Annotated in this window: 217 protein-coding genes, 7 tRNA genes and 7 pseudogenes (1 of these 231 cut by a window edge); 137 read left to right on the top strand and 94 right to left on the bottom strand. The window is 52.0% G+C overall.

Annotated elements, in window-relative coordinates:
• The 10 genes from manD to mdtD all read right to left on the bottom strand — a co-directional run.
• Positions 1–642, bottom strand: partial view of a D-mannonate dehydratase ManD gene (manD, locus tag CKQ54_RS19335; protein ID WP_112288901.1) — the 5' portion only. Its footprint begins 573 nt before the window's first position; only the first 642 of its 1215 coding nucleotides appear in the window; its start codon is at positions 640–642; its stop codon lies off the left edge, out of view.
• A gap of 282 nt (positions 643–924) precedes the next feature.
• Positions 925–1452 carry a hypothetical protein gene (locus tag CKQ54_RS19330; protein ID WP_120161577.1) on the bottom strand — a complete coding sequence of 176 codons (528 nt, stop codon included), beginning with the start codon at positions 1450–1452 and terminating at the stop codon, positions 925–927.
• 201 nt (positions 1453–1653) lie between these two features.
• Positions 1654–2667, bottom strand: coding sequence for a 3-dehydro-L-gulonate 2-dehydrogenase (gene yiaK / locus CKQ54_RS19325; RefSeq protein WP_120161579.1), 1014 nt, complete (start codon positions 2665–2667; stop codon positions 1654–1656).
• Complete coding sequence (locus tag CKQ54_RS19320; protein WP_120161580.1) at positions 2654–4216, bottom strand: MFS transporter; 1563 nt, start codon at positions 4214–4216, stop codon at positions 2654–2656. Before CKQ54_RS19320 ends, yiaK begins: the two co-directional genes overlap by 14 nt.
• 241 nt (positions 4217–4457) lie before the next feature.
• Positions 4458–5348, bottom strand: coding sequence for a lipid kinase YegS (gene yegS, locus CKQ54_RS19315; protein WP_120161582.1), 891 nt, complete (start codon positions 5346–5348; stop codon positions 4458–4460).
• Positions 5349–5734: 386 nt separating this feature from the next.
• Positions 5735–7120 (bottom strand): prephenate-dependent tRNA uridine(34) hydroxylase TrhP, encoded by a 1386-nt coding sequence (trhP, locus tag CKQ54_RS19310; RefSeq protein ID WP_113876006.1) that lies wholly within the window; start codon positions 7118–7120, stop codon positions 5735–5737.
• A 190-nt stretch (positions 7121–7310) separates the two neighbouring features.
• Positions 7311–7649 (bottom strand): YegP family protein, encoded by a 339-nt coding sequence (locus CKQ54_RS19305; protein ID WP_112288965.1) that lies wholly within the window; start codon positions 7647–7649, stop codon positions 7311–7313.
• Between the two features lie 182 nt (positions 7650–7831).
• A complete protein-coding gene (gene baeR / locus CKQ54_RS19300) occupies positions 7832–8551 on the bottom strand; it encodes an envelope stress response regulator BaeR (RefSeq protein WP_120161583.1) in 720 nt (239 codons plus the stop codon).
• Positions 8552–9937 (bottom strand): envelope stress sensor histidine kinase BaeS, encoded by a 1386-nt coding sequence (gene baeS, locus CKQ54_RS19295; protein ID WP_120161585.1) that lies wholly within the window; start codon positions 9935–9937, stop codon positions 8552–8554. It abuts the gene before it with no gap.
• On the bottom strand, positions 9934–11409 hold the full coding sequence (mdtD, locus tag CKQ54_RS19290; RefSeq protein WP_120161587.1) for a multidrug transporter subunit MdtD: 1476 nt from the start codon (positions 11407–11409) through the stop codon (positions 9934–9936). Before mdtD ends, baeS begins: the two co-directional genes overlap by 4 nt.
• Before the next feature lie 262 nt (positions 11410–11671).
• Between mdtD and CKQ54_RS19285 the strand changes: the two genes are divergently transcribed.
• Complete coding sequence (locus CKQ54_RS19285) at positions 11672–12625, top strand: aldo/keto reductase (RefSeq protein ID WP_120161588.1); 954 nt, start codon at positions 11672–11674, stop codon at positions 12623–12625.
• Between the two features lie 75 nt (positions 12626–12700).
• Here the strand turns inward: CKQ54_RS19285 and yegD are convergent, their stop codons facing one another.
• The 3 genes from yegD to tal form a co-directional block, all read right to left on the bottom strand.
• Positions 12701–14053, bottom strand: coding sequence for a molecular chaperone (gene yegD, locus CKQ54_RS19280; protein WP_112288891.1), 1353 nt, complete (start codon positions 14051–14053; stop codon positions 12701–12703).
• A 138-nt stretch (positions 14054–14191) separates the two neighbouring features.
• On the bottom strand, positions 14192–16186 hold the full coding sequence (gene tkt, locus CKQ54_RS19275; RefSeq protein ID WP_120161590.1) for a transketolase: 1995 nt from the start codon (positions 16184–16186) through the stop codon (positions 14192–14194).
• A gap of 109 nt (positions 16187–16295) precedes the next feature.
• Positions 16296–17246, bottom strand: coding sequence for a transaldolase (gene tal / locus CKQ54_RS19270; RefSeq protein WP_120161592.1), 951 nt, complete (start codon positions 17244–17246; stop codon positions 16296–16298).
• A gap of 385 nt (positions 17247–17631) precedes the next feature.
• Here tal and maeB point away from each other — a divergent pair, with 385 nt between their 5' ends.
• Positions 17632–19911 carry an NADP-dependent oxaloacetate-decarboxylating malate dehydrogenase gene (gene maeB / locus CKQ54_RS19265; protein ID WP_120161593.1) on the top strand — a complete coding sequence of 760 codons (2280 nt, stop codon included), beginning with the start codon at positions 17632–17634 and terminating at the stop codon, positions 19909–19911.
• Between the two features lie 103 nt (positions 19912–20014).
• Here maeB and uriH read toward each other — a convergent pair whose 3' ends face one another.
• From uriH to amiA, 4 genes are all read right to left on the bottom strand, one after another.
• Entirely contained in the window at positions 20015–20962 is a 948-nt protein-coding gene (gene uriH / locus CKQ54_RS19260; protein ID WP_120161595.1) for a uridine-preferring nucleoside hydrolase UriH, read from the bottom strand.
• A gap of 54 nt (positions 20963–21016) precedes the next feature.
• Complete coding sequence (locus CKQ54_RS19255) at positions 21017–21466, bottom strand: YaiI/YqxD family protein (RefSeq protein WP_112288886.1); 450 nt, start codon at positions 21464–21466, stop codon at positions 21017–21019.
• Positions 21466–22416, bottom strand: coding sequence for an oxygen-dependent coproporphyrinogen oxidase (gene hemF / locus CKQ54_RS19250; protein ID WP_120161597.1), 951 nt, complete (start codon positions 22414–22416; stop codon positions 21466–21468). The genes CKQ54_RS19255 and hemF overlap by 1 nt, the downstream gene beginning before the upstream one ends.
• Before the next feature lie 134 nt (positions 22417–22550).
• On the bottom strand, positions 22551–23435 hold the full coding sequence (gene amiA, locus CKQ54_RS19245) for an N-acetylmuramoyl-L-alanine amidase AmiA (protein WP_120131685.1): 885 nt from the start codon (positions 23433–23435) through the stop codon (positions 22551–22553).
• Positions 23436–23710: 275 nt separating this feature from the next.
• Here amiA and CKQ54_RS19235 point away from each other — a divergent pair, with 275 nt between their 5' ends.
• Positions 23711–24136 carry a GNAT family acetyltransferase gene (locus CKQ54_RS19235; RefSeq protein ID WP_013574419.1) on the top strand — a complete coding sequence of 142 codons (426 nt, stop codon included), beginning with the start codon at positions 23711–23713 and terminating at the stop codon, positions 24134–24136.
• 73 nt (positions 24137–24209) lie between these two features.
• Here the strand turns inward: CKQ54_RS19235 and CKQ54_RS19230 are convergent, their stop codons facing one another.
• On the bottom strand, positions 24210–24608 hold the full coding sequence (locus CKQ54_RS19230; protein WP_208644635.1) for a YgiW/YdeI family stress tolerance OB fold protein: 399 nt from the start codon (positions 24606–24608) through the stop codon (positions 24210–24212).
• 203 nt (positions 24609–24811) lie between these two features.
• Here CKQ54_RS19230 and CKQ54_RS19225 point away from each other — a divergent pair, with 203 nt between their 5' ends.
• The 10 genes from CKQ54_RS19225 (at position 24812) to CKQ54_RS19180 (ending at position 34335) form a co-directional block, all read left to right on the top strand.
• Entirely contained in the window at positions 24812–25255 is a 444-nt protein-coding gene (locus CKQ54_RS19225) for a DUF2919 domain-containing protein (protein WP_120161602.1), read from the top strand.
• Positions 25256–25399: 144 nt separating this feature from the next.
• Entirely contained in the window at positions 25400–26029 is a 630-nt protein-coding gene (locus CKQ54_RS19220; protein WP_120161604.1) for an RpoE-regulated lipoprotein, read from the top strand.
• 105 nt (positions 26030–26134) lie between these two features.
• Positions 26135–27034 carry a Dyp-type peroxidase gene (locus tag CKQ54_RS19215; RefSeq protein WP_113876015.1) on the top strand — a complete coding sequence of 300 codons (900 nt, stop codon included), beginning with the start codon at positions 26135–26137 and terminating at the stop codon, positions 27032–27034.
• A gap of 211 nt (positions 27035–27245) precedes the next feature.
• A complete protein-coding gene (cysP, locus tag CKQ54_RS19210; protein ID WP_120161606.1) occupies positions 27246–28268 on the top strand; it encodes a thiosulfate ABC transporter substrate-binding protein CysP in 1023 nt (340 codons plus the stop codon).
• Positions 28268–29098 carry a sulfate/thiosulfate ABC transporter permease CysT gene (gene cysT, locus CKQ54_RS19205; protein ID WP_112290699.1) on the top strand — a complete coding sequence of 277 codons (831 nt, stop codon included), beginning with the start codon at positions 28268–28270 and terminating at the stop codon, positions 29096–29098. Before cysP ends, cysT begins: the two co-directional genes overlap by 1 nt.
• Positions 29098–29973 (top strand): sulfate/thiosulfate ABC transporter permease CysW, encoded by an 876-nt coding sequence (gene cysW, locus CKQ54_RS19200; RefSeq protein ID WP_112290701.1) that lies wholly within the window; start codon positions 29098–29100, stop codon positions 29971–29973. Before cysT ends, cysW begins: the two co-directional genes overlap by 1 nt.
• Positions 29963–31057 (top strand): sulfate/thiosulfate ABC transporter ATP-binding protein CysA, encoded by a 1095-nt coding sequence (gene cysA, locus CKQ54_RS19195; RefSeq protein WP_120161608.1) that lies wholly within the window; start codon positions 29963–29965, stop codon positions 31055–31057. The genes cysW and cysA overlap by 11 nt, the downstream gene beginning before the upstream one ends.
• A gap of 115 nt (positions 31058–31172) precedes the next feature.
• Complete coding sequence (gene cysM / locus CKQ54_RS19190) at positions 31173–32057, top strand: cysteine synthase CysM (protein ID WP_120161609.1); 885 nt, start codon at positions 31173–31175, stop codon at positions 32055–32057.
• Positions 32058–32315: 258 nt separating this feature from the next.
• The gene (locus CKQ54_RS19185; RefSeq protein WP_101076260.1) at positions 32316–32999 is read left to right on the top strand and encodes a response regulator transcription factor; all 684 of its coding nucleotides are present in this window, start codon (positions 32316–32318) and stop codon (positions 32997–32999) included.
• Between the two features lie 4 nt (positions 33000–33003).
• The gene (locus CKQ54_RS19180) at positions 33004–34335 is read left to right on the top strand and encodes a HAMP domain-containing sensor histidine kinase (protein ID WP_181955541.1); all 1332 of its coding nucleotides are present in this window, start codon (positions 33004–33006) and stop codon (positions 34333–34335) included.
• Positions 34336–34526: 191 nt separating this feature from the next.
• Here the strand turns inward: CKQ54_RS19180 and crr are convergent, their stop codons facing one another.
• The 5 genes and pseudogenes from crr to cysZ all read right to left on the bottom strand — a co-directional run bounded on the left by crr (position 34527) and on the right by cysZ (position 39483).
• Complete coding sequence (gene crr / locus CKQ54_RS19175; RefSeq protein WP_112290707.1) at positions 34527–35036, bottom strand: PTS glucose transporter subunit IIA; 510 nt, start codon at positions 35034–35036, stop codon at positions 34527–34529.
• A pseudogene (gene ptsI, locus CKQ54_RS19170) lies at positions 35015–36812 on the bottom strand (phosphoenolpyruvate-protein phosphotransferase PtsI). The gene crr and the pseudogene ptsI overlap by 22 nt, the downstream one beginning before the upstream one ends.
• Before the next feature lie 50 nt (positions 36813–36862).
• Complete coding sequence (ptsH, locus tag CKQ54_RS19165) at positions 36863–37120, bottom strand: phosphocarrier protein Hpr (protein WP_013574433.1); 258 nt, start codon at positions 37118–37120, stop codon at positions 36863–36865.
• A gap of 401 nt (positions 37121–37521) precedes the next feature.
• A complete protein-coding gene (gene cysK / locus CKQ54_RS19155; protein WP_112290710.1) occupies positions 37522–38487 on the bottom strand; it encodes a cysteine synthase A in 966 nt (321 codons plus the stop codon).
• A 210-nt stretch (positions 38488–38697) separates the two neighbouring features.
• A complete protein-coding gene (gene cysZ / locus CKQ54_RS19150) occupies positions 38698–39483 on the bottom strand; it encodes a sulfate transporter CysZ (RefSeq protein ID WP_120161611.1) in 786 nt (261 codons plus the stop codon).
• Positions 39484–39706: 223 nt separating this feature from the next.
• Between cysZ and zipA the strand changes: the two genes are divergently transcribed.
• The 3 genes from zipA to CKQ54_RS19135 all read left to right on the top strand — a co-directional run bounded on the left by zipA (position 39707) and on the right by CKQ54_RS19135 (position 43045).
• On the top strand, positions 39707–40705 hold the full coding sequence (gene zipA, locus CKQ54_RS19145; RefSeq protein ID WP_113876020.1) for a cell division protein ZipA: 999 nt from the start codon (positions 39707–39709) through the stop codon (positions 40703–40705).
• A 72-nt stretch (positions 40706–40777) separates the two neighbouring features.
• The gene (gene ligA, locus CKQ54_RS19140) at positions 40778–42799 is read left to right on the top strand and encodes an NAD-dependent DNA ligase LigA (protein ID WP_113876021.1); all 2022 of its coding nucleotides are present in this window, start codon (positions 40778–40780) and stop codon (positions 42797–42799) included.
• Between the two features lie 3 nt (positions 42800–42802).
• The gene (locus CKQ54_RS19135) at positions 42803–43045 is read left to right on the top strand and encodes a DUF3820 family protein (RefSeq protein WP_120161613.1); all 243 of its coding nucleotides are present in this window, start codon (positions 42803–42805) and stop codon (positions 43043–43045) included.
• 79 nt (positions 43046–43124) lie between these two features.
• On the opposite strand, the gene CKQ54_RS19130 is transcribed toward CKQ54_RS19135, so the two are convergent.
• A complete protein-coding gene (locus CKQ54_RS19130) occupies positions 43125–44114 on the bottom strand; it encodes a bile acid:sodium symporter family protein (protein WP_120161615.1) in 990 nt (329 codons plus the stop codon).
• A gap of 97 nt (positions 44115–44211) precedes the next feature.
• Between CKQ54_RS19130 and CKQ54_RS19125 the strand changes: the two genes are divergently transcribed.
• The gene (locus tag CKQ54_RS19125) at positions 44212–45138 is read left to right on the top strand and encodes a LysR family transcriptional regulator (protein WP_120161617.1); all 927 of its coding nucleotides are present in this window, start codon (positions 44212–44214) and stop codon (positions 45136–45138) included.
• Positions 45139–45185: 47 nt separating this feature from the next.
• On the opposite strand, the gene CKQ54_RS19120 is transcribed toward CKQ54_RS19125, so the two are convergent.
• Positions 45186–45527, bottom strand: coding sequence for a FlxA-like family protein (locus tag CKQ54_RS19120; protein ID WP_112290722.1), 342 nt, complete (start codon positions 45525–45527; stop codon positions 45186–45188).
• A gap of 97 nt (positions 45528–45624) precedes the next feature.
• On the bottom strand, positions 45625–46200 hold the full coding sequence (locus CKQ54_RS19115; RefSeq protein WP_113876246.1) for a nucleotidyltransferase family protein: 576 nt from the start codon (positions 46198–46200) through the stop codon (positions 45625–45627).
• A 149-nt stretch (positions 46201–46349) separates the two neighbouring features.
• On the opposite strand from CKQ54_RS19115, the gene CKQ54_RS19110 reads away from it, so the two are divergent.
• From CKQ54_RS19110 to eutC, 3 genes are read left to right on the top strand one after another with little or no spacing between them, the layout of a single operon-like run.
• A complete protein-coding gene (locus tag CKQ54_RS19110; protein ID WP_244220228.1) occupies positions 46350–46553 on the top strand; it encodes a hypothetical protein in 204 nt (67 codons plus the stop codon).
• A 21-nt stretch (positions 46554–46574) separates the two neighbouring features.
• Positions 46575–47957: an ethanolamine ammonia-lyase subunit EutB gene (locus CKQ54_RS19105; RefSeq protein WP_120161619.1), complete on the top strand. Its 1383-nt coding sequence runs from the start codon at positions 46575–46577 to the stop codon at positions 47955–47957.
• A gap of 11 nt (positions 47958–47968) precedes the next feature.
• Positions 47969–48778 (top strand): ethanolamine ammonia-lyase subunit EutC, encoded by an 810-nt coding sequence (eutC, locus tag CKQ54_RS19100; protein WP_113876025.1) that lies wholly within the window; start codon positions 47969–47971, stop codon positions 48776–48778.
• Positions 48779–48880: 102 nt separating this feature from the next.
• Here eutC and CKQ54_RS19095 read toward each other — a convergent pair.
• The 4 genes from CKQ54_RS19095 to CKQ54_RS19080 form a co-directional block, all read right to left on the bottom strand.
• A tRNA-Lys gene (locus CKQ54_RS19095) sits at positions 48881–48956 on the bottom strand.
• A gap of 7 nt (positions 48957–48963) precedes the next feature.
• Positions 48964–49039, bottom strand: a tRNA-Val gene (locus tag CKQ54_RS19090).
• A gap of 43 nt (positions 49040–49082) precedes the next feature.
• A tRNA-Val gene (locus tag CKQ54_RS19085) sits at positions 49083–49158 on the bottom strand.
• A gap of 46 nt (positions 49159–49204) precedes the next feature.
• Positions 49205–49280 (bottom strand) — tRNA-Val (locus CKQ54_RS19080).
• Positions 49281–49543: 263 nt separating this feature from the next.
• Between CKQ54_RS19080 and gltX the strand changes: the two genes are divergently transcribed.
• Positions 49544–50962, top strand: coding sequence for a glutamate--tRNA ligase (gene gltX / locus CKQ54_RS19075; protein ID WP_120161621.1), 1419 nt, complete (start codon positions 49544–49546; stop codon positions 50960–50962).
• 88 nt (positions 50963–51050) lie between these two features.
• Here the strand turns inward: gltX and CKQ54_RS19070 are convergent, their stop codons facing one another.
• On the bottom strand, positions 51051–51842 hold the full coding sequence (locus tag CKQ54_RS19070; protein WP_120161622.1) for a formate/nitrite transporter family protein: 792 nt from the start codon (positions 51840–51842) through the stop codon (positions 51051–51053).
• A 353-nt stretch (positions 51843–52195) separates the two neighbouring features.
• On the opposite strand from CKQ54_RS19070, the gene CKQ54_RS19060 reads away from it, so the two are divergent.
• Both CKQ54_RS19060 and CKQ54_RS19055 read left to right on the top strand, forming a co-directional pair.
• Positions 52196–52271 (top strand) — tRNA-Ala (locus tag CKQ54_RS19060).
• A gap of 75 nt (positions 52272–52346) precedes the next feature.
• A tRNA-Ala gene (locus CKQ54_RS19055) sits at positions 52347–52422 on the top strand.
• Positions 52423–52560: 138 nt separating this feature from the next.
• Here the strand turns inward: CKQ54_RS19055 and CKQ54_RS19050 are convergent.
• Positions 52561–53748, bottom strand: a complete 1188-nt coding sequence (locus tag CKQ54_RS19050; RefSeq protein WP_112290733.1) for a NupC/NupG family nucleoside CNT transporter — start codon at positions 53746–53748, stop codon at positions 52561–52563.
• 416 nt (positions 53749–54164) lie between these two features.
• On the opposite strand from CKQ54_RS19050, the gene CKQ54_RS19045 reads away from it, so the two are divergent.
• Positions 54165–55394 (top strand): Nramp family divalent metal transporter, encoded by a 1230-nt coding sequence (locus CKQ54_RS19045; protein ID WP_120161626.1) that lies wholly within the window; start codon positions 54165–54167, stop codon positions 55392–55394.
• A 74-nt stretch (positions 55395–55468) separates the two neighbouring features.
• On the opposite strand, the gene CKQ54_RS19040 is transcribed toward CKQ54_RS19045, so the two are convergent.
• Positions 55469–55894 (bottom strand): DUF2502 domain-containing protein, encoded by a 426-nt coding sequence (locus CKQ54_RS19040; protein ID WP_113876959.1) that lies wholly within the window; start codon positions 55892–55894, stop codon positions 55469–55471.
• 159 nt (positions 55895–56053) lie between these two features.
• Complete coding sequence (mgrA, locus tag CKQ54_RS19035; RefSeq protein ID WP_113876960.1) at positions 56054–57043, bottom strand: L-glyceraldehyde 3-phosphate reductase; 990 nt, start codon at positions 57041–57043, stop codon at positions 56054–56056.
• A gap of 328 nt (positions 57044–57371) precedes the next feature.
• On the opposite strand from mgrA, the gene CKQ54_RS19030 reads away from it, so the two are divergent.
• A complete protein-coding gene (locus CKQ54_RS19030; protein WP_120161628.1) occupies positions 57372–59030 on the top strand; it encodes an alpha-keto acid decarboxylase family protein in 1659 nt (552 codons plus the stop codon).
• Here the strand turns inward: CKQ54_RS19030 and CKQ54_RS19025 are convergent.
• Positions 59019–59906 (bottom strand): LysR family transcriptional regulator, encoded by an 888-nt coding sequence (locus CKQ54_RS19025; protein ID WP_112290740.1) that lies wholly within the window; start codon positions 59904–59906, stop codon positions 59019–59021. The two genes, CKQ54_RS19030 and CKQ54_RS19025, sit on opposite strands and share 12 nt — an antisense overlap.
• Before the next feature lie 143 nt (positions 59907–60049).
• Between CKQ54_RS19025 and CKQ54_RS19020 the strand changes: the two genes are divergently transcribed.
• Together CKQ54_RS19020 and CKQ54_RS19015 are read left to right on the top strand one after the other, a co-directional pair.
• A complete protein-coding gene (locus CKQ54_RS19020) occupies positions 60050–60523 on the top strand; it encodes a multidrug/biocide efflux PACE transporter (protein ID WP_120161630.1) in 474 nt (157 codons plus the stop codon).
• 105 nt (positions 60524–60628) lie between these two features.
• Positions 60629–61327: an aspartate/glutamate racemase family protein gene (locus tag CKQ54_RS19015; protein WP_120161632.1), complete on the top strand. Its 699-nt coding sequence runs from the start codon at positions 60629–60631 to the stop codon at positions 61325–61327.
• Here the strand turns inward: CKQ54_RS19015 and CKQ54_RS19010 are convergent.
• Positions 61324–62586 (bottom strand): ion channel protein, encoded by a 1263-nt coding sequence (locus CKQ54_RS19010; RefSeq protein ID WP_120161634.1) that lies wholly within the window; start codon positions 62584–62586, stop codon positions 61324–61326. The genes CKQ54_RS19015 and CKQ54_RS19010 overlap by 4 nt on opposite strands.
• Positions 62587–62889: 303 nt before the next feature.
• Between CKQ54_RS19010 and glk the strand changes: the two genes are divergently transcribed.
• Positions 62890–63855 (top strand): glucokinase, encoded by a 966-nt coding sequence (gene glk, locus CKQ54_RS19005; protein ID WP_120161635.1) that lies wholly within the window; start codon positions 62890–62892, stop codon positions 63853–63855.
• Positions 63856–64020: 165 nt separating this feature from the next.
• Here glk and uraH read toward each other — a convergent pair whose 3' ends face one another.
• The 4 genes and pseudogenes from uraH to CKQ54_RS18990 form a co-directional block, all read right to left on the bottom strand.
• Complete coding sequence (gene uraH, locus CKQ54_RS19000; protein WP_120161637.1) at positions 64021–64428, bottom strand: hydroxyisourate hydrolase; 408 nt, start codon at positions 64426–64428, stop codon at positions 64021–64023.
• A gap of 229 nt (positions 64429–64657) precedes the next feature.
• Positions 64658–64984, bottom strand: a pseudogene (locus CKQ54_RS26110) (LytTR family DNA-binding domain-containing protein); the annotation flags it as partial.
• Positions 64985–65070: 86 nt separating this feature from the next.
• Positions 65071–65428, bottom strand: a pseudogene (locus tag CKQ54_RS26105) (response regulator); the annotation flags it as partial.
• Positions 65429–65491: 63 nt separating this feature from the next.
• Positions 65492–67225: a sensor histidine kinase gene (locus CKQ54_RS18990; protein ID WP_120161639.1), complete on the bottom strand. Its 1734-nt coding sequence runs from the start codon at positions 67223–67225 to the stop codon at positions 65492–65494.
• Between the two features lie 113 nt (positions 67226–67338).
• On the opposite strand from CKQ54_RS18990, the gene CKQ54_RS18985 reads away from it, so the two are divergent.
• From CKQ54_RS18985 to CKQ54_RS18970, 3 genes are all read left to right on the top strand, one after another.
• Positions 67339–67875, top strand: a complete 537-nt coding sequence (locus CKQ54_RS18985; protein ID WP_113876967.1) for a GNAT family N-acetyltransferase — start codon at positions 67339–67341, stop codon at positions 67873–67875.
• Between the two features lie 115 nt (positions 67876–67990).
• Positions 67991–69250, top strand: a complete 1260-nt coding sequence (alaC, locus tag CKQ54_RS18980; RefSeq protein ID WP_120161640.1) for an alanine transaminase — start codon at positions 67991–67993, stop codon at positions 69248–69250.
• A gap of 169 nt (positions 69251–69419) precedes the next feature.
• On the top strand, positions 69420–69938 hold the full coding sequence (locus tag CKQ54_RS18970; RefSeq protein WP_120161642.1) for a cytochrome b: 519 nt from the start codon (positions 69420–69422) through the stop codon (positions 69936–69938).
• A 45-nt stretch (positions 69939–69983) separates the two neighbouring features.
• On the opposite strand, the gene CKQ54_RS18965 is transcribed toward CKQ54_RS18970, so the two are convergent.
• Positions 69984–71621: a DUF4153 domain-containing protein gene (locus CKQ54_RS18965; RefSeq protein WP_244220227.1), complete on the bottom strand. Its 1638-nt coding sequence runs from the start codon at positions 71619–71621 to the stop codon at positions 69984–69986.
• Between the two features lie 356 nt (positions 71622–71977).
• On the opposite strand from CKQ54_RS18965, the gene CKQ54_RS18960 reads away from it, so the two are divergent.
• The gene (locus CKQ54_RS18960; protein WP_112290768.1) at positions 71978–72436 is read left to right on the top strand and encodes a nuclear transport factor 2 family protein; all 459 of its coding nucleotides are present in this window, start codon (positions 71978–71980) and stop codon (positions 72434–72436) included.
• A gap of 70 nt (positions 72437–72506) precedes the next feature.
• On the opposite strand, the gene csgG is transcribed toward CKQ54_RS18960, so the two are convergent.
• Genes csgG through csgD form a run of 4 tightly spaced genes read right to left on the bottom strand, consistent with a single transcriptional unit; the run spans position 72507 to position 74876 of the window.
• A complete protein-coding gene (gene csgG, locus CKQ54_RS18955) occupies positions 72507–73340 on the bottom strand; it encodes a curli production assembly/transport protein CsgG (RefSeq protein ID WP_113876971.1) in 834 nt (277 codons plus the stop codon).
• A 32-nt stretch (positions 73341–73372) separates the two neighbouring features.
• On the bottom strand, positions 73373–73765 hold the full coding sequence (gene csgF / locus CKQ54_RS18950; RefSeq protein ID WP_120161714.1) for a curli production assembly/transport protein CsgF: 393 nt from the start codon (positions 73763–73765) through the stop codon (positions 73373–73375).
• 60 nt (positions 73766–73825) lie between these two features.
• Complete coding sequence (gene csgE, locus CKQ54_RS18945) at positions 73826–74245, bottom strand: curli production assembly/transport protein CsgE (protein ID WP_369920471.1); 420 nt, start codon at positions 74243–74245, stop codon at positions 73826–73828.
• Positions 74226–74876, bottom strand: coding sequence for a biofilm master transcriptional regulator CsgD (csgD, locus tag CKQ54_RS18940; protein WP_120161646.1), 651 nt, complete (start codon positions 74874–74876; stop codon positions 74226–74228). Before csgD ends, csgE begins: the two co-directional genes overlap by 20 nt.
• An 872-nt stretch (positions 74877–75748) precedes the next feature.
• Between csgD and CKQ54_RS18935 the strand changes: the two genes are divergently transcribed.
• The 3 genes from CKQ54_RS18935 to csgC all read left to right on the top strand — a co-directional run bounded on the left by CKQ54_RS18935 (position 75749) and on the right by csgC (position 77307).
• On the top strand, positions 75749–76237 hold the full coding sequence (locus tag CKQ54_RS18935; protein WP_120161648.1) for a curlin: 489 nt from the start codon (positions 75749–75751) through the stop codon (positions 76235–76237).
• 171 nt (positions 76238–76408) lie between these two features.
• Positions 76409–76888, top strand: a complete 480-nt coding sequence (csgA, locus tag CKQ54_RS18930; RefSeq protein ID WP_113876974.1) for a curli major subunit CsgA — start codon at positions 76409–76411, stop codon at positions 76886–76888.
• Between the two features lie 89 nt (positions 76889–76977).
• Entirely contained in the window at positions 76978–77307 is a 330-nt protein-coding gene (csgC, locus tag CKQ54_RS18925; protein WP_113876975.1) for a curli assembly chaperone CsgC, read from the top strand.
• A 12-nt stretch (positions 77308–77319) separates the two neighbouring features.
• On the opposite strand, the gene CKQ54_RS18920 is transcribed toward csgC, so the two are convergent.
• The 13 genes from CKQ54_RS18920 to hycA form a co-directional block, all read right to left on the bottom strand.
• A complete protein-coding gene (locus CKQ54_RS18920; protein WP_120161650.1) occupies positions 77320–78345 on the bottom strand; it encodes a HoxN/HupN/NixA family nickel/cobalt transporter in 1026 nt (341 codons plus the stop codon).
• Positions 78338–80668 (bottom strand): carbamoyltransferase HypF, encoded by a 2331-nt coding sequence (gene hypF, locus CKQ54_RS18915; protein WP_120161651.1) that lies wholly within the window; start codon positions 80666–80668, stop codon positions 78338–78340. Before hypF ends, CKQ54_RS18920 begins: the two co-directional genes overlap by 8 nt.
• Positions 80669–80919: 251 nt before the next feature.
• Positions 80920–83091, bottom strand: coding sequence for a formate dehydrogenase subunit alpha (fdhF, locus tag CKQ54_RS18910; protein ID WP_120161653.1), 2172 nt, complete (start codon positions 83089–83091; stop codon positions 80920–80922).
• 23 nt (positions 83092–83114) lie between these two features.
• A complete protein-coding gene (hydN, locus tag CKQ54_RS18905) occupies positions 83115–83660 on the bottom strand; it encodes an electron transport protein HydN (RefSeq protein WP_112290053.1) in 546 nt (181 codons plus the stop codon).
• A gap of 167 nt (positions 83661–83827) precedes the next feature.
• Positions 83828–84319, bottom strand: a complete 492-nt coding sequence (gene hycI / locus CKQ54_RS18900) for a hydrogenase maturation peptidase HycI (RefSeq protein ID WP_120161654.1) — start codon at positions 84317–84319, stop codon at positions 83828–83830.
• A complete protein-coding gene (locus CKQ54_RS18895; RefSeq protein ID WP_113876980.1) occupies positions 84312–84791 on the bottom strand; it encodes a formate hydrogenlyase maturation HycH family protein in 480 nt (159 codons plus the stop codon). The genes hycI and CKQ54_RS18895 overlap by 8 nt, the downstream gene beginning before the upstream one ends.
• Complete coding sequence (locus CKQ54_RS18890; protein ID WP_120161656.1) at positions 84791–85588, bottom strand: NADH-quinone oxidoreductase subunit B family protein; 798 nt, start codon at positions 85586–85588, stop codon at positions 84791–84793. The genes CKQ54_RS18895 and CKQ54_RS18890 overlap by 1 nt, the downstream gene beginning before the upstream one ends.
• The gene (locus CKQ54_RS18885; protein WP_120161658.1) at positions 85588–86142 is read right to left on the bottom strand and encodes a formate hydrogenlyase complex iron-sulfur subunit; all 555 of its coding nucleotides are present in this window, start codon (positions 86140–86142) and stop codon (positions 85588–85590) included. The genes CKQ54_RS18890 and CKQ54_RS18885 overlap by 1 nt, the downstream gene beginning before the upstream one ends.
• A gap of 15 nt (positions 86143–86157) precedes the next feature.
• On the bottom strand, positions 86158–87882 hold the full coding sequence (locus CKQ54_RS18880; RefSeq protein ID WP_113876983.1) for a hydrogenase large subunit: 1725 nt from the start codon (positions 87880–87882) through the stop codon (positions 86158–86160).
• A 44-nt stretch (positions 87883–87926) separates the two neighbouring features.
• Entirely contained in the window at positions 87927–88880 is a 954-nt protein-coding gene (locus CKQ54_RS18875; RefSeq protein ID WP_120161660.1) for a respiratory chain complex I subunit 1 family protein, read from the bottom strand.
• A 10-nt stretch (positions 88881–88890) separates the two neighbouring features.
• Entirely contained in the window at positions 88891–90795 is a 1905-nt protein-coding gene (locus CKQ54_RS18870) for a proton-conducting transporter transmembrane domain-containing protein (RefSeq protein ID WP_120161662.1), read from the bottom strand.
• Positions 90795–91403, bottom strand: coding sequence for a 4Fe-4S dicluster domain-containing protein (locus CKQ54_RS18865; protein WP_120161715.1), 609 nt, complete (start codon positions 91401–91403; stop codon positions 90795–90797). Before CKQ54_RS18865 ends, CKQ54_RS18870 begins: the two co-directional genes overlap by 1 nt.
• A gap of 169 nt (positions 91404–91572) precedes the next feature.
• Entirely contained in the window at positions 91573–92043 is a 471-nt protein-coding gene (hycA, locus tag CKQ54_RS18860) for a formate hydrogenlyase regulator HycA (protein WP_120161664.1), read from the bottom strand.
• Positions 92044–92371: 328 nt separating this feature from the next.
• Here hycA and hypA point away from each other — a divergent pair, with 328 nt between their 5' ends.
• From hypA to flhA, 6 genes are all read left to right on the top strand, one after another.
• Positions 92372–92716: a hydrogenase maturation nickel metallochaperone HypA gene (hypA, locus tag CKQ54_RS18855; protein WP_120161666.1), complete on the top strand. Its 345-nt coding sequence runs from the start codon at positions 92372–92374 to the stop codon at positions 92714–92716.
• Positions 92717–92745: 29 nt separating this feature from the next.
• Entirely contained in the window at positions 92746–93540 is a 795-nt protein-coding gene (gene hypB / locus CKQ54_RS18850) for a hydrogenase nickel incorporation protein HypB (RefSeq protein WP_120161668.1), read from the top strand.
• Positions 93531–93809 carry a HypC/HybG/HupF family hydrogenase formation chaperone gene (gene hypC, locus CKQ54_RS18845; RefSeq protein ID WP_120161670.1) on the top strand — a complete coding sequence of 93 codons (279 nt, stop codon included), beginning with the start codon at positions 93531–93533 and terminating at the stop codon, positions 93807–93809. Before hypB ends, hypC begins: the two co-directional genes overlap by 10 nt.
• A complete protein-coding gene (gene hypD, locus CKQ54_RS18840) occupies positions 93809–94966 on the top strand; it encodes a hydrogenase formation protein HypD (RefSeq protein ID WP_120161671.1) in 1158 nt (385 codons plus the stop codon). The genes hypC and hypD overlap by 1 nt, the downstream gene beginning before the upstream one ends.
• Positions 94959–95981: a hydrogenase expression/formation protein HypE gene (hypE, locus tag CKQ54_RS18835; protein ID WP_120161672.1), complete on the top strand. Its 1023-nt coding sequence runs from the start codon at positions 94959–94961 to the stop codon at positions 95979–95981. Before hypD ends, hypE begins: the two co-directional genes overlap by 8 nt.
• A gap of 105 nt (positions 95982–96086) precedes the next feature.
• Positions 96087–98171 (top strand): formate hydrogenlyase transcriptional activator FlhA, encoded by a 2085-nt coding sequence (gene flhA / locus CKQ54_RS18830; protein ID WP_425272792.1) that lies wholly within the window; start codon positions 96087–96089, stop codon positions 98169–98171.
• A 1-nt stretch (position 98172) separates the two neighbouring features.
• Here the strand turns inward: flhA and CKQ54_RS18825 are convergent, their stop codons facing one another.
• From CKQ54_RS18825 to CKQ54_RS18815, 3 genes are read right to left on the bottom strand one after another with little or no spacing between them, the layout of a single operon-like run.
• The gene (locus tag CKQ54_RS18825; RefSeq protein WP_120161674.1) at positions 98173–98718 is read right to left on the bottom strand and encodes a DUF4865 family protein; all 546 of its coding nucleotides are present in this window, start codon (positions 98716–98718) and stop codon (positions 98173–98175) included.
• Positions 98715–99122 (bottom strand): tautomerase family protein, encoded by a 408-nt coding sequence (locus CKQ54_RS18820; protein WP_120161675.1) that lies wholly within the window; start codon positions 99120–99122, stop codon positions 98715–98717. Before CKQ54_RS18820 ends, CKQ54_RS18825 begins: the two co-directional genes overlap by 4 nt.
• A 29-nt stretch (positions 99123–99151) precedes the next feature.
• Positions 99152–99475, bottom strand: a complete 324-nt coding sequence (locus CKQ54_RS18815; protein WP_120161676.1) for a carboxymuconolactone decarboxylase family protein — start codon at positions 99473–99475, stop codon at positions 99152–99154.
• 105 nt (positions 99476–99580) lie between these two features.
• On the opposite strand from CKQ54_RS18815, the gene CKQ54_RS18810 reads away from it, so the two are divergent.
• Positions 99581–100462 carry a LysR substrate-binding domain-containing protein gene (locus CKQ54_RS18810; RefSeq protein WP_120161677.1) on the top strand — a complete coding sequence of 294 codons (882 nt, stop codon included), beginning with the start codon at positions 99581–99583 and terminating at the stop codon, positions 100460–100462.
• A gap of 26 nt (positions 100463–100488) precedes the next feature.
• Here the strand turns inward: CKQ54_RS18810 and CKQ54_RS18805 are convergent, their stop codons facing one another.
• Positions 100489–100689 (bottom strand): DNA polymerase III subunit theta, encoded by a 201-nt coding sequence (locus CKQ54_RS18805; RefSeq protein WP_112290086.1) that lies wholly within the window; start codon positions 100687–100689, stop codon positions 100489–100491.
• Between the two features lie 153 nt (positions 100690–100842).
• Between CKQ54_RS18805 and yghX the strand changes: the two genes are divergently transcribed.
• Entirely contained in the window at positions 100843–101748 is a 906-nt protein-coding gene (gene yghX / locus CKQ54_RS18800; RefSeq protein ID WP_120161678.1) for a YghX family hydrolase, read from the top strand.
• Positions 101749–101839: 91 nt separating this feature from the next.
• On the opposite strand, the gene yghU is transcribed toward yghX, so the two are convergent.
• Complete coding sequence (gene yghU, locus CKQ54_RS18795; protein WP_120161679.1) at positions 101840–102685, bottom strand: glutathione-dependent disulfide-bond oxidoreductase; 846 nt, start codon at positions 102683–102685, stop codon at positions 101840–101842.
• A 94-nt stretch (positions 102686–102779) separates the two neighbouring features.
• The gene (locus CKQ54_RS18790; RefSeq protein ID WP_120161680.1) at positions 102780–103841 is read right to left on the bottom strand and encodes a LacI family DNA-binding transcriptional regulator; all 1062 of its coding nucleotides are present in this window, start codon (positions 103839–103841) and stop codon (positions 102780–102782) included.
• A 284-nt stretch (positions 103842–104125) separates the two neighbouring features.
• On the opposite strand from CKQ54_RS18790, the gene CKQ54_RS18785 reads away from it, so the two are divergent.
• The 4 genes from CKQ54_RS18785 to CKQ54_RS18770 are packed head-to-tail and all read left to right on the top strand — an operon-like array spanning position 104126 to position 108987.
• The gene (locus CKQ54_RS18785) at positions 104126–105301 is read left to right on the top strand and encodes a Gfo/Idh/MocA family protein (RefSeq protein WP_120161681.1); all 1176 of its coding nucleotides are present in this window, start codon (positions 104126–104128) and stop codon (positions 105299–105301) included.
• Between the two features lie 2 nt (positions 105302–105303).
• The gene (locus CKQ54_RS18780) at positions 105304–106371 is read left to right on the top strand and encodes a Gfo/Idh/MocA family protein (protein WP_120161682.1); all 1068 of its coding nucleotides are present in this window, start codon (positions 105304–105306) and stop codon (positions 106369–106371) included.
• A 14-nt stretch (positions 106372–106385) separates the two neighbouring features.
• On the top strand, positions 106386–107408 hold the full coding sequence (locus CKQ54_RS18775) for a Gfo/Idh/MocA family protein (protein WP_120161683.1): 1023 nt from the start codon (positions 106386–106388) through the stop codon (positions 107406–107408).
• A 40-nt stretch (positions 107409–107448) separates the two neighbouring features.
• Complete coding sequence (locus tag CKQ54_RS18770) at positions 107449–108987, top strand: MFS transporter (protein WP_120161684.1); 1539 nt, start codon at positions 107449–107451, stop codon at positions 108985–108987.
• A 43-nt stretch (positions 108988–109030) separates the two neighbouring features.
• Here CKQ54_RS18770 and CKQ54_RS18765 read toward each other — a convergent pair whose 3' ends face one another.
• Positions 109031–109558: a GNAT family N-acetyltransferase gene (locus CKQ54_RS18765; protein ID WP_120161685.1), complete on the bottom strand. Its 528-nt coding sequence runs from the start codon at positions 109556–109558 to the stop codon at positions 109031–109033.
• 97 nt (positions 109559–109655) lie between these two features.
• Here CKQ54_RS18765 and CKQ54_RS18760 point away from each other — a divergent pair, with 97 nt between their 5' ends.
• The gene (locus CKQ54_RS18760; RefSeq protein ID WP_120161686.1) at positions 109656–110534 is read left to right on the top strand and encodes a LysR family transcriptional regulator; all 879 of its coding nucleotides are present in this window, start codon (positions 109656–109658) and stop codon (positions 110532–110534) included.
• A gap of 135 nt (positions 110535–110669) precedes the next feature.
• Positions 110670–111488 (top strand): lipoprotein NlpA, encoded by an 819-nt coding sequence (gene nlpA / locus CKQ54_RS18755; RefSeq protein WP_120161687.1) that lies wholly within the window; start codon positions 110670–110672, stop codon positions 111486–111488.
• 93 nt (positions 111489–111581) lie between these two features.
• Here nlpA and CKQ54_RS18750 read toward each other — a convergent pair whose 3' ends face one another.
• Entirely contained in the window at positions 111582–111860 is a 279-nt protein-coding gene (locus CKQ54_RS18750; RefSeq protein WP_120161688.1) for a DUF3761 domain-containing protein, read from the bottom strand.
• Positions 111861–112285: 425 nt separating this feature from the next.
• Here CKQ54_RS18750 and CKQ54_RS25825 point away from each other — a divergent pair.
• A pseudogene (locus tag CKQ54_RS25825) lies at positions 112286–112450 on the top strand (PAAR domain-containing protein); the annotation flags it as partial.
• A 374-nt stretch (positions 112451–112824) separates the two neighbouring features.
• Here CKQ54_RS25825 and CKQ54_RS18740 read toward each other — a convergent pair.
• The gene (locus CKQ54_RS18740; protein ID WP_120161689.1) at positions 112825–114033 is read right to left on the bottom strand and encodes a coiled-coil domain-containing protein; all 1209 of its coding nucleotides are present in this window, start codon (positions 114031–114033) and stop codon (positions 112825–112827) included.
• 241 nt (positions 114034–114274) lie between these two features.
• Here CKQ54_RS18740 and CKQ54_RS18735 point away from each other — a divergent pair, with 241 nt between their 5' ends.
• The 11 genes and pseudogenes from CKQ54_RS18735 to CKQ54_RS18685 form a co-directional block, all read left to right on the top strand.
• Positions 114275–114811 (top strand): fimbrial protein, encoded by a 537-nt coding sequence (locus tag CKQ54_RS18735; protein ID WP_112287182.1) that lies wholly within the window; start codon positions 114275–114277, stop codon positions 114809–114811.
• A gap of 54 nt (positions 114812–114865) precedes the next feature.
• Positions 114866–115423, top strand: a complete 558-nt coding sequence (locus CKQ54_RS18730; RefSeq protein WP_120161690.1) for a fimbrial protein — start codon at positions 114866–114868, stop codon at positions 115421–115423.
• The gene (locus tag CKQ54_RS18725; protein WP_120161691.1) at positions 115423–117939 is read left to right on the top strand and encodes an outer membrane usher protein; all 2517 of its coding nucleotides are present in this window, start codon (positions 115423–115425) and stop codon (positions 117937–117939) included. Before CKQ54_RS18730 ends, CKQ54_RS18725 begins: the two co-directional genes overlap by 1 nt.
• A gap of 88 nt (positions 117940–118027) precedes the next feature.
• Complete coding sequence (locus CKQ54_RS18720; protein WP_112287179.1) at positions 118028–118780, top strand: fimbria/pilus periplasmic chaperone; 753 nt, start codon at positions 118028–118030, stop codon at positions 118778–118780.
• Between the two features lie 5 nt (positions 118781–118785).
• Complete coding sequence (locus CKQ54_RS18715) at positions 118786–119406, top strand: fimbrial protein (protein ID WP_120161692.1); 621 nt, start codon at positions 118786–118788, stop codon at positions 119404–119406.
• Positions 119399–119923 (top strand): fimbrial protein, encoded by a 525-nt coding sequence (locus CKQ54_RS18710; protein WP_112287178.1) that lies wholly within the window; start codon positions 119399–119401, stop codon positions 119921–119923. The genes CKQ54_RS18715 and CKQ54_RS18710 overlap by 8 nt, the downstream gene beginning before the upstream one ends.
• A gap of 10 nt (positions 119924–119933) precedes the next feature.
• Positions 119934–120458: a fimbrial protein gene (locus tag CKQ54_RS18705; RefSeq protein WP_167459649.1), complete on the top strand. Its 525-nt coding sequence runs from the start codon at positions 119934–119936 to the stop codon at positions 120456–120458.
• Positions 120459–120467: 9 nt separating this feature from the next.
• Entirely contained in the window at positions 120468–121028 is a 561-nt protein-coding gene (locus CKQ54_RS18700) for a fimbrial protein (protein WP_112287176.1), read from the top strand.
• Between the two features lie 17 nt (positions 121029–121045).
• Positions 121046–121963: a fimbrial protein gene (locus CKQ54_RS18695; protein WP_112287175.1), complete on the top strand. Its 918-nt coding sequence runs from the start codon at positions 121046–121048 to the stop codon at positions 121961–121963.
• A 548-nt stretch (positions 121964–122511) separates the two neighbouring features.
• Positions 122512–123273, top strand: a complete 762-nt coding sequence (locus CKQ54_RS18690) for a winged helix-turn-helix domain-containing protein (protein WP_120161694.1) — start codon at positions 122512–122514, stop codon at positions 123271–123273.
• 225 nt (positions 123274–123498) lie between these two features.
• Positions 123499–124514 (top strand): annotated as a pseudogene (locus CKQ54_RS18685) (IS3 family transposase); the annotation flags it as partial.
• 22 nt (positions 124515–124536) lie between these two features.
• On the opposite strand, the gene CKQ54_RS18680 reads toward CKQ54_RS18685, so the two are convergent.
• From CKQ54_RS18680 to CKQ54_RS18645, 8 genes are read right to left on the bottom strand one after another with little or no spacing between them, the layout of a single operon-like run.
• Positions 124537–125040: a lytic transglycosylase domain-containing protein gene (locus CKQ54_RS18680; RefSeq protein WP_112287173.1), complete on the bottom strand. Its 504-nt coding sequence runs from the start codon at positions 125038–125040 to the stop codon at positions 124537–124539.
• Between the two features lie 44 nt (positions 125041–125084).
• On the bottom strand, positions 125085–125441 hold the full coding sequence (locus tag CKQ54_RS18675) for a hypothetical protein (RefSeq protein ID WP_112287172.1): 357 nt from the start codon (positions 125439–125441) through the stop codon (positions 125085–125087).
• Entirely contained in the window at positions 125434–126114 is a 681-nt protein-coding gene (locus CKQ54_RS18670; RefSeq protein ID WP_112287171.1) for a type III secretion protein, read from the bottom strand. Before CKQ54_RS18670 ends, CKQ54_RS18675 begins: the two co-directional genes overlap by 8 nt.
• Complete coding sequence (locus tag CKQ54_RS18665) at positions 126095–126625, bottom strand: type III secretion protein (RefSeq protein WP_232829802.1); 531 nt, start codon at positions 126623–126625, stop codon at positions 126095–126097. Before CKQ54_RS18665 ends, CKQ54_RS18670 begins: the two co-directional genes overlap by 20 nt.
• A 20-nt stretch (positions 126626–126645) precedes the next feature.
• Positions 126646–127416 (bottom strand): type III secretion system inner membrane ring lipoprotein SctJ, encoded by a 771-nt coding sequence (gene sctJ / locus CKQ54_RS18660; RefSeq protein WP_112287169.1) that lies wholly within the window; start codon positions 127414–127416, stop codon positions 126646–126648.
• Entirely contained in the window at positions 127416–127739 is a 324-nt protein-coding gene (gene sctI, locus CKQ54_RS18655) for a type III secretion system inner rod subunit SctI (protein ID WP_038482293.1), read from the bottom strand. The genes sctJ and sctI overlap by 1 nt, the downstream gene beginning before the upstream one ends.
• A gap of 50 nt (positions 127740–127789) precedes the next feature.
• The gene (gene sctF / locus CKQ54_RS18650) at positions 127790–128053 is read right to left on the bottom strand and encodes a type III secretion system needle filament subunit SctF (protein ID WP_112287168.1); all 264 of its coding nucleotides are present in this window, start codon (positions 128051–128053) and stop codon (positions 127790–127792) included.
• Positions 128046–129308: a PrgH/EprH family type III secretion apparatus protein gene (locus CKQ54_RS18645; protein WP_208644593.1), complete on the bottom strand. Its 1263-nt coding sequence runs from the start codon at positions 129306–129308 to the stop codon at positions 128046–128048. Before CKQ54_RS18645 ends, sctF begins: the two co-directional genes overlap by 8 nt.
• Positions 129309–129749: 441 nt before the next feature.
• On the opposite strand from CKQ54_RS18645, the gene CKQ54_RS18640 reads away from it, so the two are divergent.
• From CKQ54_RS18640 to CKQ54_RS18540, 22 genes are all read left to right on the top strand, one after another.
• The gene (locus CKQ54_RS18640; protein WP_120161696.1) at positions 129750–130619 is read left to right on the top strand and encodes a helix-turn-helix domain-containing protein; all 870 of its coding nucleotides are present in this window, start codon (positions 129750–129752) and stop codon (positions 130617–130619) included.
• The gene (gene sctC / locus CKQ54_RS18635; protein WP_112287165.1) at positions 130612–132393 is read left to right on the top strand and encodes a type III secretion system outer membrane ring subunit SctC; all 1782 of its coding nucleotides are present in this window, start codon (positions 130612–130614) and stop codon (positions 132391–132393) included. The genes CKQ54_RS18640 and sctC overlap by 8 nt, the downstream gene beginning before the upstream one ends.
• A gap of 14 nt (positions 132394–132407) precedes the next feature.
• On the top strand, positions 132408–133529 hold the full coding sequence (sctW, locus tag CKQ54_RS18630) for a type III secretion system gatekeeper subunit SctW (protein ID WP_120161697.1): 1122 nt from the start codon (positions 132408–132410) through the stop codon (positions 133527–133529).
• Between the two features lie 47 nt (positions 133530–133576).
• Positions 133577–135628, top strand: coding sequence for an EscV/YscV/HrcV family type III secretion system export apparatus protein (locus CKQ54_RS18625; protein WP_120161698.1), 2052 nt, complete (start codon positions 133577–133579; stop codon positions 135626–135628).
• Positions 135629–135640: 12 nt separating this feature from the next.
• Complete coding sequence (locus tag CKQ54_RS18620) at positions 135641–136048, top strand: InvB/SpaK family type III secretion system chaperone (protein ID WP_112287162.1); 408 nt, start codon at positions 135641–135643, stop codon at positions 136046–136048.
• Positions 136049–136065: 17 nt separating this feature from the next.
• Positions 136066–137361 (top strand): type III secretion system ATPase SctN, encoded by a 1296-nt coding sequence (gene sctN / locus CKQ54_RS18615; RefSeq protein WP_112287161.1) that lies wholly within the window; start codon positions 136066–136068, stop codon positions 137359–137361.
• Positions 137345–137806, top strand: a complete 462-nt coding sequence (locus CKQ54_RS18610; RefSeq protein ID WP_120161699.1) for a type III secretion system protein — start codon at positions 137345–137347, stop codon at positions 137804–137806. The genes sctN and CKQ54_RS18610 overlap by 17 nt, the downstream gene beginning before the upstream one ends.
• Positions 137787–138821, top strand: coding sequence for a SpaN/EivJ family type III secretion system needle length determinant (locus CKQ54_RS18605; protein WP_167459647.1), 1035 nt, complete (start codon positions 137787–137789; stop codon positions 138819–138821). The genes CKQ54_RS18610 and CKQ54_RS18605 overlap by 20 nt, the downstream gene beginning before the upstream one ends.
• Positions 138818–139741 carry a FliM/FliN family flagellar motor switch protein gene (locus tag CKQ54_RS18600; RefSeq protein ID WP_120161701.1) on the top strand — a complete coding sequence of 308 codons (924 nt, stop codon included), beginning with the start codon at positions 138818–138820 and terminating at the stop codon, positions 139739–139741. Before CKQ54_RS18605 ends, CKQ54_RS18600 begins: the two co-directional genes overlap by 4 nt.
• The gene (locus tag CKQ54_RS18595; protein ID WP_112287157.1) at positions 139731–140402 is read left to right on the top strand and encodes an EscR/YscR/HrcR family type III secretion system export apparatus protein; all 672 of its coding nucleotides are present in this window, start codon (positions 139731–139733) and stop codon (positions 140400–140402) included. The genes CKQ54_RS18600 and CKQ54_RS18595 overlap by 11 nt, the downstream gene beginning before the upstream one ends.
• Positions 140399–140653, top strand: a complete 255-nt coding sequence (gene sctS, locus CKQ54_RS18590) for a type III secretion system export apparatus subunit SctS (protein WP_112287156.1) — start codon at positions 140399–140401, stop codon at positions 140651–140653. The genes CKQ54_RS18595 and sctS overlap by 4 nt, the downstream gene beginning before the upstream one ends.
• A gap of 12 nt (positions 140654–140665) precedes the next feature.
• Entirely contained in the window at positions 140666–141430 is a 765-nt protein-coding gene (sctT, locus tag CKQ54_RS18585; RefSeq protein ID WP_112287155.1) for a type III secretion system export apparatus subunit SctT, read from the top strand.
• A 12-nt stretch (positions 141431–141442) separates the two neighbouring features.
• Complete coding sequence (locus tag CKQ54_RS18580) at positions 141443–142555, top strand: EscU/YscU/HrcU family type III secretion system export apparatus switch protein (protein WP_120161702.1); 1113 nt, start codon at positions 141443–141445, stop codon at positions 142553–142555.
• 132 nt (positions 142556–142687) lie between these two features.
• Positions 142688–143239 (top strand): type III secretion system translocator chaperone SicA, encoded by a 552-nt coding sequence (sicA, locus tag CKQ54_RS18575; RefSeq protein WP_120161703.1) that lies wholly within the window; start codon positions 142688–142690, stop codon positions 143237–143239.
• Positions 143240–143241: 2 nt separating this feature from the next.
• A complete protein-coding gene (gene sctE / locus CKQ54_RS18570; RefSeq protein ID WP_120161704.1) occupies positions 143242–145293 on the top strand; it encodes a type III secretion system translocon subunit SseC family protein in 2052 nt (683 codons plus the stop codon).
• A 50-nt stretch (positions 145294–145343) separates the two neighbouring features.
• Positions 145344–146588 (top strand): type III secretion system protein, encoded by a 1245-nt coding sequence (locus CKQ54_RS18565; RefSeq protein WP_120161705.1) that lies wholly within the window; start codon positions 145344–145346, stop codon positions 146586–146588.
• Between the two features lie 63 nt (positions 146589–146651).
• Positions 146652–147758: an IpaD/SipD/SspD family type III secretion system needle tip protein gene (locus CKQ54_RS18560; protein ID WP_120161706.1), complete on the top strand. Its 1107-nt coding sequence runs from the start codon at positions 146652–146654 to the stop codon at positions 147756–147758.
• Positions 147759–147778: 20 nt separating this feature from the next.
• Positions 147779–148246 carry a hypothetical protein gene (locus tag CKQ54_RS25435; RefSeq protein WP_147412484.1) on the top strand — a complete coding sequence of 156 codons (468 nt, stop codon included), beginning with the start codon at positions 147779–147781 and terminating at the stop codon, positions 148244–148246.
• 21 nt (positions 148247–148267) lie between these two features.
• Complete coding sequence (locus CKQ54_RS18555; protein ID WP_120161707.1) at positions 148268–150349, top strand: hypothetical protein; 2082 nt, start codon at positions 148268–148270, stop codon at positions 150347–150349.
• A gap of 10 nt (positions 150350–150359) precedes the next feature.
• A complete protein-coding gene (locus tag CKQ54_RS18550) occupies positions 150360–150608 on the top strand; it encodes an acyl carrier protein (protein WP_120161708.1) in 249 nt (82 codons plus the stop codon).
• Positions 150609–150673: 65 nt separating this feature from the next.
• On the top strand, positions 150674–151573 hold the full coding sequence (locus CKQ54_RS18545) for a hypothetical protein (protein ID WP_120161709.1): 900 nt from the start codon (positions 150674–150676) through the stop codon (positions 151571–151573).
• An 80-nt stretch (positions 151574–151653) separates the two neighbouring features.
• Positions 151654–152148 (top strand): LuxR C-terminal-related transcriptional regulator, encoded by a 495-nt coding sequence (locus tag CKQ54_RS18540; RefSeq protein ID WP_112287145.1) that lies wholly within the window; start codon positions 151654–151656, stop codon positions 152146–152148.
• Positions 152149–152693: 545 nt separating this feature from the next.
• Here the strand turns inward: CKQ54_RS18540 and CKQ54_RS25820 are convergent.
• Positions 152694–152816, bottom strand: a pseudogene (locus CKQ54_RS25820) (IS6 family transposase); the annotation flags it as partial.
• Between CKQ54_RS25820 and CKQ54_RS25815 the strand changes: the two are divergent.
• Both CKQ54_RS25815 and CKQ54_RS25810 read left to right on the top strand, forming a co-directional pair.
• Positions 152804–153004: a recombinase family protein gene (locus CKQ54_RS25815; RefSeq protein WP_341868557.1), complete on the top strand. Its 201-nt coding sequence runs from the start codon at positions 152804–152806 to the stop codon at positions 153002–153004. The pseudogene CKQ54_RS25820 and the gene CKQ54_RS25815 sit on opposite strands and share 13 nt — an antisense overlap.
• A gap of 6 nt (positions 153005–153010) precedes the next feature.
• Positions 153011–153130 (top strand): helix-turn-helix domain-containing protein, encoded by a 120-nt coding sequence (locus tag CKQ54_RS25810; protein WP_279630517.1) that lies wholly within the window; start codon positions 153011–153013, stop codon positions 153128–153130.
• Positions 153131–153195: 65 nt separating this feature from the next.
• On the opposite strand, the gene CKQ54_RS18525 is transcribed toward CKQ54_RS25810, so the two are convergent.
• The 4 genes and pseudogenes from CKQ54_RS18525 to CKQ54_RS18510 all read right to left on the bottom strand — a co-directional run bounded on the left by CKQ54_RS18525 (position 153196) and on the right by CKQ54_RS18510 (position 157106).
• Entirely contained in the window at positions 153196–154074 is an 879-nt protein-coding gene (locus CKQ54_RS18525; protein WP_120349687.1) for a hypothetical protein, read from the bottom strand.
• A gap of 595 nt (positions 154075–154669) precedes the next feature.
• Positions 154670–155850 (bottom strand): annotated as a pseudogene (locus tag CKQ54_RS18520) (tyrosine-type recombinase/integrase).
• A gap of 173 nt (positions 155851–156023) precedes the next feature.
• Positions 156024–156098 (bottom strand) — tRNA-Arg (locus CKQ54_RS18515).
• Positions 156099–156188: 90 nt separating this feature from the next.
• The gene (locus tag CKQ54_RS18510) at positions 156189–157106 is read right to left on the bottom strand and encodes a formate/nitrite transporter family protein (RefSeq protein WP_120162101.1); all 918 of its coding nucleotides are present in this window, start codon (positions 157104–157106) and stop codon (positions 156189–156191) included.
• Between the two features lie 248 nt (positions 157107–157354).
• Between CKQ54_RS18510 and ccmA the strand changes: the two genes are divergently transcribed.
• From ccmA to mlaA, 10 genes are all read left to right on the top strand, one after another.
• The gene (ccmA, locus tag CKQ54_RS18505) at positions 157355–157981 is read left to right on the top strand and encodes a cytochrome c biogenesis heme-transporting ATPase CcmA (RefSeq protein ID WP_120162100.1); all 627 of its coding nucleotides are present in this window, start codon (positions 157355–157357) and stop codon (positions 157979–157981) included.
• A gap of 21 nt (positions 157982–158002) precedes the next feature.
• Positions 158003–158662, top strand: coding sequence for a heme exporter protein CcmB (gene ccmB / locus CKQ54_RS18500; RefSeq protein ID WP_120162099.1), 660 nt, complete (start codon positions 158003–158005; stop codon positions 158660–158662).
• 330 nt (positions 158663–158992) lie between these two features.
• Entirely contained in the window at positions 158993–159730 is a 738-nt protein-coding gene (locus CKQ54_RS18495) for a heme ABC transporter permease (protein WP_120162098.1), read from the top strand.
• Positions 159727–159987 (top strand): heme exporter protein CcmD, encoded by a 261-nt coding sequence (ccmD, locus tag CKQ54_RS18490; protein ID WP_112287138.1) that lies wholly within the window; start codon positions 159727–159729, stop codon positions 159985–159987. Before CKQ54_RS18495 ends, ccmD begins: the two co-directional genes overlap by 4 nt.
• Entirely contained in the window at positions 159984–160478 is a 495-nt protein-coding gene (gene ccmE / locus CKQ54_RS18485) for a cytochrome c maturation protein CcmE (RefSeq protein ID WP_112287137.1), read from the top strand. The genes ccmD and ccmE overlap by 4 nt, the downstream gene beginning before the upstream one ends.
• Positions 160475–162448, top strand: a complete 1974-nt coding sequence (locus CKQ54_RS18480; protein WP_120162097.1) for a heme lyase CcmF/NrfE family subunit — start codon at positions 160475–160477, stop codon at positions 162446–162448. The genes ccmE and CKQ54_RS18480 overlap by 4 nt, the downstream gene beginning before the upstream one ends.
• A complete protein-coding gene (locus CKQ54_RS18475; RefSeq protein ID WP_112287135.1) occupies positions 162445–162996 on the top strand; it encodes a DsbE family thiol:disulfide interchange protein in 552 nt (183 codons plus the stop codon). Before CKQ54_RS18480 ends, CKQ54_RS18475 begins: the two co-directional genes overlap by 4 nt.
• On the top strand, positions 162993–163478 hold the full coding sequence (locus tag CKQ54_RS18470; protein WP_120162096.1) for a cytochrome c-type biogenesis protein: 486 nt from the start codon (positions 162993–162995) through the stop codon (positions 163476–163478). Before CKQ54_RS18475 ends, CKQ54_RS18470 begins: the two co-directional genes overlap by 4 nt.
• On the top strand, positions 163475–164689 hold the full coding sequence (gene ccmI / locus CKQ54_RS18465) for a c-type cytochrome biogenesis protein CcmI (protein ID WP_120162095.1): 1215 nt from the start codon (positions 163475–163477) through the stop codon (positions 164687–164689). The genes CKQ54_RS18470 and ccmI overlap by 4 nt, the downstream gene beginning before the upstream one ends.
• Positions 164690–164723: 34 nt before the next feature.
• Positions 164724–165491, top strand: a complete 768-nt coding sequence (gene mlaA / locus CKQ54_RS18460) for a phospholipid-binding lipoprotein MlaA (RefSeq protein WP_112287132.1) — start codon at positions 164724–164726, stop codon at positions 165489–165491.
• 84 nt (positions 165492–165575) lie between these two features.
• On the opposite strand, the gene fadL is transcribed toward mlaA, so the two are convergent.
• Entirely contained in the window at positions 165576–166853 is a 1278-nt protein-coding gene (gene fadL / locus CKQ54_RS18455) for a long-chain fatty acid transporter FadL (protein WP_120162094.1), read from the bottom strand.
• Between the two features lie 417 nt (positions 166854–167270).
• Between fadL and CKQ54_RS18450 the strand changes: the two genes are divergently transcribed.
• The 4 genes from CKQ54_RS18450 (at position 167271) to sixA (ending at position 172359) form a co-directional block, all read left to right on the top strand.
• A complete protein-coding gene (locus CKQ54_RS18450) occupies positions 167271–167603 on the top strand; it encodes a YfcZ/YiiS family protein (protein WP_113877066.1) in 333 nt (110 codons plus the stop codon).
• Positions 167604–167930: 327 nt separating this feature from the next.
• Positions 167931–169244, top strand: a complete 1314-nt coding sequence (fadI, locus tag CKQ54_RS18445; RefSeq protein WP_120162093.1) for an acetyl-CoA C-acyltransferase FadI — start codon at positions 167931–167933, stop codon at positions 169242–169244.
• Entirely contained in the window at positions 169241–171454 is a 2214-nt protein-coding gene (fadJ, locus tag CKQ54_RS18440) for a fatty acid oxidation complex subunit alpha FadJ (RefSeq protein ID WP_120162092.1), read from the top strand. The genes fadI and fadJ overlap by 4 nt, the downstream gene beginning before the upstream one ends.
• A 416-nt stretch (positions 171455–171870) precedes the next feature.
• Positions 171871–172359 carry a phosphohistidine phosphatase SixA gene (gene sixA, locus CKQ54_RS18435; protein WP_112287128.1) on the top strand — a complete coding sequence of 163 codons (489 nt, stop codon included), beginning with the start codon at positions 171871–171873 and terminating at the stop codon, positions 172357–172359.
• A gap of 210 nt (positions 172360–172569) precedes the next feature.
• On the opposite strand, the gene smrB is transcribed toward sixA, so the two are convergent.
• Positions 172570–173109 (bottom strand): endonuclease SmrB, encoded by a 540-nt coding sequence (gene smrB, locus CKQ54_RS18430; protein WP_120162104.1) that lies wholly within the window; start codon positions 173107–173109, stop codon positions 172570–172572.
• 203 nt (positions 173110–173312) lie between these two features.
• Between smrB and prmB the strand changes: the two genes are divergently transcribed.
• From prmB to CKQ54_RS18400, 6 genes are all read left to right on the top strand, one after another.
• The gene (prmB, locus tag CKQ54_RS18425) at positions 173313–174245 is read left to right on the top strand and encodes a 50S ribosomal protein L3 N(5)-glutamine methyltransferase (RefSeq protein WP_113877013.1); all 933 of its coding nucleotides are present in this window, start codon (positions 173313–173315) and stop codon (positions 174243–174245) included.
• 91 nt (positions 174246–174336) lie between these two features.
• Positions 174337–175422, top strand: a complete 1086-nt coding sequence (aroC, locus tag CKQ54_RS18420; protein ID WP_120162091.1) for a chorismate synthase — start codon at positions 174337–174339, stop codon at positions 175420–175422.
• 85 nt (positions 175423–175507) lie between these two features.
• On the top strand, positions 175508–176281 hold the full coding sequence (gene mepA, locus CKQ54_RS18415) for a penicillin-insensitive murein endopeptidase (protein WP_425272815.1): 774 nt from the start codon (positions 175508–175510) through the stop codon (positions 176279–176281).
• Positions 176282–176326: 45 nt separating this feature from the next.
• Positions 176327–177127 carry a sulfite exporter TauE/SafE family protein gene (locus CKQ54_RS18410; RefSeq protein ID WP_113877015.1) on the top strand — a complete coding sequence of 267 codons (801 nt, stop codon included), beginning with the start codon at positions 176327–176329 and terminating at the stop codon, positions 177125–177127.
• Between the two features lie 102 nt (positions 177128–177229).
• Positions 177230–177787 (top strand): elongation factor P hydroxylase, encoded by a 558-nt coding sequence (locus CKQ54_RS18405; protein WP_113877016.1) that lies wholly within the window; start codon positions 177230–177232, stop codon positions 177785–177787.
• 24 nt (positions 177788–177811) lie between these two features.
• On the top strand, positions 177812–178090 hold the full coding sequence (locus CKQ54_RS18400) for a YfcL family protein (RefSeq protein WP_112287122.1): 279 nt from the start codon (positions 177812–177814) through the stop codon (positions 178088–178090).
• A gap of 73 nt (positions 178091–178163) precedes the next feature.
• On the opposite strand, the gene mnmC is transcribed toward CKQ54_RS18400, so the two are convergent.
• Positions 178164–180194, bottom strand: coding sequence for a bifunctional tRNA (5-methylaminomethyl-2-thiouridine)(34)-methyltransferase MnmC2/FAD-dependent 5-carboxymethylaminomethyl-2-thiouridine(34) oxidoreductase MnmC1 (gene mnmC / locus CKQ54_RS18395; RefSeq protein WP_120162089.1), 2031 nt, complete (start codon positions 180192–180194; stop codon positions 178164–178166).
• 169 nt (positions 180195–180363) lie between these two features.
• Between mnmC and fabB the strand changes: the two genes are divergently transcribed.
• The 4 genes from fabB to CKQ54_RS18375 all read left to right on the top strand — a co-directional run bounded on the left by fabB (position 180364) and on the right by CKQ54_RS18375 (position 185166).
• Entirely contained in the window at positions 180364–181584 is a 1221-nt protein-coding gene (gene fabB, locus CKQ54_RS18390; protein ID WP_120162088.1) for a beta-ketoacyl-ACP synthase I, read from the top strand.
• Positions 181585–181816: 232 nt separating this feature from the next.
• Positions 181817–182302 carry a DUF2946 domain-containing protein gene (locus CKQ54_RS18385; protein WP_113877018.1) on the top strand — a complete coding sequence of 162 codons (486 nt, stop codon included), beginning with the start codon at positions 181817–181819 and terminating at the stop codon, positions 182300–182302.
• A gap of 85 nt (positions 182303–182387) precedes the next feature.
• Positions 182388–183863 (top strand): PepSY-associated TM helix domain-containing protein, encoded by a 1476-nt coding sequence (locus CKQ54_RS18380; RefSeq protein ID WP_120162087.1) that lies wholly within the window; start codon positions 182388–182390, stop codon positions 183861–183863.
• 175 nt (positions 183864–184038) lie between these two features.
• The gene (locus CKQ54_RS18375) at positions 184039–185166 is read left to right on the top strand and encodes an SLC13 family permease (protein ID WP_120162086.1); all 1128 of its coding nucleotides are present in this window, start codon (positions 184039–184041) and stop codon (positions 185164–185166) included.
• Here the strand turns inward: CKQ54_RS18375 and pdxR are convergent.
• Entirely contained in the window at positions 185159–186637 is a 1479-nt protein-coding gene (pdxR, locus tag CKQ54_RS18370) for a MocR-like pyridoxine biosynthesis transcription factor PdxR (RefSeq protein WP_167459646.1), read from the bottom strand. The genes CKQ54_RS18375 and pdxR overlap by 8 nt on opposite strands.
• Positions 186638–186737: 100 nt before the next feature.
• Between pdxR and CKQ54_RS18365 the strand changes: the two genes are divergently transcribed.
• Complete coding sequence (locus CKQ54_RS18365; protein WP_120162085.1) at positions 186738–187193, top strand: rhodanese-like domain-containing protein; 456 nt, start codon at positions 186738–186740, stop codon at positions 187191–187193.
• Here CKQ54_RS18365 and flk read toward each other — a convergent pair.
• Together flk and CKQ54_RS18355 are read right to left on the bottom strand one after the other, a co-directional pair.
• The gene (flk, locus tag CKQ54_RS18360; protein ID WP_120162084.1) at positions 187190–188239 is read right to left on the bottom strand and encodes a flagella biosynthesis regulator Flk; all 1050 of its coding nucleotides are present in this window, start codon (positions 188237–188239) and stop codon (positions 187190–187192) included. The genes CKQ54_RS18365 and flk overlap by 4 nt on opposite strands.
• Before the next feature lie 258 nt (positions 188240–188497).
• The gene (locus tag CKQ54_RS18355) at positions 188498–189403 is read right to left on the bottom strand and encodes a DMT family transporter (RefSeq protein ID WP_120162083.1); all 906 of its coding nucleotides are present in this window, start codon (positions 189401–189403) and stop codon (positions 188498–188500) included.
• A gap of 128 nt (positions 189404–189531) precedes the next feature.
• Between CKQ54_RS18355 and CKQ54_RS18350 the strand changes: the two genes are divergently transcribed.
• The 15 genes from CKQ54_RS18350 to hisP all read left to right on the top strand — a co-directional run bounded on the left by CKQ54_RS18350 (position 189532) and on the right by hisP (position 204212).
• Positions 189532–190323, top strand: a complete 792-nt coding sequence (locus CKQ54_RS18350; protein ID WP_112287112.1) for an AraC family transcriptional regulator — start codon at positions 189532–189534, stop codon at positions 190321–190323.
• Between the two features lie 100 nt (positions 190324–190423).
• Positions 190424–191551, top strand: coding sequence for a 4-phosphoerythronate dehydrogenase PdxB (gene pdxB, locus CKQ54_RS18345; protein WP_113877024.1), 1128 nt, complete (start codon positions 190424–190426; stop codon positions 191549–191551).
• A 130-nt stretch (positions 191552–191681) separates the two neighbouring features.
• Entirely contained in the window at positions 191682–192692 is a 1011-nt protein-coding gene (locus CKQ54_RS18340) for an aspartate-semialdehyde dehydrogenase (RefSeq protein WP_120162082.1), read from the top strand.
• 2 nt (positions 192693–192694) lie between these two features.
• Positions 192695–193525 (top strand): tRNA pseudouridine(38-40) synthase TruA, encoded by an 831-nt coding sequence (gene truA / locus CKQ54_RS18335; protein ID WP_113877026.1) that lies wholly within the window; start codon positions 192695–192697, stop codon positions 193523–193525.
• 74 nt (positions 193526–193599) lie between these two features.
• On the top strand, positions 193600–194268 hold the full coding sequence (locus CKQ54_RS18330; RefSeq protein WP_112287108.1) for a DedA family protein: 669 nt from the start codon (positions 193600–193602) through the stop codon (positions 194266–194268).
• Between the two features lie 263 nt (positions 194269–194531).
• On the top strand, positions 194532–195446 hold the full coding sequence (accD, locus tag CKQ54_RS18325; RefSeq protein WP_113877028.1) for an acetyl-CoA carboxylase, carboxyltransferase subunit beta: 915 nt from the start codon (positions 194532–194534) through the stop codon (positions 195444–195446).
• A 187-nt stretch (positions 195447–195633) separates the two neighbouring features.
• Complete coding sequence (folC, locus tag CKQ54_RS18320; protein ID WP_120162081.1) at positions 195634–196920, top strand: bifunctional tetrahydrofolate synthase/dihydrofolate synthase; 1287 nt, start codon at positions 195634–195636, stop codon at positions 196918–196920.
• On the top strand, positions 196910–197701 hold the full coding sequence (gene dedD, locus CKQ54_RS18315) for a cell division protein DedD (RefSeq protein WP_112287105.1): 792 nt from the start codon (positions 196910–196912) through the stop codon (positions 197699–197701). Before folC ends, dedD begins: the two co-directional genes overlap by 11 nt.
• A gap of 349 nt (positions 197702–198050) precedes the next feature.
• Entirely contained in the window at positions 198051–198542 is a 492-nt protein-coding gene (gene cvpA, locus CKQ54_RS18310) for a colicin V production protein (RefSeq protein WP_112288114.1), read from the top strand.
• A 30-nt stretch (positions 198543–198572) separates the two neighbouring features.
• Entirely contained in the window at positions 198573–200090 is a 1518-nt protein-coding gene (gene purF, locus CKQ54_RS18305) for an amidophosphoribosyltransferase (RefSeq protein WP_112288115.1), read from the top strand.
• 130 nt (positions 200091–200220) lie between these two features.
• Positions 200221–200793, top strand: a complete 573-nt coding sequence (locus CKQ54_RS18300; RefSeq protein WP_112288116.1) for a UbiX family flavin prenyltransferase — start codon at positions 200221–200223, stop codon at positions 200791–200793.
• 322 nt (positions 200794–201115) lie between these two features.
• Entirely contained in the window at positions 201116–201898 is a 783-nt protein-coding gene (locus CKQ54_RS18295) for a lysine/arginine/ornithine ABC transporter substrate-binding protein (RefSeq protein ID WP_120162080.1), read from the top strand.
• A 106-nt stretch (positions 201899–202004) separates the two neighbouring features.
• Positions 202005–202691 carry a histidine ABC transporter permease HisQ gene (locus tag CKQ54_RS18290; RefSeq protein WP_112288118.1) on the top strand — a complete coding sequence of 229 codons (687 nt, stop codon included), beginning with the start codon at positions 202005–202007 and terminating at the stop codon, positions 202689–202691.
• Entirely contained in the window at positions 202688–203404 is a 717-nt protein-coding gene (locus CKQ54_RS18285; RefSeq protein ID WP_112288119.1) for an ABC transporter permease, read from the top strand. Before CKQ54_RS18290 ends, CKQ54_RS18285 begins: the two co-directional genes overlap by 4 nt.
• A gap of 34 nt (positions 203405–203438) precedes the next feature.
• Positions 203439–204212: a histidine ABC transporter ATP-binding protein HisP gene (gene hisP, locus CKQ54_RS18280; protein WP_095922859.1), complete on the top strand. Its 774-nt coding sequence runs from the start codon at positions 203439–203441 to the stop codon at positions 204210–204212.
• 61 nt (positions 204213–204273) lie between these two features.
• On the opposite strand, the gene pepT is transcribed toward hisP, so the two are convergent.
• Complete coding sequence (gene pepT / locus CKQ54_RS18275) at positions 204274–205506, bottom strand: peptidase T (protein ID WP_120162079.1); 1233 nt, start codon at positions 205504–205506, stop codon at positions 204274–204276.
• A gap of 158 nt (positions 205507–205664) precedes the next feature.
• On the opposite strand from pepT, the gene CKQ54_RS18270 reads away from it, so the two are divergent.
• Positions 205665–207260, top strand: a complete 1596-nt coding sequence (locus tag CKQ54_RS18270) for an ABC transporter substrate-binding protein (protein WP_120162078.1) — start codon at positions 205665–205667, stop codon at positions 207258–207260.
• Between the two features lie 666 nt (positions 207261–207926).
• Here CKQ54_RS18270 and CKQ54_RS18260 read toward each other — a convergent pair.
• Positions 207927–208823: a TIGR01777 family oxidoreductase gene (locus tag CKQ54_RS18260; protein WP_120162076.1), complete on the bottom strand. Its 897-nt coding sequence runs from the start codon at positions 208821–208823 to the stop codon at positions 207927–207929.
• Between the two features lie 152 nt (positions 208824–208975).
• Entirely contained in the window at positions 208976–209602 is a 627-nt protein-coding gene (yfcG, locus tag CKQ54_RS18255) for a GSH-dependent disulfide bond oxidoreductase (protein WP_120162075.1), read from the bottom strand.
• Positions 209603–209914: 312 nt separating this feature from the next.
• On the opposite strand from yfcG, the gene yfcD reads away from it, so the two are divergent.
• Positions 209915–210529 (top strand): NUDIX hydrolase YfcD, encoded by a 615-nt coding sequence (gene yfcD, locus CKQ54_RS18250; protein ID WP_112289900.1) that lies wholly within the window; start codon positions 209915–209917, stop codon positions 210527–210529.
• Between the two features lie 39 nt (positions 210530–210568).
• Here the strand turns inward: yfcD and CKQ54_RS18245 are convergent, their stop codons facing one another.
• Positions 210569–211585, bottom strand: coding sequence for a LacI family DNA-binding transcriptional regulator (locus CKQ54_RS18245; RefSeq protein WP_113877039.1), 1017 nt, complete (start codon positions 211583–211585; stop codon positions 210569–210571).
• Between the two features lie 352 nt (positions 211586–211937).
• Here CKQ54_RS18245 and CKQ54_RS18240 point away from each other — a divergent pair, with 352 nt between their 5' ends.
• From CKQ54_RS18240 to CKQ54_RS18220, 5 genes are all read left to right on the top strand, one after another.
• Positions 211938–212381 (top strand): PTS sugar transporter subunit IIA, encoded by a 444-nt coding sequence (locus tag CKQ54_RS18240; protein ID WP_120162074.1) that lies wholly within the window; start codon positions 211938–211940, stop codon positions 212379–212381.
• A gap of 126 nt (positions 212382–212507) precedes the next feature.
• Positions 212508–212789, top strand: a complete 282-nt coding sequence (locus CKQ54_RS18235; protein ID WP_120162073.1) for a PTS sugar transporter subunit IIB — start codon at positions 212508–212510, stop codon at positions 212787–212789.
• Between the two features lie 49 nt (positions 212790–212838).
• Positions 212839–214215 (top strand): PTS ascorbate transporter subunit IIC, encoded by a 1377-nt coding sequence (locus tag CKQ54_RS18230; RefSeq protein ID WP_120162072.1) that lies wholly within the window; start codon positions 212839–212841, stop codon positions 214213–214215.
• A gap of 120 nt (positions 214216–214335) precedes the next feature.
• Entirely contained in the window at positions 214336–215169 is an 834-nt protein-coding gene (locus CKQ54_RS18225) for a transketolase (RefSeq protein ID WP_120162071.1), read from the top strand.
• Positions 215162–216115: a transketolase family protein gene (locus tag CKQ54_RS18220; RefSeq protein ID WP_120162070.1), complete on the top strand. Its 954-nt coding sequence runs from the start codon at positions 215162–215164 to the stop codon at positions 216113–216115. Before CKQ54_RS18225 ends, CKQ54_RS18220 begins: the two co-directional genes overlap by 8 nt.
• Before the next feature lie 85 nt (positions 216116–216200).
• Here CKQ54_RS18220 and pta read toward each other — a convergent pair whose 3' ends face one another.
• A complete protein-coding gene (gene pta, locus CKQ54_RS18215; RefSeq protein ID WP_208644634.1) occupies positions 216201–218345 on the bottom strand; it encodes a phosphate acetyltransferase in 2145 nt (714 codons plus the stop codon).
• A gap of 180 nt (positions 218346–218525) precedes the next feature.
• Entirely contained in the window at positions 218526–219728 is a 1203-nt protein-coding gene (gene ackA / locus CKQ54_RS18210; protein ID WP_112289913.1) for an acetate kinase, read from the bottom strand.
• Between the two features lie 519 nt (positions 219729–220247).
• Here ackA and yfbV point away from each other — a divergent pair.
• The 4 genes from yfbV (at position 220248) to CKQ54_RS18185 (ending at position 224025) form a co-directional block, all read left to right on the top strand.
• Positions 220248–220703: a terminus macrodomain insulation protein YfbV gene (yfbV, locus tag CKQ54_RS18200; protein ID WP_112289915.1), complete on the top strand. Its 456-nt coding sequence runs from the start codon at positions 220248–220250 to the stop codon at positions 220701–220703.
• 195 nt (positions 220704–220898) lie between these two features.
• Positions 220899–221393 carry a YfbU family protein gene (locus CKQ54_RS18195; RefSeq protein WP_013574583.1) on the top strand — a complete coding sequence of 165 codons (495 nt, stop codon included), beginning with the start codon at positions 220899–220901 and terminating at the stop codon, positions 221391–221393.
• Positions 221394–221420: 27 nt separating this feature from the next.
• Positions 221421–222074 carry a sugar phosphatase gene (locus CKQ54_RS18190; RefSeq protein ID WP_120162068.1) on the top strand — a complete coding sequence of 218 codons (654 nt, stop codon included), beginning with the start codon at positions 221421–221423 and terminating at the stop codon, positions 222072–222074.
• A 118-nt stretch (positions 222075–222192) separates the two neighbouring features.
• Positions 222193–224025, top strand: coding sequence for an SLC13 family permease (locus CKQ54_RS18185; RefSeq protein WP_120162067.1), 1833 nt, complete (start codon positions 222193–222195; stop codon positions 224023–224025).
• On the opposite strand, the gene yfbR is transcribed toward CKQ54_RS18185, so the two are convergent.
• Positions 224026–224625, bottom strand: coding sequence for a 5'-deoxynucleotidase (gene yfbR / locus CKQ54_RS18180; RefSeq protein WP_120162066.1), 600 nt, complete (start codon positions 224623–224625; stop codon positions 224026–224028).
• A gap of 110 nt (positions 224626–224735) precedes the next feature.
• Positions 224736–225950 carry a pyridoxal phosphate-dependent aminotransferase gene (locus tag CKQ54_RS18175; protein WP_112289923.1) on the bottom strand — a complete coding sequence of 405 codons (1215 nt, stop codon included), beginning with the start codon at positions 225948–225950 and terminating at the stop codon, positions 224736–224738.
• Positions 225951–226936: 986 nt separating this feature from the next.
• On the opposite strand from CKQ54_RS18175, the gene lrhA reads away from it, so the two are divergent.
• Positions 226937–227881, top strand: coding sequence for a transcriptional regulator LrhA (gene lrhA, locus CKQ54_RS18165; RefSeq protein WP_120162064.1), 945 nt, complete (start codon positions 226937–226939; stop codon positions 227879–227881).
• The last annotated feature ends 634 nt before the right edge of the window (positions 227882–228515 follow it).

The following is a 228515-nucleotide window of genomic DNA, read 5'->3' as shown; positions in this document are numbered from 1 at the left end:
GTGCATGTCATGCAGAAGATGTTCATCAAAACCGAATTTATTGCGTACGGCCTCAAACAGTTTTGGTGTGAAATCGAGGTATTTTTCGGTTGACCACAATTGTTCTTCCGGCCAGTTACCTTTCGTTGCCGGTTCGTAAGCCAGGCCCTTGCCTTTCGCCATACCGTACGTTGTTTTCATGCCCGGCACGCCGCATTGCGCGCGAATGGCCTTGAACCCAAGCTCTTTATGTTTGGCGTAATCATCGAGTACTTCATCAATGGAATGGCCAGTGGTATGGCAGTAAACCATCACGCCGGTGCGTGATGCGCCACCCAGCAACTGATACAGCGGCATATTGGCGGCTTTAGCTTTGATGTCCCAAAGCGCCATATCGACGGCAGAAATGGCCGACATGGTAACCGGCCCGCGCCGCCAGTAAGCGCCTTTGTAGAAGAATTGCCAGATGTCCTCGATCTGATGCGCATCGCGGCCGATCAGTTGCGGACAAACGTGATCTTTCAGATAGGAAGCGACCGGCAATTCGCGGCCATTCAGCGTGGCATCCCCGATACCGGTCAGCCCGCTGTCAGTAGTAATTTTCAACGTAACAAAGTTGCGCCCCGGGCAAGTGACAAAGACTTCAGCATTCACGATTTTCATCGGTTAAGACCTTCTGCAGTAAATGTAGGATGCATTTTCTATGGTTATAAATACGCCACATGCAAACTACCATACAAGTATGCGAATCGTTTTTTGCCGGAGAAGATCACACTTTACGAGGTGAAAAGTGAACGTATGCAGAGGGGCAGGGGAGCAGGAAACTTTAGCGGGTAATAAAAAGCCTCCATGTCAGGAGGCTGTGTGATTTATGCCGTTTTTTGGTATTTCTCGATGAGTTTGAAACAAATCTCAAGAGTCTTTAATTTATCGGCTCGGTTACGTTCAAAGTCCTTTTGTGTTTGGCGTTTTGTAATACTTTGTTTTAATAACATAATAGCCTCCTCCATCTGAATGCGTTGATAACACCAGTTCGCTTTTTGAGCGAAAAACAAGCCGATCATACGCTTTTTGGTGCGACGACGTATAGGCGTTAAAAAAAATAATCTCCGGCTTTACGTCGCAGATATAATTTCCGATAACGGCGCTTAAACCATCAAAAAACCTCAGATAGTTTGCCCGGCTAAGCAGTTTTTGCGGAAACAACTTATCGAACACTGATTTGCCATTGCGCTTATCTGCGGGTATGTCATCCCATGCCGTGTCGTAAAACGTCACGATATGTCCGTGTCTATCTTTTCCGGACTCACCGGTGATTTCCGCCATCCGCTGAAAAGTATCCGTTGAAGCGCAGGAAAAATGAAGAAACAAAACTCTGAAAACTTTGATCTCTTCGCAGGGAAGGGTGAACTGAATATCGTAAAAGCTTAAATCTGCCTGATGTGAAAAATTGATAACCTGATAATAATCCATGAAATATCAGCGCGTTTTGTAAGGTGGCGCTTTTATATCATGCGTTTTTACTCTCAATACTTATCGTTTTTGAATTCAGGAATATGCCTTCCAAAATAGTTTTGGTTTACATTGCAGGCAGTAGTTTTTATGAATCAACCTCGCATTTTTACGCCCGCATTTTGGCGGGCGTTTTTGATGCTCTTTGTCTTCTGAAGCAACTTATTCCGCCAGCCGCATCACTTCATCCCATACCGTTTCATCTGCCGGGATCCCCAGACGGCGGTTTTCCTCGCGGTTGGCGGCGGCTGTCTGGCCGGGATAACGGACATCGCGGCTGTTTTCAGCCGGTTCTGACTGATTCACGTAGTCCGCGACGCTGTCCGCCATGCGTTCAGTGAATTCAGCGCCACCTAACTGCGTCGGGTCGAATACCATGAAAATCTGGCTGGCGCCGGTGCAGCTCCCTTTGCCGATTTTGTCTATTTCATTGGTGGGCGAGCCCGCTGAAAGCAACGCGGCCATGGCGTCCAGCACAATTGCCAGCCCCGAGCCTTTCCAGTAACCGGTGGGTAAAATGCGCATGGAGGCTTCGATCGGGCCCGGATCATCCGTCAGATTTCCTTCTTTATCGTAGCCGCCGGGGAAGGGCAGTTTTTCGTTTTTCAGCCGCGTAACCTGCAATTTGCCGTAGGAATACTGTGACATTGCCATGTCCAGCACAATCGGACCTTTGGTTCTTGGTACCGCCATGACAAACGGGTTATTGCCGACGCGGGTGTTTTTTCCGCCCCAGGCGGGCATGCAGGATTCCGTATTGGTCCAGCACATCGCCGCCATGCCTTGTTGTGCCGCATGCCAGCCATAACTGCCGCCGCGCATCCAGTGACTGCTGTTTTTCAGCGCCACGATCCCCACGCCATACTCTTTCGCCATTTCGGTGGCTTTCTCCACGGCGAACAGGGCGTTGGTAATGTCGATACCGCGGTTGCCGTTGTAGATGGCGATGGCGCCGAGGGATTTTTCCAGTTCCGGTTTGGCGTGGATATCAATCCAGCCCTTATGAACATAATCGACAAAACGCGCTACCCGGTTGAGGCCATGTGATGCAATACCGTCACAACTGGATTCTGTATGGATTCGCGCACAGGTCCGTGCATCTCTCTCAGCAAGTCCCGCTTTTTGCAGGGCACGCTGGATGGTTTGTTGCATCAGGCTGAATTCAATTCTTTGCATGGTCGGCTCCGGTTGAAAGCTCTGTGGACGTCAGGGGAAGATTCTCTTCGGTCTGACTAAGAATATTGTTATCGCCCCATAATTTTTCATAGGGCCAGCCGGTGAGTTGCTCGGCGATTAAGCGCGTTTCCGGTGTGACGTCATATTTACTGCCACCGGCTTTAAGGCGTTCAATTTCATTTACCAGCAGGGCATGGTTATGACGGGTGAGGCGGAATTTCATTGAGCTATATAATCCCACCAGCAGGAAGATGACCGATCCCGCGCCAAATACCAGTGTGATACCGTAAACGGCTTCGACAGGTTGCGTGGCACTTTTCGGTGTGAATCCGTAATGCTGTAATAACAGGCCAACCCCAAATAGCGCCACCGCCTGAACAGCTTTACGCACGAAAGTCATAACCCCGGCAAAAATACCTTCGCGCCGTTTTCCTGTCAGCATTTCATCTACATCTGGAATAAAACTGTAAATATTCCAGCAAACATAACTGGTACCGGAACGACCCACGCCCATTAAAATAACGGAGAGATAAAGCAGCGCCATATTAAAGGGTAATTGCAATAAATGGATGGCTAAAAATAACCCCACACTGGCCAGCATAAATAATTGTGCAATACGATATGACGCGCCATTGCCTAATTTCATACACAGGAAAATAAACAGGGCAACGCAGATGAACTGCACCAGGGTCATTAATGTCATCGCATTAGAAGCAGTAACGGTATTCTGGCCGAGAACAAAAATAATATAATACGCCAGCACAGCGCCAAGGACGTCGAGCGCCACATAGCCTCCCAGGTACATCCCGACATGCTGGCGGAATGTGCGCACTCTCATGGTCGACACCAGCGATCTGAACAGATGCTTCATATCGCGGCGGAAAGAGAGTTTTGGCGTGGCGACATCAACCGGGATAGGCCGTTCCCAGGTGTAGAAATAAAGCATCAGGATTACCACGGCAAACAACACGCCGAAAATTACCCCCATAATCAGGAAAGATGAGGAGGAGTCTTCACCGAGATAAGCAATAATGCGTCCCGGCAACCAGGCTGCTAATATTGCGGCTCCGGTAGAGAAAAACATCCTGACACCGGTCAGTTTAGTGCGCATTTTAAAGCTGGAGGTCATTTCGGCTGCCAGCGTTTCATAAGGTACAATCGCCAGCGTGTAAGCGGCGTAGAACAAAATATAGGTAAACAGGTAGTACCAGAACCCCATTCCGCTGACCCACATAATAATGTAAGTCACCATAATTAATGGTGCGCCGAATAAGAAGAAGAAGCCACGCCGTCCGTATTTTTTGCCCAGAGGATTGCGGTAAAAATTATCCGTGACATAACCCATCAGTGGATCGAAAAAAGCATCCAGCAGGCGGGCGGTTGCAATAACAGCACCGGCCTCTGCCGGACTTAATCCGGCATAAGTGGTGTAGAAATACATTATCCACAGACCCAGTACTGCAAAACAGCCACCGCCGAAGAAATCACCCCCGCCGTAGGCCAGCATATTTTTTACCGATATCGGTCTTTCTTTATGATGATTAATCATACTACCCCTGGTTTCCGTCACCGGATTAATAAGAGTCGTCAAAAGAAATGCGTCGTTTGTGCCCGCAGAAATTCAGAAATGAATTATTCAGCGACATCGGCAGAGTAAAATTAGGCAATGCACATCTACCATACAAGTATGCGGATAAGCTTTTAGCGGAGAAGATCACAAAAATAACGGCAGATTTGCTCTGTACTGCAAGACGGATCACAGTACAGAGAATGAACAGAAGAAGAGAAAGTTAGCCTAAAAGTTCGCAGTGAGGGGGCAAACGACACTGGATTGCAGAGGAAAGAACTTCAATTTTGAACTGTTTACCAGTGAGCGGTTCGCCGTCGAGATTGAACGTCATATCGTGCGGTGCGGTGATTTCGAGCCAGGGCAGACTGGCGGACACAATATTTTTGTTCTCTTCATTATTGAGCAAGCTGCGCAGGAATGACGGCAGCAGCTCCTCTGAAGTCAGCAGACGTAATTGCAGCAGACCATCGTTAATCAGCGCATCCGGGCATATTTGTTGCCCGCCACCTGCCTGGCGGCCATTACCAATACCGATTACCAGCGCATCGCCTTCCCAGCGAAAATCCGGGCCTCTGATTTCACAGCGGTCAGCTTTCAGCGTATCCAGACGTAAGAGACCGTGGATGAAATAGGACACGCCGCCAAGCGCTGCTTTGAGTTTTTCTGGCGTTTCGGTTGTGATGCGCGTGCCGAATCCCCCGGTCGCCATGTTGATAAAGAAATGCTGGTCATTCACTTTGGCCAGATCAATATCGACCGCGCGGCCTTTGACCGCCAGCTGTAACGCCTGCTCTGGCTCGAGGGGAATATTGCAGGCCGTGGCGAAATCATTTGCGGTGCCCAGCGGCACGATGCCGAGCACAGGGCGTCGTTGTCCATCGTATTGTGCCAGTGCACCCGCCACTTCATTAATGGTGCCGTCGCCGCCACCGGCAATCACGGTTTCGCAGCCCAGTTCAATGGCTTCGTCCACATATCGCGCGGCGTCTCCGTACTCCCAGGTGACACGCACATTGAGATCTTCGCCCTCTTTGCGTAGCGCGCCGATGGCTATCCGCAGCTCTTCGTTGCCTGCGCCTTTTCCATTTAAAATCAGCATTGCTGTGGTCATGTACGCTCCTTTTTTCTACTTACACCAACAATAGATGAAAGTAGTGGTATTTGGCTATCGGATAAATCAGCGAAAAGTTGACAATGAGGTTAAATAATTGTGCTGATATTAATTAGAAAGGACGTTTATATTTCAGAAACGTATTTATTTAAAAACATGACATCACGTTATTAAGGTGAATAACTGAAGAGGATTAGTTAAATATGACGGATTTTCGTTTAATGAATACAAAAAGAAAAGCCAGCTCAAGGGAGATTGAGCTGGCCAAGGAGGTGGTTCCTGGTATAGTCCGGTGCTTTATTTTGCATTCGAAGTAAATTGCGAATGCATATTATCCAGCCCGGTCAGAAATAGATGTGATCGAATTCTTGTTTTCGACCAAAACATTATTTCGAATGCGGATTACGGGTGTCCGTGTCTTCCAGATTACGCAGTAAAATGGCGAACTCCAGATTGACGTCTTCCGGCAGTGCGACATACACCATATGCCCGTTCCCCGGCGCCACGTCGGTTGGCTGGCCTTTCTTATTGCGCAGGGCTTCCAGTTTGAACTGGACGTTGCCCTGCGGCGTCATCATTTCCACACTGTCACCGACGCAGAATTTATTCTTCACATCGATTTCTGCCCAGCCATCCATACGATTACCGGTGAATTCGCCGACAAACTGCTGGCGGTCGCTGACAGAGAAACCATATTCGTAGTTCTGCTGCGCATCGTGAGTATGGCGACGCAGGAAACCTTCGGTGTATCCGCGATGCGCCAGACCTTCCAGCGTGGAAAGCAGCGTCGGATCAAAAGGCTTACCGGCGACGGCATCGTCAATGGCCCGGCGATAAACCTGTGCCGTGCGCGCGCAATAATAGAAGGATTTTGTACGTCCCTCGATTTTAAGCGAATGCACGCCCATTTTTGTCAGAGTTTCCACATGCTGAATGGCGCGCAGATCCTTAGAATTCATAATATACGTGCCGTGTTCGTCTTCAAACGCGCTCATGTATTCGCCAGGGCGCAGGGCTTCTTCGAGCATAAAGACTTTATCTGTCGGCTGACCGATGCCTAATGTGGGCTCGGCGGCTTCCACCTGCTGAACCGGGATCGGCTCGTACTGATGCACGATATTACCGATGGCGTCTTCTTTGCCTTCCTGAACTTTATATTCCCAGCGACAGGCGTTGGTGCAGGTTCCCTGATTCGGGTCACGCTTGTTGATGTAGCCGGAAAGCAGGCAGCGGCCGGAATACGCCATGCACAGCGCACCGTGAACGAAGATTTCGATTTCCATATCCGGCACCTGTGCGCGGATCTCGGCGATTTCTTCCAGCGAAAGCTCGCGCGATAAAATCACACGCGTCAGCCCCATTTGTTTCCAGAATTTCACCGTCGCCCAGTTCACGGCGTTAGCCTGCACCGAAAGATGAATGTCCATCTGCGGGAAGGCTTCACGCACCATCATGATAAGACCCGGATCCGACATGATCAGGGCATCGGGCCCCATGTCGATCACCGGTTGCAGATCACGGATGAAGGTTTTCAGCTTGGCGTTATGCGGGGCAATATTCACCACCACATAGAATTTTTTCCCCAGAGCATGGGCTTCATTGATGCCGATTTCCAGATTCTGGTGGTTAAATTCGTTATTACGAACGCGCAGGCTGTAACGTGGCTGACCGGCATAAACCGCATCTGCACCGTAAGCGAAGGCGTAACGCATATTTTTCAGGGAGCCGGCAGGGGAAAGCAGTTCCGGAACAAAAGAATCGCGGGTAAACATAGTCAATCTCAGTCTGATCACAGGTCAGGGCCGTCCCGGATGCGGGGCGACGAAAGGTCAGAATTGTAACGTCTGAGTTGATCAAAAGCAGCCATTTCGTGTGGGTATTACAACGCTATTTAGACTATTCAGGAGCCAGATCAATTTCCTCCTCTGCTCCTGAATAGCTAAAAACAGAAATCATTGAGAACTACTGCGTCAAATCGCGGATATCAGTGCTTGCGCCGTTTTTCACCACCGACTGAACACCTTTTTTCGATGCACTTTCCGTGGTGTACATTTCGCTGATACCAATCACCTGATGGTTTTTCGCTTTCAGCACAAAGTAAAACTGGCCGTCTTTCGAAGGCTTGATTTCGTACTGCGCTTCCTCAGGGGAGTTGGTCTGAACCGATGAAATCCCGTTTTCTGCTGACGCTTTACTGGCATACATTTCACTGGTGAGAATAATCTCTCCGTTCCCGGCCTTCAGGTTAAAGTGAAACTGTCCATTCTTCGCTTTTTTCAGATCATAGTGACCAGTAGCCATAAAGGTAATCTCCATCAGAGGGGTTATTTTCCAGAGATAAGTGTAGTTAATGGAAACAGTTTCGCGGCGGGAGGAAAGATTTAAGACATGAAATGTGAACTGGCCGACAGACTTTCAGAAACTTTACAAAACTGAATTGCCGGCCAGTTATGCGCTATTCGTTATTCGCTGTGAGTCATGCGTTATGCCAAATGACAGGGTTCCGCTTCCCAGCGATAGCCCACGCCATAGACGGCGCGGATAAACGCCTTTTCTCCGTCCAGAGATTCGAGTTTACGGCGCAGGTTCTTGATATGACTGTCGATGGTACGGTCAGTGACGACGCGGTAGTCGTCATAAAGATTATTGAGCAGCACTTCGCGGGTAAACACGTAACCCGGTTTGACGGACAGCGTTTTCAGCAGGCGGAATTCTGCCGGTGTCAGTTCAAGTTCATGCCCCTGGAATGTGGCCTGAAAGCGCGCTTCATCAATGTGCAGACCGTTATCTCTCGGCACATTGTCTTCCTGACGCACGCAGCGGCGCAAAATAACCTTCACGCGGGCCACAACTTCACGCGGGCTGTAAGGTTTGCAGATGTAATCATCAGCACCGATTTCCAGCCCGAGCAGGCGATCAATCTCTTCCGTTTTTGCCGTCACCATCATAATCGGTACATCGGAAAACTGGCGAATGTCTCGGCAAATGGATAATCCGCTGCTGCCTGGCAGCATCAGATCTAACAAAATCAGTGCCGGCGGCTGGTGCTTCACCTGCGAGATGACGTCATGTCCGTCCGCCAGCCATTGGGTGGCATAGCCTGCGGCTTCGAGATAGTCGATTAACAGCTGAGCAAGTTTAGGCTCGTCTTCTACAATCAGAATTTTTAACGGCGCCGGGCCGGACAATACAGAGTTGTTCATTCAGTTTCTCGGGCCTGATGTAACAGAGAGCGGCAGGACGATCGTAATACGAACGCCACCCGCCGGAGAGTGGCTGGCGCTGATCTGCCCGCCGTGCGCTTCGACAATATTCTGGCAAATGGCCAGACCTAACCCCGAACCGCCACTGGCGCGGTTGCGCGAGCCTTCGGTACGATAAAACCGTTCAAAAATACGGCCAAGCTGTTCATCGCTGATGCCCGGCGCGCTGTCCTGGAACATCAGGTAAAGTGATTTATCCCGTATTTCGCCCCGGATCTCCAGACCGCCATTCGGGTCAGTATAGCGCAGACTGTTTTCCAGCAGATTGTTGAACAGCTGCGAAAGACGCTGGGGATCGCCAAACACTTCAGCGCTTTCCGGCAGGTGGCTGGTCAGGGTGAGTTGCTTGGCATGGAAACGGTCACGCGAACCGGCTTCCGCCAGCTGCACCAGATGTACGACGTCGGTGTCCACCTTGCGGTATGCCAGTGCACCGGCATCGGAAAGCGAAAGCTGATGCAAATCGTCCACCAGTTTGGTCAGAATCGACACTTCAGATTGCAGTGATTCCAGCGACCCAACCGTCATTTTACGCACGCCATCCTGCATGGCTTCCAGCTCACCACGCAGAACGGCCAGCGGCGTGCGCAACTCATGGGAAATATCCGCCATAAACGCCCGGCGCATCTGCTCATTTTTCTCCAGCGTCATCGCCAGCTGGTTAAAATCCTGCGCCAGTTTCCCGAGTTCATCTTCACTGTCGACTTCAACCCGAGTGCTGAAATTACCCGCAGCCAGCTGATGCGTACCGTTCACCAGCCGCTTTACCGGCGCGAGCATTCCGCGGGACAACATCCAGGTGACGGCGGCGGCCAGCAGCGCGGTAAAGGCGACAATCATCCAGCTGGTGCGGCTTTGCTGGCGTTCGAAATTAATATCAGCATCGCGGGTCAGGCGTTCGGCAGGCGTCGAAATCACCGAGCCGATGACCACACCATTGACGGTCATCACGCGGCGCGGACCTTGTAAATCCGGTGGAACAGGCAGATCGTAACCGCCGATCCGATGATCGTGACTGTCGAGGATCCAGAACTTCGTGCGCCATCCCTGCGGCGGCATTCTCGGGCTGCTGTTTTGTTCAAACGAGCGCATGATCTGATAGATCAACCGGTCATTGGTTTCCAGAAACTCCCAGCTGCCGTGTTGTTTGTACTGCTCCTGCAGGGTGTCAGCCAGCAGTTCGACGCGCTGTTCGTTGCTCTGACGAATATAGTCGATAAAGCCCCGTTCAAAGCTCATCCGAACGCCCCAGTTCATGGTGATCAGCACCAGTGCGCAGGTACAAAAAATGGCCATAAACAACTTGGCGGTAATACCAGGTTTCATGATTTTCTCATCGGATCAGGGGAGCCGGCCGCAGCGCGACGACGGTCGATAATGGCATTTTTCTGCGTATCAGGTGGCACTTTGGAAAATACCCAGGCTGGCAGGGCGATCACCAGCGCCATCGACATATAACAATACAGGAACGCGGTGTGCATGGTGGCGCTGTCCGGTGTAATCGCCTGCTGATGGGCGAACACTCCAATCAGCAAACCGGCGACACTGACGCCCAGACTCATCGACAACTGCATGATCATCGACAGCAAGCTGTTGCCGCTGCTGGCAAGGCGCGACGGCAGATCTTTCAGCGTCAGCGTGTTCATCGACGAGAAGCGCAGGGAGTTCACCATGCCCTGGAAGAACAATACAATCGGGATCATCCAGACCGCGCCGTAAATCGCCACCAGAGGGAAAATCAGCGTGATCAGCGCCAGCAGCAACGTCGCGCTGACCAGCGCATTCCGGTAACCCAGTTGATTGACCAGCCGGACGACCACGCGCTTCATCCCCATACTGCCGAGCACCATGGGGATCATCATCAGTCCGGCGTGGAAAGGCGTAAAGCCCATACCGAGTTGCAGAAACACCGGTGTCATAAACGGCAACATGCCGCTGCCGATACGACCGAGCAAACTACCAATCAGGCCGATTTTGAAGGTTGGGGTATGGAACAAACGCAGTGAAAACAGCGCAGAAAGATTGCCGCGCGCATGCATCCAGTAAACCCCCAGCGCGCCGCCACCGACCACCACCAGCAGAAAAATTTCCAGCACGCTCAGCCCCATACTGCGGCTGCCTTCCAGCGCCAACGTCAGCGTCGCCATACACACGGCCAGCATCACAAACCCGCTGATATCAAAGCGGCGGGTCTGCATTTTGTAATTGGGCATAATCATTAAGGTGGCGATACAACCGGCCAGACCGACTGGCAGATTAATCAGGAAGATCCAGTGCCAGCTGGCGTATTGCACCAGAAAACCGCCCAGCGCCGGGCCCAGAAGCGGACCGACCTGACCGGGTAACGTCACCATTGTCATCGCTGCCATGTATTCGCTGCGCGGGACGATTTTCAGTACCGTCAGCCGCCCGACCGGCACCATCATCGCACCGCCGATCCCCTGAACGATGCGCGACATCACAAGTTCACGCAGGCTTTCCGATTGCGCGCATAACAGCGAGCCAAGCGTAAACAGCACAATGGCCGAAAAGAATACCCATTTCACACCGACTTTATCCGCCAGCCAGCCACTGGCAGGCAGCATCACGGCGACCGTCAGCACATAAGCCACTACCACCGAATGCATGTGCAGCGGGTTTTCACCCAGACTGCGTGCCATCGAAGGCAGTGCAGTATTCACAATCGTGGTGTCGAGGGCCTGCATAAAAAAGCCGAAGGCGACAATCCACAGCTGCCAGCGCACCGAAGGCGGCAGGGGAGCAGAAGGCGGTAAGGTGTCAGTGTTTTCAGATTTCATGGGTTATCGCATCAGCACAATCATTGTCGCGGCATTTCAGGAGGGAGATCCACCTTAAAACCAGACCCACAGTGTAGCCAGAATGTTTCAGCAGAAAATGGAGGAAATAAGGAGAGTCTTTCCCATTTTTTGACAATTCTTCTGACAATAAAGAATAGCTTTCAGCCTGACATTTTATATCAAAATGCTATGGTTGACCTTTGATCGCAAATCGTTCGCATGCAAAGTAAGTTAAATCTGACCTTATGAAAGGGAGAGAATAATGAGCAAAAGAGAACTGGGTCGTTCAGGTATTCAGGTGCCGTTGCTGACGTTTGGCGGCAACGTATTCGGCTGGACGGTCGATCAGGCGGCTTCCTTTAACCTGCTCGATGCCTTACTGGATCATAAACTGAATTTTATCGACACCGCCGATGTGTATTCGAGCTGGGTTGAAGGCAACAAAGGGGGCGAATCGGAAACCATTATCGGCAACTGGCTGAAAAAAACCGGTAAGCGTGACCAGATTATTCTGGCGACCAAAGTCGGCAAACCGATGGGCGAAGGCAAAGTGGGTTTATCGCCACGTTATATTAAAGAAGCGGTAGAAGCCTCCCTGAAACGTCTGCAAACAGATTATATCGATTTATATCAGTCGCATGATGATGATGCCGATACGCCGCTGGCCGAAACCATGGCGGCATTCGATGCGCTGATTAAAGAAGGCAAAGTGCGTGCCGTTGGCGCTTCAAACTACAGCGCACCACGTCTGGCCGAAGCGCTGAAAGTCAGTCAGGAAAACGGGCTGGCGCGTTATGAAGCGCTGCAACCGCAGTACAATTTGTACGACCGAAAAGTGTATGAAGAAGCACTTGAAAAAGTCGTCAGGGATAACGGTTTAGGCGTGATCAACTTTTACGGTCTGGCCGCCGGGTTCCTGACCGGGAAATACCGTACCAAAGCGGATGCCGGTAAAAGTAAGCGCGGTGAAAGCGTGATCGCACGTTGCCTGAATGAACGCGGCCTGAAAGTGCTGGCGGGGCTGGATAAGGTGGCTGAGAAGCACGGCGCACAGCCAGGACAAGTTGCACTGGCCTGGCAGATTGCCCGCCCGAGTATTACCTCGCCGATTGTCAGCGCGACATCACTGCAACAGCTGAATGAGCTGGCGCAGGCCGCAACCCTCAAACTGGATGATGCGGATATTAAGACCTTAAATGACGCCAGCGCCTGGTAAACACTAAATCTGAGCCATAAAAAAACCGCCTTCAATTCAAATCAGGCGGTTTTTGTTTATCTGCATCTTTAAAACTTAACGGAACAACGTTTGTGCCCAGCGGGCCAGGCCGGCGGTGACCGAGCCGAAATCATTGCCACCGACCAGCGGAATGCCCGGTAACTGCGTCTGTAATGCAGCACGCAGCAGCGGCGAACGCGCACTGCCGCCGGTCAGGTAAATCACATCAGGTTTAATTTCGCTGCTGGCCAGTGCCAGACTGACCTGTTCCTGAATGCGTTCCAGCGGCTGAGAAATCGCGTCACTCAGTTGCTGCTGGCTGATGGTTTCCGCCAGACCGGATTCAATGAAGTCCATCGCAGCCGTAACGCTTTCACGTTCAGAAAGTGCAATTTTACTTTCTTCTGCGGCACGCACCAGACGGTAACTCAGACGCTGTTGCTGGACTTTCAGCAGGCGTTTGATCAGATCCGGTTGCGCGGCATCGCGGATCAGATCCCGCAACATACGACCATTCGCCACGCTGTAGAAATCTAACTGTGCAGGCACATCGTTGGTCGCCACTGCATTCCAGTAAGGCAGGGCCGGAATAGCGATCCCTTTTTGCGTTTCGCTGCCCATACCAAACTGCGGTGTGAGTTGTTTGAACGCAGTCATGATGTCCAGATCATTACCGCCAACGCGACAACCACTGTGACCAAGCAGGCTGTTCTGACGCTCAGCTTTATCGCGCCACTGCGGGCCCATCAGCAATACTGAGCAGTCCGTGGTACCGCCGCCGATATCGACGACCAGCACGGTTTTCTCTTCCGTCAGTGTCGCTTCGAAATCCAGACCTGCGGCGACCGGTTCAAACTGGAACGCAATATCGCGGAAACCGGCGCGCTCAGCGGCACGTTGTAAAATGCCCTGCGCCTGAGCATTGGCCTCTTCACCACCCATACCCTGAAAGTTGATCGGGCGGCCGATCACGGTCTGTTCAATACTTTCCTGCAAGACGGATTCGGCCTGACGCTTGATGTGGTACATCATTGCGCAGACCAGATCTTCAAACAGGGCAATCTGTTGAGGTTTCAGGCCGTTCGCGCCCAGGAAGGATTTCGGAGAGCGGACAAAGTACACCTCTTCCGGATCTTCCATATAGGTCGACAACGCCTGCAAACCGAAATGCACGCTGTTGGCATTAACCGGAATATCTTCCTCGCGGTTAAAGCTGATGCTGCGGCGCAACAGTGCCAGATTTTCATCACTGCCTGCCGGAACCTGTCCGTGACGGTTCAGCCATTCGCTGACCGCTTCACGTGTCGGAGCACAAAGCATGGAGGGTAAATAAGGATCGTTATTTTCTAACGCCAGCAGATGGGCGTTATTATCGCGCATTACTGCAACTGAGCAATTCGCTGTACCGTAGTCAAATCCAATAAACATCATTGTTCCCCATGCCAAAGAAGGGACGGGACTTTACCGGAGAGAGGCAGATTCATCAAGTCAGCGGGGCGGAAATAGAAGGAATTCCCTCTCCTGAGATGAAGAGGGAATAAACTACACAGAATTACTTCACATCTTTTACTTCAACAGCGCCTGCGCTTTTGCGACAACGTTATCAACGGTAAAGCCAAACTCTTTAAACAGTTGCTCTGCTGGTGCAGATTCCCCGAAAGAGGTCATGCCGACAATTGCACCGTTGAGGCCGACGTATTTGTACCAGTAATCGGCGATACCGGCTTCCACCGCTACGCGCGCAGTCACGGCTTTCGGCAGCACAGATTCTCGGTAAGCCTCGTCCTGTTTGTCGAACACATCAGTCGAAGGCAGAGAGACTACCCGCACTTTAGTACCCGCTGCGGCCAGTTTATCCGCGGCTTCTACCGTAATACCTACTTCAGACCCGGTGGCAATCAGAATCACATCCGGCGTGCCGTCTGAGTCTTTCAGCACATAACCACCGCGCGCCACGTTTGCCAGCTGCTCAGCGGTACGCGGTTGCTGAGTCAGGTTCTGACGCGAGAAGATAAGTGCAACCGGACCGTCGTTGCGCTCGATGGCATATTTCCATGCCACGGCAGATTCGACCTGATCAGCCGGACGCCACAGGCTCATGTTTGGCGTCACACGCAGGCTGGCCATTTGCTCAACCGGCTGGTGCGTCGGACCGTCTTCCCCCAGACCGATCGAATCGTGGGTATACACGAAGACGTTGCGGATTTTCATCAGCGCCGCCAGACGTACCGCGTTACGGGCATATTCAACGAACATCAGGAAGGTCGCAGAATAAGGCAGGAAACCGCCGTGCAGCGCGAGACCGTTGGAGATGGCCGTCATGCCGAACTCACGCACGCCGTAGTGGATGTAGTTACCGGCGTGGTCTTCAATCAGTGATTTTGAGCCCGACCACATGGTCAGGTTACTTGGCGCAAGGTCTGCGGAACCGCCGAGGAATTCAGGCAAAATTTTGCCAAACTCTTCCAGAGTATTTTGTGAGGCTTTACGGCTGGCGATGTTCGCAGGTGTGGCCTGCAAACCTTCGATGAATGCCTGTGCTTTGGTTTCCCAGTCCGCAGGTAATTTGCCATTAACGCGGCGGTCAAATTCAGCGGCCAGCTCAGGATAGGCTTTGGCATAAGCGGCGAATTTATCGTTCCAGGCTTTTTCTTTGGCTTTGCCCGCTTCTTTAGCATCCCAGGCGTCATAAACATCTTGCGGGATTTCAAAGGCCGGATAGTTCCAGCCCAGCGCCTTGCGGGTGGCGGCGACTTCGTCGGCACCCAGTGCGGCACCATGTGCTTCATGAGTCCCGGCTTTGTGCGGCGAACCGAAACCAATCACTGTTTTGCACATCAGCAGGGAAGGGCGGTCAGTGACTTTATGAGATTCTTCGATTGCCGCTTTTATGGCGTCGGAGTTTTGGCCGTCAATTCCACGGATGACATGCCAGCCGTAAGCTTCGAAACGTTTGGCCGTGTCATCGGTAAACCAGCCTTCGACGTGTCCGTCAATGGAGATGCCGTTGTCATCATAAAATGCGGTCAGTTTACCGAGTTTCAGGGTACCGGCCAGCGAGCAGGCTTCATGGGAAATCCCTTCCATCATGCAGCCATCCCCTAAGAAAACGTAGGTGTGATGGTTGACGATTTCGTGATTTTCACGGTTAAACTGCGCGCCTAACGTACGTTCAGCAATCGCAAAACCCACGGCGTTGGCAACGCCCTGACCCAGCGGGCCGGTGGTGGTTTCCACACCCGGCGTATAACCGTATTCAGGATGTCCTGGTGTTTTAGAATGCAACTGGCGGAAGTTTTCCAGTTCGCTCATTGGCAGGTCGTAACCGGTCAGGTGCAGCAGACTGTATTGCAGCATCGAGCCGTGGCCGTTGGACATCAGGAAGCGGTCGCGATCGGCCCATTTCGGGTTGGTCGGGTTGTGATTCATGTAATCGCGCCACAAGACTTCGGCGATATCGGCCATCCCCATCGGGGCGCCGGGGTGTCCGGAATTCGCTTTCTGGACGGCATCCATGCTAAGCGCACGGATAGCATTCGCTAGTTCTCTACGAGAAGGCATATTTTTCTCCGGATGGGTCACTTTGCTGAGCCAGATGACAAAAGTGCGGAGTTGCCACCGGTCTGCCAGGTGACTCAGCTGAGGTTAGATTTTTAAACTACGGTTGAAACTAAAGCTGTGCTGAAAGCATATCTTCGAGTTTCTTCTGATCGACGGCGAATGCGCGGATACCTTCCGCCAGTTTTTCAACGGCCATGGCGTCCTGATGGTGTTCCCAGAGGAATTCAGCCTGCGTCAGAGGAGCGGGTTTTTTTCCACCCTTGCCGGAAGGCTGTAATTTACGTTCAACCGGTTCATTGCTGGCTTTCAGTTCTTCCAGGAGGTTAGGAGAAATGGTCAGGCGATCACAGCCTGCCAGCGCCAGGATTTGTTCCACTTTACGGAAGCTGGCACCCATGATGACGGTCGGGTAATCGTGGGATTTGTAGTAGTCGTAGATGTCGCGAACCGATTTAACGCCCGGATCTTTTTCCACGTCATACGTTGCGTTCGGCTCTTTGGCTTTGTACCAGTCGTAAATACGGCCAACGAACGGAGAAATCAGGTAGACACCGGCTTCTGCACAGGCGCGTGCCTGTGCGAATGAGAACAGCAGGGTCAGGTTACAGTTGATGCCTTCTTTTTCCAGTTTCTCTGCGGCTTTGATCCCTTCCCAGGTGGAAGCGAGTTTGATCAGAATACGGGATTTATCAATGCCCTGATCCTGATACAGGCCAATCAGTTTACGGGCCTTTTCGATACACAATTCACTGTTGAAAGACAGGCGTGCATCGACTTCAGTCGAGATACGGCCCGGCACGCTCTTCAGGATTTCCACCCCGATATTAACGGCCAGTTTATCTGTGGCATTGATCACCTGAGTCTCTTTGCTGCCGCCTTGTTTACGGGCATAGTCCAGCGCGTCTTTAATCAGGTTTTGGTATTGCGGGAGGTCGGCTGCTTTGAGGATCAGCGAAGGATTGGTGGTCGCATCCTGAGGCTCGAAATGACGGATAGATTCAATGTCACCGCTGTCGGCAACGACGGTGGTGATTTTTTTTAGTGCGTCTAACTGGTTCATCTCTTAGCTCCTTAGCGAGAAAAAACGATACAGCAATAAGGTCGTCTGACTCTGGTTTGCAGGGCTCCTACCCTGCATCATTCTGTTAATAAACTGAATGCGCTTTTTCTGATTACTGCAATGGGTCTCAACAATGGTGGCCTTTGTTGCTGCTTAAACTGGGCGTCTGACGAGAAAAGCGCAAGGACAAACTTTAAGCTTAGTTGATTTTTACGAGACGTCTTCCATGAATGAAAAGCAAACAATGTAACGGTCAAATTTTGGTCGTTATTCACCCTTCGTCGTGGCAGGGTTATCTATACTGGTCAGCGGGAAAACCTGATGGTGATGTTTACCCGTACCCTGTTGTCTCTGCAAAAATAAGAAACAAGAAAAGGACCCTACGATGGACGAACAACTCAAGCAAAGTGCGCTCGATTTTCATGAATTCCCGGTGCCCGGAAAAATTCAGGTCTCGCCCACCAAACCCCTCGCCACACAACGTGATCTGGCGCTGGCTTATTCACCCGGTGTTGCCGCTCCCTGTCTGGAGATCGCCAGAGATCCGCAGGCCGCTTACAAATACACGGCTCGTGGCAATCTGGTGGCTGTTATCTCGAACGGAACGGCGGTTCTCGGACTGGGTAATATCGGCGCGCTGGCCGGTAAACCGGTGATGGAAGGGAAGGGCGTATTGTTCAAAAAATTCGCGGGTATCGACGTGTTTGATATCGAAGTCGATGAAAACGATCCAGATAAACTGATCGACGTGATTGCCGCGCTGGAGCCGACATTCGGCGGCATCAACCTTGAAGACATCAAAGCGCCGGAATGTTTTTACATCGAGAAAAAGCTGCGTGAACGCATGAAGATCCCGGTGTTTCATGACGATCAGCACGGCACCGCGATTATCTGTACGGCGGCGGTACTCAACGGTTTACGCGTGGTGGGCAAAAATATTTCGGATGTCCGGCTGGTGGTGTCCGGCGCGGGGGCTTCTGCTATTGCCTGTCTGAATCTGCTGGTCGCGCTCGGACTTAAGCGCCACAACATTACGGCCTGTGATTCCCGTGGCGTTATCTATAAAGGCCGCGAAGAAAATATGGCCGAAACCAAAGCAGCGTATGCCATTGACGACAACGGGCAGCGCACGCTGGGCGATGCCATTCCGCAAGCTGACATCTTCCTCGGCTGTTCCGGTCCCGGCGTTTTGACGCAGGAGATGGTGATAACCATGGCGAAGGATCCGCTGATCCTGGCGCTTGCCAATCCTGAACCGGAGATTCTGCCACCGCTGGCGAAAGCGGTTCGCCCTGATGCCATCATCTGTACAGGTCGGTCGGATTATCCCAATCAGGTCAACAACGTGCTGTGCTTCCCGTTCATTTTCCGTGGCGCGCTGGACGTTGGTGCAACCACTATCAATGAAGAAATGAAACTGGCTTGTGTTCATGCGATTGCCGATCTGGCGATGGCAGAACAAAGTGATGTGGTGGCTTCTGCCTATGGAGAAGAAGAGTTGTCTTTCGGCCCGGACTACATCATTCCGAAACCCTTTGACCCGCGGCTGATTGTAAAAATTGCACCGGCGGTTGCCAAAGCGGCAATGGATTCTGGTGTGGCGATGCGCCCTATTGAAGACCTGGATGCGTACGCCGAAAAGCTGACGGAATTCGTCTATAAAACCAATTTGTTTATGAAGCCCATTTTCTCGCAGGCGAAGAAAGATGCCCGGCGCGTGGTGATGGCGGAAGGTGAAGAAGAACGCGTATTACAGGCTACGCAGGAGTTAATTTCCCTTGGGCTGGCCAAACCTATTCTGGTCGGGCGGCCAAGCGTTATCGCCATGCGAATTAAAAAGCTGGGGCTGCAACTGGAAGCTGGCCGCGATTTTGAAGTGGTGAATAACGAATCTGATCCGCGCTTCAATGAGTACTGGCGCGAATATTATGAGCTGATGAAACGACGCGGTGTGTCTCAGGAGCAGGCGCGGCGCGCGGTGATTGGTAATCCGACACTGATTTCCGCCATCATGCTGTTGCGTGGTGAAGCTGATGCGATGATTTGCGGCACGGTCGGCACCTATCATGAGCATTACGACATCGTGGAGAAAGTGTTTGGTTTTCGCGAAGGTGCGCACGTTGCCGGCGCGATGAATGCGTTGCTGCTGCCAAGCGGCAATACGTTTATTGCAGACACTTACGTTAACGACGATCCGACGCCGGAACAGCTGGCAGAAATCACCCTTATGGCGGCAGAAACGGTGCGGCGTTTTGGTATTGAGCCAAAGGTTGCATTGCTTTCGCATTCGAGTTTTGGCACGTCAGACAGTCCGGCGGCGCTGAAAATGCGACGTACGCTGGAGCTGGTAAACGAGCTTGATCCTGAGCTGGAAATCGACGGAGAGATGCATGGCGATGCGGCGCTGGTGGAAAGCATACGTCAGGACATCATGCCGGACAGCCCGCTGAAAGGTTCGGCCAATATCCTGATTATGCCGAATATGGAATCGGCGCGTATCAGCTACAACCTGCTGCGGGTATCGTGCTCTGAAGGCGTGACTGTCGGACCAGTGCTGATGGGGGTGTCGAAACCGGTACATATTCTGACACCGATTGCTTCGGTACGCAGGATTGTGAATATGGTGGCTTTAGCCGTGGTGGAGGCACAAACCGAGCCTCTTTAACTTTAACTCTTTAACTCTAACTCTTTAACCCTGACTCTTTGAACCTGCCTGCTTAAACCTGAAAGGGCGCAGCAACGCGCGCCCTTTTAATCAAATGACGGGCTCAGTATTTCACTTCGCCGATCCGCTCCAGCGCATCGACGATCAGATCCCAGAAACGCTGATGATCGAGTTTTACCGCGACCTGCGTGTGGCAATCTGGCGGCGGTGGGGCGCGGAAATCGGCAACGGTCATGCCCAGCGTCAGCGTGCCGGTCAGCTCAATATCAACCGGTACTTTTTGCACCGTCATCACGTTCGGATCAATCACGTAAGCCACGGCGCACGGGTCGTGAACCGGCGGGGAATCAAAGCCCTGACGATCTTTGTAGCTCAGACCGAAGAAATCGAGCAGCTCACCGACAAATTTGGCAGGCTGTGTGCTGACCGCAGCAATACGCGCAGCGACTTCCGGCGTGGCAAGTGCCTGATGGGTGAGATCCAACCCGACCATGGTCAGCGGCCATTTTTCGTTGAACACGATATGGGCGGCTTCCGGGTCAATTTTGATATTAAACTCGGCAACTGCGCTCCAGTTACCCACATGATAACCGCCGCCCATCAGCACCACTTCTTTCACACGGTCAGCAATGCGCGGCTCTTTACGTACCGCCATCGCAATATTGGTCAGCCCGCCGGTGGGCACCAGCGTGATCGTTTTCGGTGGATGGGACATGATCAAATCAATGATCAGGTCGATGGCGTGAACCGGCTCCAGCGTAATGGCGGCTTCCGGCAGCACCGGTCCGTCAAGACCTGATTCGCCGTGGATTTCGTCAGCCACTTCAATCTGACGCACCAGCGGACGCGTTGCGCCCGCCGCAAATGGCACACCGGTCAGGTTAATCACACGAGCAACGGCAAGTGCGTTGCGGGTGACTTTTTCCAGTGTCTGATTACCGACTACCGTGGTAACAGCCAGCAGTTCGATGTCGGGGTTACCGTGAGCCAGTAACATCGCGATAGCGTCGTCGTGCCCCGGATCGCAATCAAGGATGATCTTTTTGACCATTTCTTATTCCTTTAATTAATGTAGTGGTACTTCGGTTTCGACAGCCAGACCGGATTATTTTTTGGCTTGTTGCAGCCACTTATCCAGTTCATTGGCAAATTGCTGGCGGTCGCGCTGATTAAGCGCAGGCGGTCCGCCGGTCTGCACGCCGCTGGCGCGCATGGTGTCCATAAAATCACGCATATTCAGGCGCTCTTTGATGGTTTCAGTGGTGTACCGCTCGCCGCGAGGGTTGAGCGCTACACCGCCTTTTTCAATCACTTCCGCCGCGAGAGGAATATCTGCGGTGATCACCAGATCGCCGGGCTCGGTGCGTTTAACGATTTCGTTATCCGCGACGTCAAAACCGGCTTCCACGCGCAAAGTACGCAGGAATTTCGACGGCGGTGTGCGGATGATTTGGTTAGCCACCAGTGTCACCATCATACCGGTGCGCTCAGCGGCGCGGAACAGCACTTCCTTGATGACATTCGGACAGGCGTCGGCATCAACCCAGATTTGCATTAACTTGCCTCTCCGTTTACAGAAGATCCTTTTTCAGCCAGCCAGTCGCGAACCGGCAGGAAATCGCTGTACAGCGCGGCTTCCGGGCTGCCAGCTTCTGGCTGATAGCCATATTCCCAGCGCACCAGCGGCGGCATCGACATCAAAATAGATTCTGTACGCCCGCCGGTTTGCAGGCCAAACAGTGTTCCGCGATCCCACACCAGATTGAATTCGACGTAGCGGCCACGGCGGTAAAGCTGGAACTGACGCTCACGTTCGCCCCACGGCAGGGCTTTGCGTTGTTCCACGATGGGCAGATAGGCGTCAGTGAAGCCGTTGCCGACGGCCTGCATAAAGCTGAAACAGGTATCGAAATCTGGCGAGTTCAGATCGTCAAAGAACAAACCGCCGATGCCGCGCGCTTCATTGCGGTGTTTGATAAAGAAGTAATCGTCACACCATTTTTTGTATTTCGGATACACGTCATCGCCGAATGGCTGGCAAAGTTGCTGCGCGGTGAGGTGCCAGTGGCGGGCATCTTCTTCAAAACCATAATACGGTGTGAGATCGAAACCCCCACCGAACCACCAGACCGGCGCTTCACCGGGCTTTTCGGCAATGAAGAAACGCACATTGGCATGGCTGGTGGGAATGTAAGGGCTCAGCGGATGAATGACCAGTGAGACGCCCATGGCCTGAAAACTACGCCCGGCAAGTTCAGGGCGATGTGCCGTGGCGGAAGCCGGAAGGGTAGCGCCGGAAACATGTGAGAAGTTCACACCAGCCTGTTCGAACACTGCGCCATGGGTCATAACCCGGCTCTGACCGCCACCGCCTTCTTCGCGAACCCACTGGTCTTCAGCAAAATGACCTTTGCCATCGGCAGCGGCCAGTTGCTGGCAAATGTGGTCCTGAAGCTTGAGCAGGAAGGTTTTGACTTGCTGGATGTCGGGAATGGATTGGCTCACAGGCTAACTCGCAGACGTTGACTGAAAAGACATTCAGCGCCTTGCGGGCGCTGAATGATAGAAAAGTGGACGTTATTATATACCCAAAACCCTGCGGGTCACCAAAGGCGGCTGCTTTGGGTGTGGGGAAAACGTTATCGGGGCTTGCGCTCGTTGGCATCGAAGTAACTGAAAAAGTTCACGATACCCTGGGAAATCGCCTGAGCAATTTCACGGCGGAACGCTGTTGTGCTGAGCAACTGTTCCTCCTGATGGTTAGTGATAAACGATGTTTCCACCAGAATTGACGGGATCGACGGGGATTTCAGAACGGCAAATGCGGCCTGTTCAGTTTGCTGGCTGTGCAGGTGATGGATAGGCCGGATCCTGTCGAGCACGTGATGCCCCAGCGTGAGGCTGTTTTTAATGGTGTCAGTCTGCACCAGATCGAATAACACCTGCTGCAGATAATTGTTGTCTTCTTTGGCGTATTTCGCTCCGGCAACCAGGTCGGCGTCATTTTCTTTTTTCGACATATAACGCGCCATGGCGCTGCTGGCACCGCGGTTGGAAAGTGCAAAAACCGACGCACCGGAGGCCGTCGGGCTGGTGTAACCATCGGCGTGAATGGAAACGAACAGATCTGCCTGATGCTGATGTGCCAGTTCAACACGCTGATAAAGAGGAATAAAGTGGTCGGAGTCGCGGGTCAGTTTGACTTCAATATGGCTTTGCTCGCCCAGGAATTCCCGCACATAGTTGGCGATTTCCAGCACTACGTGCTTTTCTTCCGAACCCTCATGACCGACAGCGCCGGAATCAATACCGCCGTGGCCGGGATCGATCATCACCAGTTTCTTCGCGCCAGGCGGCTTAGGTGCCGGGGCGGATTTGGTGATGTGTTCCTGCTGCGCTGCGCTGGCAGAGCGGGAACCAAAGGCGGCAATCGCTAAACCGAGTCCGGAAAGCAGTAACTGGCGGCGTGTGGCGGCAGCAGGAAGCGGCTGGAAATGCAGAAATTTGTTCAGGGGGTTTAACATCAGTCCGTTACCGTCAGAAAAAAGGCAGAATGCTCTATGTTATAGAGTATCTTTTTTATAGTTTCGATCTGAGAACTATTACTTTTTATGAATATTGTGTCGCGGATGAAATCAGGGCCGAATAAATGTCCGGTGATAGGCAGGAATATCTTCTTCAGATGTTGAATTTGCGGTTTAAATTCATTCATAAAGCAGACAATCTGTGATTTTGATGTTGCGTATCAAACAGATCACGCGATAATCAAGTAAACCCCTATTAACAGCGGCGAACAGTGATGGAAATTCGCGTATACCGTCAAGAAGATTTTGAAGAAGTACTGACCTTATGGGAGCGTTGCGATCTGCTGCGCCCGTGGAACGATCCTGAGCTGGATATCGAACGTAAAATTAACCACAGCCCGGAGTTTTTCCTGGTGGCAGAAGTGGGTGGCGAAGTGGTCGGCACCCTGATGGGCGGCTACGACGGCCATCGCGGTTCGGCTAACTATCTCGGCGTACATCCGGATTATCGCGGACGAGGCATCGCTAACGCGCTGGTTAATCGTCTGGAGAAAAAACTGATTGCCCGCGGCTGCCCGAAAATGAATTTAATGGTGCGTGCAGAAAACGATGCCGTGGTCAGCATGTACGAAAAACTGGGTTATGAAATTTCGGATACGCTTTTACTGGGTAAGCGGCTGATCGAAGATCAGGAATATTAATCTACCCGTTGTTCTTCATTGAATAAAAAAGCCCCGGCAGAATCACATCTGCCGGGGCTTTTTACATCATGAATTACTTGATAATTTTAACGCTCTTGACGTCAACTTCCACAGAGTTCCAGTCTTTATCGACTTTACCTTCGATGCGGATTTTATCTTTCGGCGATACGTTCTGCCCCTGCCAGCGCTTGCCGTCAATTTCTACATTGAGGGTGCCGGTGTTATCGCGGAAAATGTATTTATCGTGGTCGATACGCTGATCGATAAAACCTTCCAGCATGATCCATTGATCGTCTTTCATGGTTTGCGCGTCTTTCACGGTGCTCAGCGCCGTGGTACCGGTGAAACCGCCCTGTGCTGCAGACTGTGTTTGCGTTTCCTGTGCTGACGGACCGTTAAAGCCGCCGGTTTGCTGAGCAAACGCCGTCGCTGAACAAAGTGCAATGAGGGTTGCCAGAGTGATCTTCTTCATCATAATAGGTCTTCCTTAATTTAACGTTTCCGGAGTAACGACAACTATGACATCGTTTCGGATGTCTTGCCGTGCTGGAGACCATTAAAGCAGACTGTTCTTAACAGTTTCTTAAGCGTATACCCGGCATACATCAAATTATTTTAGGTATGTCACTGGGGATTGTTAGATTTAACCTTATTTGCAGGAACGTTGTTCTTTTTATGAACCCGGATGATTATAACGACCACGGTATGTTGCGATTGCCGCTGTGGTTCTGGACGATTTTAATTTTGCAGGCACGAACCTGGTTGTTGTTTGTGATGGCGGGTGCTTCCCGCCAGCAGGGAAGTGATTTGCTGACGCTGTTTTACCCCGATCAGCAAAGTTTCTGGTCCGGGATGTTGCTGGGGTTGCCGCCCGCGCTGGTGTTTTTGCTCAGTGGTCGTCGTCATGTCTGGCCGCGCATCTGGCAGGCCGGATACTGGTTACTTCTTGCCGGGATGTTTGTCACTTTTGCATTGCAGGCTCTGGGATTATGGCAAAGTACTGACATGATTTCTGGTGTGGATATCGTGCTGGCATTACTGGATGCGGCCGCACTGGCGTATTGGTTATTGAGCCGCCGTTTGCGCGCCTGTTTTGATGCCTCACACCGTCTGGCCTGAAGCATATTCCCTTTTGGGCTGAACTTTTTTGCCAGAAATACACTCGAACTGGCGCTTAACAATAATTGTTAAAATATTAATTCACTGTCGGTTTGTCCGCCAGGCCGCGCCGGCCAACGGGAACGGGCAGAAAAGGAGTATGGAATGACTGTTCGCTTGCGGGTTCGCCCCCTGTTGCTGGTGCTGCCACTGATCCTGACTGGCTGTTCGTCGATGTCTAACATGTCGTGGCCAAGTGTTTCCTGGTCGAGCATGAATCCGCTCAACTGGTTTGGCAGCAGCCTGACGGTCAGCGATAAAGGAGTAGGCGGGATAACAGGTAGCACGGCGCTGACAGAAACGGCCATTAAAGATGCGCTGGACGGCGATTATACCTTGCGCAGTGGCATGTCGATGAGCGGCGGAAAAATGCTGAGTTTCTTCCAGGCGATGGACGGCAAGGACGTGAAAATGTCGATCAGCGGCGAGCCGAAAGGCAACGTTCAGCGTGTTGACGTGGTGGATCCTAAAGTAGAAAGCGAATGGGGCGTTAAAATCGGCACGTCATTCAGCAGCCTTTACAGCAAAGCCTTCGATGTGTGTGTAAAAGGCGAGGGAGATGATGCGCAGAACGTCGAGTGTAAAGCGCCGCAAAGTTCTCACGTCACCTATGTCTTCAGCGGGATCTGGCATGGCCCGGAATCACTGATGCCTTCGGACGACGCGCTGAAAGACTGGAAGGTAAGCAAAATTATCTGGCGGGCTAATCCGGCTCAGGCTTCCACTGCTCAGTAAAACCTGTTTCTCAGCGTAATAACTCCTCAATGCCTTGCCTTCGCGCAAGGCATTTTTATTGACATCCGGTATGATGTCGCCGGTCAAATTAACGAGGATGAGAAGATGACTCAGGTTCAGAGCGGCATTTTGCCCGAACATTGCCGTTTCGCGATTTACATCGAAGCGAAAGCTCAGGGTGACCTGGATGCGCTCCGGCAGGGCTGCCGTGCATTTGTGGCTGTACTGGAAGACATGCAGAAAAAATTTCCCACCGAACATCTTGGTGCGGTCGTAGCCTTTGGCAACGATGTGTGGCGTGATTTATCCGGCAATCAGGGCGCGGATGAACTGAAATCTTTCCAACCGCTGGGCAAAGGTCTGGCACCTGCTACGCAGCGCGATATGTTGTTGCATATACAGTCCCTTCGTCATGACGTTAACTTTGCGCTGGCACGGGCGGCACTGAAAGCGTTCGGCAGTTCCATTGTCGTTGAAGAAGAAACCCACGGGTTCCGTGCGATCGAAGAACGTGATCTGAGCGGTTTTGTTGACGGCACTGAAAATCCGAAAGCAGAGGCCCGCGCACAGGTGGCGATTATTCCTGAAGGCAGCGTCGATGCTGGCGGCAGCTACGTGATGGTTCAGCGCTGGAAACATAATCTGGTGCAATGGGAACGTTTCTCCGTGCAGCAGCAGGAAGACGTCATCGGGCGTACCAAAGACACCGATGAAGAGCTGGATTCAGAAACTCGCCCGGATACTTCCCACGTCAGTCGTGTTGATCTGAAAGAAGACGGCAAAGGCCTGAAAATTCTGCGCCAGAGCCTGCCTTATGGCACAGCCAGCGGCGAACACGGTTTGTATTTCATCAGCTATTGCGCCCGTCTGTGGAACATCGAAAAACAACTGCTGAGCATGTTTGGCGATCTCGATGGTAAACGTGATGCGATGCTGCGTTTCACCCGTCCGGTGACCGGCAGCTATTATTTCGCCCCATCACTGACACGTCTTTTAGCGCTTTAAGTTCCTTCAGCGCGTTCCTTCACGGACGCGCTGCCTCTTCCCCTTCTGTTATTCCCCCTGCGTTTGTTAATGCCTTATAGCTTTTCATGCTTGAAAATCACCAAATGGTATATAAAACCGTTACAGCCTGACCCTCAGTTATAAATACACTGTGTGATATTGAGCGGCATTTATCAGCGTCGCATATCGGTTCACTCATCTAAGGCTAAGCATGAAAACACTCGGATTTACAGGCAGCGTGCTGAAAGGTTCCGTGGCGGCACTGCTGCTGGCCAGCGGCGCGGCTTCGGCGACTGAATTGCTCAACAGTTCTTATGATGTGTCCCGTGAACTTTTTGCTGCACTGAACCCGCCATTTCAGAAACAGTGGGCTGATCAAAACGACGGCGACAAACTTGATATTAAACAATCCCATGCCGGTTCTTCCAAGCAGGCACTGGCGATTTTGCAGGGTCTGAAAGCGGATGTCGTCACTTACAATCAGGTGACCGATGTGCAGATTTTGCATGACCGCGGGAATCTGATCCCTGCCGACTGGCAAAGTCGTTTGCCTAACAACAGTTCGCCGTTTTATTCCACCATGGCGTTTCTGGTCCGCAAGGGTAATCCAAAGAACATTCACAGCTGGGACGATTTAGCGCGGCCGGGCGTGAGCCTGGTGTTTCCGAATCCCAAAACCTCCGGCAATGGCCGATATACCTACCTGGGTGCCTGGGGAGCGTTCAATCTGGAAGACAATAAAAACCAGACGAAAACCCGCGAGAAAATGGCGAGTTTCCTGAAAAACGTTCAGGTGTTTGATACCGGCGGCCGTGGCGCGACAACCACATTTGTGGAACGCGGACTGGGTGATGTGCTGATCAGTTTCGAATCTGAAGTGAACAATATCCGTAAGCAGTACGGTGACGATAAATACGAAGTGATTGTGCCGAAAGTGGACATTCTGGCTGAGTTCCCGGTGGCCTGGGTGGACAAAAACGTCGAGAAAAATGGCACAGAAAAAGCCGCAAAAGATTACCTGAATTATTTGTGGAGCCCGCAGGCGCAGAAAATTATCACCAGTTTTAACTACCGTGTGTATGACAAAACGGCGATGGCAGCGGCTAAGGGGCAGTTCCCGGATACCAAATTGTTCAAAGTTGAAGATCAGTTCGGTGGCTGGCCACAAGTGATGGAAACCCATTTCAGTACCGGCGGTGAGCTGGACAAACTGTTAGAGCAAGGTCACAAGTAATGTTGTTGTCGAGCAAACGCGTATTACCCGGATTCACCCTGAGCCTCGGCAGCAGCCTGCTGTTCGTCTGCCTGGTGTTATTGCTGCCGCTGAGTGCGCTGGTGATGCAGTTGTCACAAATGACGCTGGCGCAATACTGGGATGTGATCACCAACGGTCAGGTTGTTGCAGCGTACAAAGTGACGCTGCTGGCGGCGGGTGTGGCGAGTATTTTTAACTGTTTCTTCGGCATGTTGATGGCGTGGATCCTGACCCGTTACGAATTCCCCGGTAAAAGCCTGGTGGACGGGCTGATGGATTTGCCGTTTGCCTTGCCGACCGCCGTGGCCGGTTTAACGCTGGCAGGCCTGTTTTCTACCACCGGGTTTTACGGTCAGTGGCTGGCGCACTTTGATATCAAAGTGGCGTACACCTGGCTTGGTATTGCGGTGGCGATGGCCTTTACCAGCATTCCGTTTGTGGTTCGTACCGTGCAGCCGGTGCTGGAAGAATTAGGTCCGGAATATGAAGAAGCCGCTGAAACGCTGGGCGCTTCGCGCTGGCAGAGTTTCCGTCGCGTGGTATTGCCGGAAGTCATGCCTTCTTTGATGGCGGGCACGGCGCTGTCCTTTACCCGCAGCCTGGGCGAATTCGGTGCGGTGATTTTCATTGCCGGTAACATTGCGTGGAAAACTGAAGTGACCTCGCTGATGATTTTCATCCGCTTGCAGGAATTTGATTATCCGGCAGCCAGCGCGATTGCATCGGTTATTCTCGCCGCCTCGCTGCTGTTGCTGTTTGCGATTAACACTTTACAGAGCCGTTATGGCCGTCGTCTGGGAGGCCAGTAATGTCTGATATTCCGGCTTTTGCAGGCGAAAAACGCCAGCGTATCGACTGGGTAAAATGGTCGCTGATCGGCACCGGTTTACTGATTTGTATTTTGCTGCTGGTGATCCCGATGATCAGCATTTTCGTGCTGGCCTTTTCCGACGGGATTGCTGCTGTTTGGAAGAACCTGTCTGATTCTGACATGTTGCATTCCATCTGGCTGACCGTGCTGATGGCGCTGATCACCGTGCCGGTGAACCTGATTTTCGGCACGCTGCTGGCCTGGCTGGTGGCGCGCTTTAATTTCCCGGGGCGTCAGCTGTTACTGACGCTGATCGACATCCCGTTCGCGGTTTCGCCGGTGGTTGCCGGTCTGTTGTATCTGCTGTTTTACGGCACCAACGGCCCGATTGGCGGCTGGCTGGATGCGCATAATATTCAGTTTATGTTCGCCTGGCCGGGCATGGTGATGGTAACGGTATTCGTTACTTGTCCGTTTGTTATCCGTGAGCTGGTGCCGGTGATGTTGAGTCAGGGCAGCCATGAAGATGAAGCGGCGGTCTTACTGGGCGCGTCAGGCTGGCAGATGTTCCGCCGCGTGACCTTGCCGAATATCCGCTGGGCATTACTGTACGGCGTGGTGCTGACCAATGCCCGTGCGATCGGGGAGTTTGGTGCGGTGTCTGTCGTTTCTGGTTCTATCCGCGGCGAAACTTACACGCTGCCATTACAAGTTGAATTACTGCATCAGGACTACAACACCGCAGGCGCGTTTACTGCCGCTGCATTGCTGACCCTGATGGCGATTGTCACACTGTTTCTGAAAAGCGGCCTGCAATGGCGTCTGAAACGCCATAACGACCGTCTTGAGCGGGAGGAAAGTCATGAGCATTGAAATTAACGGTATCAACAAATATTTTGGCCGCACGAAAGTGCTCAATGATATCTCGCTCGATATTGCTTCCGGAGAGATGGTGGCGCTGCTCGGGCCTTCAGGTTCCGGTAAAACCACGCTGCTGCGCATTATCGCCGGACTGGAAAACCAGAGCGCCGGACATCTGAGTTTTCACGGTAAAGACGTGACGCGTCTCCACGCCCGAGACCGTCAGGTTGGTTTCGTGTTTCAGCATTACGCGCTGTTCCGCCATATGACGGTGTTCGACAACATCGCCTTTGGCCTGACGGTGCTGCCGCGCCGCGAGCGTCCGAATGCCGAAGCGATTAAACAGAAAGTCACTAAACTGCTGGAGATGGTGCAGTTAGCCCATCTGGCCAACCGTTATCCGGCACAGCTTTCTGGTGGTCAGAAACAGCGTGTAGCATTGGCCCGTGCGCTGGCGGTCGAACCGCAAATTTTGCTGCTGGATGAGCCTTTCGGTGCGCTGGATGCGCAGGTGCGTAAAGAGCTGCGCCGCTGGCTGCGTCAGTTGCATGAAGAGCTGAAATTCACCAGCGTGTTCGTGACCCACGATCAGGAAGAAGCGATGGAAGTCGCCGACCGCGTGGTCGTCATGAGCCAGGGTAATATCGAACAGGTGGGCGCGCCGGAAGAAATCTGGCGTGAGCCGGCGACCCGCTTCGTGCTGGAGTTTATGGGTGAAGTGAATAAAATCGGCGGTGAAATTCGCGGTTCTCAGTTGTATGTCGGCGCGCATCACTGGCCGCTGGAGAACCCGCCGCTACATCAGGGTGCGGTCGATTTGTTCCTGCGTCCGTGGGAAATGGAAATTACCGCGCACAGTACTGCGCGCTGCCCGTTGCCGGTAAAAGTGCTGGAGGTCAGCCCGCGTGGTCATTTCTGGCAGCTTATCGTGCAGGCGGAAGGCTGGCACGATGAACCGCTTTCCGTGGTGCTTTCTGAAGCTCACGGTAATAGCGCACCTCAGCGCGGCGATCGGTTTTATGTCGGCGGGCTGAATGGCCGCTTGTATGCCGGTGATCAGCAGCTACAACCCGTTGCGTTAGCGAAGAGCGCCTGATATTTTTTAATCAGCATGTTTCTCAGGGCGGTCTCCGAGCCGCCCTTTTTATCGTCTGATATCTGTTTATGTGTTTTTTATCAGTCAATATACCTTTTTAATATAAGGCAAGCCCGTGAGTACGCTTGAACACTACATCGGTAATACACCTCTGGTGAAATTACAGCGTCTGACCGAGGGACTCGACAGCGAGATCTGGGTCAAACTGGAAGGCAATAATCCCGCGGGCTCAGTAAAAGACCGTGCAGCGCTGTTCATGATTGAGCAGGCGGAAAAGCGCGGTGAAATTCATCCCGGTGACACGCTGATCGAAGCCACCAGTGGTAATACCGGTATTGCGCTGGCGATGATTGCGGCACTGAAAGGTTATAAGCTGAAATTGCTGATGCCGGAAAATATGAGCCTCGAGCGTCAGGCATCAATGCGCGCTTACGGCGCTGAATTATTGCTGGTCAGCCGCGCGCAGGGGATGGAAGGTGCGAGGGACCTGGCGCAGGAAATGGAACAACAGGGGCAGGGGAAAGTGCTGGATCAGTTCAATAATCCGGACAACCCGCTCGCGCACTTTACGACTACCGGCCCGGAAATCTGGCAGCAGACGCAAGGGCGTATTACGCATTTTGTGTCGAGTATGGGGACAACCGGCACCATCACGGGCGTCAGTCGCTTTCTGCGCAGTCAGCACGCGGGTGTGCAAATTGTCGGGTTGCAACCTTCTGCAGGCAGCAGCATTCCGGGTATACGCCGCTGGCCGCAGGAATATCTGCCGGGTATTTTCAGCCCTGAACTGGTCGATGAAGTGATGGATATGGGGCAGGGCGAAGCGGAAGACACCATGCGGGCTCTTGCGCGGGAAGAAGGTATCTTCTGTGGAGTGAGTTCCGGCGGCGCTGTTGCGGGCGCATTGCGTGTCACCAGAAGCCATCCCGGCAGTGTGATTGTGGCAATTGTCTGCGATCGCGGTGACCGTTACCTTTCGACTGGTGTATTTTCTGATTAAGAACTCGCAGCGATAAACGCGGTCACATGATAAAGGCAGGCCTTTGCGCCTGCCTTTTGCTTTCTGAATGACGCTAACAGATTGATTTTAATCTTCTATAATAGGAATAGTGTTAAACACGACAACTTTGTTCCTTACACTGCGCTTTAAGCGATATGAAATTCTGTCAGAGACTGTGTAAAAAAAGAGTAAAAGCGGCTGCGTAATGCAGGGTTAGTGGTAAAAATGACCAAAATTTTAGCCAGGCGGAAATAAAGAATGAAAATTTTATTAGTCGATGACGATCTCGAATTAGGAACCATGCTCAGCGAATATCTGATTGCAGAAGGTTTTGACGCTTCTCTGGTGCTGACCGGCAAAGCGGGCGTGGAAGGGGCGATGTCCGGCGAATACACCGCGATGATCCTCGACATTATGCTGCCGGATATGAGCGGTATTGATGTACTGCGGCAGGTGCGTAAAAACAGTCGTCTGCCGATCATCATGCTGACCGCTAAAGGCGACAATATCGATCGCGTTATCGGCCTGGAAATGGGTGCCGATGATTACATGCCAAAACCTTGCTACCCGCGCGAACTGGTTGCGCGTCTGCGTGCAGTATTGCGCCGTGTGGAAGAGCAGCAGGAATCGCACTCTGATTCTTCATCCGTTAACTACGGTGACCTGACGCTGAATCCGGCTACCCGCAGCAGCGAATGGCGTGGGGTTCCTTTTGACCTGACGGCGTCTGAATTCAATCTGCTGGAGCTGTTACTGCGGTCTCCTGAACGTGTGGTATCAAAAGATGAGTTGTCAGAAAAAGGCCTCGGGCGTCCGCGTGAAGCTTATGATCGCAGTATTGATGTTCACATCAGTAATATCCGCCAAAAACTGGGGTCACTGGAAGGTGGCGATATCCTGACTATTGAAACGGTGCGCAGCATTGGCTATCGCATACGCTAAACGAATGCGCGGAAAACTGTTCTGGAAAATCCTGCTGGGATTCTGGTTCACTTTTGTGGCGATCACTCAGGGACTTTGGGTGGTTTTTGCTTTTTATAATCCGCACGAACCGCCGGAAAGCGGCATTGCACGACGCTTTGTAAAACTGCAAATTACGTCAGCGGTGTCAACGCTGCACAACGGCGGTATGCCTGCACTTAACGCGATGATGGCCGACTGGCCGGATGATGACAGGCAGTTTTTCTCCGTAACGCCTTCGTTGCTGCCCGCCAAAGGCAATACGATTAAGGATCTGGAACCCGGTAAAATCCCACATGAAGTCGTGCAGTTTGTGCAGGGGCCTGACGGGCAGGGCTACCGGCTTAAATATGATGTAGACGGGCTGATGCATGAATATCGCCCGAGACGTCACAGGGACTGGCTGAATATGCCTCCGCCATTATTATGGCTGGGCGGACTGGGCGGATTACTGTTCAGCGCGATGCTGGCGTGGAACCTGACCCGACCTATGCTGCAAATGCGTAAAGCCTTCGGACGGGTGGCGCAGGGCGATTTATCGGTACGCCTGTTTACCAGCATGGGCAAGCGGCACGATGAGCTGTCAGAAGTGGCACGCGATTTCGACTCCATGGCTGAACGTTTGCAGGTTCTGGTGAAGGCGCGTGAAGAACTTCTGCATGATGTTTCTCACGAGCTGCGTTCTCCATTGGCGCGGTTGCAGCTGGCCATCGGCCTGGCGCGACAGAATCCTTCAAATGTTGAAAGCTCGCTGAGTCGCATTGAACATGAAGCGGGACGTCTGGATAAGATGATCGGGGAACTGCTGGCGCTGTCGCGAACTGAAAGCAGTGAAATCCCGGATGAAGAGTACTTCGATCTGTACGGCCTGGTGGAAGCGGTGGTGAACGACGCGCGCTATGAGGCGCAGTTACCGGGCGTGGAGATTGCGCTCTTTCCCGAATCAGCGGATGACCTGGATTACACCGTGAAAGGCAATGCTGAGCTGATGCGACGCGCTGTCGATAACGTGGTACGCAATGCACTGCGTTTTTCTGCGCGCGGGCAAACAATCACTGTTTCACTGGCGCAGGTTGAAGAGTATCTGCAAATTGAAGTGGCCGATCAGGGGCCGGGTGTGGAAGAAGATAAGTTGTCGAGTATCTTCGACCCGTTCGTGCGAGTGAAATCGCCGCTGTCAGGCAAAGGCTATGGTCTTGGTCTGGCCATCACCCGCAAAGTGATGTTAGCGCATGAAGGTAAAGTGGATGCCCGTAACGCGCAGCCACATGGCTTAATCATCAGCCTTCAAGTTCCGCACTGGAAATCCGCTTCATAATCCGAGCCGCAGATGCGCTGGCTACTCTCAGCCACCCGAATCACTTACTTTTGTAAGCTCATCTGGATGGCTTCGTTTGCTGCCTTTCTGCGACTCGAATTATTTTGTGGATAGCTGTTTTTACAGGCAATAAAAAACGGCGCTGATTAGGCGCCGTTTTTAACTTCTTGCTTTACAACTCGCTGAGCGAATTACTTCTTGATGCGGATGATTGGGGTTTCGCCCACAGTCACGCTACCTGTCAGTTTAATCAGCTCTTTGATCTCGTCCATGTTAGAGATAACAACCGGAGTCAGGGTAGACTTCGCTTTCTCTTCCAGCAGAGGCAGATCAAACTCGATAACCAAATCGCCTTTCTTAACACGTTGGCCTTCTTCAGCGATGCGTTTGAAGCCTTCGCCTTTCAGTTCAACGGTGTCGATACCGAAGTGTACGAACAGCTCAATGCCACTGTCGGATTCGATTGAGAAAGCATGGTTAGTTTCGAAGATTTTACCGATAGTGCCATCAACCGGAGCAACCATTTTGTTGCCAGATGGTTTGATAGCAATACCGTCACCTACGATTTTCTCAGCGAAAACAACGTCAGGTACGTCTTCAATGTTGACAATCTCACCAGAGATCGGCGCTACGATTTCAATAGTGCCAACGTCTTTTTTATCATCAGAAACCAATGATTTCAGTTTATCGAACAAACCCATGATCTTCTCCTAAGCATTAATTTGGGCAGCTTTACCAGCATCGCGCAATTAGCAGAGTGTTTTTTCTTCAATGAACTTGTTTACCAGGTTCATCAACTCTTGCGCCGTAGGTTGGGCCAGGGCCTGATCTGCCAGCGCTTTCACATCTTCGAAGTTTGTATTGCGAATAATTTTCTTGATGCGTGGGATAGAGATAGCGCTCATGCTGAACTCATCTAACCCCATGCCCAATAGAAGAAGTGTAGCACGTTCGTCACCGGCTAGCTCGCCGCACATCCCTGTCCATTTACCGGCAGCATGAGATGCGTCAATAACTTGCTTAATTAAACCAAGCACTGACGGAGACATTGGGTTGTACAGATGAGAAATCAGTTCGTTACCGCGATCCACAGCCAAAGTATACTGGGTAAGATCGTTTGTACCAATACTGAAGAAATCGACTTCTTTTGCCAGGTGATGAGCAATCACTGCAGCAGCCGGGGTTTCAACCATCACGCCTACTTCGATAGTTTCATCGAATGCCTGGCCTTTTTCACGCAGCTGAGCTTTCAGCATTTCCAGTTCTGCTTTCAGTTCACGCACTTCTTCAACAGAAATGATCATCGGGAACATGATGCGCAGTTTACCGAACGCAGAAGCACGCAGAATACCTTTCAGCTGGTCGTGAAGAATTTCTTTACGGTCCAGACAGATACGGATTGCACGCCAGCCCAGGAACGGGTTTTCTTCTTTTGGCAGGTTCATGTACGGCAGGTCTTTATCACCGCCGATGTCCATGGTACGGACGATAACTGCCTGTGAGCCCATCGCTTCAGCAACGGCTTTATATGCCTGGAATTGCTCTTCTTCGGTAGGCAGGCTGTCACGGTCCATGAACAGGAATTCTGTACGATACAGGCCGACACCTTCAGCGCCATTGCGCTCTGCACCGGCGACGTCGCGCACGGTACCGATGTTGGCACAAACTTCAACCTGATGACCATCCAGCGTGATAGCCGGCAAATCTTTCAGTTTAGTCAGTTCGTCTTTTTCTGAGATGTACTGGTTCTGAACGGCTTTCAGCTCGTCAATTACGTCTGCTGTCGGGTTGACATAGATTTTATTGTTCACAGCGTCGAGGATCAGGTAGTCATCATTTTTGACTTGTTTGGTCACGTCGCTGGTACCCACGATTGCAGGTAATTCCAGGGAACGCGCCATGATTGAGGTGTGAGAAGTACGGCCACCCAAATCAGTAATGAAACCCAGAACCTTGTTCAGGTTCAGCTGAGCCGTTTCTGACGGCGTCAGATCGGTCGCAACCAGGATAACTTCGTCCTGGATGGAGCTCAGATCAACGATGGTCATGTCGAGAATGTTGCGCAGAAGACGTTTACCGATATCACGCACGTCAGCCGCACGTTCTTTCAGGTATTCATCATCAAGCTCTTCCAGGGCTTTCGCCTGACCTTCAATGACAGAGAAAGCAGCAGCGTCAGCAGAAGCATGCTCGTCTTTGATAAGGGCTATGATTTCCTGTTCAAGCTCTTCGTCTTCCAACAACATGATGTGGCCTTCGAAGATGGCTTCTTTCTCTTCACCGAAGGTCTCACCGGCTTTGGTCTTGATCACTTCCAGCTGAGCTGAGGCTTTCGCACGGCCAGCGAGGAAACGTTCAACTTCCTGATCAACCTGATCAGGAGAGATTTTTTTCCGGTTGATGACAATTTCATCTTCTTTCAACAGAAGTGCTTTGCCGAAAGCGATACCGGGAGATACTAAAATGCCTGAAATCATAACCCTACCTTTCTCTTGACTGGTTTAAACGATATAAGAGCGGCTGAGTGTTACTCGAGCTCTGCCATCAGTTTTACCAAGTGTTCAACGGCTTTCTGCTCGTCTTCACCTTCAGCTGAGAGGGTCACAACGGTACCTTGGGTCAGGCCCAGAGTTTGCAGTTTAAACAGGCTTTTCGCACTGGCGCTTTTGCCATTTGAAGTCACGGTGATGTCAGAAGCGAAACCTTTAGCTTCTTTCACGAACTGTGCAGCAGGGCGAGTGTGCAGACCATTAGGAGCGGTAATTGTAACTTCTTGCTGGAACATTGTTGTTTCCCCAACTTATTAAAGTAATGTTGTGGAGCTAAAGTTTAGCTTATGCGCTGCACTTTAGCCTGTAGAGATTAGCGCCTGACTATGGTTCAGGGGCAGGTTCAGATGCAACAGAAAAGAGAAAATAACGCACTCAGCGATAAAACTCTTTGCCCTAGATCTAGGCTTTTCTGTTATTTCTCCATTATGCCGTGATTTTCCCTCTTGTAACAAATCGGTAAATCGATTCAGCGGGCGGGTTCATGGAGGCGATTAATTTCGCGCATCGAAATAATTGACCGGTTAAATACTAAACCTGGCGGGTAAAATCAATGACAGAGTGGTGTAAACTTTGATGTAGCCCACAAAAAAGCACCCCGAAAGGTGCTTTTTTATCCGCTTTTAGGGATGTGGCATTATTGTTGCAATTCTTTTTCAGTAAACAAATCTGCAAACAATGCGGTACTCAGATAGCGTTCGCCGGAAGATGGCAGGATAACCACGATGGTTTTATCCGCAAACTCAGGTTCTTTGGATAATTTTACCGCAGCTTCAACCGCAGCACCGGAAGAAATCCCCGCCAGAATGCCTTCTTCTTCCATCAGACGACGTGCCATCTGAATGGATTCATCGTTAGTGATCAGCGTGACGCGATCCAGCAGTTCCAGATCCAGGTTGCCCGGAATGAAACCAGCACCGATGCCCTGAATTTTGTGCGGGCCCGGTTTCACTTCTTCGCCATTCAGCGTCTGAGTAATCACCGGCGAATCCGTTGGCTCAACGGCCACCAGCTTCACGCTGCTTTTTTTGCTTTTCAGATAACGACCCGTACCGGTGATGGTACCGCCCGTACCCACGCCTGCAATCAGCACATCGACTGCGCCATCGGTGTCTTCCCAGATTTCCGGACCGGTGGTTTGCTCGTGGATAGCCGGGTTGGCCGGGTTGCTGAACTGCTGAAGGATAAGATAACGGGAAGGATCGCTGGCCTGAATTTCTTCGGCTTTTGCAATTGCGCCTTTCATACCTTTCGCGCCTTCGGTCAGCACCAGATTGGCGCCGAGGGCTTTCAGCAATTTACGACGCTCAACGCTCATGGTTTCCGGCATGGTCAGCGTCAGTTTATAACCGCGCGCGGCAGCGACGTAGGCCAGTGCAATACCCGTGTTTCCGCTGGTCGGTTCAACCAGTTCGATATCTTTGGTCAGGATGCCTTTTTTTTCAGCGTCCCAGATCATGTTTGCACCGATACGGCATTTCACGCTGAAGCTCGGGTTACGTGACTCGACCTTAGCCAGAATACGACCATTACCGATACGGTTCAGGCGAACCAGTGGCGTATGGCCGATTGTTAATGAATTGTCTTCATAGATCTTGCTCATAACCCGTCCTTTAACTGTATGAAATATTCACGGTGTGAAGCTTTCAACACTATGAAATTAGTGGGAATCGAGAAAGCATACGCGAACCGCTTTCCCAGTGAAGTAAGGTTTTGGTATTTGGTATATCGATACGTTATTAAGAAATAAGTTTGAGGACGAAAAGTCAAGCATAGCAGGCAGCCGCCCGCAGGCGGCTGTGAAGAAAAAACGTTATGCGCGGGTGGAATTCACGTCAACATTGTTTTTAACGTAAACATGCCGATAGCGGTCGCACCACATAGCGGTAGCACCGCACACCGCGACAGGCAGGATCACCAGATTGAGCACCGGGATCATCGTAAACAGGCTGACCAGCGAGCCAAACTGCATATTGTCGATTTTGTTGCTGCCGAGCGAGCGGCGCATATCCGCAAAACTCACTTTGTGATTATCGAACGGATAATCGCAATACTGGATAACCACCATCCAGGCGCTGAAGAAGAACCACAGCACCGGCGCGGCGGTCTGGCCAATCACCGGAATAAAGTAAAGCGCAAATAAGACGATGGCTCGCGGCAGGTAATAGGCCAGTTTCTGCCATTCGCGTTTCATGATGCGCGGCAGGTCTTTCATGATGTCCCAGATACCGGTATCCGGCAGCGGTTTACCGGTCAGTCGCGCTTCGAGTTGTTCGGCGAGCAATCCGCTAAACGGTGCGGCGATCCAGTTGGCAATAGTGCTGAAGAAATAGCTGAAGACCAGCACCACGGAAAGTACCGCTACCGGCCAGATGAGATAATCCAGCCAGCTCAGCCAGGCCGGCACCTTACTCATCATGGCGGGGATCCATTCTCCCAGTTTGGTAAACAGCCACCAAAACGCGCCGCCCATCAGCAATACGTTGACCGCCAGCGGTAAAATCACAAAACGTCGTATCCCTGGTAAGGAAATGAGCGTCCAGCCCTGTTTGAAATAATGCACGCCGTTTTCTTGTCTGGCGCTTTGCGATGAAGTCATAAACGAAATTTTCTCTCTGAGTTGAATGACATGGGCTATCATATCGGTATGATTTTCCACTGGCTACCAGTGGATTGGCTGAAAAAACAGCAAAAAAAGGTGCAACTGCCCTATTTATTAGCAGAAAGTAGAGTCCAGACTTGCACTTATCTACGTGGGCAAATAGAGTTAATATTGTGAATGTTTGCCGTGGTGGCAATGTATTAGAACAACAGAGATAGCAATGATGCAGGATTTGCGTCTGATATTAATCGTTGTTGGCGCGATCGCCATAATAGCGTTGTTGTTACACGGTTTGTGGACCAGCCGTAAAGAACGCTCTTCGCTGTTTCGCGATCGTCCAGCTAAACGTGTGAAAAAAGAACGGGAACAATCTCCGCCTGACGATTTCGTCGATGGAGTGGGGGAAGTGCGCGTGCGTCCTGCTTATCCTCAGGATGAACCGACTTTTGGTCAGTATGATGAGCCAGAACAGACTGCACCGCCACGTCAGCCGCAGGGTCAACCTGTGCAGCCAGCGCCAGCACCTGTTGCTCGTCCCCAGCCACCGGCTCAGCCACAGCATCATGCTGTGCAGGATGATCCGTTGCTGAGTGGTTATTCAGCCGCTGAACCCGCAGTTTCGCCGCGACGCGAACCTGTTGCTGATTTTGCACCGCAGGAATATGCGCCTGAACCTAAAGCGCAAGCACCGGTTCCGCCGCAGGAAATTCATGCGGACGCGGCACCGGCTGCCAAAGCTGAACCTCAGCCTGCGCCTTTTGCTCCGGCAGAAGAAGCCCCGGCAGAGAAAGCGAAACTGAAAGAAACGGTGCTGGTGCTGCACGTTGCAGCGCATCAGGGCGGCGTTATCGGGGGTGAAGTCCTGTTAAACAGCGTGCTTCAGTCCGGCTTCCAGTTTGGCGCAATGAATATTTTCCATCGTCACGTTAGCCCGGCGGGCAGCGGTCCGGTGTTGTTCAGTCTGGCAAATATGGTCAAACCGGGTTCTTTTGACCCTGACAATATGTCCGACTTCTCTACACCAGGTGTGACGTTGTTCATGATGGTGCCTTGCTATGGCGACGCGCATCAGAACTTCAAACTGCTGTTGCAGTCCGCCCAGCGTATTGCCGATGATGTCGGTGCGATGGTGCTTGACGATGAGCGTCGTATGATTACGCCGCAGAAGCTTGAAACGTACAAAGCGCGGATCCGCGAGGTCCTCGAAGCGACCGCCTGATTCTGGCGTTCGTGAAATACCCTTTCCCCAAACCCCCCGCTTGCCGGGGGTTTTTTATCTCCACGGTGAGTCATGGCCACTATCGAAGAACAAATCAATCACTTACGCACTCAGCTGCGCCATCATGAATATCAGTATCATGTTCTGGACGCACCGGAAGTGCCTGATGCCGAATATGACCGTCTTATGCGTGAATTGCGGGAACTGGAAACCGCGCATCCAACGCTTATCACTGCGGATTCTCCCACGCAGCGCGTGGGCGCAGCGCCGCTTTCTGCTTTCGAACAGGTAAAACATCAGGTGCCGATGTTGTCGCTGGACAACGTATTTGATGAAGAAAGCTATCTGGCGTTTTACAAGCGTGTGCAGGACAGGCTGAAAACCACTGAACCGCTGACGTTCTGCTGTGAGCTGAAACTCGATGGTCTGGCGGTAAGCCTGCTGTATGAGAATGGCGAACTGGTGCAGGCGGCCACGCGTGGCGACGGCACCACCGGTGAGAACATCACCGCTAACGTGCGTACCATTCGCGCCATTCCTCTGCGTCTGCATGGCGACAATATTCCTGCACGTCTCGAAGTGCGTGGCGAAGTGTTTATGCCGCAACCGGGCTTTGAGGCGATGAACGACGAAGCCCGCCGCACCGGGGGCAAAGTGTTTGCCAACCCGCGTAATGCCGCTGCCGGTTCATTGCGACAGCTGGATCCGCGTATTACCGCCAAACGTCCGCTGACCTTCTTCTGTTACGGCGTGGGACTGCTGGAAGGCGGTGAACTGCCTCGCAGCCACTATGAACGTCTGCAACAATTTAAGGCCTGGGGTTTGCCGGTCAGCGATCGCGTACGCGTTTGTACAGGCAGCGACGACGTGCTGGCGTTCTATCGTCAGGTCGAAGCCGACCGTCCGTCACTGGGCTTTGATATCGACGGCGTGGTAGTGAAAATTGACTCGCTGGATATTCAGGAAACGCTGGGCTTTGTGGCGCGTGCGCCGCGCTGGGCAACAGCCTTCAAATTCCCGGCGCAGGAACAAATTACGCTGGTGAAAGACGTCGAGTTTCAGGTAGGGCGCACTGGTGCGATCACGCCGGTGGCACGTCTGGAGCCGGTTCTGGTGGCGGGCGTGATGGTCAGCAATGCCACGCTGCATAACGCTGATGAAATCGAGCGTCTTGGCCTGCGTATCGGCGATACCGTGATAGTGCGCCGTGCCGGTGATGTTATCCCGCAGGTAGTCGGGGTGGTGCTGGATGAACGTCCGGAAAATGCCCGCGAAGTGGTATTCCCGACCCAGTGCCCGGTCTGTCATTCTGATGTTGAACGTGTCGAAGGCGAAGCCGTGGCGCGTTGCACCGCTGGCCTGATATGCGGTGCACAGCGCAAAGAGGCGCTGAAGCATTTTGTCTCCCGCCGCGCGCTGGACGTTGACGGCATGGGCGATAAAATCATCGACCAGCTGGTCGAGAAAGAATATGTCAAAACGCCGGCTGACCTGTTCCGTCTAACGGCAGGTAAACTCACTGGTCTGGATCGCATGGGGCCGAAATCGGCGCAAAACGTGGTGAATGCGCTGGAGAAAGCCAAAGAAACCACGCTGGCGCGATTCCTGTACGCTCTGGGTATTCGTGAAGTGGGCGAGGCCACGGCGGCCAATCTGGCCGCGCATTACGGTTCAGTGGAAGCGCTGAGAGCGGCGGATATCGAATCACTGAAAACCGTCCAGGACGTTGGTGAAGTGGTCGCCAAACACGTGGTGAATTTCCTGTCGGAAGAACATAACCAGCAGGTGATTGACGAGCTGTTAAGCCCGGAAATCAACATTCACTGGCCTGAAGTGCAGGTCATTGTACCGGAAGAAATCGACAGTCCGTTTGCCGGTAAAACCGTGGTATTAACCGGATCACTGTCGATCCTTTCCCGCGATGAAGCCAAAGATCGTCTGACTGCGCTGGGCGCGAAAGTATCCGGCAGCGTGTCGAAGAAAACCGATCTGGTGATCGCCGGTGAAGCAGCGGGTTCCAAACTGGCGAAAGCGCAGGAACTGGGGATCGACGTGATCGACGAAGCGGAGATGATCCGCCTGCTGGGTGAATAAAAGATGGAAAAAGAAGATCTGATCCAGATTGCCAATGTGGTGATGCCGTTCGGTAAATATGCCGGACGGGTGCTGATCGACTTGCCGGAAGAATATTTGCTGTGGTTCGCCCGTAAAAACGAATTTCCGCAGGGAAAACTGGGTGAACTGATGCAGCTGACGCTGGCGATTAAAACGGAAGGGCTGCAAAGCCTGATTAATCCGCTGCGCCGTAATGGCCCCGGACTGAGCGGTACCGACGAATAAACGCTGTTCAGAACGAGTCACTTCTCCAAAACAAAGGCGCTGAACTCAGCGCCTTTTTTCTGCTTGCTATCCAGCCAGCTTATTCAGTCACAGGCTTTTGTTTCATCGCCGCTTCCCGCTGTTTTTTCTGGTAACGCTTTGCCAGAACCGCACAGGTCATCAGCTGCACCTGATGGAAAATCATCAGCGGCAGCACCATCATGCCAATCGCGCTGACCGGGAACAGAATGTTCGCCATCGGGATACCGTTCGCCAGACTTTTCTTCGAACCGCAGAACACAATGGTGATTTCGTCCGGTTTGCTAAAGCCCATCCAGCGCGCCATGTAGGTGTTGATCACCAGAATAAAGGCCAGCAGCACCAGACTGAACACCACGATAAACAGCAGTGAACCGAGGCCTACCTGATGCCAGATCCCCTGTGTGACCGCTTCGCTGAAAGCGGAATAGACCACCAGCAGAATCGACGTCTGGTCAGTTTTGCCGATCATCTTACGGTGACGCTCTACAAAGCCGCCGATCAGCGGACGCAACAAATGTCCGGCGATAAACGGCACCAGCAGTTGCAACACGATATGCCCGACCTGCGCCAGACCATTGCCGGTTTCGCCCTGCACATGCATCAGCAAACTGACCAGCAGCGGCGACACAAATATTCCCAGCAGGCTTGACGCCGACGCGCTGCACACCGCGGCCGCCACATTACCGCCCGCCAGTGAGGTAAATGCAATCGCCGACTGCACGGTGGCAGGCAGAATACACAGATAGACAAAGCCGCTGTAAATCTGTGGGCTGACATCTACCGGATGCCACCACTGGAACAGCAGGCCAAGGATCGGGAACAGAATGAAGGTGCTGAACATCACCCACAAATGCAGCCGCCAGTTATTACTGCCCTGAAAAATCGCTTCACGCGAAAGTTTGGCGCCGTGCATGAAAAACAGCAGGCCGATGGCGAAAATCGTCAGGTTATTGAAGAACGCCACAAACATGCCGCTGGCCGGAAAGAAGGTGGCCAGCAGGACGACGGCGATAAGTGTCAGGGTAAAGCGATCGGGTAAGAAGCGCATAACAAGTCTCGAATAGTTGTTTCTGAATGCGGCTATTCTGTGCCTTTGCGATACAATTAAAAAATTGATTTATTTAATCCATTAATGCAGGAAATTCATGAATTATTCGCTCAGGCAACTTCGCGTATTTGTGGCGGTTTCTCGCTACGGCAGCTTCAGCCGGGCTGGTGAGTCCATTGGTTTAAGTCAGTCGGCGGTCAGCCACAGTATGAAAGAACTGGAAGCCGAAATGGGCGTGCGGTTGCTTGACAGAACCACGCGTGAAGTTGCGCTGACTGACGCCGGTCTGCGGCTGGCGAACCGTGTCGAACCGCTGCTCGATGAACTCCACGCCATGCTGCTCGATACCCGCAGTTTCGGTACACAGCACAATGGTCGTGTGCGTATTGCTTCCAGCCAGACGATTTCCGCGCAACTGATGCCGCAATGTATCGCCAGCGGTGCGCTGCAATATCCCGATATCCGCGTGTTACTGCGCGACCAGGCTCAGCAACTGGTGCTTAACAGTGTGAGAAACGCGGAAGTAGATTTCGGGATTGTGATTGATCCCGGTGAGAATACTGATCTGGATTGCGAACCGATTTTGCATGAACCGTTTTTGATGATGTGCCGCGAAGATCATGCTCTGGCTGCGCTGCCGGTGGTTAAATGGCAGGCGCTGAATGGTCAGAAACTGGTGCTGCAGGATTACGCCTCAGGCAGCCGGATCCTGATCGACGGTGCACTGAAGACGCAGAAAGTGAAGGCGGAGATTGTCCAGGAAATAGGCCATCCGGCTACGTTATTCCCGATGGTGGAAGCCGGGATTGGCATCAGCGTTATCCCGGCGCTGGCGTTGCCCGGACCGGAAGGGAGCAAGCTGGTGGTTAAAAGTCTGGTGCCGGAAATCAACCGCGTACTGATGCTGGTGAAACGTAAAAACCGGTCTTTATCGCCCGCGGCGCAGGCTATCTGGCAGGTAGTCAAAGAGCAGGCGGTATTGCTGAGTGAAAAACGCAGCCAGCAGGGCGTGTTTGGATCCTGACGTCTTGCCGGCTGTTTCATGCATTAACTGCGATGACACGTATGTTATTAGACGTAAATGTCGATGGCGTTGGTGTCCGAAGGTTTATTCACACCTTCTTCTTTTTTCGCTTCGGCCGCGGCTTGCTGTTGTTGCTGCTGCTGAAGTGCCTTCTGAGCCTGCTGCTGTTCGATTTGAGCAATCTGTTGTTGCAGCATCTCGATTTGCTGTTGCAGAAGTTCCTGCTGCTGCTGAACGTCTTCAGAGCTGCCGCCTGAGCTGCTCAGGTTTTTCACCTGCTCAGTCAGTTTGGCAATCTGTTTAGTCAGCTGAGCAATCTGGCTGGCACTGCCGGAGTCACTGGTGGACGCCGTGCTCACCGAACTGCTGGTGGCGCTGATAGTCGTCATAAAAGCCTCACTTTGTGGGAATCAAATTTTTTGCACGTACCGGTGCTTAACTGGTATCGGCATCGCACTGTGAGGCTTTACCTGCTTTTCATATTCCTTACAGATTTAACGATTTTCTTTCGTTCAAACCCTGCACTTTTAGCTTCGGCCAGCGTTCAAGCCAGCCTTTACTGCTGACGCGTCCGGCAAAAACGCTCGCAATCGCATGGCGCGGATTGGGCGTGATGGTGAAGGTAAACAGGGTATCCAGCCCGAGCGGAGCGTTAAGCTCAATTTGTCCGCCGGCATTCATCCTTGCGCCGATGGCGGTTTCCACCTCAACCCAATGACTTATGGCCTCTGCACTGGAAACATAAGGCGCGTGTCCGTGGCGTTCATGCATGCGTGCCTGATTTTTTACCGACCAGGGCAAGTCTGGAGATTTTTCCTGCAGAAGTTGCTCGTAGCGCTCATCTGCTTCTGCCGAACAATCCTCAGGATTGAAATACACCACGTCGATATCGTTAAGCGGCGTGGCATTTTCATAACCGTGCAGCCGGTCCCACACCAGATTGCGGACAAATCCTGCCGCCAGCCAGGCATCGTTCAGCCCCAGTTCGCTGGCCTGCATCAGCGCCCGCAGGTGCAACGGTTCTTCCCTGAGCCAGGTGATAATTTGCAGTTCCCGGTTGATCACGTGCAGTACTCCTTTTTTGGCGATGCCCGAATTGTAACGCGATTTTGTGACGTTTTTTCAGCGCACCGTTTCGGGTTCGCCGCTCCCGGAGCCCGCGCCAAAATGAAGCAGACAGTCCGTGAATACGGCGCCAGGCCGCGGCGGCTATGGGTTTCTCAAGTGGTACAGCCTTTGCAACAGTCTGCCTGATGTCTATGATTTACTACAATACCTTACTGTTTCTGATCTTCGCCGCCATGATGTTGCTGGCCAATGTCAGGTTCCGCGTCACCCATCAGGCGCGGGCGGACGCCGCAGAAGATCTGCAACTACGCGGCCTGCGACCGGTGCGCGGAAAAAGTGGTAAATAATCCGGTGAGCTAAGGAGTGTTATGTTTCAGACGACATTAAGTCACCGCAGTTATCAGTTTAAGGATTTACGCGAACTGATGGCAAAGGCCTCGCCCGCGCGCTCGGGAGACTATCTGGCTGAAGTGGCTGCCTCCAGTGCAGAAGAACGCATGGCGGCGAAAATGGCGCTGGCCGACGTGCCGCTCAAAACGTTCCTGCAACAGTTGCTGGTGCCCTATGAAGACGATGAGGTCACGCGGCTGATTGTTGATACCCACGATGTCGCGGCGTTTGCCGCGATTTCACATCTGACCGTCGGGGATTTTCGTGACTGGCTGTTGAGTGAGAAAACCGACAGTCATGTGCTGGCGGCTGTCGCCCGTGGCATCACGCCGGAAATGGCCGCTGCGGTCAGCAAACTGATGCGCAATCAGGATCTGATCCTGGTGGCGAAGAAATGCCGGGTGATCACCAAATTTCGCAATACCATCGGGTTGCCGGGGCACATGAGCGTGCGCCTGCAACCGAATCATCCGACGGATAATTTGCAGGGCATTGCCGCCAGTATGCTCGACGGTTTGCTGTACGGTTCCGGCGATGCGGTGATCGGCATTAATCCCGCCAGCGACAGTCTGCCGCTGCTGGAAAATCTGAATTACATGCTGGATGACATCATCACGCGTTTTGAAATTCCCACGCAATCCTGCGTGCTGACGCATGTCACCAACACCATCAAACTGGTGGAACGTGGCGCGCCGGTCGATCTGGTGTTTCAGTCGATTGCAGGAACCGAAGCGGCGAACAGCGGTTTTGGTATCAATCTGGCGCTGCTGGCGGAAGCACAACAGGCGGCTCTCAGCCTGAAACGCGGCACGCTGGGCGATAACGTAATGTATTTCGAAACCGGGCAGGGCAGTTGTTTATCCGCCAATGCGTATTTCGGGGTCGATCAGCAAACCTGTGAGGCGCGCGCGTATGCCATCGCACGGCATTTTTCGCCGCTGCTGATCAATACCGTGGTCGGTTTTATCGGCCCGGAATATCTGTATGACGGTAAACAAATCATTCGTGCCGGGCTGGAAGATCATTTCTGCGGCAAATTACTCGGCGTGCCGCTGGGCTGCGATGTGTGTTACACCAACCATGCTGAAGCGGATCAGGATGATATGGACACTTTGCTGACGCTGCTCGGCACCGCCGGACTGACGTTCCTGATTGGCGTACCGGGTGCGGATGACATCATGCTCAATTATCAGAGCACGTCTTTCCACGATGCGTTGTACATCCGTGAATTACTCGGGCTGAAACATGCGCCGGAATTTGCCGTCTGGCTGGAGAAAATGAAAATAATCGATCCGCAGGGCGCATTGCAGGACACCCGGGCGTCCCATCCGTTACTGCGTCAGTTGCCGCAACTGAGCTGAGGTCTGTACTGATGAATAAAGAAAAAGGGCAGGAGCTGTCGCCTCTGGTGCATAACAACCCGTGGGAAACGCTGCGTCAGTTTACCGCCGCACGTATTGCGCTGGGGCGCACCGGTTCGAGTCTGCCGACGGACGAGCTGCTGCGCTTTGGTTTAGCCCATGCGCAGGCGCGTGACGCAGTGCATCAGCCATTCGACAGTCAGTCGCTTGAGCCTGAATTATTCGCGCTCGGGCTGGATACCCTGACTGTGGCCAGCGCAGCGCCTGACAGGGCGACCTATTTGTGCCGTCCTGATCTCGGACGCAAATTATCTGAACAAAGCCGTCAGGCATTACAACGGCTGACGCCGGAGCCTGCTGACGTGGTGCTGGTCATCGCCGACGGTTTGTCATCGAAAGCGGTACACCGGCAGGCTGTGCCGCTGATTGCGGCGTTATTGCCTTATCTGCGCACGCTGGAGCTGAAAATCGGGCCGGTAGTGCTGGCGCATCAGTCGCGGGTTGCGCTGGGCGATGATATTGCGCAGGCGATGAAAGCCAGAGCGGTGGCGATTTTGATCGGCGAGCGTCCGGGATTGTCATCTCCCGACAGTTTAGGGATTTACATGACCTGGGGGCCGCACACCAAAAGGCTGGAATCAGAACGAAATTGTATTTCGAATGTGCGTCCGGAAGGGCTGAACTATCCGCAGGCGGCTTTTAAGCTGGCGTGGCTGCTCGAACAATCTTTCCAGCGGAAATTGTCGGGAGTGAATCTGAAGGATGAAAGCGATAACCCGGCGCTGCACAATAAAGTCGTGCCGATGTTTAAGCTGGAGTAGGGGGGAGGGGAAAAATAGAACCAGCAGCTGGTTCGCCTCCATCACGGATTTTCTCCGGAGTACAGATGCGAAAAAAGCGCCTAAAGGCGCTTTTCTCTGAATTGGTGGGCCGTGCTGGATTCGAACCAGCGACCAATTGATTAAAAGTCAACTGCTCTACCAACTGAGCTAACGGCCCGCAGAAGTGGTGGGCGATGACGGGCTCGAACCGCCGACCCCCTCCGTGTAAAGGAGATGCTCTACCAACTGAGCTAATCGCCCACTTCTGGGTACTTCCCCATGTAAGAAGAAACTTGCTGAGAAATGGTGGGCGATGACGGGCTCGAACCGCCGACCCCCTCCGTGTAAAGGAGATGCTCTACCAACTGAGCTAATCGCCCATTTCTCAATTCTTCCTACTTATCACAACGCGGCACTCTTAAAGAGTGGTGGGCGATGACGGGCTCGAACCGCCGACCCCCTCCGTGTAAAGGAGATGCTCTACCAACTGAGCTAATCGCCCCCGTCGTGATGGAGTCGCATTATAGGGATACTTGAAATTACGTCAACGCTTTTTAAAAACAAAAATGATCGTTCGGCTTATTTTTAGACAACATGGCGCGTTTCTCGCCCGCGTAGTCGATTCTTTACGCATTCATGGCCTTAAACCACACGACTGCCCGTGGTTGTGCGTTGAGGAATCAGGGCAGAGTGGTAGAATGTCAGCCACTTTTTGTTAATTGATAGCGACGTTTTTCGGCGTTGCGTTATTAAGGTTGCACCCAGATGAAAATCAAAACCCGTTTTGCCCCAAGCCCGACCGGCTATCTGCACGTCGGTGGCGCCCGTACCGCGCTTTATTCCTGGCTCTTTGCCCGCAACCTGGGCGGCGAGTTTGTGCTGCGTATCGAAGATACCGATCTCGAGCGTTCCACTCAGGAAGCAATCGACGCGATTATGGATGGCATGAACTGGCTGAATCTGGACTGGGATGAAGGCCCGTATTTCCAGACCAAACGTTTTGACCGCTACAATGCAGTTATTGATGAGATGCTGGAAAACGGCACCGCGTATAAATGCTATTGCTCTAAAGAACGTCTGGAAGCGCTGCGTGAAGAACAAATGGCCAATAACGAGAAGCCTCGTTATGACGGTCGTTGCCGCGACAGCCACGAACATCACGCTGCCGATGAGCCGTGCGTGGTGCGTTTTCGTAACCCGCAGGAAGGTTCTGTCATCTTTGATGACCAGATCCGCGGCCCGATCGAATTCAGCAATGACGAGCTCGATGATCTGATCATCCGCCGTACCGACGGTTCCCCGACCTATAACTTCTGCGTTGTGGTTGATGACTGGGATATGGAAATCACTCACGTTATCCGTGGCGAAGACCATATCAACAATACCCCGCGTCAGATCAACATCCTGAAAGCGCTGGGCGCACCGGTACCGGTTTACGCGCACGTTTCCATGATTCTGGGCGACGACGGTAAAAAACTGTCTAAACGCCACGGCGCGGTCGGTGTAATGCAATACCGCGACGACGGCTATCTGCCGGAAGCGCTGCTGAACTATCTGGTGCGTCTGGGCTGGTCTCATGGCGATCAGGAAATATTCAGCCGCGACGAAATGAAAGCGCTGTTCTCACTGGAGAACGTCAGCAAATCTGCCAGTGCGTTTAACACTGAAAAACTGCAATGGCTGAACCATCACTACATCAATACGATGGATCCGCATTACGTGGCGACCCATTTGCTGTGGCATGTGGAGCAGGCCGGTATCGAAACCCGTAACGGCCCGCAACTGTTCGAAATCGTGACCCTGCTGGGCGAGCGCTGCAAAACGCTGAAAGAGATGGCAGAATCCTGCCGTTACTTCTACGAAGACTTTGCAGAGTTTGATGCCGATGCGGCGAAGAAACACTTACGTCCGGTTGCGCGTCAGCCGCTGGAAGTCGTTCGCGCCAAACTGGCTGCGATCACTGACTGGACTGCTGAGAACATTCACCACGCTATTCAGGGCACGGCGGATGAACTGGAAGTCGGGATGGGTAAAGTCGGCATGCCACTGCGTGTTGCGGTAACAGGCGCAGGTCAGTCTCCGGGTGTTGACGTGACCGTCCACGCTATTGGCCAGAGCCGTGTGCTGGCGCGTATCGATATGGCGTTAGCCTTTATTGCTGAGCGCGAAACACAAGCTCAGTAATCGCTGTTAAAAAGCGATAAAAAAGCCAGCTCGGGAAACCGGCTGGCTTTTTTGCTTTCTGCGAAACGCTCGCGTGAAAACGTCTTAATTAACGTTGTTCAGTTGCAGGAGCCTGAGCGGTAGGGCGGTAGGCGAGGAAGTACATCAGCCCGACGAAACCCGCGCCACCGACAGCGTTACCGAGGAATACGGCCACGAAGTTCGGGAAATACTGAGACCAGTTCAGCGCACCAGCAAAAATAGCGGCTGGAACGATGAACATATTCGCCACCACGTGCTGGAAGCCGATCGCCACGAACGCCATGACCGGGAACCACATACCGATCACTTTGCCGCCGACTTCTTTACTGGCGAAGGCCAGCCAGATTGCCAGACACACCAGCCAGTTACAGCCGATACCGGAAATGAACGCGTGCATGAAATCAGCATTCACTTTCGCGGTGGCAGTGGCCACGGTTTTGCTCAGGAAGGCGCCTTCCGTCAGACCCAGAACGTGGCCGAAGAAATAGGCCACTGCCAGGCTGCCCAGCAGGTTAGCGAGTGTCACCCAGAACCAGTTACGCAGAACGGCGTAAAGACTGATCTGACGCGCGAACCAGGCGATAGGCAAGGTCATCATGTTACCGGTCAGCAGTTCTCCCCCTGCTAATACCGTCAGTATGATGCCCACCGGGAAGACTGCCGCGCCCAGCAAGTTACTGAATGAACCCCAGGATGCAGGTAACGTCCCTATTACGTGCAGATCCAGCAGGAATCCGGTGGCGATGAATGCGCCAGCCAGGAAGCCCAAAATTAACAAATTCAACACGGAAGCATGGCTTTTATTAACGCCCGCCGTGACAGCGATGGATGCGATTTCTTTAGGTGAATACAAGGACATGGGAGTGCTCGAATGTAGTGAGTTATGATTATTGCGCGAGCAGTCTATTCTGAGATTTATCTCAAAACAAGACGATTTTCATAGTCTGCTAACATTCCATTAATCATTCAGACATAGATGTTAAGAAAATGCGTAGCGAGATCAGAAAGCTAGGAAAAACGCCGGCTGGCGGCCAAATTGTAAAACAATGCATCCGGCTAAAAATTTGCGTCAGGTCAGCGTATTTTTCCCCGCGAAATGGGGCATTTGGCGGCTTTTTCAGCGCTTGAATTCAGAAACGGATTTAGCCGTTGACAGGGGTAGCGACGTTTCATATTATGCGCCCCGTTCACCCGTTTTTACGGGCATGAATTGGGGGTATAGCTCAGCTGGGAGAGCGCTTGCATGGCATGCAAGAGGTCAGCGGTTCGATCCCGCTTATCTCCACCAACTTCCTTTCCAGAGCAAGTTGGCTGTTTCCCTACCAGGGGAAACAAAAGAAGTAAAATGTGGACTACCTCGTGTGGGGGTATAGCTCAGCTGGGAGAGCGCTTGCATGGCATGCAAGAGGTCAGCGGTTCGATCCCGCTTATCTCCACCAAATATTAAAGAAACCCGCTTCGGCGGGTTTTTTGCTTTCTGCGATCCGGTGATTTCCTCACGTTCCGTTTATCCCTGAATTACCGCCATAAAAAAACCCGCCGGAGCGGGTTTCTTTGTCTTTCAGTCGTTTGCTTGCTTACGCCAGTACCAGACCCGCGATAGAAGCAGATAACACGCTGACCAGCGTTGAGCCGTACAGCAGTTTCAGGCCGAAGCGTGAAACCACGTTGCCCTGGTGCTCGTTCAGGCCTTTGATCGCGCCGGCAACGATACCGATAGAAGAGAAGTTTGCGAAAGACACCAGGAACACGGACAAGATGCCCACGCCGCGTGGTGACAGTTCGGTCGCAACTTTCTGCAGATCCAACATCGCAACGAATTCATTGGAAACCAGTTTGGTTGCCATGATGCTGCCTACCTGCAAGGCTTCGTGGCTCGGTACGCCCATCATCCATGCGAATGGATAGAAGACATAACCCAGCACGCCCTGGAAGCTGATGCCGAATACGACGTCGAACAACGCATTCAGGCAGGAAATCAATGCGATGAAACCAATCAACATGGCTGCAACGATGATAGCCACTTTGAAACCGGCCAGGATGTATTCACCCAGCATTTCAAAGAAACTCTGACCCTGGTGCGTGTTACCGATTTGCAGGTCTTCTTCTGAATCAACTTTATAAGGGTTGATCAACGACAGTACGATGAAAGTACTGAACATGTTGAGCACCAGCGCAGCAACAACAAAGCGCGGTTCCAGCATGGTCATGTACGCACCCACAATCGACATAGAAACCGTCGACATGGCTGTGGCTGCCATGGTGTACATACGTTTTTCAGACATTTTGCTCAGAATATCTTTATACGCGATAAAGTTTTCTGACTGACCCAAAATCAGGGAGCTGATGGCGTTGAAAGATTCCAGTTTTCCCATGCCATTAATTTTCGACAGAACCGTACCGATAATACGGATGACGAAAGGCAGTACGCGAATGTGCTGTAAAATACCGATCAGTGCAGAGATAAACACGATCGGACACAAGACTTTCAAGAAGAAGAACGCTAATCCTTTATCGCTCATGCCTCCAAATACGAAGCCGGTCCCTTCCGCAGCGAATCCTAATAATTTCTCAAACAAGTCTGAGAAGCCTTTCACAAAACCTAAACCTATTGAAGAGTTCAGGAAGAAATAGGCTAATAAGACTTCGATGACCAAAAGCTGAACAATGAAACGTAAACGGATATTCTTCCGGTCACGGCTCACCAGTAAAGCGAGTGCAGCGACAACGGCCAACGCTAATACAAAGTGCAATATTCGGGACATGGGTGCTCCAAATTAGAGGCAGGCTATATTTCGACGGACATTTTATGTAACGCGTACATTTAAAACGTGAAGTCGATTGCAAATATAGAAATTACAAACACGAATTGCAACAAATCGCGGCCTATCACACAAAAAATCAAGATGTTAATAAAACTAAGCACAATTAGCTTTCCTGTGCTAGTTTTATCATGTGCCGTAATGCGTTCTGAATCTGGCCTGTAAATGTCTGTTTTAGGAAAGTGCGCTGCGTCTGGCTTTCTGAAGTCGGGTGAGCGATTCACCTTTCAGTTATCACCCTCTCGCTTACTGCTACTGCCTATCAGAGTAATTACTCAGATCATTCTAAATGCACTTGATAATCATTATCAATTAGATATGATTGATGTAAGCGTAATAATTGTAAGGGTTAACTAACTATGCTGAACAGCCGGGCCGAATCCTCAGGCCGCGCGTCCAGAAAGATGAAGCTTTCACTGATGGGGCCAGCCTTTATTGCCGCCATCGGCTATATCGATCCGGGCAACTTTGCGACTAACATTCAGGCCGGTGCCTCTTATGGCTATCAGTTGCTATGGGTGGTGGTCTGGGCCAACGTCATGGCGATGTTGATCCAGCTGTTGTCTGCCAAACTCGGTATTGCGACCAGTAAAAACCTCGCTGAACATATCCGCGACCGCTTCCCGCGCCCGGCTGTCTGGGCTTACTGGGTACAGGCGGAAATCATCGCCATGGCCACCGATCTAGCTGAATTCATTGGCGCGGCGATCGGCTTCAAATTGCTTCTCGGCGTCTCGCTGTTACAAGGCGCAGTGCTGACCGGGATTGCCACCTTTATTATCCTCGGGCTGCAAAAGCGTGGGCAAAAGCCGCTGGAACTGGTGATCGCCGGTTTACTGCTGTTTGTCGCAGCGGCTTATATTGTCGAATTGTTCTTCTCGCAGCCAAGCATGATGGCGCTCGGCAAAGGGATGCTGATCCCCTCTCTGCCGACGGCGGATTCCGTCTATCTGGCTGCCGGTGTGCTCGGTGCGACCATCATGCCGCACGTCATTTATCTGCACTCTTCGCTGACCCAGCGGGGCGGTGAGGCATCTAAAGCGCAGCGTTATTCCGCCACCAAGCTGGACGTCGGTATTGCGATGACCATTGCCGGTTTCGTGAATCTGGCGATGATGGCAACCGCTGCTGCCGCGTTCCATTTCAGCGGACACAGCGGGATCAGTGAACTCGATGAAGCCTATCTGACCCTGCAACCCTTGCTCGGTCACGCCGCTGCGACCACTTTTGGTCTGAGCCTGGTGGCTGCCGGTTTATCGTCGACCGTAGTGGGCACACTGGCCGGACAGGTGGTGATGCAGGGCTTTGTGAAATTCTACATTCCGCTGTGGGTGCGCCGTACGGTCACCATGATGCCGTCATTTATTGTAATTTTGATGGGATTAGACGCCACACGTATTCTGGTGATGAGTCAGGTATTGCTGAGCTTCGGGATTGCGCTGGCGCTGTTGCCGCTGCTGGCCTTTACCGGTAACCGCAGCCTGATGGGCGATATGGTCAACACCAAAACAGTGCAGTGGGCGGGGCGGCTGATTGTGCTGATAGTCGTCAGCCTCAACCTTTATCTGCTGATTGGCATGCTGAAATAGAGTCCTGAAAACGTCAGGCAATAAAAAACGGGACAGTTTGCGCTGTCCCGTTTTCTTTTCTGTCATTCATTTGATTAATGACGGTGATCGCCATGCCCGCCACGGTGATCGTCGTGGCCGCGTCCTTTGTCATGTCCGTGACCGTGACCGCGCCCGTGGTCATTATGCGGACGCCCATGGTCGCCATGATAATAATGCGGCGGTGGCATCGGGCGACGCGGCGGATGGCGCTGATCCCACCAGCCCTGATCGCGCCAGCGGTAACCATCCCAGTAATGACCACGCGGCCCACGGTAACCATAATGATGACCGCGATAGCTATTCCACCAGCCAGGATTACGCCAGTCATAGCCGTCCCAGTAATAACCCCGGTTATCACGGTCACCGATATTGATAGAAAGGCCTGGCGTATTCAGGCTGAAGCTGCTGGCCTGCACGGTGGGTACCGCCGCAGGGAGCAGGGCAAAGAACAATGTGGCGAATAATACTGGCTTTAACATGAGCGGCCCCAGATTCCTTATAATTTATGCTGATAGTTATAAGGTGAAGCGGGCACGGGTTCTATTGCTTACAATCCTGTTTTGAATGATTTACGCGCCTTAACGCAAAGCTTACACACTCTCCATAAAGGCGCTTTTTTTGCTCATTCGGGTAAGCGTTTACACCAGAATGCCTTCGATTGATGCCAGCTCTTCTGCGCTGAACTGACGGTTGGCGATCATGCCCACCGCATCATCAATCTGGCTGGTTTTACTGGCACCAATCAGCACGGAGGTCACGCGGTCGCCGCGCAGAACCCACGCCAGTGCCATCTGCGAAAGTTTCTGACCGCGCGCCTGCGCAATCTCATTAAGCTTACGCACTTTCTCCAGCTTTTCTTCGGTCAGCTGATCGGTGGTCAGGAATTTACTGTCGCTGGCGGCTCGTGAATCTTGCGGAATGCCTGCCAGATATCGGTCTGTCAGTACGCCGCCCGCCAGTGGCGAGAAGGCGATTGAACCCACACCATTATCCGCCAGCGTATCCAGCAGATCCGCTTCTACCCAGCGCTCAAACATGGAATATTTCGGCTGATGAATCAGGCACGGCGTGCCGAGATCTTTCAGGATGTCGAAGGCTTTTTTGGCGCGCTCAGCCGGATAATTCGATAAACCGACATACAGCGCTTTGCCCTGACGCACGATCAAATCCAGCGCTGCCATGGTTTCTTCCAGCGGCGTATCCGGATCCGGGCGGTGATGATAGAAGATATCCACGTACTCCAGACCCATGCGTTTCAGGCTCTGGTTCAGACTGGCGACCAGATATTTTTTCGAACCCCAGTCACCGTAAGGGCCGTCCCACATGGTGTAACCGGCTTTGGAAGAGATGATCAGCTCATCGCGATAAGGCAGTAAATCTTCCTGCAGGATGCGGCCAAAATGCTGTTCCGCAGATCCCGGAGGCGGGCCGTAGTTATTGGCGAGGTCAAAATGAGTGATCCCGTGGTCGAAAGCATGGCGGATCAGTTTCCGGCCATTCTCAAAATGGGCGTTATCGCCGAAGTTGTGCCACAGGCCGAGTGAAACGACAGGCAGTTTTAAACCGCTCTGGCCGCAGCGACGGTATTCCATATTTTCGTAACGGGTTGGACTGGCTTGATACACCATGTGAGTCCTTATAATAAATTCAGGAGTGAACAGAAGGTTAACAATGTCATAAAAAAACGATTTTAGTGTATGCGCTTTCACAAGCATTTCCAGCTATTCAGATCACATCCGGAACAATCCTTAAGCTCATGGCGGTTGATCACCGTGACTATTCTTCCTGCGTATTACCGTAACTGCTGAATAAAACGCCCTGCGTTAATCCGGTGCAGGGCTGTAACTCTGCGTTTCCAGCACCTGTTTCGGATAATAAATATCCTATTTCCCCAAGTAGAGTAATACTTCAGTTAGTGGGATTAACTGTTTACACAATTTTTAACAGAGGATCGTCATGGAAAATGAATACACCGTAGGTGACTATCTTTTAGACCGCTTGTCATTTAGCGGGATCTCCGAACTGTTTGGCGTGCCGGGTGATTACAATCTGAAATTCCTCGACAGCGTCATTAACCATCAGCAAATCACCTGGATCGGCTGCACCAATGAATTAAATGCTGCTTATGGCGCAGATGGCTATGCGCGTACCAAAGGGATTGCGGCATTGCTGACCACCTTCGGTGTCGGCGAGCTGAGTGCGCTGAACGGTGTTGCCGGCAGTTACGCCGAATATGTGCCGGTGGTGCATATCGTCGGTGCACCGGCGCTGACGTCGCAACGTAAAGGCGAGTTGCTGCATCACACGCTGGGCGATGGCGAATTTAGTCACTTTATGCGGATGTCAGAACCGGTCAGCGTGGCGCAGGCTTCCCTGACGCCGGAAAATGCGCTGACCGAAATCGACCGCGTTATCGAAGAAGTGATGTACACCTCGCGTCCGGGTTATCTGTTGCTGCCAAGCGACGTCGCCGCGCTGCCAGTCAGCACCAGAGCACATCCGCAGCCTGCAAGACAGCCACCTTTCTCGCCTTCCTCTCTTGAAGCATTTGTTGCCGCAGCGGAAAAGCATCTGCGGGGCGCAAACCGTATTTCACTACTGGCGGATTTTCTGGCAGACCGTTTCAAAGTGAAAAAGGCGCTGGAACAATGGATGGAAGACGTGCCGCTCGCGCATTCCACATTGCTGATGGGCAAAGGTTTATTCAACGAACAGCAGGCGCACTTTGCCGGGACTTATTCGGGAGCCGCCAGCGCGCCATCTACCAGAGAAGCGATTGAAGGAGCGGACCTGGTGATTACCGTCGGCGTGAAATTCACCGACACCATTACTGCCGGTTTTACCCAGCAACTTCCGTCCGGTAAATGCATCGACCTCCAGCCCTTTTTTGCCCGTGTAGGTGATCAGATCTTCCACCAGTTGCCGCTCGAAAAAACGGTCAGTGTGATGCACCGGCTTACCGCCGAACTGGGTTGCGGATCAGTGCCATACACCGTTAAACGCAACACCCTGCCTTTGCCGCACGATAACAGCCTCGGGCAGTATGCCTTCTGGCAACAAATTCAGGATTTACTGCAACCGGGCGACGTGCTGGTTGCCGAGCAGGGCACCGCCTGTTTCGGTGCAGCGGCGCTGAGTCTGCCACAAGATTGCCAGTTCGTTGTCCAGCCGTTGTGGGGTTCCATTGGCTTTACGCTGCCTGCCGCGTTTGGTGTACAGATTGCTGTACCGGATCGCCGCGTGGTGCTGCTGATCGGCGACGGTTCTGCGCAACTGACCCTTCAGGGATTGGGAGCCGCCATCCGTTACGGTCTGCCCCCGATTGTTTTTGTGATTAATAACGACGGCTACACCGTCGAGCGGGCGATCCACGGCGAAACCCAGCGTTATAACGACATCGCGCAGTGGAACTGGACCCAGTTCCCGGCGGCGTTTGGCGGCAAAGAGGTGTTCAGCGCGCGGGCAGAATCGCCGCAGGCGCTGAAGGACGCGATTGAAAAGGCTACCGCGCAGCGTCAGATGGCCTGGATAGAAGTAGTTCTGCCGAAAATGGATATCCCTGAGCTGCTAAATTCTGTCACCAAATCGCTGGCGAAGCGTAACTCAGGGCAGTAAATCGGTTTCCGGTAACGGCGGGTCAATGAGCTGGTCGATGAACCAGGACCCCGCCGGACCGGGCTGATTGTTCTTACTCCACACCGCATCCACCGAGATCTGTTTCGGCCAGCCGCGCATCGGCAGGCTGACCAGTTTGTCATGTCCGAACTGCTTCACCAGCCAGTGCGGCAACGTCGCCCAGCCAAATCCCTGTTCCGCCATTTCCAGCAGCATCAGATAACTGGGCGCTGACCAGATTTGCCCCTGCGCCCGGGGCATTTCCCGGCGGCTGTAAGGTTGCAGACAGAGCTGGCGAAAGGTGTTCAATTGCTCCGGTTGCAGGTCAGTCATTTTCGCCAGCGGATGCTCGCGGCTGCAAAAAATCGACATATCCGTTTGCTCCGGCAGACGTGCCACACCAATATCCGGCGGATAACTCGCCTGCACTTCCACCATGCCGATATGCGCACGGCCGGACTGCAACAGGTCGATCACGTCCTGATCTTCAGCAATCTGACACTCAAATTCAATATCCGGATACCGGCGCTCAAAGCGGCGCAGCAGCGCTTCGTGATGGGTCGGCTGATAAGTGTCGGACAGCACAAACGTCAGGCGGGTTTCCACCTGCGTTGATAAGCGTACCGCCAGTTCATCGAGCCGTTCGCTGGCGGCCAGAATGGCCTGAACGTGGCTCAGCACGCGCTGTCCGGCAGGAGTCAGCACCGGATGCCGGCTCTGGCGGTCAAATAATGTGACGCCTAAATCTACTTCCAGATTGGCAATTGCCGTGCTGACGGTGGACTGACTTTTGCGCAGCTTACGCGCTGCCGCTGAAAACGATCCGGCATCGGCGGCTTCGACAAAGGCTATCAGGGCTTCAGGGGAATAACGCATAAGATGATCCTTTGATTTTAATCCATCTATTTTATCGATACTTTCTATCTTTTACCTATCTCATTTAGTGATGATAATGGCCGCCTGTGACAGCCGTCACGTAGCATTTAACGTAACAACAATCAGGAATCAGGCAGGTTTTTATGTCTAAGCAAACACGGAATATCTCTCAGAAAACATTCGGCGAACGCATCTTCCATGCGGTAGGTTTTGAAACCCTCGCCGTGCTGATTTCAGCGCCGGCCGCCGCCTGGGCGCTGAACAAACCGGTCTGGGAAATGGGCGCACTGGCTATCATGTTATCGACGACAGCAATGGTCTGGAACATCGTCTATAACAGCCTGTTTGACAAATTCTGGCCGGTTTCCCGTGTGGTGCGGACATTTAAAATCCGTGTGGCGCACGCGCTGGGCTTTGAAGGCGGATTTATCATAATGGGTCTGCCGATTGCCGCGCTGTGGCTGGGCATCGGATTGCTGGACGCCTTTATGCTGGAAATCGGGTTCTTCCTGTTCTTCCTCCCGTATACCGTGGCGTACAACTGGGTGTACGACACGCTCCGTCAGCGCTGGATGAACCGTCGTCTGGCAGCAGAGGATTGCCCGGCTAAACAGTAATTTTCATTGCCGTAAAGCAGCACAAAAAAGCCCGCCGACATTTTCTTTGTCCGCGGGCTTTTTGTCGGTTATGGTTTTGGCATCCGGAAAATACAGGGCGTCAAGATGAAAACGTTAGGGCTGATTGGCGGTATGAGCTGGGAATCCACCGTACCGTATTACCGCATGATCAATGAGCATGTGAAACAGCAACTGGGTGGCCTGCATTCGGCCAAACTGTTTCTCTACAGCGTAGATTTTTATGAAATCGAAAAGCTGCAAATGGCGGGTGACTGGCAGCAGGCGGGTGAAATTCTCGGTAACGCCGCCAATTCACTGGCGCGTGCAGGCGCGGACGTTATCGTCGTGTGCACCAACACCATGCATAAAGTGGCGGACGATATCGAACGCATCGGCGGCCTGCCGCTGCTGCATATCGCCGATGCGACGGCCGAAAAAATCAAAGGGCAGGGGCTGCGTAAAATCGGCCTGCTCGGCACGCGTTTCACCATGGAACAGGATTTCTACCGCGGACGTTTGCAGGAAAAGCATCAGATTGACGTGGTGACGCCGGACGAAGCCGACCGGGCGATTGTCCACCGCATCATTTACGAAGAGCTGTGTCTGGGCATGATTAAGGAGGATTCCCGCGAGGAATATCGCCGGATTATTAGTAAATTAGAACAGCAGGGCGTGGAAGGGATCATTCTTGGATGTACCGAAATCACCCTGCTGGTCGGTGCAGAAGACGCGAGCGTACCGGTCTTCGACACCACCGCCATTCATGCACTGGTGGCGGCGGAATTTGCGTTAAAACAGGGTTAATCTTCTTCTGTAATCTCCCGGTTCAGCCGCTGTTTTGCAACCTGCATCAGTGGCTTACCGGCCAGCATCAGCCAGGCTGGCAGCATGACAATGCACAGCAATGGCAACAGTTTCAGCCCCGGCACCACGGCGGCCGCCATAAACAGACTCAGCCAGCCGTCGCGTGTCACCACCAGCACCATCCCCATCACAGCACAGGAAACCGTCACCGCTGCAGGCACATCCGGTGCGTACTGATGCAACATCAACCCGAGCGATACCCCGACAAACACTGCCGGGAAAATGCGCCCGCCACGAAAACCACAGGCGGCAGCGACCACTAACGCCGCGAGTTTGGTGAGCGTAATCGCCAGCAGAGGTCCCATCTCAAACAGCTGATTGGAATGTGCCAGCTCTTTCATTTCATCCAGACCTTTGAACAGCGTGATTTCTCCGCCGATCAGCGCCAGCAGACCCAGCACAAAACCGCCCAGGCCGAGACGTAATATCGGATTCTGGATCGTATTGAACAGCCGGTGCATATGCGGGAACAGCCATACGGCGATCATCCCCAGCGCGATAGCGATCAGCACCACGACGGAACCGCTGAAAATGTCGATCAGGCTGGACGAATCATAAGAAGGAATGCTGAGCGAGAAATCCGGCTGGAAGAACTGATCGGTGGTCAGCGCACCGGCACCGGCGGCAAGCAAAGGCGCAAACAGGCGATCCCATAACGGGACATCTTTATTGGTACCGAGGGTTTGCGAGAAAATCAGCGCCGCCGCGACCGGCGTGCCAAACAGTGCGCCGATAGTCCCGGCTGCCGCCAGAATGACCCAGTCAGTGGTCGGCACTTTAGGCATCAGGCGTCCACCCAGCCACGCCACCAGTGCGATATTAATTACCGTGACCGGATGTTCCGGCCCGAGGCTGACGCCGCCCGCCAGTCCGACCATCAGCGCCAGCGCCAGACCCGGTAATGCGTTTACCGCCACCGGCGCGCCAATCAGCGATTCAGTGGCCGGATCCGGCCCCGCGTGGCCTGGCATATACTTGATAATCGCGCCAACACCGATGCCGGTCAGCGTCAGCATAAACAGTGTCCAGCTGGCAGACTCCGTATTCACCTGTAAAACGGCGGGAATGTGTTGCCACAGCAGGTTTTGCAATGCACCGGCGATCATCATGAGAAAGACCAGAATCAGGCTGGACAGCACCCCGATAATGACGGCGGGCAGGGCGAAAGCCAGCATAATTCTGGCGCGAGGATGAAACATGCAAGAATTTCCTTATTTATCGTTATCGCTTTGTTTGCCCTAATAGCTTAGATGAATCCTGGCGAAGTCTGTTTGCGGGCGCTCAACATTATTTTGTGTGACATACCGCATAAATGTGCGCGGGTTCAAAACTGCGTTGCAGCGTATAGCAATTACCGCTATTTTGCCCACACGAAACTGTAAGCTTTGCCCCACGGGCGGGGTTTCGCCAGTCGCTTTAATTGATGAAGACAACTTACATCTGCGTGTCTGTCAGCGTACTCTTTAGCGCAGCATAACGAATTTACTTTTGCGGAGAATAACATGACCAAATACTCCCTGGTGGGCGATGTCGGGGGCACTAACTGCCGTCTGGCGCTTTGTGCGCTGGACAGCGGCGAGATTTCGCAGGCGAAGACCTTCTCCGGGCTGGAATATGACAGCCTCGAAGCCACAGTCCGTGAGTATCTTACTGAGCAAAAACAGGAAATTGAAGATGCCTGCATCGCCATTGCCTGTCCGATCACCGGCGACTGGGTGGCAATGACTAACCACACCTGGGCATTCTCCATTGCAGAAATGAAGAAAAGTTTAGGTCTGCAACATCTGGAAGTGATCAACGATTTCACCGCCGTCTCGATGGCGATCCCGATGTTGAAAGAAGAGGATTTATTGCAGTTCGGCGGTAAAAAAGCGCATGACGGAAAACCGGCTGTGATCTATGGCGCCGGTACCGGTCTGGGTGTCGCGCATCTGATCCACGCTAACAAGCAGTGGCTTAGCCTGCCGGGCGAGGGCGGTCATGTTGATTTCGCACCGAACAGCGAAGAAGAAGACATTATTCTTGAGCAGCTGCGTACCGAAATGGGCCACGTATCTGCCGAGCGGATCCTTTCCGGTCCGGGGCTGGTGAATCTTTATCGCGCTATCGTGAAATCGGACGACCGCGTGCCGGAAAACTTCAAACCTAAAGACGTGACTGAACTGGCACTGTCTGATGAGAACGTCGACTGCCGCCGCGCGCTGTCGCTGTTCTGTGTGATCATGGGACGTTTCGGTGGCAATCTGGCGCTGAACATGGGGACATTTGGCGGTGTATACATCGCTGGCGGCATTGTTCCGCGCTTCCTCGAATTCTTCAAAGCGTCCGGTTTCCGCGCCGCATTTGAAGATAAAGGCCGCTTCAAAGATTACCTGATGGATATTCCGGTATTCCTCATCACCCACGATCAGCCAGGGTTGCTGGGTGCAGGTGCGTACTTACGTCAGTCAATTGGTATGACGATCTAAGTTTTAGCTCGTTCCTGTGCGCAGAGGATGAAGTCTGGTTCGATCTGCTCCCTCCCCTGCGAAGGGGAGGGTTGGGGTGGGGTATTAATGCTGAATCAATAAGTTGAAGCGTGCTTTAACAAAGTTTTAGCCCTTAAAACTCCCATCATTATTGCTGTGCTGACTTTAATTCCCGCGGTAAGTCGAGAAGCCGTAAGGACTGACAAGCAGAGGAATGTGATAGTGAGGCACTGAGCCATCCGCTTTAAAAATAACGGGGATTTCCGGGAAAAATGAAGCGGTATGGTGCTTTTCAAACCATTCGCCGGTTTTGAACGTTACCCGATAATTCCCTTTCTCCATCACATTTTCATTGGGATACAGCGCCGGAATTCTTCCCTGTTCGTTGGTTACTCCGCTGCTCAACTGCACCCATTTGTTACCTTCCTGCTTCTCGAGCGATACGCTTACACCCTGTGATGGCAGCCCGTTTTGCAGGTTCAGAACGTGGACGCTAAGAGGGTTCGCTGCATACGCAGACGACAGACACAGAGCATTGATAATACCGGCGAGTAATAATTTCTTTTTAAACATATGTTCGTCCTTTTGAACTCAATGTTATTTGTTAATAACGCAGAATATTTTGCAGAGCTATATTTAGATTTTTCTCATCACAGACATGAGAAAGTACGAAATATCCTCTGTCTTGACGAAACAAAGTCTACTTATTACTGGCTAACCTGAGGATGACGGGTTGATGACATTTTTGTAATAATTCAGAGTCACACGCCAGGTGATAACACTCTCCGCCTCAAAAAACCCATCAGAACCGCATTAACTGCCTGAATTCTTTCACCTTGCTGCGACTCACCGGTACTTCGAAATCTAAATCGCTTAAGCGCAAAATATAGGTGTTGTTGAACCAGGGTACGATCTCGCGGATTTTTGACAGGTTCACGCAATATGAACGATGGCAGCGGAAAAAATGCTCCTCCGGCAGGCGGTTGCACAATTCGGTGATATTCATCGGCATGGTGAATTCTTCTTTGCGGGTATAGACCTGCGTCACCTTTTCCTGCGCGGCGGCGTAATAAATATCGTTGATATCCGTGACAATAATCCGCTCGTCTTTGATCAGATTAATACTGTGACTGACCCGCTGCGCGTTGCCGGTTACAGGCGGGATCCCTTCCTGTTTCTCTCCGGTCTCTTTACCAGCCAGTTCTTTATCACGGCGAAAATGCGACTCCAGCTTTTGCAGCATAGTGACAATGCGTGACTCGTGATAAGGCTTGAGAATGTAATCAAACGCTTCGATTTCAAAGGCTTCTGCAGCGTGTTCTTTATAGGCGGTGATGAAAACGATATAAGGTTTATGGGCAAATTTACTGATATTTTGCGCCAGCAAAACGCCGTCGAGCGACGGAATGCTGATATCGAGAAAAATCGCATCCACTTCATGCGATTGCAGATATTTAAGCACGTCCAGTCCGTCGTCAAATATCGCTTCGACCTGAATGCTGCTGTGCGTATTGATCAGATAACTCAGCTCTTCCTGAGCCGGTACTTCATCTTCGACGATAATTGCTTTCACTGAATTATCTCCCTGGTGCGGTGGCCCGAAAGGCGGGCGGGTAAAACGAAAACGCCCTGCGGATCAGGCCATCTGGCTCTGTATGGCCGCCGTGACTTTCGCAGGAGCGTGAGTAATAACAAAAGAAATATCGGTGCCCGGCTCCAGTCGCCGGATGGTCAGACCCTGCCCGTATAACAACGAAACGCGGTGATGCACATTCAGCAGGCCGATTTTATTGCCGGGCATTTCATTGCGCGCCACGCGGTCAATGGTTTCCTGATTAATGCCATGGCCGGTGTCTTTCACGGAAACTTTAATCCCCTCAGCCTGATGCTTAACTGAAATCACCACCACGCCTTTTCCGCTGCATTTCTGAATGCCGTGAACAATTGCGTTTTCTACCAGTGGCTGGATCAGCAGACTGGGGATTTTCACCGAAATATCGTCATCAATGTCATAAATCACCGTCAGTTTGCTGCCAAAACGCGCCTGTTCGATGGCGATGTAATCCTGTACCTGATGCAGTTCTTTGCGCAGGTCGATCAGCTCGTCATTCAGTTCCAGGTTGTAGCGCAGATAACGGGAAAGATTGATGATCAGCTGACGCGCCACGTCAGGGCGGGCGCGGATCGACGATGAAATCGCATTCAGCGCGTTAAACAGGAAATGCGGGTTTATCTTGCTCTGCAATGCACGCATTTCCGCTTTATTGGCCATTTCGCGCAGTTGTTCAGTGCGTGAGACTTCCATCTGCGTGGACATAATTTGCGACAGCCCGATAGCCATCACTTTCAGCGAATACGTAATACGGTGCGGGTCACAATAATAAATTTTCAGCGAGCCGGTCACTTCGCCTTTTTCCCACAGGGGAATAATAATCAGCGAGTGGATCTGCGGCGTGCGATCCATTTCGTCATTGTTTCTGACCGTGATCTCGCCGCTTTCCAGTGTGGCTTTGGTCATCTCACTCAGCGATTCATGACCGATATTGTATTCATCCGCGCCCACGCCGACGTATGCCAGTATGTTTTTAGTATCTGTGATAGCCACCGCATCGGCATCGATATCCTCGCGGATAATGCGGCAGATGCTGGCCAGGGATTCGGCGTTGATATTTCGGCCTTCGATATTACGGCCGTCTATATTACGGAAATAGGGCAGCGTTTTATTGGCGATATCCAGTGCCAGCCGCGCCTGTCGTGCGGCGATGACTTCCTTTTCATCTTCGACGCTTTGCACCAGTAACACAATCAGGCCAATTGAACTGGCACCGAGGATCAGCGGTGCGGCGATATTCATGACGATATCCAGCCCGAGCGAAAATGGGCGTGCCATCAGCAGAATCAGCACCATGGTCAGTGTTTCGCACAGCATTCCGGCGATGATCCCGACTTTCCAGTGCAGCGCTTTTTTGACGTTTTTATTGATGTAACCGGAAAGGAAACCGGCAGTAATACTGGTGATCAGGCACGGAATCGACGTCGGCCCGTGAATGTCGATGAGAAAACGGTGCGTGCCTGAAATCAGGCCGGTGATAATCCCGACCCAGGGGCCGAACAAGATCCCGCCGGACATAATGGCGATGGTGCGTACGTTTATCAGCGAGCCTTCGACGTTGATCCCGGAAAGCGTACCGAAAATCGCAAACAGCGAGAAAATGGCGGTCACCGCCGCCAGCTCCAGCGGCGTGTGGCTCTCGTTTTCTTTATGCAGCAGTTTACGGAACAGCGGGGTACGCGTGAGGAAAAACAGACAAATGAGCATCAGCGCCGCGCGGTCAAAGACCGCCAGCAACATATCGAAAATGTGAGGCATAGCAGATTAACTCTTTGCGCGCCGTAAAGATAAGCGTGCCAAATGGATTCAGCCGTTATTATATGTAAAAGGTCAGACTTTCACCATCGGCAGACACAGGAGAGCCAACCGAGATGATTTCGTTATCCACGCCGCGGCTGATTATGCAGCCCATCCAGGCTGACGACTGGGCATTTTTCTTGCGGTTGTATCAGACGCCGGAGGTGATGCGTTTTATCGGCGATATCGAGATGCCCGCTCAGGTTCATACCCGTTTTGAACAGCGGCTGGGCAACTGGGACCGCTATTGCGACTTTTGGTTATGCTTGCTGATCCGCGAAAAAGAGACCGGCGCCGCCGTGGGGCTGACCGGATTCTTCCCGGACTGGCGACCTTACAAACAGGGGGAAGTGGGATTTATTCTCGCGCCCGAGCATCAGCGTAAAGGCTACGCGGTGGAATCCCTGCGTGAAGTGCTGAACTTTGCTTTTGACCACTGCGGATTTCACCGCCTGCAGGCCAACGTACTGGAAGGCAATGACGGTTCGCGCCGGGTGCTGGAGAAATGCGGTTTTCAGATGGAAGGGCGTTTGCGCGACAGTTACCGGATTGGCGACGAGTGGAAGAACGACTGGCTGCTGGGGCTGCTGGCAACTGATCCGCGTCCGTAAAAAAAAACGCTCAGTATCTCGACAGCTGTTTTTCTCTGCGTTATGTTCGTTGAAGGCCGCAACGCGGCCAGCGTCGCTCGGACGGTCCGGGCGCTTACGTATCCCAGAGGAAATTATGGCTGATTCCAGTTCACCACGTCGTTTTTCACGTATTGATCGTCTTCCCCCTTATGTTTTCAATATCACCGCTGAACTGAAAATGGCCGCACGCCATCGCGGCGAAGACATTATTGATTTCAGCATGGGCAACCCTGACGGCCCGACACCGCCGCACATTGTGGAAAAAATGGTGCAGGTTGCGCAGCGCGAAGACACCCACGGTTACTCAACGTCACGCGGTATTCCGCGTCTGCGTCGTGCGATTTCCCGCTGGTACGCCGATCGTTATCAGGTGAACATCGACCCGGAAAGCGAAGCTATCGTCACTATCGGTTCAAAAGAAGGTCTGGCGCATCTGATGCTGGCCACTCTCGATCATGGCGATACCGTTCTGGTGCCAAACCCAAGTTATCCGATCCACATTTACGGCGCAGTGATCGCCGGTGCTCAGGTGCGATCCGTGCCGCTGGCAGAAGGTGTGGATTTCTTTGCTGAACTGGAAAAAGCCATTCGCGAAACCATTCCGCGTCCGAAAATGATGATCCTCGGCTTCCCGTCCAACCCGACGGCGCAGTGCGTGGAACTGGACTTCTTCGAACGCGTGGTCGCGCTGGCCAAACAATACAACGTGCTGGTTATTCACGATCTGGCCTACGCCGATATCGTGTATGACGGCTGGAAAGCGCCGTCGATCATGCAAGTGCCGGGCGCGAAAGATATCGCGGTGGAATTCTTTACCCTGTCGAAAAGTTACAACATGGCGGGCTGGCGTATCGGCTTTATGGTCGGCAATCCTGAGCTGGTCAGCGCGCTGGCGCGTATCAAAAGTTATCACGATTACGGGACGTTCACGCCGTTACAGGTTGCTGCGATTGCCGCGCTGGAAGGCGATCAGCAATGTGTGAAAGACATCGCCGAGCAATACCGTCAGCGTCGTAATGTGCTGGTGCGCGGGCTGCATGAAGCGGGCTGGATGGTGGAAAACCCGAAAGCGTCGATGTATGTCTGGGCAAAAATCCCGCCAGCGTATGCGCATTTAGGTTCGCTGGAGTTCGCCAAACGTCTGCTGTCTGACGCGAAAGTCTGCGTGTCTCCGGGCATCGGTTTTGGTGATTACGGTGATACGCACGTCCGTTTCGCGCTGATCGAAAATCAGGATCGTATCCGTCAGGCCATTCGCGGTATCAAAGCGATGTTCCGTGCTGACGGTTTACTGGCCCCGAAAAAAGCCAGCAGTGAACCGCCGGTTGGGCCGGACACTTCTGTCGGCGCATAAGTCGCCCCAGCAAATCAGACCGGGCTTTGGCCCGGTTTTTTTATCTCTGTGCTTTAACTTCTTTATCCTTATCGCCCGGCCTTATCCACAAAGTCTGCGTAATTCCTCTCTATACTCACTCTGTCACTTTTGATTTCGCGTTTAATATCCTCCGGCCAGGAAATTGCTCATGAAAAACCGTTATTCGCTGTCGCAGATAAGCCTGCACTGGGCAACCTTACTGATGATTATTCTGACGTATACCGCGATGCTGACCCGCGACTATTTTCCGGAAGATAATCAGCCGCTGGTGCGTTTACTGCATTTTAATTTCGGGATTTGCGTCTGGCTGCTGATGTGGGTGCGTGTGTTCCTGCGTACCCGTTATGCCACGCCCGTTATCACGCCGCCTTTGCCACGCTGGCAGATTGCGGCATCGCACGCGGTACATGGCGTGTTGTATCTGTTATTTCTCTCGCTGCCGGCGCTGGGTGTGCTGACGCTGGAATTTGGCGGACGTGACTGGGTATTGTTTGGCTGGCAGGTGCCGCAGTTCGTGACGCCGGATCCCTCCGTGCGCAGCACGGTGAAACAGATTCATGTGTTTCTGGCGAACTGCGGTTATTACCTGATTGGCTTACATGCGCTGGCGGCGATTTATCATCATTACTTCCGTAAAGATGACACCCTGTTACGCATGACGCCTTAACGGCGGGTTCACCGGCAGAAATCCTGCCGGTGACGGGCGGATAAATCAGTTTTCATCCTGCTGGTAATGCACCACGCGACGCTTCCCTTCGATCTGGATATCCGCCCATTTGCGCGGCGCGGGTTTAACTTCACCGTTGCGCAGTGCCTGGATCAGCGTCTCTTTATCTTTTTCCTGATACAGATAAAGTTCACCGCTTTGCGCCCACTGTCCGGCCTGCTTCGCGTAAACCCGGCAGTTGACTGAAGGCGCATCCAGCGTATTACAGAGCAGGATTTCTTTCTGTCTGTCACTGTTAAGATCCAGTGTGTTGACGATACACACGCCCTGAACGCTCAGACAATCGCGCACTGTGTTGCGGTATTGTTCCAGCGCAGGAAGACCTTTCCACCAGCCGTCATCCGGCTGCACTGCGCCTTTCGCCAGCGTGATCATCTTTTTCGCCTCCTCAACACGATAATTTTTAACCAGCGCATCGGCCTCTTTATCATTGTATGAGCCCCAGCGTGAGGTCAGCGCCAGGGTGTGTTTCACCGTGGCAAGCAGGCGCGGATCAGCGGTAAACGCAGGATGTTGCTGCAGTTTCGCCAGCGCCTCATTGCCACGACGACCGGTTTCAAAGCGCAGTAATTTAAGATCAAAATCTTTCGCCTGTGTTTTACCGCTGTCGAGCCGCGCAATCTGACTGTTGACGCTGATACGGTAAGGATCGAGCAGCGGGCTGTTGACCGCGATAACCAGCAATACAACTAACAATGACAGCGGTTTATTGAACTGATTCAGGCGTGACAGCCAGTCCGGGCGTTTATCGAAAACGGAAGAACTGTAGCAAAGCGACGCTGTCAGCGTGACCGCAATAATCACCACCGCCCACAGGCGCTGCGGCGTCCAGCCGTATTGCGAGACGCGAAGACCGGTAGAATACAGCGCCAGCGCGGCATACACCGGCAGCAGCAGGATGGCTGCATTGACCAGCCAGCGGACAGCCTGCGGATAAGGTTTCACTCCGCTGTCCGTTTCGCGCACGACGTTCACCAGCACCAGCAGACTCAGCGCCATAATGGTCAGCAGACTGGCGGCGGACCAGGTTTTCGACAGCGCCGTCAGGCCGGTGAACGGCAGGGCGAACAGGAAGATCAGCGCAACGAACGCCACCAGAGGCAGCAGGCCTTTGAGAATGAAACGGATAATATTGCGGGTGGTGTTCATCAGCGCCGGTTGTGTGCGGCAGGTGATGATGCTTATCCCCAGCAGCAGCCCGAAAACCAGATGCATAAACAGTGGCGTATCGAAAAACAGCGCGTGGAAGTATTCAATGCCAATCACCCGGAACAGGGCAGCGCACAGCGCCAGCACGCCGACGGTCAGCAGCATCAGCAGGAAAGTGAGCATCGCACACAGCATATTCTGGCTGTAGCAGGCGGCAAGATGGGCGTACCGGTAACGGTTGTGCGCCGGGAACGTCTGCACCTGTAACCAGGGCAGCACAAAAAATACCATCACCACCAGCGAAAGGTTAAACGGCACCATCACCGAATCTGCCGGTGTGCCGGTCACATTACTTTTCACCCACGTTGCCAGCCCTGCCAGCAGCAAGGTAATCAACGCCATTGCGCCCCAGAACCGGCGGTCATTCAGCCGTACCAGCGACAACGAAATCAGCACCGGTAATGTGAATGCCATAGTCTGGCCGTAAATATTGTGGGAGAAAGCCGACCGCGTGACCGCCTGGCTGTCTGAGAAAAAGTAATACAGCAAAAGTCCCTGCAGCAGGCAGACAACCATAATAAGCCAGCGGGAGGGAACGGGCAGTGGGGGCAAACTGAGGCCGGCCCGATTGAACTGAGACATCCGTGACTCTCCGAAAATGTAAGAGGAAGTAAGGGTAAAAACGTACGCCAGTGTAATGGGTTCCGTGTTCCGGTGCAGAAAACTCTTTTCCGGGGCAGGGTGCGCATTTTGTGAGCATCACCACATAACTGGCAAAATCAGCCGCAGTCACTAGGCTTAGGTATTGGATGGAGAATTTCGAGGTGAAAATGTCAGAACACGAACTGAAAGAAAAACGCATTGAAATCGTTAAGAATTTCTACGCCAAACTGGATCAGGCAGATTCGACTTTGCTGGATCTCTTTGCTGAAGATGTGGTGCTGTTTTTTCCGAAATTTGGCACCGCGCAGGGGAAGTCATCCCTGGGAGAACTGGGTAAACGCTTCGCCCTGGAAATCGACAAGATCCAGCATATTCAGGATGCTTTCCGGTTTCTCAGCGATGGCGACACCATTGTGCTGGAAGGGCAGATGCGTGGCGTGATGCAAAATGGCGACCGCTGGCCGACCTCGGAAGCCGGCAGCCATCATTTCTGTACGGTGTTTGCATTTGACGATTTACTGATCAAACGGCTGAGTATTTATCTCGACCCTGACTTCAATCTCGAGGACAAAAAGCGGGTGAATAATTACCGTCAGGCGGTGAAAAGCGAAGAGAATAAAACCTGATGTTTGCTTAAATGCTTAAAAAAGAAGGGAAGGGGTGTCAACCCACCCCTTCCCTTCGCCAACTGCCCTATCAGGATTCGGCAGGGACAACGCTGTTTTTGTAGCGTTGCAGTATCGGTGAATTCGCTTCCGATGGATTCTGCAATTGCCACAGATTACGGTCGATACCGTCATTGACCAGATAAATAACCCCGGATTCAATGGCCGACATCAGGCACAACATCACTGGCTCGTTGGTGGTATAGCCCAGTTCGCCTTCCAGCAGACGCTGATAGTCGATAAAGCGGAACACCCCGGCCTGCACTTCATACGACAAAATCGTCTTGCTGGTATTCACAGACGACAGAACTTCCCCGGTATTGACGTCGACAGCACGCAGGTTCACGGCTATCTGGTCCAACTGGTACTGCGTACTGGCACCGATACCGAAGTAACGCGCCCCTATGCCGCCCGATTTCACATTGCTTTCATAGCCGATAATCGAGCCTTCAATCAAAATATTTGCCGCCACTAAAGAAGAAAGCGGACGCTGGTTATTGATAGCGACGCTGCCGTTTTCCTGAGCCGCACGGATAATTTTGCGTTCGTTGAGCAGGTTTTGCAGTCCCTGACGTTCCAGCGGAATAAACCATTTCGAGTCTTTTAACGCTGAGACCAGCATCGCCGTGGCGCTTTGCGGCACCGCGGTAGAGAAGTTACTCGCCGGATACGGTTTGAACTGACCGGTTTCATCCTGAATATTATAAACGGAGACAAATACACGTCCCTTCGGTGCCGGGAGATGAGTCAGGTCGGTATAACTCGGTGCCCGTGGCAATAATGTCGGTCTGGCGGCTTCTTTCGGGGGCGCTGTGAGACACCCGCTCAACACAAAAACTGCGATGAGTAATAAATAGCTGCGCATGATGTTGTTCCTGTTTTTATTTGTCGTCGGAATCAGTTGGTAGTGGCAGACAGGCCCTGAACCTGAATGGTGGAAATCTTGCCTGTTTTACGATCGGTAACGTTCATCACCAGTTGCCCGTCGGTATTCTGGATATCCACAATAAAGTCCTGCGTCACCAGTCGCCCCGGTTTGCCCTGATTCACGTTGCCCATCAGACTGCCCAGCAGCTGCGACTGAATCGATGCGGTGAAGTTATCCAGCGCAGAGGTGCCGGTGGAACCGAAATCGTATGAATCCGGATCCTTATAGGAGTTTTGCGCCTGGGCTTCATTGAGCAGGAACGCGCCATTATTCGGGTTGCCGCCGAAATTCGGGTTAATGAACTGGAAAACCATGTTGCCTCCCCAGGAAACCGGGGACGCCGTCAGTAATGCCAGCAGCATGACTGAACGCGAAGCAGAGACTGGAATATTCACGATGCTCTCCTTAAAAGAGGCTGTGCATTAAAATTCGTCATGGGCAAGATCCCCGGTGCCAAGTAACGCTTTGTCCAGCTGACGTCGTGATAATGCCTCCGTCACGCCAGCCAGTGCGGTATCGACGTCCTTCTCAAAGTTGTGACGGTTAGGAAACAACAGAGTTTGATAAAGGGTGTCCTGACCTATTTTTATGGTGATCCAACTGCCCCAGCGGGCGCTGGGTCTTTCTGAAATCGTGATGGTTTCCGGGTAGTTCTGTTCCCATTTGGCGGTGAAGCTGCGATAAAAATCGTGCCCCACCGACGTCACTGTCCGGTCGGTAATCAGCCCCGGGTCTTTGATATCCGCAGCCTGTACGTGCAGGCAGGTGGCGCAGAGCAGCGCCAGCCAGAGCCAGAAGGTCCTGATGCAAATAGTCATGATGTCAGCGCTTGAGATTGTCATTCGCCCAGGACGCCGCCTGAGTACGGTTCTTTACCGAGATTTTCCTAAATAAATTATAAAGATGCGTCTTGACCGTGTTCTCACTGATAAACAAAAGCTTTGCGATTTCCGTGTTGGACGCACCCACACGTAACTTATTGAGGATCTCTTTTTCGCGATGAGTCAGGCCGGTATCTTCTGAATGCATGTGCCGGAAGGCACCGGACTGATTGATCAGATAGCTGGCGAAACCCTGAGAGAAGTAGCATTCTCCGCGGATCACGCTGCGGATCCCTTCCACCAGATGTTCTTCATCAGTAGAAAGATAAAAAACAGCGCTTATTCGCGGCCAAGTTTCTATTTCCCGAAAATGATAATTATCGGGCGTATTTAATAATAATAACTTCACACTCTCGTGATAACGGTTAATGGCGGATTGCCAGACTTCAATAGTCCGCCGGTCAGCTTCCATCATGTCGAAAAGAATAAGTGTCTGATGAAGATACTGATCCTCAAGTGTTTTATGAATGCTGTGTAACCGGGTATTGACACAAAGTTGCTGTTTTAATTGCTGCAATAAAGCACTGGCTTGTAATGATGGTTTAGTCACTAATAAAAGAATATTATTATTGATTGCTGCTTCATTACTCATAATGAAACCCTGCCCTGATTTTTATAGCCACAGCCTGCCGCGTCTTTGTATAAACAGACCGGTAATAGACTGAGATATTATGTGCTAAATCTATAGCTTTATATTTGCTGTGCATATCTGAAAGTGGCAAATAAACGCAGCGTGAGGCGCACAATATTTTAAGTCGCTCTATGTGCGGTACAGACTCAATTTAGCTTTTGGATGACCTTACGCAAGGCTTATTTATGTTTCAAAATGTAACGTAAAATGTATAAAATTTTCTTAATGTATTGCCGTTAGCATGAGACGTGCATGTTAAATAAACCTTAAGTAATGGATTTACACTATCTTAACGTTTGACCTTGTTATGACAGCACATTTAAATAAATGCCGGCCTGAATAATCCACGGGATACAGCAGTCTGGCGCATGATTACCCTTTAATAACTCAAATAACTGCTTCCTGTATAATCGATTTAACTTAGGTTAGGCCGTTTTCAGGCCTGATTATGCCTGCATAAAGCGCCCGGCGGGCACCCTAAATACCGTGAAAGCCGGAATGATAAGGGGTGGAAATGTGGCGGCGATCTCTTTTAAGGCCATTTTTAAACCACAAGGGGATTAGGAATAGTTGCATTTGTGTGATTATTTAGGCCGGAGTTTCCTGGCACTTTAGGATTAATGCCATGGGGTCGATTAGCGTCACTGACGTATTACTGAAACATTCTGGTCAATCCGCATGAGAAGTGATGTCTCATACTTTTTAATGAAGTTAAAAATTAAAATACGACGTGCGGGTGAGTTTCTTATTTCCGCCAAACATCATAATCAATTCGTCAACAGCAATAACCCGGTGAGCTAATACACAGTCGCCGGAGATATACAGGTGACGAAATGAAAAAGACTTTACTGACCCTGGCGTTACTTTCAGTCTCCTGGGTCGTTCACGCTCAGCAGTTTGATATGGCTTATTCGGAAATGAGTAGTGACAGTCCGGAACAAGTCTTCGCTGGCGCGAGGAATTCATCGGGGAATTCATCAACGATTTACCAGAACGGTAATAGTAATCTGGCTGCAAATAATCAGGCGGGGTACGGCAATTCCAGCGTCATCCGTCAGTCAGGGTCAGAAAATACTGCGGTGGTAAATCAGCGAGGTAATGGAAATAACGCCGATATATCCCAAAGCGGCAGCGATAACTTTGCTTATATTTCGCAAAGCGGCGGCGGGGATGCATCCATTACGCAACAGAATTTTGGCAATACGGCTTACATTCTGCAAAAAGGCCGGAGTGTGACGGAAATTCGCCAGAATGGTACGAACCAGAGCAGCGGTGTCGTACAAAACTCGTCAGGAATGGCGATTAGAGTGACACAGCATTAATACAAAATCATACCCAAAATAGTTTGAGGTGCAGGAAGGCGGCAAGGTCGGAAATCACCGGGAGCTTAGATAACTAAGCGACGGGTGTGAGCGAGCGCAGCCAACGCATCTGCAACTCGAAATATGAAAGGTAAAACATGACATCCGATATTAAACCAATGGGGTAGCATCATGAAACTTTGGAAAATTGTGGCAGTCTCCGCTTTAGTCGTCAGTGGCAGTGCGTTTGCAACCGGTTCAAATCATGGCGGCGGCGGTGGTTCTACACCTCCGACAACGACACCTCCTTCAACGGTTCCGACATTCACTGCGACTCAGTGGAATTCTGAAATTCAGATTTACCAACAGGGTACCTCAAACCTGGCGAATGCCACTCAGACTGGCGCTCAAAAATCGCTGACAGCGGTTAATCAGGATGGCTACAGAAACAGCTCCAGCACCAATCAGACCGGTGATGGCAGCCTGATCAGCGTAGTGCAAAAGGGTGATTACAACGGTGCCAACGTGGCGCAGAGCGCAAACGGCAGTAAAGTGCTTGTCTCCCAGAATGGTTCAGGCAACTACGCTCAGGCGTCACAAAGCGCCAATGGCTCTCTGACCAGCATTACTCAGGTCGGTACAGCTAACCTGGCGTATGCGTCACAAAACTGATAACGCTCCCTCTGCTGCGAAGGGGAGGAGCACAATAAAACAGGGCACTAGCCCTGTTTTTTTTCGAATGAACTCTGAGGATAAACGCCATGCATTTGCTCCTGATTGCCGCCGTGATGTCCAACCAGCTGTGGTTCGACACCCACAACGACGCGCAGACCTATGTCATTACCCCGATGGTCAGTCTCACTAAAGCCTGCGCCTGTCAGGTGGCGGTTTCCGTTTCACAGGAAGGCGTGTCCGGCAGCAGCACCAGCCGCCAGAGCAGCAATGTCAATCTGACCGCTAACCAGCCACAACCGCTGGGCCGTATGCGTTTCTCCGTTCAGCCGGGCAGTAAAACCCAAATTATGATCACGGTGACGGACGGCGGATCGCTGCGTCTGGAAAAACAGATCACCTTGCCGAATGACGCCTGATTTTAAAGACGATCACACTGCCAGATTGTCGTAGCCTTTACGGCGGTAATTGAGCGCAGAGATGCCCCAGAACACCAGGAAAATCGCCACGGCGGCGTATCCGACGCTGCCCATATTGTCATTAAGACGTTCAACAATGGTCCATAACCCGCCGTGCAAATCGAGTTTGTCGGCCAGCAGTCCGAGAGCTTCCAGTCCGCCGATAAACAGGGCGATCACCACGCTGGTGGCGGTAATGGTCATGTTGTAATAAAGCTTGCGTACCGGTTTATCAAACGCCCAGCCGTAGGCACCGACCATCACAAAATTGTCCAGCGAATCGACCAGCGCCATGCCGCTGGCAAACAGCGCCGGAAACACCAGAATGCTCCACACCGACATGCCGGAAGACGCACCTGCGGCAGAAATACCCAGCAGGCCGATTTCAGTCGCGGTATCAAAACCCAGCCCGAATAAAAATCCCACCAGATACATCTGCCAGCTTTTATTCACCAGATTAAAGGCGAAGCTGAAGATCCGGCTCATCACACCGCCTTGTACCACGTGCAGTTCTTCTTTGGCGGTAAAGCTTTTTCCCTGTTTCACTTTCTGAAAACGACGGTAAACGTCCCGCAGGATCAGCGCATTCAGCAGCGCCATCAGCAGTAAAAACAGCGCGGAAACCAGCGTGCCGATAGTGCTGCCGTAATCATGCAGCCAGCCGATTTTATTGCCGAAGACCAGCGAGGTGGCGGCAATCGCCACACAGGCCAGCACCACAATGCTGGAATGTCCAAGGGAGAAAAATGCCCCGACGGCGACCGGCCGCTGCCCCTGTTGCATCAGCTTGCGCGTCACGTTATCGATAGCCGCAATATGATCGGCATCGACTGCGTGCCGCAGTCCGTAGCTGTAGGCCAGTAATGACGCGGCGATCAGCGCCGCGTTGTGACGAAACACCGCCAGTGCCCATCCCCAGGCGAGTAAATTCACGGCCACCAGTCCGGCCAGCAGCCAGAACGCACGGCGGTTCGAAGAGAAAAATTGACGGTTAATCATGGAGATCCTTATTTTTAAAACCAGAAGAAATCTGAGCAGAAGTATGTTGCAGACGGGCACAGGCAATGAGGGCCTGGCCCAGCGCCAGACCGCCATCACCAGCGGGAATGTTTTGTGGCATCAGCACATTCAGGGGCGCTAAATAGCGATGTAAAAGCTGGCGCAGCAAACGGTTATGCAGCACGCCGCCGCCGGTAGCGACGGTGCGGATGCCGGTTCTGACCGCGTGATAACGGGCGAGGGCGGCGAAGCCCTGGGCGAGTGCGTCATGAAAAGCAAAGGCCCGTGCGGCGGGCGATGCCTGCCAGTCCAGCCATTGTCGCCAAAACGTCGCCAGATCCAGCAACGTGCCGCTTTCGGTTTGCCGCAGCGGCATTGTGACGGGATGTGAAATGCCGTACGCCTGATGCGCCAGTGCTTCCAGCCGGCTGGCGGCTTCGCCTTCCCAGCTCAGTTGCGGCGGCGCACAGCCCAGCGCGGCGGCGACGGCATCAAATAAACGTCCGCAGGAAGACGCCAGCGGAGAATTGATCCCGGCAGCAATGGCTTTTGACAGCGGCTGCCATGGTTGTGAAAGCAGTGATTGCGCCTGCGGATGCGTGTGCCAGTCCGGCACGAACGCCTGCCAGTGCGCCAGTAAATTACGCCACGGCTCGCGTGCGGCAAGGTCGCCGCCGGGCAGGGCGACGGCAGGCAATCCGCCCAAATGGTCGCAATGCAGATAACCGGCCAGTAAACATTCACCGCCCCACAGACTGTTTTTTTCGCCATAACCGAGGCCGTCCAGCGCCAGACCAATCACCTTTGTGCCATCCAGCGGCCAGTGATGTTCCGCCAGACAGGCGGCGATATGCGCGTGATGATGAAAGACATCTACTGTCCGCACTGCGTGGCTCTCAGCCTGCTGGTGACTGACATAACCCGGATGCGCATCGCGGGCGACAGCCACCGGGGTGCAGTCATAAAGTTGCTGAAAATGTGCAATCGCCTGCTGCTGTTGCTCCGCGATATCACTGTGCGTCAGCGAGCCCAAATGCGCGCTGAGAATGGCCTGATGACCACGCACCAGACAAAACGTATTTTTCAGATCGCCGCCCAGTGCGAGCAGCGGTGGCTGCAGACCAAAACCCGGCGGCAACGGCAGCGCATCTGGCACGTAACCGCGCGCACGACGCAACACCTCGGTTCCCTGCGCCGTCAGCCGCACCAGCGAATCATCGGCCCGCTGAACGATATCGCGGTTATGCAGCAACCACAGATCGGCAATACCTTTCAGTTGTTCAAGTGCTTCAGAGTTAGCCAGCGCCGGAGCGCATTCGGTGGCATTACCAGAGGTCATCACCAGCGGCGTCTGATATTCCTGCATCAGCAAATGATGTAATGGCGTGAAAGGCAACATCAGGCCGACTTCATTAAGCTCCGGCGCAATGGCGGCACACAGCGGTGACATCGCGCTTTTCGTCGCCAGCACAACCGGCGCTGCGGGGGATTCAAGCAGTTCACGCAGCGCAAACTGGGGACTGTCATCGCTGCATCGCGCCAGCCAGCTGACATCCGGCAGCATCACTGCCAGCGGTTTTGACGGCCGGTATTTCCGCTCACGCAGCCGCATCACCGCGTCCTGCTGCGTGGCATCGCAGGCCAGATGAAAACCGCCCAGCCCTTTGATGGCGACGATGTTTCCCGCCCGTAATGCGGCAACGGCGAGTGCCAGCGCGGCCTGATCCTGCGCCTGAATTTTGCCATCCTGAAATGTGGCGCTCAGCTGCGGACCGCAGTGCTGACAGGCCACCGGCTGAGCGTGAAAACGCCGGTCGGCAGGATTGTCATATTCCTGCTGGCAAGCCGGACACAGTACGAACTGCGCCATGCTGGTGGAAGGGCGATCGTAGGGCATCGCGCGGATCAGCGTAAATCGCGGACCGCAATGGGTGCAGTTGGTAAAGGCATAGCCGAAACGACGATCGCCCGCGCGCGTGATCTCTTTCAGGCATTCAGGGCAGGTCGCTGCATCTGGCGCCACCTGCGTGTCCATCTGGCTCTGGCGACTTGGCGTGATGGTGAAATCTTTCGGCGGTGTTTGCCATTCAAAAGGGTCGAAACTGATGCTGTCGATACGAGCCAGCGGCGGGCAGTCGCGTTGTAACTGGCCGATAAAGGTTTCGATATTAACCGGTGCAAGCAGCCTGATTTCGACACCGGCGCTGTCATTGCACACTTCGCCGCAAAGCTGCAGACGATCGGCCAGTTGCCAGACAAAAGGCCGGAAACCGACGCCCTGGACTTTGCCGCAGATGCGAATGAGCAGACCGGAATCAGACATAAATACCTCATAAATCTCAAGGGTGGTTTTGGTCCCTGCGAAGGGGAGGGAGAAGAATGGGTTCAAAGCTCCTCCCCCTGCGAAGGGGGAGGCTGGGAGGGGGTATTAATGGCAACTTCATATTCAGAGTTGCTCCTGATACCCCACCCCAACCCTCCCCTTCGCAGGGGAGGGAGCAAAACTAAAACCCAATTTCCACCCCTCAGGCAGGAGCTTAAAACCCCTTCTTTTTGGCGAGGAGCTAAATCAAACTAAACCTCAACCACCGGGATCACATCTTCGACGGCACTGCGCAGGCGCGCTTTCATGTCGCTGTAGGTTTGCTGTGCGTAATTTTCTGCCCAGCGCTGATCGGCAATCTGTTCTATTTTTACCGCGCAGTATTTGGTTTCCGGCGTTTTGGAAATCGGATCGAGATTGTCCTGCGTCAGCTCATTACAGGCACCGATCCACCACTGATACGTCATGTACACGGCACCGGCGTTGATGCGTTCGTTGTAGTTGGCGCGTGAAATGACTTTGCCGCGGCGAGATGCCACCCAGACCAGTTGCTGGTCGCGGATACCCAGTGCCTGTGCATCCACCGGGTTCATCTGGACAAAGCCCGGCTCGTCGGCCAGTGTTTGCAGTGCGGCACAGTTACCGGTCATCGAGCGACACGAGTAGTGACCGACTTCGCGCACGGTACACAGCACCAGCGGATAATCGCCGTCCGGCACTTCGGCAGGCGCACGCCACGGGGCGGCAAACAGCTGGCCTTTTCCGGTTGGCGTATCGAAGTGATTATCGGCGTAAAGGAACTGTGTCCCCGGACTTTCCAGCGTGGTACAAGGCCACTGAACGTGTCCGAGTTCGCCCATTTTTTCGTAGGTTGCGCCGTAGAACAGCGGGCAAAGGCTGCGCATTTCGTCCCAGATTTCCTGGTTATCCTGATAATGCATCGGATAACCCATCTCCGTTGCCAGCAGGCTGATAATGTCCCAGTCGCGTTTGACGTTATATTTCGGCTCGATAGCTTTCTCGAAACGCTGGAAACCGCGATCCGCGCAGGAGAACACGCCGCCGTGCTCACCCCAGGAGGTGGCCGGTAAAATCACATCCGCCTGTTCAGCGGTTTTGGTCATGAAGATGTCCTGCACTACCACGAATTCCAGTGCCTCGAACCCTTTGCGTACCAGTCCTAAATCGGCTTCGGTCTGCAACGGATCTTCGCCCATGATGTAATAGGCTTTGACCTTACCTTCAATTGCCAGATGCGGGATTTCAGTAATGCGCAGGCCGACTTCGGTGTCCATCTGGTTGACGTCGATACCCCAGGCATCGGCGAATTTTGCGCGGACTTTCGGATCAGTGACCGACTGATAGCCGGGGAATTCGTTAGGCAACACGCCCATGTCGCACGCGCCCTGCACGTTATTCTGACCGCGCACCGGACCGACGCCGACGTTGGCACGTCCGAGGTTGCCGGTCAGCAATGCCAGACCTGCCAGCCCTTTGACTACGTCTACCGCCTGACCAAACTGCGTGACACCCATGCCCCACATAATGGTGGCGGAAGGCGCGGCGGCATAGGTGCGCATTGCCTGACGGATTTGTTGCGCAGAAACGCCGGTCTGTTCTTCAACAGCTTCCGGCGAGTAATCCGCGACGTTTTTGCGATACTCCTCGAAGCCTTCGGTGTATTTGGCGACATAATCGTGGTCATACAGATTTTCTTCGATCAGCACATGGGCGAAAGCATTCACCAGTGCCATGTTGCAGCCGTTTTTGATTTGCAGATGCTGATCGGCAATACGCGCTGTTTCGATGCGGCGCGGATCGCAGACGATAATCTGTGCGCCTTTTTCTTTGGCTTTGATCACGCGGCGGGCGACGATCGGATGGGAATCAGCGCAGTTATAGCCGATCACCAGCAGACATTTTGAGTTCTCGATATCGCCGATGGAATTACTCATTGCGCCGTTACCGAGCGTGGCCTGTAAACCGGCGACTGACGGGCCGTGACACACGCGGGCACAGCAGTCGACGTTGTTGGTGCCGATCACCGCACGGGCAAATTTCTGCATCACGTAGTTGGTTTCATTGCCGGTACCGCGGGAAGAACCGGTGGTCATGATGGCGCGCGGGCCATGTTTTTGTTTGATTTCTTTCAGGCGCTGCGCGGTGTAACGGATGGCTTCATCCCAGCTCACGGCTTCGAATTTGCCGCCTTTCTGACGGCGGATCATCGGCTGCGTCAGACGTGGTGTCAGCAGTTTGGTGTCATTGAGAAAATCCCAGCCGTAATAGCCTTTCAGGCACAGTTCGCCCTGATTGGTCACGCCGTTCGCGGCTTCGGCGCGAATAATTTTTCCGTTATCCACCACCAGATTCAGTTTGCATCCGGCGCCGCAATACGGGCAGACAGTAGTAACTTTTTTCATTGAATGACTTCCTCTATCCGGGGTTAAAACAGCAAGGGTGAAGTGCTGTCGAGCGCAGCGCGGCGGCGTTTTTCTGCGTTCATTTCCTGTAACTGGTTGCGGTCGATGGCGAAGAGCGCATTGGTCGGGCAGATTTCCATGCAGGCCGGGCCTTCGCTGCGCAAATAGCACAGGTCGCATTTATGTGCTTCGGCTTTATCGGAGGTCGCGACCATCGCCGCGCCGTTCTGGCGGAAAATCGGTTTTGTGACCACTTCCATCGCGCCATACGGGCAGGCGACGACGCAGGTTTTGCAGCCGATGCAGCGTTCCTGCATCACCTGAACGTGGTCGCCGGTGCGGGCAATCGCGCCGTTCGGGCAGACATTGGCGCAGGGTGCGTCTTCGCACTGACGGCACATGACGGGAGTGCTGAGATTAACGCCTTTGATCACATGTAAACGTGGCGCGAAGGTCTCGGCATTGAGCAGCGAGATATCCTGCGAATCGCTGTGCGCCATCACGCAGGCAATTTCACAGGTACGGCAGCCGATGCATTTTTTAGGGTCGGCGATGATGAACCGGTTCATGATGATTTAATTCCTAAGTCATTGGTTTCAGATACTGGCTATACATAAAGCGTGCCAGTTCCTGTTCTTAATTTTTAATCATTAAATTCAGCAGGTTAAATTTACCCGATGCGCCGCTGACGAAATTTTCCCCTGACGTCATGTCTGCGTCGTCACCGTATCGACAGTTATGTCGAAACAGTAAAAGGGGCGATCCCCAGACCGGTTTCCAGTCGCGGTAACAACTGATGCAGGCGTCTGACCGCCTGTTCCACGGCGGTGCTCATCGGGTAATAAAACGCGACAACGTCTGGCTGAATGCCGACAAACGTGATCTGCGGGATATCCTCACGCAGTTGCTGCATGAGAAAAGTCAGCGGCAGATTGTGGGTGGTCATCATGAACATGTCGGCGATATCTTCCTCGGCGATAATGCGCATTTCGCCGGGAGCCAGCCCCATATCGGTAGCGTCGGCAATCACCAGATGCTGCGGACACAGTTCGCGTAAAAAGCCGATGTCGTTTTCGGGTGCGGCACCGCCGTCCACCACTGTCCAGCCGGGCAGCGGTTTTTCCGCGCACAGTTCAGCCAGACGGGGGCCTGCGCCATCGTCGCCCATCATGCTGTTGCCCACGCACAACAGTGCGTAGCGGGGGAGATTCTCAGGGTAATCAGGCATCGTATCTCCTGACCATCAGGTACATGGCGGGGTCGTGTTCAATTTGCGAGAGCAGGGCGATAAGCTGATCGCTCCAGACTTGCTGTTCGGCATTCATCTGCGGACGCGCATCGCGCAGCGCCAGTGCCAGCAAATGCGTGTGGCTGCTGTCGATATTGATCTCGCCAAAACGCTGGACACCGGCCAGTTTGCGGCGCGCTTCGCTGTTTTCCGCCAGGCAGTTAATCCAGCCCAGATAGCCGTCGAGCGGGCATTCGAGGCGCGATTGCAGACAGTCGATCACCCCGAGGTGATGGCCGATAGCCAGGCTGTAATAAATCACTTCCTGCGCTTTCTGCGAGCTGCGTTTCTGTGCGCTTTTCTCATCGACGAACTTGCTGCTCAGCGAATAGAAAACCACTTTGTTTTTGTCGGGCGTATGACCGGCATAAGGCTGATGGCGCGCGTAGCGCTGGTCGTTGACGGAAGTCATCACATACGCACCTCGCCACGCAGCACCTGCTGATAAATGTGTTGCAGATTGCCGACGATTTCGCTCAGACGCAGGTCACCCTGTTCCGCCAGATAAGTCGCAACGCGCTGTTCCACCGGCTGTAAACCGGGGGCAGCGACGAGTTCGATAAACTGATCGGCTATCTGGCGACCATAGCGGTAGCCTGCCATCCGGCGTGCTTCACGATCCAGCAGCACGCGCAGCGGCTGCGGCAAGTCCGGATGCAATAAAGCAGCCGGTTCTGCGGCGGCCACGTCGTGCTGCTGGCCTTTGATTTTTTGATCCAGCAAACCCAGCGCCATCGCGAACCCGTAAATGGTGGCGGCCGGTGTCGGCGGGCAGCCGGGAATGTAAACATCCACGGGCACGATTTTGTCGGTGCCGCCCCAGACGCAATAAAGGTCGTGGAAAATACCGCCGCTGTTACCGCACGCGCCGTAGGAAATACAGATTTTCGGATCCGGTGCGGAATCCCAGGCGCGCAAAGCGGGCATACGCATGGCGCGGGTGACGGCACCGGTGAACAGTAAAATGTCCGCGTGGCGCGGCGACGGAACGACTTTGATGCCAAAGCGTTCGGCGTCGAAAAGCGGCGAAATAGCAGCGAAAATCTCAATCTCACAGCCGTTACAGCCGCCACAGTCCACGCGATAAACGTAGGCGGAGCGGCGGATGTTGTTGAGTAATGTCGATTTCAGCGCGGCGATACTTTCATCAAGCGTAACGGGCACCGGCAGGCCATTCTCGTCACGCGGCGCAATCGGGTTATGGCTCATCAGCGGGCCTCCGTAGTCATATGGCGGCCAATATCAATGCGGTCGCTGGAAGAGAGACCGTGCATTTTTTTGCACGCCGGACAGGTTTCATACTGCAGGCGGCGATCGTCTGTCTGCCGGTCGCTCAGCGCGGCGCTTTCCTGTAACAGACTGAGCGCAAAGTCGATTTCTTTTTGGACGGCGTAAGGTTTGCCGCATTCCCGGCAATGGCAGACAGGGAAATCTGCGGTTTCATACAGGTCTTCTTTGCGCCAGACCGCCAGTTCGAACTCCTGAGACAATTTGATCGCCGCCGTCGGGCAGACTTCCTCGCAGCGGGCGCAGAAAATACAGCGCCCTAAAAACAGCTGCCAGCGGATCGTTTCGCCGTCTTCTGCCGTGGTCATGGTCAGCGCGTTCGACGGACAGGCATTGGCGCAGGCGCCGCAGGCGATGCACTGTTGCGCGGTGTATTGCGGCTTACCACGAAAATTGGGCGCTAAATCCAGCGGTTCGAACGGATATCCCACCGTTGCCGTGCCGGTTTTGAGCACTTTTTTAATCAGTTTCAGCATGATTTGAGCGGCTCCTTAAAGCGGCGAATTTTTGCGTTCGATGCCGTAACGTTCGATTTCTTTGTAGGGCACGACGATGGACGTTTTCTTGCGTACATCGACCACCGTCATGCGGTCGGTGCAGGAATAGCAAGGGTCGAGACTGCCGATAATCAGCGGTGCGTCGGAGACGGTATTGCCGCGCAACATATAGCGCAGCGTCGGCCAGTTGGCGTAGGTCGCCGCACGGCAGCGCCAGCGGAACAGCTTCTGATTGTCACCGGTCATGCTCCAGTGAATGTCGTCACCGCGTGGCGCTTCGGCAAAACCGAGCGCGAAACGGTGCGGAATATAATTAAAGCCTTCTACCGCCAGCGGGCCGCCGGGCAGGCTTTGCAGGCCAAACTCGATCATATTCAGGGAGTTAAAGACTTCGTGAATGCGCACTTTCAGGCGGGAATAAACGTCGTTACCGGTTTCGCTGTACAGTTCAAACGGCAGTTTGGCGTAACCGGCGTAAGGGTGATCCTGTCGCATGTCGCGGCGGTGACCGCTGCCGCGCACCATCGGGCCGACGTTGCTGAAATCGCGCGCCACCTGTGGATCCAGAATGCCAACGCCCATGCTGCGTTGTTCGGTATTGGCGGTACTCAGCAGAATATCCACCAGCTCATTCAGGTCACGGCGCATGCCGCCCGCCAGCGCAATCGTGGCAATCATGTCGTCTTTTAAGATGTCGCGACGGATGCCGCCGATCAGGTTCATACCGTAGGTTTTACGCGCACCGGTCAGGATTTCCGCCATCTTCATCGACTGCTCACGAATGCGGAAAAACTGCATGAAACCGGAGTCAAAACCGACAAAGTGACAGGCCAGCCCGAGGTTCAGTAAATGGCTGTGCAGGCGTTCTACTTCCAGCAAAATGGAGCGGATCATCTGGGCGCGTTCCGGCACCACAATCCCCATCGCGTTTTCGACCGACGAGGTATAGGCCACGCTGTGAGTAAAGCCGCAGATGCCGCACACGCGGTCAGACAGGAACGTCACTTCGTTATAGCCCATGCGGGTTTCGGCCAGTTTTTCCATGCCGCGATGCACATAGAACAATCGGTAATCCGCGTCGATAATGTCTTCGCCATCGACAAACAGACGAAAGTGTCCGGGTTCGTCAGAAGTGACGTGCAGCGGGCCAATTGGCACAATTTTGCTGCCCTCTTTGGCCTCAGAAATAAACGGATAGGTTTCTTCATCCGTGGTAGGTGCTGGGCGCTGGCGGTAATCCATCGCGTCTTTGCGCAGCGGATATAAATCGTCAGGCCAGTCATCCGGCAACACCAGACGGCGTTCGTCCGGCAGCCCTACCGGACGCAAACCATACATATCACGCACTTCACGCTCACCCCAGACCGCCGCCGGTACGCGCGGTGTCACGGACGGGAATTCCAGTGAAATCGGATCCACCTCGGCGCGCACGGTTATCCAGCACTTCACGCCTTTCTCCATCGACAGCACGTAATACAGCGCGTAGTTGCCGCACAGCGTGCGTTCGTCGTTACCGAACAGTACGGAAAGCCAGCCGCCCTGCTGGTAATACAGCCATTCGACCACTTCCGGCAGCCAGTTCAGCCTGATGGTGACGGTCGCCTGCGTATCGGTCTGCCATTCGCTGCCCAGAATCGCCGACGGAAACTGTTTTGCCAGCGCAGCCAGATACTCTTTGCCGACCGGGTTTTGATTTAATGCGGTGTTGAACTCACTCATTGCAAAGCCTCTTCCCGCCGCAGCGGGACAAGAAAAATGTCAGGTCAGCCTGCGACCAGCCAGGAAACCAGCGCCAGAAACGCCAGACCGAATCCCGCCCAGGTAGTGCGGGAGGTTTTAAGAAAGCGCAGACGGGCGACGCTGTTTTCGATAAGCGCGACCACAAACACCGCGATCAGCAGTTTCAGCAGACACAACACCACGGCGATCAGCAGCGTCAGCGGCGTAATGTGTTCTGCCAGTCCAAACGGAAAGAACAGGCCGAGAAACAGTTGCAACACCACCAGCTGTTTCAGGCTGATGCCGATTTTCACCACGCCTAACGCTGCGCCGGAATATTCGGTCAGCGGACCTTCCTGTAACTCCTGCTCGGCTTCGGCCATATCAAACGGCAGCTTGCCCATTTCGATATAAGTGGCGAACGCACAGGCCAGACCGGCCAGAATCAGGGTTAATGACGAGGAAACCGGCCAGTGCAGTACCCGCGCCGCAATCGCGCCGAGTGATGTGGAACCGGCGACCAGCGCCGCCACCCAAAGGCCGAGCAGCAAAATGGGCTCAACCAAAACGCCGAGTACCGCTTCACGGCTGGCGCCTATGCCGGTGAAAGTGCTGCCGGTGTCGAGTCCGGCGATGGCAAACACAAAACGCACTACCGCAAACAGATAGATAACGGTGATCAGATCACCCGCCGCGCCCATCGGCGATGTCAGCGTCACCACAGGCAGGGCAGTGGCGATGACCAGTAAACCGCCGGTCAGCAGATACGGCATACTGCGAAACGCCATGCCTGCCGCCGCGGGCGCGACACTCTGTCGCCGGAGTAATTTGGCGATATCACGGTATTCCTGTAATACGCCGGGTCCGCGCCGGTTGTGCATCCGCGCACGCATCACGCGGCTGAATCCGGCAAATAACGGAGCGACAGCCAGCAATGCCGCCGCCTGAATCAGCGCCAGCGGCCACAGCGAACCGGCCAGCAGGGAAGGAAAGTTCATAGTCAGTTCCTCAGGCAAAAGCCACGACCAGTAATACGGCCAGTTCGATGAACGCCAGACGACGGCAGAACGCCCCCAGCCAGCCACGGTGCAGGGCTGAAACCAGTGACGCCGGTGTCGCATGGCTGCGCAGACGGTAAAGCGGGGCAAACATCACGCGCAGCGGCTGGGCGAAACCGGTCGCCGTCACCACCATGTCGGCGGAGTGCGCGTAACCACAGGCCCAGGCATCGCCACGCGAACGGTTTGGCAGCCGCGCGCCGCGCAAAACTGCGGCGATTAGCCACGGCACTAACGGCATTCCCAGCAGCAAAATGGCCACCATCGGGGCAGACACCGCAGACGCCGGCGAGAACGCCACGCCATGCTGAGCAGCCAGCAGAACCGGCGTGTTCAGTACGGAGGCGGCGACAGCAGAGAATTGCGGAATAATCCACGGGGAAGCTATGCCGGAAATCACGCACAACAACGCCAGTAATACGGTGCTGAACGTCATGGCGCGTGGTGCCGGTGTGGCGTCTGCGGCAGCCTGACTGCGCGGTGTACCCAGGAACGTGACGCCAAAAACTTTGGCAATACACATCAGCGCCAGCGCGCCGGTCAGGGCCAGACCGACCGCCAGCAGCGGCCCCATCAGGCGGGCGATAAAGACGTGGCTGCTGCTCAGCTGGAACAGCGACTGGTACAGCAGCCATTCACTGGCGAAACCGTTTAACGGCGGCAGCGCGGCCATCGACATTAATGCGATCAGCATCGCTGCCGCTGTCCACGGCATCAGACGGGCGATACCGCCGAGTTTTTCCATGTCCTTTATGCCGGTCTGCATTTCAATTTCACCGGCACCGAGGAACAGCGCCGTTTTAAACAGTCCGTGGTTGAACAGATGGAACAGACCCGCCAGCAGCGCAAGGGAAGCCAGCACCGGCTGGTTCAGCGCCACGCCGGTCATTGCCCCGCCAATACCGAGCAAAATAATCCCGACGTTTTCCAGCGTGTGATAGGCCAGCAGACGGCGGATATCATGCTCCATCAGCGCATACAACCCGCCGATAAACGCGGTCAGGATTGCCAGAAGCAATACCATCAGGCCCCACCAGAGTGGCGGTGCGCCCAGCAGATCCAGACCGACTTTTACGATGCCGATAATGCCGATTTTCATCAGGGCAGAAGAGAACAGGGCGGCGGCGTGAGCAGGCGCGCTGGAATGCGACTGCGGCACCCAGGCGTGTAGCGGGATAATCCCGGCGTACAGCCCGAAACCGGCCAGCGCCAGCAGGAAGGTCACCGATTTAATGCCCGGCGTGAACGCCGCATGGCGCAGCACCTCAAAATTGACGCTGCCGCTGGCGTGATGCAGCAGGGCGAAGGCCAGGATCAGACACAGTGTGCCGAGGCGGCCGGATAAAAACTGATTCAGACCGGCACGGCGGCTTTTCACATCGTCGGCCTGAACAATCATGAAATAGGCGCACAGGGCAGCCAGTTCCATCATCAGGATCAGTTCCACGGCACTGGCCGACATCGCCGCCGCTGTCAGTGCGGCCATCAGCAGATTGCACATCAGACCGGTGCGGGCGCGCTTAGGGGATCTCACATTCGCCAGCCACGCACAGGCATACAGGCTGCACATCAGCGCGGTGACGGACATCGCCAGCAGGATTAAGGCATTCAGCGCAGTCAGTTCAGCGTGAAAAGGCACCACCGGCAGCACGGCCTGAACCGCCACACCGCCCTGTAAAATCTGTAACGCCGCCGCGATAACGCACAGCGCCGCTGCCATCCCGCCTGCGCCAAAAATCAGGCTGCTGATTTTCGTCATGGACGCCAGAAGCCAGCCACCAAGGCCGCTCAGCACCCAAATCAGCAGCGCCAGCGCCAGTAACGACGCCGGTTCACCGGTAAATAGAGTCGTCATTATTTAGCCTCCGTATCAGGGGCGTTCAGTGAAGTCAGTCCGGCGGGGAAAACGTTCATGGCATTGAGGCGTTTTTGCTGGCTGGAATATTCAGACAGGCTGGCGGTAACCAGCGTGATGGCCTGGGTCGGACAGGTTTTGATGCACGCCGGACCTTCCGGGCTGAAGCTGCATAAATCGCATTTCACTGCCACGGCGCGAAGCCCCGGCACGCAGTCGAGAAACGGGCTGACTGCACGTGGCGCACGCGGTGCGGGCAGTGCTTTTGAGGTATTGCAGTCACGTGGGATATCGACAGGAGTGCTGGCGGAAAACGTTATCGCCCCGAACGGACAGGCGATGCCGCACAGTTTGCAGCTCACACACAGGCTCTCGTTAAGTTGAATGGCGTCGTTTTCACGGGTGATGGCGTTCACCGGACAGACCTGCGCGCACGGCGCGTCTTCGCACTGGTGACACATCACCGGCGCAGAATCCAGCCGGTTGCGCATCACCTGCAAGCGGGGTTCGGATTGCAGGCCGTGAAGCTGGTGCTCCTGCGAACAACTCGCCATGCAGGTATTGCAGCCGATACAAAGTTTGGGGTCCGCGATCACATACTGATTCATGGCGGCCATATTGCGCATGAAGTCTCCTTGGTATTTCGTCAAAGGTGACGAAATCGGCACTTAAATTGACATTTCGACATTTATGTCGGCATTAGATCCGCAAAAAACCGGTCAATATTTTCGGCGAAAAGATTATTCCCACCTGACCGTAAATAATGTTTTAGGTTTTTTATCCAGCATGGCGGAGTAATTTCTCCAGTTGCGGATGCACCGGCTGATTACTGTGCAGGGAATCAAACAGGCACTGATAAATAGCGGAGATTTTATTCAGATAATGTTCCAGCACGGCGTTCTTATCATGGATGTCCACCGTGCCGTCCACGCGGCCATCTTCACTTAATCTGGCCTGCGCGAAGGCTCTGAAATTCACCTCTTCCTGGCCTTGCGCCATGTTCAGGCTGTAGATGATCTCCTGACTGTAAAAGTCATCGCCCTGATGAATACTCACCACAAAATGATTAAACAGCACAAAGCGGATGTCCTGTTCCTCTCCACAGTTAAACTCATGATTAATCTTTTTATTTGATGTGGTGACGGCCTTTATCAGGCTGTTCTGATAGGTATGCCACTGTGATTTCATCTGGCTGTTTTTGCTGGCGATATAGTCGGCTTTAGTAGTCAGTTCGCTGAGAGTGCTCATGTTCATTATCCGTTGTTAATTGATATGTCGGGTGACGACGAAAATACGACGTATAACTCTCTGTTGGCATAAAGCGTGCCAGTTTCTGAATTATTCTGACAAATGCTTGTGAATTAACGGGTTGGAAGGGTTTTGGCTTTGATTCTGTTTCAGCGAAGGAAATAAATGACATGTCGATGACACCTTATTTCGACAATTATGACGGGCGGTGACGGCTTATTTTTGCACCTCATTGGCTGAGGATGTTTTTGCATAAAGGCAATGTGTCGAAATTTCTGGCACCAATATTGCAGCCTGTCTTAATTGTTCTCCTGAGGGAGGGGAAATAATGCACGAAATAACGTTATGCCAGAATGCCGTGGAAATAATGGAGCAGTTCGCACGGCAAAATAATGCGCGGAAAATTACCGCGGTATGGATGGAAATCGGCGCGTTTTCCTGCGTCGAACCGGAGGCCGTGCAGTTTTGTTTTGAGCTGGCGTGTCGCGAAACGCTGGCGCAGGGATGCGAATTACATCTGGACACACCGGCGGCAGAAAGCTGGTGCCGCACCTGTCAGCAGGATATCGCGCTGCTCAGCCCAAACGTGCTGATTTGCCCGCAGTGTGGCGGACGCGATTTGCGGGTGATTGCCGGTGACGGCATGAAAATTAAACGTATCGAAATCGAATAACGGGCGTTCTTTTGCTCGGGGAGAAAGCTATGTGCAGTACCTGTGGTTGTGCCAGCGGCGAACTTCGTATTGAAGGCGTCAGCAGCGGGCACGCTCATCATTCTCATGACCCTTCGCACGACCATCATCACGATCATTCCCATGCCCATTCCCACGGCCTGCCATTTGCAGCGCGTCGTCTGGTGGATATCGAAATGGATGTGCTGGCGAAGAACAATCACATTGCCGCCCACAACCGCGAGCATTTTGCTGCGGCGGGCATTCTGGCGCTGAATCTGGTGTCCAGTCCCGGTTCCGGCAAAACCACCTTACTGACCAGCACCCTGACCCGGCTGGCCCCGTATTTCGACTGCGCGGTAATTGAAGGTGATCAGCAAACCACCAATGACGCCGACCGGATCCGCGCCACCGGCGTTCCGGCCATTCAGGTCAATACCGGCAAAGGCTGCCATCTGGACGCGCAAATGGTTCACGATGCGCTGCATCAGTTATCGCCAAACAACAACAGCCTGCTGTTTATCGAAAACGTCGGCAATCTGGTGTGTCCGGCCAGTTTTGATCTCGGCGAACTGCACAAAGTCGCGGTGCTTTCCGTGACCGAAGGCGAAGACAAACCGCTGAAATATCCGCATATGTTTGCCGCTTCCCGGCTGATGATCCTCAACAAAATCGATTTGCTGCCTTACGTCAGTTTTGACGTTGAGACCTGTATCACCAATGCACGTCAGGTGAATCCGCAGATTGAAGTGATTCAGCTTTCCGCCACCACGGGCGAAGGCATGGATCAGTGGCTGCACTGGCTGGAGCAGCAACGATGTGCATAGGCATTCCGGGACAAATCGTCGCGTTGCATGAAAATCAGCCCGATCACGCCTGGGCGCAGGTATGCGGATTGCGACGGGAGGTTAATATCGCGCTGGTGTGTGAAGGCGAACGCGAAGCACTGATCGGCTGCTGGGTATTAATCCACGTCGGTTTTGCCCTGAGCCGGCTCGATGAGCACGAAGCGCTGGACACGCTGGCCGCGCTGCATGCGATGGAAGAAGTGGAAGCCGACGTCGCCTTATTTTTGGGTGCGGGAGAATCAAGGTAATGCGTTTTGTTGATGAGTTTCGGGATCCGAAACTGGCGAGAACATTAATTCAGCGCCTGCATCAGCGGGCGGCACATCTGCCTTTCAGCGCAGAAAAGCCGATGCAAATTATGGAAGTGTGCGGCGGTCATACCCATGCCATTTTCAAATTCGGGCTGGATAAACTGCTGCCCCCGCAACTGGAATTTATCCACGGCCCGGGATGTCCGGTATGCGTGTTGCCGATGGGGCGAATTGATGCCTGCTGCGAAATCGCCGCACATGACGGGGTGATTTTTTGCACCTTTGGCGATGCGCTGCGCGTGCCGGGAAAACAGGGTTCGCTGTTGCAGGCGCGCGAACGCGGCGCGGATGTGCGGGTGGTTTATTCCCCGCTGGATGCGCTGAAGCTGGCGCGTGAAAATCCGCAGTCTCAGGTGGTGTTTTTTGCGCTCGGTTTTGAAACCACGTTGCCGGTGACCGCAGTCACGCTGCAACAGGCACGGCGGGAAGGCCTGAATAATTTTACCGTCTTCTGTCAGCACATCAGCCTGATGCCCACATTGCGCAGCCTCCTGCAACAGGACGATGTGCGCATCGACGCCTTTCTGGCACCCGGTCATGTCAGCATGGTGACCGGCACAGCACCGTATCATTTCATCAATGAAGAATTCGGTAAGCCGCTGGTGATCAGCGGTTTCGAGCCACTGGATATGCTGCAAAGCGTGCTGATGCTGGTGGAACAAGTTTGCGAGGCATCGTGTAAAACAGAAAACCAGTACCGGCGCGTCGTGCCGCAAGAGGGTAATCTGCTGGCACAGGAAGCCATGCGCGAGGTATTCACGCTTTCCGGTAGCAGCGAATGGCGCGGGCTGGGGATTATCGAAGACTCCGGTATTTCCCTGAGCCGGGCTTACGCAACGTTTGATGCGGAAATTCGTTTCAGACCGCAGGCGCAGCCGGTGGCGGATGATCCGCGTTCCCGTTGCGGCGAGGTGCTGACCGGCCGTTGCAAGCCGCATGAATGCCCGCTGTTTGGCACCGGTTGTACACCGCACAATGCGTTTGGTGCGCTGATGGTGTCATCCGAAGGCGCCTGCGCCGCGTGGTATCAGTACCGGCATCAGGAAACCGCAGCACAAGAAAGAACAACAGAAGGTGTGGGACAGGATGAGTGAGCATAAAGAAGTCGTCACCATGGCGCACGGCAGCGGCGGGCGAGCGATGCAGCAGATGATCGAACGCCTGTTCCTGAGTGCTTTCGATAACCCGTGGCTCAGTGAGCGCGAAGATGCGGCACGTTTGTCGATTGCCCACCTGAGTGCGCAGGGCGACCGGCTGGCGTTCACCACGGACAGCTATGTCATCGATCCGGTATTTTTCCCCGGCGGTAATATCGGCAAGCTGGCGGTGTGCGGAACGGCGAATGACCTGGCCGTCAGCGGCGCAACACCGGCATATCTTTCCTGCGGATTTATTCTCGAAGAAGGGCTGCCGCTGGAAGACTTGCACAAGATTGTGAATGCGATGGCACAGACCGCACGCGAGGCCGGGATTGCCATTGTCACCGGCGATACCAAAGTGGTGCAGCGCGGTGCGGCGGACAAGATTTTTATTAATACGACGGGGATCGGCGTCATCCCGGCAGATGTCCGCTGGGCTGCCTGCCATATTCAGGCCGGAGACAAAGTGATCGTCAGCGGTACGTTGGGCGATCACGGTGCCACTATTCTCAATCTCCGTGAACAGTTGGGAATGACGCTGGAAGTCGAAAGCGACTGCGCCGTGCTGGCGCCGATGATCGCTCCGGTGCGCGCACTTTCGGGTATCCGTGCCTTGCGCGATGCCACGCGGGGCGGGGTCAATGCGATCCTTCATGAATTCAGCGCCGCCAGCGGGTTCGGGATTTGCATCGACGAAACGGCTATCCCGGTGAAACCGGCGGTACGCGGAATTTGCGAACTGCTCGGTCTGGAGCCGCTCAATTTTGCCAACGAGGGAAAACTAGTGGTGGTGGTCTCCGCGCAGGAAGAAAACGCGGTGCTGAAACTATTGCGCAGCCACCCGCTGGGTGCCGACGCCGCGACGATAGGTGAAGTAACCGAAAATCCCCGGGTGTGTCTGCGCGGTGCGCTGGGGGTTTCACGCCAGCTAATGTTGCCCCATGCGGAGCCATTACCCCGCATTTGTTGATCTCGTCAGGGGAGAGCGCCGCTATGAAGGCGTAAACTTTCGGAATAGTTTCTTCAAAAACGCTTTGAATCAAAAGCCAGAGTTAACGCTATGCAGAGTGCAACAATGAGCATTACCAAACACAAAGGATTGCTGGAACTGACGCGCACATTGCTGTTGCAACAGACCATGACATCGCTGCTGGAAACTCTCACTCAGGTAGCGCAGGGCGCGGGTATTGCGGATACCGTGACGCTGGTGTTGTTCGACAACAACAGCGAACGCGTCTGTTTTTATGGTATTGATCCCCATCATCAGCCGGTCAGCTATGAAGATGAAACGTTGCTGGCGACCGGTCCGGTGCATGCCCTGCTGAATAACCCGCAAACTCAGGTCTGGCGCAGCGATGCTCTGCATCTGCGTTATCCGCAATTAAGCGCACTGAATCTGTATCCGCCGTTTAACGGATATTGTCTGGTGCCATTGCTGGCTTCATCCGGTTTACTGGGGGGCTGTGAGTTTATCCGCCAGAATGCAACGCCGTTCAGCGAAGAAGACAAAAACGGTCTGCACGAACTTTGTATGCTGGCTGCCATTGCAGTTGAACAAATCCAGCTGCGTGAAAATGCATTGTTTCAGCAATCTCAGCTGCGTCACGAGCGGGACGATTTCCGCATTCTGGTCGATATCACTAACGCGGTTCTCTCAAAGCTGGATCTTGATGAGCTGACCGGTGAAATTGCCAAAACTATTCATCATTTTTTCCACATCAATGCCATCAGTATTGTGCTGTGCGATGCGGACAAAGACAGCGAACAGGCCAGTGTTTACGCCACTCATTACGTACAAACTCACGTTGCGGAACGCGAACAGTCGCGCATGATGCTGAACGGTTCCCTTGAGCAACAGGTGATGAAAAGCGGCGAAATGCTGCTGACCAATGTCCGGCCAGCAGAAGAATTCGGGAGTGATGAGAGCACGCTGTTTCAGCTGCTGTGGCGCGATCAGACCAAAACGCTGTGTATCCTGCCGTTACGTTTTGGTCACAAAACGCTGGGTGTGCTGAAACTGGCGCAATGTCAGCCGGATAATTTCAATACGGCGAATTTGCATGTTTTACAGCAAATTGCAGAACGTATTGCGATTGCGGTAGATAACGCGCTGGCCTATCAGGAAATCAAAAGCCTGAAGGAAAAATTGCAGCACGAGAACCTGTATCTTACCGAGCAAATCAACAGCAATAACCCGGATTTCAGCGACATTGTCGGGCGCAGTCCTTCCATGTCTGCGGTGCTGAAGCAGGTCGAGATCGTGGCGAAAAGTGACTGCTCGGTACTGATCCTCGGTGAAACCGGAACCGGCAAAGAACTGATCGCCCGCGCTATTCATAATCTGGGCGATCGTCGTGATCAGCGCATGGTGAAAATGAATTGTGCGGCGATGCCGGCGGGCCTGATGGAAAGCGATCTGTTCGGTCATGAAAAAGGCTCTTTCACCGGCGCTACGGCGCAGCGCATGGGGCGTTTCGAACTGGCCGACAAAGGCACGTTATTCCTCGATGAAGTGGGTGAAATCCCGATTGAACTGCAACCCAAGTTGCTGCGTATTTTGCAGGAACAGGAGTTTGAGCGCGTCGGTGGCAATAAATTGATTTCAGTGGATGTGCGGATGATAGCGGCGACTAACCGTGACCTGCGCCAGATGGTGGCCGACAAAGAATTTCGCAGTGACCTGTATTATCGGCTGAACGTGTTCCCGATTGTCATTCCGCCGCTGCGTGAGCGTCCGGAAGATATTCCGCAGCTGGTGAAATTCCTGACCTATAAAATCGCCAAACGCATGAAGCGCACCATCGACAGTATTCCCGCCGAAACCCTGCGTCTGCTGAGCCGTATGCCGTGGCCGGGCAACGTGCGCGAGCTGGAAAATGTCATCGAGAGAGCGGTATTGCTGACGCGCGGAACGGTGCTGGATTTGCAACTGCCTGAGCTGAATTATCCGTTACCGATGGCTCCGGTGGTCACGCCTTCTGTGCGCGAAAGCACGCCCGCACCGCAGCTGAGTGAAGACGACGAGCGGGCGCGCATTTTGCAGGTGCTGAAAGAAACCAACGGCGTGGTGGCCGGACCCCGTGGCGCGGCTCAGCGGCTGGGATTAAAACGCACAACGTTGTTATCGCGAATGAAAAAACTGGGGATTGCCGCGCACTGATTTAATCCGTTTCCATTACCGCATCGGACAAGGAAATATGGCCGATGCGGTAATGCTGCCCGTCTCCTTCCGGCGGGTTTCTTCCCGCAGTAAAATGTATTTTCTTCCAGTTTGTCGTGTCCCAGGCGGTCACCTCGATAAGTGTGTCACTGACCGTTTGCTGATCAGATGGCGCAAGGTCACTGAAAGGTGCAATGTCAGTAATCTCTCTTTTGGCAAAAACAGCTGCCGCAACGTCTGCGCTGACGTGCGCTGCCAGCACCGGATAAACCCGGACAGGCGGCCAGCCGAAGGCTCTGGCGACGCCTTGAAATCCGGCACCTGAAATAAAGCGATTCATACTTTGCACGTCATGCCACAGGTAAAACGGCGCATACAGATTTTCTGCGCTGCCGATTTGCGAGCAGTCGCGGCGGGCGTAAAGATAAGTTTTGAAGATAAGCCCGGCAAAGCCATCCATCAGATGGCCGTTATCAGCAATGCGCTTTTCGATAATGCCCATGTCGTAATCGGCAGGCAGCGTAAAGGTGTATTGCATGGCAATCATAAGAACACTCCTTGTGGGAGTTTGAACATCTCACCATGACTGAACGACCAGTCTTCCGGTTGGGTAAAGCTCACCACCACCATCACATCCGCCGGAGAAATCCCCAGCGCAACGTGCAGTTTTTCAGTCAGATGACGGAACAGTTCCTGCTTCTGGTAACTGTTCCGCGGTTTGCCTGCAGTGATGTGAAACAGCAAAAAATCCTCTGAGCGGTGATGATTTTCCCCGGCAAGATAAGTCGGATTGATCACTCTCTGGCGGCGGCTGGCCGGTTCGAACAGCTGAAAACAGTCATCTTTAGGCACAGAAAAATGATCAACCAGTGTGTTCTGCAATATGGCTGAAATGGCATCCTGCCAGGTATCTGCGCGGTGATCGGGTAAGGAAATTCGGGTAAAAGGCATCGGTTGTTCCTCCGGTTACGGGGCGCGGTTTACTGCTCGCTGAGCGCGGAGAAGCGCGTCAGGGCGGATGCCGCAGCGGGCCAGCCGGCATAAAACGCCAGATGAGTGATCACTTCCGCCAGTTCGGTTTGAGTGACACCATTTTTCACCGCCAGACTCAGATGAAAGGGCAACTGCTCGCCGCGGTTCAGGGCAATCAGTGCGGCAACTGTGATCAGGCTGCGGTCGCGCGGTGACAGTTCTTCTCTTTTCCACAGATCGCCGAACAGTACCTGTTCCGTTAGTTCTGCAAATTTAGGCGTCAGGCGTGACATCGCGTCCAGCGTCTGCGTTTGTGAGGAAGTTGTGCTCATATCAGGCTCCTTTTGGTAGGTGTGAAAAGGAGCATAAGGCGTTATGATTATCCTTAATATCGAAAATATCAGCAGCATTAATCCATGAAAACAGGATGATTAAACGTGGCAAAACGACCGGTGACTTTTGATGCAGAGGCGTTGCGCAGTTTTGTGACCGGTATTGAGCTGGGCAGTTTTGTGCTGGCTGCCGACCGGCTGGGGCGCTCGACTTCTGCGGTCAGCGCACAGTTGAAAAAGCTGGAGCAGCAGGCAGGTACGGAGCTGGTGCAAAAATCAGGGCGGCACCTGATCCTGACGGAACGCGGCGAAGTGATGCTGAGCTATGCGCGGCGGATCCTCAGCCTCAACGATGAAGCCAGCGCCATCATGCTCGCCAGCGCCCTGAGTGGCAGTCTGAATCTGGGCATGCAGGAAGATTTCGGCGAAGCGCTTTTACCGGCACTCCTCGGCACATTTACCCGCGCACATCCGCAGGTGCAAGTCTCCGCCAGCATTACCCGCAACCAGCAATTGCTCGACGGGATCCGCCATAACGAGTTCGATCTGGCGGTCTGCTGGCAGGCCGATGAAGCGCCGCTCTTTCCATCCAGCCGGTCGCTGGGGCGTATACCGATGCGCTGGATAGGCCCTGAAAACTTCGACCTGAAACGCTATCAGCAAACCGGCGAACCGCTGCCGTTACTGGTGTTTGAAGCGCCATGCCTGATGCGAAATGCCGCCACAACGGCGCTGGATAAAGCGGGTATTCCGTGGCGTATCGCGTTTACCAGCCGCAGCCTGAGCGGGATCTGGGCCGCGATGTCGGCGGGATTAGGCATCACCGTGCGTACCGATTTCGGCAGGCCGCAGACGGTCAGAATGTTAAATGAGTTGCCCGAACCGGGCGAAGTGGGGATCAGCCTGCATCAGGGGCAGACGCCACCCGGTGAGGCGGCGGGGTATCTGATTCAGGCGATAAGCGATTTTTTCGCGGTGCGCCGGTAAATCTGTACGTGTATAAATCGCGGCGGTTACTTCTTTGCGGGTTGCTGGCGATAGTGCGCCAGACGCTCGCGGAAATACGCCCGCAGATGCTCCGGTTGTTCCATTTCAACTTCGTCTGCATTCACCGGCAGATTATTGCGCTCACGCACCGCGACCGTCCCGGCGGCCAGTCCGGCACTCACTTTGTCCATTTCTTCTTTACTCAGCCCTGCGAGATTGTTGTTCATAGCGTCTCCTTTTAATTCCACGGAGTTTAGCATTCTCAGCCCGCAAATGGTTCTGAGCATGGCGTGATTGGCATTCAATTTCACAATCGGTTTACAAAATCGCCAAAAGCAGGCCATTATTTATCCCTCTTTTGTATGGAACGGAGCCTGAAAATGACGCGAATGACAGCCAAAGATTTCCCTCCTGAACTCCTCGAATATTTTGATTTCTACGTACACGGCAAAATGACCAAGCGTGAGTTTCTCGATCTGTCTGCCAAATTTGTGGCGGGGGGATTGTCGCTGGCAGCGCTGACCACGCTGATGACGCCCAATTACGCCTACGCCGAACAGGTGGAATTCACCGATCCTGATATTGTGGCGGAATATATTCAGTACCCGTCGCCGCAGGGGCACGGCAGCGTGCGGGCGTATCTGGTACGTCCGGCCAAATTAGCCGGTAAAGCGCCCGGCGTAGTGGTGGTGCATGAAAATCGCGGGCTGAATCCGTATATCGAAGACGTGGCGCGGCGGGTGGCGAAAGCCGGATTTGTCGCACTGGCGCCGGATGGTCTGAGTTCCGTCGGCGGGTATCCGGGTAACGATGAAAAAGGGCGCGAACTGCAACAAAAGGTCGATCCGGCCAAACTGATGAACGACTTTTTTGCGGCGGTTGAATTTCTGATGCATCACCAAACGGCCACCGGCAAAGTCGGGATCACCGGTTTTTGTTACGGTGGCGGCGTAGCCAATGCGGCAGCGGTGGCGTATCCGGAACTGGCGGCCGCTGTGCCGTTCTACGGGCGTCAGCCGAAAGCTGAAGATGTGCCGAAAATCAAAGCGCCGTTATTGCTGCATTACGCCGAACTGGATAAACCGATTACCGAGGGCTGGCCTGCGTATGAGGCGGCGCTGAAGGCCAACAATAAAGTCTATGAGGCGCATATTTATCCCGGCGTGAACCACGGTTTCCACAATGATTCGACACCGCGCTATGACAAACCCGCAGCGGATCTCGCCTGGGAAAGAACCATTGCCTGGTTCAAAAAGTACCTCGAACCGCAAACAGAAAGCGCATAAAAGAAAAGGGCGGGATCGCAAAATCCCGCCCTTTTAGTCTCTAAGCAATGCCGCCTTCTGCGACGGCGGATTTTTACCTGCTGTCAGTCCGTTACGACTTCAGTACGCCATCAAAATCGGATGCATCGTGGCGTTCTTCCAGCTGTTCGTCACCCCAGGTGCGGTTGACGATACGGCCACGTTTCACCGCCGGACGGCTGGCAATATCAGCGGCCCAGCGCTGGAAATGCTTGTAGGATTTGATGTCGAGGAATTCGGCGGATTCGTACAAGCCCCCCTGCGCCAGACTGCCGTACCAGGTGAAAATAGCGATATCGGCAATGGTGTATTCTTCACCGGCGATGAAACGGTGCTCTGCCAGCTGGCGATCCAGCACATCCAGCTGACGTTTGGCTTCCATCGTGAAGCGGTTAATGGCGTATTCGATTTTCACCGGCGCATAATGATAAAAATGTCCGAAGCCGCCGCCCAGATAGGGCGCGGAACCTTGCAGCCAGAACAACCAGTTCAGAGTTTCGGTGCGACCGGCGAGATCTTGCGGCAGGAACTTACCGAATTTTTCGGCCAGATACAGCAGGATATTGCCGGATTCAAACACGCGGATCGGCGGCGTAGCAGAGTTATCCAGCAGTGCCGGGATTTTCGAGTTCGGGTTAACGTCAATAAAGCCGCTGGAGAACTGATCGCCTTCGTTGATGCGGATAATAAACGCATCGTATTCCGCACCGCTGACACCCTGTTCCAGCAATTCTTCCAGCAGGATCGTCACTTTCTGGCCGTTTGGTGTGCCCAGCGAATAAAGCTGAAGCGGGTGTTTACCGACCGGCAGCGTTTTCTCATGTGTCGGGCCCGCTATCGGGCGGTTGATGTTCGAGAACTTGCTGACTTCGTCTTTATTCCAGGTCCAGACTTTTGGTGGCTGATACTGTTCTGACATGACATTCTCCGCATCTTTTTTTGAGGTTAAGACTCAAAAGTCTAGCAGGAGATGATCAACGATGACGCTGAGAATGTGCCTTCAGTCAATGCGGCTAACTGGCCGCAGGATATAACCCTTTGCGCTTCCATTTCACATCTGCTACCGACTGGCCGGTGTGATTTTTTCCCTGTAACAACAGGTTGAATTTAGCGCCGGTTGCCCGCATCAGGCGGCTTTGCAGAATATAAACCGCCTCGATGCCCAACTCACGGCAGGGCAGATGTACCGCAGTAAAACTTTGTGCAACGGATGTTTTCATGTCGTGCGCGAAATCGATACTCATCACCGATATATCTTCCGGGACTTTAAAGCCGTGTTTGTTCAGTGCGTCTACGGTGGCCTGTGCGATCTGGTCACCTCCGCAGACGATGGCCGATGGCATGTTTTCCCGTTTATGCTCACGAAGATACTTCTCAATGCTTTCCCTCGCCTGTTCCCCACCGCTCCCATGATTGACCAGCAAATGCATGGCTTCATCGAACACCACATGGTGTTCCAGACAGGCGCGTTTAAAACCGTCGAGCCGTTGCATCATGGTTTCCCGACGCAGATCGGTGAACAACAAAACGGGGCGGTGGCCTCTGACAAACAGAAAGTTAGCGGCACTGTATCCGATGGAATAATGATCGGCTGAAACACAGTCGAGGCGCATTTCGCTGTCTTTCGCATTAATCATCACCACCGGTTTGTTGGATTCCGCGGCAAGGCGATACAGCATCACGTCATCAATGCCGATGATGATGATTCCATCAACATCCCCCTGACTGAGCGCCTGCATAAAAACGGCGATATCTGGATCATTGACCGTTAGCGCACATTTGCGGACATGAATATCATAACGGCCCACTTCCGCCGTAATTTCCTGAATGACTTCATGATAATAACGATCTTCATGGGGGGTAAATGCTGCCGGTGGCGCGCAGATTAACAGCGTATTCATCAACAGACGGCTGGCAGGTATATCACGTAAAATACCCATTGTCCTTGCATGGCTAAATACTTTTTCTTTTGCCTGCGGACTGACATTCGATTTTCCGGCTAATACCCTGGAAACGGTACTGGGAGAAAGCCCGGTTAACTCGGCTATTTGCCGGATTTTTAATTTTCCTGTCATTTTGTGATCAACGCCTCATTAGCTCATGGACTTATTACCACGGTTAACTTTATGTAATTAATGAACTATTCAGCATGATAGCAAATTCTGATTGCCGCGCTGCAATTCCTGTCACAAATAACGGTTGTTGGAAAAAAAAGCCATTACTATCCTCCCGAATATAAGAGATTCAGCCAAAAGTAAGAGGTTTTTTCATGCCATTTTTCATTAATGTGAAATTAAATCATTAATTAATTCAGTGGGATGATCATGCCTTTACATCGGTTCCACGTCGGGAGAGTAAAATGCTAAAAATAGCAATTATTGGTACGGGTAATATTTCCCATAATCATATTCAGGGATATTTAGAGTTTGCTGATCGTTGCCAGATTGTTGCGCTGGTAGATATTTATCCTGAAAAGGCGGAAGAGAAAAAACGTCATTATGGCCTGACCAATGCGAAGGTGTATGCCAGCCATGAGGAAATCCTCGGCGATACTGAGATCGACGTTTTTGACGTGTGTACGCCACCGTATGTCCATGCCGAAATTTCTATCAACGCCCTGAATGCGGGCAAGCATGTGCTGTGTGAAAAGCCAATGGCAGCATCGTTGCAGGAATGCGATGCCATGATCAGTGCAGCAAAAGAGAGTGGTAAAACGCTGTCAATTATTGCGCAGAATCGCTTTACCGACGCGTTCTGGCGCTTAAAGAAAGTGCTGGATTCCGGCGAAACCGGCAAAGTCTGTCATGCGCAGGTCGATTCATTCTGGTGGCGTGGTCATTCCTATTACGATTTGTGGTGGCGTGGCACCTGGGAAAAAGAGGCGGGCGGTTGCACGCTGAATCACGCGGTTCATCATATTGATGCTATCCAGTGGATGCTCGGTTTCCCGTCTGAAGTGGTGTCGATGATCACCAATGCCGCGCACGATAACGCCGAAGTGGAAGATCTCTCGGCAGCCATTTTCAAATATGACTCCGGTGCGCTGACTCAGCTGACGGCCTCGGTAGTGCATCATGGTGAAGATCAGAAGATTGTCATTCAGGGCGAGAAAGCGCGAATTTCTGCCCCGTGGGATAAATACGCCAGCATTTCTGCGCCGAACGGCTTCCCGATAGATGAACGCGATACCGATCGTGAAAATCAACTCGAAGACATTTACCAGTCGATCCCTAAACTCACTTATACATTGCATATCGGCCAGATTGACAATTTCCTCACTGCGCTGGAAACCGGCACCGCGCCGCTGATCGACGGCGTGCAGGGCAAGCGTTCGCTCGAACTTATCGCCGCCATTTATAAATCCGCCATCACCCGCAGCATTGTGACCCTCCCGCTGGCTTCCACCGACCCGTTCTATCAGACCGGCGGACTGGTTTCGCTCGCCCCGCACTTTTATGAGAAATCTGCATCGGTGGAAAACTTCGCCAATGAAGACGCGATCCCGCTCGGTAAAAACATGGATAAAGGAGCCTGAACATGAGCAACAAAGACGGTATGAATTATGCGCCGGTAGGCAAACCGCAGCCGGTGGTAAAACCGGGTGAATTCGTGATTGCCGCCGCCGCGCTGGATCACGGGCACATCTATGGCATGTGTAACGGATTGATTGAAGCAGGAGCCAGCCTGAAATGGGTTTACGATCCCGACCCTGCAAAAGTAGAGAAGTTTGTTGCGCAGTATCCGCAGGTGAAGGTCGCGAAATCGTTGCAAACCCTTCTCGATGATAAAGAAGTGCAACTGGTGGCAGGTGCGGGTATTCCGTCTGAACGCTGTGCATTGGGGCTGAAAGTGATGGCGGCCGGGAAAGATTATTTCACCGATAAAGCGCCACTGACCACGCTGGAACAACTGGCAGCGGCGAAGGCAAAAGTAGCCGAAACCGGGCGTAAATTTGCGGTGTATTACAGCGAGCGTCTGCACGTCGAAAGTGCGGTATTTGCCGGCCAGTTAGTGCAGGAAGGGGCGATCGGGCGTGTGATCCAGACGCTCGGCACCGGTCCGCATCGCGAAGGCGAAGGACGACCAGACTGGTTTTATGAGAAAGAGCAGTTTGGCGGCATTCTCTGTGATATCGGCAGCCATCAGATTGAACAGTTCCTGTTTTACACCGGCAACAGCAATGCTCACGTGGTAGCGGCTCAGGCACTGAATTTCAATCATCCGCAATATCCGAACTTTGAAGATTTTGGCGACACCATGCTGGAAGGCGAAAACGGCGCGCGCGGTTATTTCCGCTGCGACTGGTTTACGCCGGAAGGGCTGAGCACATGGGGCGATGGGCGTCTGACGCTGCTTGGTACTGAAGGGTATATCGAGATCCGCAAATATGTCGATCTCACACGCGGCGAGCAGGACGTGGTGTATCTGGTGAACCGGGAAGGGGAGTTCCGTTATCCGGTTTCCGGCAACGTCGGCTTCCCGTTCTTCGGACAGCTGATACTGGATTGCCTTAACCGCACCGAAAAAGCCATGACGCAGGAACATGCGTTTAAGGCCGCCGAACTGTGCGTGCGGGCGCAGATGCTGGCTAACGAAACCCACTGAATCGGGAGCGGATCATGAAAACTCTGGGGGCTGCGGTAATCGGTTGTGGTGCCATCCATACCTGCCATGTCAAGGCGATTCAGCATGAGCCAGAATGTCAGTTACGGGCCATTGCTGAGTGCAATATTGGCAAAGGCAGGGCGCTGGCGCTGGAATATGGCTGTGATTTTTATACTGATTATCACGAAATGTTATCTGATCCGCTGATTGACGTGGTGCATATCTGTCTGCCGCATCATTTACATCTGGAAGCGATTCTCGCCGCGCTGGCGGCGGGAAAGCATGTTTTCACCGAGAAACCGGTGGCGCTGAATATCGGTGAGGTCAGCGCCATTAAACGGTCAGAGGCGCAGGCTGACGGAGTGCTTGGCGTGTGTTATCAGAACCGCCTGAATCCTTCCAGTCAGAAAATCAAAGCACTGCTGGACAGCGGGCAGCTGGGCACCATGTTGAGCATCAAAGCCATCCTGACCTGGTCACGCGGCGGGGCGTATTACAGTGAAAGCCTGTGGCGCGGGCGTTTTGCCACCGAAGGCGGCAGTCTGCTGATCAATCAGGCGATCCACACGCTGGATTTAATGCAGTGGTTTAGCGGCGGCGTGCTGGCGCTGAAGGGCGTGGTGGAAAGAACGTTTCTCAGTGATCTGACTGAAAATGAAGATACCGCGATGGCCAGTCTGAAAATGGGTAACGGTGCGCGGGGATTGTTTTACGCAACCAATTGTCACAGCACCGACTCGCCGTTGCTGCTGGAAATTCATTGTGAAAAAGGACTGCTGCAGTTACATCACAACGCGCTGTGGCTGATTGAAGGAGAAAATAAAACGCTGCTGGTCAGCGATGACAGTCCGTCAGGAACAACCAAAAGCTACTGGGGCGACAGTCATCGTCAGGCAGTATCAAATTTCTATCATTCCATTCGTCATCCTGAAGAAAAAAATTATATCTCTGTTTCACAGGCCGAAGTGTCTCTGAATATTGTCGGGGCGATTTACCGCTCATCACAATCAGGGAAATGGATAACTCTGGCTGATTAAATAATTTTAATAATAACTTTACCTTCACAGGATAATAATAATGAAACCTACTGAGCGCAGAGTCGGTTACGGCACGGCTATAGGCTATGGCGTAACTGACTTATTTGGTGGCGGTGCATTCGCCGTTATCGGTACCTGGCTTTTATTCTTCTATACCATGTATTGCGGATTGACTGTTTTAGAAGCGGGTTCTATTTTCGCTATCGCCCGAGTGATTGACGCGGTATTAAGTCCCATCATGGGTTATATTACCGACCACTTTGGTAATACCTGGCTGGGTAAACGGTTTGGCCGCCGTCGCTTTTTCCTGCTGATCAGTTCGCCGCTGATGTTCCTGTATGCGCTGGTCTGGGTCAAGGACATGGGCTACTGGTATTATCTCGGAACGTATTTGTCGATTGAATTACTGTCGGCGATGGTGCTGGTGCCGTGGGAAACACTGGCCGCAGAGATGACCAACCGTTTCGGCGAACGTACCCGCCTGGCCGGTGTACGCATGATTTGCTCGCAGCTTGGCGGTTTTCTTGCCGTGTCTGTACCGGGCGTGATCATGATGTTTACCGGTAAAGATAATCCGATGACGTATACCTACACGGGGATGTTCTTCGCCACAGTATTTTGTATCGCCGTGTTTACCACCTGGTTATGTACCTGGGAGGCGAAGGATGTGCGGGATCCGAATGAGCCTGAACCGGAAATGGAATCCGGCGGCAGCCTCTGGCATCATCTGAAAAGTCTGGTGCTGGATTTTATTTCGTCCTTTAATATCCGCATGTTCCGTCAGCATATTATTATTTATATCGCTTCATTCACCGCAATGGACGTATTTGGTGCCGTCTTTACCTATTATGTGGTTTATGGCCTGCATCAGGATGTAGGGGCGGTTTCGGGATATTTAAGCGTCGCAGCTTTTGTTTCCGTACCCTCGACCATTGTTTATATGATGGTCATGGAAAGGTTGAATGTTTCGCCTTCCGCTGCGTTGCGGATAGCGTATGGCTGTATCTTCTTTGTGCTGGCTGCTCTGTTTTATATTTATATTACCAACACAGCGGTGCCGCTAATTCTCTTTACTTCCATTTTTGTTGTTTTAGGCTTTGGTCGCTCAGGGCTCTATTATATTCCGTGGAATATTTACAGCTTTATTCCGGACGTCGATGAGATAGTCACCAAAAAACGCCGCGAGGGGATTTTTGCCGGTGTCATGGTATTTACCCGTAAAAGTACTGTTGCGATTGCCATTATGATTGTAGGTCTGGTGCTGGAAGAAAGCGGATTTGTGAAAGGGCAGGGCGCGCAGCCGCTCAGCGCGTTAAACGCGATTATAGGACTGATGATCTTTGCCACCGGGGCATTGCTGGCAATCAGTTTCTATATGACTTTCAAATTCAAGCTGACGCGGGACACGCATAAAATTCTGATCAAAGAAACTGCTCGCCTGAAACTGGGCGGTGCTCAGGAAGATTGCGACGAAGTATCGCGCAAGGTGATTAAAGACCTGACGGGTTACGAATACAATGAGGTGTGGGGCGGCAGCGCAACGCAAAAAAATACCAGGGAAAAATTAGCGATAGAATAATCAGTTACATGCGGGCAGATAGTCTGCCCGCTTTCATTTCCGGTCAGCTCTCCTGCGCAGGCAAGGTCTGATTCCCGTCACCCAGCGCACGTTGCATAAACACCGTATCCAGCCAGCGACCATGCTTGAAACCGACAGAATGCATGGTGCCTTTCACCTGAAAACCAGCAGCGAGGTGCAGATTAATCGACGCCATGTTTTCGCTGTCGCCAATATTCCCCACCAGCTGGCGAAAACCGTGCATTTCCGCCCAGTCAATCGCCCGGCGAAGTAACGCTTTACCCGCACCACGTTTCTGAAAACCGGGATCGATATAAATCGAATCCTCCAGCGTATAGCGGTAAGCAAAACGCTCGCGATAGCGGCCCAGATAGCAGTACCCTTTCACTTCCCCCTCATGCAAAACCACCAGCCACAGCAAACCGGCTTCCTGAATTTTTTTCAGGCGCAGCGCCATTTCATGTTCATCAGGCGGCTGAGTTTCGAACGAGGCCGTCCCATGTAAAACATGCCAGGCATAAATTTTCTGCATGGCAGGGATATGTTGTTTATCTGCTTCAATAATTTCCATTTTTTCGGTCTCGTGGGTGATTTCGCTATAGCCTACTCTTTCCCAAAACGAGCTGGGAGGGCAAACTGTTTATCACCGGTATAAGGAAAACTTTGAGATGCCCAGCCTTAATCTTGATCACCTGACCACATTCAAACTGGTCGCCAGCCGGAAAAGCTTTTCCGGTGCTGCTGACGCGCTCGGGCTTTCGCAACCCGCCGTCAGCCTGCAAATCCGCCAGCTAGAACAAACTCTGCAGGCGCGTCTGGTTGAGCGCACGGGCAGGGGGATCCGCCTGACAGCCGCCGGGCAAACATTATTGTCACATATCGGGCCGGTCGAACAGGCCGTGAGTGCCGCGATGCTTTCGGTGGCGGCAACCACACAGGAAGTCAGCGGAACGGTAACTCTTGGAACGGGCGCAACGGCATGTATCCATCTGCTGCCGCCGCTTTTAGAGCAACTGCGCACTGAGCATCCGTTGTTAACCGTGCGCGTCAGAACGGGAAATACGCAGGAAATTTTGCAGGCGGTGGAAGATAACCGCGTTGATATTGGCCTCGTCACGATGCCTGCGGCGGGTCGTAATCTGCATGTCAGCCCGGTCACCCAGGATGATTTCAAAGTCATCATGAAAAAGGATGACAATGCAACGGACAGAAGCATGACGGCGGCAGAGCTTCAGACACTACCATTGATCGTTTCTGAATACGGCAGCGGAACCCGCGCATTAATCGACGGCTGGTTTCAGGCAGAAGGGATTGCCGTGCAGCCAGTGATGGAGCTTGGCAACATCGAGGCGATTAAAAAAATGGTGCAGGCTGGCCTTGGCTACAGCATCGTGCCCGGAATGTCGGTGGCCAACCCGCAGGACAGGATGGGGTTGAGTGTGATGGCATTGCAGCCGGTTCTCCGCCGGCCGCAGGGGATTGTGATGCGACAGGATAAGACGCTGACGAAAGGCATGGCGGAGTTGCTGAAGTTAATCGGGGGATGATCCTCTGCAACCCTGATGTTCCGGCTTATATGCTTTTTTCTTCTTAGCAGTGCTTTATTGGTTTTTTAAACCGCGACAATCCTCCTGTTATAGTCATTTCATTACGCATTAGCGGTTATTTTTTAAGGAAAAAAAGTGAAACTGACGTTCCCTCATTTACGTACTGGTGCTGTGGTTTTGCTGGCGGGATTACTGCTGGCGGGCTGTGATCAAAAAAGCGGTGATGCTAAACATATCAAAGTTGGCGTGATTAACGGCGCCGAGCAGGATGTGGCGGAAGTCGCGAAAAAAGTCGCCAAAGACAAATACGGTCTGGACGTAGAACTGGTTGGTTTCAGCGGCTCATTACTGCCGAATGACGCAACCGAACACGGCGACCTGGATGCCAACGTGTTCCAGCACCGTCCGTTCCTCGATCAGGATAACAAAGCTCATGGCTATCATCTGGTGGCGGTCGGCAACACCTTTGTGTTCCCGATGGCGGGTTACTCGAAAAAGATTAAAACCGTTGATCAGCTTAAAGACGGCGCCACCGTGGCGATCCCCAACGATCCGACCAACTTAGGCCGCGCGCTTCTGCTGCTGCAAAAAGAGAAACTGATCACCCTGAAAGACGGCAAAGGCCTGTTGCCGACGACGCTGGATATCACTGAAAACCCGCATCACCTGAACATTATGGAACTGGAAGGCGCGCAACTGCCGCGCGTGCTCGACGACCCGAAAGTCGATGTTGCCATTATCAGTACCACCTATATCCAGCAAACCGGATTATCGCCGGTGCATGACAGCGTATTTATCGAAGATAAAAATTCGCCGTACGTGAATCTTCTGGTTTCACGCCCGGACAATAAAGATGCGGAAAACGTGCAGGAGTTTCTGAAATCGTATCAGTCTCCTGAAGTGGCGAAGGCAGCCGAGAAAATCTTTAACGGCGGGGCGGTTCCGGGCTGGTGATGATATTTGCATGACAAAATCTGCTATTTTCAGAAGCCCGCTTAACATGAACTGTCCAACTTTATGGGGTCAGTCCAATTGCGGGCTTTTAATTTAGTTAAGCCATTCCGCCACACCACCATGTCGCGAGCACGTTCCTCGACGATGAGCACTGAAACTGTAGGTTCCGTCTCTGCACTGAGCCGATGCGCCATCAGGAGCATTACCCGACTTTGTATGCGCCGGCCGGTGAATTTCCTGCCCGTCTGAATTGGTATAATCTCCTTGCTCGATAAGCTCATTATCGGTTGAGGAAGATTGCGTGTGCTGTTTGGCAATTGCCGGGTTTAATAAAAGACTGACTGCAAATAGCAAAGATCCCAGTAAGCGCATGATCGCACTTTGTCCCTGTTATGGTTGTACTACCTGAATGATTGGCGAGGAGATTACTCCTTATACCCACACAGGCAATACTGATATTTAATCAGTAGTTAATTGTCTTATCTAATGTCGTTATGTGAACTGTGAAAGGGTGTCCCCTTCAGGAATCGTTTATTTAATCATTTTAGTGAAAATGGAAATTAAATATTAGCGTCTATCATCGGGAGTATAATTTGTAAAACCGCATGGTAAGCCAGGCGCATTTATCCAATATTTTTATCAGAATTACTCCTTCAAATATTTCCTTATTTAAAATAATTTAGCTCAAGAGAAATCACGAGTATGATGCCGGAATACCCATAATAAAAGAAAGGGATTGGCATGAAAATGACGTACAGCTTCGAGTTAACAGTAAGAGTGTGCTGGGAAATGGCGTCATGACCAAAGGCTACTATCTGTTCATACGGGATAAAACTACCTGCGGCGGTATTATTGCCGAAGGCGAACCAAGACATACCATCATGAGAAAGGCCGTGGCGCGTGAACTAGACAGAGTGACCTGCGGGAAACTTCCCGGCTTATTTAAGAAACTCGGGCCAATACATGAGCGGGCAATGAAGGCACTGGTAATCGAGGGCATTATCAAACTAACCGGGTATTCCAATGCTCAACGCTCATACCGGGCATATGCTATTTCTAAGCGTTGTCTGCGTAGATTTTTTGGCGCCGATAGAGAGGCATAACTTAGCCGTGAGGACCGCTACCATTATCTGAATGACATTTTCACCAAGCGTAAAAGTTACTCATTTGATGAGCTTATTGGGATTGCGATTGATAGTGGGTCAGCGTGCCAGACATGAGCAATCTAAATGCGGGCAGGAGGGCATGATCATGAAGCTTATTAGTAGATGAATTTATGTGATCGGGATGAAATCCACGCCGGAGCGTGGATTTTACCTTAGGAAAACAGAATGACTTAGCTGTCTTGTTTTATCTGGGACTTAAGCTCGTCCATTTTCGCTATGAGCGGAGTCTTCTTGGCTTCTAGCACAGATATATACTCATGGCATGATTTAATTTCCCCTGATACAATTTCCTTGCTCTTTTCTAAGGAGTGAATCGCTTCTTGTTTAAAATTAATTCGCTGCTCAATCTCCTGTTTGGCAGAAAGACGGTTCTCAAGCTTAACCTGACCAATATCACTTTTATATTCATTCTTGAGTTGCGATATTTCCCTTTGCAGAGCCCTGATGTTTTTTGGCGCATCATCGAAGTTCTGCATCAGTTTCTGCCACTGTTTGCCCTTATGGTTGGGCACTTTAATGAGATCTGAATATTGACGGCGGCCTTCTTTTAAATCGTAACCGAAGTGCTTAATGGCATATTTATCGCTGCCCAGATGTTCACGCCAGCTGGTGGTGCCAAAGCCCGTATCGCGATTATCATAAATAGCGCCGCTCTCAGCTTTTCTCAGATCCTGCTCGGCACTGCTTACACCGTGTTTCCTTGCAAAATCGAGTAAAACCGCACGGCTATTTTCATGCGCCGCAATTTTCTTATTTAATGTACTGATTTCGGCATTTTGTTTGGCCTCGAGTTTACTGATTTTTGCTTCAGTATCTTTTAAACGCTTGGCATCTTTGACCGCAAAGTCTTCCGAGGAGGTGTTCTTTAGCGCATCGGCCAGAGGTTTAATCTCATTATGCAGTTTTTTAATCTGCACATCAGCTTTGTTAATTTTTTCCTTAAGTTTGGCGATCTCATTTTTTTCCTGAGAAACATTTCTTGAAATGAGTTGGAGATCATCTGCAAGACCTTTAATCTCACCGTTTACTTTGGCATTGTGAGCATTTATTTCATTTTTGTGAATGTCCTGCACGACCGGGGCAAGCTTCTGTTGAATATTTTTAAGCTTCTCTTCTTTCTTATCATGCATTTTGGAATTCTGCGCTTCAAGCTTGTCAAATAAATTACTGAAAGTATTTTTCAGCGCGACAGGGTCTTTTGGACATGATTCCATTTTTGTCATTAGCAGCTGGCCGACCTCAACTTTATCGCATTTATTGAGAATTCTGTTCAGCGTATTGACATCGCCTTTATGAATGCGTTTGTCACTGTCATTAAGTAAGTTCTTATAGGCTGAAATAAAACTATTTTGGTCACGTACGCTTAGTGAATTAGACATGATGTAGTTCCGAGTGTCGATTTAATAGATAATGTAGCAATGTGCTAAATCGTATATCTCCCTCCAGAGAATTTCTTCTAAAAAACGCTTTTTATATATTTCGCTTGTGGGTGGAGTTGAGGCGGTTTTTGATATCAGTTTTTAAATCACTAACGTAAATTAGTTAATTCCCGTTGCGTGGTCGTGGCAACGAGGCTTCTTGTGAATAACGCTAGTAAGAAACTTATAAAGGAATGAGTAAATGCAATTAACCAAATTGGTTTGGGCCTTTGGTATGGGGGCTGCTGTACTGGCAGGCCAGTCACAGGCAAGCGATCAGGGACACGGCACGGTTAAGTTTACCGGCAGTATTATTGATGCCCCTTGTTCAATTACCCCTGAAACCATTGAGCAGACCGTCGATTTGGGCGAAATCTCCAATAAATCTCTGCTCAACGGCGGAAAGTCCAACCCGCGTCCGTTTGATATCAAACTGGAAAGCTGCGACCTCTCGGGACTTACGGATAAAACCGTCACCATTACCTTTACCGGACCGGAATCCAGCGCTCAGCCCGGCTATCTGGCTATTGTCGGAAGCAGCGCCAGCGGGGCGGCTATCGGCATTACCAACGATGAGGGCACCAATATTCCTCTTGGCACCGCCAGTTCCGCGACAAAAACACAGCAGGGTGATAACACGCTGACCTACTCCGCCTACCTCAAAGGAAACGGCGGGAGCACAACGGTCGTGCCGGGTTCCTTCACCTCGGTTGCCAATTTTACTCTGGCCTATCAGTAAGCACACAGCGGGCCTTCTGCGTTTTTCTATACGGTTTTCGTTTGTGAGATACCTATGAATAGCAGTGTTTCGTTTGTAGTGCCCTCCCTGCTGGTGTGGCTTGTGCTATGCCTGGCCTCCTCAGGTGCGCTGGCGAAGAATGCGGCGGATCAGGGGCATGGAAAGGTAAGCATGCAGGGTTCGATCATCGACACACCCTGCGCGATCGCCGTGGCCAGTCGGGAACAGGTGATTGATCTGATGACTATTCCACTGGAACAAGTCATCCGTGACGGTGGTGGCCCTTCTAAGCCATTCAGTATTCATCTGGAAAATTGCGCCTTTGAGCAGTTGATTCCTAACCAGCAGGACTGGTCGCATTTCATGGTGACCTTTGATGGTCCCGTTACCGACGGCGAGCTGTTTGCTCTCCACGGTGGCGCTCGAGGTATCGGGTTAGAGATTTCTGATGCCACAGGAAACCGTATGCAGCCCGGCATTGCTTCGCAGGCGGGCCTGCTGCAGCCCGGTGCCATGCGCCTTGATTACTCACTACGTTTGGTGGGCAACCATCAAAAACTACGGGCCGGGGCTTACTCCACTACCGTGCGTTTTAAACTGGATTACTTTTGATGAGGCAGGTTTTATATCACGCCGGCGCATGGCTGCGCCGTTGTCCTGTAGCGCTGATGGTGACGCTGGCTTTTCAGGGGGCAGAGGGATACGCGGCAGACGCAATAGAATTCAACACGGATGTCCTGGATATTAGTGACCGTTCACACATCGACCTTAGCCAGTTTTCTCAGGCAGGGTACATCATGCCGGGTGAGTATCAGATGGTTATCCGTCTGAACAAAGCCGAGCTGCCGGAGCAAACGTTAGCGTTTATTAAACCGGATAACGATCCTCAGGGCAGCCAAGTGTGCCTTACGCCACAGGTCATTGCTCAACTGGGTTTAAAAGCTTCTGCTTTGCGCGATCTCAAGTGGTGGCACAGCGGGCAATGTCTGGATAACGCGAGCCTGCCGGGGGTAAGCGCGCGGGCAGTTCTGGGCGAAAGCGCGCTCTACCTGAATGTTCCCCAGGCATATCTGGAATATACCGCTGACAACTGGGATCCGCCCGCTCGCTGGGATGACGGTATTGCCGGGGGAATTTTTGATTACAACCTTAACGGACAGTCGTCGCGTTTTACCGGCGCGAGCCGCAGGGATGTCCAGTCGCTCAGCGGCAACGGAACCACAGGGTTTAACCTGGGTGCCTGGCGTTTTCGCGCCGACTGGCAGGGGCAGTACAACCATACCCGTGGCTCCATGAACAACACGCAGCGTGACTGGCAGTGGAGCCGCTACTACGCCTGGCGGGCGATCCCCTCGTTAAAATCGAAGCTGATGCTCGGTGAGAACTACCTCAATTCCGGCATGTTCGACAGTTTCCGCTACACCGGAACCAGCATGGAGTCTGATGACAATATGCTGCCACCAAACCTGCGCGGTTACGCGCCGGAAGTCGTCGGCGTGGCAAAAACCAACGCTAAAGTGACCGTTAGCCAGCAGGGACGGGTTATCCATGAAACCACGGTCGCCGCAGGGCCGTTTCGGATTCAGGATTTGAACACCGCCGTTTCGGGCACTCTGGATGTGAAGGTTCAGGAGCAGGATGGCACTTCGCAAAGTTTTCAGGTGGATACGGCAAGCATTCCCTATCTTACGCGCCCGGGCAGCGTGCGATACAAACTCGCCTTCGGTAAACCTTCAGATTACCGGCACGATAGCCAAGGGCCGGGGTTTGCCACCGGCGAATTCTCTTGGGGGGTGAATAACGGATGGTCATTGTATGGCGGGAGTTTGCTGGCCGACGACTATCACGCGCTGGCGGCAGGGATTGGCCGCGATTTGCTGGCGTTAGGGGCGCTTTCATTTGACGTCACTCAGTCCCATGCGGAACTGCCAAGGGACAACACCAAAACGGGCAGCTCGTGGCGTCTTAGCTATTCCAAACGTTTTGACGAATACGACAGCCAGGTCACCTTTGCGGGCTATCGCTTTTCTCAGCGCGACTTTATGAGCATGAGCGAATATCTGAACGTGCGCTATCACGGCATCGTCGGTAACAACAATAAAGAGTTGTATACCATCGCTTTCAACAAGCAGTTCCGTAGTCTGGGCCTGAGTGCCTATGCGAACTATAGCCACCAAACCTACTGGAACCGCCCGGATAACGATAGTTACAACCTCTCCCTGTCGCGCTATTTCGATGCCTGGCGTTTTAAAAACGTCAGCCTCAACCTGTCGGCCTATCGAACGCTTTATAACAACACTAGCGATGACGGCATGTATCTCAGCCTGTCATTGCCGTGGGGTAACAGCAGCACGTTGAATTTCGACAGCCAGGCGGGCAGCACGGGTAATAGCACTACGGTGGGGTATTTCGAACGCCTCGATAGCAATAACAGCTATCGGGTCAAGGCCGGAGCGGGCAGCAGAGGCAATGCGGTTGGCAGCGGTTACTTCACCCATCAGGGGAATAACGCGGAAATGAGCGTCAACACCAGCTACGAAGGTAGCCGCTATCACTCCGTCGGCCTTTCTGCTCAGGGCGGCATAACCGGCACCACGGAAGGCATTGCGTTACACCGCGTAAGCACAATGGGGGGAACGCGAATGATGGTCGATACCTCGGGCGTCAGCGGCGTTCCGGTGCGGGGATACGGTGGTGTTACCGAGACTAACCGGTTTGGAAAAGCCGTCGTGTCGGACATCAGCAGCTACTACCGAAGCAGCGTTAGCGTGGACGTCAACAAGCTGGCGGATGATGTTGAGGCTACGCGCTCGGTGGTGCAGGGCACCCTGACCGAAGGCGCGATCGGTCTGCGTCGCTTCGGCGTTATTGCCGGGGAAAAAGCGATGGTCACCATCCGTCTTGCGGACGGCACTACGCCCCCGTTTGGTGCAGTAGTTATGGGGCTCGGCGGTCATCAGGCTGGGATCGTTAACGATGGCGGCCAGGTTTGGCTAACCGGAATGAATGCCGGAGAATCGATGCGCGTGGTATGGGATGGGAAAACCCAGTGCGAGCTGAGTCTGCCGAAACCCTTGCCCACGGCCCCCGATAATCTAATGCTGCTGTGCCAAAGCGTACGGGCTTAAGCCCCCTGCTATCAGGCAAAAGAGTGAATGACAATTCGGTCGCCGCGCAAGACGGCACGGCGACATCCTGCAAAGCGAGTTTCAATTGATGAAAAACTATTCTTATTTGACGATGACCTCCACCACCCTGATTGCCGTACTGATCAGCCAAAGCGCGACGGCAGCCATTGCTCTTGACCGTACGCGTGCCGTCTTTAACGGTGCAAATAAATCGATCAGTTTAAATATCACCAACCAGAATAAAATGTTGCCCTATCTTGCTCAGGCATGGGTAGAAGATGAGCAAGGTAACAAAATCACCCAGCCTCTGACCGCGCTTCCGCCGCTACAGCGAGTAGAGCCGTTGGCAAAAGGCCAGGTGAAACTGCAGCTGATGGGGAATGCCAGCACGCTGCCTCAGGATAGAGAGTCGCTATTTTACTTTAATCTGCGTGAAATCCCGCCCAAAAGCACGAAAGCCAATACTTTGCAGATTGCTCTGCAGACGCGAATCAAGCTGTTCTATCGGCCGGAATCCATTGAAATCAATAGATCCGAAGGCGAAAGCGTGTGGCAGGAAAAAATTACGCTTAAGCGCGAAGGCGATAAATACCGCGTTATTAATCCTGGCCCCTATTACGTGACCCTGGCCGGGGCATACGAACACTCGGACAGCCCCCCGATTGCCGGCTTCGATCCGGTGATGATTGCCCCTCGTTCAGATGCTTTGTTGAACATCAAGGCATCGACGCTGGGACAGAAACCGATGCTGGCATGGATTAATGACTACGGCGGGCGACCGAAGCTTATCTTCAACTGCGCGGGCAACGTTTGCCGGGTCACCGGGAGTAAAGCCGGGTGAGGCTGATGGAGAAGCAAAGCAAGTGGAATTACCACGTTCTGGCAGGGTGCAACCGCGCTGCCAGCGCCCTGGCTTTGGCGCTGGTGCTGCCGCCGACGGCTTGGGCGCTGCCCGACAACTGGAACGTTGAAGGCGTAAACGGGGCACTGCATATTTCGGGCGATTTTGTCGAGGGGGCATGTCGCCTCGACATGACTTCTCAAACTCAGGAAGTCAGTCTCGGCAACACATCAACCGAGGCGCTGCGAAACCCGGGCGATCGCGGTGAGCCGGTAGCCTTTACGCTGAGGTTACGTGACTGCGTGCGCAGCGGGTCAGAGATGCTCAATACGTGGAGCGGGAACAGCGGCTGGGATTCGCTTCAGCCGGCTGTCAGCGTGACTTTTTTGGCCCCCGCGGATGCCGACAGCCCCGAGCTGGTGCAGGTGAACGGCCTCACCGGGCTGGGTTTGAGGATCGCCGACAGCGCCAGGCGTGACGTGCGATTAGGCGAGCGTACGCTGCCGCAGTTTGTCACCCCGACCAATGATGCGCTGGTCTACTACGTGCAGCCCGAACGCACTCCGGCCCCGTTAACGGCGGGTACATGGCAGGCTACGGTCGGCTTCAGGCTGAATTATGACTAAGGATCCAAAGATGATATTTGCCCGATGGGGAGCAATGGCCCTGTTCGCAATGACGGGAATGCTGCTGGGGGGTGATGCGGCAGCGGCGGGCTCCAGTAATTTAGATGTTCGCATTACCGGCACGGTGGTGGCGACCGCATTGTGTACTTTTAGCGGATCTGACCCGATTAAGGTGGAATTCGGTGACGTCTATATCAATGAAATTATTGGTGAGACCTATAAACAGCCCGTTCCCTATCAGGTGACCTGCAAAGGCGATCCGGACGGTAAAACGCTGCAAATGCAGATTGCCGGTAGCGCTGCCAGCTTTGATGGGAAACAGCTAAAAACTGATGCCAGCGGGCTTGGCATCAAATTGCTTAAAGGAAGCGAAACGCTGCCGGTAAATCAATGGTTCAACTTCGATAATGCCAGCCAGCCTTCGCTGTACGCCGTGCTGGAAAAACAGAGCGGCGCACGTTTTCAGGACGGACAGGCATTCAACGCCAGCGCCACGTTAAAAGTGGCTTATAACTGAGGCAATCAGGGTGAAGAACAAAGTTTACGGCGGCTGCGGAAGGAGCCTGGCGCTGGCGCTGCTGCTGTCCGGGGCAGGTGTTCAGCTCACGTCGGCGCATGCCGCAGCAACCGGCGACAGTAACGACATTTCCTTTCACGGCACGCTGAGGATCCATCCGTGCCACATCAATAACGATCGTGATGTAAACATCCACTTTGACAATGTTGGCATCCATAAGGTTGACGGGGTGCGTTACCAGCAGGCTATCGCCTGGCAGCTGATTTGTGACGATGTTGACCCCGCGTGGCGTCTGACCCTTGCGGTAAACGGCAGCGCAACGTCCTTTGACCGCAGCGCGCTCGCGACCAATATCCGTGGGCTAGGGATCCAGATTAAACAGAACGGTCAGCCGATGGAGATTAACAGACCCCTCGACATCCTTTATCAGCATCCGCCCACGCTTGAGGCTGTGCCGGTAAAAGATCCCGGCATCGATGAGCTGGGCGAAGGGACGTTTTCCGCTACGGCAACGCTGCTGGCCGAGTATTTATAAGGAACAGAAATGGGGAATAGAACGTTAGCCGGACGCAGCGTGGGCATGCTGTTGTTTATGATGGCTTTAGCCGGGCACGCGGCGGCAGGGAACGGTGGCCTGAAAGTCACCAGCGACAACCTGAAATTTGATGGGACCCTGGTTGCCGATCCCTGCGAGCTGGACCCGAATACGACGGATATTACGTTGGATTTCGGCACGGTAATCGATACCTATTTATACCTTAACACTCGTACCCACGCGCAGCCCTTCGCCCTCAGGTTGCTGGAGTGCGATCTGAGCCTGGGTAATCAGGTAGAGGTCACGTTTAAAGGGACGCAGAGCAAGGAATTACCGGGTTTTCTGGCGCTTAGCAACTCGGCCGCCAGCGGCATCGCGCTTGGCCTGGAGCAGAAGGACGGCACACCCTTGCCGTTGAATAAGACCGTGCCCGCTTTTACGCTCGCCGGCGGAACCAACGATCTTGTGCTGTACGGTTACGTTATTGGAGAACCTTCCGCGCTGGCTGCACATACCTTACGCCGTGGAGCATTTGAGGCGCTAGCGACATTCGAGCTTAATTATCCCTAGGAGAATCACATTCAGATATGAAATTACCCTTATTTATTATGCTGCTGGCGGTGCCTCAGGGCGCATGGGCCTACTCATGTAATTCCATTGGCTGGAACGGCGGAGATGCTGACGTTAACGTAAACGTTAGCCCGGACGTCAATACCGGTAGAAACAAGATTGTCGATCTCCGTTCGCAGATCAGCTGCAAAAACGACTCTGTAGACGGCGGTTGGGTCGATTCCATGTGGCTTGCCAGTAACGGAATGAGCCTCAATTCCGCCATCTTCAAGGATCTTAAGGGCGGCGTTATCATTTCTGGAAAGGTTTATCCTGAGCCTGTACCTGAAGTTGAGATCTTTAGTCTCAATGCACAGGAAACTAAAAGCTTACCCGTAGAGCTTTATTTCGAGCTAACCAGCATGGGTAAGTCGTTGCAGATCAGACGGGGAGACAGGCTTGCGCAAATTAAGTTTATCCAGAGAAATAACCACGGTGCGCAAAACTATTACATCTGGTATTTCATTGCGGCGAACGATGTAGATATAAACACGTCAACTTGCAAAATCCTCTCCGGAGAGACGTTGTTAGTTGAACTGGGAGAGCTTGAAAGAAGTGAGATTCAAAGCTCCGGAACTTCCGCACAGACGGTGGAAAAAAGCCTCAACATAACCTGTGATGTCACCCATGAAGTTGATTTTCAGGTAAAGATGAACACAACTCCAACCTCCTGGAATAATAATGCCATTACTACCAGTAACAATAATCTCGGGGTCGTCATGCGCTGGAACGGGAATATCGTTACCAATGGTAACACGCAGCAGCTCAGTGTAGTCAATGGCAGTATTTCGGTACCACTGAGTTTTACGCCAGTCAAACCTACCTCGGTCAGTTATGAAGATATAAAAACAGGTGCTTTTAATGCTTCGGCAACATTGATCATCACCCAGCAGTAGGATCGCTTGAGGCGTTTTTTGATAGAGCGCCTTACCAGCGAGTGTTATATTTCTGCCTGCAAAAAGAGGGGGTATTAAGTACTCCCTACTCATAACACGTATTCATATTTTTAGTTATCATCCCGGAAAAAGTAAATATTCATGTAGCGTGAGGACATTACTTTCAGTGGCGACAGGGACGTCCTTTTCCAATACTTCTTATAAGGATGAACTGACTAAAAATATGTTCCTGAAAATAAACTGAGTGATTTGTTTTGGCTATGGACCAATACACATCGATCGTTGAAAACAATTTCAAATATTGTGATTTGAATGGTACTGTATTATTGCGTTCACAGTAAATTTGCATCGAGATCAATTCTGTTGTCTACATCGTGATAAAGAAGATATTATTCCCCGCTATTTGTATAACTAAGGTTATAAATAAGTTGGGTTTTTGTTATCTGAAAATTTGGCAGAAGATATTTAAGATCATGGATTGAGATATTCACTCATGCTTTTTTCTGAAGGTACCTTCACTCATAAAGCTAAACGCAAAGGGATTTAAAATGAAAAAATGCGTAGTAAATCCAGGAAAAATTTACTTTCTTAATTTCACATTTAATCCAAAATCCAGAACGCTGCAACAAGACGATACTGTTTTACAATTAAGGAAAAAGCAGTCAGATGTGCTTGCATTACTTTGCGAAAAATACCCTGAACCGGTTTCTCAGACTGAATTTCTTGCTGAAGTATGGGGGGGCGGTTATGTGACTTCGCAAAGTATTGCACAGGTGATCCGTTCTTTAAGAGTAAGCCTGGGGGATGATGCGAAGAGTATTATTGTCACTATCCCAAAGTTGGGGTATAAACTCACGGCCGGGCCCTGCTGGGAAGAGCCTGAAATAGAACCCAATAAACCTGGTTTTGAGTCTTCTTTTCCTAGAAATATCGAAGTAGATAACGTTTCCTTTTCAACCCAGTCGATGATTAACGTCATTCCAGTGAGTGCTAATTCGATGTCGATCATCCCTTATTCTGCTCCCAGAGGGGTGCCTGAAAGAAAGAAGTTTACACCGCAGACGTTATTTTTAAGTGCAGTAGCTGCTCTTTTTTTTAGTCTCATTTTTGTTGCCATGACGGCAAGAAGTAACCCGCTGGATTTTATTAAAAATCATAATAATATTGGCCAGATGCCATTAGACCTCGTCCCGCCGGAAGGCAATAATTTTTTGCATTGTTGCAACACGGTTGAAGGAGCAATCTGCCACCCTAAGGCGAATGTGTTAAGCGCTCAATGCGTCACGCTGCAAGATATAAAGTCAAAATAATTAATAACCTTAGATATAATTTTTGGAGAATTTTTTAGTAAACAACAATTAAACAGCGTAATGAAATTTTTTATTATTTTTTAGTCGATTACCTGTTGAAGCTTCTCGACTTTGCGGCCTCGTCATTCTGATTCCAAAACGCAAGCAAGATGCTTGCGTTATTGATCTTACCCACCAATAGTGGACACGTGAATAAGTGAGTAGACTCTCAATCAGAGGTGACTCATGACAAAACCAGCATCAACCACCAAAAAGTCCCGTAAGCAACGCACGTCTGAATATCGCAGCGAAGCCCTAAAGCTTGCAGAACGTATCGGTGTTGCCGCTGCTGCCCGAGAACTCATCCTGTATGAATTACAGCTTTATGCCTGGCGCAGCAAGCTGAAGAATGCACATTCTTCTTCCGAACGTGAGCAGGAAATGTCTGTTGAAATAGCCCGTCTGAAATGGCAGCTGGCGGAGCGGGCAGAAGAGCTGGCCATTCTCAAAAGGCCGCGACATACTTCGCGAACCGCCTGAAATGAAGTATGTCTTTATCGAAAAGTATCGGGCTGAGTTTAGCATCAAAATCATGTGTCGTGTGCTTCAAGTTGCACGCAGAGGCTGGTATGTCTGGCGTCTGCGCAGCCATCAGTCAGGCAAGCGACAGCAGTTCAGGGTCATCTGTGATGCTACTGTCCGTAAGGCATTCACTGAGGCGAAACAGCGTTATGGTGCGCCACGTCTAGCTGATGAACAACCGGAGTACAACATCAAACCATTTCCGCCAGCCTCCGTAGTCAGGGGCTGCGGGCGAAAGCTACCCGGAAGTTCAGCCCGATCAGCTATCATGAACATGGTCTGCCTGTATCAGATAATCTGCTGAATCAGGACTTCAGCGCCAGGGCCCGAACCAAAGGTGGGCAGGTGACATCACGTATCTACGTACGGAAGAGGACTGGTTGTACTTGGCGGTGGTCATCGACCTGCGGTCGCGTGCCGTAAACGGCTGGTCGACGTCACCGCGTATGACGGCACTGCTTACGTGTGATGCATTGCAAATGGCGCTCTGGCGGCGTAAACGCCCGGAAAATTTCATTGTTCACACGGATCGTGGTGGACAGTACTGTTCATCGGATTATCAGACCTTACAGAAACGCCATAATCTGCGCGGGAGCATGAGCGCAAAAGGCTGCTGTTATGACAATGCCTGCGTAGAAAGCTTATTTCACTCGCTGAAGGCCATGTCCACATTACATGGGTAGGATTATATTTCTTACTCCCTTATCGACAGACAAAACGCTCGCGGATGCCTTCTTGTCTGGCCACTTCTATTTTATCAATGACCGCCGTTTGATGTGCAATTAGGGAAATGATTTTTTTGACATACCTGTCATGATGCACCGGCGTCTTAGAATGATAGTTACCGATTCCATCCCACGTGTAGCCATAGCGCTCAATACTTTGCTTGAGCACCCAGGCACCTGAAAAAACATTAGCGCAGCTATTCTCTCGCAACAAAGCTTCATCAATGCCCAGGGACTTTAAGGCCTTAAAATGCACAGTGTTAATTTGCATAATGCCAACATCAACGGTGCTATTTGTATTGCGATTCATAGCCTGCTGACGGTTTCTGGACTCTTGCCAAATAATAGCCTTAATCAGCAGGGGGTTAATCTGGAAGCACTGCGCGGCTTCGACAATGCAATCTACCTTTTGTGCTGTAGCAAAAGGGGAGAACAAAAGAGATAAGGTTAAAGCAACGGGCGTAAATGATTTTATTTTCATGATTTGTATGCCCGGCACTAAGCCGGGATTAATAGCGGGGAAGGTTATAACGACGGATCGCTGTCGGTCTCGGTAAAGCTTTTATACATCATATTATTAAAAAACATATTCACGCCGAGCAGCTGGAAGGTGCGCTTGTCCAGCACGTTGTTCGCATAATCTTTGTACTCATCGGTATTGCGCAAATAGGCATCGGAGTAGAGCAACGCTTCGTTCAATTGATGCATCGATTTGTTCTTATCGGGGGAAAGTGCCCGCATTTGATCCATCACATCGCTCAGCTTATCGTCGGGCTTATTCTGCTGGAAATAGTGGAGTACTTTATTGTTAAATTTCTCATCCGACGATTCACCGTCTTTCACGTACGGCGAGGAAGAGGCAATACTGTTGATGCTACTCATTGTTTTCATCCTTATCTGAGTTGACGGTTTCTGAAGGCATCCGGTGGCTCATAGCGATGAGTTTCCCAGCCAGATTGCGAAGCATGTCGGGCGTCAGGTTGTTGATAGTTTCATTAAAACCGGCGGTCTTTTCATCCGCCTGCTGTAGCCACGTGCGGCAAAGCGTTTCACTAGGAAAGCGCACCGCATCCATGTCATTTTGCACGGTGATGTGATTATCATCGGTATACAGGTAGTTCGAGATGTCCGCGCCTTCCGGCAGCTTTACTGCTCGGGGAATAACGATGCGCAGCGCTTTCTGATGCCCACACTGTTCCTGAAGGTGATGGATAATGCGCTCAACGATCATCGGGTCGTGTAAGGACTGATTGAGGGCTGTGCCGATCTGCTGGCGAAAAACCTCCTGCCGCTTTTGCTGCTGGCGCTGATACTCGTCAAGCAGCGTCACCAGCTGCGAGAAAAATAGCTCAAAGCCGGTCTGGAACGCTTGCCTCTCAAGGTTTTCACGCAGCCTGACCGTCTGTAACTCATACTCGGCATGAATTTCACTGCAGCGATTTAGGGTTCGTTCCAGCGCCATGGCTATTCGCTGATGGCGGGTTCGCTCAGAAGATTTAATCACCGTCAGGCGATGCAGGTCTTCGGGTAACTCATCAATAGTAATGGTGCGCATAGGTGAAGGCCATTCGTAGCAAATTAATGTGGTTTAGCGTTTTGGGGGCCGCGAATTGCGCAAGCGCCATGCCGGAAGGAAAGTGCAGCATCAGACGCTGTCGCAGCGCGGCAGGTAACCCTGGGAACTGCCCCAGAAGGAACGTTGCGCCGCAGGAAGCGGTATCAAACGGGATATCGCCTTCATCAAGCGTTACCTCCAGAAGCAGCGGCAAAGAGATAAAGGCCAGCAGACGTGGGTCAGACATCAGCACAGCGCCCATTTCAGGCAGTCTGTTCCGCTGCAGATAGCCACCAACCAAATGTGCAGCAAGGGGGATCAGATGCCAGTGCGAAAGCAATAGCGAACACATGGCTTCGTCGGGCTGCCAGCGTGCGGGTAGGTCAGAGAGTTTGCCGTGCCTCAGCAGCCAGAAATTAAGTAGCCTGTCCTCTCGGATTTCACTCGCCCGGAATATCTCCGGCAGGTGGCTGCGATGTGTATAGCTTGCCGGGGCGTATAAAATGGACATTATGCGCGGATCTCCGACTCTCATGGTTTTGCGGCCTCGTCTTCAATCAGTTCGGCAGCGTTATCCTGGGTTGAAGGCGGGCGGCGGCTAAGCTTATAGAGCATGAAGCCCGCCGTGCCGGCTGCGCACAAAGCCATAGCAGAAAAGAGGATAATCCACAGGGCAGGGATGCTGGCGGGTACTCTGGTCGGCGCAACGTACTGGATAACCGGGGCGGGGAACAGAACCACCGAAATATTCTCGTAGCGCACGTCATCGAAACTATTTTTGATTAACGTTTTGATCTGCGAGATAAACAAATTATCGTCAATCTCGCCTTTATAGGAAATAAGCACGCCGACGTGGCCGGTGGCTTTTTTTCCGCTCGTATCGTTATTAAAGGGGGGATAGCTGACGTGAACGCGCGCATTAACGACCGGAGCTATCATGCGCAGCGATTGCTCAAGCCGCTGCTCCTGTAATGAGAGTACGCGAGCCTGCTCGGCGTTGGGTGAAGAAACCAGAGAGCTTTCCGGAAAAGCCTGCCCTATCTGAACGTCAGCGGCCCACGGCAGCTGGTACTGATTAATGATAGACAGCGCGGCGGTACCTTCAGACTCCCCGACCGAGACGGTATAGCCAGCCTTAAGATTGCCGTCCTTTTTCGCTGAAATATTATGCTGCTGCAGAATAGCCAGAACCTGGTTGGCCTGCTCCTGGGTAAGGTTGAAGAGTAGGTTCTCGTCATTACAGGCGCTAAGCATAAAAGTTAACAGCACGGCAGCGAGGACACGTGAATATTTTTTTATCATTATTGCGATTTTTCCAGGGTTTCTATGGTGCTCACCGCCTTGCGTGCAAGAGTACTCACCAGGGAAACGTAGTTACTGTATTCACCGATATAGTTTTGTAGCATCTGTAGCTTCTCCGGATTGCTGGTGTAATGCGGAGATTGGCTAAGGGTATTAATCACATTTTTAAACTGCGCGTCGGTTTCGCTGACTTTAGTAAACGTGCTGGATACTAAATTATTAAAATTTCGATCGTGAACGCTTACGGATAGGTTATCTTCAGGGTTGATGGTATTTGGCGAGAGCCGGGTTAATGCCGACAGGGCTTCATTAAATTGACTCATAATTACTCCACAGTAGAAAAGGGTACGAGAGCAACACGTACCCGGGTTAATTAACGGAAGTTTTGAATAATAGCCGCGCCAATATCCTTATAGGCTTTTACGGTACTTGTCTGGGCGTTACGAAACAGCGTGTATTGCTGTAGCTTCGACTGATAATTGGCCAATACGGCTGGGTCAGACGGGTCGTTTTTCAATGCAGCTTCAGCTGTCTTTAATTCCTCCATCATAGATTTAGCACCAGCTTCGAAGCCGGCAGATACTTCATCCAGATAATAGCCATTGTTATCCACAGTAGGTGCGTTTGTGTCAGCCATTTAAGTCTCCTTGTTTTAGGGGAAAGTACCAATGACGAGGGTTCAAAAACAGATAGCCATTAGAAGAGTCAACATATGACTTATCTTGTAACCAGTTTTCGTCGAGATTAATTGAAAAATTAATCACGCGGTTTCCCCATTGGTGATTGAACTGTTTAATGAAATTCTGCAAAGAACGTAGAGCGCTGTCGCTCAGGGCATCACGAACCACCAAAGCATAACCGCTAGTAGAATTGATTTGGCGGTAGTAAATGTGCAAACGATCCAGGCCCTGGCGAGCTTCCTGTAATAACTGAGCTTTAGTTTTTACCAGGACTTTGATGTCGAGAGCAAAAGGGATTTTTTGTAAAACAATAGCCTTGAAGTTTTTTTCTTCCTGTAGGGTTAATCCTCTGTAAAGTGCAATTGCCGGGTGCTGAGGTTTGGAATAGTCAATTTGTAAAACGGGGTAACCCGCATTAGCCAGCTGCGTAATGACTTCCTTTCTTTGCTGCGTTAACCAAACAGGAATCACGCTGTCCTTGCCCTGCAATTTGAAGAGTGCTTCCCGCGTCCATTCCATTGCCTGAAAGTTCTGGATAAGAACGTAGATAAGATTATTATCACGGCCACGAACAATATCCACAGGCATCGGTGCGCCCGCCAGCGCTTCATTTAATGTTAAAACCTGCCGATCGCTTTCCAGTTTTTTATACCAGATTACGCCTGCGGTAATCACAAGAAGTAAGAGAATAATTGAACCGAAAACGAGAGCATGATTTTTTTTTGCATTAAACTCTTCCAGCTTCTCCTGTTCGCTGAATTCAGCATCGAGGGCCGGGGGAAGGTTGAAGTTTTTAATATCTTCAGGCCAGTCATCTTCACTAGGTTTGATGGCAAAGCGGATGTGCTCATGCACGAAAACTTCATTTTCCTTCAGCAGCGCCGGGTAGCTTCTATCCACCCCCTGTACTTCAAGACGATATCCTTCTTCCGATTCTTCATCTCGGAAAAGAGCCGACAAACGCAAGATAATGTTGGGTGACGGCATATCACAGGGTAGATAAAGCGTATTCTGCGTGTAGGCTGCGGCATGCTCTCCGGGCAACATCGTTCCCGTGGCGTTATCCTGGGGTGCAAGTCCCGGGTTGATGATGAGAAAGTAATCGTCTGCTGGAAGGTGGAGTTCACAGCCAAACATGGGTCCAAACAGCACCTTCAGGGTGAATTTTTTCAGTGCCTCTGGTACAGGCATATCATCGTTTAATTCGTTCATGTCGCTGTTCATAGAAAGGGCCATTAATAATGTAAATAAGCAATCTAACGAGCAGCGCCCGTGCGATTTTATTTTAATCTGCACTACAACTTCCTAATGCTAAGCCGTGCCATTTAATAGAAACGTTTTCAAAAGGAATGAAGTGCCTAGCGAATGGAAAAATATTTTTACATTCACGATGAATTTATTTGACGGCATACGGATATTGCATCTTTAAGACGGCACACTGTAGCGCTACCGATTATTAAACTCAACATTGTCTGTTGATTTTTTGTTGAAGCTTTTTTTATGATTTTTATTCTTTTTTTATCTCTTTCAACTTGCATTGACGAACGAGGATTTTCTGATAAATTCACTGGCACTTCGAGGCGCTGTATTAGATAGTTCTTAATCAAGTGCTTAAATATTATTTCTAAATAAAAGCTGAGGTAAGAGAAAACTATGCTAGATAGCAATGCTCAATGCCATCAGAAAAACATAATGCGGCAACGCGTAAATGATAGCGCAAATGCGGAAATGCCGCTTTACGTGAGTGACGAATGTATCGATTTAAATAACGGCGTGTTGTTTGCGCGACCGCTAAATAGTGAATCCGTTATGAGCGTATCTGCCTCAGGTGAACTGAGGGAGAACTATGACGATCGTCTGAATAATATTCTTCAACCCATTGTGCTATCGACCCTGAATAACATGGAGATCGCATTTCGGGGTGACTGGATGGTTGAAATACTGTCGATGTCACAGGCCAGCACGCTGTTTTCATTCCTGGATTATCAGGCTAAATCTCGCAGCGTTAACGCCGAGCCGCGCATAGGGGAGACAAATACTTCGTTACTGATGCACACCGAGCGGAATCTGGCAATTTTAGTGGACGATGAATGCAAATCGCTGATGGGGATGTTGATTTTTACATTATTAAAGCCTCAGGATCGCCGCCTGGAAAATCTCTTTTCGTTTGTCAGGAATGTCGAAAGCTATTGGATTGCCCATTTTCTGTTATCTCAGGTAATGAATGAAGATAAAGAGAGTGACAGTCATAAGATTGGTAATGCCAGTAAGATCTACGGCGTATCTGAATCCTATTTCAGGAAGCTTTGCCACCATGCTTTTACCCGGGGGCCAAAAAAACAGTTACGCCTTTGGCGAGCGGCGCACAGTGCCCTGCAGTTGATTGAAAAAGATAACTCAATTGCGGCTATCGCAGGAAATAACGGCTATGCGTCGTCGTCTCATTTTTCTAGTGAAATAAAATCACTGTTTGGCATTACACCGAGGGAGTTTAAAAAATTGGAAGGCTTGCTTCATGAATAAGATGGTTGCGAAACTGCCGGTCCGCTATCTGCCGTATTTATTGCTGGGAGTATTGAGCTGTAATTCGGCGGTCGGCGCATTATTGGATACCCAGGATTACTCGGGGGGCCCAGTCGATGTCCGTAACGGTTCGCGGGATGACGAAAATACCTACGTCGCCAGTAATAACAGCGTTCAACAGCTATTTTTTGTGATCGGTGGCGCGCTGAATAAACCCTTTGTTGTCAGTACGGAGGCGGCCAAAAAACGGGTCTCAGGAAATTTCGATCTTAGCAAGCCGAAGGAGCTGTTAAATACCTTGGCTTCACGTACCGGGCTTATCTGGTATGACGATGGCAGCTCTGTGTACGTTTACGATGCCAGCGAAATCAAAAGCAGCATTGTGCGCTTGTCCTATGCGCCGTTTGACCGGCTGGTTGCCTTCATCAAGTCCTCAGGGCTGTACGACGCTCGTTTCCCGCTGCGTTCAGACGGGCGCTCTGGCTCTTTTTATGTCTCAGGGCCGCCGGTCTATGTCGAACTTATCGCGGCGGCTGCAAAGTATATTGATGCAACCTATGCCCGTCCCGGAACGGGTGAAAACACGATCCGCGTGATCAAGCTTAAAAATACTTTTGTGAACGATCGCACCTTTACCCAGCGCGACAGCCCTGTCATCGTGCCGGGCGTTGCGACGGTGCTGAACCAGCTGCTGAATAACTCAGGCGATAGCCGTGGAGGACGTTCAGCGCCAGCCGGGGCGAACATCACCGTAGATAATGATACGCGAGGCGCGCTTGAGGCCGCTTCGGCCACACAAAAGGGAAATTTTCCGCCGTTGCCTTCATTTAATTCGGGGTCATCGGCGAAACGGGAGTATGAGTCAGATTCCCTCGGCCAATCGTCCATCAATATTGTCGGCTATTCGGATACCAACAGCTTGCTCATTCAGGGTTCCGAAAGGCAGGTAAGTTTTGTTGAGGATTTAGTCAGCGCAATTGATGTACCTAAACAGCAGATACAGCTGTCGCTGTGGATCATTGATATTTCGAAGGATGATATTAACGAGCTGGGAATTCGCTGGCAGGGTGCGGCAAAAATAGGCAATACCGGCGTTGCTTTTAATACCAGTTCACTGACTCCGGAAAACAGCATTCATTTTCTGGCGGACGTATCCGCACTTGCGCAAAAAGGCAATGCACAGGTGGTTTCACGTCCGGAGATCCTGACTCAGGAAAATGTTCCGGCGCTATTTGATAATAACAGCAGCTTTTACGCCAAGCTGGTAGGTGAGCGTAACTCCTCACTCGAAAAGATTACCTACGGCACCATGATTAGCGTATTGCCGCGTCTGGCGCAGCGCCAGCAGGAGATTGAGATGATCCTGAATATTCAGGATGGCGGGCTGCCTCTCAACTCTGAGGGTAAAACCGAAAATGTCGACAGCCTGCCAATGGTGAATAACACCCAGATAAGTACGGAAGCGCGCGTGCCCGTGGGCTATAGCCTGTTGGTCGGTGGCTACAGCCGCGATCAGGATGAACATCACAGCGTGGGCATCCCGCTCCTGCGCGACATTCCTGTGTTGGGTAAGCTGTTTGATTACAGCTATACCAGTCACAAGAAAATGGTTCGCTTATTCCTTATACAGCCAGGTTTACTGGCAAGCGGCGAAACCTGGCAGGGTCGGGGACCGGAGGAAAATAACCCCGTGCTGGGCCGAACTTGGGTGGGGAACGAGGTAACGTTGAAATCGACGGTCTCCATGTTACGTGAAACGATGAAAAACAATTAAGGACCAGGTGAGTTATGGACATTCGTTCTGTTGCTGGCGTTGATTTTAATCGCATTGAACCGCAAATCCTGGAAAACCGTAGCGCAGCAGGCCAGCCCGTATTTGATGCGGGCGAAGAAGCGCTGCCTATTAATTTGCAGGAAGAGATGAGTAATGCCGCAGAGGAAATGGCCGATCTCCTCAGCGCATTTGGTCGCTTTAGCAAAGCCGGGCGTAAAAACGACAGCGCAGATAACGATTTTGTCTCCTCTATGCTTGAGGATCTGGCAGATGAAAAGCTGGACACATTAATTAAGCATGTGACCAAGCTTCGTGACCTCAATAACCTATTGAACTTCGCCCGCCAGCTTTTCCCAGATGACAGCGATTTAATGCTCGCGCTGCGTGAAATGCTGTTGAGCCGCCAGCTGTCTGAACTTCAGAAGAAGAAAATCAAAGAAGCGATCGCCGATTTAGAAAAATTTGGCGACACCAAAAAAATGCAGTCAGGAATGAATGTAGGTCGCCTGGCAAAACGGTTCAGCGACGGTAGCGGTGACAGGCCCCTGTCGGCAAAGGACCTGCGCAATAGCTATCTTAATTTTCTTGAACTAGAGATGCCCGCAGGCTTTATCTACAAAGACTGGATTGATGTTTACGGTTATCAGAACAGAACGCGTTTATTGGCTTTCACACTGTCGGCTCTGATTGCTGATATGAAGGCCAATGAACCCGGAATTCATTCTTCTGAATTTGGCCCACTCAGCGCAAAATTGTCAGATGCACGCTTGCTCCACACGCTGGACCAGCTGCTAAATGAAAGTTTTGCTAAATTCCCGTTTTGGGGACAGATGAGAAACAATCAGCTGATGCTGGGCGAGGCCGATATTGTAGGGCTTTATATAGCGGGTTTAGTGGATACTGACGAATTTAAATTGGCGTTAAAAGAGTTCAGTAAAAACTTTATGTCATTGCTGCTGCTCAAGCAGCGGTCGATGGTCATTCAAGAACTGCGCAATGTTTATAATATGACGCCTGAGTTCCTCTTCGTCGATACGCTTTATCGGGAAGTTATTGTCAATCATCTGGCTGCTTTGCTGCATAAAATGCTCGAAAAAGAGAAAAATACCGGCATCTGGAATGAATATTACAAATAGTCGCAGGCAAACTAGTTTGTCTGCCATGGATTGATGTGCAACTACTCATGCTTAGAAGATTTATTCTCGAAATTCGTAACAGGCCAGAGCTTATTATCTTAACGATAATGATTATGGTCGTGGTGATGTTGATTATCCCGTTGCCGACATACCTGGTTGATTTCCTTATTGGACTTAACCTGACGATGGCACTGCTAATTTTTTTGGGTTCTTTTTATATTACAAGGATTTTGGATTTTTCGACTTTTCCATCAATTCTGCTAATTAGTACGATATTCCGTTTGGCAATCTCTATCAGTACCAGTCGACTGGTGCTGGCGGATGCCGACGCCGGGGAAATTATTGCCAGCTTCGGGGAGTTCGTCATTGCGGATAACCTGGTGGTGGGCTTTGTTATCTTCTTCATCGTTACTATCGTGCAGTTTATCGTCATCACCAAAGGGTCGGAGCGCATCGCGGAAGTGGCTGCACGATTCTCTTTAGATGCCATGCCGGGCAAACAGATGAGCATTGATGCTGACCTCAAGGCAGGGGTTATCGATGAAAAAGAAGTCAAGCGTCGCCGCAGCGATCTTGAAGCTGAAAGCCAGTTATACGGCGCGCTTGATGGTGCGATGAAGTTTATTAAGGGCGACGCCATTGCGGGGATCATTATTATCTTCGTGAACTTACTGGGCGGGATAGCGGTGGGCACATTACAGCACGGCATGGATTTATCTCATGCGATGTCTGTATTTACTCTATTGACCATCGGCGATGCTCTGGTTGCACAAATTCCGGCGCTGTTAATCTCCATAAGCGGTGGGCTGATCGTCACCCGCGTCAATAACAGTGAGAACACGAACCTCGGCGCAAAAATCTTGCAGGATATGTTTCATAATAAATTCATCCTACTTGTTACGGCCGTATTGGCTATTGCTCTGGGGCTATTGCCGGGCTTTCCGTTGCCGGTCTTCGTTCTGCTGGCAGCTTTACTATTAGGCATTTTCATCAAGGATAAGCTTGATGCTAAAAAAGGTAAAAAGCCGACAGTTAATTCTGTAGAAGAAGATGAAGAACCGGTACTGAAAAGCAAACCGGTGATGATCGACGGGGAGTACATCCCAGAAACGATTCCGCTCATCATTACCGCCTGGAAAGGCTACGAGAACTATTTCCAGGAGCATAATTTGTGCTCGTTGCTCAAACGTAACTTCTTTATTGAGTACGGCGTTCGTCTGCCGGAAGTTGTGATGAACTACGACCAGCAAATGGTGCGCGGCAAGCTAACGGTTTCAATCAATGAAATTCAGGTTGCCACGTATGACATTTTACCGGGCATGAGCAAAGTGCTGATGCGTGGCGACGAGCTGCAAGTTATTGACTCTACCGTGCAGGCGGTAGAAACGGCTCAGGGTTTCGCTTATTGGATCCCTGAAGAACGGAGTGAAACCGCCTTACAGCTTGGTTTTTATTCAAGAACGGCGATCGATGAATTCTATGCCTGCGTCTCAACTTTGCTGGTGCACAATATTTCCGAGTTCTTCGGCATTCAGGAGGCCAAAACGCTGCTTGACGATTTGGAGAAAAAATATCCTGAGCTACTCAAAGAGTGTTATCGAAATAATACCGTGCAGCGTATTACCGAAGTTTTCCAGCGGCTATTACAGGAGCGTATTTCTATTCGCAATATGCGTCTGATTCTTGAGGCCTTAGTTCAATGGGCACCCAAGGAAAAGGACCCCATTATGCTGGTGGAGCACGTTCGCAGCGTTTTATCACGTTATATCTCTAACCGCTTTGCGGCCAACGGGCAAATTCGCACCCTGGTTATGTCGCACGATATGGAAAGCCTGGTTCGTGGTGGAATTCGCCAAACTTCTGGCGGGACATTTATCAATCTGCCGCCACCGGAAACTGAAAGTATTATCAGAAGCCTCGAGCAGTGCATTAGCAGCAATGGCGCTAACGCTCGCGATATTATTTTGATGGTGTCACTGGATATTCGTCGCTTTGTGAAAAAAATCATTGAAGGAAGCTACCCGGAAATGGAAGTGCTTTCTTATGGCGATGTTGCATCCGGCGTGGATGTTGATGTCATTGGTTCGTTAGAAAATTAATTGAGGTAATAAATGAAATACGACGTTGTTGCACTGCTTTCCACCATGCTTAAAGATGCCGGGATGGCTGATATTCTGGATAGCGATTTGAGCAACCACTCAACCATCTCTCTGAATATGAAAGATGATATTCCAACTATTCACGTCAGAAGTGAAGATGATGAAGTATGGGTGTGGGCGAAAATTGTTGAGCAGGCTCCAGCCTCTTTAAGCTATTGCAGCGCGAGCCTTTTGCCCCTGATGCTTAATCACAACGAAGAGTATTTTTACACCGGACAGCCGTGTTTATACCCCGTTGACGGCAATATTGAACTGCGTGCTCAGGTGAAAGAAAAATACCTGCAGGCGCCGGATGATTTTTTATCGATGCTGGATAACTACCTGAGTATTTTGCAGGAATACCGCGCCGTACTGGTTTAATTACTGAGGTTCACACAATGGTAGCCAAATGCCTGGTTCATCTAGCACACCCGTTACGTATTCAGGGAAATGTGATTGAAGCGCATTTGCCGGGGACGCGCATTGGTGAGATATGCGAGATTCAGAAATCATTACTTGAACCCGAAGTGCTGGGGACGGCCCAGGTGATTGGATTCAATAAGGAGCATACGTTACTGAGCTTGCTTAACGATAATCAGGGCTTTTCACGCAGCAATGTCCTGCTGCCGACCGGCAAGCCTTTTCGTATCGATGTTCATAAAAATATTGCCGGGGCAATCATTGACGCAACCGGTACTGTTCGCGGGCGCCTGGACAACGCCGTGCAGCAGAGTTTGACCGGTGCGCATAGCCTGGAGGCCTGCGGGGCGCCTAAAGATTTTACCCAGCGTAAGCCTATCGCTGAATCTCTGGCGACCGGCGTCAGGGCAATTGATGGCCTGCTGACCTGTGGCCAGGGGCAGCGTATGGGGATTTTTGCGGCGGCGGGCTGCGGCAAAACCTCTTTGATGAGCATGATCGTTGAACATTCCGAAGCGGATATCTACGTCATCGGGCTTATTGGCGAGCGTGGACGTGAAGTCACCGAGTTTGTTGAAGAGCTAAAGCGTTCGTCGCGCTGTTCACAGATCGTGCTGGTTTACGCAACGTCAGACCGTTCCTGTGTTGAGCGCTGCAACGCGGCGCAGATTGCCACGACGATAGCCGAGTTCTTTAGCGAGCAGGGTAAAAACGTACTTCTGTTTATAGACTCAATAACCCGCTATGCGCGAGCGCTGCGTGATGTGGCGCTAAGTATGGGAGAGCTGCCCGCCCGAAGAGGCTACCCGGCATCCGTATTTGAGGCCTTGCCGAAATTACTGGAGCGGCCAGGACGGTTTTTAACCGGTTCCATCACCGCCTTTTATACGGTGCTGATTGAAAATGAGGAAGAGTCGGATGTCATTGGCGATGAAGTCCGCTCGATTCTTGACGGGCATATTTATCTCAGCAAAAAGCTGGCCGCGAAAGGACACTATCCGGCGATTGATATTATGCAGAGCATTAGCCGCGTATTTTTACAGGTAACAGACCCGGAACACCGTCAGTTAGCAAAACGCTTTCGTGAATATCTGGTACGTCAAAAAGAGATGCAGCTCTATCTGGATCTCGGCGAATATCGACGCGGCGAGAATCCGGAAAACGATGCCGCTTTTGATCACAAAAACCAGATGGAAGCTTTTCTCCAACAAAGCATGGACGAAAAAACCGACATGCAGGCCTGTCTGGAAAGTTTATATGGAAGCGTGGCGTAAAGGGCGCGAGTTTGTCTCCCTGCTGGAGCGCAAACAACAGATTCTGCAGGGCGATATCGTAAAAACGGAAAACCGATTAGCAAAAATAAGGCAGACAATTGCTGAGCATCAGCAGGAGTGCGCGGATATCAACCAGCAGATAAAAATGTTAACCCCTTCCGGCTTACACAGCCGTGCGGATATTTATAAGGGAATAAGACAGCAGGGGGCTTTATTAACTCACCAGCAGTTGGTTCTTCATAAAATAAATCAGCTGGAAAATGAAAAATATAATCTGGAGCACAATCTTGAGCAGCATCGCGCCGCAATGAGCCTGCTGGATAAAAAGCACTACAAACTTTCTTATTATTTGCAGCCGCTGCGCCGCGATTATATACGCCGCTGCGACAATGATGCAGAAAACGAAATTCAGGAGATTGCGGGTTATGGTCGAAAAAGTTTCTGAAGTCAGTATGAGCGTTGCGATGAAGGGCGATTCAACGCCGGATGACAACGCGCTGCTAAAACATATTGCGAAAAAGAAAAAGCAGGATGAGGGCGGCGAGAATATTTCGCTGGCCGCCATGCTACCGCCGGGTGCGCTGGTTAGATTAACGACCTCCTTAGCGCAGGGGGGAGGCCTGCAGAAAACCGAAAAGCAGGCTGCAAAAGAAGTCGCTGCCGCCTCTTTGGGCCTTGCCGCCGAAGCACGCCAGACGAAGAAGGGCGATGGCCTGCGTCGGCAGGTGGCGTTGGTCGTTGCTGGCCAGATGGCTACGCAGAACGCAGGCAAAAACTCCGTCGTCGTCCCAAAAGGCGAGGTCACCAGCCCGTTAAGCACCAGGGCTGTGGCGAGCGCATCCAGAACCGAGGGGCAATCCACCACGTCTGTCGCCGTAAAGGTTGCAACAAATACGCTCGTAGACGCGGCTACAAAACTTCATCAATCCACCACGGCTCAGCACCCTCAGGCTGCCGCCGTAGTAAACCCTGGCATCGTCACTACATCGGCCCCGGAGGCTGAGGCGGGCCGCCAGGAAAAGCCGTTTCGAATAAAGGAAGATTCTGGCGAAGCAAGACCGCTTTGGCAGGGGGCGAAGCAGCCGGAGAACGTGGTGCCAAAGCAGGGCGAAACAGCGGCACAAAGCAGAAATAGCCCCGCAACGCTCCAGCAGCTGAAGACTCAGGCCGGTTTGGGAAGCGGGGTGAAAGGCGAAAACAAAGGCCAGACGCTCGAAGTGAACTATCAGTTTCAACGCTGGTCCGGCGACCATTCGGTCAGAATTTCTGTGCCAACCGAAGCACGCCGGGAAGGGAATGTCACTTTGCTTCCTTCCGATGCTCGTGCAGCGGATGTGCTGCTTCGCAATATGGGCCATTTGACAGGTCTCAGCCCCGATCTTCTGCGCCCACAGCAGGAGCGAGATGAACAGCAACAGCAGCGGCGGCAGCAGCAACAGCAGGATGAGGATCAGGAATGAGTTTGAGAGATCATTTACGCAAGCTTGACGGCCGCCAACTGACGCTTGAGCTGCTGCGTAACCATCACCCTGGTAGTGAGATCGCTGAGTTTAGCGGGCAGGAGCGCTATTTGCAGGTGCAGCTTGAGGATAAGCAGGGTAGCCGGTCGCAGGCCTGGCTTAGCGTCGACGCCTGGCTCGGATACATGGATGTCCACCTGCCCGATATCCCCTGGTCGGAGGTTCCCCTCAACTATCTGGCGCGCTGGTTAAACCATCTCGAACTGAGCTTTTTGGTCGAGGAGCAGGTGTGGGATGCGATACAGATTGCGCTACCCGCAGGCGCCCTGCCGGAAAAGGCGCTTGCGATCCCCGCAGAGCCTTGCCAGCTGCTGTGCCTTGACTGGCCACAGAGCGGGGAGCGCGCATTGCATGTACCGGCCATCTCCGCCAATCAGGTGCCTTTCCAGCTGAACTACGTGCTGGGATACAGCCAGCTCTCCCTTGCCCAGTTAACAGACGTGGCTGCCGGGGATTTGCTGCTGATAAAACAGAACTTGCCCCATCTGGCGGTAGGCGATCGCCGACTTTTTAAACTGAGTTATTACCCTAATCAGGAGGTTATTGTGGAAGAGCAGTTAGAAGAGCATTACCAGGAATACTATGAAGATGAGGTTTTGCACGACTGGACCAGTCTGCCCGTCAATATTAAATTTGTGCTGGATGGCCGGACGGTGACACTGGCGGAATTAGATGCAATAACGCCGGGCACGTCATTGGCGCTGACCCCAGAAGCAGAACAAAATATTAAAATCTACCTCAACAAAAAACTATTTGCCCGCGGTGAGTTGGTGGCTCTGGAGAACGGATCTCTGGCGGTTGAGGTTAATCACGTGAACCCCACCCTGCCAGGTAACATGGTACAGCCTGATGTTGAGTAATGATATTTCTTTAATTGCGATATTGTCGTTTTTCACCTTATTGCCTTTTATTATTGCCGGGGGAACCTGCTTTATTAAGTTCTCCATTGTGCTGGTGATGGTGCGCAATGCCCTCGGGATCCAACAGGTACCTTCGACCTTAACCTTAAATGGCGTAGCGCTTATTTTAAGCGCTTTTGTCATGATGCCCGTGTGTCAGAAAATTTCCGGCTATATTGAAGAAAACCATATCGACTTCAATGACAGCAGCTCCGTAACTCAACTTATGGATCAGGGGTTGGGAAGTTACCGGGCTTATCTGGTGAATTATTCCGATCATGACTTAATCCGCTTTTTTAATAAAGTACAGCAGCAAAGAACCGGTGAGCCGGAGCCTGAGGTGGAAGACCATGAATTAACGGGCCTGCCGCTCATGACCCTGATGCCAGCCTATGCGCTAAGCGAAATACAGAGCGCATTTAAAATTGCGTTTTATCTTTACGTCCCGTTTGTAGTCATCGATATGGTGGTTTCTAGCATCCTACTGGCGTTGGGGATGATGATGATGAGCCCGGTGACCATTTCGATTCCTATTAAGCTCATTCTGTTCGTGTCAATGAACGGTTGGAGTTTGTTAACCAAAGGACTGATCGCCCAGTACGCCGATCTGATGACATCATGAGTAATGTATTATTTATTGGTAACTCCGCGCTGCTCGTTGTGCTGAAGCTAACGGCGGTACCTATCGCCTTTGCTACCATCGTTGGCATTATCGTTGGCCTGTTTCAGACCATCATGCAAATTCAGGAACAAACGCTGCCTTTTGGGCTGAAAATGCTGGCGGTATTTGCCAGCATTTTTATGCTGATGGAGTGGTTTTCAGCCGAAATGACGAATTTCGCCACTCAGGCTTTTTATATGGCTTTTCGTTAAAACGGAAAATATATGCTGTTTGTGGCGTTCTATCTTAATTTTCAGCACAGCGTGCTGACTTTTGTCATCGTTTACGCGCGGCTGGCTATCGTCTTTTATATGCTGCCGGTACTGGGCGAACGGGTTCTATCAAATCTTATTATTAAAAACACGATTATCTCGCTGACGATCATCGGTCTTTGGCCCTGCTTTGAAACGGTATTAAGTCCAGAGCAGGGGTGGCTTATTATTATAATTAAAGAATGTATTATCGGGTTAATTTTAGCGTTTACGCTGTGTATGCCTTTCTGGGTAGTCATCGGCCTCGGTGAAATTCTTGATAACCAACGCGGCGCGACAATCAGTGACAGTATCGACCCGGTTAACGGGGTGCAAAGCTCGATATTATCGGGTTTTTTAAACTTTGCCTTCGGTGCTATTTTTTTTGCCAGCGGAGGCATGCGGCTACTTATGGAAGTGATGGTGCAAAGCTATCAAATGTTTCCACGAGGGAGTTCCTTAGAAGGTGTTCACTGGGAACAGGCCGGACATCTGCTGGTGGTATTAGTGCAAAACAGCATTCTCCTTGCTGCGCCGGTGATGTTAGTGATGATGATCGCCGAAATGTTGCTCGGCGTGTTCGCACGTTATTGCCCGCAGCTCAACCCTTTTTCACTGTCTCTAACCATCAAGAGCTTTATCGCCTTCGCAGTTTTCCTTTTCTACGGCTTTCATTCGCTATCTGAGAAACCGCTACACATGTTCTCGCTTTCAGGTTTTCAGCAATTTCTTACCTGAGGAAATATTTCTATGGCAGAAAAAACAGAACAGCCTACCAGTAAAAAGCGCAAGGACTCGTCTAAAAAGGGCCAGACGTTTAAAAGTAAGGATCTTATTACCACGGTGATACTGCTGACCGGGATCTTTTACCTGGCCTATGGCATGAGTTTCAGTGACTTCACCCATTTTTACTCCATGACCCTGCTGTACAGCACCCAGATTGGGATAAATGATTTCCTCATGGGCTTAATGCGTATTTTCTTTCTGCTTAGCCTGCCATTTATTGCGCTTTGTGCGCTGGTGGGTATGGCCGCAACCTTGCTGCAGACTGGGTTTTCTATCGCAACCGAAGCCATCAAGCTAAATTTCAAAGCGCTAAACCCGGTGGAAGGGGTAAAAAAGATCTTCAGCATGCGCACGGTAAAAGAGCTGGTGAAATCAGTTTGCTATCTCATTGTATTTGCGGCGACCTGCTACTGCCTGATTCACAACGACCTTCGCCAGGCATTAACGCTTTATCGGACCGATATAGCCGGGCTTATTGCTTGTTGGGTTTCGCTGACGCTGAAGGCCGTGCTGGTGTTTATTGGCTGGTCGGTTTTTGTGCTGATTGCAGATTTTATCGTTGAATATTTTCTCCATTTCAAAGATCTCAAAATGGATAAACATGAGGTCAAACAGGAGCGTAAAGAGAGCGACGGCAATCCACAGATTAAAAGTGCCAGACGGCGAGCGCACCAGGAGATACTTTCCGGGGAGGAAATGGCCGCGGTCAGAAATTCTGAGGTGGTGATGGCGAACCCAACGCATATCGCGATGGCGATCTATTTTAACCCGGAAGTGGCATCGCTGCCCTTTATTGCTCTGCGTTGCACCAACATGAAAGCCAAAGCGGCGATTGCCTATGCGGAAAAAATCGGCGTGCCGGTAGTACGCAATATTCCGCTTACCCGCAGGCTGTATCGCACCTATAGCCAGTACAGCTTCATTTCGCTAAATGATGATGTGCTGATTGACGTTATGGACATTCTTATCTGGCTGCGTCAGGTCGAAGCCGCGGGCATGACCCAAATGGCGGCGGCCGACGAGGAGGCCGAATCTACATTGCCGGAAAGTCAGCAACCGCCAACGGGCCATTCGTAGCGGACACCTGTGCGGTTTTTTTGTATTAACTACCGGGGCGCAACAGTATGATGATTATATCTTCTTCACTGTTCGCCTTTGGGTTAATTGGCTGTTTTTAGATGTTAACAACTAATAAGGAAAGAGGCTGCAATGGCTAATAAAAATATGTTGGATTTACTCAACGATGAAGAAGAATTTAAAAGTGATGAGCAACTCGATGCTTATGCTGAAAGCCTGCTGGATGCCATTCAAAACGGGGCGACGCTTAAGGATGTCTATGCCGTACCTAATGACACCATGCAGGACGTTTATAAGCTGGCGTACGATTTTTATCATCATGGAAAATTGGACGATGCTGAGTCTCTGTTCCGTTTTCTGTGCATTTATGATTTCTATAACCCTGAATATGCAATGGGTCTTGCGGCGGTCTATCAGCTTAAAAAGAACTATGCCAAAGCTATCGAATTTTATGCACTTGCTTATTCCTTATCTAAAGAAGACTTCAGGCCAATGTTTTATGCCGGTCAATGTAACCTGATGCTGCGACAGAGTGTGCAGGCTCGTAAATGCTTCGATATTGTTATTAGCAGGTGTAAAGACGCGTTATTAAGTGAAAAGGCGAAAGCCTATATTTCCGCGCTTAATAAAATAAATAATGACAAGACCGATACTCCTGAAGAGGAGAAACTTAATGAGGAATAATAATGGAGATAATCAGGCAGGTGGCGCGACCAGTCATTCTGGAGCAAGCGACCCAAGAGCCGGTAGACCAACATCAGGCGGGGATGGAAGCGGGCGATGTTGAGTTAAAAAAACAAACCGCACAGGCAAAACGCCTCGGCAATGCGGAGTTAAAAGATCATCCGCAGCTGAATTCTGTTAAGGGTGCGCTGCAAACCCTGCAGCCCGATCAGCTGCTCAAGCTGTTGAAATCGACTATCAATACCGTCAACGGGAATACCCCAAGGACGAACTTAGATAACCAGGACATTCCTCAGCTTAAGTCTCCGGCGAGCCGCGAGCCCGCCACGGCAAAAAGCGGCAGCGAAGCGAAGCTTTCTGCTTCGGCCTGGGCGACGGCATTGCTCGGGAAAGTCATGCAGCTCACGAATGAAACGTCGATGAGTAACCTGCTCGCCCAGCTGCAGGGCATCAACGCCATGATGGATGGCGCCGCGAATGCCTATTCCGAGATGGCAGCCCAGTTAGAGCTTCAGGGGACGCAATGGGCCAGCGATGCTGACGCGCTTAAAGCTGCGCAACAGCAGGCGGATGCGCTTTCACAGGATGTCGGAAAGGCCCAATCTGCGCTTGATGACGCGCAAAGAAAATTAGCGGCCCTTGAGGCCGAGGCCGCAAAACAAGACCCGGTTTCTGAAGAACTGCAGGGCAAGGTTGATGCTGCTAAAACGGCGGTGAACGCTGCGCAGGCTAACCTCACCCAGGCCACAACCGCCTATAACAACTTTGCTAATAAGACGTTGAATCCTGCAATAGCTGCGGAGAAAAGCTCCCGATCGGCATTAGATGCGACGCAGGCTAAGTCGCAGAAGATGGTTGAGTCGTTCAACCCGCAGCAGCAAAGCACCATTGAACAGCGGCGTAAGGAGGCTGACGCAGAGTCTAAAACCCTGACATTCCTCATGGCCCTGATGGCGCAGCTGATTAACAAAAGTTCCAGTGACGATCTTCAGGCGTCGGCGGAGCTGAAGCAGAAATTGGCGGAAGCAGCGGCCAAGGACGCGGAGAAAAAGGCCAAGGAATACGAAGAGGAAGTGCGTAAAGCTGAAGAAATGCAGAAGACGATGGGCTGCATTGGCAAGATTTTGGGCTGGATTGTTACGGCCGTCAGCTTTGCCGCTGCGGCATTCACCGGTGGCGCTTCTTTGGCACTGGCGGCCGTTGGGCTAGCGCTGGCGATTGGTGACGAGATAAGCCAGGCCGTGACCGGCCGTTCGTTTATGGCCGACGCGATGCAGCCGCTGATGGATGCGATCGTGAAACCGCTGATGGAGATGATGGGCAAAATATTCTCAGCCATTCTTCAATCCTTCGGCGTCGATAAAGACACGGCAGATATGGTGGGACAAATCCTGGGCGCGATCGCGGCGGCGGCGGTACTTGTCGCCGGTGTAATGGTGGCGGGTAGCGTGATGAGCAAAGTTTTTGGCACGGTGATGAAAAAGATTGGTGTCGACGTGGCAGAAGAAGCCAGCAAGACCATGGCCAAAAATGTTGCTGTTGAAGTGGAAAAAGAGGTCGTTAAAGACGTCACCAAAAACGTGGTGCGCACCGCGGTGAAGGAAGTTGCGGAAGAGGTAGCGCAAGAAGTGGCTGAAAAAGCCACAAAATCTACCATGCAAAAATTGATGGACAGTGCCATCGGCCAGGTTATTAAGCGGCTAAGCAAAGGTTTTGGCCGTTCATTGGGTGCAGACGAGCTGCAAATGGCCAAGGTTTCTAATTACAGCCAGAAGGCTGTGGTGGGTCTGAGCGTGGTCAATACCTCAAGCCAGGCGGCTGTCGGGATTGTTGCGGCCAGTATGCTGCTGGAAGCGTCGAAGATCAGAGCTGAAATGATGAAGGACGCAGCGCTTCAGGATTTGCTTAACGAAATGATGAATCGCGCCATCGATAGCTTTACCCATCGAATGGAATCGGTCAGTGAGATTGTGCGCAATATCTCAACGGTTGCGGAAAACCAGGCGCAGGCCGGTAAATATATTACTAAACAGATGAGTGCAGTTGCCGGATAAACGGCGGGACTATTTTTTACCCGCAATAATATAAAGGAGTTTTATCAATTATGTCCGATCCAATTATTGGTGCTGGTGCGTCAGAACGTTATTTACGAGTGCAGGACGTTAAGACCGAAACAAAAAGTGTTGTTATTCAGGAAGAGAAAAGAAATGTCCATGACATGTCCGATCTCGCAAAAAAAGAGGGCATGCTGTCGTTGATGATGGAAAAGCAGAGTCTGCGTACCGATATGACTCAGGCATCATCTGCGGCACAGAAACGCAAAGGGGGAGATATTGAAACTGATACCCCGGCTAAAACTGTGAAATTATCCGTCGCAGGGGAAGGGGATGCAAATAAAGCAGAGCGCCTGGCAGCCTCCGTGCCTGGCGTATTAACTTCACAGATCAATATTACGCAGCCAAATAATAAATCGGCAGATATCGGGAAAAGTGACAGTCAGTCATCCGTGAGCAACGCTTCGTCTTCCGCTGGTCAAGCTCGTTCGCAGCCCGCTGTTGAAGGCGGCACTGATATCACCGCCGCAGATGCCGCGGGCCCACGGTTCATCAACGTTGTGGGTTCCATGAAGCAGCTCGAGGTGAGCAATACCATCACCACCGTAATGTTAAATGCTGAACGAGATGCCAACAAAGCGGCGGCGGCGGCAACAAACCGCAGCGTAGATGCGGCGGCTCGCGCAGGTAATAAAACCATTGAGGCTGCTCGACAGAATCTCAACGGGGCGATCACCTCCGGCGCGCTGGGTATTGCAGGACAGGGAGCAACGACCGCGACCCAGATGAAGGCGCTAAATAAAGAAGGCACTTCCATCACCAAGAATCTGAAACCGGCCCGCAACCTTGAGCTTGGCGTTCGCGAGCATCAGACCGCGATTAAGAGTGGCAAGGACACCATGGTTCATCAGAACAAAAAGCTGTCCGGCGATGTTGAGGCCACCATGACGCATCCGCAGGCTGCTGATATGCACGCCAGCGCGCTTAAGCGCGATACCCACAATTCGGTACAGCTCGCGACGCAGAAAAGCCGTGTTACCGCCGAGTACGCCAACCAGGGTATTCGTTCCGGGCAGGGGGCTGTTGAAGGGGCATTTGGCGTATCAGCCGCTGAGAAGCAGAAAGAGGCAGAGCTGGCTCGCGCCGACCGCGATGTTAACAGCGAACTGGCCAATACCCAAAGTCAAACGGCCAAGAAGGCCGCTGAGACCAATGCGGCCATCAGAAGTATGACCGACACCATACTCAACGCTAATAACAGCGCGGTATCTTCCATCGCGGAACGTACACGCTAAATCTGAAGAATAAGCAACGTATGCAGGGATACCCGGCATACGTTGCTCAAAAGGAATATCGCCATGCTTAACGTAAATAATGCTGTACCCAACCCCGTTAGTTATTATTCCTCTGATACCAACGCTACCCAGGCTGCGCCGATGGCTGAAACCCACGCAGGTTCAACTTCGGAACTGACTACGAAACTAATAAAAGAGCTTATTGCTCAGTTGGATACCCCTAATAAGGCGGATAAGTTTGATGAAATTAGGGCACTACTTGGTCAGTATGGTTTGGATACCAGCGGCGAAGATTTTAATAACAGCAAACTGCTTGCCGCATTAGAGTGTCTCAAAACGGCCAATGACGGCGCGCAACCGTCGGATGACGTTGCTGAGATGGTCGCCAATCAGGAACAGCGTGTAAAGAGTAGCGCTCAGGCGTTATCGGATATCCAACGCGAGATCGTAACAAATCGTACTAAGGCGAACTATTCGTTAAGCCAGTTTTCGGCTGAGAAACAAAGAGCGGCGCAGGAACCTGCACCGGAGCCAAAGAGCGGTGATGACGAAATTTCCACCCACACCAGCTATGCCGAGCTGTGGGCCAGAATGGCCCTCGCCATTAAAGAAATCAAAGGCGATTACGTAGATTTCTATGCCGATTTGATGCAGAAGTATACGGAAATGTACGAAGCTTATAATACGCACGTGCAGGGAGCGGCATCCAAAGCCGTTTCCACAGGTGATGACGGTAATAATGTTAAGTTCGATACATCCGTCATGAAAAAAGGGTATGACGACTTCAGGAATGAAGTTAACGGTATCGACCTGGGCAGTGTAAAAAACTGGGATAAAATGACGCCGGAAGAGCGTAAAAGTATGGAAACCACGCTTGCGCCTGCCTTTAAAGTAAACGATAGCGGTAAAATCGAATTCAATCTCGATCAGTACAGCGCTGCACCTAATTATCCATCAGGTATTAGCGGTGGCAAAGTTTCTACGGCCAGCTACCAGGCGTGGCTTGCCTCCTTTAATGCAGGCGGCAGCGCCCTGCAAAGTAATATGCAGGCTTTTGCCCAACGTTATAGCCAGGCAAACAGCACCTTCGATAATTTAAATAAAGTATTGAGTGGTGCGATCGCGTCCCTTGCGGAAAGTGCAAAAGACGTTCTTAAAGCCTTAGGTTAAAAATTTGCTGGGTGGGTTATATGAACAGCATCTACAGGTTCGCATCGCAAGAAAGTTTAAGACAAGATATTTATCTGACTCAGGGAGTAAATGAAACCTATGGTGCATTCGCCTGCCGCGTTTCGGGTTTGCAGGTGAAATTTGCGGAACCAGACACTTTTTTAAGACGTATGAACAGTGGGTCGTCTAACAGCTCGCAGGGGAGTTTTAAAGACCATTTTGGCTATGCTTCTGCATCAGAAGAGCATCATTCATTGCCAGGTGAAGGGGTTTGCGCCGCACAACGTTATTATTTTCATATGCGAGCCGATACCCTAAAACAAGCTACTTCGCACAATAATGACCGTGCCGATCAAGCTTTAATCGCGCAGCCTGAAATATACAGTCGCTATCGAGAAACGAGTGACAAGCCAAAAAAAACGGTCTTTCAGCGGCTGTTAAATTTCCTAACCCGGTGCTTTATGCCCTGCATCAAAGTCAAAACATAGGACAGTAGAGGAGTTATTATTATGCCTGGATCTATTAATGGTGCAGTCAGACAGGATATTCAATCTATCTATGCCAGAGGCATGGATAGCTCTGCATGCGCGACCGAGAGACCCGCTTTTATCAATCTGATTACAGAAGGTAGAAACGATCCGATAGCCCTATTTAGACAACAGCCGCATCAGACCGTTAATGCAAAACAGCTTGTTTGTCATGAGGCGCAAAAAAATCTCCCAGCCGATTTTCTTCAAAAAGAATTAAGCCCTGAAGGAAATAAGATCAGGACGCTTATCGGTGTTATCTATAAGGATGTGCAAGATAGCGGTAATCCAGAAGATCTAGCCAAGCTTGATAAAGTTTGTAAGAAACTTGCCGAAGCTAACGGCAATGAAAATAAAGAGCAGAAGGTAGCAAAAGAACTCTCAGGCCTGGTTTCAAAATACAGCGCGGGCGCTTTTGAGAAGGTGATCAACAAGTATATTGAACACTGTATGGAAGCCTGGGAAGATCATCACCAGGCGAAGTCAGTGGATACTCACGACAAGGCCATCTTCAAGCAATGTCTGGATGTTTGCAAATCTACCCTGAAGCACGACGTAGAAGGTCTGACACAGCCCAATCAGCCATGGGAAACGATGGCCCAGAAGCTGAACTTTTTCGTCAATGACTGTGCCGCTATTTCGAAAACGCTGACATTTTATGATGCGGAACCGTTGACCCCTGCACCACAAGGCCCGGAGATGCTGAATCCTAACCCCGAAGGTGGTGCAGATAACCAAAGAGTATTTATTCCAACCGGGCCAGGGCAGGGCGGCATTACTCTGAATATCACCAGCCAAGGGGGGAGTGTTGGCGATATTACCCATTCAGTTGGTGCGGCGAATACCTCGCCTGCGGACTCTAACTCTACGATTGTTAAGCACATTCTGGATTCAGGGCTTACCAATATTGAAAAGGTGGGTCTCATTAAAGACCTGTTTAATGCTGGCATTGGAGGCGGTAGCAACTTCCTTGGAAATCTGGCTGGCGTAAAGGGCTACAAGCAAGAGCTGGCTGTCGACACTCCGCAGCAAAACGTTGCCAGGCGGGAAATTGAAACCCAGACACCAAAGCCTGAATTAAAGAGCATCGCTACTCAAACTGAGGGGGCGACTGAAACGGAAACTGTTCACGATTCGAGCCTTGGCCCTGAGCCCAAAGTTCAGCAACAGCCAACCATTGTGGTTGAACAAAACATGCAGAAGACGGCGTTCGATGGCGAGGCGTCCAAAACGCAGAATGCGCAAAATTTGGAAGCGGACAACGTCGATGGCGTCGTACTGCGCGAGAAAAAGGAGCCGTCCGGCCGCACCTCTTTATCAAACGGTGATTTTATTTACACCACCTCGCGCAACATTGATCCTTTGAATCGCAGATCTTCAACGCCGACGCATTTTATCCCTCCTGGGCCAGAGACTAAACCTGAGCGGGCAAGCGGAAAAGTCGTGACGCTGGCGGATAAGTTTGAAGCTTTGAAGCAAAGGGCTCCTTCAGCCTTCGCTCACCTGGAAAAAAACGGTGCCTTGGCTTCTGAAGGGGAAAAGGCAAAACCAACCGTGGAGCATAATGTTGAGAAGAACTTAACGGATAGCCTGATAAGGCCTGAACCTGAACCCCCACTAAATCCTCAGGTGCAGAGTGACGGTTCGGCAGCGAACAGGGCACCCGCAAATATCAAAACTGCCAATCCAGGCATGGATTCGACTGATGACGGAATGCTTCGCAAGGATGGTGAAGAGGTTAGCCGTAAATCTGCAGCTGATGGTTTCCAGCCAACGCGAATTAATGCTGCGGCCGTAAATATGCCCGGGAATAGGTCTGGCAACGACCAGGTTTACACAACGGTACGCACTGTGAATTCCTGGAACAGGGAGTCGAAGCCGGTGAGTTTCGTTCCTAAGGGTTCCCAATCTGACTCAGCTGAACTGGATGCGGTGCTTTCGAGGTTAAAGCCACGAGATCAATCTAAATTCGGGGCTCTGGAAAATAAGAGTGTTGAGCAGGACAAAGAAAAACTTCCTTTTCAGGAAAAGTTAGCTGAGTTCATACGCCGACGCGAGCAATAGGTTATTCACTATGAATGAATCAGTGATTGATAAAACGATAGCTTCGCTGGTGGCTAACCTCATTTATCAGGTAAACGGCGTTCTACCAAAAAATATTAACCTGAAGGACAGTTTAATTACTGACCTGGCAATGGACTCCGTTGAGCTTATAGACCTCCTTATGCGGCTCGAAGAGATAGGCGTAACGATACCAGAGTCCGATATCAGTAGCAGCCTGACCGTTGCGGATATTATCCAGCGCGTGCAGGAAAGTGCATAACGCAGTTCGTTCAATGTCGCCTGAACATAGGGAGGGCGACAGTAAATTAATAAGGAAACTATGTAATGATTACAATGCCGATTCCGCCTGCTGAACTGTACCAGGCGATGGCAAGCGCCAGCGCTAAAGCCGCCACGGCCGCAGGGAATGCCATGAATAGCGTCCAGCAGGGATTTCTTTCTTGCGTGACAAAAGTATACAACTCACTGGTAACGATGAAAGACGCGGTCGTTGTAGGTTTCCATCGCCTTAGTGAGAGGATGAGTCCCTCGGCTGCTGAAGCTCCTGCGTCAACATCGCCTGTGTCAACGCCGCCTGTGACTACGCTTAATCCTATCTCGGGAGCCGACACGAGGATATTCTGTCAGGAGTTAATGCGGAAAATGGAAGCTGACCCTAGCTCTATAAATGGTATGTTCCGACAGAGTCCAACGATCAAACTTAGCGAATTTAATCAACGCTTAACCGACCAGACTGCATTTCTGGATGCGATCAAAACTAATGAAATTAATAATGTTGAAGCAAGTTTTTTGATAAAAAAATGGATGGGGGAAACGCTGGCGGAAAATAAATTTTCTCCAGAAGAGCGCAGAGCGCTGGTGGCCAATAAAGACAATAAAGCAGAAGTAAATAAAATTTTTGAAAATAAATTCAATTCATCTGATGCTAACGCACGTGAGAATAAAGATAAATTTATTTCGCTACTTTCTGCCATGCGTTCATATAAAGAAATATCTCTAGCAAACATCAATATGGAGAGCCGTCAACACGACCCTAGCGTTGTTGGGATTATGGGTATCGCACAAACATTTGATTTGGATGTAAATCTAATGCTTGCCACAACCCCAGCAGAGATAGCGATGCGTAACAAAGAAAAAGATGAGGCATTGACAGCATTTACGGCCCTGTTGGACCATTGCCCTCCGGGCGTGCCGCCAAAACCGGTCTTTATGCGCTCCTGCTAACCTCCCCGCTTTGTCAGCATACTCAAGGCCTGCTTAGCAGGCCTTTAACTAAATATTTCAGCTAGAAATCGGATGGTGTTGTGCAGATTTATTCCTACGATAATTATTTTATTCTTGGCGTACGTTCATTAATCGAAAAGCTTAATATTAGTGATACCTCCGGAATGATAGTTTTTGATGCGGGCAGCGAGTACGTCTATATTTTCCATGGTGATAAATTACGCCATGCAGATATCAATGATTCATTCAGCGCACTGGTATATTGCAGCCATGCCTTTTTAGGTAAAAATGCTACTCTCAAAGCATATGCTAGTCGCCTTCAAACGAGTCTTGAAAAGGACTTAGATGACGAGACAATGGCCATTTTGACCTGCAGAGAAGAGATGGTAATTAAGGAATTATACAAAGTCCCTAACCGTAAGCATCTTGCCCAGATGTTTAGCATCAGCGAAAAGACCGTTAGCTCGCATACGATAAGAGGGTTACATAAGCTAGGCGTGAAAAATACCAACACGCTACACTGTATTCTTCAAGCCTGGGAGACTGTATTACCGGCAATTCTTCCGGACACGTAATTGTAAAATCCGCCGCATTTATAAAAGAATCCACGCCGGTACGTGGATTCTTGCATGATGTTAAGGTTTAGTTTGACGTTTAACCGTGATTTGAGTTAAGTATTCTTAATTTTATTTAATATATCATTTTTGTGCTCATGGTTGTACTCATTACGAGTTGGCTTGTATTAGCGATGCAACGGTCGTAGGTTAGACTCATATTCTCGCACCATCTCAAACTCTTCCTTGGTCTACCAAAATCAACTCAAAGTCTGTATATTGCGGTTTCTATCCCATATTTTGTTCTCCTGCTATTAACTGGACTCAACCGAGATCAAATCACAACTAGGAGGATTCTGCGTAAGTTCAGAGAGATGCCCTCAATGAGGCTTAATATGCGACATGTAGACGCTGCTAAACTCAGAGGAAATTCATGGTTTAGCTGTCGGGGTATAATATATTTCTTAGCCTCCTCATTGTTACGGTAAGACATCAATAGCACAAAAAAATAGTTTTCCTGGCTACTTAATCTGCCAGTGCTCAACATCCGGCGGACATTTTCCTTAGCGCTTAAGTTGAGCAAGCGGCCTCCCGTATGTTGGGGCCTTACCGGTATTAATCAGCCGAGGAATGTGCCAGTGCATCTTATTATTCAGAAGTTTTCTCATAAAGCGGTATGCGGCTTTACTGCAGGTTAAAAAGTCTTCAGGAATCCATCGACATCACTTCCAGTGCCGGCATGCAAATATTTCATCTGTTTGGTGCACTGGCGGAATTTGAACGTAACTTGACGTCGGAAAGAACTCCCGCCGGGCTTCAGGCTGCCCGGGCAAGAGAGCGTAAAGGTTGGCGGCCAAAGATGCTGAATAAGGGTTAACAGGCGTTGGCCGTTCGGTTGTATGATGAAAAAAATACTGTCTCACAGATATGTGAAGTCATGGGGTTGGCAAAATCCACCCTCTATAAATATATTGACGCTGCAAGGAATAATTTTTCTTCATGATTATGCCATCATTTTATTTTGAAGGCGCTTATGGGTGAAGATATGAGAATTTTCTTGAGTATAATTTAAAGTCCTGCTTTTGATAGTATTTTAAGATTTATCTTTCTTGTGGGGCTATCTTTCCCAAGAATATCATCCAATTTTACAATGCATGAATGATATTCATTCTTAATTTCATTTGGAATGTATCTAAACCCACCTTTAAGATAGTCAGAGATTATGTTTTTTTTCACTTCATGATCAATAGATTCTAATGTATCATGCTTAAATACAAGTCCGAAATCTATGGGTTCCACGCTGCCTTCTGGAGTTTTCAAAAAGTTAGATGGTTTGGCATCACCCATAAAAAAACCATTTTTAAATAGGTCGTTAACTCCTATTAGTGTGTCTTTGAAATTTGGAGTCTTGCCGTTGATGAATGGCATTTCAATACATTTTTCTACTATAGTGGGTGGTTTTTTAAAACTCTGTATTTTTATATGATATTCATTGCACATATTTGCTTCATGAAAAATTTCATTTAGTGTTAAGTTTTTCGTTTTCTTTAGAATAGATTCACCATCTTTATATACAGTTCCTCTTGATCCCTTACCCAATAATTGTTTCTCCTCATCAGGGTTGTAATTTGTTTTTAATAATTCTTTAGCATTAACTTCCCACGAGTGAATTCGAGAGTTGATAAATGAATCATCTTTGAAGGATTTAATGATTTTTATTTCTTTGATTAATTTTGAAACCTTCCCATAATTCACATCAGTACTACAAGGGGTACCTCTGATTATAAATTCAGCCTCTCCATTTTTGAATTCATACTGAGTATTTGCTATGCTCACTAATTTTTCCAACGACTTACTAGATAGCGATGTATTATTTGTTTTTTTATTAATGGCGCTTTGTAAATTATCAGAGTGAATATTTATTTTTACTTTAAAAAAACTAATCATATTAAAATTACCTCAATATAGGTTTAGTGAATGGGAAGAGTGTTAGCTTCCATCCATGATAATGGTTTTTTCGTAGATTTCTTTCAAAAAAGAGGAATATGAAGTGCGGGCACAGCTGTTATCCCAATCACTCCCAGTTGATACTGTAATTTTTGCAGTGACTGCGAAACCTGCTGTCGCGGACCAGCAAAAGGGTCCAAAGATTCGGCAAATATTTTGCGTGAACAGAATAGATTTCGGCAGTACCAGTGGTGAGCTAAACCTCTGTAATTAAAGGCCAGATAAGACCGGGAATCTTCATCGCAGTGAAAAAAATAAGCAGGATGTTGACTGCAAAATTAATTTTTTCCATTGTTACCCCAAACCTATCCAGCACCACAACCGAAGCCAGCCATTAGGTTGATTGCGGAATATTTCATCAGCAAGCTGTTCTTTGGTTTTTAAATCCATCGCTTAGACGGCGCTTACTGCTTTGGGAAGGATTCGACTGGATATTGGGCTCATTTGTTTGAGTCAGTCTATTTTTCAATTATTTTCGGCAATTTGCAAAAATTAAGGGGTGTGGCAAAGCTCAGCCCGTTATGGGCTGAGCTTTTTATGCTGTTGTAGTTACACTTTCCAGGTTTTCGATGTAGTCAGCGTACCACTGCATCATTTCCCGCCTCCCATTAATACATTGTGCATGGTTGTACGTTCCGCGAATTGAGTTCTTATCTACGTGAGCTAGTTGCATTTCGATCCACGCCGAGTTGAATCCCTGCTCATACAAAATAGTACTCATGGTGTGGCGAAAACCTTGCCCAGTCGCTCTCTTATCGTAGCCAACTCTCTTTAGAACCATATTAATGCTAGCTTCACTCATCGCTTTGTTAACATCGTTTCGTCCAGCAAAAATAAGCTGGTAGGTTCAAGTTAGTTCTTTCAATTGACGAAGGGCGCTCAAGGATTGAGTCGATAATGGGACAATGTGAGGACGTTTGATTTTCATTCTAGTTTTGGGAATTTCCCAGATACGATTATCGAAGTCTATTTCACTCCATTCAGCCAGACGTAATTCTAGTGTTCTCAAACCTGTCAGCATGAGCAACCGGGTTGCGAGAAGGGTAATCAGACTTCCAGAGTAACTTGACAGCTTGTGCAAAAACTTAGGCAGCTCTGCGGCGGTAAGAAAGGGATAGTGCTGTTTCTCATGGCCTTGCAAAGCGCTACCAAGATCAGCTGCTGGGTTGTGTTCGGCACGACCTGTCACAATCGCGTATCGAAAAACCTCACTACAACGCTGGCGTACTTTGCTTGCGAGCTCAGGCGCTCCTCGCTTTTCCATTCGTTGCAAAACAGACAAAAGCTCCAGCGGCTTTATTACATTCACCGGCTGGGAGCCTAGATAGGGGAAGACATTATTTTTAAAAGCTCGCTTGACGTAATCAGCATAATTTTTCGACCAGCCAGATACTTTAGCGTTGTACCATTCGAGAGCTAGTTGTTGGTAACCGAGAGTTTTTTGGCTAGCTGCTCAGCTTTTTTGACCTCACCGGGATCCTTATCGTTCGCCAATACCTTTCTTGCCTCATCTCGTTTAGTGCGAGCTTCTGCAAGTGATATGTCGTGATAGATCCCAAATGACAACTTTTTCTCTTTTCCCGCGAATCGATATGTCATCCACCAGTACTTTGAACCGTTAGGGTTGACCTGGAGATATAACCCACCGCCATCAGCGAGTTTAAAGACTTTTTCCCTGGGTTTGACTGTATCTACCTGACTTGCATTAAGGGGCATTGGGGGCCTCATTTTTCATTGAACAGAATAAGCCCCCTATAAGGCCCCATAGACGTATTGATTTACGTTGAAATGGGTAGATGCCAGTTGACATAGAATTGTCGACATTGGAGGTTTCGTGCAGATTACAAGGGGGTTTTATTGATTTCGATAGACTTCAGATGAGGTATGTATGGTGTCCCCTACAGGAATCGAACCTGTAACTAGCCCTTAGGAGGGGCTTGTTATATCCGTTTAACTAAGGAGACACGGGCGCCTGTGGAAAGCGCCCGCGTAGTATACTCGTTTTTCTCGCAATAATAAGGCGTCAGGGGTCTGTTTGGTCGTTTAGTCGCCAGTCAGGGTTTTGACGCTTCTTTCTTCGCCGCTTCCATTTCCTCTTTCTTCGCTTTGGCTTTCTTCTGATTACTCATGTCGTTACGGATTTGCGCGTGGCTGATCAGTGCGAAGATAAAGGTGCCGCCGATGATGTTTCCGGCAAGCGTCGGCAGGGCGAATGGCCAGATAAATTCGTACCAGGGAATGGCGCCCGAGAACACCAGATACAGCACTTCTACCGATCCGACCACGATGTGCGTCAGGTCACCAATCGCCACCATGTAGGTCATCAGCATAATCACCCACAATTTGGCAGTGCCTGCGGACGGGATCATCCAGACCATGGTGGCAATCAACCAGCCGGACACCATGCCGCCGACGAACATGCCCTCGGGGTCTTTTTCCATGATCTCCAGACTGATAGTGCGAAATGCCTCGTCAGTGGCGGAATCGAAGAACGGCACCAGATGAAACACCAGTGCGGCCAGTCCGCCGCCGATGACGTTACCGGCCAGCACGATGCTCCACAACCGCAACAGCAGCAGAATGTTTCTGCCGGTGGTTTTTTGCATCACAGGCAATACGGCGGTGACCGTGTTCTCGGTAAATAACTGCTGGCGCGCCATGATGACAATTATGAACCCGACGGTATAACCGATATTTTCGATAAAGAAACGTTCGGGGCTGTCGGGCAGGCGGGCGTGAAGAATGCCTTTTGCCATCAGCGAGGCGCTGATAGAAAGTCCGGCGGCAATCGCCGACCACAGCAATGCCTGTCCGTCGCGCTCAAGTTCTTTCTCACCCTCCATGCGGATGACTTCATGCACAGCAGCCGCTTTCGACGGTAAATTCTCTTCTCCGGTTTCAATCTCTTTGCCCTGAGAATGTTCGTCGCTGTCGACATCTTTGTGGTCAGGGTGTTGTTTCTCGGCGGTCATGGTAATTCCCCAAAAGTACGTCAAAGTGGTTTTCAATATGTTCCGAGATAAGCATAGGCGAGGCTGCGAGATTATGAAGAGATATACAGAAAAGTTACAAACCATTAACCCATGAACCTTATGGGACATTTTGCGGATTGTTTGCTGGATTTCAGGGTTTTCAACCCTGTAAACTGTGGCCCCCTAAGCTGCGTCGCGCCTGACGCCTGTGATATGATGCGCGCTTGTGAAAAATAAGAGACATCACCATGTTTGAAGCCCTTAACCTGAGCTGTGTACGCGATGAGCGTACCTTGTTTAGCGGCTTAAGTTTCACGATCGAACCGGGTGAAATGGTGCAAATCGAAGGCCGCAACGGCGCCGGTAAAACCAGTTTACTGCGAATTCTTGCCGGATTGTCTTCTCCGGAGGCCGGTGAAGTCCGCTGGCAGGGCGTGAATACCCGCCGCCAGCGCGACGTTTTCCATCAGCAACTGTTGTATCTCGGTCATCAGCCTGGCGTTAAGTCAGTGCTTACTGCGTATGAAAACCTTGCCTTCTATCAGTCCGTGAACGGAACTGCCAGTGCTGATGCTATTTACCAGGCGTTAGAAAATGTCGGCCTGCTGGGTTATGAGGATGTCACGGTGGCGCAAATGTCCGCCGGGCAGCAACGGCGTGTGGCGCTGGCGCGTTTGTGGCTGAGTGACGCACCGCTGTGGATCCTCGATGAACCGCTGACCGCCATTGATAAACAGGGCGTGTCCACGCTGATTGAACTGTTTGAACAACACGCGCAGCAGGGCGGAATGGTATTGCTGACCACGCATCAGGATTTACAGGGCGTTAACCGCGATGTGCGAAAAATTCGTCTGACCAGCGCTGAGCTGGCGTGACGCGAAAGGAAAATAAACAGAATGTTTACTAAGGTTCTGCGCCGCGAGCTGAAAATTGCCTTTCGCAAAAGTGCCGAAATCATTAACCCGCTGTGGTTCTTCCTGATTGTCATTACGCTGTTCCCGCTGGGGATTGGTCCTGAGCCGAAACTGCTGGCGCGGATTGCACCCGGTATCGTCTGGGTCGCGGCGCTGCTTTCTTCTTTGCTGGCGCTGGAAAGGTTGTTCCGTGATGACTATCTCGATGGCACGCTTGAGCAGCTGTTGTTATTGCCATCGCCGCTGGCGCTCACGGTTCTGGGGAAAGTATGTGCTCACTGGGTGGTAACCGGTTTGCCATTGCTGATCCTCTCCCCGCTGATTGCCTTGCTGCTTTCTCTGGATTTTGAAACCTGGAAAGCCGTCGCGCTGACGATTTTACTGGGGACGCCGACGCTGAGTTTTATCGGTGCGATTGGCGTGGCGCTGACCGTCGGACTGCGCAAGGGCGGCGTTCTGCTGAGTTTGCTGGTGCTGCCGTTGTATATTCCGGTGCTGATTTTTGCCACCGGCGCGATTGATGCGGCGTCGATGTCGATGCCCATCGGCGGCTATCTGGCGATCCTTGGCGCGATGCTGGCGGGGAGTGCCACTCTGACTCCTTTTGCCACCGCGGCCGCCTTGCGAGTCAGCGTTCACTAACCCGTCATACTTCGAACCGCAGATGCGTTGGCTGCTCTTCGCCACCCGAATCACTTACTTGTGTAAGCTCATCGGGATGACGTCGTTTGCCGCCTTCCCGCAACTCGAATTATTTAGGGTTAACTTTTACGCTGGCCTTAACACAGAATTTTTTTTACGTGTCGTTACAATAGAGAAGAAAAATCGCAACCTTTGACTAACATCACACTTCTCTATAGTGAACAATAGAGACGCCGATAATAACTGCGGATGATTTTAACTGACCGCATAAGAGCCCGGTGAGGCTCCATGGCATCACACAGTGACATTTTATAGTGAGCAACGATAACAATGTGGAAATGGTTACATCAACTCGCAAGGCCTGAACGGCTTTACCACGTCTGTGGCCGGTTCATTCCCTGGCTCGGAATTTTGGGTATTGCCTGCCTGCTGATCGGCTGGGTGTGGGGCTTTGGTTATGCACCGCCAGATTACCAGCAAGGGAACAGTTACCGGATCATGTATATCCATGTTCCGGCGGCGATCTGGTCGATGGGCATTTACAGTTCGATGGCGATTGCGGCCTTTATCGGGCTGGTGTGGCAGATGAAAATGTCCGACATGGTGGTATCCGCAATGGCACCCGTTGGCGCTGTTTTCACGTTTATCGCACTGGTTACTGGCTCCGCGTGGGGCAAACCGATGTGGGGCACCTGGTGGGTGTGGGATGCACGCCTGACGTCCGAACTGATGTTACTGTTCCTGTATCTTGGCGTGATTGCGTTGTATAACGCCTTCGACGACCGCCGTCTGGCTGGCCGTGCCGCCGGTATTCTGGTGCTGGTCGGCGTGGTGAACATTCCCATCATCCATTACTCCGTACAGTGGTGGAACACGCTGCATCAGGGCTCGACCAACATGCAGCAGACCATCGACCCGAGTATGCGTTATCCGCTACGTTGGGCGATTTTCGGTTATCTCTTCTTCTTTATTACCCTGACGCTGATGCGTTTACGTAACCTGATTTTGGTTCAGGAGCGTCTGCGTCCGTGGGTGGCCGGTCTTGTGAATAAGGAGCGCCGCGGATGAGCCCTGCATTCTCCAGCTGGCATGATTTCTTTGCGATGGGCGGCTATGCATTTTATGTGTGGCTGTCGGTCGCGGCGACACTGATTTCCCTGATTGCGCTGGTGGCGCATACCTTTATTCAGCGCCGTCAGATCCTCGATGAAGTTCGCCGCCGTCAGGCACGCGAAAAACGTATTAGTCAGTCTCAGTCTAAAAAACAGCAAGGCGCGCAGACGTCACCGCTGGAACCGGACACTTCCCCGGAGAAGTTATTGTGAATCCACGTCGTAAAAAGCGTTTGTCGCTGGCGCTGGTGGTGCTGATTGGCCTTGGTCTGAGCATTTCACTGGTGATGTACGCGCTGCGCTCGAATATTGATTTGTTCTATACACCCAGTGAAATTCTGCAAGGTAAAGGCGAAAACCACGAGATGCCGACGGTCGGCCAGCGCCTGCGTATCGGCGGGATGGTGATGCCCGGTTCGGTGAAGCGTGATCCGAAAAGCCTGCAGGTGAGTTTTAAAATTTATGATGCGCGCGGCGCGATTGCCGTGACTTATAACGGCATCCTTCCGGATCTGTTCCGCGAAGGGCAGGGCGTGGTGGCGCAGGGCGTGATGGAGCCGGGAAATGTAGTGAATGCCATTCAGGTTCTGGCGAAACACGACGAAAAATATGTGCCGCCGGAAGTTGCCGACGCCATGAAAGAAAACCATAAAGGGCCAGCTTCGGCTTATGTGGGTAACGATAAAGGAAATGACCGCTCATGATGCCGGAACTGGGAACATTTGCACTCTGTCTGGCGTTAGGTCTGGCGGTGTTACTGAGTATTTACCCGCAATGGGGCGCGGCGCGGCAGGATAACCGGATGATGGCGATGGCGCGTCCGTTGTCTTACGGGATGTTTGCCTGCATCGTGCTGGCGTTTGCCATTCTGGTCCATGCGTTTGTGGTGAATGATTTCACCGTCGCGTATGTCGCCAATAACTCCAATACCCGTCTGCCGGTGTATTACCGCGTGGCGGCGACCTGGGGCGCACACGAAGGTTCGCTGCTGCTGTGGGTGTTATTGCTCAGTTGCTGGACGCTCGCCGTGGCATTGTTCAGCCGCCGTATGCCGCAGGATGCAGTGTCGCGCGTGCTGGCAGTGATGGGCATGATCACCGGCGGATTCCTGCTGTTTATTTTGCTGACGTCGAATCCGTTTATCCGCTCGCTGCCGAATTTCCCGGTAGACGGCAGTGACCTGAATCCGGTGTTGCAGGATATCGGGCTGATTTTCCATCCGCCATTGCTGTACATGGGTTACGTCGGTTTCTCAGTGGCGTTCGCGTTTGCCATTGCCTCGTTGATGGCCGGACGTCTGGACACCGCGTGGGCGCGCTGGTCGCGTCCGTGGACACAAGCTGCGTGGGTATTTCTGACCATCGGTATCGTGCTCGGTTCTGCCTGGGCATATTACGAATTAGGCTGGGGCGGCTGGTGGTTCTGGGATCCGGTTGAGAACGCCTCCTTTATGCCATGGCTCGCCGGGACAGCGCTGATCCACTCGCTGGCCGTGACCGAAAAACGCGGGACGTTCAAAGCCTGGACGGTGTTGCTGGCGATCACCGCCTTCTCGCTGTGCCTGCTCGGGACTTTCCTGGTGCGTTCCGGCGTGCTGGTTTCGGTTCACTCGTTTGCCTCAGATCCGGCGCGCGGCATGTTTATTCTCGCGTATCTGGTGATTGTGATCGGCGGCTCGCTGCTGCTGTATGCCTTCAAAGGCAACTCGGTGCGTGCGCCAAGCCGGCACGAATTGCACTCTCGCGAAAGCTATCTGCTGGGTAATAACGTGCTGCTGGTGGCGGCGATGCTGGTGGTATTGCTCGGAACATTGTTGCCGCTTATCCACAAACAGCTCGGACTGGGCAGTATTTCTATCGGCGAACCTTTCTTTAATACGATGTTTACCTGGCTGATGGCTCCGCTGGCATTGCTGCTGGGGATCGGCCCGCTGGTACGCTGGCGTCGTGATGAGCCCAGCAAACTGTGGCGTCGTCTGGGTGTTGCGCTGGTCGTCACGCTGGTCTTGTCGATTCTTCTGCCGTGGTTATTGCAGGACAAAATTGTTGGCATGACCGTGGTCGGTCTGCTGATGTCGGTGTGGGTGATTGTGCTCACGCTGATGGAACTGCACGAGCGCGCGACGCACCGTCATACGTTCTGGCGCGGCCTGACCAAACTTTCCCGCAGCCACTGGGGCATGGTGCTCGGCCATCTCGGCGTGGCGGTGACTGTTATCGGCATCGCCTTTAGCCAGAATTACAGTGTTGAACGTGATGTGCGCATGAAGGCCGGCGATACCGTGGATATTCATGATTATCACTTTATCTTCCGCGACGTTCGCGACATCACCGGCCCGAACTATACCGGCGGTGAGGCGAATATCGATGTCACGCAGAACGGCAAGAAAGTCACCACGCTGCATGCTGAAAAACGCTTCTACAGTGTGGCGCGCAGTATGATGACTGAAGCGGCGATCGACGGCAATCTGGCGCGTGACCTGTATGCAGCGCTGGGTGAAGAGATGGACGACGGCTCGTGGGCGGTGCGTTTATACTACAAACCGTTTGTCCGCTGGATCTGGCTGGGCGGCCTGTTTATGGCGGCCGGTGGCGTACTGTGTATTCTCGATCCGCGTTATCGCATGAGTAAAAAACTCAAGAAACAAGGTCTGGCGGAGGCTGATGAAGCATGAACCGTAAACTCCTCTTTATTCCGCTGATCTTGTTCCTGGCGCTGGCTGCGGCTTTTCTGGTGCAACTGACGCGCAATGCCAACGGCGACGATCCGACACTGCTGGAATCTGCGCTGATCGGCAAACCTGTGCCGGTGTTTAAACTGGAATCACTGGCACAGGCCGGTAAAACCTACGATCAGTCGGTATTGCGCGACGGCAAACCCATGTTGCTGAACGTCTGGGCGACCTGGTGCCCGACCTGCCGCGCCGAGCATGATTATCTGAATACGCTGGCGGCGAAAGGTGTACGCGTGGTTGGCCTGAACTACAAAGACGACCGGCAGAAAGCGGTCAGCTGGCTCAATACACTGGGCAATCCTTACATGCTGAGTCTGTACGACGGCGACGGCATGTTAGGGCTGGATCTCGGTGTGTACGGCGCGCCGGAAACCTTCCTGATCGACGGAAAAGGCATAATCCGTTATCGCCATGCCGGTGATTTGAATGAAAAAGTCTGGCAGAACGAAGTATTGCCGCTATACAAAAAATACGGAGGCAATGCATGAAGCTGATTTCTTCATTACCTGCTTTGCTGCTGGGCATGATGCTGAGTATCAGCGCCTTCGCTGCCATTGATACTTATCAGTTTTCCTCTCCGGCTCAGGAGCAGGAATACCGTGATATCACGGCGCAGCTGCGCTGTCCGAAATGTCAGAACACCAATATTGCAGCATCGGATTCTATTATCGCGGCGGATATGCGCACCAAAGTTTTCCAGCTGCTTCAGCAGGGGCAGAACAAACAGCAAATCGTGGATTACATGGTCGCACGTTACGGCAACTTTGTGACCTACGAACCGCCGGTGACGCCATCCACCTTTATATTGTGGCTCGGGCCGGTGCTGGTGGTCATTATCGGCGCAGCCATGATTTTTATGCGTTCCCGCCGGGGCGAAGTGCGTTTGCAAAATACGACTGAAGAAATGTCAGAACAAGAGAGACAGCGCCTGGCGCAGTTACTTAAAGACAGCGACAGGAAAGGATCATGAGTATTTTTTGGCTGTGCATTGTAGTGATGCTGGTTATTGCCCTGGCGCTGTTTATTGTGCCGGTTATTCGCGGCGACCGCGCGGAACACACGTCCCGCGATGCGCTGAATAAAGCGTTTTATCATCACCGTCTGACTGAGCTGGAAGAAGACGAAGCGCAAGGCGTGGTAGACGAGCGTCCGGCGCATATTCAGGAATTGCAGGAAAACCTACTGACCGATATTCCGGCGGGTCAGGCGCCTGCTGCCATTCAGCCGATTGGCCGCTGGACGCTGGTGCCCGGCGCTATCCTGCTGGTTGTCATCACGCTGGGTTTATATCTCTATGCCGGGGGGCTGGGCCAGGTGAGTGCGTGGAATCAGGTCATGCAGCACATGCCGGATTTGCGCCATCGTATTGCCGATGATCACGGTGCGCCGCTGACGGCTGCGGATGTGCAGGATTTAGGGCTCGGATTGCGTACCGATTTACAGGCAAATCCAGATAATGTGCAGGACTGGGTGATGCTTGGCCGTGTGGGGATGGCGCTCAATAATGCCGCCACCGCGACGCAGGCTTATGCTCATGCGTATCAGCTTGCGCCGAACGATATGTCAGTGAAACTGGGTTATGCCGAAGTGCTGACCCGTTCTTCTGATCCGCAAGATAACCTTACCGGCGGCAATCTTTTACGCAGTATGCTGGAAAAATCTCAGGGTGATCTGCGTGTGTTAAGTCTGCTGGCCTATAATGAATATGAGCAGGGTCATTATCCGCAAGCCATTGGCGCGTGGGAAGTTATGCAGAAAATTCTGCCAGCCGGTGATAAACGCCTTGAGATGGTTAACGCCAGTATTGCGCAGGCAAAACAAAAAGCCGGTCTTGATCAGGTTAAACTGGCGGTAAACGTGACGCTTTCTGCGGATGCGCAGGAGAAACTTCCGCAGGATGGCACGGTCTTTATTTCCGTAACAGATGGCAGCAGTCCGGTACCGGTTGCGGTGAAAAAGCTGCCGCTGAGCCGCTTCCCGCTGGCGATTACTGTCGATGACAGTAACGCAATGATGCCGGAACGCTTGCTTTCTTCGCTGCATCAATTAAAAGTACGCGTTCGTATTTCACAGAACGGTCTGGCAACGCCAGCCTCTGGTGACTGGTACGGCGACAGTCCGCTGACTGATTTTTCCGGCAACGGTCAGGTCAGCATTGAGATTAATCAGCAGGTTCCTTAATCAGGAACCGACGATCAAAAACAGGGAGATATCCATGAACTTACGCCTGACTGGGCTGGCGTTTGCGACAGTTTTACTGGTCGGTTGTGCCGGCACATCCGGATCTTCGGACAGCGAACAGCAGGGACGTTCTGATCCGCTCGAAGGTTTCAACCGGGTGATGTTCGACTTCAACTATAACTATATGGATCCTTACCTTGTGCGGCCTGTTGCCGTCGCATGGCGTGATTACGTGCCACAACCGGCGCGTAACGGGACCAGTAACTTCCTCAGCAACCTCGATGAACCCGCCAGCATGGTCAACTCCTTGCTGAAAGGCGATCCGTACCGTGCTGCAATCCACTTCAACCGTTTCTTCCTGAACACGCTTCTGGGGATGGGGGGGCTGATTGACGTGGCCGGTATGGCGAACCCGAAACTGGCGCGCGAAGAAGCCCAGGGCTTCGGTAGCACGCTCGGTCATTATGGTGTCGGTTACGGTCCGTACGTGGTTCTGCCAGGTTACGGCAGCGCGACTGTGCGTGACGAAGGTGGCGATCTGGTGGATGATTTGTATCCGATGCTCAGCTATCTGACATTCTGGATGTCAGCCGGTAAATGGGTACTGGAAGGCGTCGAAACCCGTGCAGAACTTCTCGATTCAGATGGTCTGATCCGTAACTCTTCTGATCCGTATCTGTTTATCCGTGAAGCTTACTTCCAGCGTCACGACTTCCTGGCGAGAGGCGGTCAGCTGACGCCACAGGAAAACCCGAACGCGGCATTGATTCAGGGTGACCTGAAAGATATCGACTCGGAATAACGGTTCCGGAGATACAAAAAAAGCGCCTTTCGGCGCTTTTTTCATATCTGACGTAACATTCAGTTCATCAGAAGCTGGGGTTCATCAGAAGCTATAGTTAAAGTTCGCGCCGTACAGCATAGCGGTGCCTTTAGCCTGGAATTCATAGTTCGGCACGCCGTCAGCCACTTTCTCGCTGATATTCACCGTCTGGCCATGCATGTAAGACACACCCACATCGACGGATGCATCTTTATTGAAGGCATACGTGGTACCCGCAGATACCCAGAAGCGGTCCTGATCCGGGATAGAAATGGTGCGGTTATCAGCCGGAACCGGGCTGTCATCGAAGGCGATACCGGTACGGAACGTCCAGTTATCATCGTAGTAATAGGTGGTACCTAACGCGATGCGATAAGCATCATGGTAGCCTTCTTCTTTCTGGAACAGGGTCTGGCCGTTAGAACCGGTAGCTTTCAGCTCCTGGAACTGGCTCCAGCTGGTGTAAGCCAGGCTGTAGTGAATCGCCCATTTCGGTGCCACTTTGTTATAACCGGACACTTCCCACATTTCTGGCAGGTTCAGGGTCAGGGAACCCGGAACGGTGTGACCGCCCGTGCCGCCTAACGCCTGCGGAATGCCGTTGCGGTATTCGCCGTCAAAGTCGATTTTAACTTCTGAGCGATAAGTAAAGCCGTAACGGTTATTGTCATCGACTTCATAAAGAATACCGGCGTTCCAGCCGTAGCCCCACTCGTCGCCTTTCAGCTTGGCGACTTCAGTATCGGCTGGCAGCAGGCCGCCGGTTTTAATCGGCACCAGTTCACCGGCAGTACGACGGATTTTTGCTTTCGCGTAGACAGCATCAAAGCCCACACCGAAGCTGAAATTCTGGTTCAAACGGTAAGCAACACTTAAGTTAGTGTTTATGGTGGTGAGATCTGTTTCACCGCCAATCGGGCCTGCCGGATAGTTATCGCTAAATTCTGTCGCCAGACCGTAGTTAGACGTCGCAGATGCGCCAACCGCCCATTGATCATCCAGCGGCATAATAAAGTGGATATTCGGCACCCACTGATTTGGCGCAATATTATCATCACTGGTGCTGGCACCGGTGACCGGGGATTTCCCCGTCACGCTGACGTCCGGGTCGACATAAATCGCGCCCATAGAAAACGCCGGGCGGTTAAACATGGTCATGGTTGCCGGGTTACGGCTACCGGATGCGGCGGTGTCAGCAATAGCACCTTCGCCTGAGAATGAACGACCCAAACCCGCAGCAGTATATTCATTTAACTGAAAACCTGCCGCGTATACGTTGGAGGAAACAATTGCCACTGCAGCTGCCAGAGCTGATCTTTTAAACAGGTTTTTCTGGTTCATGACCAAAACCTCAATATTATGTTTTTTATCAAACAATGTTACATCAAGTAACAATGAGCGCGGGATTGTAGGGTTCGTTATCAGTCTGACAAATCAGACCAGTGAGCGAAGTATAGGTCTGACCTGTGGTGTAGTTGCAATAATGTTTCATTGATATTTAAGAAATGATGCAAGAAATTGGATCCACTTAACAAAAAACCAACAATAAAAGTTCAATTAAGAAACGTTAAAGTGAGAACGATGACGTAGTTTTAATCGATTACTTACATATACGTGATCTGGATCACTTCAAAGGCACATAATAAGTAAGTGCTAGTGTGTTGTCAGAACGGTGGCGTAAAATACAGGCTGGAAATAAAACTTTATTCGCAAACAGGCCAGACGGTGGACGTTGCCGTTGATGCCGGGGAGAAAATTATGTCTGACGTAACCATGTCCTCTAAATCCACCCAACCTCTGCACTCCATCAACAAATGCGGCGCAGAAGAAACCGCAGCCTGCTGCTGTGTTGATGTGGGCACCATCATGGATAACACCGATTGCACCGCATCTTACAGCCGCGTTTTTGAAAATGAAGCACAGGCTAAAGAAACGCTGGAAGCCCTGACCGAACGCGCACGCGGCGTCGAATCTGAGCCTTGCGAAATCAAGAGCCGTATCGAAAAAGTGGAAGGCGGCGTTGAGCTGAATATCGATTTCACTTTCAGCTGCCAGGCAGAAACCATGATCTTCCAGTTAGCCTTACGCTGATCCCCGTCATACTTTGAGCCGCAGATGCGTTGGCTGCACTCAGTAACCCGAATCACTGACTTATGTCAGCTCATCGGGATTACTTCGATTGCCGCCTTTCTGAGACTCAAATTATTTAGGGGAAGTTTTAAATTGTAATACCGCTTATATAAGCGGTATTTTTTTGTCCGCTATTTCTGCCCGCTGCCTTTCTTCTCATTCTTATTTCAGAAAAATTTGCTGTTGCTCGCACTTCATTGCCTTTCACTTTGCCAAATGTAAATACATAGTTAAAACTGAGTTATCAGGTCTGACCTCTTAAGACCCTATTTTTTCTCAGGAGCTTGTATGAATAAAGTCATTCCACTGGTGACACGTGAAGGCGATCGCATTGCGATTGTCGATGGTTTGCGTACGCCGTTTGCCAAACAGGCCACCGCCTATCACGGCATTCCCGCCGTAGACCTCGGCAAAATAGTGGTCAGTGAGCTACTGGCGAAAAGTGGGATCGACCCGAAGGTCATCGATCAGCTGGTATTCGGGCAAGTCGTGCAGATGCCGGAAGCACCAAATATTGCGCGCGAAATCGTCCTCGGCACTGGCATGAATGTGTCGACTGACGCCTACAGCGTTTCGCGTGCCTGCGCCACCAGTTTTCAGGCGGTCGCCAACGTCGCGGAAAGCATTATGAGCGGCACGATCAGCATCGGGATTGCAGGCGGAGCCGATTCGTCTTCGGTTCTGCCGATTGGCGTCAGCAAACGTCTCGCCCGCGCCCTGGTGGACGTCAATAAAGCGCGCACGTTGTCGCAGCGTCTGTCCATTTTCAGCAAACTTAAACTGCGCGACCTGATGCCGGTGCCGCCTGCTGTGGCTGAATATTCCACCGGCCTGCGCATGGGCGATACTGCGGAACAGATGGCGAAAAGTCATAATATTTCCCGCGAACAACAGGATGAACTCGCGCACCGTTCTCACACGCTGGCGGCACAGGCGTGGGAGCAGGGCTATCTGAATTCTCAGGTGATGGCCGCGCAGGTTCCGCCTTACCGTGAAGTGCTGCAAAAAGACAACAACATCCGCCTGAATTCTGAAATCGGGCAATACGCAAAATTGCGTCCGGCGTTTGATCGCAAACACGGCACCGTGACCGCCGCGACCAGTACGCCGCTGACCGACGGCGCGGCCGCGGTACTGATGATGAGCGAATCGCGGGCGCGTGAACTCGGTCTGCAGCCTCTCGGTTATCTGAAAAGTTTTGCTTTTGCCGCCATCGATGTGTGGGAAGACATGCTGCTTGGTCCGGCTTATGCCACGCCGCTGGCGCTGGATCGTGCCGGTCTGACGCTCGGTGATCTTGACCTGATTGATATGCACGAAGCATTTGCCGCGCAGACCCTAGCGAATATCAAAATGTTAGCCAGTGATGAATTTGCCCGTGAGAAACTTGGCCGCAGTCAGGCAGTTGGCGAAATAGACTGGGATAAATTTAACGTTCTGGGCGGATCACTGGCTTACGGCCATCCTTTTGCCGCGACTGGCGCACGAATGATCACCCAGACTTTGCATGAATTACGCCGTCGTGGCGGAAAATACGGGCTGACGACGGCCTGTGCCGCCGGTGGCTTAGGCGCAGCAATGATTCTGGAGGCAGCGCAATGAGGGATAATATGGAAAACCCAAACATTCCGGAAATCACTCCGGCAGAACCGGTTTCTGCTTTTTCACTGATGTTCACCGCGGAGCACGTCGGAATTATCACCATCGATGTTCCCGGCGAAAAGGTGAATACCTTAAAGGCTGAATTCGCTCAACAAATTTGTACCATTCTGCAAAAAGCCCAGCAATATCCCAGTCTGAAGGGGCTGGTGCTGGTTTCCGGTAAATCCGACTCATTTATTGCCGGTGCGGATATCACCATGATATCGGGTTGTAAGAGCGCCGATGAGGCCAGCAATCTGGCGCGAAAAGGGCAGACGGTAATGTCACAAATAGCTTCGTTTCCGGTACCCGTTGTTGCGGCCATCCACGGTGCCTGTCTGGGCGGCGGACTTGAACTGGCGCTGGCGTGCCATTCACGCGTCTGTTCCCTCGATGATAAAACGCAACTCGGCCTGCCGGAAGTCCAGCTTGGCTTGCTGCCGGGCTCCGGCGGCACACAGCGTCTTCCGCGCTTAATCGGTGCGCCGAAAGCACTGGATATGATGTTAACCGGTCGCAGCATTCGCGCGAAACAGGCGCTGAGAATGGGACTGGTGGATGACGCGGTACCTTATTCAATTTTGCTGCAAACGGCACTTGAGCGCGTGGTGAAAGGGCGTCAGTCACGTCCGCCATTGCCATGGCAGGCGCGGCTGGCGGGTGGCCCGTTGGGCAAAAGTGTGCTGTTCCATTTTGTGCGCAAACAAACCCGCGCCAAAACGCATGGCAATTATCCGGCGACTGAAAAGATTATTGATGTGGTGAAAACCGGCCTCGATCAGGGCAGCGGCAATGGCTATCAGGCTGAAGCGAAAGCCTTTGGCGAACTGGTCATGACGCCGGAATCGGCGGCATTGCGCGGCCTGTTTTTCGCATCCACTGCGCTGAAAAAAGAAAAGGGTGGCGACGCCGAACCCTTGCCGGTACGCCGCGTGGGCATTCTCGGTGGTGGCCTGATGGGCGGTGGGATCGCCAACGTGACTGCCACCAAAGCCGGACTGCCGGTGCGCATCAAAGATATTAATCAGGAAGGTATCCGTCATGCGCTGAAATACAGCTGGGATTTGCTGGAGAAAAAGGTGCGCAGCCGCAGGCTGACCCGTAACGAACAGCAACGCCAGATGATGCTGATTTCCGGCACCACCGATTACAGTGGTTTTGCGCAGATTGATATCGTGGTGGAAGCGGTGTTTGAGGATTTGTCTCTCAAACAGTCGATGGTGGCGGAAATCGAGAATAACGCCGCTCCGCGCACAATATTTGCTTCAAACACGTCTTCACTGCCTATCCATAAGATTGCAGAGCAGGCCAGCCGGCCTGAACTGGTGATCGGCCTGCACTATTTTAGTCCGGTGGATAAGATGCCGCTGGTGGAAGTGATACCCCATGCAGGAACCAGTGCGCAGACGATTTCGACCACAGTTTCCCTGGCGAAGAAACAGGGGAAAACAGCGATTGTGGTCGGCGACAGCGCCGGATTCTACGTAAACCGTATTCTTGCGCCGTACATCAATGAAGCTGCCCGCTGTTTGCTGGCGGGCGAACCTGTCGATCACATTGATAAAGCGTTGGTGAATTTTGGTTTCCCCGTCGGCCCGATACAGTTGCTGGATGAAGTGGGTATTGATGTCGGCACCAAAATCGGTCCGATTCTGGTGGATGCATTTGGTGAGCGTTTTGCTGCGCCATCAGGTTTTGATGCTGTGCTGAAAGACGATCGCAAAGGGCGTAAGAACGGCAAAGGTTTCTATCTCTACGGGCAAAAAGGCCGGACGGCGAAGAAGAAACAGGTCGATCCTGCGATTTACCGGCTGCTGAATGTCACGCCGAAAGCGCAGCAGTCAGAAGAAGAGATCGCGCAGCGCTGTGTGATGCTTATGCTCAACGAAGCGGTACGCTGTCTGGATGAGCAGGTGATCCGCCGTGCGCGGGATGGTGACCTGGGTGCGGTGTTCGGCATTGGCTTCCCGCCATTCCGTGGTGGTCCGTTCCGTTACATCGATACACTCGGTGCAGCGCACGTGGTGAAAACGCTTGATCAGCTGGCGCAACGCTATGGCGAGCATTTCCGGCCATGCGAAGGGCTGGTGCGCAGGGCTGAGCAGGGCGAGCCCTGTTTTTTGACAGACGGCCCGGCAGACGGCACCGGCGAAAAGGTCAGCAAAGTGTGACAGCTGTCACTGCTTATTACTGAGTTTCGCGGGAATCTGGAATAGATCCTGCTTGTGGCCAGCCGAAGGCCTGCGGGATCTTTTTTATGGTGAGACTGACTTTGTACAGAAACAATCCCAAACGATTGATCTACAACCCGAGTGGTTAAATAATCGCCTGAACAGTTTACAAGCAGTAAGTGTTGGTGTAAAAAACAGCGTTTTCTTTACGTGAACTTTCAGGCAAAATGCCCGACCGCTGATACTTACCATGCAAAGCATGTGGGCACAGCCGGTTAAGTGGATGTACTGCCTTACAGCTATCTTGTAATGAGAAAGGTCATTTGAAACATGATGAAAAACAGCTGGGCAATGGGTAATACAGCACGCACGGCGTTTCTGTATAGCGCTATTTTTGTTAACAAAAGCGGTGCAATATGCAAGTTGTAATTATGCGTCACGGTGATGCAGTTCTCGAAGCTGCAAGCGACTCAGTTCGCCCGTTAAGCGAATGCGGATGTGACGAATCAGTACATATGGCGGCCTGGCTGAATGGTCGTGGCGTTAAAATTGATCGTGTTCTGGTCAGTCCGTATCTGCGTGCGCAGCAGACGCTTGAAAAAGTTCGCCAGTGTCTGTCTCTGCCTGAAAACGTAGAAATTGATATTCTCAAGGAACTGACGCCGGGCGGTGATCCTGCTCTGGTCGCCAGTGAACTGCAACATCTGGCGCTGACCGGCGTCAGTGCCGTGCTGGTGGTGTCTCACCTGCCGCTGGTCGGTTATCTGGTTGCAGAACTCTGTCCTGGCGTTTGCCCGCCGATGTTCGCCACGTCAGCCATGGCCAGCATCGAGTTAAACGGTGAAACCGGGCAGGGCAGCTTTGACTGGCAGTTTAGCCCATGCCAGGTGATGGCCAAAGTATAATCCCCGTCATACTTCGCATTGCAGATGCGTTGGCTGCGCTCACTTTCCCCGGTCACATAGTTATCTATGCTCCCGGGGATGCGTTCACTTGCCGCCTTGCTGCAATCCGAATTATTTAGGGGGTCTGTTCTGAGACAGACAGTTCAGCGACAGACAAAAGAAAGGCACAGCTTTGGCTGTGCCTTTCTCGTTTCTGAAGGTGGGAATGGGTCAGCTGATTTTGTCATCCAGTTCCACCAGCACCAGCAGGGCGGCGGTGCCACCGAGTTCTTTCGGCGCCTGGTGGAAGGCTTCGACGTCAGGATGCTGCGCCAGCCATAGCGGGGTTTGTTGCTTGAGAATATGTTTGCCGTGACCGTGCATCACGCAGGCGCAATGGACGTGCTCGCGGCGGCAGGCGGCGATCAGCGCACCTAATTCCTGCTTGGCTTCTTTCTGCGTTAAGCCGTGTAAATCGAGGAACAGCTCGGGCGAATAATCCCCGCGGCGTAATTTTTTCAATTCAAAATGACTGACGTCTGGCCGGATATGGCGAACCGGACCTTCTTCCTGCAACATCGGCTGGAATTCATCAGAAAAATAATAACTCGCGTCCACCTGCTCCTGAATCAGCTTTTTAGGTGACAGTTCTGCCACTTTTTTTCGCGGCGGGCGGTGCGTAATTGTATCGTTTTTCAGGCGCTTGACGCCCGGTACAGCCTCGCGGAATAACGCCGTTTCTTCCGGGCTGAGCAGGTGCTTTTTCTTCATCATTTCATCGTCATTTTCGCTCAATCCACACAGTGTACCTTCCGTCGCCCTGCGGTTTAAAGAAAACTCAGGGTTAAATTCTTCGAGACATCGCGCAAGTGCGTTGACTAGCTGCTGATTTGTGGCGGGCTTCGTGGCAAACTATGCGGCAAATAATGGGTTAAACGTCTGTTAAAAACCCGTGCACTGCCTGGAGAATAAAATTGGACAAAATTTTCGTCGACGAAGCTGTCAGTGAACTGCATACCATTCAGGATATGCTGCGCTGGACCGTCAGCCGCCTGAACGCGGCCAATGTCTATTACGGTCACGGCACCGATAACCCGTGGGACGAAGCAGTGCAGCTGGTTTTGCCAAGCGTGTTTTTGCCGCTCGACATTCCTGAAGATATGCACACCGCGCGTCTGACTTCCAGCGAGCGCCACCGCATCGTTGAGCGCGTGATCCGCCGTGTTAACGAACGCGTACCGGTCGCTTATCTGACCAATAAAGCCTGGTTCTGCGACATGGAGTTTTATGTCGATGAACGCGTGCTGGTGCCGCGTTCTCCGATTGGTGAACTTATCAACAACCGCTTCGCCGGGATCCTGCAGGATAAACCGCAGCACATTCTCGATATGTGTACCGGCAGCGGCTGTATCGCTATCGCCTGCGCTTACGCGTTCCCGGAAACCGAAGTGGATGCGGTAGATATTTCTGCCGACGCGCTGGCAGTGGCCGAGCGCAATATCGACACGCACGGCATCGAGAACTGGGTGACCCCAATTCGCTCTGACCTGTTCCGCGAATTGCCTGCGTTGCAGTACGACCTGATTGTGACCAATCCGCCGTATGTGGATGAAGAAGATATGTCTGACCTGCCGCAGGAATATCGCCACGAGCCTGTACTGGGTCTGGCTTCCGGCAGCGATGGCCTGAAACTCACCCGCCGCATTCTGTCCTGTGCGCCGGATTACCTGACCGATAACGGCGTGCTGGTATGTGAAGTGGGCAACAGCATGGTGCATCTGATGGACCAGTATCCTGATATTCCGTTCACCTGGCTGGAATTTGAAAACGGTGGCGACGGCGTATTCATGCTGACCAGGCAGCAGCTGATAGATTGCGCTGAACATTTCAAAGCGTACCGCGACTGATCAAAAAATTGCGATTGATCGACTAAAAAATAATGGCCGGTTCATCACCGGTCATTCAGAAAACAATCAACATAATGGTTAAGGAGCCGTGATGGCAGGGAACAGTATTGGGCAGTTTTTCCGCGTCACTACTTTTGGCGAATCCCACGGTGTGGCACTGGGCTGTATTATTGACGGCGTGCCGCCGGGTATTGCGCTGACCGAAGCAGACCTGCAACACGATCTCGACCGTCGTCGTCCGGGCACCTCGCGTTACACCACGCAGCGCCGCGAAGCCGATGAAGTAAAAATTCTTTCCGGCGTTTTTGAAGGCGTGACCACCGGCACCAGCATCGGTCTGATTATCCAGAATACCGATCAGCGTTCTCAGGATTACAGCGCGATCAAAGACGTGTTCCGTCCGGGACATGCGGATTACACCTACGAACAAAAATACGGCGTGCGCGATTATCGAGGCGGCGGTCGTTCTTCTGCCCGTGAAACCGCGATGCGTGTTGCTGCTGGCGCGGTTGCCAAGAAATATCTGGTGGAAAAATTTGGCGTTAAAGTGCGCGGTTATATGTCCCAGATGGGCGATATCACCTGTGAACTGAAAGACTGGGATTTGGTCGAAACCAACCCATTCTTCTGTCCGGATGAAAGCAAGCTGGAAGCGCTGGATGAACTGATGCGTGCGCTGAAAAAAGAAGGCGATTCCATCGGCGCTAAAATCACCGTCGTGGCAGATCACGTGCCGGTCGGTCTTGGCGAGCCGGTGTTTGACCGTCTGGATGCCGATCTGGCGCACGCGCTGATGAGCATCAATGCGGTGAAAGGCGTGGAAATCGGTGACGGCTTTGCGGTGGTGAATAAACGCGGCAGTGAAAACCGTGATGAAATCACACCGAACGGTTTCGAAAGCAACCACGCAGGCGGCATTCTTGGCGGGATCAGCAGCGGTCAGCCGGTTGTTGCTCATCTTGCGCTGAAACCTACCTCCAGCATTACCGTTCCGGGACGCACGATCAACCGTGAAGGTGAGCAGGTCGAGATGATTACCAAAGGTCGTCATGATCCTTGCGTGGGTATCCGCGCCGTGCCAATTGCCGAAGCGATGATGGCGATCGTGCTGATGGATCACTTATTGCGTCAGCGCGCCCAGAATGGCGACGTTCATTCTTCCGTGCCACGCTGGTAATTCATTGATGAAAACCTTACGCACATTTGCAGCGATAAAAGCCGTCAGCGCCGGTCTTCTGGCGCTGGCGCTTTGCGCACCTGCGATGGCAGCAACGCCGTGGCAGAAAATCACCCACCCTGTCGCAGGCACGCCTGAAGCGATCGGCAGCTATGCCAATGGTTGTCAGGTTGGCGCTCAGCCATTGCCGCTGAACTCGCCGGCTTATCAGGTCATGCGCACCGATCAGCGCCGTTATTTCGGCCAGCCGGATTTACTGGCCTTTATTACCCGTCTCGGCACGCAGGCGCAGCAAAAAGGCCTGGGTACTATGCTGGTCGGTGATATGGCGATGCCAGCCGGTGGTCGTTTCAGCAGCGGTCACGCCAGCCATCAGTCAGGGCTGGATGTGGATATCTGGCTGCAACTGCCGCGCCAGCGCTGGAGCGAGCAGATGCTGCTCAAACCGCAGCCTATCGATCTGGTCAGTGCTAACGGTAAATCCATTGTGAAGAGCCAGTGGCAGCCACGGATTGAAACGCTGATCAAAATGGCCGCGCAGGATAAAGACGTCGTGCGGATCTTCGTCAATCCGGCCATCAAACAGCAATTATGTCTGGATGCCGGAACGGATCGTGAGTGGCTGCATAAAGTGCGTCCGTGGTTTGGTCATCGCGCGCACATGCACGTTCGCCTGCGTTGTCCGGTCGGTAATCTTGAGTGTGAGAATCAGGCACCGCCACCTCCGGGTGATGGTTGTGGCGCTGAGCTGCAAAGCTGGTTCCTGCCGCCGAAACCGGGCAGAGGAACCTCTGTGAAAAAAGAGCCGCCTCCGTTGCCGCCTTCATGTCAGGCGCTGCTGGATAAACACGTTCTTTAACAGGTTTCACTTACTCTTCGCCACGCATAGCGAGCTGACAGAAAAATGGACTGGTTGATTGTTGCCCCGTGGGTTTTAGTGGTTTTATTTTTCGTTGCACTGTTTGCCGGTTTCATTGATTCCATCGCGGGTGGTGGCGGGCTGATCAGCCTGCCAGCGCTGCTCGCGGCGGGGGTTCCGCCAGCTCAGGCGATTGCGACCAATAAGCTATCGTCTATAGGCGGATCCTTTTCTGCCAGCCTGTACTTTGTGCGGCGTGGTGTGGTGGATCTTAACGATCAGAAGCTGAATATTGCCTGTACCTTTGTCGGTTCGGTGATTGGTGCGATCCTTATCCAGCACCTTCGCGCTGACATGTTGCGTCAGGTGCTACCGCTGCTGATCATCTGCATCGGTTTATATTTTTTACTGACGCCACGGCTGGGTGAAAGTGACCGGGCAAGACGCCTAAACGCATTGCCGTATGCGCTGGTGGGCGGCGGTTGTGTTGGTTTCTATGATGGATTTTTTGGTCCCGGTGCCGGTTCTTTCTACGCGCTGGCCTTCGTGACGTTATGCGGGTTTAACCTGGCAAAAGCCACGGCACATGCGAAAGTCCTGAATTTCACTTCAAACCTGGGCGGCCTGATCTTCTTTATACTGGGCGGCAAAGTGATTTGGGTGCTGGGATTTGTCATGGCCGCCGGACAGTTTATCGGCGCACGACTGGGCGCACGTATGGTACTCAGTAAGGGTCAGAAGATGATCCGCCCGATGGTGGTCGCTGTTTCCGTCGTCATGAGCTGCAAGCTGATTTACGACAATCATGGTGCCGAAATTCATCAGTGGTTAAGCCTGCATTTATAATGTCCGGAGCAGCAGAATGCTTGCCCGAAGTCATGAAAACACGCGTTTAAACAGGGGTATATTGTCGCCCCTGATCTTACTTTAACGAGTTTCACTGCAATTATGTCTGATTCGACTGCAACACATAACTATCATCAATTGATCGACATTTTTGATTCCTGCTTTTTTGAGGAATTCAACGTTCGCTTAGTGAAAGGCGACGACGAACCGATCTATCTGCCTGCTGATGAACAAGAACCGTTTAACCGCATTGTGTTCGCACACGGTTATTACGCCAGCGGCATGCATGAAATTTCTCACTGGTGCGTGGCCGGTGCTGAGCGCCATAAACTGGTGGATTTCGGCTACTGGTATTGCCCGGACGGTCGTGACGCACAAACGCAAAGTGAATTTGAGAAAGTGGAAATCAAACCACAATCTTACGAATGGCTGTTCTGCGCGGCGGCGGGTTTTAATTTCAACGTCAGTTGTGACAACCTGAGCGGCGATTGCGAGCCGGACCGCGTGGGTTTCCAGAATAAAGTCCGTGAAGAAGTGTTGCGTATGCTGGAGCAGGGCATCCCTGAAAGACCGGCGCGCTTTATTAAAGCGTTACAATCGTTTTACAATACGGCCCCTTTGACGCCTGCAGATTTCCCTGCATTGCAGCCGATCGAATAAGAACTGAACACGAGAGGAAGAGTAATGATCGCAGAATTTGAAACGCGGATTTTAACGCTGATCGACGATATGGTCGAAAGCGCCAGCGACGATGAGTTATTTGCCAGTGGCTATCTGCGAGGCCACCTGACTGTCGCCGTGGCAGAAGCGGAAGAGAACGGTGAACACACCGCTGAAGCGTTGAAAATCCGTGTTCAGGATGGTCTGGACAAAGCCATCAGAGCCGGCGAACTTTCGCCGCGCGATCAGCTTCTGGTGCAGGGGATGTGGGAAAATCTGTATCAGGCATCTCTCCCTCAGTAATCTCTCTTCATTAAAAAAAAGCGCAGCGACGGATTAACCGGCTGCGCTTTTTTATTGTCTGAGAAGGGGCGGATTAATGCGATTCGACCGGGCGGCCTTTCAGCAGCTTTCTGACCCACATGCGGTTCGGGTTCAATGCTGCCAGCGTTTCGCTGTCCATAGGTATCGGTTCACCGGCAATCTGCGCGGCCAGTATTTCTGCACCCAGCGGCGCGGAACTTAGCCCGCGCGAGCCCAGCGCACCAAACAGGAACAAGTTTTCATAGACCGGCGCTTCTGCAATGGGGCGATGGCGCTTAACATCCAGATCCAGCTTTTTATAACTTTCCAGTAACGCATCGTAATCCGATACGGAGCCGATCATCGGCAGGTGATCCCGCGTCGCACAACGCACACCGTTACGCGCTTCACCTTCACTGACATCCACGTCATGCGGCCATTGCTGTTCCGGCAGACAGCTGATCAGACGCTGGCGGTTTTCCTGCTGATCGTCGTCGCGGTAATCCGTGCATTTGTCTGCGCGGTGATAGCTTGCACCGATGCAATGATGCTGATTTTGCGGGCTGACCGGCGTCATATAGCCGTCGTAACACAGCACCTGCTTCAGTTTGCTCAGCGCCGGTGTGGTTGGAATATGCGAAACCTGACCGCTGACCGCGTAAACCGGCAGTTTTTCCGTCTGGCTGAAATCCGTAATATCCGCGCCGTTCGCCAGGACGACAGCCTGATGACAGGTTGTGTGCCCGCTGGCAAAGGTCAGCGTCCACTTTGAATCGCCGTCAGATTCTAATGCGGTCACACGCTGACCATAATGCACGGTTAAGCCTTGCGTTTCGGCAAGCGAAATCAGTGAGGCGGTCAGTTCGGCCGGGCACAGCCAGGCGCCGAGCGGATAGGTGATGCCGCCGCTGCCGCACGGTAATCCGCACAACGCTTCAACGTCTTCTTCGCTCAGTCCTTTTGCCAGTTCTTCCGGCCAGCCGCCTTTGAGGATCCCGTCGATTTTGCCCTGACTTTTTTCGTCATAACCGAGTTGCGTCACGCCGCTCCAGCCGTGATCGAAAGGCACATCCCGTTTTTCAAGCTGCGCATACTGACGGCGGGCGAAGGTGAAAGCGTGAGCAAAGAAGTTTTCCAGCGTATCACCACGACCATTGAGCAGTGGATAAACCGCGCCCTGACGGTTGCCGGAAGCGCCGAGTGCTGGTTTTTCATCGGCGCAATACAGCGTGACCGCGTATCCACGCCGAAGCAGCGCCAGCGATAACACGGCGCTGGCAACACCGCCGCCTGACACCGCGAATTCTGTGGCATTTTTTGCTGCGGGACGCACATACCACGGCGCGGGATGCGGTACATCAATTTTTGCCGGCAGCACACCGGCTAACATATGCCGCTTTTCGCCGAATCCCGGCACCTTGCTGATGTCAAAACCTGCGTCCTGCAATCCGCGGCGCACGAAACCGGCCACGGTAAATGTCGCGAAGGTGCCTTGCGGACGGGTCATTATCGCCATCGAACGGAATAAGTCTTCGGTCCACATGTCGGGGTTTTTGGAAGGCGCGAAGCCGTCAAGAAACCAGGCATCGACCTGCTGATTCATACTGGTGTCACATGCGGGCAGCAGGGTAGTCACATCGCCGAACCACAGATCGAGCGTGACTCGTCCGCCCGCCAGCAGCAGGCGATGGCAGCCGGAGAAGGCCATCGGCCATTGTTCGCAAAGCTGTGCGGAATACGCAGCGATTTCGGGCCACTGCGTGTGCGCTGTCGCGAGATCACGGGCAGACAGCGGGAATTTTTCGTAACTGATGAAATGCAGACGTTGCAGCGTGGCGTCAGGGTTTTCGGCGTGAAACGCATCGAAGGCCTGCCACAGCGACAGAAAGTTCAGACCGGTGCCAAAACCGGTCTCCGCGATGATACACAGCGGGCGAGGGTGCGCGGCAAAACGCGCCGGAAAATGGTTGCCGTTGAGAAAAACATGACGGGTTTCCAGCAGGCCGTTCTGGTTGGAAAAATAGACGTCATCAAAATGTCGGGAAACAGGTGTACCCTGTTCGTTCCAGCTTAATTCGGCGGGCGTGATCGGGTTATGGCTCACGTGAAACTCTCTCAGTTCAAGGCGATGCCGGAGTTTAACGCTGCGTTTGACCCTGCGCAAATTTACCACGATTTACACAAGGAATTGCTGATCGGACTTGTTCGGCGTACAACTGTACGCTAGAGTGCGTGACGAAATCCCAAATGGTGAATAGTACAAGAGGTATTAAATGAAACGTGCAGTGATTACTGGCCTGGGTATCATCTCGAGCATCGGTAACAACAAGCAGGAAGTTCTTGCATCTCTGCAGGAAGGTCGCTCTGGGATCACCTTCTCGCAAGAGCTGAAAGATGCCGGGATGCGTAGTCACGTCTGGGGTGATGTCAAATTAGACACCGCAGGCCTTATCGATCGTAAGATTGTGCGTTTCATGAGTGATGCCTCGATCTACGCTTACCTGTCCATGCAACAGGCGATTGAAGACTCCGGTCTGACCTCTGAAATGGTCTCCAACGAACGTACCGGCCTGATTGCAGGTTCCGGCGGCGGTTCACCACGCAACCAGGTTGCGGGTTCCGACGGTATGCGTGCCAAAGGCCTGCGCGGCGTGGGTCCCTACATGGTGACCAAAGCGATGGCCTCCGGCGTTTCTGCCTGCCTCGCGACGCCGTTCAAAATTCGCGGTGTGAACTATTCCATCAGTTCTGCCTGCGCCACCTCTGCACACTGCATCGGTAACGCGGTAGAAATGATTCAGCTGGGCAAACAGGACGTTGTGTTTGCAGGCGGCGGTGAAGAACTGTGCTGGGAAATGGCGTGTGAATTCGACGCGATGGGCGCACTGTCCACCAGCTACAACGAAACACCAGACAAAGCTTCCCGTACCTACGACAAAGCGCGTGACGGTTTCGTTATCGCAGGCGGCGGCGGTATGGTTGTTGTCGAAGAGCTGGAACATGCTCTGGCACGTGGCGCACACATCTACGCAGAAATCGTTGGCTACGGCGCAACGTCTGACGGCGCAGACATGGTGGCTCCATCTGGCGAAGGCGCAGTGCGTTGCATGAAAATGGCAATGAACGGCGTGGATACCCCAATCGATTACGTTAACGTGCACGGAACTTCCACTCCGGTCGGCGACGTGAAAGAACTGGGTGCTATCCGTGAAGTGTTCGGCGATAAAACCCCGGCGCTGTCTTCTACCAAAGCCATGACCGGTCACTCTCTGGGTGCCGCTGGCGTTCAGGAAGCCATTTACACCTTGCTGATGGCTGAACACGGCTTCATCGCGCCAAGCATCAACATCGATAATCTCGATGAGCAGGCAGAAGGCATGGACATCATCACTAAACCGACTCAGCGCGAGCTGACGACAGTGATGTCTAACAGCTTCGGCTTCGGCGGCACCAACGCCACGCTGGTCATGCGTAAGCTGAAAAACGACAAATAATTCCCGTCGTTCATGTCTGAATAAAAGCCTGCTTCCGAGCGGGCTTTTTTACATCTGTCATCCTTCGAACCGCCTCTGCGTTGGCTTCGTTCATTCACCTCAGTCATTTACTTTTGTAAGCTCCTGAGGATTCATTCTCTCGCCGCCTTGATGCAACTCGAATGATTTTGGATATGTTTCTCAACAATTCAGGTACAATTTCGCCGCTTCTTATTTTCACCTTGTTGACATAATGCTCTCACTCAGACACCTCCATCATCGACATCTGCATGTTCCGGCCTGGCTCGGAATTGTGGCGATCCTGATGTTGTTTATTGCGCCGGTGATTTCCAAATCACTGGTGGCTGAGGGTGCGCAGCATATGATGATGCCCGGCATGATGATGTCCGATATGGACATGGATATGCCGGACGCAGAGATGGCTGACATGGCGTTGTCAGACCATCACGTCTCATCTATGGAACATTGTCAGAAGCAAACCTGTAAATCAGCGCCGCAGGATGCGGTGAAAGCGATGCTTTCCGGTGACATGAGCGATGCCGCGTGCGGTTATTGCGTGCTGCTGGTGCATTTACCGATGCTCGATTTACAGGCCATGCCGATGCTGTGGTCGCTGGATTTCTCCAGCCGTGCCCCACCGCGCGCTGTCATACAACGTCTGATCCCTTCACTGTTCTTCACGGATTCCCAACCCCGCGCACCACCTGTTTTTCTGTAACAGCCTCTGAATAATTTCTTTCAAGTCAACCGCGATTTTTATCGCTGTTGACGGCGTGCTATTTGAAATTCAGGAAATCAGATTTATGAATCAACCTGCAAACCTGCCTTCCGGCGCGGGTAAAAAAATGCCTGCGCAAGCGGCCTTTATGGCGTTGCTGCGCCGTGTGCATTTTTACATTGGCCTGTTCGTGGGCCCGTTCATTTTTATCGCGGCACTGACCGGCACGTTATATGTGCTGACCCCTCAGTTCGAAAATTATCTCTACTCTGATGCGCTCTTTACGTCCTCACAGGGCGAACCACAGCCCCTTTCGCGACAGATTGATGCGGCGCTAAACGTAACCGGTCAGGATAAAAAGATTTATGCGGTCAGACCGGCACCGTTCGAGGGGGAAACGACGCGGGTGATGTTTTCTGATCCGCAACTCGGGGCATCCAAAAGCCGTGCGATTTTTATCGATCCCATCACGCTGGCGGTGAAAGGCGACATGACGGTGTACGGCACCAGCGGTATTTTGCCTTTCCGTACCTGGCTGGATGATTTACATCGTGGCCTGTTGCTGGGCGATGCAGGGCGCATTTACAGCGAACTCGCCGCTTCATGGCTATGGGTTGCCGCGCTTGGCGGAGTCGTCCTCTGGCTGACCAGCCGCAAATCCCGTACGCCGCGCAAGCTGAGTGAGAAAATCGAGAAACAGCAGCACAGCCGCCGCTGGCACAGCTCGCTCGGCCTGATATTACTGGCGGGCTTGCTGTTCTTCTCCGCTACCGGTCTGACGTGGTCACAATGGGCTGGAGACAATATTGGCGTACTGCGCGCTTATATGGGCTGGATGACGCCTGCCGTGAAAACCAGTCTGGATCCGCTGGCAGAGGCTGTACCGGCCGATGAACATGCGGAGCATCATGCGCAAATGGCAGACATGCCTGATATGCCGGGAATGAACATGTCAGAACACGCAATGCCTGCTGTGCCGCAGGCTGTAACAGTTTCTTCTCCGGCTTTTGATGCCGTTGTTCAGGCGGCGCGTGATTCGGGGATTGAGGCGCATAAAATCGAAATTCGCCCGGCTTATTCAGCCGGTAAAGCCTGGACGGTGACGGAAGTGGACCGCAGCTGGCCGACGCAGGTTGATGCGGTTTCAGTCGACCCCCGTTCGATGCAGATTGTCGATCACACCCGTTTTGCTGATTTTCCTCTGCTCGCCAAACTGACCCGCTGGGGTGTGGATGCGCATATGGGGATTCTCTTCGGTATCTGGAATCAGGCCATTCTGGTGATTTTTGGAATCGGGCTTTGCGTGATGATTGCCTGGGGATATCGTCTGTGGTGGCTGCGCAGAACGGTCAGTAATGACGCCAGTAATCCGGCTGTTACGCTGTTACAAACCTGGAGAACCGTGCCGTTCAGTCTGCAATGCCCGATTTTTGTCATCACTCTCGGGCTGGCGATTTCCCTGCCGGTGATGGGGGCGAGTCTGGTGATTTTTCTGCTGATAGATGTTTTCCGCTGGCAGAGAAACAGGCGTGCAGTGAAAGTCCAGTCTGCTGTCGGTTAAACCTGCGCGGACGTGACGTGACATAAACAATTTGCGGGACGTGCCGCAACATCATGACGGGGCTCTGTATGAGCCTCGTTTTTTTTGCGCGATGTCGCGGAGAAATCATTTTTGCAGTGGCAGAGGTTGGATTCTTCGGGTAACGTCAGCGCATCTTGTTCAGCGAAGAATAACCATGTTGATAGCGGCGTTTGGCACTGTATTGAAACCTTTTTTACGGGACAGATTTTTGCATCTGCTGATTGTGCTGGGTATCGCACTGACCCTGTTTCAGCCTGCAAAAATATTTCAGTTCCCGCAGTTTGTTGACTGGGACACCATCGTCACATTGCTGGGATTACTGATGCTGACCAAAGGCGTTGAGGTCAGCGGCTATTTTGATTTTGTTGGCCGCAAGATGATCAACGCCATTGATAATGAACGCAGGTTGGCGCTGTTTCTGGTGATGGCGGCGGCGGTGCTTTCCACGTTTATGACCAACGATGTGGCGTTGTTTATCGTTATTCCGCTGACGATCACACTGAAAAAAATGACGTCGTTGCCGGTGACGCGGTTGATCATATTTGAAGCACTGGCGGTGAATGCCGGTTCGCTGCTCACACCGATAGGCAATCCGCAAAACATCCTGTTATGGAATAAGTCCGGTTTATCGTTTTTGCATTTCATCGGGCAGATGGCACCGCTGGCGTTGATCACGCTGGTCGCGCTGCTGGCGGTCACCTGGTTCTGTTTTCCTTCACACAGCCTGAAAAAGCTGGAGAGCAATCAGGGCTACCCGTTCCAGAAACGATTACTGGTTTGCTGCGTGGCGTTGTACGTAGTGTTTATCGCCTGTGTGGATCTGGGGCTGGCGCTGTATGGCTTGCTGGCGGTGGTTGTATGTTTCCTGCTGCTGGCACGCGGGGTTCTGCTGCGCATTGACTGGCCGCTGATTTTGGTTTTCATCGTGATGTTTATCGATGTGCGCCTGATTGTAGGCTTACCGGTTCTACAGCCAGCATTTGCGCAGATCCACGGCCTGCCGGATTACGCGCATTATCTGCTCAGCATCGGACTTTCTCAGGTGATCAGCAACGTACCGGCGACGATTTTGATGATCAACTATCTGCCTTCCGGCGCATTGCTGGCCTACGCCGTGAATGCGGGGGGGTTCGGGCTGGCGATCGGGTCGCTGGCAAATCTCATCGCGCTGCGCATGGCGAATGACAAAAAGATCTGGCTCAGATTTCACTATTATTCCTTCCCGTTCCTGCTATTCAGCGGTGTTGCGGGTTGGTTTTTGCTGGCGCTTTTCGCTAAATAACGGCCACTTTTAGCGAGGCCAGACGGTTTACGGCAGCGGTGATTTCAGCAGGCGTTAATGCTGAAAACCCCAGCAGCCAGCCGTCCTGGTGCTGGCCGGTATTACCGAAAAATAACGGTGAAAGACGCGGTGTTTCAATGCCAGCCCGCGCGGCAAGTTCGCTGAAATACTGTTCCTGTCCGGCAGGAAGACGGGCAGCGAGTTGTAATCCGCCCGCCGCTATTTGCGGACGGAGCCATTCAACTTTCTGCCTGATTTGGTCAAGCAGATGATCACGGCGGCTGTGGTAAAGCTGGCGGGTGAAACGCAGGTGCGAGGCGAAATGTCCGGCCTGCATAAATTCCGCAGTAACGGCCTGCATCAGCTGCGAAGAATGGCCGTCATTCACCGTGCGCAGTGTCACCATTGGCGCAACGAGGGCCGGCGGTAATACAACGTAGGCCAGCCGCAAAGACGGGAATAATACTTTTGAGAAAGTGCCGAGATAAATGACCTGCTGATGTTTATCCAGCCCTTGCATGGCAGGCAGTGGTCGCGCGTCGTAATGCAATTCGCTGTCGTAATCGTCTTCTATAATCCAGCTGGCGTGACGTTTTGCATAATCGAGCAGGTGCAGACGCCGTGGCAAACTCAGACTTACACCCGTCGGATAATGATGCGACGGCGTCAGATAGATCAGGCGCGGTACGGGTAAATCTGGTTCCGGCGCCATTCCCTGACTATCAACATGAATAGCGCGAATGTCGGCTCCTGCGCTGGCAAAGGCGTTTCGTGCGCCTAAGTATCCGGGTTGTTCCAGCCAGACAGTATCACCTGGATCGACAAGCAACATGGCCAGCAGCTGGAGTGCCTGCTGCGAACTGGTAGTAATGAGGATTTGTTCAGGGCTGCACAAAACGCCCCGCGATTGCTGCAGATAGCTGGCGACCGCCTCACGCAGAGGCTGATACCCCTGCGGATCGCCATACCCCAGTAACCGTTCGCCCTGCGCCCGTAACTGTCTGGCGGTGATTTGCTTCCAGATCTTCAGCGGAAAAGCACGCAGATCAGGGGAACCGGCGGCGAAGGGAACCGGTGACAGCGGATCACGGCATCCGCCGGTAGCCACCATGTTGTGTCCCCGTGCTGAAAGCCTTGAAAGCCCCGAAGTGGCGGTTTTGTTTTTGCGCGACACGCGAGTGTCCGGCAGCGATGCGCTGACGAAAGTGCCCCTGCCGGTCTGACGTTGTAAATATCCCTCGGCTTCAACTTGTGCATAAGCGGCTTCCACGGTGACGCGTGACAGTTTGAGGTCGGCCGCCAGCATCCGGGAAGAGGGCAGACGTGCTCCGCCAGCTAAAGCGCCGGTATTTATTGCCTGACGCAACGCTGCACACAGCCTGTCGCGTAAACCCGCGGGGGTTCCTGACGCTGTGGCTGCCGTGTTTTCGAAAAGCGTAATCAGTGCGGATGGCAGAGGGGACGCGGGCATAATCGGTCTTATTGTTGATCAGGAATTGGCATTAATCATAAGACCAAAAACAGCGATGATGGAACTGTTTTTAGTCCCATCACCTTATGAGGAAGCGTTTATGCAACAAGAGTCTTATGTTTTGGGTTTTGCACCCCCGTCGCCGGAAATCAGCGCGGCTTATCTGTTGTCGAAACTCAGTTTTTATACCGATGCTGCTGATGTCGCTGCGGATTTGCAAAATGAAGTCAGCGGGATTGTGGTTATTGATACCCGTTCTGCTGAACATTATGCGCGCGGTCATGTACCGGGTGCGGTCAGCTTTCCGCATAAACTGATGACGGCAGAAAGCACCCGCGAACTCAGTAAAAGGCAGGTGTATGTGACGTATTGCGACGGGATCGGATGCAACGGTTCAACACAGGGCGCGTACAAACTGGCGACGCTGGGATTCAGGGTGAAGGAAATGATTGGCGGGCTGGATTTTTGGATCCGCGATCAGCACCCGCTGGCGACAGGTGAAGAACGCGGAAACTATTCAAAGGCACAGGCCCCTGATGATTGCGGCTGCGTTTAAAACACGATCCACAGCAGGATCACGACGACCACGAACGCAATAAACAGCAGCGGTTTGCCGCCAATCGCCTGCATGGAAGGCGGCAACATAGCGATCAGCGGATTCATGATCGGCTGCGGATCGATGCGCGAAACGGTCGTGAATACATCGTCGGTCTCGTGCGCACGCGGTGAACGATCAACACGCTGGCTGAACAGCACACCGATCAGATCGCTGATCTGCGCCTGATTGAGCGGTGTAGACAACGTCGCACTGAAGCGGTTATCGGCATATTCGGTCAGCTGATGGATTTCATGCGTACTGGCCGGTTGCTTGAGCACGCTGAGCAGCGTGGTCAGCGTCGGGGCCGTGGTCTGCTGGCTGAGTGAGGCTTTCACCTGCAAGAACTGGCTCAGCACCTGGAAATGTTTTGCCGGGATAGGTTCACCGACTTTAACGCCCACCAGTGTAAACAGCGTTTGCCAGACTTTGACCGGTGCTTCGCCGGTCGCTGCACTGAGACGGGTTACCAGCTGCTGCAGGCTGTTGTGCTCGGCAGGCAGTAAAGGACGGTCTGTGACCGGCGTCTGCTGCGGTTGCGGGATATTCATCTGACGGGTCTGGATCAGGTCCAGCACCTGTTGCAGCTGCGAATGCGTCAGCTGGCTCAGTACGGTGTGCCCGAAATTCTGGCGGATAAAATCACTGACTGCCTGACGGTTATTGCCCTGCGGCAACAGTTCGGTCAGTTGCACCATCAGCTGGCGCGAGGCGTGGCTGTCCTGCGCCTGAGTCAGCTTTCCCTGTAACAGGCTTTCAGCCTGCGGGAACTGCTGTGAGGTGATTTCTGCGCCATGCGGCAGCGAAAGCTCGTGGCGCAGGCTGGCCCAGATTTCAGCGGATTTGACCGGCATCAGTGCCATGAGCTTGACGATCAGTTTTTCCAGCGTCGTGCGCTGTACCGGTGTTAATGGCAGCTCAGCGCCTGTTTTTGCAGGAACGGTTTGACCCTGTGGTTGTGTTCTGTTGTCGCCAACCGGCATACCCGGGCCGCTCAAAGGTTGCATATCACCGTCCTTCGCTGGAAATTAAAAACGTCACTTAAACTTAAGGTTAATAAACTCAGGTTAAAAGTAACAAGTACGGCGCAGAGCGCGGAAGCGCCTCATCATACCTGCAAAGTGTTTTCACCGACACCGTGAAAAGCTGACTGGCGGAGATTCCTGAAGATATTGTTGCTTAAAACAGCGGGCGAAAACGTATTGCGGGGCGCGAAAGCGAAAAGCAGAAAGAAACGCCATCCTTTTTCCGGATGGCGCAATGGTTTAACCGAGGTCTTTTTGTGCCGCAGGCGGCTTGCGGGAGTAAAGCGGTTTACGTAAACGCTGCGCGAGGATCACACCGGCAAGCGTGATACCACCGCCGATCAGATGATAGCTGTGCAGCTGTTCGTGCAGGAACAGCACGGCGATCACCGCCGTGAAAATTGGCGACAGGTTCATGAAAATAGACGCTTTATTGGCACCAAGTCGGATAACGCCCTGGATCCACAGGAAGGGCGCAATAATCGACGCCGGGATCCCGGCGAACAGCACCAGCGGAATATTATGTGCGTTCAGGCTGACATCACTGGCGAGCAGGAAGTTGGGCAACAGCAGCAACACGCCGAAAATGATCTGCACATACAACGATTGCCAGTTCGGCAGCGGTATCGCCCAGCGCTTGGTTAATACGCCGTACAACGCATAAGACGCAGACGCGGCGAACATCATCAGTTCTCCCTTGCCGATGCCGTGCTGCAACAGCTGCGATGGATCACCCGCACTCACCAGCCACAATAAGCCGCCGAGTGAAATAATACTGCCCAGTGCGACGCCGACGGTAGGGACGATGCGCAGCACCACCAGACCAATCAGCACGGTCAGCAATGGGATCAGCGAATTGAGGATCCCCATAAACAGCGCGCTGACGCTGTGGGCGGCGTAATACGCCAGACTCTGGTACAGCACCATACCCAGAAGACCGAGGATCAGCAGTTTCCACCAGTATTGTTTTACCGCTTGCAGGTTACGCAGCAGGCCGGGCAGCACAAATGGGGTGAGCGTCACTAAAGCCAGCAGCCAGCGGTAGAACGAAATGGCCGCCGGATCGATCGCGGAAGCCGAGGCTTTACTCACCACCGCATTCAGCGACCAGATGAGTACAGCAAAAAGAGGAAACAGCGCATTCATTGATTATTATCCCTGAGTAAATCGTCACGCTAGTGTACGGTTGTCTTATTTCTTCGATATAACGATAATCAGACAACACATCGCGCAATTCAGACAACCCTCGCGCGCGTCACAGACAAAAGGTTTTTATGCTTTCTCCCCGTACAGCGCCTCCCCGTTATTATCCGCCACTGCCCGAGAAAATGCCGGTCACGCTGCTTTTTCGCGGCGAGATTGTGGAAGGGAATTCCGAATATGTGCGTCATTCACATCCGTGGAGCCAGATTATTTGCGTGAAATCCGGCGTTCTCGCCATGCTGGTCAACGGCCAGCGCTATCTGGCTCCGCGTGAATTCGCCATCTGGGTACCTGCCGGGGTTGAGCATTCAAGCTATAACCGCAAGACCACGCGTTTTTGTGCCATCGATATTGCGCCGGAACTCGATACGGATTTGCCCGCTGAGCCTTGCCTGCTGACACCGACGGCCATTTTTAATGCCATTGCCGATGATTGTTTCTCGCGAAATATGACGGAGCCGCAAACTGAAGCGGACCTGCGCATGTGCCGCGTTTTGCTGGATCAAATCAGTCTGGCACCGCGACAGAATACCTATTTACCGACGTCCGAAAATAAGCTGCTGGCACCGGTTCTGAATGCGCTGGAGAAAAACCCGGCGGATAATACGTCGCTGGCACAATGGGCAAAGCAGGTCTATACCACCGAACGCACTCTCTCGCGGCGCTGTCAGCAGGAACTGGGGATGAGCTTTGCACAGTGGCGTCAGCGGTTGCGTTTTCTGCATTCGATCTCTCTGCTCGAGCAGGGTAAAACGGTGCACGACGTCTCGCTCGATCTGGGTTACAGCTCGTCTTCGGCGTTTATCGCCATGTTCCAGCAGATTTCCGGCACGACGCCGCAGCGTTTTCGTAACGACAGGTAAAGCTGTGCCCTGAAAGTTGGGATCTGCCCCCGTATCGTGGCAAAATCAATGCCCTCTTTATTTTCTATTCTTTCTTTAGGCCATGCTGCCGGAGACAAACGTGAAAATCCTGGTTGATGAAAATATGCCGTATGCCGTCGAGCTTTTTAGCCGACTGGGGAACGTGCAGGCCGTTCCCGGCCGTCCCATCCCGCAAGACGCCCTGAATGATGCCGATGCGCTGATGGTGCGTTCTGTGACGAAAGTGAACGAGAGTTTGCTGGCGGGAAAACCGGTGAAATTTGTTGGGACCGCCACCGCGGGCACCGATCACGTTGATGATGCATGGCTGGCCAGCGCAGGAATTGGTTTCTCTGCGGCGCCGGGCTGTAATGCCATTGCCGTTGTGGAATATGTTTTCTCATCTTTGCTGATCCTTGCCCAGCGCGACGGTTTCCAGCTGCGCGACAAAACGGTCGGAATTATCGGCGTCGGTAACGTGGGATCACGCCTGAATGCCCGCCTCGAAGCGCTGGGTGTGCGCACGTTATTGTGCGATCCGCCGCGTGCTGACCGTGGCGATGCAGGTGAGTTCTGGCCGCTGGAAAAACTGGTGGCAGAAGCGGATATCCTGACTTTCCATACGCCGCTGAATATGTCCGGCCCTTATGCGACGCATCATCTGGTGGATGCGGATTTGCTGGCGCGTCTGCCCGCGGATCGCATTCTGATCAACGCCTGTCGCGGCGAAGTGGTGGATAACGCGGCACTGCTCGATGCGCTGAGCGGCAATAAAAAACTGACCGCCGTGCTGGATGTCTGGGAACCTGAACCAGATTTATCGCTGGCGCTGCTGGATAAAGTCGCCATTGGCACCGCTCATATTGCCGGTTACAGCCTGGAAGGCAAAGCGCGCGGCACCACGCAGGTGTTTGAAGCATTCAGCCAGTTTATCGGTCAGCCACAAACCGTGCCGCTGGAATCCTTACTTCCGGCGCCGGAATTTGCCGAAGTGACGCTGAGTGGCGCACTGAGCGAAGCCAAACTGCTGCGTCTTATTCACTTAGTGTATGATGTGCGCCGCGATGACCGGCCTTTGCGCCGTGTCGCCGGGAAACCGGGTGAATTCGACAAGCTGCGTAAGTTCTATGAAGAACGTCGTGAGTGGTCATCTTTACGGGTGATTTGCGACGATGCAGCCACCGCTGATGTGCTGAAAAAACTGGGTTTCAACAGCCAGTTAGGTTGAGTTGAGCGACGACTTAACTCAGCCTTACGCTTTTTCATCTGCAGTGATGCGATAAATATTTTGAATAGCCGGGCGGTGAATATTCATCGCCCCTTTGTATTTTGTACTTTTATTTCTGGAGAATACCAACATGTCTGATGGCTGGAATATTGCGCTGCTTGGCGCAACGGGCGCAGTCGGTGATGCGTTACTGGAATTATTGGCTGATCGTCAGTTCCCGGTTGGTGAGCTCTTCCCGCTGGCAAGTGAGCGCAGCGCCGGTCAGACCGTGCGTTTTAACGGTAAAAGCCTGCGCGTGCAGCAGGCGTCTGAATTCGACTGGTCGCAGGTTCAGCTGGCATTTTTTGTTGCCGGTTCTGAAGCCTCTGCGCTTTACGCCGAAGAAGCGGCAAATCAGGGCTGTCTGGTGATCGACAGCAGCGGTCTGTTCTCCCTTGAACACGACATTCCTCTGGTGGTGCCGGGTGTGAATCCGGATGCGCTGTCGCATTATCGCAACCGCAACATCGTGGCCGTGGCTGACAGCCTGACCAGCCAGTTGCTGACTGCCATTAAACCGCTGACCGAACAGGCCGGTTTGTCCCGTCTGCACGTTACTTCTCTGCTTTCCGTTTCAGCGCTGGGTAAAGCCGCGGTTGACGATCTGGCCGGTCAGAGCGCGCGTCTGCTGAACGGTATTCCGGCAGAAGAAGGTATTTTCAGCAAGCAGCTGGCTTTCAACCTTTTACCGCTGGTGAGCGATGAAGAGGGCAGCGTGCATCAGGAACGTCGTCTGGTTGATCAGGTACGTAAAGTGTTGCAGGACGAGGGTCTGCCGATTTCCGTCAGCTGTGTGCAGTCGCCGGTATTCTACGGTCACGCGCAGGTGGTGCATCTCGAAGGTCTGCGTCCGCTGTCGGCGGAAGAAGCACGTGCTGAACTTGAGCGCATTGATGACATTAATCTCAGCGATGAAGATGATTTCCCGACTCAGGTCAGCGACGCCTCCGGCAACGCCAATCTGAGCATTGGTTGTATTCGTAATGATTACGGCATTCCTGAGTTGCTGCAATTCTGGTCAGTGGCTGACAACGTTCGTTTCGGCGGCGCGCTGATGGCGGTGGAAACCGCCGAGAAGCTGATTAACGAGTACTGGTACTGATTATGTCCGATGAAGTTATCGCTGACGTCGGTGCGGCTCCGGTCGCCGGACGTGTGGCGTTAGGCGTTGAATATAATGGCAGCGCGTATTTTGGCTGGCAGCGTCAGCAGGGCGCGGCCAGTGTGCAGGAATGTCTGGAAAAAGCGCTGAGCCGTGTGGCCAATACGCCGATTGTGGTGTTCTGCGCCGGGCGAACTGACGCCGGTGTCAGTGCCACCGGACAGGTGGTGCATTTTGATACGCCGGTTCTGCGTAAAGATGCCGCCTGGACGATGGGTGTAAATACCCATCTGCCAAAGGACATTGCGGTTCGCTGGTGCGCAAACGTGAGCGAGGATTTCCACGCCCGTTTCAGTGCCACCGCCCGCCGGTATCGTTACGTTATTTACAATAACCGCTACCGTTCAGCGATTTTGCACACTGGCGTGACCCATGTGCATATGCCGCTGGACGTGGAAAAAATGCAGCTGGCCGGGCAGGCGTTACTGGGCGAAAACGATTTCACGTCTTTCCGCGCATCTCAATGCCAGTCGCGTACGCCGTGGCGTTATGTCATGCATCTCAACGTCAGCCGTCACGGTAATTACGTGGTGGTGGACATCAAAGCGAATGCCTTTGTGCATCATATGGTGCGCAATATTGTCGGCAGTCTGGTTGAGATTGGTGCGGGCAATCAGCCTGTGGGCTGGATGTCAGAATTGCTGGCGGCGAAAGATCGTAATCTCGCGGCGGCGACGGGCAAGCCTGAAGGTTTGTATCTGGTGTCTGTTGATTATCCTGAGAAATTTGCATTACCTCAGGTGAATATGGGGCCACTGTTCCTGGAAGATTAAGGGACACTTTTAACGTTTATCGCATTAACGTTTATCAATACAGCGTTTTTGACCAGGAAGAGGTTGAGGATCTAATGGGCTTTATTCACTTTGTCATTGATTTCATTTTGCATATTGATGTGCATTTAGCGGAACTGGTTGCGCAGTATGGCATCTGGGTATACGGCATTTTATTCCTGATTTTATTCTGCGAAACGGGTCTGGTGGTCACGCCGTTCCTGCCGGGGGATTCGCTGCTGTTTGTGGCGGGTGCGCTGGCGGCATTACCCAGCAATGATCTCAATGTTCACGTGATGGTCGCACTGATGGCGATTGCGGCAATCGTGGGTGATGCGGTGAATTACACTATCGGTCGGGTATTTGGTGAACGTCTGTTCAGTAATCCGGACTCAAAGATTTTTCGTCGCAGTTATTTGGACAAGACGCACAAGTTTTACGAGAAACATGGCGGCAAAACGATTATTCTTGCGCGCTTCGTGCCGATCGTCCGCACGTTTGCGCCGTTCGTGGCCGGTATGGGACATATGTCCTACCGTCATTTCGCTGCGTATAACGTGATTGGTGCGCTGGTTTGGGTGCTGTTATTTACCTATGCTGGCTACCTTTTTGGCGATCTGCCGATTGTTCAGGAAAATCTGAAATTACTGATCGTCGCTATCATCGTAGTGTCAATCCTGCCAGGTGTGGTTGAAATCTGGCGGCACAAACGCGCAGCGGCGAAAGAAAAGCGTCAGCAGGATTAATCTCTGACGATTTTTTGTGCGAGCGCTTTAAAATTTAAGGCATTAAACCTGAGGGTAAGACCAGTTTTTTATCCACAGTGTCTGGCCGTTATGGTTTAATGAGCGACAATTTATGGTCTGTTCCTGCGAACAACCCTTCTGTGGCGCGGTGTGTGAGATTTTTTATCACCCCGCACACAGGCGATTTTGGGTAGGTTTCAGGGGACTTGTTACAGCATGAACAGCGGACTGGCTTCGGCCGGGTTCAAACAGAAAGGTTATCGATGAGCTGGATTGAACGAATTCTTAGTAAGAGCACTGACTCGCAAACCCGTAAGGCAAGCATTCCTGAGGGCGTCTGGACTAAATGCGACAGCTGCGGGCAGGTTCTTTACCGCGCCGAGCTTGAGCGCAACCTCATGGTGTGCCCTAAGTGCGACCACCATATGCGCCTTACCGCGCGTATGCGTCTGTCCACTTTCATGGACGAGGGCAGTGAGGTTGAATTAGGCAGCGAGCTTGAGCCTAAAGATGTTCTGAAGTTTAAAGATTCCAAGAAATATAAAGATCGTCTGGTGGCTGCTCAGAAAGAAACCAACGAAAAAGATGCACTGATCGTCATGAAAGGCACCCTGTACGGTATGCCAATTGTGGTGGCATCTTTTGAATTTGCTTTCATGGGCGGTTCAATGGCTTCTGTTGTGGGTGCGCGTTTCGTACGTGCCGTCGAACAGGCGCTGGAAGATAACTGTCCTCTGGTGTGTTTCTCTGCCAGTGGCGGCGCACGTATGCAGGAAGCGCTAATGTCGCTGATGCAGATGGCGAAAACCAGTGCAGCATTGGCGAAATTACAGGAGCGCGGCCTGCCGTACATTTCTGTACTGACAGACCCAACCATGGGCGGTGTGTCAGCCAGTCTGGCGATGTTGGGTGACATTAACGTCGCTGAGCCGAAAGCATTGATCGGTTTCGCCGGTCCACGTGTTATCGAGCAAACCGTACGTGAAAAACTGCCGCCGGGCTTCCAGCGCAGTGAGTTCCTGATCGAGAAAGGTGCGATTGATATGATCGTACGTCGTCCGGACATGCGCGCCAAACTGGGCAGCGTTCTGGCGAAGCTGACCGGACATCCGGAGCCGAATGTGGTTGACGTCCATGTTCCTGTCAACGGTTCTGCCGCTGACAACCAGGACGCCTGATCGAACAGGGTAAAAGCCGGTCAGTGAGTCGGGCGGCCATCTGATGTTGTGCCGCCCGCTGTTTCTCTGCAAAACAGGCAGCCCGTGCTTTTACTCTGTCGGTGAATTCTGACAAAGAGGGCATTGCCTGCTTTCACAGTCTGGTGATGTAGTGTCGAAGTGAACCTGATAAGGTTGAACGGGACTCATGCAAAATCAACTTATTCCCCAAGCCACGTCGCCTTTGGCCACGTGGCTTTATTATCTCGAACATCTCCATTCTCAGGCCATAGAGCTTGGCCTTGACCGGGTCAGGGCGGTTGCCGAAAAACTCGATTTACTGACTCCTGCGCCGCGTGTTTTCACCGTAGCCGGAACCAACGGTAAAGGCACGACCTGCGCGACACTTGAATCAGTCCTGATGGCTGCCGGATACCGTGTGGGTGTTTACAGTTCCCCGCATCTGGTGCGTTATACCGAGCGTGTGCGTATTCAGGGCGAAGAGTTGCCGGAATCTGCGCACTGCGAATCTTTTGCGGTACTCGAAGCCGGGCGGGGCGATATTTCTCTGACCTATTTCGAATACGGCACATTGTCGGCATTGCATCTGTTTAAACAGGCTAAGCTGGATGTGGTTATCCTGGAAGTCGGTCTGGGCGGACGTCTGGATGCGACCAATATTGTTGATGCCAGCGTGTCTGTTGTCACCAGTATTGCCCTCGATCACACTGACTGGCTGGGTTCTGACCGTGAAAGCATTGGTCGCGAAAAGGCCGGAATTTTCCGTGCTGGTAAACCTGCTGTAGTCGGTGAGCCGGATATGCCTCAATCTATTGCTGACGTCGCACAGGAAAAACAGTCTGATTTATACCGCCGCGGTGTGAACTGGCATTTTTCTGCTGATGCAGGATGCTGGCGCTGGGCGGCACTCGACGCCGGTAAAGAAGTGAATATTCTGGATGCTTTGCCGTTGCCTAATGTGCCGCTGGCGAATGCGGCCAGCGCGCTGGCAGCACTGCATTATTCCGGTCTGAATGTTCCTGAAGCCGCACTCCGCAGCGGCTTACAGCGCGCCGCGCTGCCGGGGCGTTTCCAGACGGTGAGTGAGTCGCCACGACTCATACTGGATGTCGCACACAACCCGCATGCCGCAGCTTATCTGGCCGGACGCCTGGCTGAACAGCCACGTAATGGCGGCAAGGTACGCGCCGTCGTCGGAATGTTGAAAGACAAAGATATTGCCGGTACGCTGGCTTGTCTGTCGCCTCAGGTCGATGAATGGTATTGCGCACCGCTGGAAGGCCCGCGCGGTGCCAGCGTTGCCGAACTGACGGTACATTTACCTCAGGCACGCCCATTTGATGATGTGGAGTCTGCCTGGAGACAGGCTATGCAGGAGGCGGCTCCTCAGGATATTGTGATTGTCTGCGGCTCGTTTCATACCGTAGCTCACGTAATGGATGCTATAGACACGGGGAAAACCAGTGGCAAGTAAGTTTCAAAATCGTCTGGTCGGGACCATTATTCTGGTGGCGCTGGGCGTCATCATTCTGCCCGGTTTACTCGACGGCAAGAAAAAGCATTACGAAGACGAATTTGCGTCGATTCCCCTGGTGCCAAAACCGGGTGATGTTGAGGAACAGGATTCGGTGCCTCCGGTCACGCAATCGCTGCCTGCTCAGCCACCGGAAGGGGCAGATCAGTCCATGACGGGCGGGCAGAATACTGACAGTTCTGCCAACAACACCAACGCCGCCAATCATGGCAATGTGGCACCGGGTAATACCACGGTGGAATCGCAGCCGCCGGTCACCACGATGCCTGAACAGAAAAAACCGGTGCAGACGGCTCCGGTCAAACCTGTACAGCAGAAGCCGAAAACGATTGAGCCTAAGCCGATGGTGGAAGCAAAACCGACGGTGAAACCTAAACCTGTTGAACAGCCGAAGCCGGTTGAGCAGCCTAAAGCGGTTGCCGAGCAGCCAAAACCTGTTGAGCAACCTAAACCTGCGGCGGAAGAGAAAGCACCGGCAGGGCAGTCGTATGTTGTGCAGTTGGGTGCGCTGAAGAACGCCGCGAAAGCCAATGAGATTGTGGCCAATCTGCGGTTGTCTGGTTTCCGTGCTTACACAGTGCCTGCAACACCGGTACAGGGGCAGATCACGCGCCTGTATGTGGGGCCTGATGCATCGAAGCAGAAACTTGAAGCGTCACTTCCGCAATTGCAACAGCTGAGCGGATTAGGCGGGCAGGTTCGGGCATACAGCGCTCACTGACCCTGCGCACTTGAAGCCGCAGCTGTGTTCGCTGCAATCGAGGACCCGAATCACTGACTAATGTCAGCTCATCGGGATCCTCTCATTTGCTGCCTTGCTGCAACTCCAATTGCCTGGGTCTGATAATGATAAATACCACGGAGGGCACAAGCGATTTGTGCCCTTTTTCTATAAGATCCTCTGGTTGGGTTTTTATAGGTTTATGCTGCGATTGAGGTTTTTTTAATCGCTATTATTAATTTGTCTGGCCGGCAGATTTCCCCTACGCAAACGTTTTCTTTTTCTGTTAGAATTCGCCGCGAACTGGATGCCGGGGTAGACGTGACTGGATTAGACACTGGAATAGTTAATGGTCTGGATTGATTACGTCATTATTGCGGTTATCGGATTTTCTGCTTTAGTCAGTTTGATCCGTGGTTTTGTTCGCGAGGCTTTATCGCTGGTAACCTGGGCTTGCGCCTTCTTTGTTGCCAGCCATTATTACCCTTATCTCGCCATCTACTTCACGCGTTTCGAAGATGAGTTAGTTCGAAACGGGATCGCAATTGCCATCTTGTTCATCGCGACGTTGATCGTAGGTGCAATTGTCAACTATGTGATCAGTTCACTGGTGGAAAAAACCGGGTTGTCCGGCACTGACAGGGTGTTAGGTGTGTGCTTCGGCGCACTGCGCGGGGTGTTAATCGTCTCTGCGATGCTGTTCTTCCTGGATACCTTCACCAGTTTTTCACAAAGTGAAGACTGGAAACAATCCCAGTTGATCCCACAATTCAGTTATATCATCAGGTGGTTCTTTGACTACCTGCAGAGCACGTCGAGTTTCTTGCCAAAACATATTTAGTTCTGGCAGCGCTGAAGAGGAAAAGACAACATGTGCGGTATTGTCGGTATCGCCGGTTTCATGCCGGTAAACCAGTCGATTTATGACGCGTTAACGGTGTTACAACACCGTGGGCAGGATGCCGCAGGCATCGTCACCATTGATGCCAATAATAACTTCCGTTTACGGAAAGCGAATGGCCTGGTGAAGGATGTTTTCGAAGCCCGCCATATGCAACGCTTACAGGGCAACATGGGTATTGGCCATGTGCGCTACCCAACGGCTGGCAGTTCCAGCGCTTCAGAAGCTCAACCTTTTTACGTCAACTCTCCGTTCGGCATCACCCTTGCGCATAACGGTAACCTGACCAATGCTCACGAATTGCGAAGCAACCTGTTCGAAGGCCAGCGCCGCCATGTGAACACCACTTCCGATTCTGAAATTCTGCTCAATATCCTGGCGAGTGAACTGGATCGTTTCCAGCATTACCCGCTGGAAGCCGATAACATTTTCGCTGCGGTTGCCGCGGTGAATTTGAAAATCCGTGGCGCTTACGCCTGTGTGGCGATGATCATCGGTCACGGCATGCTGGCGTTCCGTGACCCGCACGGTATCCGTCCGCTGGTTATCGGTAAGCGCACGCTGGAAGGTGGCCGTAATGAGTACATGGTGGCATCTGAAAGTGTGGCACTCGATACATTAGGTTTTGAGTTCCTGCGTGACGTTGCGCCAGGCGAAGCGGTGTACATCACCGAAAAAGGCCAGCTCTACACCCGCATGTGTGCTGAAAATCCTCAGTACAATCCGTGCCTGTTCGAGTATGTGTATTTCGCGCGTCCTGACTCCTTCATCGACAAGATTTCCGTCTACAGCGCCCGTGTTCGTATGGGTGAAAAGCTGGGCGCGAAAATTGCCCGTGAATGGGAAGATTTGGATATCGACGTGGTCATTCCTATCCCGGAAACCTCCTGCGATATCGCGCTGGAAATCGCCCGTATCCTGAATAAACCGTATCGCCAGGGTTTTGTGAAAAACCGCTACGTGGGCCGTACCTTTATCATGCCGGGTCAGCAGGAACGTCGTAAATCGGTACGCCGTAAACTGAATGCCAACCGTGCTGAATTCCGCGATAAAAACGTGCTGCTGGTGGATGACTCCATCGTGCGCGGCACCACCTCTCAGCAGATTGTTGAGATGGCGCGTGAAGCGGGTGCGAGACGTGTTTATCTGGCGTCAGCGGCGCCGGAAATTCGTTTCCCGAACGTCTACGGTATTGATATGCCAAGTGCCAATGAACTGATTGCGCATGGCCGTGAAGTCAGCGAAATCAATCAGATGATTGGTGCTGATGCGTTGATTTTCCAGGATCTGAGCGACCTGATCGCCGCAGTGAAAGAAGACAATACCGACATCGAGAAATTTGAATGTTCAGTCTTCGACGGTGTTTACGTCACTAAAGACGTTGACCAGAACTATCTGGAATACCTCGAAGCCCTGCGTAACGACGATGCTCAGGCATTGCGTGGTCAGCAGGAAGCTGAAAACCTTGAGATGCACAACGAAGGCTGATTAGCCGGTTGCTGACATCCGCATAAACGCGTCCCTCCGGTGAACAACCGGGCGGGCGCGTTTTTTTATGTCTGGATTTATGTCAGTATTGGCAGCATCAGGTCTGGTAACATTTTCTAAGGCAGTGTTCATGAAACGACTTATCGTCGGTATTTCCGGCGCCAGCGGCGCAATTTATGGTGTCAGGCTTTTGCAGGTATTGCAGAGCGTGCCTGATATCGAAACTCATCTGGTGATGAGCAATGCCGCCCGCCAGACGCTGACCCTGGAAACGGATCTGACGCTGCGTGATGTTCAGGCACTGGCGGATGTGGTGCATGATTCACGTGATATCGCTGCCAGCATTTCTTCCGGCTCTTTTAAGACGGCAGGAATGGTGATTTTACCCTGCTCGATCAAAACGCTTTCCGGTATCGTGAACAGTTACACCGACGGCCTGCTGACCCGTGCAGCGGACGTGGTGCTTAAAGAACGCCGCCGTCTGGTTTTATGCGTGCGTGAAACGCCGTTGCATCTCGGGCATTTACGACTCATGACCCAGGCCGCTGAGCTCGGCGCTATTATTATGCCGCCGGTTCCGGCGTTTTATCACCGCCCGACATCTGTCGAAGATATTATCGATCAGACTGTAAACCGGGTGATTGATCAGTTTGATATTGAGCTCCCTGAAGACTTATTTGTTCGATGGCAGGGCAGTCGTTAATCTTTCTTCTCCCAATCCGCACTCATTTCGCGCAGTTCGGTTACATTGCACCAACAATGATCACAAATTGATTCATTAAGGTGCAGTGTTCGCCACCCCTTCAGCTATTCTTTCTTCAGACCTTTGAAAACTTTCATTATCCCGATGCTTTTTTGACCGGTTTTCGTTCTCTCACAGCGGAAAGTGGCTGTGCTGAGAAACGGCACGAAAAGTGCATGAGAAAATCTGGCAAAAAGCCATTTGCATCGTTCAGCAAACTATAAAAAGACGTTCATTCACGCACACACAACCACAACAGATGAATAATCACTGAGGCTAATGTATGAAAAAGTTGTTCAAGGTTCTTCCGCTGGTTCTGGTCTTAGCCAGTGCAGGTAGTGCATTTGCTGCCGCGCCTAAAGCAATTAATATCGGTACTGATCCGACTTACGCCCCATTTGAATCAAAAGACTCCAGCGGCAAGCTGGTTGGCTTTGATATCGACCTGGCTAACGAAATGTGTAAACGTGCAGCCATCAAATGTACTTATGTTGAAAGTGATTTCGATGCACTAATCCCTTCCCTGAAAGCCAAAAAAATTGATGCGATTATTTCCTCATTATCCATCACTGAAAAACGTCAGCTGGAAATTGATTTCACTGAAAAACTTTATGCCGCTAACGCCCGCCTTATCGCGCCTAAAGGCTCCAAAATTCTGCCTACTCTGGATGCCCTGAAAGGCAAAAACGTTGGCGTATTGCAGGGTTCCACTCAGGAAGCCTATGCCAACGCACAATGGCAGCCAAAAGGCATCAACGTGGTGGCTTACCAGAACCAGGATCTGATTTATGCAGATCTGGCATCTGGTCGTCTGGACGCAGCATTCCAGGATGAAGTGGCAGGCAGCGAAGGCTTCCTGAAGCAGTCTGCGGGCAAAGACTATGCGTTTGCAGGCCCTTCAGTGAAAGACGATAAATTCTTTGGCGTGGGCACCGGCATGGGTCTGCGTAAGAATGAAACCGACCTGAAAGACGCACTGAACAAGGCGTTTGACAGCATGCGTAAAGACGGGACTTACGACAAACTGGCGAAAAAATACTTCGACTTTGACGTTTACGGCGGCTGATTCGCGCTGTGAGATGTGCCAAAGGGAGCGGTTTGCCGCTCCCTGCGGTTCTGACGCAGGTTGCCGTTTTGCCTGCGCAGGGATCCATTAAAGACAGGAAAAAACCATGCTGTATGGGTATTCCCAGGTAATTATCCAGGGCACGTTGGTGACACTGGAGCTGGCGATTTCGTCAGTTATTTTAGCGCTGGTGATAGGGCTTATCGGGGCTGGTGGGAAACTGTCGAAGAGCCGGATTATTTCTGGTTTTTTTGGTTGCTATACCACGCTTATCCGCGGCGTACCTGATCTGGTATTGATGTTATTAATTTTTTACGGTTTGCAGATTGCTCTCAACAGCCTGACCGAATCCATCGGCATGTCGCAGATTGATATCGACCCGATGAGCGCCGGTATCATCACGCTGGGCTTTATTTACGGCGCTTATTTCACAGAGACGTTCCGTGGCGCGTTTATGGCGGTTCCGCGCGGGCAAATCGAAGCGGCGACCGCATTTGGTTTCAGCGGCTCACAAATTTTCCGTCGAATTCTGTTCCCGGCCATGATGCGTTTTGCGCTGCCGGGTATTGCCAACAACTGGCAGGTTATCCTCAAAGCCACTGCGCTGGTGTCATTGCTCGGTCTGAATGACGTGGTCAAAGCCACGCAGCTGGCCGGTAAAGGCACGTATCAGCCGTTCTACTTTGCGATTGTAGCGGGTGTGGTTTATCTGATTTTCACCACGCTGTCGAACGGCGTGCTGGTGTGGCTTGATCGCCGTTATTCGCTGGGTGTGAAGAGGGCTGATCTATGATCGAGATTTTACAACAATACGGTATGTCACTGCTCTACAGCGACGGCTACCGTTTCACCGGTCTGGCGATCACCCTGTGGTTACTGATCAGCTCCGTCGTTATCGGCGGGTTACTGGCAGTGCCGATGGCCGTGGGGCGCGTGTCTTCCAACAAATTCATCCGCTACCCGATTTGGTTGTATACCTACGTTTTCCGCGGAACACCGCTGTATGTCCAGTTGCTGGTGTTTTATTCAGGGATGTACAGCCTGGAAATCGTGCGTGGCACAGACTTCCTGAATGCCTTCTTCCGCAGCGGACTGAACTGTACGATTCTGGCGCTGACGCTCAATACCTGCGCGTACACCACCGAGATTTTTGCCGGTGCGATCCGTTCTGTTCCGCACGGTGAAATTGAAGCGGCCAATGCCTACGGATTCTCACGCTTTAAACTGTATACCTGCATTATTTTGCCGTCGGCATTACGCACAGCGCTGCCTGCATACAGTAATGAAGTCATTCTGATGCTGCATTCCACCGCGCTGGCGTTTACCGCCACGGTACCGGACGTGCTGAAAATCGCCCGCGACATCAACTCGGCGACGTATCAGCCGTTTTATGCTTTCGGGATCGCAGCAGTGATTTATCTTTGTGTTTCTTTTGTCCTGATTGGTCTGTTCCGCAAGGCGGAAAAACGCTGGCTGGCGCATGTTAAGCCTCAGTCTGCCCATTAAAAAAGCCAACCAATAATTATTGCGGATAAAAACTATGCCAGAAAACAAATTAGCGGTTCTCGATCTCCACAAGCGCTATGGCGACCATGAAGTGCTGAAAGGCGTTTCTTTGTCTGCCAATGCGGGTGATGTGATCAGTATTATCGGCTCATCAGGATCCGGAAAAAGTACCTTCCTGCGCTGCATTAACTTTCTTGAGAAACCAAGCGAAGGCTCGATCAGCGTCAATAATCAGGATATCCGCATGGTGCGCGACACCGACGGTCAGCTGAAAGTGTTTGATAAAAAACAGCTGCAACTGCTGCGTACCAAACTGACGATGGTGTTCCAGCATTTCAACCTGTGGAGCCACATGACCGTGCTGGAAAACGTTATGGAAGCGCCGGTGCAGGTGCTGGGGCTAAGCAAAGCGGAAGCGCGTGAACGTGCGGTGAAGTATCTCGATAAAGTGGGCATTGATGCCCGCGCACAGGGTAAGTATCCGGTGAATTTGTCAGGCGGTCAGCAACAGCGCGTGTCTATTGCCCGCGCACTGGCGATGGAGCCTGAAGTGCTGCTGTTTGACGAACCGACCTCTGCGCTCGATCCTGAACTGGTCGGCGAAGTGCTGCGTATTATGCAAAAACTGGCAGAAGAGGGGAAAACCATGGTGGTGGTGACGCATGAAATGGAGTTTGCCCGTCATGTCTCCAGCCACGTTATTTTCCTGCATCAGGGCGTGATTGAAGAGCAGGGCGATCCTTCCGAAGTCTTTGGCAGCCCGAAAAGTGCCCGTCTGCAACAGTTCCTTTCAGGTGCGTTGAAGTAACATCCGTACGCGCCTTCCCCTCGCACGAGGGGAAGGCTGGGATGATTTTACCTAAAGTAAATCAACCCTTCGCCGCCAGCAGGCAAAGCTGAACGGTGAGTTCATAAGATTTCACAAAAGAATTCACCGGCAGGAACTCGAATTTCGAGTGGAAATTATGCGCGCCGGTAAAGTAATTCGGCGTCAGTAAACCTTTGGCTGACAGCGCTGCACCGTCGGTGCCGCCGCGCATCGGGATCACTTTTGGCTCAACGCCGATCTCTTTCAAACCTGCAAAGATCAGATCAATCGCCCGGCGATCTTCACCGATGGCGCTGCTGATATTGCTGTAGGTGTCACTGATCTCAACCGAGACTTTTGCCGTCGGATACTGCGCGGCAATCTCTTTCGCGACATCATGAATTTTTTGCTTGCGTGCTGCAAAATTGGCGCTGTCGAAATCCCGAATGGAGGCTTTCAGTTCCGCGCCTTGCTGCGACGCGCTCATGCCATTGAACCAGACATAACCTTCACGGCCTTCGGTGTTTTCAGGCGTTTCTGCACGGTCAAAATGACTGATGAAATCCTGTGCCATCAGCAGCGGATTCACCAGCACGCCTTTGGCTGACATCGGATGCGCGGTCACGCCGGTAAAGGTGATTTCCGCCGCCGCTGCGTTAAAGTTTTCGTAAACTACTTCCCCGAGTTCGCAGCAGTCGATGGTGTAAGCGAAATCCACATCGAAGCGGGCAAGATCCAGCGCCTTGGCGCCGCGCAGTCCGATTTCTTCGTCCGGCACAAACGCCACCACGATATCGCCGTATTCCTGCTCAGCGGTCAGGTTTTCCAGCAATGTCATCACGACAGTCACCGCCGCTTTGTTATCCGCGCCCAGCACGCTGGTGCCGTCGCTGAAAATAATGTCTTCGCCTTTGTACGGCAGGATCTCAGGGCGCTCGGCAGGGCGCAGCCAGATATCTTTTTCACTATTGAGGCACACATCTTCGCCGGTAAAACGCAACGTCTGCGGGTGAATGTCCGGGCGCAGGCCGACATCCACGGTATCAATATGCGTGATGAAACCGATGCGCGGACCACCTTTTTTGGTGCCGGATTTCACTGCTGTCACTGTCGCGTATTCGTCGATCTGAATGTTTTCCAGACCGAGCTGGTGCAGCTCATCGGCCAGTAAGCGCGCCATATCGTGCTGGCCTGGTGTGCTTGGCAGAGTGGTCGCGCTGGCATCACTTTGTGATGTTACGGAGAGATAGCGGTAGAAACGTTCGGTAAGCTGTTTTGCAATTGTTGTCGACATCTTGACCTCTGAATGTGCGCAAATATTGTTCCCTGTTATAAGATTTTCATATATAACAAAGTATTACTACGTGTTATCCAGATGTTAATCTGTTTTTGCTTTATGTTCCACGATGAAGAAGATTTAAACACTCTCCGGACAGGGAAAAAGGGAAAATAATGAAACACAACATATTAAAAATAAGCACAGGTTTACTGGCGCTGGCCATCACAGGTGGCGTTTCTGCAAAAACGCTGGTGTATTGTTCTGAAGGTTCGCCTGAGCAATTCAACCCGCAACTTTACACCTCTGGCACCTCTGTGGATGCCAGCGCGGCGCCAATTTATAACCGTCTGGTGGATTTTAAAATCGGTACCACGGAGCTGATCCCTAGCCTGGCGGAAAGCTGGGATGTCAGTGCGGACGGTAAAACCTATACCTTCCATTTGCGCAAGGGCGTGAAATTCCAGAGCAACAAACTGTTCAAGCCGACGCGCGACTTCAACGCCGACGACGTGATCTTCTCGTTCATGCGTCAGAAAGACGAAAATAACCCGTACCATAAAATTTCCGGCGGCACCTACCTGAATTTCGACAGCCTGAAAATGGGTGACCTTATCGGCAGCATTGATAAGGTGGATGACTACACTGTCCGCTTCAATCTGACCCGTCCGGAAGCGCCATTCGTGGCGGATCTGGCGTGGTATTTCGCATCGATTCTCTCTGCGGAATATGCCGATCAGATGCTTAAAGCCGGCACGCCGGAAAAGGTCGATCAGGATCCTGTCGGAACCGGACCGTTCGAGCTGATGCAATACCAGAAAGACACGCGTCTGCTGTACAAGGCGTTCCCTGAATACTGGCAGGGCAAATCTAAGATTGACCGTCTGGTGTATACCATCACCCCTGATGCTTCGATGCGTCTTGCTAAACTTGAGAAAAACGAGTGTCAGGTGATGCCGTTCCCGAATCCGGCCGATCTTGAGCGTATGCGTGCAAATAAAGACATCAATCTGATGAGCAAGGCTGGCCTTAACACCGGTTTCCTCTCGTTCAACACGCAGAAAGCGCCACTGGATAATGTGAAAGTACGGCTGGCGCTGACCATGGCGATTAACAAACCGCAAATCATCGAAGCGGTATTCCATGGCACCGGAACCGTGGCCAAAACGCTGCTGCCGACCGGTGTCTGGAGCTATAACGACAAGCTGGTGGATTACGATTATTCGCCTGAGAAAGCCAAAGCGCTGCTGGCCGAAGCCGGAATGCCGAACGGTTTTGATATCGACTTGTGGGCGATGCCGGTTCAGCGTCCCTATAATCCGAATGCCCGTCGCATGGCGGAGATGATCCAGGCGGACTGGGCGAAAATCGGCGTCAAAGCGCATATCGTCAGTTACGAATGGGGCGAATATCAGACCCGCATCCGTAACGGCGAGCACATGGCGGCTCTGATGGGCTGGACGACGGCGAACGGTGACCCGGATAACTTCTTCGGTCCGCTGTTTACCTGTAACGCCGCGAAGGGCGGTTCGAACTCAGCCAAATGGTGTTACGCACCGTTCGATAAGCTGATTACCGAAGCGAAAGAAACCACCGATCATGCAAAACGCGTCGCACTTTACGAGCAGGCGCAGCAGATGATGCACGATCAGGCCCCTGCGGTGATGATCGCCCACTCGACCATTTTCGAACCGGTCCGCAAAGAAGTGACCGGCTATGAAGTGGATCCGTTTGGGAAACATGTTTTTTATCAGGTGGATGTGAAGGAGTAGAACCTGAGGGGGGAATTGAATTGTGGACGTTTCGGTTTCTCAATAATTGTGCTCACATAATTTTCTGCGCCGAAACCGCCCAAAGGAGGAAAGTGCTTTTCCTCCTTTGGATTCCTCCTCGCCTTTTCAACAAGTGCTTCGCTCGCTGGCTATGTTTCAGCAACCACAGTGACAGGCTGGAAATCTTGCCGCTTTGCGGTTCCTTCTCTCGGTCTTCGAGCCCTGGGTCTCGAAGCCGCTCCGTTCAGCAAGATTTCTGATTCGCCCGTGAGATCTTAAATTCAACGGCTGACCGTTTTTTATCTTTTAGATAGGTTGATTGGCGTGCTCAAAAATGGCACCGAATGAATGGTTCGAGACCAGAGGCTCGAATCCTGAAATGAGGGCATCGCGGAGCGATGACATTTTGCGCCACACACCAATGTGCCGGAACATGTCCTTCATTCCAGCGACAGCGCGCAGTGAAAAAGCGAGGGGAGTGCAGAGGGGAAAAGCTTTTCCCCTCTGCTCGGTTTCGGCGAAATAGCCTATGTGAGCGCAGTTATTGAGAAACCGAAACATCCCCCCCCGATCAGTTTTTAAAAGGCGCCAGTACCGCGCCATTGTACCTGTGAGAAGCCGAAACATCCCCATCAGGTTGAGCAGGGTGAAGGGCTGCAAGACCCTTCACGCCAGCAAATCCTCCAGTGCTTCCTTCAATTCCTGATGCTTAAATTCAAACCCTGCGGCCTCCAGTCTGCGTGGCACGGCTCGCTGACCTCCCAGCACCAGCACTGCTGATTCACCCATCAGCAAACGAACCACAGGCGCAGGTGCGCGCATAAACGCCGGACGGTGGAGGACTTGCCCGAGCAGGGCGCTGAATTGTTCATTACGTGCCGGATAAGGCGATACCATATTGAACGGCCCTGAGAGCGTTTCGTGGGCGAGGAGGAAAAGGATCCCGTCAATCATGTCATTGATGTGGATCCACGGCATATATTGCTGACCATCGCCGATCGGGCCACCGAGACCGGCGCGGAAGGGCAGCACTATTTTTGCCAGCGCACCGCCTTTTTCGGCCAGTACGATCCCGGTTCGCAGCAGACAAACTCGCGTGGACGGGCTTTGTGCGGACATTGCAAGGGCTTCCCAGCGGGCGCACAGTTGCCAGGTAAATTGCTTGTTCGGCGGCTCATCTTCCGGCACCAGCGCCTGCCCCTGATCGCCGTAATACCCGACCGCTGAACCGGAAATGAAGACTGAAGGTGGCGTCTGACTGGCATTAATCAGCGTCGCCAGTTTTTCAGTGAGCTGCCAGCGGCTTTCACATAACCGGGCTTTGTGTTCTTTCGTCCAGCGTTTGTCCGCGATCGGCTCACCGGCAAGGTTGATGACGGCGTCGAAACCGTCGAGGGTGGTTTTGCCTTCCAGCGTTTCCCATACCTGAACCTGCGAGCCTAACAGCTTCGCCGCTCGTTCAGGGGCGCGGCTCAGTGCGGTAATCTGATGAGATTGTTCAAGAAGTCGCCCGGTGAGTTTTCGACCGATGAGCCCGGTTGCGCCGGTTATCAGGACTTTCATATCGTGATCCTTAACTGTCTGAATTCGCGGATGAACTGCCTATAATCATAGATGAGTCACCGCCATTAACTCGCGATATGGAGCACAATTAAGTGTTTTTATTTTGCAGAAGGGAAAACACCTCCGGCAAAGTACGGAGGCATCGGGGCGGATTATGCCTGCGCCAACGCATAGGCTTTTTGCGTCGCCGGACGGCTTTTCACCCGCTCAAACCAGTTGCGCACGGCAGGAAACTCCGCCAGATCAACGCGCTGGCGCTCATGCGCCACCACCCACGGGTAAGTGGCAATATCAGCAATGCTGTAATTCTCACCCGCGATATAGGCATTTTTCTCCAGCTGGCGGTTCAGCACCCCATACAACCGCCGGGTTTCCTGCAGGAAACGTTCGATGGCATAAGGCACAGGCTGCGGGGCGTAGTGGGTGAAATGATGATTCTGACCCAGCATCGGGCCGAATCCGGCAACCTGCCAGGTCAGCCATTGCAGCGTGATCGTTCTTTCGCGCAGTTCCTGGCTGAGGAATTTGCCGGTTTTTTCTGCCAGATATTGCAAAATTGCGCCAGACTCAAAGACGCTGAGCGGTGCGCCGCCATCCACGGGTTGATTATCAACAATGGCCGGGATTTTATTGTTGGGAGAAATGGCCAGGAATTCAGGCCTGAATTGCTCTCCGGCGCTCATATCAATTCGATACAGCCGGTAGGGCAGCCCACTCTCTTCAAGAAAAAGAGAAATTTTGTGACCGTTGGGTGTGGGTGCGTAATAGAGATCGATCATATTGCCTCCTGCGTTTTAATCAGACTCCGCGACTTGCGGGGCGGGATGCGCCAATGGGGGATTGATAATCACAAACTTTATATCCTGAGTAATAGGTTATCATAATGCATATGAACGGCTGTCTATGTCAGAGTTGTCTGATGGCGAACTTTGTGGGCTGACATAACTTTTACGGTGTATCTGCGCACCCATAGCTATTGAAGCAACCCAGCAGACCCAATAGAATCTCCGGACATTATCGACGTGTTGCAAAATCACAGCGCACAGACTTATTGCGCACAGACCAGCGCTTAAAAGAGAAGGTTCCAGCGGATGTCAGAACAAGAGCAAAACATCAGTACGGATGAGTGGGTTGATATCGTCAACGAAGATAACGAAGTCATTGCCCAGGCCAGCCGACAACAAATGCGCGCTCAGGTCCTGCGTCACCGTGCCAGCTATATCGTGGTTCATGACGGCATGGGAAATATTTTGATTCAGCGCCGGACTGAAACCAAAGATTTCTACCCTGGCTGGCTGGATGCAACGGCCGGTGGCGTGGTGCAAAGCGGTGAAAATATTCTGGATTCAGCGCGTCGTGAAGCCGAAGAAGAGTTAGGCATTGCCGGTGTGCCTTTTGCCGAGCACGGTCAGTTCTACTTCGAGGAAGAGAACAAATGCCGCGTCTGGGGCGCACTGTTCAGTTGCGTATCCCATGGACCGTTCGCGTTGCAGGAAGAAGAAATCGACGCAGTGCGCTGGATGACTCCGGAAGAAATCACTGCGCGCTGTGATGAATTTACGCCTGATTCTCTGAAAGCACTGTCATTGTGGATGACGCGCAATAACGAGAAAGAACACGGTAAGCCTCTGACGCGTGAAGAAGCAACACCGGCGGTGGAAAGTGTGAAAGCTAATGAAGATTCGTCGACCGAAGACGATATCTGATCGGCATCTCGCGGGCGATATACTATCGCCCGTGGTTTTTTAGCAACTGTCCCGCTTGCACAATGACGATGCGATCGTCACCTCTTCCCATTCCTCATCATTAATCCTCGCCAGTAGCGCCTGTGCCGCACGCACCCCGATTTCCTTATGCGGAATAGCAATGGTGGTCAGCGGTGGCTGACAGACTTTGCTGACGTCCGAATTACCAAAACCGACCACAGCCAGATCGTCCGGCACTTTGATTCTTCTGCGCTGACATTCATACAGCGCACCGCAGGCGAGATCGTCTGACACACATACCAGCGCGTCGAGTTCAGGCCAGGCCAGCAGAAACTCAGGCAGTTGCTGGGCTCCGGTAGAAAAACAGGCAGGTTCCGCGGCATTAATCACCCGGTGCGGCGACATGTGCGCTTTCAGCATCGCTTTTCGCCAGCCCTGCAAATGCTGCTGGAAAATCCACTGTTCCTGATTAGCACACAGCATGCCGATGTTCTGGTAACCCTTTGCCACCACGGTCTGCGTCAGCTGAAACATCGCCTCGACGTAATCAATACCAATATTCATGTCGATAGGTGAATCGGTCAGCGCACCGATTTCCAGAACCGGAATGGTCAGATTATCAAGCCATTGCCTGACATTCGCGGAGTGCTCGACGGAAAGCAAAATAGCCGCCGCCAGGTTGTACGACAGCAGCGTTTCCAGCAGCTTTTCCTCACGCTCCATCCGGTGCTGGGACTCGGCCAGCATGATCTGGTATCCCGCCGGTTGCAGCACTTTTTGCAATCCGGCAAACATCTCCGCGCAGCCAGATTCAGACAGGCTGGGCACAATCATCGCAATGGTATTGGACGAGGCAGAAGCCAGTGAACTCGCGGCCTGATTAGGCAGATAACCCAGCTGACTGACGGCTTCTTCGATTTTTTCCCGCAGCTTGTCGGAAACCTGCTCCGGCGTTCGCAGCGCGCGGGAAACGGTCATGCTGCCTACGCCGGCCAGCTGCGCGACATCCGCCAGTGTGACTCTTCCGGTACTGCGTCTTTTCTTGTTAATGGACATTCACGATCCTGACCTTAACTGCGCATCTTGCGCACAATGTATACCTGCTGGCATAACGAAAAAGCGGGCCGCAGCAGGACCGGCATAACGGAAACTACGGCAGAATTCGGTAAATTATCGGCAATTTCCTGACAAAGTATACCGTTATTTGTGACAGCCGCTGGCCGGTGATACCGCAGCGCGATTATTTTTGATAGCGCTATCACAGATCTCAATGATAGAAGTTTGGTAGCGCTATCTTTGTGAGTTGTATCACAGATGTTAACGCTACCGCTGAAGTAGAGTCTGGATCGTTGGTGCGGTCTGGGGGAAATTTGACCGGCCATCTTCAAAAATATAACGGAGCATCACTATGCTGAATGATTGGCTGACATCTGAACGAATTCAGATCAGAACGGATATCACGGACTGGCGGCAGGCAGTGGAAGTGAGCGCTGAGCCACTGCTGAAAGAAGGGACAATTACCCCGGATTACCTGACCGCAATTTTTGCGCAGCGGGAAAAGTTGGGGCCGTATTTTGTTCTGGCGCCGGGCATCGCCATGCCACATGCCAGACCGGAAGAGGGAGTTAATGGACTGGGGTTATCGCTGCTGACGTTACCGCAGGGGGTGAAATTTAATTCAGAGGATAACGATCCGGTGTATACGGTCGTCATGTTATCCGCACCTGATAAGCACAGTCATATTGAGCTAATTTCTGAGCTGGCTGAATTATTTTCCAGTGATGAAGATATGCAGAAAATCCATCAGGCGAAAAGCATCAGTGAAATACAGGATGTGATTTCCCGCTATTAATTTGAGTTAATACCGTCACAGGGAAGATCATTCCAATCAGGAAATATAAACAGTCAGAGGCCTGAATACGGGCAACTGATACGCTATGTTACGCATTCAAAAACAGATAAAGAACAGGTGAATAAAATGAAAATTATGGCGATTTGCGGTTCCGGTTTAGGCAGCAGCTTTATGGTTGAAATGAACATTAAAAAAGTGCTGAAGAAACTGAATATTCAGGCGGATGTTCAGCACTCTGATTTGTCTTCTGCCATTCCCGGTGAAGCTGACCTGTTCGTGATGGCGAAAGACATCGCTGCCAGCGCCAGCATCCCGGCAAATCAGTTAGTGGTGATCACTAACATTATTGATATCAATGAACTCGAAACCAAACTGATTGCGCATTTTGAAAAACACCCAGTGTCCTGACGTCACTGAATAACCCTACAAATAAAACAAATAGACAAACGAGGTGGATATGTTTATCCAGGAAACGCTCAAGTTTGTGGTTGATATATTAAAAGTGCCTTCCGTACTGGTGGGGCTTATCGCATTAATCGGCCTGGTCGCGCAAAAGAAAAACTTTTCTGATGTGGTCAAAGGGACGGTAAAAACAATACTGGGCTTTTTAGTATTGGGCGGTGGTGCCACGGTATTAGTCGGCTCTCTTAATCCATTAGGCGGTATGTTTGAACACGCCTTTAATATCCAGGGTATTATTCCAAATAACGAAGCCATTGTTTCCATTGCGCTGGAGAAATTCGGTGCGCCGACCGCTTTAATCATGGCGTTCGGTATGGTGGCAAACCTGATTGTGGCGCGTTTCACCCGGCTGAAATATGTCTTCCTGACCGGACATCACACGTTCTATATGGCCTGTATGATCAGCGTCATTCTGACCGTTGCCGGTTTTGAAGGGGTTGCTCTTGTCTTCACCGGTTCCCTGACGCTCGGCCTTATCATGGCGTTCTTCCCGGCGCTGGCGCAGCGTTATATGCGCAAAATCACCGGCAGCGATGACGTGGCGTTCGGCCATTTCGGCACCATCGGTTACGTCTTATCAGGCTGGATCGGCAGTAAAGTTGGCAAAGGTTCACGTTCTACGGAAGAAATGAATCTGCCGAAAAACCTGAGCTTCCTGCGCGACAGTTCCATTTCAATCTCCCTCACCATGATCATTATCTATCTGATCATGGCGGTGTTCGCCGGTCAGGTCTTTGTTGAAGCGACCTACAGCGCGGGCCAGAACTATCTGGTGTACGCCATCATCATGGCGATTACCTTTGCGGCGGGTGTGTTCATCATTCTGCAGGGTGTGCGTCTCATCCTCGCAGAAATTGTCCCGGCATTCGTCGGCTTCTCTGAAAAACTGGTGCCAAATGCCCGTCCGGCGCTGGACTGTCCGGTGGTTTATCCGTACGCACCAAATGCTGTGCTGATTGGCTTCCTGTTCAGTTTCCTCGGCGGTCTGGTCGGCCTGTTCCTGTTAGGGCAAATGCATCTGGTGCTGATCCTGCCGGGCGTGGTGCCGCACTTCTTCACTGGTGCAACAGCGGGTGTGTTCGGTAATGCGACCGGCGGACGTCGTGGCGCGATGGTCGGGGCGTTTGCTAACGGCATACTGATTACCTTCCTGCCGGTTCTGTTGTTGCCGGTGCTGGGTGCGCTGGGCTTTGCTAATGCAACGTTCTCTGACGCGGACTTCGGCGTTATCGGCATCCTGCTGGGCAATCTGGCGCGCTTCATGTCCAAGGAAGGCATCATGGCGCTGATCGTCGGTATCTTCGCGGTACTGGTTGCCTGGAACTATCTCGGTAAAAAACCGGTAGCTGAGAAAGAAGTCACAGAGAAGTAAATCCCTGCATCACACCGTTTTTTAACGAATACGTTTTGTAAGACCATCCGGGAAACACTGTCCTGCCTGTTAGAAATAACAGGCCAGGATAAGTGCTCACTAAAATAAGGATCAATGAAGATGAAAGATGTCCAGGAGGTTCGTGATCTGGCCCGCCATATCCGCATCGAGACGCTGAAAATGTTGACCGGTCTGGGATTCGGGCACTATGGCGGCAGCATGTCAGTGGTGGAAACGCTGGCGGTTCTGTATGGCGATGTCATGCGCATCGACCCGAAAAAACCAGACTGGCAGGATCGCGATTATTTCGTGTTATCCAAAGGCCATGCGGGACCGGCGCTGTATGCGACGCTGGCGCTGAAAGGCTATTTCCCGGTCAGTGAATTGCAAACACTGAACCAGAATGGCACCCGGTTACCGAGCCATCCGGACAGGCTGCGCACCACCGGCGTCGATGCTACCACCGGTTCGCTGGGGCAGGGCGTTTCCATCGCTGCAGGCATGGCGCTTTCGCATAAACTGGCCGGTCGCAGCAACCGTGTATTCTGCATTCTTGGCGACGGCGAACTCAACGAAGGCCAGTGCTGGGAAGCCTTCCAGTTTATTGCGCACCACAATTTGCACAATCTGACGCTGTTCATCGATTACAACAAACAGCAACTCGACGGCACGCTGGATGAAGTCATTAAACCGTTTGATCTGGCCGGAAAATTCAGTGCGTTTGGTTTCGATGTTGAGACCATTAAAGGCGATGACATTGTAGCGATAAGCGAGGCGGTCACACCGGTTCGTCACGCCGAACAGCGTCCGCTGGTGGTGATACTCGACAGTATCAAAGGGCAGGGCGTGAAGTATCTCGAACAACTGGCGAACTCGCACCATCTGCGGTTGACCCCGGATGTGAAACTGGAAATCGAAAACGCTATCGCTGAGCTGGAGGCCACCCATGTTTGAAGTCTCTCTTGAATTACAAAAAGACGTGGTGGAAATGCGCAAAGTTTACGCCAATACCATGCGTGAAAAGATTGTGGAAAATACGCCGATTATTGCGCTTGAAGCCGACCTGATGAGCTCGATGGCGATGGACGGCGTGCATAAAGATCATCCTGATCATGTGATTAACTGCGGCATTATGGAAGCCAATGTGATCGGCGTTGCAGCAGGTTTGTCGCTGACCGGTCGCGTGCCGTTTGTGCATACTTTTACCGCGTTCGCCAGCCGCCGCTGTTTCGATCAATTATTTATGTCGCTGGATTATCAGAAGAATAACGTCAAAATTATCGCGTCAGATGCGGGCGTCAGCGCCTGTCATAACGGTGGCACGCATATGTCGTTTGAGGATATGGGCATCGTGCGCGGGCTGGCAAATTCCGTAGTCATGGAAGTGACGGATGCGGTGATGTTCCGCAATATCCTGTTGCAGCTGATGGATCAGAAAGGTTTCTACTGGGTGCGAACCATACGCAAACAGGCCACGCAGGTTTATCAGGAAGGGTCGACGTTCACCATCGGCAAAGCTAATCTGCTGCGGGACGGTACTGACGTTACGCTGATCGCCAACGGGATTATGGTTGCCGAAGCGCTGAAAGCGGCAGAAATGCTGGAACGCGAAGGCGTCAGTGCGGCAGTCATCGACATGTTCACCCTCAAGCCGATTGATAGAAACATTATCATCAAATACGCCGCGAAAACGGGCAAAATTGTGACCTGTGAAAACCACAGTATTCACAACGGGCTGGGATCGGCGGTAGCGGAAGTGCTGGTGGAAAACCAGCCGGTGCCAATGCGCCGTGTGGGCGTGAAAGAGCGTTACGGTCAGGTAGGAACGCAGGAGTTCTTGCAGCAGGAATATGGCCTGACGGCTGAACATATTCTTGAAGCCGCGAAAACGTTGCTCTGAGATTTACCGAAAAAACGACAAAAAAAACGCCGGACATTAAGCCCGGCGTTTTGCGTTCAGAAGTTTTACGCTCAGAGATTCTGGCTTATTTAGCCTGAACCGCAGCTTCTGCCTGAGCAGACTGAATCGCGGTCAGTGCCACGGTGTAGACGATATCGTCTACCAGTGCGCCACGGGACAGGTCGTTAACCGGTTTACGCATACCTTGCAGCATCGGCCCGATAGAGACCAGATCCGCAGAGCGCTGTACCGCTTTATACGTGGTGTTACCGGTGTTCAGGTCTGGGAAGATGAACACGGTCGCTTTACCCGCAACCGGCGAGTTTGGCGCTTTGGATTTTGCAACGTCAGCCATGATTGCGGCGTCGTATTGCAGCGGACCATCGATGATAAGATCTGGTCGTTTTTCCTGGGCCAGACGGGTAGCTTCACGCACTTTCTCGACATCGCTACCTGCGCCGGAGTTACCGGTTGAGTAGGAGATCATCGCAACGCGTGGTTCGATACCGAATGCCGCAGCGGAATCCGCAGACTGGATCGCGATTTCAGACAGTTGCTCAGCAGTTGGATCCGGGTTGATCGCACAGTCGCCATACACCAGAACCTGGTCGGGCAGCAGCATGAAGAACACAGAAGAAACCAGTGAGCTGCCCGGCGCGGTTTTGATCAACTGCAACGGTGGACGGATGGTGTTTGCGGTGGTGTGAACAGCACCGGAAACCAGACCGTCAACGTTACCTTGTTCCAGCATCAGCGTGCCCAGAACCACGTTATCTTCCAGTTGTTCGCGCGCAACCACTTCGGTCATGCCTTTGCTTTTACGCAATTCAACCAGACGTGCCACGTATTCTTCGCGCACAACAACCGGATCAACGATTTCGATGCCTTTACCCAGCGTCACACCCTGAGCCGCTGCAACGCGTTTGATCTCGTCAGGATTACCCAACAGAACGCATTCCGCGATACCACGTTCAGCACACAGCGCTGCCGCTTTCACGGTGCGTGGCTCGTCGCCTTCTGGCAGAACGATGCGTTTACCGGCTTTACGTGCCAGTTCGGTCAGCTGATAACGGAAGGCTGGCGGAGACAGACGACGTGAACGCTCGGAGTGGGCGCTCAGGGAATTGATCCAGTCAGCATTGATGTGAGACGCCACGTACTGCTGCAGTTTCTCTACGCGCTGATGGTCATCTGCAGGAACTTCCAGGTTGAAGCTTTGCAGGCTCAGGGACGTCTGCCAGGTGTTGGTATCTACCATGAAGACTGGCAGGCCGGTCTGGAAGGCGCGTTCGCACAGGCTGTTGATGCGCTCATCAATTTCGTAGCCGCCGGTCAGCAGGATCGCACCGATTTCTACGCCATTCATGGCGGCCAGACAGGCTGAAACCAGCACGTCCGGACGGTCAGCAGAAGTGACCAGCAGGGAACCCGGACGGAAATGCTCCAGCATATGAGGAATGCTGCGTGCGCAGAAAGTCACGGATTTCACGCGGCGGGTTTTAACGTCGCCTTCGTTGATGATGCGGGCGTTCAGGTGCTTGGCCATGTCGATTGCGCGGGTGGCAATCAGCTCGAAGCTCCATGGAATGCAACCCAGAACCGGCAGCGGGCTGTTGGCGAACAGCTGAGTCGGGTCGATATTTGCCACGCTGGCTTTGGTTGAATCATCAAAGATTTCAGACAGATCAGGACGGGTACGACCCTGATCATCAACCGGTGCATTCAGTTTGTTAATGATAACGCCGGTGATGTTTTTATTTTTGCTGCCGCCGAAGCTGGAACGGGCCAGTTCGATACGTTCTTTGAGCTGCGCAGGAGAATCATTGCCCAGCGCCAGAACGAAGACGATTTCTGCGTTCAGGGTTTTAGCGATTTCATAGTTCAGCGCGTTGGCGAACTGGTGTTTACGGGTAGGCACTAAACCTTCCACCAGCACCACTTCTGCGTCTTTGGTATTTTCATGGTAACGCGCGATGATCTCTTCCATCAGCACGTCCTGCTGGTTGGAGCTCAGCAGCGTTTCAACGTGGCTCATTTTCAGCGGTTCAGCTGCAGTCACGGTAGAGTTAGCACGAATGATGGTGGTGGTCTGGTCAGGAGCATCGCCGCCAGCACGCGGTTGAGCGATTGGCTTGAAGATGCTCAGGCTGACGCCTTTTTGTTCCATGGCACGGATCACGCCCAGGCTGACGCTGGTCAGACCAACGCTGGTGCCTGTAGGGATCAACATAATTGTACGGGACACGGCTAAACCTCTTTAACGGTTGCCAGGCAGGGACATTCGCAGGTTTGTGCAAAGGGGATAATGATCAGCATAAGCGCGATGATTATCCTGCGCGGTGCGTCCAAACGGGCGGCGTTTGCCTTTGAGTGAAAAATTGCCCGCATGACGCGGGCAGTCTTGAATCGATTATGCAGTCAGACGCGCGGCGTCTTGTGCAATCACCAGCTCTTCGTTGGTCGGGATGACCAGAGCGGTGCGGGTGCCTTCTTTATTGATCGCGCCGGATTTGCCGAAACGGGCAGCCAGGTTGCGTTCGTGGTCAACTTCAAAGCCCAGCAGGCCCAGTTTAGCCAGAGACAGTTCGCGAACCATTGCGGCGTTTTCACCGATACCGCCAGTGAATACCACGGCGTCGAGACGGCCTTCCATCAGTGAAGTATACGCACCGATGTATTTCGCCAGACGATGGCAGAACACGTCCATTGCACGTTTTGCATCCGCTTTGGTGGTGTAGTTGTCTTCCACATAACGGCAGTCGCTGGTGACTTCGGTCAGACCCAGCAGGCCAGATTCTTTGGTCAGCATTTTGTTGATTTGATCAACACTCATGCCCAGAGAATCATGCAGATGGAAGATGATAGCCGGGTCGATGTCACCGCTACGTGTACCCATCACCAGACCTTCCAGCGGGGTCAGACCCATGGAAGTGTCTACACATTTACCGTTACGGATGGCGCTGACAGAACCGCCGTTACCCAGGTGGCAAGTGATCAGATTCACTTCTTCCACTGGCTTGTTCAGCATTTTTGCGGCTTCCTGAGTCACATAGAAGTGACTGGTGCCGTGTGCGCCGTAACGACGGACATGGTGATCTTTATACAGGCTGTACGGCAGGGCGTAGAGATAAGACTCTTCAGGCATGGTCTGATGGAAAGCGGTGTCGAAAACGGCAACGTTTTTATCAGCCAGTTTAGGGAAAGATTTCAGCGCTTCATCGATACCGATCAGGTGAGCCGGGTTATGCAGCGGTGCAAACGGGATAGATTCTTTGATACCTTCGATGACAGCGTCGTTGATCAGCATGGACTTGGTCAGCTTTTCGCCGCCATGAACGATGCGGTGGCCGATTGCAACCAGCTCTGCGGACAGCTCAGGTTTTTTGCTCAGAATGTTGTTAACGATAAACTTCAGCGCTTCACTGTGTGCGGCACCCGCACCTAAAGCGGCTTCTTCTTTGCCACCGTCCATTTTCCATTTAATGCGTGCTTCTGGCAGATGGAAACATTCGGCTAAACCTGAAATGTGTTCTTCACCATTTGCAGCATCAATGATGGCAAACTTAAGGGAAGAACTACCACAGTTAAGAACCAGTACAAGCTTACTCGACATGGAAGTACCTATTTATTGTTGGTGCTGTTTAAGAAAAACAATACACGTGGTTAATAAATCGTCAATCTGACATCAAGCGTAGCGCATAATGGCGGTGACAATTATGATTAACATCATGCCGGAGAGCCAAAACCGGCATGATGATGAAAAAGCTGGAGAATCGCCGGGCTCTGGTTGTTCAAGCCCTCTGATAACAGGGGAATAATCTGTGCACGGGCACAAAGTATCTCTGTTATGCGCCTTCAGGATGTTACTAATCAGTAAAAACACTAACAAAAAATACAATAACTAATTACAAAACCACCCAGAGCAAGGCACTATGCTTAATATAGGGAGCAAACATTGCAAATTACCGTTTGTATCCCAACTTTATTATGATGTCGTTGCCTGAGAGGGTTGCGAGGCTGCGATAGAATACCGACAGTGTCAGTAAAAACAAAATATATTTTATCGTGGTAAACTCCAGTTTGTGTTTTACAACTATTTTTTAAATTTTATACGTGAAGTTGAGGTGCAAAGATGACGAGTAAGCCAACAGGCTCCGTAAGCTGGTTTCAGATCTTCCAGCGCGGACAGCACTATATGAAGACATGGCCGTCAGATAAGCGCCTGGCTCCTATGTTTCCGGAGAACCGCATCTCTACGGCCACCCGTTTTGCCGTGCGTATTATGCCGCCGGTGGCGGTATTTACCCTGACGTGGCAAATTGCCCTCGGTGGTCAGCTCGGGCTGGCGGTAGCTACAGCGATTTTTGCCTGCAGTTTGCCAATGCAGGGCTTGTGGTGGCTCGGTCGCCGTTCCGTGACGCCTCTGCCTCCTGGTTTACTCGGCTGGTTCCATGATGTGCGCAATAAGCTTGCAGAAGCCGGGCAAGCGCTGGCACCGATTGAAGGCACCCCGACCTATCAGTCTTTAGCTGACGTGCTTAAACGCGCGTTCAAGCAACTCGATAAAACATTTTTAGACGATCTGTAAGCCTGATTTCCCCACTGACCCTGTCAGCCATCATCTATAGTCTTTCATGAGTTGCATGACACCGGAGGAAAGTCCCCTCCGGTGATTATTTCAGATGAGATCCCGACTCAAATCAAAGAATGGTGTGCTTGCGATTTCGCAGAACTTTGCGCTATGCCATGCTTTGCTCATTATGCAGACATGAGGATTTTCACGATGGAAATGACTAACGCTCAACGCCTGATTTTATCGAATCAATACAAAATGATGACCATGCTGGATCCCGATAATGCGGAACGGTATCGCCGGTTACAGACGGTAATTGAACGCGGTTTTGGTTTGCAAATGCGCGAGCTGGACAGAGATTTCGGTGAGCTGCCGGAAGAAACCTGTCGCACAGTGATTAATATTATGGAAATGCACCATGCCATGCAGGTGTCATGGACCAATCTGAAAGATACACAGGATTTGGATCGTCGCCGTATTGATTTCCTTGGTTTCGATGCCGCCACTGAATCCCGTTATTTAAGCTATGTTCGTTTTATGGTGAATACCGAAGGGCGTTACACTGACTTCGATGCAGGCACGCATGGCTTTAACTCGCAGACCAAAATGTGGGATAAATACCAGCGTATGCTGGCGGTATGGCAATCGTGCCCGCGTCAGTACCATCTGAGTGCGGTAGAGATCGCGCAAATCATTAATGCTTAATGCGAAATAACCAAAGGGGAATTGCCTGTGGAGTGCAAAGGTTTCTTGTTCGACCTTGATGGGACGTTAGTGGATTCATTACCGGCAGTTGAGCGTTCATGGATTAACTGGGCGCTCAGTTGGGGAGTCAATCCTCAGGATGTTCTGGCGTTTATTCACGGCAAACAGGCGATTACTTCCTTACGTCATTTCATGGAAGGCGAAAGTGAAGAAACGATTCAGAAAGAGTTTATAAAACTGGAACAAATCGAGGCGACCGACACCGAAGGCGTGACGGCGCTTCCCGGCGCGCATTTACTGTTAAGCGAGCTTAACCGCCAGAACATTCCCTGGGCGATTGTGACCTCCGGTTCGATGCCTGTCGCCAGTGCCCGCCATAAAGCGGCGCATCTGCCAGAGCCCGAAGTATTTATCACTGCGGAGCAGGTGAAACACGGCAAACCGCAACCGGATGCCTATCTGCTTGGCGCAGAACGTTTAGGTCTGGCACCGGAAGATTGTGTGGTTGTCGAAGATGCCGCTGCGGGCGTGATGGCCGGTCTGGCTGCGGGCTGCAAAGTCATTGCGGTTAATGCGCCTGATGACACTCCGGGCATTGAAAACGTTGATTTTGACCTGTCGACTCTGGAAATTCTGCTGGTCAGCAGTTCCGGCGAAGGCGTAAAAGTCAGCCTGCGTTAAGTACAGAAAAAACACAGTTTCCTTCTTTAAATTGATATAAACCTCGCTTATGCGGGGTTTTTTTATGCCATTCTGATACCCGTCCTGCCTCTCAATCTCAACGCAAACGGAGTGTGTTTTGACCGGTGAATTATTTTGGGTAGTCACGTTACTTGTTATTGCTATGGTGCTGTTCGCACGCAATACGCTGCGAATGGATATTGTGGCGTTGCTGGTGATCATTGCCTTCGTGCTAAGCGGTACGCTGACCATCAATGAAGCGCTGGCGGGATTCAGTGATCCCAACGTGATTCTGATTGCTGCCCTGTTTGTCGTCGGGCATGGTCTGGTGAGAACCGGTGTGGCCTATCAGGTTGGCGACTGGCTGATGAAAGTCGCCGGTAACAGTGAAACACGGATGCTGGTTTTGCTGATGCTCACGGTGGCCGGTCTCGGTGCTTTTATGAGCTCCACCGGTGTGGTCGCGATCTTCATTCCTGTTGTCATCAGCGTTTCTGCCCGCATGAAAACCTCTCCCGCACGGCTGATGATGCCACTGAGTTTCGCCGGGCTTATCAGCGGCATGATGACGCTGGTTGCGACACCGCCGAATATGGTGGTTAACAGTGAATTACTGCGTGAAGGATTTGATGGTTTTGGTTTCTTCGGGGTCACACCGGTCGGACTGGTCGTGCTGGTCATGGGCGTTGGCTATATGCTGATCGCCCGTCGCTGGCTCTCATCCGATAACGCTTTGCAGGATAAACAGCGCTGGAAACGCCGGACTTTTCGCGATTTGATCCGCGACTATCGTCTGACCGGCCGGGCGCGAAGGGTAACCGTCCGCCCCGTTTCTCCGCTGGTCGGACGCACGCTGGATGATTTACACCTGCGTTCGCGTTATGGCGCCAACGTGGTGGGCATTGAACGCTGGCGTAAGTTTCGCCGTGTGATGGTCAGCGCGACAGGGAATACCGAACTGTTTGCCCGCGATGTCTTGCTGATTGATATGTCCGATTCCGGCATATCATTCAGGCAGTTTTGTACCGATGAAATGCTTGAGCCTATGGTGTTACGCGGCGAGTATTTCTCTGAACAATCGAGAGATGTCGGTATGGCCGAAGTGTCGTTAATCCCTGATTCCGAGTTGTTAGGCAAAACACTGCGTGACGTGGCTTTCCGTTCGACCTACGGCCTGAACGTTGTCGGCATCCGCCGTCAGGGGGAAGCGCTCGAAGGCAGACTGGTGGATGAGGAATTACAGCTGGGCGATATGTTGCTGGTGATTGGTGACTGGAAACTTATCCGCCAGCTTCAGCAACAGATGCATGATTTCATCGTGCTAAATCTTCCCGCTGAAGTGGACGAAGTCGCGCCTGCGCTGAGCCAGGCGCCTCATGCGCTGTTTTGTCTGGCGCTGATGGTCGCGCTGATGCTCACCGACGACGTACCCAATGCGATTGCCGCCATTATCGCCTGCATTCTGATGGGCAAATTCCGCTGCATTACAATGGAAGGCGCTTATAAAGCCATTCACTGGCCGAGCCTGCTGTTGATCATCGGGATGATGCCTTTTGCGCTGGCACTGCAAAAAACCGGCGGCGTAGCGTTGATAGTGAAGGGGTTAATGGAAGTCAGTGGCGGCTACGGCCCTTATATGATGCTGCTGAGTTTGTTCATTCTCTGCGCGGGGATCGGGCTGTTTATTTCCAATACGGCGACTGCCGTGCTGATGGCGCCAATCGCGATTGCGGCGGCGCATCAGATGGGCGTTTCGCCTTACCCGTTCACCATGATCATCGCGATTGCCGCGTCTGCTGCCTTTATGACACCGGTATCTTCACCGGTGAACACGCTGGTGATGGTGCCGGGTAACTATAAATTCGGCGACTTTATCCGCATCGGCGTGCCTTTTACGCTGATGGTGATGGTCGTCAGCGTGTTTCTGGTGCCGGTGCTTTTCCCGTTCTGATCACATCGGGGAATCGAGGCTGATCTCATCCAGTGACAAACTGAAGCTCGGAATAAAGACTTCCATAAAGTAGTCCATTTCCGGGCTTTTTCTGTCTGCCAGCGTTTTTTCCAGGCGTGCCTTTGCCAGGGTGAATTCATTGTTTCCGGCGGACAATTCCTCCAGACATTTCAGATAAGCGCACAGGGCGTCAGCCTGTTTGACCGTCAGCTTTTCATCTTCAGAGTAATAATGCTCGTCAATCAGCGGGCGGAAATCTTCCTGCAATTCCTTCGGTAACATTTCAATCAGCTTTTGCTGAGCGATTTTCTCAATCTTTTTGTATTCATGCGCAATTTGCGGATTGTAATACTTGATGGGCGTCGGCATATCACCGGTCAGCACTTCACTGGCGTCATGATACATCGCGAGCAGGGCAACGCGTTCAGCGTTCAGATTGCCGTTAAATTTACGGTTCTTAATGACAGCTAAAGCGTGAGCCACGAAGGCAACCTGCAGGCTGTGCTCAGAGACATTCTCTGTGCGGACGTTGCGCATCAGCGGCCAGCGGCTGATCAGTTTGAGGCGGGAAAGATGGGCGAAAAAATGACTCTGATTCATAGCACTCTCAATAACAACGGTGAATGAGCGTCCATTGTGAGCAGTGCGGGGCAGTGATGTAAATAGGCGAAAGAGAAAAGGGCGCAGCCGTGGATGCTGCGCCCTGAACATTACTGGCGGTAGGTCTCGAGGAAACGGCCCAGTTTGTTAACGGCCATTTCCAGTTCGTCCACGCGCGGCAGCGTGACGATGCGGACGTGATCCGGATACGGCCAGTTAAAGGCGGTACCCTGAACCAGCAAGACTTTTTGCTGAAGCAGCAAGTCGAGCACCATTTTCTGGTCGTCATGGATGTTGAAACGTTTGGCGTCAATACGCGGGAACATATACAGCGCGCCTTTCGGCTTCACGCAGGAAACTCCCGGGATTTCATTGATCAGCTCCCATGCGCGGTCACGCTGTTCAACCAGACGTCCGCCCGGCTGAATAAACTCGCTGATGCTCTGGTATCCGCCCAATGCGGTTTGTATAGCATGTTGCATCGGCACGTTGGCACACAGACGCATAGAGGCCAGCATTTCGAGACCTTCGATATAACCTTTCGCATGTTTCTTCGGCCCGTTCAGAACCATCCAGCCCTGGCGGAATCCGGCCACGCGGTAGGTTTTTGAAAGACCGTTAAAGGTGACGGTCAGCAGATCCGGCGCCAGTGAGGCGATTGAAATATGCTGGGCTTCGTCATACAGAATTTTGTCGTAAATTTCGTCTGCGAAGATGATCAGGTTGTGCTCGCGGGCGATGTCCACGATCTGCATCAGCAATTCTTTGCTGTAGACCGCACCCGTCGGGTTGTTCGGGTTGATGATCACTATCCCGCGGGTGCGCGGGGTGATTTTGTCACGGATATCGGCGATGTCCGGGAACCAGTCCGCGCCCTCGTCACACAGATAATGCACCGCGTTACCACCGGAAAGTGAAACCGCTGCAGTCCACAACGGATAGTCCGGCGCAGGCACCAGCATTTCGTCGCCGGTGTTCAGTAATGCCTGCATTGACTGAACGATGAGCTCAGAAACACCGTTGCCGATATAGATATCTTCAACCGTGATGTCGCGCATATCGCGCGCCTGATAGTGCTGCATGATCGCTTTACGGGCAGAAAACAGACCTTTGGAATCACAGTAGCCTTGCGCCGTGGGCAGATTACGGATGACATCGACCAGAATTTCGTCCGGTGCGTCAAATCCGAATGGCGCCGGGTTGCCGATGTTCAGTTTAAGGACTTTGTTACCTTCTTCTTCAAGGCGTTTTGCTTCTTTAAGCACCGGGCCGCGAATGTCATAACAGACGTTGTCCAGTTTGTGGGATTTTTCAATCGGGGACATGTAAATGAGAGCCTTTTGCAGTAAAGCCTGTTCTTCCCTGGCGACGAGCGGCCGCAGAGCAGTGCGAATGGCACAATTTACTCCCCGACAGAGGGCATGAGAAGGGCTTTGCACCGTTTTGGTGAAAAACAGCAGTAAAGTCAACTGAGGCGGGCTTTTAACAAAGTGTTTGAATCATCATGTGGTTTTTAATTCTTATTTTTGTGTTTTATGCGTTTTTATATTTTGCAAAAGTACGCTTTGTGAACAATAAATTCACTGTTTTCGCTGGCTGCGCCGATTTATGCGTTAATCCCATCAGAGCGAATTTTGAGCTGAACATCATGAAAACTTACCAAAGCTCGATAAATTCTGAAAAAAAAATTGGGCACTCCTGCTTTATTGATAAACATTCTTAACAAGAGTCAGTGTTATTTCGCTAATGTATAATAATTAATGCTGGATAGATGATCATGTTCTTAATGATATCTGAAAGCTATTTTATTAAAGCAGGTAAATGCTTTAGAACGCTATATTTTAATTTGTCAGCGCAAACAAATTTTGAAGAAACTAGAAAAATCTTAATCTGGCTTTAACTATACAGGGAGGAGAAATTCCGTTATTCGCGTGACTCAATGAATTTGTTGAATTATATTTCCACTGGCTGATTTTATTAATTAATTTGGCTTATGTTTTCAGCGCGTGAGATCGTGCGGATTTTCGGCTGTTGCAGACAGAAAGCGCACGCAGGCGGGTTATGGAAGGGTTCAGCAGGACAGACTATATTAATTAAGATGCTCTAATCATTTAGCCTTTATGTGGATTTAGAGTGGGCGAAGTTAATGCCCGCATGCTCGCAATGGCGAAAATTTTCATGCACAAATATTTCTCAATTTAGCTTATCAAATGAGTGAGTATCCGACATATCTGGTATTCTGCTTTTTGCGGGTACTTTGACGCACCATCAGGGTAGCTTGTTATTAGATTCTATAAAGTGAAGAAAAACTATGACAATTGCAAATCGTCCAATCCTCAATCTCGACCTTGACCTGTTGAGGACATTTGTAGCTGTTGCTGATTTAAATACGTTCGCTGCGGCTGCTGCTGCTGTGTGTCGTACTCAGTCGGCGGTAAGCCAACAAATGCAACGTCTAGAACAACTCGTTGGAAAAGAACTGTTTGCCAGACATGGACGCAATAAATTATTAACTGAACATGGTATTCAGTTATTGGGGTATGCACGCAAAATCCTTCGTTTCAATGATGAAGCCTGCACCTCTTTGATGTACAGCAATGTTCAGGGCGGGATAACGATTGGTGCGTCAGATGATACAGCTGACACCATTTTGCCTTTCCTGCTCAGCCGGGTGACGTCGATCTATCCTAAGTTGTCGATTGATGTCCGCGTGAAACGCAGTCCTTTCATGCTATCGATGCTTGAAAGTGAGGAAGTGGATTTGGCCATCACTACGATGACCAATACCGACCATCCGCACATCGTTCTGCGCACTTCGCCAACGCTCTGGTACTGTTCAGCGGATTTCGCTTATCCTTCCGGGGACAGCGTGCCACTGGTGGTGCTTGATGAGCCAAGCCCTTATCGTTTAATGGCGACAGAACATCTTAATCAGGCGGGGATCCCGTGGCGTATTGCGTATGTGGCTTCTACATTGTCAGCCATTCGTGCGGCAGTGCGTGCCGGTCTGGGCGTGACCGCGCGACCTATCGAAATGATGAGTCCGGAGTTACGTGTTCTGGGCGAACAGGACGGTTTACCACGACTGCCTGACACGCAATATGTGCTGTACAAAAATGCGCGTTGTGAAAATGAACTGGCCATGGCGATTTTCAATGCCGTTGAGCAGGGGAATGATCCTTATTCGCTTAGCGCTTATGGTCCGCGTCCCGTAGTGGATGATGATCAGGAGTTCCTGGCAGATTCCCAAAACTAAGATTTACTCCCAGCTTTACCTTCCGCCTCCGCTTAACGGGGCGGGGGTAAAGGCTTCTACCTCTTTTGAGGTGCAAGAGTTATACTTTTAGTGCTTCTGTTTACTATTTCGCGTAAAACCCGTCTTTTATACCCTTATCTCTTTCCGCTATCCGTAAAGACCCCTGTCTGCAACACTCTGCGTCCACAATTAAGCGACTAAATGGCGAAAAATCCAGCACTTTTCAACGTTAAAAAATAGCATCAAATTTTTCCGTAAATCGCTTGTCGTTTTTTGAAAATCAACAAAACTTGTTAAAAGTGTGTCTTTTTATCTATCAAAATTGACAGAACTCTGACACAGATCAAAAAAATAACCCTATTAAGAGAGTGGAAGCGCTGCCTATTCCTGCGACAATAGGAAAGTACGAAAGATGTCATAACTCCCATCACAGGCTCATGCTTTACCAGAGTATTTTACTGACACGATTTAGCTTAAGTACCGGCGCATGATATGTTAATTAAATGCTATGCATGTAAACTAATGTGGAGATACTTTTGTCAAAGTTGACAAAAGGTTATAGAAAAGGGTAAAAAGCCCACAACAAATCACTGGCTTAATGCCTTGTTGAGCCGTGAACTGTGTGGTTTTTAAT

Source organism: Rahnella variigena (genome assembly GCF_003610915.1).
Lineage (GTDB): Bacteria > Pseudomonadota > Gammaproteobacteria > Enterobacterales > Enterobacteriaceae > Rahnella > Rahnella variigena.
The sequence above is the reverse complement of the archived record's forward strand: the minus strand, read 5'-3'. Positions and strand labels throughout refer to the sequence as shown.

What these genes read in the sequence shown, in the direction of transcription:
- CKQ54_RS19330 (WP_120161577.1), bottom strand. Translation starts at nt 1,452, where the DNA reads ATGGATTATTATCAGGTTATCAATTTTTCACATCAGGCAGATTTAAGC.
- yiaK (WP_120161579.1), bottom strand. Translation starts at nt 2,667, where the DNA reads ATGCAAAGAATTGAATTCAGCCTGATGCAACAAACCATCCAGCGTGCC.
- CKQ54_RS19320 (WP_120161580.1), bottom strand. Translation starts at nt 4,216, where the DNA reads ATGATTAATCATCATAAAGAAAGACCGATATCGGTAAAAAATATGCTG.
- yegS (WP_120161582.1), bottom strand. Translation starts at nt 5,348, where the DNA reads ATGACCACAGCAATGCTGATTTTAAATGGAAAAGGCGCAGGCAACGAA.
- trhP (WP_113876006.1), bottom strand. Translation starts at nt 7,120, where the DNA reads ATGTTTACCCGCGATTCTTTTGTTCCGGAACTGCTTTCCCCTGCCGGC.
- CKQ54_RS19305 (WP_112288965.1), bottom strand. Translation starts at nt 7,649, where the DNA reads ATGGCTACTGGTCACTATGATCTGAAAAAAGCGAAGAATGGACAGTTT.
- baeR (WP_120161583.1), bottom strand. Translation starts at nt 8,551, where the DNA reads ATGAACAACTCTGTATTGTCCGGCCCGGCGCCGTTAAAAATTCTGATT.
- baeS (WP_120161585.1), bottom strand. Translation starts at nt 9,937, where the DNA reads ATGAAACCTGGTATTACCGCCAAGTTGTTTATGGCCATTTTTTGTACC.
- mdtD (WP_120161587.1), bottom strand. Translation starts at nt 11,409, where the DNA reads ATGAAATCTGAAAACACTGACACCTTACCGCCTTCTGCTCCCCTGCCG.
- CKQ54_RS19285 (WP_120161588.1), top strand. Translation starts at nt 11,672, where the DNA reads ATGAGCAAAAGAGAACTGGGTCGTTCAGGTATTCAGGTGCCGTTGCTG.
- yegD (WP_112288891.1), bottom strand. Translation starts at nt 14,053, where the DNA reads ATGTTTATTGGATTTGACTACGGTACAGCGAATTGCTCAGTTGCAGTA.
- tkt (WP_120161590.1), bottom strand. Translation starts at nt 16,186, where the DNA reads ATGCCTTCTCGTAGAGAACTAGCGAATGCTATCCGTGCGCTTAGCATG.
- tal (WP_120161592.1), bottom strand. Translation starts at nt 17,246, where the DNA reads ATGAACCAGTTAGACGCACTAAAAAAAATCACCACCGTCGTTGCCGAC.
- maeB (WP_120161593.1), top strand. Translation starts at nt 17,632, where the DNA reads ATGGACGAACAACTCAAGCAAAGTGCGCTCGATTTTCATGAATTCCCG.
- uriH (WP_120161595.1), bottom strand. Translation starts at nt 20,962, where the DNA reads ATGGTCAAAAAGATCATCCTTGATTGCGATCCGGGGCACGACGACGCT.
- CKQ54_RS19255 (WP_112288886.1), bottom strand. Translation starts at nt 21,466, where the DNA reads ATGCAAATCTGGGTTGATGCCGACGCCTGTCCGAATGTCATCAAGGAA.
- amiA (WP_120131685.1), bottom strand. Translation starts at nt 23,435, where the DNA reads ATGTTAAACCCCCTGAACAAATTTCTGCATTTCCAGCCGCTTCCTGCT.
- CKQ54_RS19235 (WP_013574419.1), top strand. Translation starts at nt 23,711, where the DNA reads ATGGAAATTCGCGTATACCGTCAAGAAGATTTTGAAGAAGTACTGACC.
- CKQ54_RS19230 (WP_208644635.1), bottom strand. Translation starts at nt 24,608, where the DNA reads ATGAAGAAGATCACTCTGGCAACCCTCATTGCACTTTGTTCAGCGACG.
- CKQ54_RS19225 (WP_120161602.1), top strand. Translation starts at nt 24,812, where the DNA reads ATGAACCCGGATGATTATAACGACCACGGTATGTTGCGATTGCCGCTG.
- CKQ54_RS19220 (WP_120161604.1), top strand. Translation starts at nt 25,400, where the DNA reads ATGACTGTTCGCTTGCGGGTTCGCCCCCTGTTGCTGGTGCTGCCACTG.
- CKQ54_RS19215 (WP_113876015.1), top strand. Translation starts at nt 26,135, where the DNA reads ATGACTCAGGTTCAGAGCGGCATTTTGCCCGAACATTGCCGTTTCGCG.
- cysP (WP_120161606.1), top strand. Translation starts at nt 27,246, where the DNA reads ATGAAAACACTCGGATTTACAGGCAGCGTGCTGAAAGGTTCCGTGGCG.
- cysT (WP_112290699.1), top strand. Translation starts at nt 28,268, where the DNA reads ATGTTGTTGTCGAGCAAACGCGTATTACCCGGATTCACCCTGAGCCTC.
- cysW (WP_112290701.1), top strand. Translation starts at nt 29,098, where the DNA reads ATGTCTGATATTCCGGCTTTTGCAGGCGAAAAACGCCAGCGTATCGAC.
- cysA (WP_120161608.1), top strand. Translation starts at nt 29,963, where the DNA reads ATGAGCATTGAAATTAACGGTATCAACAAATATTTTGGCCGCACGAAA.
- CKQ54_RS19185 (WP_101076260.1), top strand. Translation starts at nt 32,316, where the DNA reads ATGAAAATTTTATTAGTCGATGACGATCTCGAATTAGGAACCATGCTC.
- CKQ54_RS19180 (WP_181955541.1), top strand. Translation starts at nt 33,004, where the DNA reads ATGCGCGGAAAACTGTTCTGGAAAATCCTGCTGGGATTCTGGTTCACT.
- crr (WP_112290707.1), bottom strand. Translation starts at nt 35,036, where the DNA reads ATGGGTTTGTTCGATAAACTGAAATCATTGGTTTCTGATGATAAAAAA.
- ptsH (WP_013574433.1), bottom strand. Translation starts at nt 37,120, where the DNA reads ATGTTCCAGCAAGAAGTTACAATTACCGCTCCTAATGGTCTGCACACT.
- cysK (WP_112290710.1), bottom strand. Translation starts at nt 38,487, where the DNA reads ATGAGCAAGATCTATGAAGACAATTCATTAACAATCGGCCATACGCCA.
- cysZ (WP_120161611.1), bottom strand. Translation starts at nt 39,483, where the DNA reads ATGACTTCATCGCAAAGCGCCAGACAAGAAAACGGCGTGCATTATTTC.
- zipA (WP_113876020.1), top strand. Translation starts at nt 39,707, where the DNA reads ATGATGCAGGATTTGCGTCTGATATTAATCGTTGTTGGCGCGATCGCC.
- ligA (WP_113876021.1), top strand. Translation starts at nt 40,778, where the DNA reads ATGGCCACTATCGAAGAACAAATCAATCACTTACGCACTCAGCTGCGC.
- CKQ54_RS19135 (WP_120161613.1), top strand. Translation starts at nt 42,803, where the DNA reads ATGGAAAAAGAAGATCTGATCCAGATTGCCAATGTGGTGATGCCGTTC.
- CKQ54_RS19130 (WP_120161615.1), bottom strand. Translation starts at nt 44,114, where the DNA reads ATGCGCTTCTTACCCGATCGCTTTACCCTGACACTTATCGCCGTCGTC.
- CKQ54_RS19125 (WP_120161617.1), top strand. Translation starts at nt 44,212, where the DNA reads ATGAATTATTCGCTCAGGCAACTTCGCGTATTTGTGGCGGTTTCTCGC.
- CKQ54_RS19120 (WP_112290722.1), bottom strand. Translation starts at nt 45,527, where the DNA reads ATGACGACTATCAGCGCCACCAGCAGTTCGGTGAGCACGGCGTCCACC.
- CKQ54_RS19110 (WP_244220228.1), top strand. Translation starts at nt 46,350, where the DNA reads ATGGGTTTCTCAAGTGGTACAGCCTTTGCAACAGTCTGCCTGATGTCT.
- CKQ54_RS19105 (WP_120161619.1), top strand. Translation starts at nt 46,575, where the DNA reads ATGTTTCAGACGACATTAAGTCACCGCAGTTATCAGTTTAAGGATTTA.
- eutC (WP_113876025.1), top strand. Translation starts at nt 47,969, where the DNA reads ATGAATAAAGAAAAAGGGCAGGAGCTGTCGCCTCTGGTGCATAACAAC.
- gltX (WP_120161621.1), top strand. Translation starts at nt 49,544, where the DNA reads ATGAAAATCAAAACCCGTTTTGCCCCAAGCCCGACCGGCTATCTGCAC.
- CKQ54_RS19070 (WP_120161622.1), bottom strand. Translation starts at nt 51,842, where the DNA reads ATGTCCTTGTATTCACCTAAAGAAATCGCATCCATCGCTGTCACGGCG.
- CKQ54_RS19050 (WP_112290733.1), bottom strand. Translation starts at nt 53,748, where the DNA reads ATGTCCCGAATATTGCACTTTGTATTAGCGTTGGCCGTTGTCGCTGCA.
- CKQ54_RS19045 (WP_120161626.1), top strand. Translation starts at nt 54,165, where the DNA reads ATGCTGAACAGCCGGGCCGAATCCTCAGGCCGCGCGTCCAGAAAGATG.
- CKQ54_RS19040 (WP_113876959.1), bottom strand. Translation starts at nt 55,894, where the DNA reads ATGTTAAAGCCAGTATTATTCGCCACATTGTTCTTTGCCCTGCTCCCT.
- mgrA (WP_113876960.1), bottom strand. Translation starts at nt 57,043, where the DNA reads ATGGTGTATCAAGCCAGTCCAACCCGTTACGAAAATATGGAATACCGT.
- CKQ54_RS19030 (WP_120161628.1), top strand. Translation starts at nt 57,372, where the DNA reads ATGGAAAATGAATACACCGTAGGTGACTATCTTTTAGACCGCTTGTCA.
- CKQ54_RS19025 (WP_112290740.1), bottom strand. Translation starts at nt 59,906, where the DNA reads ATGCGTTATTCCCCTGAAGCCCTGATAGCCTTTGTCGAAGCCGCCGAT.
- CKQ54_RS19020 (WP_120161630.1), top strand. Translation starts at nt 60,050, where the DNA reads ATGTCTAAGCAAACACGGAATATCTCTCAGAAAACATTCGGCGAACGC.
- CKQ54_RS19015 (WP_120161632.1), top strand. Translation starts at nt 60,629, where the DNA reads ATGAAAACGTTAGGGCTGATTGGCGGTATGAGCTGGGAATCCACCGTA.
- CKQ54_RS19010 (WP_120161634.1), bottom strand. Translation starts at nt 62,586, where the DNA reads ATGTTTCATCCTCGCGCCAGAATTATGCTGGCTTTCGCCCTGCCCGCC.
- glk (WP_120161635.1), top strand. Translation starts at nt 62,890, where the DNA reads ATGACCAAATACTCCCTGGTGGGCGATGTCGGGGGCACTAACTGCCGT.
- uraH (WP_120161637.1), bottom strand. Translation starts at nt 64,428, where the DNA reads ATGTTTAAAAAGAAATTATTACTCGCCGGTATTATCAATGCTCTGTGT.
- CKQ54_RS18990 (WP_120161639.1), bottom strand. Translation starts at nt 67,225, where the DNA reads ATGCCTCACATTTTCGATATGTTGCTGGCGGTCTTTGACCGCGCGGCG.
- CKQ54_RS18985 (WP_113876967.1), top strand. Translation starts at nt 67,339, where the DNA reads ATGATTTCGTTATCCACGCCGCGGCTGATTATGCAGCCCATCCAGGCT.
- alaC (WP_120161640.1), top strand. Translation starts at nt 67,991, where the DNA reads ATGGCTGATTCCAGTTCACCACGTCGTTTTTCACGTATTGATCGTCTT.
- CKQ54_RS18970 (WP_120161642.1), top strand. Translation starts at nt 69,420, where the DNA reads ATGAAAAACCGTTATTCGCTGTCGCAGATAAGCCTGCACTGGGCAACC.
- CKQ54_RS18965 (WP_244220227.1), bottom strand. Translation starts at nt 71,621, where the DNA reads ATGGCATTCACATTACCGGTGCTGATTTCGTTGTCGCTGGTACGGCTG.
- CKQ54_RS18960 (WP_112290768.1), top strand. Translation starts at nt 71,978, where the DNA reads ATGTCAGAACACGAACTGAAAGAAAAACGCATTGAAATCGTTAAGAAT.
- csgG (WP_113876971.1), bottom strand. Translation starts at nt 73,340, where the DNA reads ATGCGCAGCTATTTATTACTCATCGCAGTTTTTGTGTTGAGCGGGTGT.
- csgF (WP_120161714.1), bottom strand. Translation starts at nt 73,765, where the DNA reads ATGCTGCTGGCATTACTGACGGCGTCCCCGGTTTCCTGGGGAGGCAAC.
- csgE (WP_369920471.1), bottom strand. Translation starts at nt 74,245, where the DNA reads ATGACAATCTCAAGCGCTGACATCATGACTATTTGCATCAGGACCTTC.
- csgD (WP_120161646.1), bottom strand. Translation starts at nt 74,876, where the DNA reads ATGAGTAATGAAGCAGCAATCAATAATAATATTCTTTTATTAGTGACT.
- CKQ54_RS18935 (WP_120161648.1), top strand. Translation starts at nt 75,749, where the DNA reads ATGAAAAAGACTTTACTGACCCTGGCGTTACTTTCAGTCTCCTGGGTC.
- csgA (WP_113876974.1), top strand. Translation starts at nt 76,409, where the DNA reads ATGAAACTTTGGAAAATTGTGGCAGTCTCCGCTTTAGTCGTCAGTGGC.
- csgC (WP_113876975.1), top strand. Translation starts at nt 76,978, where the DNA reads ATGCATTTGCTCCTGATTGCCGCCGTGATGTCCAACCAGCTGTGGTTC.
- CKQ54_RS18920 (WP_120161650.1), bottom strand. Translation starts at nt 78,345, where the DNA reads ATGATTAACCGTCAATTTTTCTCTTCGAACCGCCGTGCGTTCTGGCTG.
- hypF (WP_120161651.1), bottom strand. Translation starts at nt 80,668, where the DNA reads ATGTCTGATTCCGGTCTGCTCATTCGCATCTGCGGCAAAGTCCAGGGC.
- fdhF (WP_120161653.1), bottom strand. Translation starts at nt 83,091, where the DNA reads ATGAAAAAAGTTACTACTGTCTGCCCGTATTGCGGCGCCGGATGCAAA.
- hydN (WP_112290053.1), bottom strand. Translation starts at nt 83,660, where the DNA reads ATGAACCGGTTCATCATCGCCGACCCTAAAAAATGCATCGGCTGCCGT.
- hycI (WP_120161654.1), bottom strand. Translation starts at nt 84,319, where the DNA reads ATGCCTGATTACCCTGAGAATCTCCCCCGCTACGCACTGTTGTGCGTG.
- CKQ54_RS18895 (WP_113876980.1), bottom strand. Translation starts at nt 84,791, where the DNA reads ATGACTTCCGTCAACGACCAGCGCTACGCGCGCCATCAGCCTTATGCC.
- CKQ54_RS18890 (WP_120161656.1), bottom strand. Translation starts at nt 85,588, where the DNA reads ATGAGCCATAACCCGATTGCGCCGCGTGACGAGAATGGCCTGCCGGTG.
- CKQ54_RS18885 (WP_120161658.1), bottom strand. Translation starts at nt 86,142, where the DNA reads ATGCTGAAACTGATTAAAAAAGTGCTCAAAACCGGCACGGCAACGGTG.
- CKQ54_RS18880 (WP_113876983.1), bottom strand. Translation starts at nt 87,882, where the DNA reads ATGAGTGAGTTCAACACCGCATTAAATCAAAACCCGGTCGGCAAAGAG.
- CKQ54_RS18875 (WP_120161660.1), bottom strand. Translation starts at nt 88,880, where the DNA reads ATGAACTTTCCTTCCCTGCTGGCCGGTTCGCTGTGGCCGCTGGCGCTG.
- CKQ54_RS18870 (WP_120161662.1), bottom strand. Translation starts at nt 90,795, where the DNA reads ATGACGACTCTATTTACCGGTGAACCGGCGTCGTTACTGGCGCTGGCG.
- CKQ54_RS18865 (WP_120161715.1), bottom strand. Translation starts at nt 91,403, where the DNA reads ATGAATCAGTATGTGATCGCGGACCCCAAACTTTGTATCGGCTGCAAT.
- hycA (WP_120161664.1), bottom strand. Translation starts at nt 92,043, where the DNA reads ATGAGCACTCTCAGCGAACTGACTACTAAAGCCGACTATATCGCCAGC.
- hypA (WP_120161666.1), top strand. Translation starts at nt 92,372, where the DNA reads ATGCACGAAATAACGTTATGCCAGAATGCCGTGGAAATAATGGAGCAG.
- hypB (WP_120161668.1), top strand. Translation starts at nt 92,746, where the DNA reads ATGTGCAGTACCTGTGGTTGTGCCAGCGGCGAACTTCGTATTGAAGGC.
- hypC (WP_120161670.1), top strand. Translation starts at nt 93,531, where the DNA reads ATGTGCATAGGCATTCCGGGACAAATCGTCGCGTTGCATGAAAATCAG.
- hypD (WP_120161671.1), top strand. Translation starts at nt 93,809, where the DNA reads ATGCGTTTTGTTGATGAGTTTCGGGATCCGAAACTGGCGAGAACATTA.
- hypE (WP_120161672.1), top strand. Translation starts at nt 94,959, where the DNA reads ATGAGTGAGCATAAAGAAGTCGTCACCATGGCGCACGGCAGCGGCGGG.
- flhA (WP_425272792.1), top strand. Translation starts at nt 96,087, where the DNA reads ATGAGCATTACCAAACACAAAGGATTGCTGGAACTGACGCGCACATTG.
- CKQ54_RS18825 (WP_120161674.1), bottom strand. Translation starts at nt 98,718, where the DNA reads ATGATTGCCATGCAATACACCTTTACGCTGCCTGCCGATTACGACATG.
- CKQ54_RS18820 (WP_120161675.1), bottom strand. Translation starts at nt 99,122, where the DNA reads ATGCCTTTTACCCGAATTTCCTTACCCGATCACCGCGCAGATACCTGG.
- CKQ54_RS18815 (WP_120161676.1), bottom strand. Translation starts at nt 99,475, where the DNA reads ATGAGCACAACTTCCTCACAAACGCAGACGCTGGACGCGATGTCACGC.
- CKQ54_RS18805 (WP_112290086.1), bottom strand. Translation starts at nt 100,689, where the DNA reads ATGAACAACAATCTCGCAGGGCTGAGTAAAGAAGAAATGGACAAAGTG.
- yghX (WP_120161678.1), top strand. Translation starts at nt 100,843, where the DNA reads ATGACGCGAATGACAGCCAAAGATTTCCCTCCTGAACTCCTCGAATAT.
- yghU (WP_120161679.1), bottom strand. Translation starts at nt 102,685, where the DNA reads ATGTCAGAACAGTATCAGCCACCAAAAGTCTGGACCTGGAATAAAGAC.
- CKQ54_RS18790 (WP_120161680.1), bottom strand. Translation starts at nt 103,841, where the DNA reads ATGACAGGAAAATTAAAAATCCGGCAAATAGCCGAGTTAACCGGGCTT.
- CKQ54_RS18785 (WP_120161681.1), top strand. Translation starts at nt 104,126, where the DNA reads ATGCTAAAAATAGCAATTATTGGTACGGGTAATATTTCCCATAATCAT.
- CKQ54_RS18780 (WP_120161682.1), top strand. Translation starts at nt 105,304, where the DNA reads ATGAGCAACAAAGACGGTATGAATTATGCGCCGGTAGGCAAACCGCAG.
- CKQ54_RS18775 (WP_120161683.1), top strand. Translation starts at nt 106,386, where the DNA reads ATGAAAACTCTGGGGGCTGCGGTAATCGGTTGTGGTGCCATCCATACC.
- CKQ54_RS18770 (WP_120161684.1), top strand. Translation starts at nt 107,449, where the DNA reads ATGAAACCTACTGAGCGCAGAGTCGGTTACGGCACGGCTATAGGCTAT.
- CKQ54_RS18765 (WP_120161685.1), bottom strand. Translation starts at nt 109,558, where the DNA reads ATGGAAATTATTGAAGCAGATAAACAACATATCCCTGCCATGCAGAAA.
- CKQ54_RS18760 (WP_120161686.1), top strand. Translation starts at nt 109,656, where the DNA reads ATGCCCAGCCTTAATCTTGATCACCTGACCACATTCAAACTGGTCGCC.
- CKQ54_RS18750 (WP_120161688.1), bottom strand. Translation starts at nt 111,860, where the DNA reads ATGCGCTTACTGGGATCTTTGCTATTTGCAGTCAGTCTTTTATTAAAC.
- CKQ54_RS18740 (WP_120161689.1), bottom strand. Translation starts at nt 114,033, where the DNA reads ATGTCTAATTCACTAAGCGTACGTGACCAAAATAGTTTTATTTCAGCC.
- CKQ54_RS18735 (WP_112287182.1), top strand. Translation starts at nt 114,275, where the DNA reads ATGCAATTAACCAAATTGGTTTGGGCCTTTGGTATGGGGGCTGCTGTA.
- CKQ54_RS18730 (WP_120161690.1), top strand. Translation starts at nt 114,866, where the DNA reads ATGAATAGCAGTGTTTCGTTTGTAGTGCCCTCCCTGCTGGTGTGGCTT.
- CKQ54_RS18725 (WP_120161691.1), top strand. Translation starts at nt 115,423, where the DNA reads ATGAGGCAGGTTTTATATCACGCCGGCGCATGGCTGCGCCGTTGTCCT.
- CKQ54_RS18720 (WP_112287179.1), top strand. Translation starts at nt 118,028, where the DNA reads ATGAAAAACTATTCTTATTTGACGATGACCTCCACCACCCTGATTGCC.
- CKQ54_RS18715 (WP_120161692.1), top strand. Translation starts at nt 118,786, where the DNA reads ATGGAGAAGCAAAGCAAGTGGAATTACCACGTTCTGGCAGGGTGCAAC.
- CKQ54_RS18710 (WP_112287178.1), top strand. Translation starts at nt 119,399, where the DNA reads ATGACTAAGGATCCAAAGATGATATTTGCCCGATGGGGAGCAATGGCC.
- CKQ54_RS18700 (WP_112287176.1), top strand. Translation starts at nt 120,468, where the DNA reads ATGGGGAATAGAACGTTAGCCGGACGCAGCGTGGGCATGCTGTTGTTT.
- CKQ54_RS18695 (WP_112287175.1), top strand. Translation starts at nt 121,046, where the DNA reads ATGAAATTACCCTTATTTATTATGCTGCTGGCGGTGCCTCAGGGCGCA.
- CKQ54_RS18690 (WP_120161694.1), top strand. Translation starts at nt 122,512, where the DNA reads ATGAAAAAATGCGTAGTAAATCCAGGAAAAATTTACTTTCTTAATTTC.
- CKQ54_RS18680 (WP_112287173.1), bottom strand. Translation starts at nt 125,040, where the DNA reads ATGAAAATAAAATCATTTACGCCCGTTGCTTTAACCTTATCTCTTTTG.
- CKQ54_RS18675 (WP_112287172.1), bottom strand. Translation starts at nt 125,441, where the DNA reads ATGAGTAGCATCAACAGTATTGCCTCTTCCTCGCCGTACGTGAAAGAC.
- CKQ54_RS18670 (WP_112287171.1), bottom strand. Translation starts at nt 126,114, where the DNA reads ATGCGCACCATTACTATTGATGAGTTACCCGAAGACCTGCATCGCCTG.
- CKQ54_RS18665 (WP_232829802.1), bottom strand. Translation starts at nt 126,625, where the DNA reads ATGTCCATTTTATACGCCCCGGCAAGCTATACACATCGCAGCCACCTG.
- sctJ (WP_112287169.1), bottom strand. Translation starts at nt 127,416, where the DNA reads ATGATAAAAAAATATTCACGTGTCCTCGCTGCCGTGCTGTTAACTTTT.
- sctI (WP_038482293.1), bottom strand. Translation starts at nt 127,739, where the DNA reads ATGAGTCAATTTAATGAAGCCCTGTCGGCATTAACCCGGCTCTCGCCA.
- sctF (WP_112287168.1), bottom strand. Translation starts at nt 128,053, where the DNA reads ATGGCTGACACAAACGCACCTACTGTGGATAACAATGGCTATTATCTG.
- CKQ54_RS18645 (WP_208644593.1), bottom strand. Translation starts at nt 129,308, where the DNA reads ATGAACGAATTAAACGATGATATGCCTGTACCAGAGGCACTGAAAAAA.
- CKQ54_RS18640 (WP_120161696.1), top strand. Translation starts at nt 129,750, where the DNA reads ATGCTAGATAGCAATGCTCAATGCCATCAGAAAAACATAATGCGGCAA.
- sctC (WP_112287165.1), top strand. Translation starts at nt 130,612, where the DNA reads ATGAATAAGATGGTTGCGAAACTGCCGGTCCGCTATCTGCCGTATTTA.
- sctW (WP_120161697.1), top strand. Translation starts at nt 132,408, where the DNA reads ATGGACATTCGTTCTGTTGCTGGCGTTGATTTTAATCGCATTGAACCG.
- CKQ54_RS18625 (WP_120161698.1), top strand. Translation starts at nt 133,577, where the DNA reads ATGCTTAGAAGATTTATTCTCGAAATTCGTAACAGGCCAGAGCTTATT.
- CKQ54_RS18620 (WP_112287162.1), top strand. Translation starts at nt 135,641, where the DNA reads ATGAAATACGACGTTGTTGCACTGCTTTCCACCATGCTTAAAGATGCC.
- sctN (WP_112287161.1), top strand. Translation starts at nt 136,066, where the DNA reads ATGGTAGCCAAATGCCTGGTTCATCTAGCACACCCGTTACGTATTCAG.
- CKQ54_RS18610 (WP_120161699.1), top strand. Translation starts at nt 137,345, where the DNA reads ATGGAAGCGTGGCGTAAAGGGCGCGAGTTTGTCTCCCTGCTGGAGCGC.
- CKQ54_RS18605 (WP_167459647.1), top strand. Translation starts at nt 137,787, where the DNA reads ATGGTCGAAAAAGTTTCTGAAGTCAGTATGAGCGTTGCGATGAAGGGC.
- CKQ54_RS18600 (WP_120161701.1), top strand. Translation starts at nt 138,818, where the DNA reads ATGAGTTTGAGAGATCATTTACGCAAGCTTGACGGCCGCCAACTGACG.
- CKQ54_RS18595 (WP_112287157.1), top strand. Translation starts at nt 139,731, where the DNA reads ATGTTGAGTAATGATATTTCTTTAATTGCGATATTGTCGTTTTTCACC.
- sctS (WP_112287156.1), top strand. Translation starts at nt 140,399, where the DNA reads ATGAGTAATGTATTATTTATTGGTAACTCCGCGCTGCTCGTTGTGCTG.
- sctT (WP_112287155.1), top strand. Translation starts at nt 140,666, where the DNA reads ATGCTGTTTGTGGCGTTCTATCTTAATTTTCAGCACAGCGTGCTGACT.
- CKQ54_RS18580 (WP_120161702.1), top strand. Translation starts at nt 141,443, where the DNA reads ATGGCAGAAAAAACAGAACAGCCTACCAGTAAAAAGCGCAAGGACTCG.
- sicA (WP_120161703.1), top strand. Translation starts at nt 142,688, where the DNA reads ATGGCTAATAAAAATATGTTGGATTTACTCAACGATGAAGAAGAATTT.
- sctE (WP_120161704.1), top strand. Translation starts at nt 143,242, where the DNA reads ATGGAGATAATCAGGCAGGTGGCGCGACCAGTCATTCTGGAGCAAGCG.
- CKQ54_RS18565 (WP_120161705.1), top strand. Translation starts at nt 145,344, where the DNA reads ATGTCCGATCCAATTATTGGTGCTGGTGCGTCAGAACGTTATTTACGA.
- CKQ54_RS18560 (WP_120161706.1), top strand. Translation starts at nt 146,652, where the DNA reads ATGCTTAACGTAAATAATGCTGTACCCAACCCCGTTAGTTATTATTCC.
- CKQ54_RS25435 (WP_147412484.1), top strand. Translation starts at nt 147,779, where the DNA reads ATGAACAGCATCTACAGGTTCGCATCGCAAGAAAGTTTAAGACAAGAT.
- CKQ54_RS18555 (WP_120161707.1), top strand. Translation starts at nt 148,268, where the DNA reads ATGCCTGGATCTATTAATGGTGCAGTCAGACAGGATATTCAATCTATC.
- CKQ54_RS18550 (WP_120161708.1), top strand. Translation starts at nt 150,360, where the DNA reads ATGAATGAATCAGTGATTGATAAAACGATAGCTTCGCTGGTGGCTAAC.
- CKQ54_RS18545 (WP_120161709.1), top strand. Translation starts at nt 150,674, where the DNA reads ATGATTACAATGCCGATTCCGCCTGCTGAACTGTACCAGGCGATGGCA.
- CKQ54_RS25815 (WP_341868557.1), top strand. Translation starts at nt 152,804, where the DNA reads ATGCGGCTTTACTGCAGGTTAAAAAGTCTTCAGGAATCCATCGACATC.
- CKQ54_RS18525 (WP_120349687.1), bottom strand. Translation starts at nt 154,074, where the DNA reads ATGATTAGTTTTTTTAAAGTAAAAATAAATATTCACTCTGATAATTTA.
- CKQ54_RS18510 (WP_120162101.1), bottom strand. Translation starts at nt 157,106, where the DNA reads ATGACCGCCGAGAAACAACACCCTGACCACAAAGATGTCGACAGCGAC.
- ccmA (WP_120162100.1), top strand. Translation starts at nt 157,355, where the DNA reads ATGTTTGAAGCCCTTAACCTGAGCTGTGTACGCGATGAGCGTACCTTG.
- ccmB (WP_120162099.1), top strand. Translation starts at nt 158,003, where the DNA reads ATGTTTACTAAGGTTCTGCGCCGCGAGCTGAAAATTGCCTTTCGCAAA.
- CKQ54_RS18495 (WP_120162098.1), top strand. Translation starts at nt 158,993, where the DNA reads ATGTGGAAATGGTTACATCAACTCGCAAGGCCTGAACGGCTTTACCAC.
- ccmD (WP_112287138.1), top strand. Translation starts at nt 159,727, where the DNA reads ATGAGCCCTGCATTCTCCAGCTGGCATGATTTCTTTGCGATGGGCGGC.
- CKQ54_RS18480 (WP_120162097.1), top strand. Translation starts at nt 160,475, where the DNA reads ATGATGCCGGAACTGGGAACATTTGCACTCTGTCTGGCGTTAGGTCTG.
- CKQ54_RS18475 (WP_112287135.1), top strand. Translation starts at nt 162,445, where the DNA reads ATGAACCGTAAACTCCTCTTTATTCCGCTGATCTTGTTCCTGGCGCTG.
- CKQ54_RS18470 (WP_120162096.1), top strand. Translation starts at nt 162,993, where the DNA reads ATGAAGCTGATTTCTTCATTACCTGCTTTGCTGCTGGGCATGATGCTG.
- ccmI (WP_120162095.1), top strand. Translation starts at nt 163,475, where the DNA reads ATGAGTATTTTTTGGCTGTGCATTGTAGTGATGCTGGTTATTGCCCTG.
- mlaA (WP_112287132.1), top strand. Translation starts at nt 164,724, where the DNA reads ATGAACTTACGCCTGACTGGGCTGGCGTTTGCGACAGTTTTACTGGTC.
- fadL (WP_120162094.1), bottom strand. Translation starts at nt 166,853, where the DNA reads ATGAACCAGAAAAACCTGTTTAAAAGATCAGCTCTGGCAGCTGCAGTG.
- CKQ54_RS18450 (WP_113877066.1), top strand. Translation starts at nt 167,271, where the DNA reads ATGTCTGACGTAACCATGTCCTCTAAATCCACCCAACCTCTGCACTCC.
- fadI (WP_120162093.1), top strand. Translation starts at nt 167,931, where the DNA reads ATGAATAAAGTCATTCCACTGGTGACACGTGAAGGCGATCGCATTGCG.
- fadJ (WP_120162092.1), top strand. Translation starts at nt 169,241, where the DNA reads ATGAGGGATAATATGGAAAACCCAAACATTCCGGAAATCACTCCGGCA.
- sixA (WP_112287128.1), top strand. Translation starts at nt 171,871, where the DNA reads ATGCAAGTTGTAATTATGCGTCACGGTGATGCAGTTCTCGAAGCTGCA.
- smrB (WP_120162104.1), bottom strand. Translation starts at nt 173,109, where the DNA reads ATGAAGAAAAAGCACCTGCTCAGCCCGGAAGAAACGGCGTTATTCCGC.
- aroC (WP_120162091.1), top strand. Translation starts at nt 174,337, where the DNA reads ATGGCAGGGAACAGTATTGGGCAGTTTTTCCGCGTCACTACTTTTGGC.
- mepA (WP_425272815.1), top strand. Translation starts at nt 175,508, where the DNA reads ATGGCAGCAACGCCGTGGCAGAAAATCACCCACCCTGTCGCAGGCACG.
- CKQ54_RS18410 (WP_113877015.1), top strand. Translation starts at nt 176,327, where the DNA reads ATGGACTGGTTGATTGTTGCCCCGTGGGTTTTAGTGGTTTTATTTTTC.
- CKQ54_RS18405 (WP_113877016.1), top strand. Translation starts at nt 177,230, where the DNA reads ATGTCTGATTCGACTGCAACACATAACTATCATCAATTGATCGACATT.
- CKQ54_RS18400 (WP_112287122.1), top strand. Translation starts at nt 177,812, where the DNA reads ATGATCGCAGAATTTGAAACGCGGATTTTAACGCTGATCGACGATATG.
- fabB (WP_120162088.1), top strand. Translation starts at nt 180,364, where the DNA reads ATGAAACGTGCAGTGATTACTGGCCTGGGTATCATCTCGAGCATCGGT.
- CKQ54_RS18385 (WP_113877018.1), top strand. Translation starts at nt 181,817, where the DNA reads ATGCTCTCACTCAGACACCTCCATCATCGACATCTGCATGTTCCGGCC.
- CKQ54_RS18380 (WP_120162087.1), top strand. Translation starts at nt 182,388, where the DNA reads ATGAATCAACCTGCAAACCTGCCTTCCGGCGCGGGTAAAAAAATGCCT.
- CKQ54_RS18375 (WP_120162086.1), top strand. Translation starts at nt 184,039, where the DNA reads ATGTTGATAGCGGCGTTTGGCACTGTATTGAAACCTTTTTTACGGGAC.
- pdxR (WP_167459646.1), bottom strand. Translation starts at nt 186,637, where the DNA reads ATGCCCGCGTCCCCTCTGCCATCCGCACTGATTACGCTTTTCGAAAAC.
- CKQ54_RS18365 (WP_120162085.1), top strand. Translation starts at nt 186,738, where the DNA reads ATGCAACAAGAGTCTTATGTTTTGGGTTTTGCACCCCCGTCGCCGGAA.
- flk (WP_120162084.1), bottom strand. Translation starts at nt 188,239, where the DNA reads ATGCAACCTTTGAGCGGCCCGGGTATGCCGGTTGGCGACAACAGAACA.
- CKQ54_RS18355 (WP_120162083.1), bottom strand. Translation starts at nt 189,403, where the DNA reads ATGAATGCGCTGTTTCCTCTTTTTGCTGTACTCATCTGGTCGCTGAAT.
- CKQ54_RS18350 (WP_112287112.1), top strand. Translation starts at nt 189,532, where the DNA reads ATGCTTTCTCCCCGTACAGCGCCTCCCCGTTATTATCCGCCACTGCCC.
- CKQ54_RS18340 (WP_120162082.1), top strand. Translation starts at nt 191,682, where the DNA reads ATGTCTGATGGCTGGAATATTGCGCTGCTTGGCGCAACGGGCGCAGTC.
- truA (WP_113877026.1), top strand. Translation starts at nt 192,695, where the DNA reads ATGTCCGATGAAGTTATCGCTGACGTCGGTGCGGCTCCGGTCGCCGGA.
- CKQ54_RS18330 (WP_112287108.1), top strand. Translation starts at nt 193,600, where the DNA reads ATGGGCTTTATTCACTTTGTCATTGATTTCATTTTGCATATTGATGTG.
- accD (WP_113877028.1), top strand. Translation starts at nt 194,532, where the DNA reads ATGAGCTGGATTGAACGAATTCTTAGTAAGAGCACTGACTCGCAAACC.
- folC (WP_120162081.1), top strand. Translation starts at nt 195,634, where the DNA reads ATGCAAAATCAACTTATTCCCCAAGCCACGTCGCCTTTGGCCACGTGG.
- cvpA (WP_112288114.1), top strand. Translation starts at nt 198,051, where the DNA reads ATGGTCTGGATTGATTACGTCATTATTGCGGTTATCGGATTTTCTGCT.
- purF (WP_112288115.1), top strand. Translation starts at nt 198,573, where the DNA reads ATGTGCGGTATTGTCGGTATCGCCGGTTTCATGCCGGTAAACCAGTCG.
- CKQ54_RS18300 (WP_112288116.1), top strand. Translation starts at nt 200,221, where the DNA reads ATGAAACGACTTATCGTCGGTATTTCCGGCGCCAGCGGCGCAATTTAT.
- CKQ54_RS18295 (WP_120162080.1), top strand. Translation starts at nt 201,116, where the DNA reads ATGAAAAAGTTGTTCAAGGTTCTTCCGCTGGTTCTGGTCTTAGCCAGT.
- CKQ54_RS18290 (WP_112288118.1), top strand. Translation starts at nt 202,005, where the DNA reads ATGCTGTATGGGTATTCCCAGGTAATTATCCAGGGCACGTTGGTGACA.
- CKQ54_RS18285 (WP_112288119.1), top strand. Translation starts at nt 202,688, where the DNA reads ATGATCGAGATTTTACAACAATACGGTATGTCACTGCTCTACAGCGAC.
- hisP (WP_095922859.1), top strand. Translation starts at nt 203,439, where the DNA reads ATGCCAGAAAACAAATTAGCGGTTCTCGATCTCCACAAGCGCTATGGC.
- pepT (WP_120162079.1), bottom strand. Translation starts at nt 205,506, where the DNA reads ATGTCGACAACAATTGCAAAACAGCTTACCGAACGTTTCTACCGCTAT.
- CKQ54_RS18270 (WP_120162078.1), top strand. Translation starts at nt 205,665, where the DNA reads ATGAAACACAACATATTAAAAATAAGCACAGGTTTACTGGCGCTGGCC.
- CKQ54_RS18260 (WP_120162076.1), bottom strand. Translation starts at nt 208,823, where the DNA reads ATGAAAGTCCTGATAACCGGCGCAACCGGGCTCATCGGTCGAAAACTC.
- yfcG (WP_120162075.1), bottom strand. Translation starts at nt 209,602, where the DNA reads ATGATCGATCTCTATTACGCACCCACACCCAACGGTCACAAAATTTCT.
- yfcD (WP_112289900.1), top strand. Translation starts at nt 209,915, where the DNA reads ATGTCAGAACAAGAGCAAAACATCAGTACGGATGAGTGGGTTGATATC.
- CKQ54_RS18245 (WP_113877039.1), bottom strand. Translation starts at nt 211,585, where the DNA reads ATGTCCATTAACAAGAAAAGACGCAGTACCGGAAGAGTCACACTGGCG.
- CKQ54_RS18240 (WP_120162074.1), top strand. Translation starts at nt 211,938, where the DNA reads ATGCTGAATGATTGGCTGACATCTGAACGAATTCAGATCAGAACGGAT.
- CKQ54_RS18235 (WP_120162073.1), top strand. Translation starts at nt 212,508, where the DNA reads ATGAAAATTATGGCGATTTGCGGTTCCGGTTTAGGCAGCAGCTTTATG.
- CKQ54_RS18230 (WP_120162072.1), top strand. Translation starts at nt 212,839, where the DNA reads ATGTTTATCCAGGAAACGCTCAAGTTTGTGGTTGATATATTAAAAGTG.
- CKQ54_RS18225 (WP_120162071.1), top strand. Translation starts at nt 214,336, where the DNA reads ATGAAAGATGTCCAGGAGGTTCGTGATCTGGCCCGCCATATCCGCATC.
- CKQ54_RS18220 (WP_120162070.1), top strand. Translation starts at nt 215,162, where the DNA reads ATGTTTGAAGTCTCTCTTGAATTACAAAAAGACGTGGTGGAAATGCGC.
- pta (WP_208644634.1), bottom strand. Translation starts at nt 218,345, where the DNA reads ATGTTGATCCCTACAGGCACCAGCGTTGGTCTGACCAGCGTCAGCCTG.
- ackA (WP_112289913.1), bottom strand. Translation starts at nt 219,728, where the DNA reads ATGTCGAGTAAGCTTGTACTGGTTCTTAACTGTGGTAGTTCTTCCCTT.
- yfbV (WP_112289915.1), top strand. Translation starts at nt 220,248, where the DNA reads ATGACGAGTAAGCCAACAGGCTCCGTAAGCTGGTTTCAGATCTTCCAG.
- CKQ54_RS18195 (WP_013574583.1), top strand. Translation starts at nt 220,899, where the DNA reads ATGGAAATGACTAACGCTCAACGCCTGATTTTATCGAATCAATACAAA.
- yfbR (WP_120162066.1), bottom strand. Translation starts at nt 224,625, where the DNA reads ATGAATCAGAGTCATTTTTTCGCCCATCTTTCCCGCCTCAAACTGATC.
- CKQ54_RS18175 (WP_112289923.1), bottom strand. Translation starts at nt 225,950, where the DNA reads ATGTCCCCGATTGAAAAATCCCACAAACTGGACAACGTCTGTTATGAC.
- lrhA (WP_120162064.1), top strand. Translation starts at nt 226,937, where the DNA reads ATGACAATTGCAAATCGTCCAATCCTCAATCTCGACCTTGACCTGTTG.